This window comes from Wolbachia endosymbiont (group A) of Brachyopa scutellaris (genome assembly GCF_964026995.1).
In the GTDB taxonomy this organism is placed as follows: domain Bacteria; phylum Pseudomonadota; class Alphaproteobacteria; order Rickettsiales; family Anaplasmataceae; genus Wolbachia; species Wolbachia pipientis.
On the sequence record NZ_OZ034720.1, the window covers coordinates 634,388 to 865,073 of the forward strand.

General features: G+C 35.2%; 214 protein-coding genes, 2 tRNA genes, 14 pseudogenes and 1 riboswitch (2 of these 231 cut by a window edge). Of the genes and pseudogenes, 118 read left to right on the forward strand and 112 right to left on the reverse strand.

The annotated features are described in order from the left end of the window. From AAGD93_RS03200 to AAGD93_RS03285, 18 genes are all read right to left on the reverse strand, one after another. A protein-coding gene (locus AAGD93_RS03200; RefSeq protein WP_135352803.1) for a phage tail protein crosses the window boundary here: on the reverse strand, positions 1-920 show its 5' portion. Its footprint begins 241 nt before the window's first position; the window shows 920 of its 1,161 coding nt (coding positions 1-920); it begins with the start codon at positions 918-920; the stop codon falls past the left edge of the window. Further along, positions 920-1,720, reverse strand: coding sequence for a baseplate J/gp47 family protein (locus AAGD93_RS03205; protein ID WP_108784551.1), 801 nt, complete (start codon positions 1,718-1,720; stop codon positions 920-922). The genes AAGD93_RS03200 and AAGD93_RS03205 overlap by 1 nt, the downstream gene beginning before the upstream one ends. Before the next feature lie 2 nt (positions 1,721-1,722). Then, positions 1,723-2,058, reverse strand: coding sequence for a GPW/gp25 family protein (locus AAGD93_RS03210; RefSeq protein ID WP_015588269.1), 336 nt, complete (start codon positions 2,056-2,058; stop codon positions 1,723-1,725). Positions 2,059-2,060: 2 nt separating this feature from the next. Continuing rightward, complete coding sequence (locus AAGD93_RS03215) at positions 2,061-2,315, reverse strand: PAAR domain-containing protein (protein ID WP_015588268.1); 255 nt, start codon at positions 2,313-2,315, stop codon at positions 2,061-2,063. Further along, entirely contained in the window at positions 2,312-2,776 is a 465-nt protein-coding gene (locus tag AAGD93_RS03220; RefSeq protein WP_015588267.1) for a phage baseplate assembly protein V, read from the reverse strand. Before AAGD93_RS03220 ends, AAGD93_RS03215 begins: the two co-directional genes overlap by 4 nt. Next, positions 2,763-3,245: a hypothetical protein gene (locus tag AAGD93_RS03225; protein ID WP_015588266.1), complete on the reverse strand. Its 483-nt coding sequence runs from the start codon at positions 3,243-3,245 to the stop codon at positions 2,763-2,765. The genes AAGD93_RS03220 and AAGD93_RS03225 overlap by 14 nt, the downstream gene beginning before the upstream one ends. A 9-nt stretch (positions 3,246-3,254) precedes the next feature. Continuing rightward, entirely contained in the window at positions 3,255-3,743 is a 489-nt protein-coding gene (locus tag AAGD93_RS03230; RefSeq protein WP_019236396.1) for a phage tail protein, read from the reverse strand. Further along, positions 3,744-4,049, reverse strand: coding sequence for a hypothetical protein (locus AAGD93_RS03235; protein ID WP_015588264.1), 306 nt, complete (start codon positions 4,047-4,049; stop codon positions 3,744-3,746). 97 nt (positions 4,050-4,146) lie between these two features. Continuing rightward, a complete protein-coding gene (locus AAGD93_RS03240) occupies positions 4,147-5,151 on the reverse strand; it encodes a major capsid protein (RefSeq protein ID WP_019236398.1) in 1,005 nt (334 codons plus the stop codon). A gap of 32 nt (positions 5,152-5,183) precedes the next feature. Next, complete coding sequence (locus AAGD93_RS03245; RefSeq protein ID WP_341819853.1) at positions 5,184-5,552, reverse strand: head decoration protein; 369 nt, start codon at positions 5,550-5,552, stop codon at positions 5,184-5,186. 67 nt (positions 5,553-5,619) lie between these two features. Next, positions 5,620-6,654 (reverse strand): S49 family peptidase, encoded by a 1,035-nt coding sequence (locus AAGD93_RS03250; protein WP_019236400.1) that lies wholly within the window; start codon positions 6,652-6,654, stop codon positions 5,620-5,622. Next, positions 6,654-8,060: a phage portal protein gene (locus tag AAGD93_RS03255; RefSeq protein ID WP_141456763.1), complete on the reverse strand. Its 1,407-nt coding sequence runs from the start codon at positions 8,058-8,060 to the stop codon at positions 6,654-6,656. The genes AAGD93_RS03250 and AAGD93_RS03255 overlap by 1 nt, the downstream gene beginning before the upstream one ends. Then, positions 8,061-8,285, reverse strand: a complete 225-nt coding sequence (locus AAGD93_RS03260) for a gpW family head-tail joining protein (RefSeq protein WP_019236402.1) — start codon at positions 8,283-8,285, stop codon at positions 8,061-8,063. Between the two features lie 3 nt (positions 8,286-8,288). Next, positions 8,289-10,115, reverse strand: coding sequence for a phage terminase large subunit family protein (locus tag AAGD93_RS03265; protein ID WP_341819854.1), 1,827 nt, complete (start codon positions 10,113-10,115; stop codon positions 8,289-8,291). Then, the gene (locus AAGD93_RS03270; RefSeq protein WP_341819855.1) at positions 10,112-11,578 is read right to left on the reverse strand and encodes an ankyrin repeat domain-containing protein; all 1,467 of its coding nucleotides are present in this window, start codon (positions 11,576-11,578) and stop codon (positions 10,112-10,114) included. The genes AAGD93_RS03265 and AAGD93_RS03270 overlap by 4 nt, the downstream gene beginning before the upstream one ends. Then, positions 11,578-12,060, reverse strand: a complete 483-nt coding sequence (locus tag AAGD93_RS03275) for a hypothetical protein (protein ID WP_264337365.1) — start codon at positions 12,058-12,060, stop codon at positions 11,578-11,580. Before AAGD93_RS03275 ends, AAGD93_RS03270 begins: the two co-directional genes overlap by 1 nt. Before the next feature lie 28 nt (positions 12,061-12,088). Then, positions 12,089-13,294, reverse strand: a complete 1,206-nt coding sequence (locus AAGD93_RS03280; RefSeq protein ID WP_341819856.1) for a DNA modification methylase — start codon at positions 13,292-13,294, stop codon at positions 12,089-12,091. A gap of 113 nt (positions 13,295-13,407) precedes the next feature. Continuing rightward, on the reverse strand, positions 13,408-13,860 hold the full coding sequence (locus AAGD93_RS03285; RefSeq protein WP_226079873.1) for a crossover junction endodeoxyribonuclease RuvC: 453 nt from the start codon (positions 13,858-13,860) through the stop codon (positions 13,408-13,410). 582 nt (positions 13,861-14,442) lie between these two features. On the opposite strand from AAGD93_RS03285, the gene AAGD93_RS03290 reads away from it, so the two are divergent. The 25 genes from AAGD93_RS03290 to AAGD93_RS03410 all read left to right on the forward strand — a co-directional run bounded on the left by AAGD93_RS03290 (position 14,443) and on the right by AAGD93_RS03410 (position 37,236). After that, positions 14,443-14,937, forward strand: a complete 495-nt coding sequence (locus AAGD93_RS03290; RefSeq protein ID WP_010962699.1) for a sigma-70 family RNA polymerase sigma factor — start codon at positions 14,443-14,445, stop codon at positions 14,935-14,937. A 94-nt stretch (positions 14,938-15,031) separates the two neighbouring features. Further along, on the forward strand, positions 15,032-15,853 hold the full coding sequence (locus AAGD93_RS03295) for an ATP-binding protein (protein ID WP_253303059.1): 822 nt from the start codon (positions 15,032-15,034) through the stop codon (positions 15,851-15,853). Positions 15,854-15,864: 11 nt separating this feature from the next. Next, positions 15,865-16,653, forward strand: a complete 789-nt coding sequence (locus tag AAGD93_RS03300; protein ID WP_182158718.1) for an AAA family ATPase — start codon at positions 15,865-15,867, stop codon at positions 16,651-16,653. Between the two features lie 37 nt (positions 16,654-16,690). Continuing rightward, a complete protein-coding gene (locus tag AAGD93_RS03305; RefSeq protein WP_341819857.1) occupies positions 16,691-17,191 on the forward strand; it encodes a hypothetical protein in 501 nt (166 codons plus the stop codon). Next, positions 17,176-18,426: an AAA family ATPase gene (locus tag AAGD93_RS03310; protein WP_341819858.1), complete on the forward strand. Its 1,251-nt coding sequence runs from the start codon at positions 17,176-17,178 to the stop codon at positions 18,424-18,426. The genes AAGD93_RS03305 and AAGD93_RS03310 overlap by 16 nt, the downstream gene beginning before the upstream one ends. Before the next feature lie 17 nt (positions 18,427-18,443). Continuing rightward, the gene (locus tag AAGD93_RS03315) at positions 18,444-20,492 is read left to right on the forward strand and encodes an AAA family ATPase (RefSeq protein ID WP_341819859.1); all 2,049 of its coding nucleotides are present in this window, start codon (positions 18,444-18,446) and stop codon (positions 20,490-20,492) included. A gap of 82 nt (positions 20,493-20,574) precedes the next feature. Beyond that, positions 20,575-21,258, forward strand: coding sequence for a hypothetical protein (locus AAGD93_RS03320; RefSeq protein ID WP_141456755.1), 684 nt, complete (start codon positions 20,575-20,577; stop codon positions 21,256-21,258). Positions 21,259-21,273: 15 nt separating this feature from the next. Next, positions 21,274-23,211, forward strand: a complete 1,938-nt coding sequence (locus AAGD93_RS03325) for a DUF4815 domain-containing protein (RefSeq protein ID WP_341819860.1) — start codon at positions 21,274-21,276, stop codon at positions 23,209-23,211. A gap of 4 nt (positions 23,212-23,215) precedes the next feature. After that, on the forward strand, positions 23,216-24,400 hold the full coding sequence (locus AAGD93_RS03330; RefSeq protein WP_253303054.1) for a hypothetical protein: 1,185 nt from the start codon (positions 23,216-23,218) through the stop codon (positions 24,398-24,400). A 4-nt stretch (positions 24,401-24,404) separates the two neighbouring features. Further along, positions 24,405-24,599 (forward strand): hypothetical protein, encoded by a 195-nt coding sequence (locus AAGD93_RS03335; protein ID WP_015589010.1) that lies wholly within the window; start codon positions 24,405-24,407, stop codon positions 24,597-24,599. Then, a complete protein-coding gene (locus AAGD93_RS03340) occupies positions 24,596-26,017 on the forward strand; it encodes a hypothetical protein (protein WP_341819861.1) in 1,422 nt (473 codons plus the stop codon). Before AAGD93_RS03335 ends, AAGD93_RS03340 begins: the two co-directional genes overlap by 4 nt. 10 nt (positions 26,018-26,027) lie before the next feature. Next, complete coding sequence (locus AAGD93_RS03345) at positions 26,028-26,579, forward strand: hypothetical protein (RefSeq protein WP_264685697.1); 552 nt, start codon at positions 26,028-26,030, stop codon at positions 26,577-26,579. Then, positions 26,572-27,759: a phage tail sheath subtilisin-like domain-containing protein gene (locus AAGD93_RS03350; RefSeq protein ID WP_253303051.1), complete on the forward strand. Its 1,188-nt coding sequence runs from the start codon at positions 26,572-26,574 to the stop codon at positions 27,757-27,759. The genes AAGD93_RS03345 and AAGD93_RS03350 overlap by 8 nt, the downstream gene beginning before the upstream one ends. A gap of 11 nt (positions 27,760-27,770) precedes the next feature. After that, complete coding sequence (locus AAGD93_RS03355; RefSeq protein ID WP_253303050.1) at positions 27,771-28,277, forward strand: phage major tail tube protein; 507 nt, start codon at positions 27,771-27,773, stop codon at positions 28,275-28,277. A 61-nt stretch (positions 28,278-28,338) separates the two neighbouring features. Further along, positions 28,339-28,539 carry a hypothetical protein gene (locus AAGD93_RS03360; protein ID WP_007303020.1) on the forward strand — a complete coding sequence of 67 codons (201 nt, stop codon included), beginning with the start codon at positions 28,339-28,341 and terminating at the stop codon, positions 28,537-28,539. 340 nt (positions 28,540-28,879) lie between these two features. Next, entirely contained in the window at positions 28,880-29,137 is a 258-nt protein-coding gene (locus AAGD93_RS03365; RefSeq protein ID WP_010405430.1) for a phage tail assembly protein, read from the forward strand. Between the two features lie 109 nt (positions 29,138-29,246). After that, positions 29,247-31,511: a phage tail tape measure protein gene (locus AAGD93_RS03370; protein ID WP_341819862.1), complete on the forward strand. Its 2,265-nt coding sequence runs from the start codon at positions 29,247-29,249 to the stop codon at positions 31,509-31,511. 230 nt (positions 31,512-31,741) lie between these two features. Further along, positions 31,742-32,755, forward strand: coding sequence for an IS110 family transposase (locus AAGD93_RS03375; RefSeq protein ID WP_264377562.1), 1,014 nt, complete (start codon positions 31,742-31,744; stop codon positions 32,753-32,755). Positions 32,756-32,979: 224 nt separating this feature from the next. Further along, a complete protein-coding gene (locus AAGD93_RS03380) occupies positions 32,980-33,342 on the forward strand; it encodes a phage tail protein (RefSeq protein ID WP_341819863.1) in 363 nt (120 codons plus the stop codon). After that, positions 33,339-33,548: a tail protein X gene (locus tag AAGD93_RS03385; protein ID WP_015589019.1), complete on the forward strand. Its 210-nt coding sequence runs from the start codon at positions 33,339-33,341 to the stop codon at positions 33,546-33,548. The genes AAGD93_RS03380 and AAGD93_RS03385 overlap by 4 nt, the downstream gene beginning before the upstream one ends. Then, positions 33,549-34,493 carry a contractile injection system protein, VgrG/Pvc8 family gene (locus AAGD93_RS03390; RefSeq protein WP_253303046.1) on the forward strand — a complete coding sequence of 315 codons (945 nt, stop codon included), beginning with the start codon at positions 33,549-33,551 and terminating at the stop codon, positions 34,491-34,493. Positions 34,494-34,545: 52 nt separating this feature from the next. Then, the gene (locus tag AAGD93_RS03395) at positions 34,546-35,055 is read left to right on the forward strand and encodes an ankyrin repeat domain-containing protein (protein ID WP_264686091.1); all 510 of its coding nucleotides are present in this window, start codon (positions 34,546-34,548) and stop codon (positions 35,053-35,055) included. Between the two features lie 84 nt (positions 35,056-35,139). After that, positions 35,140-35,361 carry a hypothetical protein gene (locus tag AAGD93_RS03400; protein WP_015589022.1) on the forward strand — a complete coding sequence of 74 codons (222 nt, stop codon included), beginning with the start codon at positions 35,140-35,142 and terminating at the stop codon, positions 35,359-35,361. 88 nt (positions 35,362-35,449) lie between these two features. After that, positions 35,450-36,309 (forward strand): IS630 family transposase gene (locus tag AAGD93_RS03405; protein ID WP_341819116.1). Its coding sequence is split into 2 segments (ribosomal slippage): positions 35,450-35,774 and positions 35,774-36,309, totalling 861 coding nucleotides; the frame shifts between segments, so codons are not numbered across the junction. A 15-nt stretch (positions 36,310-36,324) separates the two neighbouring features. Continuing rightward, positions 36,325-37,236: a patatin-like phospholipase family protein gene (locus AAGD93_RS03410; protein ID WP_410529892.1), complete on the forward strand. Its 912-nt coding sequence runs from the start codon at positions 36,325-36,327 to the stop codon at positions 37,234-37,236. 95 nt (positions 37,237-37,331) lie between these two features. On the opposite strand, the gene AAGD93_RS03415 is transcribed toward AAGD93_RS03410, so the two are convergent. The 6 genes and pseudogenes from AAGD93_RS03415 to mutL form a co-directional block, all read right to left on the reverse strand. Beyond that, a complete protein-coding gene (locus AAGD93_RS03415) occupies positions 37,332-38,267 on the reverse strand; it encodes a helix-turn-helix transcriptional regulator (RefSeq protein WP_341819864.1) in 936 nt (311 codons plus the stop codon). Between the two features lie 89 nt (positions 38,268-38,356). Next, the gene (locus tag AAGD93_RS03420) at positions 38,357-39,259 is read right to left on the reverse strand and encodes a helix-turn-helix domain-containing protein (RefSeq protein ID WP_341819865.1); all 903 of its coding nucleotides are present in this window, start codon (positions 39,257-39,259) and stop codon (positions 38,357-38,359) included. Positions 39,260-39,359: 100 nt separating this feature from the next. Then, positions 39,360-40,536, reverse strand: a pseudogene (locus AAGD93_RS03425) (hypothetical protein). A 170-nt stretch (positions 40,537-40,706) separates the two neighbouring features. Further along, positions 40,707-41,381 (reverse strand): RadC family protein, encoded by a 675-nt coding sequence (locus tag AAGD93_RS03430; protein WP_264953762.1) that lies wholly within the window; start codon positions 41,379-41,381, stop codon positions 40,707-40,709. A gap of 170 nt (positions 41,382-41,551) precedes the next feature. After that, positions 41,552-42,490 (reverse strand): helix-turn-helix domain-containing protein, encoded by a 939-nt coding sequence (locus tag AAGD93_RS03435; protein WP_264375354.1) that lies wholly within the window; start codon positions 42,488-42,490, stop codon positions 41,552-41,554. A gap of 68 nt (positions 42,491-42,558) precedes the next feature. Further along, positions 42,559-44,430 carry a DNA mismatch repair endonuclease MutL gene (gene mutL, locus AAGD93_RS03440; protein ID WP_341819866.1) on the reverse strand — a complete coding sequence of 624 codons (1,872 nt, stop codon included), beginning with the start codon at positions 44,428-44,430 and terminating at the stop codon, positions 42,559-42,561. Positions 44,431-44,824: 394 nt separating this feature from the next. Here mutL and AAGD93_RS03445 point away from each other — a divergent pair. Continuing rightward, positions 44,825-45,651, forward strand: a pseudogene (locus AAGD93_RS03445) (IS630 family transposase). A gap of 200 nt (positions 45,652-45,851) precedes the next feature. Here the strand turns inward: AAGD93_RS03445 and AAGD93_RS03450 are convergent. From AAGD93_RS03450 to AAGD93_RS03465, 4 genes are all read right to left on the reverse strand, one after another. Next, positions 45,852-57,530, reverse strand: coding sequence for a DEAD/DEAH box helicase (locus AAGD93_RS03450; protein WP_341819867.1), 11,679 nt, complete (start codon positions 57,528-57,530; stop codon positions 45,852-45,854). Between the two features lie 9 nt (positions 57,531-57,539). Next, on the reverse strand, positions 57,540-62,069 hold the full coding sequence (locus AAGD93_RS03455; RefSeq protein ID WP_226079666.1) for a hypothetical protein: 4,530 nt from the start codon (positions 62,067-62,069) through the stop codon (positions 57,540-57,542). A 415-nt stretch (positions 62,070-62,484) separates the two neighbouring features. Then, the gene (ccmA, locus tag AAGD93_RS03460) at positions 62,485-63,108 is read right to left on the reverse strand and encodes a heme ABC exporter ATP-binding protein CcmA (protein ID WP_213862934.1); all 624 of its coding nucleotides are present in this window, start codon (positions 63,106-63,108) and stop codon (positions 62,485-62,487) included. A 3-nt stretch (positions 63,109-63,111) separates the two neighbouring features. Then, entirely contained in the window at positions 63,112-63,543 is a 432-nt protein-coding gene (locus AAGD93_RS03465) for a hypothetical protein (RefSeq protein ID WP_174515653.1), read from the reverse strand. Positions 63,544-63,739: 196 nt separating this feature from the next. On the opposite strand from AAGD93_RS03465, the gene aspS reads away from it, so the two are divergent. Together aspS and AAGD93_RS03475 are read left to right on the forward strand one after the other, a co-directional pair. Then, positions 63,740-65,542 carry an aspartate--tRNA ligase gene (gene aspS, locus AAGD93_RS03470; protein WP_341819868.1) on the forward strand — a complete coding sequence of 601 codons (1,803 nt, stop codon included), beginning with the start codon at positions 63,740-63,742 and terminating at the stop codon, positions 65,540-65,542. Between the two features lie 61 nt (positions 65,543-65,603). Next, complete coding sequence (locus AAGD93_RS03475) at positions 65,604-66,866, forward strand: MFS transporter (protein ID WP_341819869.1); 1,263 nt, start codon at positions 65,604-65,606, stop codon at positions 66,864-66,866. A gap of 7 nt (positions 66,867-66,873) precedes the next feature. Here the strand turns inward: AAGD93_RS03475 and AAGD93_RS03480 are convergent, their stop codons facing one another. Then, on the reverse strand, positions 66,874-67,797 hold the full coding sequence (locus AAGD93_RS03480) for an RluA family pseudouridine synthase (protein ID WP_341819870.1): 924 nt from the start codon (positions 67,795-67,797) through the stop codon (positions 66,874-66,876). A 408-nt stretch (positions 67,798-68,205) separates the two neighbouring features. Further along, entirely contained in the window at positions 68,206-69,186 is a 981-nt protein-coding gene (pdhA, locus tag AAGD93_RS03485; protein WP_065094725.1) for a pyruvate dehydrogenase (acetyl-transferring) E1 component subunit alpha, read from the reverse strand. Positions 69,187-69,241: 55 nt separating this feature from the next. Between pdhA and hemJ the strand changes: the two genes are divergently transcribed. From hemJ to miaB, 3 genes are all read left to right on the forward strand, one after another. Further along, positions 69,242-69,670 carry a protoporphyrinogen oxidase HemJ gene (gene hemJ / locus AAGD93_RS03490; protein WP_010082641.1) on the forward strand — a complete coding sequence of 143 codons (429 nt, stop codon included), beginning with the start codon at positions 69,242-69,244 and terminating at the stop codon, positions 69,668-69,670. A 53-nt stretch (positions 69,671-69,723) separates the two neighbouring features. After that, positions 69,724-70,053, forward strand: coding sequence for a hypothetical protein (locus tag AAGD93_RS03495; RefSeq protein ID WP_156518006.1), 330 nt, complete (start codon positions 69,724-69,726; stop codon positions 70,051-70,053). A gap of 185 nt (positions 70,054-70,238) precedes the next feature. After that, on the forward strand, positions 70,239-71,558 hold the full coding sequence (miaB, locus tag AAGD93_RS03500) for a tRNA (N6-isopentenyl adenosine(37)-C2)-methylthiotransferase MiaB (RefSeq protein WP_010962578.1): 1,320 nt from the start codon (positions 70,239-70,241) through the stop codon (positions 71,556-71,558). A gap of 146 nt (positions 71,559-71,704) precedes the next feature. Here the strand turns inward: miaB and AAGD93_RS03505 are convergent, their stop codons facing one another. Beyond that, positions 71,705-73,171, reverse strand: coding sequence for a peptide MFS transporter (locus AAGD93_RS03505; RefSeq protein ID WP_341819871.1), 1,467 nt, complete (start codon positions 73,169-73,171; stop codon positions 71,705-71,707). A gap of 177 nt (positions 73,172-73,348) precedes the next feature. On the opposite strand from AAGD93_RS03505, the gene AAGD93_RS03510 reads away from it, so the two are divergent. Together AAGD93_RS03510 and AAGD93_RS03515 are read left to right on the forward strand one after the other, a co-directional pair. After that, on the forward strand, positions 73,349-76,690 hold the full coding sequence (locus tag AAGD93_RS03510) for a class I tRNA ligase family protein (protein WP_341819872.1): 3,342 nt from the start codon (positions 73,349-73,351) through the stop codon (positions 76,688-76,690). A 58-nt stretch (positions 76,691-76,748) separates the two neighbouring features. Then, the gene (locus AAGD93_RS03515; protein ID WP_341819873.1) at positions 76,749-79,496 is read left to right on the forward strand and encodes a hypothetical protein; all 2,748 of its coding nucleotides are present in this window, start codon (positions 76,749-76,751) and stop codon (positions 79,494-79,496) included. Here the strand turns inward: AAGD93_RS03515 and pheT are convergent. Both pheT and AAGD93_RS03525 read right to left on the reverse strand, forming a co-directional pair. After that, positions 79,487-81,826 carry a phenylalanine--tRNA ligase subunit beta gene (pheT, locus tag AAGD93_RS03520; RefSeq protein WP_341819874.1) on the reverse strand — a complete coding sequence of 780 codons (2,340 nt, stop codon included), beginning with the start codon at positions 81,824-81,826 and terminating at the stop codon, positions 79,487-79,489. The genes AAGD93_RS03515 and pheT overlap by 10 nt on opposite strands. A 112-nt stretch (positions 81,827-81,938) precedes the next feature. After that, positions 81,939-82,220, reverse strand: a complete 282-nt coding sequence (locus AAGD93_RS03525) for a hypothetical protein (protein WP_015589038.1) — start codon at positions 82,218-82,220, stop codon at positions 81,939-81,941. Positions 82,221-82,449: 229 nt separating this feature from the next. On the opposite strand from AAGD93_RS03525, the gene AAGD93_RS03530 reads away from it, so the two are divergent. Genes AAGD93_RS03530 through AAGD93_RS03555 form a run of 6 tightly spaced genes read left to right on the forward strand, consistent with a single transcriptional unit; the run spans position 82,450 to position 87,275 of the window. Continuing rightward, positions 82,450-83,175 carry a F0F1 ATP synthase subunit A gene (locus AAGD93_RS03530; RefSeq protein ID WP_264338406.1) on the forward strand — a complete coding sequence of 242 codons (726 nt, stop codon included), beginning with the start codon at positions 82,450-82,452 and terminating at the stop codon, positions 83,173-83,175. A 59-nt stretch (positions 83,176-83,234) separates the two neighbouring features. Then, a complete protein-coding gene (locus AAGD93_RS03535; RefSeq protein ID WP_006014985.1) occupies positions 83,235-83,462 on the forward strand; it encodes a F0F1 ATP synthase subunit C in 228 nt (75 codons plus the stop codon). A gap of 3 nt (positions 83,463-83,465) precedes the next feature. After that, positions 83,466-83,945, forward strand: coding sequence for a hypothetical protein (locus AAGD93_RS03540; protein ID WP_065094794.1), 480 nt, complete (start codon positions 83,466-83,468; stop codon positions 83,943-83,945). 8 nt (positions 83,946-83,953) lie between these two features. Further along, positions 83,954-84,430, forward strand: a complete 477-nt coding sequence (locus tag AAGD93_RS03545) for a hypothetical protein (protein ID WP_341819875.1) — start codon at positions 83,954-83,956, stop codon at positions 84,428-84,430. A 14-nt stretch (positions 84,431-84,444) separates the two neighbouring features. Further along, positions 84,445-86,043 carry a glycosyltransferase family 2 protein gene (locus AAGD93_RS03550; RefSeq protein WP_341819902.1) on the forward strand — a complete coding sequence of 533 codons (1,599 nt, stop codon included), beginning with the start codon at positions 84,445-84,447 and terminating at the stop codon, positions 86,041-86,043. Further along, positions 86,001-87,275: a COX15/CtaA family protein gene (locus AAGD93_RS03555; RefSeq protein WP_410529893.1), complete on the forward strand. Its 1,275-nt coding sequence runs from the start codon at positions 86,001-86,003 to the stop codon at positions 87,273-87,275. The genes AAGD93_RS03550 and AAGD93_RS03555 overlap by 43 nt, the downstream gene beginning before the upstream one ends. Here the strand turns inward: AAGD93_RS03555 and AAGD93_RS03560 are convergent. Further along, positions 87,224-89,299, reverse strand: a complete 2,076-nt coding sequence (locus tag AAGD93_RS03560; protein WP_341819877.1) for an acetyl-CoA carboxylase biotin carboxylase subunit — start codon at positions 89,297-89,299, stop codon at positions 87,224-87,226. The genes AAGD93_RS03555 and AAGD93_RS03560 overlap by 52 nt on opposite strands. Before the next feature lie 63 nt (positions 89,300-89,362). On the opposite strand from AAGD93_RS03560, the gene AAGD93_RS03565 reads away from it, so the two are divergent. Then, entirely contained in the window at positions 89,363-89,524 is a 162-nt protein-coding gene (locus AAGD93_RS03565) for a hypothetical protein (RefSeq protein WP_341819878.1), read from the forward strand. A gap of 175 nt (positions 89,525-89,699) precedes the next feature. Here the strand turns inward: AAGD93_RS03565 and AAGD93_RS03570 are convergent, their stop codons facing one another. Further along, positions 89,700-90,023 carry a hypothetical protein gene (locus tag AAGD93_RS03570; RefSeq protein ID WP_341819879.1) on the reverse strand — a complete coding sequence of 108 codons (324 nt, stop codon included), beginning with the start codon at positions 90,021-90,023 and terminating at the stop codon, positions 89,700-89,702. 149 nt (positions 90,024-90,172) lie between these two features. Between AAGD93_RS03570 and gltX the strand changes: the two genes are divergently transcribed. Next, positions 90,173-91,603, forward strand: coding sequence for a glutamate--tRNA ligase (gltX, locus tag AAGD93_RS03575; protein ID WP_341819880.1), 1,431 nt, complete (start codon positions 90,173-90,175; stop codon positions 91,601-91,603). A gap of 326 nt (positions 91,604-91,929) precedes the next feature. On the opposite strand, the gene AAGD93_RS07650 is transcribed toward gltX, so the two are convergent. From AAGD93_RS07650 to AAGD93_RS03585, 3 genes are read right to left on the reverse strand one after another with little or no spacing between them, the layout of a single operon-like run. Continuing rightward, positions 91,930-92,145: an IS3 family transposase gene (locus tag AAGD93_RS07650; protein ID WP_353277370.1), complete on the reverse strand. Its 216-nt coding sequence runs from the start codon at positions 92,143-92,145 to the stop codon at positions 91,930-91,932. Beyond that, positions 92,135-92,749, reverse strand: a complete 615-nt coding sequence (locus AAGD93_RS03580; protein WP_341819903.1) for an IS3 family transposase — start codon at positions 92,747-92,749, stop codon at positions 92,135-92,137. Before AAGD93_RS03580 ends, AAGD93_RS07650 begins: the two co-directional genes overlap by 11 nt. A 21-nt stretch (positions 92,750-92,770) precedes the next feature. Then, positions 92,771-93,064 carry a transposase gene (locus tag AAGD93_RS03585; protein ID WP_341819051.1) on the reverse strand — a complete coding sequence of 98 codons (294 nt, stop codon included), beginning with the start codon at positions 93,062-93,064 and terminating at the stop codon, positions 92,771-92,773. A 241-nt stretch (positions 93,065-93,305) separates the two neighbouring features. Between AAGD93_RS03585 and AAGD93_RS03590 the strand changes: the two genes are divergently transcribed. The 3 genes from AAGD93_RS03590 to AAGD93_RS03600 all read left to right on the forward strand — a co-directional run bounded on the left by AAGD93_RS03590 (position 93,306) and on the right by AAGD93_RS03600 (position 95,459). Next, positions 93,306-93,704 carry a hypothetical protein gene (locus AAGD93_RS03590; RefSeq protein WP_265040103.1) on the forward strand — a complete coding sequence of 133 codons (399 nt, stop codon included), beginning with the start codon at positions 93,306-93,308 and terminating at the stop codon, positions 93,702-93,704. 39 nt (positions 93,705-93,743) lie between these two features. After that, positions 93,744-94,385 (forward strand): fructose-6-phosphate aldolase, encoded by a 642-nt coding sequence (fsa, locus tag AAGD93_RS03595; RefSeq protein ID WP_155968460.1) that lies wholly within the window; start codon positions 93,744-93,746, stop codon positions 94,383-94,385. A gap of 336 nt (positions 94,386-94,721) precedes the next feature. Then, positions 94,722-95,459 (forward strand): ankyrin repeat domain-containing protein, encoded by a 738-nt coding sequence (locus AAGD93_RS03600; protein ID WP_341819038.1) that lies wholly within the window; start codon positions 94,722-94,724, stop codon positions 95,457-95,459. Here the strand turns inward: AAGD93_RS03600 and secA are convergent. After that, a complete protein-coding gene (secA, locus tag AAGD93_RS03605) occupies positions 95,443-98,103 on the reverse strand; it encodes a preprotein translocase subunit SecA (RefSeq protein WP_341819039.1) in 2,661 nt (886 codons plus the stop codon). The two genes, AAGD93_RS03600 and secA, sit on opposite strands and share 17 nt — an antisense overlap. 237 nt (positions 98,104-98,340) lie before the next feature. On the opposite strand from secA, the gene AAGD93_RS03610 reads away from it, so the two are divergent. Further along, a complete protein-coding gene (locus AAGD93_RS03610; RefSeq protein ID WP_341819040.1) occupies positions 98,341-102,237 on the forward strand; it encodes a tetratricopeptide repeat protein in 3,897 nt (1,298 codons plus the stop codon). 38 nt (positions 102,238-102,275) lie between these two features. Here the strand turns inward: AAGD93_RS03610 and odhB are convergent, their stop codons facing one another. Beyond that, positions 102,276-103,448, reverse strand: a complete 1,173-nt coding sequence (gene odhB, locus AAGD93_RS03615) for a 2-oxoglutarate dehydrogenase complex dihydrolipoyllysine-residue succinyltransferase (RefSeq protein WP_341819041.1) — start codon at positions 103,446-103,448, stop codon at positions 102,276-102,278. A 1,099-nt stretch (positions 103,449-104,547) separates the two neighbouring features. Here odhB and hemC point away from each other — a divergent pair. From hemC to AAGD93_RS03630, 3 genes are all read left to right on the forward strand, one after another. Beyond that, positions 104,548-105,426 (forward strand): hydroxymethylbilane synthase, encoded by an 879-nt coding sequence (gene hemC / locus AAGD93_RS03620; protein ID WP_265022165.1) that lies wholly within the window; start codon positions 104,548-104,550, stop codon positions 105,424-105,426. Beyond that, the gene (gene murB, locus AAGD93_RS03625) at positions 105,417-106,304 is read left to right on the forward strand and encodes a UDP-N-acetylmuramate dehydrogenase (RefSeq protein WP_341819042.1); all 888 of its coding nucleotides are present in this window, start codon (positions 105,417-105,419) and stop codon (positions 106,302-106,304) included. The genes hemC and murB overlap by 10 nt, the downstream gene beginning before the upstream one ends. A gap of 96 nt (positions 106,305-106,400) precedes the next feature. After that, positions 106,401-106,592 carry a hypothetical protein gene (locus AAGD93_RS03630; protein WP_182319086.1) on the forward strand — a complete coding sequence of 64 codons (192 nt, stop codon included), beginning with the start codon at positions 106,401-106,403 and terminating at the stop codon, positions 106,590-106,592. A 114-nt stretch (positions 106,593-106,706) separates the two neighbouring features. On the opposite strand, the gene AAGD93_RS03635 is transcribed toward AAGD93_RS03630, so the two are convergent. The 4 genes from AAGD93_RS03635 to AAGD93_RS03650 form a co-directional block, all read right to left on the reverse strand. Then, a complete protein-coding gene (locus tag AAGD93_RS03635) occupies positions 106,707-107,627 on the reverse strand; it encodes an Rpn family recombination-promoting nuclease/putative transposase (protein ID WP_341819043.1) in 921 nt (306 codons plus the stop codon). 184 nt (positions 107,628-107,811) lie between these two features. After that, positions 107,812-109,632: a glutamine--fructose-6-phosphate transaminase (isomerizing) gene (gene glmS / locus AAGD93_RS03640; RefSeq protein WP_341819044.1), complete on the reverse strand. Its 1,821-nt coding sequence runs from the start codon at positions 109,630-109,632 to the stop codon at positions 107,812-107,814. A 24-nt stretch (positions 109,633-109,656) separates the two neighbouring features. Beyond that, entirely contained in the window at positions 109,657-110,100 is a 444-nt protein-coding gene (yajC, locus tag AAGD93_RS03645; protein ID WP_341819045.1) for a preprotein translocase subunit YajC, read from the reverse strand. A 129-nt stretch (positions 110,101-110,229) separates the two neighbouring features. Beyond that, positions 110,230-110,306, reverse strand: a tRNA-Asp gene (locus tag AAGD93_RS03650). A gap of 191 nt (positions 110,307-110,497) precedes the next feature. Here AAGD93_RS03650 and rpsB point away from each other — a divergent pair. Genes rpsB through AAGD93_RS03685 form a run of 7 tightly spaced genes read left to right on the forward strand, consistent with a single transcriptional unit; the run spans position 110,498 to position 115,093 of the window. Then, complete coding sequence (rpsB, locus tag AAGD93_RS03655) at positions 110,498-111,346, forward strand: 30S ribosomal protein S2 (protein WP_341819046.1); 849 nt, start codon at positions 110,498-110,500, stop codon at positions 111,344-111,346. Beyond that, positions 111,327-112,187 (forward strand): translation elongation factor Ts, encoded by an 861-nt coding sequence (gene tsf, locus AAGD93_RS03660; RefSeq protein ID WP_341819047.1) that lies wholly within the window; start codon positions 111,327-111,329, stop codon positions 112,185-112,187. The genes rpsB and tsf overlap by 20 nt, the downstream gene beginning before the upstream one ends. A 10-nt stretch (positions 112,188-112,197) precedes the next feature. Continuing rightward, positions 112,198-112,941, forward strand: coding sequence for a UMP kinase (pyrH, locus tag AAGD93_RS03665; RefSeq protein ID WP_410529881.1), 744 nt, complete (start codon positions 112,198-112,200; stop codon positions 112,939-112,941). A gap of 7 nt (positions 112,942-112,948) precedes the next feature. Continuing rightward, positions 112,949-113,506: a ribosome recycling factor gene (gene frr / locus AAGD93_RS03670; RefSeq protein WP_010962658.1), complete on the forward strand. Its 558-nt coding sequence runs from the start codon at positions 112,949-112,951 to the stop codon at positions 113,504-113,506. A 5-nt stretch (positions 113,507-113,511) separates the two neighbouring features. Further along, positions 113,512-113,775 carry a hypothetical protein gene (locus AAGD93_RS07655; RefSeq protein WP_010962657.1) on the forward strand — a complete coding sequence of 88 codons (264 nt, stop codon included), beginning with the start codon at positions 113,512-113,514 and terminating at the stop codon, positions 113,773-113,775. Between the two features lie 6 nt (positions 113,776-113,781). Beyond that, complete coding sequence (gene uppS / locus AAGD93_RS03680; protein ID WP_174515980.1) at positions 113,782-114,477, forward strand: polyprenyl diphosphate synthase; 696 nt, start codon at positions 113,782-113,784, stop codon at positions 114,475-114,477. Then, positions 114,467-115,093 carry a phosphatidate cytidylyltransferase gene (locus tag AAGD93_RS03685; RefSeq protein WP_341819048.1) on the forward strand — a complete coding sequence of 209 codons (627 nt, stop codon included), beginning with the start codon at positions 114,467-114,469 and terminating at the stop codon, positions 115,091-115,093. Before uppS ends, AAGD93_RS03685 begins: the two co-directional genes overlap by 11 nt. Before the next feature lie 24 nt (positions 115,094-115,117). On the opposite strand, the gene AAGD93_RS03690 is transcribed toward AAGD93_RS03685, so the two are convergent. Both AAGD93_RS03690 and coaD read right to left on the reverse strand, forming a co-directional pair. Next, positions 115,118-115,309: a zinc-finger domain-containing protein gene (locus AAGD93_RS03690; RefSeq protein ID WP_341819049.1), complete on the reverse strand. Its 192-nt coding sequence runs from the start codon at positions 115,307-115,309 to the stop codon at positions 115,118-115,120. A 67-nt stretch (positions 115,310-115,376) separates the two neighbouring features. Continuing rightward, positions 115,377-115,883 carry a pantetheine-phosphate adenylyltransferase gene (gene coaD / locus AAGD93_RS03695; RefSeq protein ID WP_341819050.1) on the reverse strand — a complete coding sequence of 169 codons (507 nt, stop codon included), beginning with the start codon at positions 115,881-115,883 and terminating at the stop codon, positions 115,377-115,379. Between the two features lie 81 nt (positions 115,884-115,964). Between coaD and AAGD93_RS03700 the strand changes: the two genes are divergently transcribed. From AAGD93_RS03700 to sdhA, 7 genes and pseudogenes are all read left to right on the forward strand, one after another. Continuing rightward, positions 115,965-116,037: transfer RNA gene (locus tag AAGD93_RS03700), tRNA-Phe, on the forward strand. 80 nt (positions 116,038-116,117) lie between these two features. Continuing rightward, a complete protein-coding gene (locus AAGD93_RS03705; RefSeq protein WP_341819905.1) occupies positions 116,118-117,119 on the forward strand; it encodes a gamma-glutamyl-gamma-aminobutyrate hydrolase family protein in 1,002 nt (333 codons plus the stop codon). A 221-nt stretch (positions 117,120-117,340) separates the two neighbouring features. Beyond that, positions 117,341-117,719 (forward strand): annotated as a pseudogene (locus tag AAGD93_RS03710) (IS4 family transposase); the annotation flags it as partial. Positions 117,720-117,795: 76 nt separating this feature from the next. Continuing rightward, positions 117,796-118,089 carry a transposase gene (locus tag AAGD93_RS03715; RefSeq protein ID WP_341819051.1) on the forward strand — a complete coding sequence of 98 codons (294 nt, stop codon included), beginning with the start codon at positions 117,796-117,798 and terminating at the stop codon, positions 118,087-118,089. Between the two features lie 96 nt (positions 118,090-118,185). Further along, the gene (locus AAGD93_RS03720; protein ID WP_341819893.1) at positions 118,186-118,725 is read left to right on the forward strand and encodes an IS3 family transposase; all 540 of its coding nucleotides are present in this window, start codon (positions 118,186-118,188) and stop codon (positions 118,723-118,725) included. Next, on the forward strand, positions 118,715-118,930 hold the full coding sequence (locus tag AAGD93_RS07660; protein ID WP_353277370.1) for an IS3 family transposase: 216 nt from the start codon (positions 118,715-118,717) through the stop codon (positions 118,928-118,930). The genes AAGD93_RS03720 and AAGD93_RS07660 overlap by 11 nt, the downstream gene beginning before the upstream one ends. 1,577 nt (positions 118,931-120,507) lie before the next feature. Further along, the gene (gene sdhA, locus AAGD93_RS03725; protein ID WP_341819052.1) at positions 120,508-122,313 is read left to right on the forward strand and encodes a succinate dehydrogenase flavoprotein subunit; all 1,806 of its coding nucleotides are present in this window, start codon (positions 120,508-120,510) and stop codon (positions 122,311-122,313) included. On the opposite strand, the gene AAGD93_RS03730 is transcribed toward sdhA, so the two are convergent. Further along, on the reverse strand, positions 122,285-124,423 hold the full coding sequence (locus AAGD93_RS03730) for an ankyrin repeat domain-containing protein (protein ID WP_341819053.1): 2,139 nt from the start codon (positions 124,421-124,423) through the stop codon (positions 122,285-122,287). The two genes, sdhA and AAGD93_RS03730, sit on opposite strands and share 29 nt — an antisense overlap. 299 nt (positions 124,424-124,722) lie before the next feature. On the opposite strand from AAGD93_RS03730, the gene AAGD93_RS03735 reads away from it, so the two are divergent. The 3 genes from AAGD93_RS03735 to AAGD93_RS03745 all read left to right on the forward strand — a co-directional run bounded on the left by AAGD93_RS03735 (position 124,723) and on the right by AAGD93_RS03745 (position 125,878). Then, complete coding sequence (locus AAGD93_RS03735; protein ID WP_341819054.1) at positions 124,723-124,875, forward strand: hypothetical protein; 153 nt, start codon at positions 124,723-124,725, stop codon at positions 124,873-124,875. A gap of 174 nt (positions 124,876-125,049) precedes the next feature. After that, positions 125,050-125,217 carry a hypothetical protein gene (locus AAGD93_RS03740; protein WP_156518135.1) on the forward strand — a complete coding sequence of 56 codons (168 nt, stop codon included), beginning with the start codon at positions 125,050-125,052 and terminating at the stop codon, positions 125,215-125,217. A 16-nt stretch (positions 125,218-125,233) separates the two neighbouring features. Continuing rightward, a complete protein-coding gene (locus tag AAGD93_RS03745) occupies positions 125,234-125,878 on the forward strand; it encodes a transposase (RefSeq protein ID WP_341819055.1) in 645 nt (214 codons plus the stop codon). A 215-nt stretch (positions 125,879-126,093) separates the two neighbouring features. Here AAGD93_RS03745 and gmk read toward each other — a convergent pair whose 3' ends face one another. The 4 genes from gmk to AAGD93_RS03765 form a co-directional block, all read right to left on the reverse strand. Then, positions 126,094-126,699, reverse strand: coding sequence for a guanylate kinase (gmk, locus tag AAGD93_RS03750; protein WP_341819056.1), 606 nt, complete (start codon positions 126,697-126,699; stop codon positions 126,094-126,096). Then, positions 126,683-128,488 (reverse strand): pentapeptide repeat-containing protein, encoded by a 1,806-nt coding sequence (locus AAGD93_RS03755; RefSeq protein WP_341819057.1) that lies wholly within the window; start codon positions 128,486-128,488, stop codon positions 126,683-126,685. The genes gmk and AAGD93_RS03755 overlap by 17 nt, the downstream gene beginning before the upstream one ends. Then, complete coding sequence (locus AAGD93_RS03760; RefSeq protein WP_341819059.1) at positions 128,481-129,674, reverse strand: ankyrin repeat domain-containing protein; 1,194 nt, start codon at positions 129,672-129,674, stop codon at positions 128,481-128,483. The genes AAGD93_RS03755 and AAGD93_RS03760 overlap by 8 nt, the downstream gene beginning before the upstream one ends. Before the next feature lie 153 nt (positions 129,675-129,827). Then, positions 129,828-130,022, reverse strand: a complete 195-nt coding sequence (locus tag AAGD93_RS03765) for a hypothetical protein (RefSeq protein ID WP_341819060.1) — start codon at positions 130,020-130,022, stop codon at positions 129,828-129,830. Between AAGD93_RS03765 and AAGD93_RS03770 the strand changes: the two genes are divergently transcribed. Further along, on the forward strand, positions 130,005-130,190 hold the full coding sequence (locus AAGD93_RS03770) for a hypothetical protein (RefSeq protein ID WP_197907208.1): 186 nt from the start codon (positions 130,005-130,007) through the stop codon (positions 130,188-130,190). The genes AAGD93_RS03765 and AAGD93_RS03770 overlap by 18 nt on opposite strands. A 42-nt stretch (positions 130,191-130,232) precedes the next feature. Here AAGD93_RS03770 and AAGD93_RS07665 read toward each other — a convergent pair whose 3' ends face one another. Together AAGD93_RS07665 and ychF are read right to left on the reverse strand one after the other, a co-directional pair. Beyond that, positions 130,233-130,427, reverse strand: a complete 195-nt coding sequence (locus tag AAGD93_RS07665) for a hypothetical protein (protein ID WP_410529701.1) — start codon at positions 130,425-130,427, stop codon at positions 130,233-130,235. Beyond that, on the reverse strand, positions 130,420-131,514 hold the full coding sequence (gene ychF, locus AAGD93_RS03775) for a redox-regulated ATPase YchF (RefSeq protein ID WP_010962597.1): 1,095 nt from the start codon (positions 131,512-131,514) through the stop codon (positions 130,420-130,422). The genes AAGD93_RS07665 and ychF overlap by 8 nt, the downstream gene beginning before the upstream one ends. A gap of 117 nt (positions 131,515-131,631) precedes the next feature. Between ychF and AAGD93_RS03780 the strand changes: the two genes are divergently transcribed. Both AAGD93_RS03780 and AAGD93_RS03785 read left to right on the forward strand, forming a co-directional pair. After that, on the forward strand, positions 131,632-132,576 hold the full coding sequence (locus AAGD93_RS03780) for a hypothetical protein (RefSeq protein WP_341819061.1): 945 nt from the start codon (positions 131,632-131,634) through the stop codon (positions 132,574-132,576). Between the two features lie 87 nt (positions 132,577-132,663). Continuing rightward, on the forward strand, positions 132,664-133,839 hold the full coding sequence (locus AAGD93_RS03785) for a CCA tRNA nucleotidyltransferase (RefSeq protein ID WP_213862916.1): 1,176 nt from the start codon (positions 132,664-132,666) through the stop codon (positions 133,837-133,839). Here the strand turns inward: AAGD93_RS03785 and AAGD93_RS03790 are convergent. Both AAGD93_RS03790 and AAGD93_RS03795 read right to left on the reverse strand, forming a co-directional pair. Beyond that, entirely contained in the window at positions 133,823-135,532 is a 1,710-nt protein-coding gene (locus AAGD93_RS03790; protein WP_341819062.1) for a hypothetical protein, read from the reverse strand. The genes AAGD93_RS03785 and AAGD93_RS03790 overlap by 17 nt on opposite strands. Before the next feature lie 135 nt (positions 135,533-135,667). Beyond that, entirely contained in the window at positions 135,668-136,201 is a 534-nt protein-coding gene (locus tag AAGD93_RS03795) for an HK97 family phage prohead protease (RefSeq protein WP_006280514.1), read from the reverse strand. A gap of 126 nt (positions 136,202-136,327) precedes the next feature. Here AAGD93_RS03795 and AAGD93_RS03800 point away from each other — a divergent pair, with 126 nt between their 5' ends. The 3 genes from AAGD93_RS03800 to tatC all read left to right on the forward strand — a co-directional run bounded on the left by AAGD93_RS03800 (position 136,328) and on the right by tatC (position 138,552). Next, positions 136,328-136,618 carry a hypothetical protein gene (locus AAGD93_RS03800; RefSeq protein WP_341819064.1) on the forward strand — a complete coding sequence of 97 codons (291 nt, stop codon included), beginning with the start codon at positions 136,328-136,330 and terminating at the stop codon, positions 136,616-136,618. 78 nt (positions 136,619-136,696) lie between these two features. Next, on the forward strand, positions 136,697-137,794 hold the full coding sequence (locus AAGD93_RS03805; RefSeq protein WP_341819066.1) for a type I glyceraldehyde-3-phosphate dehydrogenase: 1,098 nt from the start codon (positions 136,697-136,699) through the stop codon (positions 137,792-137,794). Further along, the gene (tatC, locus tag AAGD93_RS03810) at positions 137,791-138,552 is read left to right on the forward strand and encodes a twin-arginine translocase subunit TatC (protein WP_341819067.1); all 762 of its coding nucleotides are present in this window, start codon (positions 137,791-137,793) and stop codon (positions 138,550-138,552) included. The genes AAGD93_RS03805 and tatC overlap by 4 nt, the downstream gene beginning before the upstream one ends. A 53-nt stretch (positions 138,553-138,605) precedes the next feature. Here tatC and AAGD93_RS03815 read toward each other — a convergent pair whose 3' ends face one another. Next, complete coding sequence (locus AAGD93_RS03815) at positions 138,606-139,061, reverse strand: ArgR family transcriptional regulator (RefSeq protein WP_341819069.1); 456 nt, start codon at positions 139,059-139,061, stop codon at positions 138,606-138,608. A 125-nt stretch (positions 139,062-139,186) separates the two neighbouring features. On the opposite strand from AAGD93_RS03815, the gene AAGD93_RS03820 reads away from it, so the two are divergent. From AAGD93_RS03820 to AAGD93_RS03830, 3 genes are read left to right on the forward strand one after another with little or no spacing between them, the layout of a single operon-like run. Next, positions 139,187-139,906 carry an ABC transporter substrate-binding protein gene (locus tag AAGD93_RS03820; protein WP_341819070.1) on the forward strand — a complete coding sequence of 240 codons (720 nt, stop codon included), beginning with the start codon at positions 139,187-139,189 and terminating at the stop codon, positions 139,904-139,906. Beyond that, entirely contained in the window at positions 139,906-140,553 is a 648-nt protein-coding gene (locus AAGD93_RS03825; RefSeq protein WP_022626279.1) for an amino acid ABC transporter permease, read from the forward strand. The genes AAGD93_RS03820 and AAGD93_RS03825 overlap by 1 nt, the downstream gene beginning before the upstream one ends. Further along, positions 140,537-141,190: an amino acid ABC transporter ATP-binding protein gene (locus tag AAGD93_RS03830; protein WP_341819071.1), complete on the forward strand. Its 654-nt coding sequence runs from the start codon at positions 140,537-140,539 to the stop codon at positions 141,188-141,190. The genes AAGD93_RS03825 and AAGD93_RS03830 overlap by 17 nt, the downstream gene beginning before the upstream one ends. Before the next feature lie 360 nt (positions 141,191-141,550). Here AAGD93_RS03830 and AAGD93_RS03835 read toward each other — a convergent pair whose 3' ends face one another. Beyond that, positions 141,551-142,750, reverse strand: coding sequence for a phage major capsid protein (locus AAGD93_RS03835; RefSeq protein ID WP_341819072.1), 1,200 nt, complete (start codon positions 142,748-142,750; stop codon positions 141,551-141,553). Between the two features lie 92 nt (positions 142,751-142,842). On the opposite strand from AAGD93_RS03835, the gene AAGD93_RS03840 reads away from it, so the two are divergent. Further along, a complete protein-coding gene (locus AAGD93_RS03840) occupies positions 142,843-143,115 on the forward strand; it encodes a hypothetical protein (RefSeq protein ID WP_341819073.1) in 273 nt (90 codons plus the stop codon). Positions 143,116-143,286: 171 nt separating this feature from the next. Here AAGD93_RS03840 and pyrF read toward each other — a convergent pair whose 3' ends face one another. From pyrF to AAGD93_RS03860, 4 genes are all read right to left on the reverse strand, one after another. Further along, positions 143,287-143,955, reverse strand: coding sequence for an orotidine-5'-phosphate decarboxylase (gene pyrF / locus AAGD93_RS03845; RefSeq protein WP_341819074.1), 669 nt, complete (start codon positions 143,953-143,955; stop codon positions 143,287-143,289). 13 nt (positions 143,956-143,968) lie between these two features. Continuing rightward, positions 143,969-145,303: a hypothetical protein gene (locus AAGD93_RS03850; RefSeq protein ID WP_341819075.1), complete on the reverse strand. Its 1,335-nt coding sequence runs from the start codon at positions 145,301-145,303 to the stop codon at positions 143,969-143,971. 83 nt (positions 145,304-145,386) lie between these two features. Continuing rightward, positions 145,387-146,778: a hypothetical protein gene (locus AAGD93_RS03855; protein ID WP_341819076.1), complete on the reverse strand. Its 1,392-nt coding sequence runs from the start codon at positions 146,776-146,778 to the stop codon at positions 145,387-145,389. Between the two features lie 63 nt (positions 146,779-146,841). Further along, complete coding sequence (locus AAGD93_RS03860) at positions 146,842-149,526, reverse strand: valine--tRNA ligase (RefSeq protein WP_341819077.1); 2,685 nt, start codon at positions 149,524-149,526, stop codon at positions 146,842-146,844. A 231-nt stretch (positions 149,527-149,757) separates the two neighbouring features. Between AAGD93_RS03860 and AAGD93_RS03865 the strand changes: the two genes are divergently transcribed. The 3 genes from AAGD93_RS03865 (at position 149,758) to AAGD93_RS03875 (ending at position 150,600) form a co-directional block, all read left to right on the forward strand. Continuing rightward, entirely contained in the window at positions 149,758-149,895 is a 138-nt protein-coding gene (locus AAGD93_RS03865) for a hypothetical protein (RefSeq protein WP_341819079.1), read from the forward strand. Next, a complete protein-coding gene (locus AAGD93_RS03870; RefSeq protein ID WP_341819080.1) occupies positions 149,879-150,055 on the forward strand; it encodes a hypothetical protein in 177 nt (58 codons plus the stop codon). Before AAGD93_RS03865 ends, AAGD93_RS03870 begins: the two co-directional genes overlap by 17 nt. Before the next feature lie 353 nt (positions 150,056-150,408). Beyond that, positions 150,409-150,600, forward strand: a complete 192-nt coding sequence (locus AAGD93_RS03875) for a hypothetical protein (protein ID WP_341819082.1) — start codon at positions 150,409-150,411, stop codon at positions 150,598-150,600. 50 nt (positions 150,601-150,650) lie between these two features. On the opposite strand, the gene AAGD93_RS03880 is transcribed toward AAGD93_RS03875, so the two are convergent. Continuing rightward, positions 150,651-151,166, reverse strand: a complete 516-nt coding sequence (locus tag AAGD93_RS03880; RefSeq protein ID WP_341819083.1) for a gamma carbonic anhydrase family protein — start codon at positions 151,164-151,166, stop codon at positions 150,651-150,653. Positions 151,167-151,301: 135 nt separating this feature from the next. On the opposite strand from AAGD93_RS03880, the gene secG reads away from it, so the two are divergent. The 3 genes from secG to AAGD93_RS03895 are packed head-to-tail and all read left to right on the forward strand — an operon-like array spanning position 151,302 to position 153,662. Further along, positions 151,302-151,622, forward strand: coding sequence for a preprotein translocase subunit SecG (secG, locus tag AAGD93_RS03885; RefSeq protein WP_264373820.1), 321 nt, complete (start codon positions 151,302-151,304; stop codon positions 151,620-151,622). Further along, positions 151,622-153,226: a CTP synthase gene (locus AAGD93_RS03890; RefSeq protein WP_341819084.1), complete on the forward strand. Its 1,605-nt coding sequence runs from the start codon at positions 151,622-151,624 to the stop codon at positions 153,224-153,226. Before secG ends, AAGD93_RS03890 begins: the two co-directional genes overlap by 1 nt. A 25-nt stretch (positions 153,227-153,251) precedes the next feature. Further along, the gene (locus AAGD93_RS03895; RefSeq protein ID WP_182319297.1) at positions 153,252-153,662 is read left to right on the forward strand and encodes a nucleoside deaminase; all 411 of its coding nucleotides are present in this window, start codon (positions 153,252-153,254) and stop codon (positions 153,660-153,662) included. A gap of 106 nt (positions 153,663-153,768) precedes the next feature. Here the strand turns inward: AAGD93_RS03895 and AAGD93_RS03900 are convergent, their stop codons facing one another. Further along, a complete protein-coding gene (locus AAGD93_RS03900; protein ID WP_341819932.1) occupies positions 153,769-153,939 on the reverse strand; it encodes a hypothetical protein in 171 nt (56 codons plus the stop codon). Between AAGD93_RS03900 and AAGD93_RS03905 the strand changes: the two genes are divergently transcribed. Next, positions 153,929-154,144 carry a hypothetical protein gene (locus tag AAGD93_RS03905; protein WP_410529882.1) on the forward strand — a complete coding sequence of 72 codons (216 nt, stop codon included), beginning with the start codon at positions 153,929-153,931 and terminating at the stop codon, positions 154,142-154,144. The two genes, AAGD93_RS03900 and AAGD93_RS03905, sit on opposite strands and share 11 nt — an antisense overlap. Here AAGD93_RS03905 and AAGD93_RS03910 read toward each other — a convergent pair. Beyond that, positions 154,141-155,346, reverse strand: a complete 1,206-nt coding sequence (locus AAGD93_RS03910) for an MFS transporter (protein ID WP_341819906.1) — start codon at positions 155,344-155,346, stop codon at positions 154,141-154,143. The two genes, AAGD93_RS03905 and AAGD93_RS03910, sit on opposite strands and share 4 nt — an antisense overlap. Before the next feature lie 196 nt (positions 155,347-155,542). Between AAGD93_RS03910 and AAGD93_RS03915 the strand changes: the two genes are divergently transcribed. The 3 genes and pseudogenes from AAGD93_RS03915 (at position 155,543) to AAGD93_RS03925 (ending at position 157,914) form a co-directional block, all read left to right on the forward strand. Beyond that, positions 155,543-156,253, forward strand: a complete 711-nt coding sequence (locus tag AAGD93_RS03915; protein ID WP_341819088.1) for a hypothetical protein — start codon at positions 155,543-155,545, stop codon at positions 156,251-156,253. Next, positions 156,231-156,515, forward strand: coding sequence for a hypothetical protein (locus tag AAGD93_RS03920; RefSeq protein ID WP_341819089.1), 285 nt, complete (start codon positions 156,231-156,233; stop codon positions 156,513-156,515). The genes AAGD93_RS03915 and AAGD93_RS03920 overlap by 23 nt, the downstream gene beginning before the upstream one ends. Positions 156,516-156,658: 143 nt before the next feature. Then, positions 156,659-157,914: pseudogene (locus AAGD93_RS03925) on the forward strand (IS4 family transposase). A gap of 210 nt (positions 157,915-158,124) precedes the next feature. Here the strand turns inward: AAGD93_RS03925 and AAGD93_RS03930 are convergent. Next, positions 158,125-158,442, reverse strand: a complete 318-nt coding sequence (locus AAGD93_RS03930) for an ankyrin repeat domain-containing protein (protein ID WP_341819090.1) — start codon at positions 158,440-158,442, stop codon at positions 158,125-158,127. Between the two features lie 399 nt (positions 158,443-158,841). On the opposite strand from AAGD93_RS03930, the pseudogene AAGD93_RS03935 reads away from it, so the two are divergent. Further along, positions 158,842-160,141: pseudogene (locus tag AAGD93_RS03935) on the forward strand (IS4 family transposase). A 234-nt stretch (positions 160,142-160,375) separates the two neighbouring features. On the opposite strand, the gene AAGD93_RS03940 reads toward AAGD93_RS03935, so the two are convergent. Further along, positions 160,376-160,981, reverse strand: coding sequence for a hypothetical protein (locus tag AAGD93_RS03940; RefSeq protein WP_341819091.1), 606 nt, complete (start codon positions 160,979-160,981; stop codon positions 160,376-160,378). A 581-nt stretch (positions 160,982-161,562) separates the two neighbouring features. Here AAGD93_RS03940 and AAGD93_RS03945 point away from each other — a divergent pair. The 3 genes from AAGD93_RS03945 (at position 161,563) to AAGD93_RS03955 (ending at position 164,207) form a co-directional block, all read left to right on the forward strand. Continuing rightward, entirely contained in the window at positions 161,563-162,480 is a 918-nt protein-coding gene (locus tag AAGD93_RS03945) for an ATP-binding protein (protein ID WP_341819093.1), read from the forward strand. Further along, a complete protein-coding gene (locus tag AAGD93_RS03950) occupies positions 162,441-162,662 on the forward strand; it encodes a hypothetical protein (protein ID WP_341819907.1) in 222 nt (73 codons plus the stop codon). Before AAGD93_RS03945 ends, AAGD93_RS03950 begins: the two co-directional genes overlap by 40 nt. 546 nt (positions 162,663-163,208) lie before the next feature. Then, positions 163,209-164,207 carry a pyruvate dehydrogenase complex E1 component subunit beta gene (locus AAGD93_RS03955; RefSeq protein WP_341819094.1) on the forward strand — a complete coding sequence of 333 codons (999 nt, stop codon included), beginning with the start codon at positions 163,209-163,211 and terminating at the stop codon, positions 164,205-164,207. Here the strand turns inward: AAGD93_RS03955 and AAGD93_RS03960 are convergent. After that, positions 164,183-164,563, reverse strand: coding sequence for a TrbC/VirB2 family protein (locus AAGD93_RS03960; protein WP_015588961.1), 381 nt, complete (start codon positions 164,561-164,563; stop codon positions 164,183-164,185). The two genes, AAGD93_RS03955 and AAGD93_RS03960, sit on opposite strands and share 25 nt — an antisense overlap. A gap of 157 nt (positions 164,564-164,720) precedes the next feature. Between AAGD93_RS03960 and AAGD93_RS03965 the strand changes: the two genes are divergently transcribed. Continuing rightward, positions 164,721-164,849 carry a hypothetical protein gene (locus tag AAGD93_RS03965; protein WP_341819095.1) on the forward strand — a complete coding sequence of 43 codons (129 nt, stop codon included), beginning with the start codon at positions 164,721-164,723 and terminating at the stop codon, positions 164,847-164,849. A 227-nt stretch (positions 164,850-165,076) separates the two neighbouring features. Here AAGD93_RS03965 and AAGD93_RS03970 read toward each other — a convergent pair whose 3' ends face one another. Further along, complete coding sequence (locus AAGD93_RS03970) at positions 165,077-165,256, reverse strand: hypothetical protein (protein ID WP_156518024.1); 180 nt, start codon at positions 165,254-165,256, stop codon at positions 165,077-165,079. A 554-nt stretch (positions 165,257-165,810) separates the two neighbouring features. On the opposite strand from AAGD93_RS03970, the gene AAGD93_RS03975 reads away from it, so the two are divergent. The 3 genes from AAGD93_RS03975 (at position 165,811) to AAGD93_RS03985 (ending at position 169,615) form a co-directional block, all read left to right on the forward strand. Beyond that, complete coding sequence (locus AAGD93_RS03975; RefSeq protein ID WP_341819098.1) at positions 165,811-167,205, forward strand: malonyl-CoA decarboxylase; 1,395 nt, start codon at positions 165,811-165,813, stop codon at positions 167,203-167,205. 75 nt (positions 167,206-167,280) lie between these two features. Further along, the gene (gene lepA / locus AAGD93_RS03980; protein WP_341819099.1) at positions 167,281-169,077 is read left to right on the forward strand and encodes a translation elongation factor 4; all 1,797 of its coding nucleotides are present in this window, start codon (positions 167,281-167,283) and stop codon (positions 169,075-169,077) included. Positions 169,078-169,435: 358 nt separating this feature from the next. After that, entirely contained in the window at positions 169,436-169,615 is a 180-nt protein-coding gene (locus tag AAGD93_RS03985; protein ID WP_156518024.1) for a hypothetical protein, read from the forward strand. A gap of 215 nt (positions 169,616-169,830) precedes the next feature. Here AAGD93_RS03985 and AAGD93_RS03990 read toward each other — a convergent pair whose 3' ends face one another. The 8 genes from AAGD93_RS03990 to pgsA form a co-directional block, all read right to left on the reverse strand. Beyond that, positions 169,831-170,481: a thiamine diphosphokinase gene (locus AAGD93_RS03990; RefSeq protein WP_341819101.1), complete on the reverse strand. Its 651-nt coding sequence runs from the start codon at positions 170,479-170,481 to the stop codon at positions 169,831-169,833. Continuing rightward, the gene (locus AAGD93_RS03995) at positions 170,462-170,737 is read right to left on the reverse strand and encodes a SemiSWEET family sugar transporter (protein WP_006280002.1); all 276 of its coding nucleotides are present in this window, start codon (positions 170,735-170,737) and stop codon (positions 170,462-170,464) included. The genes AAGD93_RS03990 and AAGD93_RS03995 overlap by 20 nt, the downstream gene beginning before the upstream one ends. Further along, a riboswitch (TPP riboswitch) is annotated at positions 170,726-170,828 on the reverse strand. (Overlaps the previous gene by 12 nt.) A 76-nt stretch (positions 170,829-170,904) precedes the next feature. After that, a complete protein-coding gene (locus AAGD93_RS04000) occupies positions 170,905-171,750 on the reverse strand; it encodes an SPFH domain-containing protein (protein WP_341819908.1) in 846 nt (281 codons plus the stop codon). 7 nt (positions 171,751-171,757) lie between these two features. Further along, the gene (locus AAGD93_RS04005; protein ID WP_341819909.1) at positions 171,758-172,654 is read right to left on the reverse strand and encodes a peptidoglycan DD-metalloendopeptidase family protein; all 897 of its coding nucleotides are present in this window, start codon (positions 172,652-172,654) and stop codon (positions 171,758-171,760) included. A 3-nt stretch (positions 172,655-172,657) separates the two neighbouring features. Continuing rightward, positions 172,658-173,398: a YebC/PmpR family DNA-binding transcriptional regulator gene (locus AAGD93_RS04010; protein ID WP_341819103.1), complete on the reverse strand. Its 741-nt coding sequence runs from the start codon at positions 173,396-173,398 to the stop codon at positions 172,658-172,660. Positions 173,399-173,457: 59 nt separating this feature from the next. Further along, a complete protein-coding gene (locus tag AAGD93_RS04015) occupies positions 173,458-174,165 on the reverse strand; it encodes an outer membrane protein assembly factor BamD (RefSeq protein WP_341819104.1) in 708 nt (235 codons plus the stop codon). 64 nt (positions 174,166-174,229) lie between these two features. Then, entirely contained in the window at positions 174,230-175,171 is a 942-nt protein-coding gene (locus AAGD93_RS04020) for a hypothetical protein (RefSeq protein WP_341819105.1), read from the reverse strand. 111 nt (positions 175,172-175,282) lie between these two features. After that, positions 175,283-175,825 (reverse strand): CDP-diacylglycerol--glycerol-3-phosphate 3-phosphatidyltransferase, encoded by a 543-nt coding sequence (gene pgsA / locus AAGD93_RS04025; RefSeq protein WP_264703993.1) that lies wholly within the window; start codon positions 175,823-175,825, stop codon positions 175,283-175,285. Between the two features lie 134 nt (positions 175,826-175,959). Here pgsA and AAGD93_RS04030 point away from each other — a divergent pair, with 134 nt between their 5' ends. Beyond that, the gene (locus AAGD93_RS04030) at positions 175,960-177,282 is read left to right on the forward strand and encodes a malic enzyme-like NAD(P)-binding protein (protein ID WP_077188090.1); all 1,323 of its coding nucleotides are present in this window, start codon (positions 175,960-175,962) and stop codon (positions 177,280-177,282) included. A gap of 14 nt (positions 177,283-177,296) precedes the next feature. On the opposite strand, the gene AAGD93_RS04035 is transcribed toward AAGD93_RS04030, so the two are convergent. Beyond that, entirely contained in the window at positions 177,297-178,223 is a 927-nt protein-coding gene (locus tag AAGD93_RS04035; RefSeq protein ID WP_341819107.1) for a P44/Msp2 family outer membrane protein, read from the reverse strand. A 111-nt stretch (positions 178,224-178,334) separates the two neighbouring features. On the opposite strand from AAGD93_RS04035, the gene AAGD93_RS04040 reads away from it, so the two are divergent. From AAGD93_RS04040 to AAGD93_RS04060, 5 genes and pseudogenes are all read left to right on the forward strand, one after another. Next, positions 178,335-178,553, forward strand: a complete 219-nt coding sequence (locus tag AAGD93_RS04040) for a BolA/IbaG family iron-sulfur metabolism protein (RefSeq protein WP_264718713.1) — start codon at positions 178,335-178,337, stop codon at positions 178,551-178,553. 15 nt (positions 178,554-178,568) lie between these two features. Then, entirely contained in the window at positions 178,569-178,892 is a 324-nt protein-coding gene (gene grxD, locus AAGD93_RS04045; protein WP_006280013.1) for a Grx4 family monothiol glutaredoxin, read from the forward strand. 151 nt (positions 178,893-179,043) lie between these two features. Then, positions 179,044-179,427 (forward strand): annotated as a pseudogene (locus tag AAGD93_RS04050) (IS66 family transposase); the annotation flags it as partial. Between the two features lie 62 nt (positions 179,428-179,489). Then, positions 179,490-180,349 (forward strand): IS630 family transposase gene (locus AAGD93_RS04055; protein ID WP_264705388.1). Its coding sequence is split into 2 segments (ribosomal slippage): positions 179,490-179,814 and positions 179,814-180,349, totalling 861 coding nucleotides; the frame shifts between segments, so codons are not numbered across the junction. A 29-nt stretch (positions 180,350-180,378) separates the two neighbouring features. After that, positions 180,379-180,825, forward strand: a pseudogene (locus AAGD93_RS04060) (IS4 family transposase); the annotation flags it as partial. A gap of 7 nt (positions 180,826-180,832) precedes the next feature. On the opposite strand, the pseudogene AAGD93_RS04065 reads toward AAGD93_RS04060, so the two are convergent. Next, a pseudogene (locus tag AAGD93_RS04065) lies at positions 180,833-181,418 on the reverse strand (DUF6444 domain-containing protein); the annotation flags it as partial. Positions 181,419-181,498: 80 nt separating this feature from the next. Between AAGD93_RS04065 and AAGD93_RS04070 the strand changes: the two are divergent. Next, positions 181,499-181,636: pseudogene (locus AAGD93_RS04070) on the forward strand (transposase); the annotation flags it as partial. Here the strand turns inward: AAGD93_RS04070 and fumC are convergent. Next, entirely contained in the window at positions 181,627-183,021 is a 1,395-nt protein-coding gene (gene fumC, locus AAGD93_RS04075) for a class II fumarate hydratase (protein WP_341819108.1), read from the reverse strand. The pseudogene AAGD93_RS04070 and the gene fumC sit on opposite strands and share 10 nt — an antisense overlap. Positions 183,022-183,298: 277 nt before the next feature. On the opposite strand from fumC, the gene AAGD93_RS04080 reads away from it, so the two are divergent. Then, on the forward strand, positions 183,299-183,424 hold the full coding sequence (locus AAGD93_RS04080) for a hypothetical protein (RefSeq protein WP_341819109.1): 126 nt from the start codon (positions 183,299-183,301) through the stop codon (positions 183,422-183,424). On the opposite strand, the gene cgtA is transcribed toward AAGD93_RS04080, so the two are convergent. The 4 genes and pseudogenes from cgtA to murC all read right to left on the reverse strand — a co-directional run bounded on the left by cgtA (position 183,414) and on the right by murC (position 187,651). After that, a complete protein-coding gene (gene cgtA / locus AAGD93_RS04085; RefSeq protein WP_065095390.1) occupies positions 183,414-184,436 on the reverse strand; it encodes an Obg family GTPase CgtA in 1,023 nt (340 codons plus the stop codon). The genes AAGD93_RS04080 and cgtA overlap by 11 nt on opposite strands. Next, a complete protein-coding gene (gene eno, locus AAGD93_RS04090; protein WP_264703982.1) occupies positions 184,424-185,698 on the reverse strand; it encodes a phosphopyruvate hydratase in 1,275 nt (424 codons plus the stop codon). Before eno ends, cgtA begins: the two co-directional genes overlap by 13 nt. Before the next feature lie 128 nt (positions 185,699-185,826). Next, positions 185,827-185,943 (reverse strand): annotated as a pseudogene (locus AAGD93_RS07670) (WPE palindromic element domain-containing protein); the annotation flags it as partial. A 193-nt stretch (positions 185,944-186,136) separates the two neighbouring features. After that, complete coding sequence (gene murC, locus AAGD93_RS04100) at positions 186,137-187,651, reverse strand: UDP-N-acetylmuramate--L-alanine ligase (RefSeq protein ID WP_341819110.1); 1,515 nt, start codon at positions 187,649-187,651, stop codon at positions 186,137-186,139. A 26-nt stretch (positions 187,652-187,677) separates the two neighbouring features. Between murC and AAGD93_RS04105 the strand changes: the two genes are divergently transcribed. Next, on the forward strand, positions 187,678-188,352 hold the full coding sequence (locus AAGD93_RS04105) for a septal ring lytic transglycosylase RlpA family protein (protein ID WP_319803674.1): 675 nt from the start codon (positions 187,678-187,680) through the stop codon (positions 188,350-188,352). A gap of 284 nt (positions 188,353-188,636) precedes the next feature. Here AAGD93_RS04105 and AAGD93_RS04110 read toward each other — a convergent pair. After that, a protein-coding gene (locus AAGD93_RS04110; RefSeq protein ID WP_341819111.1) for an IS630 family transposase occupies positions 188,637-189,496 on the reverse strand; the annotation gives its coding sequence in 2 pieces (ribosomal slippage) (positions 188,637-189,172 and positions 189,172-189,496; 861 coding nt in all). Positions 189,497-190,076: 580 nt separating this feature from the next. Here AAGD93_RS04110 and AAGD93_RS04115 point away from each other — a divergent pair. Both AAGD93_RS04115 and AAGD93_RS04120 read left to right on the forward strand, forming a co-directional pair. Further along, positions 190,077-191,433, forward strand: a pseudogene (locus AAGD93_RS04115) (ankyrin repeat domain-containing protein). Between the two features lie 134 nt (positions 191,434-191,567). Further along, a complete protein-coding gene (locus AAGD93_RS04120; protein WP_015588942.1) occupies positions 191,568-193,055 on the forward strand; it encodes a type II secretion system protein GspD in 1,488 nt (495 codons plus the stop codon). Positions 193,056-193,062: 7 nt separating this feature from the next. Here the strand turns inward: AAGD93_RS04120 and AAGD93_RS04125 are convergent, their stop codons facing one another. Both AAGD93_RS04125 and mtaB read right to left on the reverse strand, forming a co-directional pair. Then, positions 193,063-194,001 carry a P44/Msp2 family outer membrane protein gene (locus AAGD93_RS04125; protein ID WP_049973647.1) on the reverse strand — a complete coding sequence of 313 codons (939 nt, stop codon included), beginning with the start codon at positions 193,999-194,001 and terminating at the stop codon, positions 193,063-193,065. A gap of 66 nt (positions 194,002-194,067) precedes the next feature. After that, positions 194,068-195,294 (reverse strand): tRNA (N(6)-L-threonylcarbamoyladenosine(37)-C(2))-methylthiotransferase MtaB, encoded by a 1,227-nt coding sequence (gene mtaB / locus AAGD93_RS04130; RefSeq protein ID WP_341819112.1) that lies wholly within the window; start codon positions 195,292-195,294, stop codon positions 194,068-194,070. 389 nt (positions 195,295-195,683) lie between these two features. Between mtaB and gatA the strand changes: the two genes are divergently transcribed. Next, positions 195,684-197,153: an Asp-tRNA(Asn)/Glu-tRNA(Gln) amidotransferase subunit GatA gene (gatA, locus tag AAGD93_RS04135; protein ID WP_341819910.1), complete on the forward strand. Its 1,470-nt coding sequence runs from the start codon at positions 195,684-195,686 to the stop codon at positions 197,151-197,153. 224 nt (positions 197,154-197,377) lie between these two features. Here gatA and AAGD93_RS04140 read toward each other — a convergent pair whose 3' ends face one another. Beyond that, positions 197,378-197,926 (reverse strand): hypothetical protein, encoded by a 549-nt coding sequence (locus AAGD93_RS04140; protein ID WP_341819113.1) that lies wholly within the window; start codon positions 197,924-197,926, stop codon positions 197,378-197,380. 85 nt (positions 197,927-198,011) lie between these two features. Here AAGD93_RS04140 and AAGD93_RS04145 point away from each other — a divergent pair, with 85 nt between their 5' ends. The 3 genes from AAGD93_RS04145 to AAGD93_RS07675 all read left to right on the forward strand — a co-directional run bounded on the left by AAGD93_RS04145 (position 198,012) and on the right by AAGD93_RS07675 (position 199,218). Then, a complete protein-coding gene (locus tag AAGD93_RS04145; protein ID WP_341819114.1) occupies positions 198,012-198,305 on the forward strand; it encodes a transposase in 294 nt (97 codons plus the stop codon). Between the two features lie 96 nt (positions 198,306-198,401). Then, entirely contained in the window at positions 198,402-198,941 is a 540-nt protein-coding gene (locus AAGD93_RS04150; RefSeq protein ID WP_341819893.1) for an IS3 family transposase, read from the forward strand. Next, positions 198,931-199,218, forward strand: a complete 288-nt coding sequence (locus AAGD93_RS07675) for an IS3 family transposase (RefSeq protein WP_410529883.1) — start codon at positions 198,931-198,933, stop codon at positions 199,216-199,218. The genes AAGD93_RS04150 and AAGD93_RS07675 overlap by 11 nt, the downstream gene beginning before the upstream one ends. Here AAGD93_RS07675 and AAGD93_RS04160 read toward each other — a convergent pair. Next, a protein-coding gene (locus tag AAGD93_RS04160) for an IS630 family transposase (RefSeq protein WP_341819116.1) occupies positions 199,131-199,990 on the reverse strand; the annotation gives its coding sequence in 2 pieces (ribosomal slippage) (positions 199,131-199,666 and positions 199,666-199,990; 861 coding nt in all). The two genes, AAGD93_RS07675 and AAGD93_RS04160, sit on opposite strands and share 88 nt — an antisense overlap. Before the next feature lie 49 nt (positions 199,991-200,039). Here AAGD93_RS04160 and AAGD93_RS04165 point away from each other — a divergent pair. After that, positions 200,040-200,216 (forward strand): hypothetical protein, encoded by a 177-nt coding sequence (locus tag AAGD93_RS04165; RefSeq protein WP_341819118.1) that lies wholly within the window; start codon positions 200,040-200,042, stop codon positions 200,214-200,216. Between the two features lie 374 nt (positions 200,217-200,590). Here AAGD93_RS04165 and folD read toward each other — a convergent pair whose 3' ends face one another. The 5 genes from folD to AAGD93_RS04190 form a co-directional block, all read right to left on the reverse strand. Next, the gene (gene folD / locus AAGD93_RS04170) at positions 200,591-201,478 is read right to left on the reverse strand and encodes a bifunctional methylenetetrahydrofolate dehydrogenase/methenyltetrahydrofolate cyclohydrolase FolD (protein WP_341819120.1); all 888 of its coding nucleotides are present in this window, start codon (positions 201,476-201,478) and stop codon (positions 200,591-200,593) included. Further along, positions 201,462-202,037, reverse strand: a complete 576-nt coding sequence (locus tag AAGD93_RS04175) for a UbiX family flavin prenyltransferase (RefSeq protein WP_006280027.1) — start codon at positions 202,035-202,037, stop codon at positions 201,462-201,464. Before AAGD93_RS04175 ends, folD begins: the two co-directional genes overlap by 17 nt. Beyond that, complete coding sequence (locus tag AAGD93_RS04180) at positions 202,030-202,296, reverse strand: DUF2312 domain-containing protein (protein ID WP_010082293.1); 267 nt, start codon at positions 202,294-202,296, stop codon at positions 202,030-202,032. Before AAGD93_RS04180 ends, AAGD93_RS04175 begins: the two co-directional genes overlap by 8 nt. Positions 202,297-202,309: 13 nt before the next feature. Beyond that, positions 202,310-203,593 (reverse strand): HlyC/CorC family transporter, encoded by a 1,284-nt coding sequence (locus AAGD93_RS04185; RefSeq protein ID WP_341819121.1) that lies wholly within the window; start codon positions 203,591-203,593, stop codon positions 202,310-202,312. Positions 203,594-203,681: 88 nt separating this feature from the next. Continuing rightward, a complete protein-coding gene (locus AAGD93_RS04190) occupies positions 203,682-204,860 on the reverse strand; it encodes an aspartate aminotransferase family protein (RefSeq protein ID WP_265039635.1) in 1,179 nt (392 codons plus the stop codon). A 275-nt stretch (positions 204,861-205,135) separates the two neighbouring features. On the opposite strand from AAGD93_RS04190, the gene AAGD93_RS04195 reads away from it, so the two are divergent. Further along, positions 205,136-206,308 carry an NADH-quinone oxidoreductase subunit D gene (locus tag AAGD93_RS04195; RefSeq protein ID WP_341819123.1) on the forward strand — a complete coding sequence of 391 codons (1,173 nt, stop codon included), beginning with the start codon at positions 205,136-205,138 and terminating at the stop codon, positions 206,306-206,308. A 27-nt stretch (positions 206,309-206,335) separates the two neighbouring features. Here the strand turns inward: AAGD93_RS04195 and AAGD93_RS04200 are convergent, their stop codons facing one another. Continuing rightward, complete coding sequence (locus tag AAGD93_RS04200) at positions 206,336-206,479, reverse strand: hypothetical protein (RefSeq protein WP_153296793.1); 144 nt, start codon at positions 206,477-206,479, stop codon at positions 206,336-206,338. A 198-nt stretch (positions 206,480-206,677) separates the two neighbouring features. On the opposite strand from AAGD93_RS04200, the gene AAGD93_RS04205 reads away from it, so the two are divergent. The 4 genes from AAGD93_RS04205 (at position 206,678) to AAGD93_RS07680 (ending at position 207,788) form a co-directional block, all read left to right on the forward strand. Continuing rightward, on the forward strand, positions 206,678-206,941 hold the full coding sequence (locus tag AAGD93_RS04205) for a transposase (protein ID WP_065106809.1): 264 nt from the start codon (positions 206,678-206,680) through the stop codon (positions 206,939-206,941). A 177-nt stretch (positions 206,942-207,118) separates the two neighbouring features. Further along, positions 207,119-207,415, forward strand: coding sequence for an IS3 family transposase (locus tag AAGD93_RS04210; protein WP_341819911.1), 297 nt, complete (start codon positions 207,119-207,121; stop codon positions 207,413-207,415). Positions 207,416-207,418: 3 nt separating this feature from the next. Next, positions 207,419-207,583, forward strand: coding sequence for a DDE-type integrase/transposase/recombinase (locus AAGD93_RS04215; protein ID WP_264705614.1), 165 nt, complete (start codon positions 207,419-207,421; stop codon positions 207,581-207,583). Next, positions 207,573-207,788 carry an IS3 family transposase gene (locus tag AAGD93_RS07680; protein WP_353277370.1) on the forward strand — a complete coding sequence of 72 codons (216 nt, stop codon included), beginning with the start codon at positions 207,573-207,575 and terminating at the stop codon, positions 207,786-207,788. The genes AAGD93_RS04215 and AAGD93_RS07680 overlap by 11 nt, the downstream gene beginning before the upstream one ends. A gap of 44 nt (positions 207,789-207,832) precedes the next feature. Here the strand turns inward: AAGD93_RS07680 and AAGD93_RS04220 are convergent. The 6 genes and pseudogenes from AAGD93_RS04220 to AAGD93_RS04245 form a co-directional block, all read right to left on the reverse strand. Continuing rightward, positions 207,833-208,865, reverse strand: a pseudogene (locus AAGD93_RS04220) (IS256 family transposase); the annotation flags it as partial. Positions 208,866-208,949: 84 nt separating this feature from the next. Continuing rightward, positions 208,950-210,281, reverse strand: coding sequence for a DNA recombination protein RmuC (rmuC, locus tag AAGD93_RS04225; protein WP_341819124.1), 1,332 nt, complete (start codon positions 210,279-210,281; stop codon positions 208,950-208,952). 682 nt (positions 210,282-210,963) lie between these two features. Then, positions 210,964-211,116, reverse strand: coding sequence for a transposase (locus AAGD93_RS04230; protein ID WP_341819125.1), 153 nt, complete (start codon positions 211,114-211,116; stop codon positions 210,964-210,966). A gap of 53 nt (positions 211,117-211,169) precedes the next feature. Continuing rightward, a complete protein-coding gene (locus AAGD93_RS04235) occupies positions 211,170-211,304 on the reverse strand; it encodes a hypothetical protein (protein WP_259349141.1) in 135 nt (44 codons plus the stop codon). Further along, entirely contained in the window at positions 211,301-211,435 is a 135-nt protein-coding gene (locus tag AAGD93_RS04240) for an IS3 family transposase (RefSeq protein ID WP_007548354.1), read from the reverse strand. The genes AAGD93_RS04235 and AAGD93_RS04240 overlap by 4 nt, the downstream gene beginning before the upstream one ends. 434 nt (positions 211,436-211,869) lie before the next feature. After that, positions 211,870-212,580, reverse strand: coding sequence for a class II aldolase/adducin family protein (locus AAGD93_RS04245; protein ID WP_341819126.1), 711 nt, complete (start codon positions 212,578-212,580; stop codon positions 211,870-211,872). Positions 212,581-212,860: 280 nt separating this feature from the next. On the opposite strand from AAGD93_RS04245, the gene AAGD93_RS04250 reads away from it, so the two are divergent. Beyond that, positions 212,861-213,484 carry a hypothetical protein gene (locus tag AAGD93_RS04250; protein WP_341819128.1) on the forward strand — a complete coding sequence of 208 codons (624 nt, stop codon included), beginning with the start codon at positions 212,861-212,863 and terminating at the stop codon, positions 213,482-213,484. Here AAGD93_RS04250 and tsaB read toward each other — a convergent pair. From tsaB to AAGD93_RS04265, 3 genes are all read right to left on the reverse strand, one after another. Further along, on the reverse strand, positions 213,479-214,063 hold the full coding sequence (tsaB, locus tag AAGD93_RS04255) for a tRNA (adenosine(37)-N6)-threonylcarbamoyltransferase complex dimerization subunit type 1 TsaB (protein ID WP_341819129.1): 585 nt from the start codon (positions 214,061-214,063) through the stop codon (positions 213,479-213,481). The genes AAGD93_RS04250 and tsaB overlap by 6 nt on opposite strands. Next, on the reverse strand, positions 214,063-215,193 hold the full coding sequence (locus AAGD93_RS04260) for a cation:dicarboxylate symporter family transporter (protein WP_341819912.1): 1,131 nt from the start codon (positions 215,191-215,193) through the stop codon (positions 214,063-214,065). The genes tsaB and AAGD93_RS04260 overlap by 1 nt, the downstream gene beginning before the upstream one ends. A gap of 138 nt (positions 215,194-215,331) precedes the next feature. Next, entirely contained in the window at positions 215,332-216,321 is a 990-nt protein-coding gene (locus AAGD93_RS04265; protein WP_065094944.1) for a ribonucleotide-diphosphate reductase subunit beta, read from the reverse strand. A 131-nt stretch (positions 216,322-216,452) separates the two neighbouring features. Between AAGD93_RS04265 and AAGD93_RS04270 the strand changes: the two genes are divergently transcribed. Then, the gene (locus AAGD93_RS04270) at positions 216,453-216,791 is read left to right on the forward strand and encodes an outer membrane protein assembly factor BamE (protein ID WP_006279908.1); all 339 of its coding nucleotides are present in this window, start codon (positions 216,453-216,455) and stop codon (positions 216,789-216,791) included. A 131-nt stretch (positions 216,792-216,922) separates the two neighbouring features. Here AAGD93_RS04270 and AAGD93_RS04275 read toward each other — a convergent pair whose 3' ends face one another. Together AAGD93_RS04275 and AAGD93_RS04280 are read right to left on the reverse strand one after the other, a co-directional pair. Further along, positions 216,923-217,075: a hypothetical protein gene (locus AAGD93_RS04275; protein ID WP_341819130.1), complete on the reverse strand. Its 153-nt coding sequence runs from the start codon at positions 217,073-217,075 to the stop codon at positions 216,923-216,925. Positions 217,076-217,153: 78 nt separating this feature from the next. Beyond that, positions 217,154-217,774, reverse strand: a complete 621-nt coding sequence (locus AAGD93_RS04280; RefSeq protein ID WP_022626225.1) for a hypothetical protein — start codon at positions 217,772-217,774, stop codon at positions 217,154-217,156. Between the two features lie 172 nt (positions 217,775-217,946). Between AAGD93_RS04280 and AAGD93_RS04285 the strand changes: the two are divergent. Both AAGD93_RS04285 and recO read left to right on the forward strand, forming a co-directional pair. Then, a pseudogene (locus tag AAGD93_RS04285) lies at positions 217,947-218,890 on the forward strand (PDDEXK nuclease domain-containing protein). Positions 218,891-219,092: 202 nt separating this feature from the next. After that, on the forward strand, positions 219,093-219,815 hold the full coding sequence (gene recO, locus AAGD93_RS04290) for a DNA repair protein RecO (RefSeq protein WP_341819132.1): 723 nt from the start codon (positions 219,093-219,095) through the stop codon (positions 219,813-219,815). 42 nt (positions 219,816-219,857) lie between these two features. Here the strand turns inward: recO and AAGD93_RS04295 are convergent, their stop codons facing one another. From AAGD93_RS04295 to AAGD93_RS04325, 7 genes and pseudogenes are all read right to left on the reverse strand, one after another. Beyond that, the gene (locus tag AAGD93_RS04295; protein WP_341819134.1) at positions 219,858-220,151 is read right to left on the reverse strand and encodes a hypothetical protein; all 294 of its coding nucleotides are present in this window, start codon (positions 220,149-220,151) and stop codon (positions 219,858-219,860) included. Between the two features lie 52 nt (positions 220,152-220,203). After that, on the reverse strand, positions 220,204-221,586 hold the full coding sequence (locus AAGD93_RS04300; RefSeq protein ID WP_341819135.1) for a PleD family two-component system response regulator: 1,383 nt from the start codon (positions 221,584-221,586) through the stop codon (positions 220,204-220,206). Further along, entirely contained in the window at positions 221,558-221,854 is a 297-nt protein-coding gene (locus AAGD93_RS04305) for a hypothetical protein (RefSeq protein ID WP_065094878.1), read from the reverse strand. Before AAGD93_RS04305 ends, AAGD93_RS04300 begins: the two co-directional genes overlap by 29 nt. Before the next feature lie 4 nt (positions 221,855-221,858). Continuing rightward, on the reverse strand, positions 221,859-226,610 hold the full coding sequence (locus AAGD93_RS04310; protein WP_341819136.1) for an NAD-glutamate dehydrogenase: 4,752 nt from the start codon (positions 226,608-226,610) through the stop codon (positions 221,859-221,861). Positions 226,611-226,637: 27 nt separating this feature from the next. Then, positions 226,638-229,313: an ATP-dependent Clp protease ATP-binding subunit gene (locus tag AAGD93_RS04315; RefSeq protein ID WP_341819137.1), complete on the reverse strand. Its 2,676-nt coding sequence runs from the start codon at positions 229,311-229,313 to the stop codon at positions 226,638-226,640. A gap of 350 nt (positions 229,314-229,663) precedes the next feature. Next, a pseudogene (locus AAGD93_RS04320) lies at positions 229,664-229,879 on the reverse strand (reverse transcriptase N-terminal domain-containing protein); the annotation flags it as partial. 420 nt (positions 229,880-230,299) lie between these two features. Next, a protein-coding gene (locus AAGD93_RS04325; RefSeq protein WP_341819139.1) for a PD-(D/E)XK nuclease family transposase crosses the window boundary here: on the reverse strand, positions 230,300-230,686 show its 3' portion. 57 nt of this gene lie beyond the right edge of the window; the window shows 387 of its 444 coding nt (coding positions 58-444); the start codon falls outside the window, past its right edge — the gene reads right to left on this strand; it ends in the stop codon at positions 230,300-230,302.

A 230,686-nucleotide genomic window follows, 5' to 3' on the forward strand; every position in this document is an offset into this window, starting at 1 on the left:
TCTAAAATTGGCTTGTGTTTTAAATTCCAATATTGCCCTGAAAGTTTATCGCTTCCCAATACAAATTTATTTCCTCTTTCTTCTACGCTACTAACTGGAAAGCACGTATTTATGTCTCCTAAATCCCAACTGTCTGATAATACTATCTGCGCTTTTGCAAATTTAATCGATGGTAATAAACTCTGTGGTAATGGATATAGTGCTTTTAAGTTGTACCACAAATGATTTCTTTCATAAATACCGTTATAATTCTTTGTGTGAGGCTCTGTTTCTCCAAGGATTGCTACATCTAGGCGATATATATCATTGCTTAAAGCTCGTTCATAATGATCGCGTAGATAGTTTTCTATAATCCTAATAACTGGACCACTAGACCTGAAAAAATTTACTCTTCCAAATGATAACACTGGTCCATCTTTTTCTATTTTTACCCCTGAATAATCAGAAAGAAGATCTCCAAATAAACTCTCATCCAATATAAATCTCTGCACATTATAATAATCGTTAAAAATCCTCATCAACCTCGATCTTACAGGCAGTGATAGTTTTGCCAGCTCTACTACTGCATCTACGAAGAAGTCATTTGGTACCTCTTTTATCCCTACTTGCAACTCAAAAAAGTGTTTACCGGGTGGTTCTTCGATGATTGTAATGTCTTCTATATTTGCCCACTTGAGTGCTATTTTAAGTGATTTAGGTGTTCCTCGCAGTCTTTGAAATTTTACTCCTTCTACTACTGCTTTTCTTCTATCTTTTACCCAGCGTAGTATTTCTTCTAAACCATATTCTTCTATTATCCACGGCAATGTTTCTTCTTCCAATCTAAATTTAAATCCTCTAATACAGCTTGGATCAACCTTATAATCTATCGCATCTACTAGCGCTTTTTCCTGTTTTGTTGCATTTGGTGGCAATAACATTAATTCAACTCAATCTTTAAATTTTTCAAATTTGCAGATTCATTTCCCAGAACCACAACATCCTCTCTTGGCTCGATCAATTCCACATTTTCTACACCATCTACAAATAGATTCGCTATTATCCATGATCTTGTTACACTCCACCCTAATCTTTTTGCTAATTCAAACTTCTTAATAAACTGCTTCTTGATTTCTTCCTCTGATATTACAGGACTCATGCTCATTCTGCTGTGAATATCTATTTCCGTAATATTGCAACCAATTACTGTTATCGTATCTGTTAAAACCCTTATATCATCTCTAGTAACCTGCTTTTTTACAATTTCTAGTAGTTCTTCTGACACTATGCCAGTTGTGGATAATTGTGTTGATAAGATTGAAATTTGTACTTTCCCTGGTATAGGTGATTCTACTAATGCATCTTTTACTCTACTATCTGCTGACAGTGCCTGATAACGATAATACTCTTTACTTCCTCCTGTACTCCAGCCTTTTATTTTTGCTTTTATTCTTTTTCTAAATCGTTCGTCCTCTTCTTCTTTTTCTCTCTCTACTCCATAAAATTCAGCTAAATTACCAAGATCTTCTCCCGTTGCAAATTTTAGTAAATTACTTTTTACAGCTTCATTTATTCTTTCTCTGAGTAACAACTCTCTCCATGCTGCCACCTCCAGAATCTTTATCGCTGGATCACTTTCAACTAATGCTGTAAAACTTGTGTCTCGATTTACTAACTCTTCTTTCATTCTCGAAAATATTTCCTCATAGCTTAGTTTTTCAATAATATTAGATGTTTGCATTTCTAAACAACTACTCCACTAATATTTATGAACTTGCCTTCTGAAAGATACATACCTTCAAGTACAAGAGTCATTTTTCCTTCTTTAGCTTCAGCAATCTTTACTTTTTCTAACTTAAATCTCTTCTCAAATTTCCCCAGTGCTTCTGCTGTTGCTGCATAGATCTTCAAAGTAAAATCTCTACTGATTGGTTTATCCACTAATTCAAATAATCTTGAGCCATAATCTCTCCTCATTATTCTACTGTTAATAGGAGTGGTCAGTATATCAATTATCGACTGCTTTAAGTGCTCTATTCCTTCTAACGTTTTTCCTGTTTTAGCATCCATACCCTTCATTTCTATTTTGCAAAGACGCTTTCACTGCCTTTTATTACTTTAAACCCACATGAAACTATATCTCCTACTCTTCCTACACCAAGACCATTTGCAAACACTGTTTTTGATCCTTCAGTTAATGCTCTTCCTTCACTAAAACTGTCTCCTTGTCTACACATTGACTTACCGTTTACAAAAACATTATTACTTCCGCTAATGCAGAAATGTGGTATAGCTTCTCCACAGTAGTCTCCTAACCTCACTATTCCTTTGTTCAATTTAAGTCGATCCTTTCTGCTTTCAGTTTTATTCCACTTTTTGTCATTTCTATGCTCGATTCCCCAGCTTTCAGTGTTATTTTATCTACTACTTCAATCTCTAAATGATGTTTTTCCTTATCATATAACAATCTTGTTCCATCTTGAAACTTCACACTATTTATTTCTTTTTTATTCTCTGGTGCAGGGTATTTTTCCTGATATATTCCTCCTAATACCACTCCTAATGATAGTTCACCAAGAGGAGAAAATATCATAACCTGTTCATCAATATCTGGCGGAGACCAATCTCTATCTTTTCCTGCTTTACTTGTTATCCACGGTAAATAATCTGTTAAAAATTCTCCTATTTTCACTCTTACTTTTGCTTTTTCATAATCTATTTCTTTTACAATTCCTATACGAATAACGTTTGCTAGCTTCCTATTCAGCTCTGAAATCGCAAAACTATGATCCAACATTTATATTTCCTACGTTTATTGTATGTGGTTTAATTTTCCCCTCTTCCCATACTGATTTACCTAAATGAAGCTGATGACTCCAATCAACCATCCACACTAAATATGCATCGAGCTCTGGCCTAAATCCGTCAATTTCCGCAGAGATAAATTCTCCTGGTGAAACATTTTCCACATTCCAAGTATTTTTATTTACTACTCTCGCAACCTCAGCAGCTAATGTTCTAACAACTACCGAGGAATCCTCTACTGTTCCATCAACTACAATCCTCGCCTCAAACCTGGCTTTCAATGCTAATTCATCAGTACCTGCATCTTTACCTGGTTCTAAACTTGTTAGTTCTACAAACACCGCTGGCGCTACTAATTCTTTCCTTATTGCTGGATAAATTTCACATGTCTGTATAGCCAGTATTTCTTCCTTCAGTGTGCTGCAAATTGCTTTATGTAAATCTTTCCAGAACTTTGTCATGCATATAATTTAACTCATGTAATGTATAAAATATTTTTCAAATACCTTTTCAACTTCATAATTAACAAGATTCCCTATTATCCTTGAAGCCTCAGGTTCGAGTGGCAACTTAACTTCCTTTATTGGCAATGCTGCCCTTCCTTCACGTTTAAACATACCGCTATTTCCTTTTGGCATAACTGCTGCAAATCCTCCTATAAACTCATGCTTTCCTACTTTCGATCCTCTTCTTGTTTTTTGTATTTTGCCAATTGTCGATGCTCTAATGTCGTAGAGATTTGCTCTAATTAACACTTCTAATCTGCTTGTTTTTGCTTTAAAAATTCTTAATCTCTTTCTTATCAAACTTAATTTTATTCTCTTTTCCTCACTAATTTCCTTAGCTGCTTTTGATTTTAGCCATATTGCTGTTTTGTTTAATGCACTCACCGTCACTTTTTCCACTTTTTTCCTTTCAGCATCTATACTTTGTATAATACTACCGGTGTTAATACGCATTTATACTCCTGACGCTCGAATTTTCCATACCATTCCTGAATTATCTTGCAGTGGTGGAGAATATACTTTATATTTACGGTCACCTATAACAAAAATATCTCCTACAATTGGCTGCAGTACATCAAACGCACTTATTTCCAACACTAAAGTTTCTCCTACAAATTGCCCTTCACCAATCTCGTATAATTTATCTGGCTCTTGCTTTAACACCTGTACCATATATGACTTATCCTTTGATTTATATAAAGCCACTTCTCCTAAATGGGCAAAACAATCTTCTAATAATCGCTTAATATTCTCTTGCATATTTCTTTTTGATATACTAACCTTTACATGCTAAGAAAGCGCATACCGGTAGAGTCGTTCTGTGCCTCACCACCTTGTAGTTACTCTACCAGTATTGTTATGCTGCAACGATCTTGACCAAAACGGCCGGGCGGTGGCACATTGGTAGAGGATTTGACTGCGTATGTAAATCGGTCCCTCTATCAAATCTTCTTGGCTCTTGTTTTGCATAGAGTGGCTGTCCGAGAGTATTCACCGTCTCATTAAAGTCTGCTGGTGCAAAATATGTTGTAAACGTGCTTGCTGTTCCTAGTGGAAAACAGTGCCCTGTATCTTTCTCAATAAATCTTCTAACCGTTCCTTCAGGGTCAGTTGCTTGCCCTCTATATTCCTCAAACGTTATGCCACAAAATGTAAACCCTGACCTCATATCATTTCGAAGTGCTGCTCCTTCTTGCCATCTTTCATATGCTTCTTTTACTTTTGCATGAGAAGTTAGTGCATCAAAAAACTCAGGGCTTACCAAGGCATGAATTCCAGTCATATATTCACCACTTAGGTTATCTTCTATATGCCGCAATACTTCCAGACACTTACGTTTTACATCAGTTGTTGCTGTTCCAAGGGCAAAATTTACTACTTTTGGTGTTATTTCAAATTCGTTGTACAGATTTAATAATTCTGACCCATCAGCATCTAAAATTATTCCCTTCAGCGCTCCCATTCGCAAATGCTCTAATGTTATTGCATGTTTGTTTCTCATTAGCTGTAAATGGTCAGTTATTACGTCTGCTAGCGCTTTAAGTTCACTTTCTGATCCAAATGCCCTTATTCCCTGTACTTCCTCTGGTAACACTACATCATCATGCGGAATATGTGGAATCGTAAATGTTCTTACCTTTCTTTTTCCTCTTTTTCCTACTGTTGCTGGCGCCCCTGGTACTTGCGTTGGTAATAAACTTAATACTCCGTTGTGTTCTTCTATGGTAATATGTCTAAATCTTACTGACCTACTTGGAAACAAATTTAGATTTTCAACTCGTCCATAATTTATCGGCAATATATTTATCGCATTTGTTAGTGCCGTCATGCTAAATGCTGTATTTGTAAATGGATTTTGCATTTTTTCTCTCCTTTTTTTCCTATTAATTTTAGTTAAATTCCCTTGCGGACAATGATCCCTCGTGCTTCAAGTTGCTTTATTGCTGCAGCTTTCTCCTCTTCAGTGATATTTGCTGGCCACACAACCGCATGATCTGCTAGTATTGCACAACGAGTAATAATTACTGCTTTAGCATTTTCTGTCGCATTTACATCACTTACTACTGCACCTATCGCTGTTTGTGTACCATCTGTGGCAGTTGGATTTATTATCTTAACCATGCTATCTTTATCGAGAGCCACTACTGTACCAAGCTTTAGGTTCTGCCCTTTTGCTACTGTTATCTGATCTCTTGAATATAGACTTGATGCCTCATACTTTAATAAGTCACCCAGATTATTTTGTTCGCTTATACAACTCATAAATTTCTCTCCTTAACTGCTTACCGCCGCTTTTATCAATGCTATATACGGCGGTTGTAAAAATACTTTAACTCCTACGACTTTTCGCTACCTGCATCATCAATTCTTCTCCTGAATTCTGTGGTATTGCACTCAGTATCTCTGTCTTCTTTGTTCTCTCTGCAAGTAATTCCATTAAAACTTCCCTAGCTTGCTCAACACTTACACTTTGCTCAATAAATTCTCCTATCTTTTCTGGCATCTTCGATAAATTACATAAACGTATTAATTCAAGAACTTCAGTACGATACTTGGTTAAATTATCAGTTTCTAGGTCATTTGTAGTTTGTTCATTCATAGTAATACTCCTGTTTTTATTAATAGATGAAAGAATTGTCATTCCGTCTGCAAGGCCTATTTCTACTGCTTTCTCCCCAAAATATAGCCCTGCCTCTGTTGATCGAATCTTTTCAATTGAAAGACCTCTGTTCCTTGCTATTAGCTGCAAAAACATTTCATATAGTCGGTCTACTTCTTTTTGTAAGCTTCCCAGACTTTCAGACGTCATTGGCTCATGTGGGTTTAAATCATTCTTTCGACTACCAGCAAAGATTGTGGTGTACTTAACACCTTGCTTTTCATCAAATCTACTTTGATCTATATGACTTGCTATTACTCCAATACTGCCAACACCAGAAGTTCTGCTCACAAATACCTTCTCAGCGCTTGAAGCTATAGCATATGCAGCAGAGTATGCATCATCATTTGCTATCGCTATTATCCTCTTTTTTGCTCTTGATTCATAAATAAAGTCAGCTAGGTCAAATATACCGTTTACCTCTCCTCCGGGGCTATCTATTTCCAGCATAATTGTCTCTATGCTACTATCTGCTAATGCTTGTTTGATTTGTTCTTCTATTTGCTCATATGATGTCATCCCGAGCATTTCATCAAACGCACCTGGTTTTTTAGTCAAGATTCCATGTATTGCTATAATTGCAGTTCTTTCTACGTTACTTTTGATGGAGTGCTTTATGTTTTTAAACGTGGGATGTTTTTGATTGTTTAATGACAATAGCTCAAAACTCCTTGGTTCAAGCATTAATGGTTTTCCTAAGAGCATCATAATCCTTTACAATCAGAGTCAAACATTAAGTTGAGACTATTTGCACGTTTTTGATCTTCTGCTATTTCTTGATCTATTTCTTCAACATCGTAACCCATTTCTGATACTACTTCCGATCGACTCTTAAATCCATTCCTTACTGCCATTTGCTGCGATTGCTGGTCTTTCAGTGGATCCACCCAATCAAATCCCTGTGGTATCCATTTTACTTCTTCTTTCGCTGCTTTTACTACTTTTTCATCTATACTCAGTTCTCCACAAAACACTGCTAATTCTAGCCATCTATTCCAAATAGGTCTACAAAACTGGAACACTATCACGTTATGCTGTAACATTGCGCACCTTCTGCGAAACTCTATCAACCCTGCCCGAATGGATGAATAATTAACGCTTGTTAAATCTCCTGTTAGCTGCTCATATGTTATTCCTGTACCTATTGCTATTGCCCTCAGTTGCTGTCTCATAAACGCTTCATAACTTCCTCCAACATCTGATGGCTCTGAAAATTTTATGTCCTCTCCTGGGTCTAAAAGCTGCATTGTTCCAGGTTCCAGGCCAGATAGTGCTACTCCTTGCTCACTTGCTTCACCTTCTCCCATGATATTTGCTTCTGGATCAAGTCTCGTAATAAATCCCGCAAACATTGCTGCAGTCTTTTTTCGTACTAATTCTGCATCATCATATTGATCAAGTTCATAGAGCTTTAGCAGTATACTCGAAAGCCATGGCTCTCCTCTAATTTGCCCAGGTCTTAGTGGTCTATAAATATGTAAAACATCATTTGCTGGTACTCTTACTGATTCTCCAAATGAGCCTTCGCCTGGATGTTCTCTAAATAAGTAATATGCTTCTCTTTGCCCAAGCTTGTTAAACTCAATCCCGTTTCTTATTACATTACCATTTGCTAAAGTTTGATTTGTTTTATTGTCTAAATGTTCAGACTCAAGTACTTGCAGTTGTAGTGGTACAGAAAATCTATCTTCCAGCTTTCTCGTTCTTAAACGTACAAAACATTCTCCTCCCTCTATCATACTTCTGCATACTAGAGCTTGTAATCCATAAAAATCACTTACTCCACTACTGTCTGCTTCATCTGTCCATCTTAGCCATAATTCTTGCACCTTCTTTCGAAATTCTCCATCTCTTGCTTTTGATTGTGGTTTTATTCCTGTTCCAATAGAGTTACTTACTATCGTATCAATTATATTTGCAGCGTAAGGATTTTTTCTCACCATATCACGTGATCTACTACGTAAAGTTTCAAGGCTTTGAGACAGCAAATTGTTTATACTTCCTAACTCTGGTTGAAAGTGAAAAAATCTTCTTCCTGAGCCTGCTGCATCCCAGGCTGAACTTTTGATTTTTGGCTTGTTGAATAATTGTTTGAAGGTTTTTAGTAGCATTTATAAAATTCCTTTACTCGTTGAAAAAATAATTTTCCTCTTTGGCTCCACTCCAGCAATCTTTAGCTCAGCTTTAATTCGTTGTCTTAAGTTTAGTAAATCATTTATATCTACTTCTGCATATCTTACCACATGATCACCATATGCAATTGATACTACTCGCTCTCCGTTTTGCAGCTTCTTTATCGCTTCTTCGACTTGAATTAAATAATCTTCGTTATACATTTATTACTTGCTGATCCATTTGCTTTTGACTATTTTCTTTGATTTTTTACTTTCCGGTTTTTCACTTAAACTATTCCATTTACTCTCTGGCCATCTGTCTATTCCCAGTGCTATCGATGCTGCTCTTGCATAAATTCGGCAATCTAGTACTTCATTTCTTTCTCTTACCTTTTGCCACTCTTGTTTGGTATATCCTTTTACTACTTTGCTGACTAATTGCTCTGCCGTTAGTTGCTTAAAATACTCAGGTGCATACTCGGGAAAATGACAATACCCTGGCGGTGTTTCTTCACCTTCTTTTAAAATATTAAGTAATTGAAAAAGCTCTGACTTTAATATCGATACTCCGACTGGCCAGAGCTTTATTCCTCTTTTCAGCTTTTGCCCTCCAACTGTTATATCTACTCTACTTGGGCTGCTCAGCGGCACTAGTGCTTTATTTACACCTTTCACTGCCATTACTCTTCCAGACCCTTGATGACTTCTCACCCAGTTGTAAACTTCCTGCGTTGCATACCCTGCATCAACCGCCATCATACTTATCATATATTCAAGCCCATTTTCACCAATAAAATGATGATTGAGGAGCTCCGAAAGCTTTTTCCATACTTCTCTACTTCCTGTATCTCCTTCAAATACTCGGTAGTCTATTGACCAACTTTCACGACTTTTTCCCCATGCTACAACTTCCACCTCTAGACGATCTTTTTGGACATCTACTCCTGCAGTAAGTACCACTTCTCTCCTTGGTACTGTGCCAATCTGAAAAAATTCTCTCCTGTTAAATAATTGCTTCCAATCAGGTACTTCTCCTTTATCTACCCAGGTTTCTCCAAGCGTTGTGTTGATCCAAACTTTCAGTAATTGTTCACTTTCCTTTGCATGCAGAAAATCCTCTACTGCTTGTTGCCAACTATACCACCCAACTGGGCTATAAAGACTTGAAAGGTGAAATCCTATTACTTTGCTATTGTGTACTTGATTTGTAGCTCTCCATTCTCCACGTTCAAGCATCTCTGTCTTTTGATGATTTTCTATCTTTTCACCACATTCTATACATATATAGTGTGCTGTACTTGGATTTTTATCTTCCCATTTTATTTGTGACCATTTTAGAACTTGATAGTAATTACAATACGGACAGGGAACAAAAAAATATCTCTTATCTGTTGCTTCAAATTCTTTCTCAATTCTGCTTATTCCATGAATCGTTGGTGTCGATACTAAAAAAATCTTTCGCCTTGCAAATGTATTAGTTCGAGCAATACTGAGCAGTACTGGATCTCCTTCACCACCTGAATCTCCTGGGTAGGCATCTATTTCATCAAGAAAGAGATATTTTACTGGCATAGATCTCAGTCCTACACTACTATTCGCTCCAGTTATTACTACTATTCCACCTGGAAACTCCTTACTTTGTACAGTATTCCCTGAATCTCTTGACCTTGGGTCTTTTACTTTACTTTTTAAACATGGTGTACTCTCTATTAACGGCGCAAATCTTCCTTTTGACCAACGTTTTCCCATTTCAACTGTTGGCTGCACAACTAACATTGGACCAGGAGTCTGATCTATAATATAGCCAATCCAATTGTTACCTGCTTCTGTTCCCCCAATCTGCGCTCCTTTCATGAATACTACTTTTTCTGCTGGTGAGGACGGAGAAAGTGAATCCATGATTTCTTTAAGGTATGGCGTTCTCTCTGTTCTCCATTTTCCTGGCTCTGATGCTGCAGTTGGCGCTAAAACTCGATACTCATTCGCCCACTCTGATACTTTAAGCTCTGGATCTGGTCTTAAACCTTCAGAAAATGATGTGGCGTATATCATATCTCTAGCTCTTCACCATCAGTAGATGATACTTCAACATCACTTAAATTAGGACTACTTGTTTTCTCACTTTCGAGTTCAGTAAACATTTTCTTTTCAAGCGCTTCTTCTACGTATTTCTGAGTTAAATTACTCATCATTATTGCAGCTATGAGTGCAACTATTCCCACCATTACCGCAGCTATAATGTTAGGGTAAATTCCCACTATCGCTATTGCACATACTGTTATAGAAACACAGATGATATTGATGCATTTCTTTATTTTTTTGTCTGCTATTTTCCTTTCTTCAAAATATTTATTGCTCAATAAATGAAATGTTGGAAAGTTGTCATTTTTTCCAAATAAAACTATATCTTTTTCTTTGCTTAGTAACTTTATCAGTTTTACGTTATTTGTTGTTATTGCGTACTGAAAAACATCTGTAGCATCTGCTCTTTTCTTTAGCAGTAATTTTACTATATTAAAATGCCTATTTATCGCCGCAAGATATATCGCTGACTCCCCTTTCTCATTTACAGCATCTACTTCTATTCCCTCTTCCAAAATCTCTCCTAGAAGCTCTCCATATCCTTTTCTTGCTGCTAAGTGAAGTAAATTGTTCTTCTCTACTCCATACCTATTACTTATTAAAGCTTTTACTATTTCAGATTTTTTCTCTTCTTTCGCATAACAAAATGGTGTCTTGCCGCTATCGTCTTTTACCAGAGGATCTATATCTTCTCGCGTTAGTAAGACCTCTATTGTTTTAAGTCTTTCAGCGTAATGTAGTGGTGTTTTATTTTCATAGTCTTGTAAATTAACTCCAGCATTAGGAACATTTATTAAGCATCTTACAATATCTAAACATAAGTCTCTTTCGTCGTAATTACTGCCACTTATAGCTACGTGCAAAGGAGATAATTTCATTGCATTTCTGCCGCTACCAGCTATATTGACATTCGCACCAAGATTTGAAAGTAATTTTACTACTTCTAGCTTCTTGTTGTTTACTGCATAATGCATTGCTGCATGATTTCTCACGTCAAGAACATCTTTATCCGCATTTCCTTCTCTAATTAAAATTTCTACTATTTCTTCATGTCCAGCTCCTGCTGCTAAGTGTAATGGGGTATGTAGTAGAGCATTCTGTTCATTAACATTAACCCCTTTGTCGAGTAAAAACCTTACAGCATTTGCTTCATTCAACATCGCAGCTAAATGAAGTAAGCTATCTTTCTCTGATCCGTATTTGTGATTGATTAGTGCTTGTAATATTTCTTCTCTTGCACAAGAGAGCGCACTTTTACCATCATCATCAGTAATTAGTGGATTAATATTTTTCCTGTTCAGTAAGAGCGCAACCATGCTAAGCTCGTTAATTTCTACTGCATAATGTAATGGTGTTTTTCCGTTTAACCCTCTGACATTAACATCCACTCCAGGTTGATTAATGAGACACTTTATTAATTCTAAAACAGACATTATAAAAATTTAGCGTTAGATAATTCTTGGAGTGAGTTTGTAATCTCTTCAGTTAGCGTCTTATGAATCTTTTCAGTGTCACTCAGTGATGCAAGTAGTGCTGAAACTCTATTTGGAATATTAAGCAAATTATTACGGACAACTCTTGCTACATTAAATGCTTCGTTTTTCACTTCCTCTACTGCTACAAGTTCTCCTATCTCAGCCTTAGCTTTTGCCTCAAGCAGTTTACCACGTTCCATTTCATTTTTTATTCGCGTTTTTAGCAACATCGTGGAAAGGTTACTTGTATTTTCGTTTTCTGGATTTTTCCTCCTCAGTGGCTGACTTGGATCTCTTATTGCTGCTACCGCTTCATTTGCTTGTTCTCTATTGATCAAACCATCCTCCAACTCAACTATTCCTTTTTTTACTAAATAACAGACATATTGCTTTGAAACTCCTATCTCTCTTGCCCATTCCGTTTGTGTGATTTTTTCCACTCTTTTCCTCCTCTCTTTTTGCTCCTTTTTACGAATTTTCTTCTTGAATTTCTGCAAAAGTTTTACCAGTACCAGAAAGAATTGCCTCCCTACCTGTGTATATTTGCCAACGTTTTATGGTGACATCTACAAATTTTGAATCTAGCTCTATTGTTCTGCAAATTCTTCCTGTTCTCTCACATGCAATTAGTGTGCTGCCAGAACCACTAAATGGATCAAGTACTATGTCTCCTGATCTGCTGCTGTTTACTATTGCTTTTTCCATTAGCTCTACTGGCTTCATCGTTGGATGTAGTGTATTGTGTGTTGGCTTATCATAAAACCACAGATCACTTTGATTTCTACCTCCATGCCACTCACGTTTATTGCCGCTTTTCCATCCATAGAGCATTGCTTCGTATTGTCTTTGATAATCAGACCTGCCTAGCGTAAAGTGATTCTTTGCCCAAATGATAAATGTTGACCATTTTCCTCCTGCTTCCTCAAATGCTCTTTGCAGCGTTGAAAACTCTGATGATGATATGCAGATGTAAATTGCTCCTTTCGTATATGCTAAAATATGGGAACAGATGTCATAGAGAAAAAGCTCATACTTTTCACCTTGATTATCATTTAATATCTTTTTGTCTTGGCTATTACCATAATCAACGTTATATGGAGGATCACAAACAGTAATGTCTGCCATTTTATCATCTAACAGCGCTTTATATGATTCAACTACAGAGCTATCACCACAATAGATTCTATGATCACCTAAAATCCATAGATCACCTGGTTTTGTTACTTGTTTGTCATCAATAGCTAAGTCAGAAAGATCTTCTTTTTCACTATCTAAATCATCAAGGAAATGTTGAACTTTTTCTAATTCAAATCCAGTCATTTTAAGATCAAACTGTAAATCTTCTAACTCTTGAATTTCCACTTTTAAAAGCTCATCATCCCACTTTGCCCAATTAGCTGATTGATTGGCAAGTAATCGAAAAGCTTTGGTTTGTGGTTCGTTTAAATTATCACTTAAGACCACTGGAATACTCTCCATACCGAGTTTTCTTGCTGCTTTAAGTCTTAAATGACCATCAACCACAGTGCCATCACTTTTTGCAACTATTGGTATACGAAAGCCGAATTCCCTGATTGAAGCACACATTCTGTTTATTACATCGTCATTTTTACGAGGATTACGCTCATATTCAACTAGATTTCGAATAGGATAGTAGTGGATTGCTAAATTCATATAATTTAAATCCTTAATAATTAAAAAGTTAATATTCAAAATATATCTGACGCTAGAGAAGGCCTGGGGTCGAACCCACCAAACCCGCCATTATGGCCGAAAGGACCCACTTTTTATGGGTTTTTTGTCTTATTAATATCTTTACTAATATAGAACATTAATGCCAAAGCATCGGCCTCATTATCATCTCTAGGTGAAAAACTTTTTTCACGTATCGCTTCAATAACTTCACTCTTACTTGCATTGCCTTTGCCTGTTATAAAGCGTTTTATAGTTTTAACATTAACACCTTGGTAGGGAATATTGTTCTCTTCACACCAAGCAGACAGAACTGCGAGAAAACCGCCATAGCAATGCGCTGCATCAGTTCCTAGATGTCTTCTTACTTCCTCAAAATACACTGCAGTGAACTCATGTTTCAAAGAATTAAGCCAATTGTGAAAACTTAAAAAACACATTCCACCTCCACTGAAACGGCTACCATGAAAGCTTTTGCTTCCACTTTCAATTACTCCATCTGTTAGAATTGCCCAGCCGGTTTGCTTGCCGAGATCTAGCGTTAAGATTGACGTACAAAAACTCCTTTGTGTAATTAAAGTTCAATGCCCTGTATAATATATATGTACGATGACTCGCAAATTCGTCCGCAATTTTGAAAAAAAATTAAAAAAAATTTCATATCCTGCCATTTGAGTTTTTACTTATCTTAATAACTATTTTACATAACTTATATTACGCCAATATTTATATTATTATATTATCATATATTATATTTTACCTGTATTTAAATATATATATAATATATATAAGACTTCAGTAATCCGTAAACCCTCTTTACTGGCCGATTTTAGCCACTTAACTTTAGAAACGGCTTTTAGGAATAGAACATAAAAAAGACAATATTATCAATAACTTAACGATTACTGCTTTCTGAAATACTAATTAGTAACTCAGAAATTAGGTACGAAATTGGTAGTTTTTTACCTATGAAAAAGTAGCTTCAGTAGTGTATCAAAACGTTTAAATCTTATTTTAATTTTTAAAGATTTTATTCTTTTAGATAAAAAAATTATTACTACTTTTTTATAATAAATTAGTCATACAAAGTCTTGGTAAAAATCTCTATTCATGAAACTTTTGGAGTTTTTATGAAGAATTCTTATCAAGGAATCGATTCTACAATTGTTAAACATGTGAGATTTCAAGCTTCGCGCCTTAAATCCAAAAGCTGTTTTATTAACGAAAGTCTCGAAGATATAGAACAAGAGCTTTTTTGTCAGGTTTGGCAATATCTTAACCAGCACGATGAGAAAAGAAGTAGTTTTAGTACTTTCGTTGCTAGATTAGCTAATTATTGTGCTCGCAATATGTTACGCAATCAGTTATGTCTAAAACGTAATATAACTTTTGATGATATAAACGACGATATTCCAGATCATAGGAACTCGGAAATCGAAGCGATAATTCGCACTGATATAAATAATATAATTTCAACTTTGTCTGAAAAAGATAGTAATTTATGTCAATTACTTAAGGTATTTACTATTACTGAAGTTTCTGTAATAACCAAAATACCAAAGACAACTATCTATCGCACACTAGAACGAATACGCAATAAATTCTCAGTTTTAGAGAAGTTATAAGCTCTCGATTATATTTGCTCAAAATTTTTTTTTTGCAAATTGCGGACGAATTGCCTAGGTCATCGTACATATATATTTAGGTACTGGGAGAAAAATGAAAATAATGAACAGCAATGAACGGCTAAAAGTTCAAACAGGTATAAAAATGGTCATCTTTGGTCCTTATGGTATAGGTAAAACTAGTCTCTTAAAGACCATAAATGAACCAACACTTTGTCTTGATTTTGAGGCAGGTTTACTTGCTGTTCAAGATTGGCAAGGGGATTCTGTAAGTATTCGTACTTGGAATGAGGCAAGAGATATTGCATGTCTCATAGGTGGTCCTAATCCTGCGTTAAAATCTGACTCAGCATATAGCCAAAGACACTATGAGCATGTATCCAGTAAATACAAAGAGCTTGCTTCGGAGTTTCTCAAGTATCGATGTGTTTTTATCGATAGTATTACAGTAGCCTCGCGTTTATGTCTTTTATGGTCAAAAATGCAACCTGAAGCTTTTTCTGAAAGATCAGGAAAACAAGATATGAGAGCTGCTTACGGGTTACTTGCTCAAGAAATGATGGCTTGGCTCAATCAGTTTCAACATATTCCAAATAAAGACATCATTACAGTTGGAACTCTTGGACAATACCTCGATGATTTCAATCGCTCAACTTGGCTACCTCAATGTGAAGGAGCTAAAACTGCAAGTGAAATTCCTGGGATAGTTGACGAAGTAATTAGTATGGTTGGAATCAAGAAAGATGATGGTACAGAGGTTCGTTCATTTGTCTGTCAGACGATTAATTCTTGGGGATATCCTGCTAAAGATCGAAGTGGTTGCCTTAATATGGTTGAAGAACCGCATCTAGGAAAACTTCTTACAAAAATTAAAACTAAAGCTTTTGCAATTCAACCTGTCACGCCCAACATATAGGAGGTTATTATATGCTACAAAACTTTTTAACTATTGGTCAAAAAATTCCTTTTTTCAGTGTGAAAGAATACTTGGACGATCGATCGCCAACACCAGAGGATATAATCTCACCAAGAATTTTAACAAAAAGAGGCTTATTGGTACTGGGTGGCCCACCTAAAATCGGCAAAAGCGACTTTTTGATTTCATGGCTCGTTCATATGGCTGCAGGTGTTTCTTTTCTTGGTATGGCTTCAAATAGACCTTTAAAAATTTTCTACATGCAAACTGAAATTGAATATGAATATATGAAAGAACGTTTGCAACAACTTGATAATGAACTTTTGAATGTAGCTGCTAACAACTTAATCATTACGCCAAAAGTGCACTTATCATTTAATCATGATGAAATAAGTGAAATTAAGGAGATTGTAAATGAACGCTTTAAACCTGATGTTTTGGCCATAGATCCATTACGTAACATCTTTAGCAGTGAATATGGGAATGAAAATGATAATAGTGCTATGCTGTTCTTTCTGCAAAAGACTCTTGAGAAGCTACGCAGTGCTGTCAATCCAGATGCTTGTATTGTACTCACTCATCATACAAAAAAATTATCGAAAAAGATGCTCGAAGAAGATCCATTTCAAGGCCTAAGTGGTGCTGGATCTTTACGTGGATTTTACAGTACTGGTATGGTGATGTTTGCTCATGATGAAGAAAGCAGTGCACGCCAGATAGTATTTGAGCTTCGCAATGGTGAACGCGTGCCAAACAAACTTGTCGATAAGATAAATGGTCATTGGCAGCTAATGGAATAGCTAACTTTCACTTTAAAGTCAACTTATAGGAGAGCGTATGCTACAAGATTTTTTAACTGATTTTAATAATGCAAAACTGCAGAACAGTTTAATACCGAAAGGTACAATAGTCAAGGTAAAAATGGCAATAAAGCCTGGAGGTTATGAAAATTGGTTCACTAAAAACTACACTACTGGCAGTATCTATTTAAATGTAGAATTTACCTTCACTGAAGGCTCATATGCAAAACGCAAGATTTTTCAGATTATAGGTATCAAAAATGGCAAAGCAGAAGGTGAAGAAGACATCTGGGGAGAATCTGGACGTTCTATGCTGCGTAGTATTTTGGAATCATCCAGAAATATTCATGCAAATGACACTTCAGAGAAAGCAGTGACTGCTAGAAGAATAAACTCTATAGCTGATTTCAACGATTTAGAGTTTACAGCAAAAGTAGGCGTTGAAACTAATAATACATACGGAGATAGAAATAGGATTACTACAGTTATTACTCCAGAATTACAAAAAAGTTTTCAAGATGATTGGTTGCCATTTTGAAGTATGACGAAGGAAAGTTGTGGGCTGCTGTTATTACTAGAGCTATTCAGGATGCAGCAGGAAAAAACCCTAAACTTAAAAAAGAGGCTTGTCAATGGATTCGCTCACGATCTTTTGAAACTGTTTGTGAGCTGGCTAATCTTGACTTTAAACGTCTAAAAAATATGTTGAACAAATTTGGAATAAACAAGGAGAACTTTATGGATTTTTCATCTAAAAATGCTTTGAAAATAAAATCGTTATTAATTAATAATATCAAAGATTGTTTATCTTATTTGTTGCCTGATGGCAAATCTTACCAAGATAAATTCTATATTGGAAGTAGAAATGGAAATAAGATAATAGTTGAAATGGAAGGAGAAAATGCAGGAAATTGGTACAACCTGATCGAAGAAAAGAAAGGAAATATAATAGACCTTTGGACTTTAGTTAAAGGTAATATAGATTCTGCTGAAACATGGTTGAACGGTAAAGATGAAAGAAGTTCCATATTACAAGAAAAACAAAACGAAGGAAAAGCATTTTCTGTAAATCATTACTTAAATGACAAATCACCAATGCCACAAGATATAATAGGCCCAAGAATTTTGACACCAGGTGGTCTTTTGGTCATAGGTGGTACTCCAAAGATTGGCAAAAGTCATTTTCTTCTTTCTCTATTAGTACATCTGGCAGCAGGAAGATCATTTCTTGGCATGAAACCTACAAGACCGCTAAAAATATTCTATCTACAAAATGAAATGGAATATGATTATATTAGAGAACGTATACAACAACTCAATAAACTTCCTCATTTAGCAACAGAAAACTTAGTTGTGACGAACAAGATGAATTTGACCTTAAATGAAGAAGGTATAGAAAAAATAAAAAATATGGTAGAGGAAAAGTTTGATTTAGTTGTGATTGATTCTCCTTATAATTCCGTTAACTATGGTCTACAGCATGCAATAGAAAAACTACGTTCCAAGATTAATCCTATGGCTGGAATAATCATCACAAATCACACCAAAAAAGTACCTACCTCTATATTGGAAAAGAATCCATTTCAAGCTCTCGTTGGTGCTAATGCTTTAAGAAGTTTTTATACATCTGGAATAGTAATATTTCAACCCAATAAACGTACAAATATCTTGCAAGTAGTATATGAACTTAGAAACGGTAGATCTATACCAACAAAATTCATCAACAAGATTAATGGATGTTGGAAATCTGCTAACGTTATAGCTAGAACATAAAAATTCTTCAGGTAGGTATGGATATTTATTGTTCACAAAGAAATGGACATTATAAATTATTAGGGAAGAAAGAACAGTTAAGAACTCAACTCCTATCAAATATAAGGTCATGTCTTTCTTATTTACTGCCAAGAGGAACTTTTCGTGGTGATAAGTTCTATGTAGGTGATCTACAAGGCAATAAAGGACAAAGTATGATAGTGGAGTTAACTGGCAGTAAAGCCGGATTATGGCATGATTTTTCTACCGGAGAAGGAGGAGATATTTTTGATCTTTGGGCTGCTGTTACTGGAAAAAATCAATTTACTGATACGATAGAAGATATTGCTAAGTGGATTGGTTATTCGGAAAAAAATAACACTCTGGGGCAACCAACGGCATCATGGAACTATTACGATAAAAGTGATCAAGTGATTGTTACAGTTTATCGTTATAACACTGATTCAGGAAAAAGATATCTTCCTTTTGATGTAAAAAGGTCTAGTTTTACTCTACCAGAGACCAGGCCTTTATATAATATTCCAGGTATCATGAAATCTGATAAGGTGATTTTAGTTGAAGGTGAAAAGTGTGCAGATGCTCTGATAGAGCAAGGTATAACTGCCACAACTGCAATGTTAGGAGCAAATGCACAAATAGAGAAAACAGACTGGTCACCACTTAAGGGTAAGCATGTTATTATTTGGCCAGACAATGATGAACCAGGCAAACAATATGCTGAGAAAGTTGTGAAAAAGCTTACTTTTCTTGGTGTTTTATCACTTACTCTTCTTGAAATACCGGAGAATAAACCAAAAGGATGGGATTCAGCTGATGGTATAGAAGAAAAGATGAATATTCCTGAATCCATTGAAAATAACTCGAAAAAAATCATCGTTAAGCAATTTCTTAATATTCAAGAATGGAGTGTGGAACGTTTTATAGGTCCAGTACCAGAGCAAAAGTTTCTTGTTGAAGGGTTATTTCCTTTAGGAGTGACATCTATTCTAGCTGCAATGGGAGATACTGGTAAAGGTATGCTTCTGCTTGATTTAGCACTGAAAGTTGCGAGTAGAAAAGATCAGCCATGTGGTTTTGGTCCTTTAGTTACTGAACATGGATCTGTTGTAATATTCTCTGCAGAAGATGATATGAGTGAAATACATCGTCGTTTAGAGCGTCTTGACTCACAATGCGAGAGATTAAAATATAAGGATAGGCTCTTTATTGTACCATTACCAAATGTTAGTGGATCACTTACAATCATAAAGAGTGTTTCAGGTAAAGTTATAGAGACTTCTCCTGAATTTGAATCGATAACAAAACAACTTAATAAAATAAAAGACTTAAAATTAATCGTATTTGATCCACTTGCATCATTCGTGCATGCTGATTTAAATACTGACCCAGCCGTAGGCGATTATTTGATGTCTTTATTATCTGATTTAGCAGGTAGCACTGGAGCATCAATAATTACTGCTCATCATATGAGAAAGCCAAAAAGTGAAAAACCTATATCGACTGTTGAGCAAGCACGTGATGCCATTAGAGGTACATCTGCTCTTGTTAATGGTGTTAGGTGTTCATACGCTTTTTGGTCTGTGGAAGATACAGCTAAACCGACAATTTTTAAATCAATAGGAGAATCTGTAAGACAGAACGCATTATTTTATGGAGCAATTGTTAAAGCAAACGGTTTGGCTGATCGCACTTTACGCACTTATTTAAGAAATGAAGAAACAGGATTGTTAGAGGACATAACTGAAAGATTAAGAATAAAAAATATGAACGAAAAAGATTCAAAGCAGCATCTTATAACTGCAATTACACGAGCAGCAATTTCTGGACATCCATTTACCCATACAGGAAGTACAGGAGTGTATAAACAGCGGCATAGACTACCTGAGGAGTTTCACAGTATAGGAAGAGATAGAATGGAGCGTATAGTTCAAGAGCTGTTACAAGCACGGAAGTTGGTTAAAGGAATGGCTACTGGTTCAAAAGAAGATAAATGGCTTGACATTCCTAGCGGACCATTTGCTCGCGGTGTTGGAAAGTTTAGCTGTGGAGCTGAGCTATTCTCCTAAAAAATTTTCCTGATATAAAAAAATATTTTGATTTTTGCGGACGAATTTTGAACTCACCGTACATATATAATATAGGGGGAAAATGTCAATACTCACACAGTCAGGAAGAGCAGCAATAGCAGCCAGCATCAAAAAGCAATCTATCCATCTTGCTTGGGGAACAGGTGATTCAAGTTGGGAAAGTAGCCACAAAGTAGAAAAAACTTTCGTTAAGGGTGAAATAAAATTTGATCATCAACCTATTAAAGATGTGAAGGTTTTTACAGGGCAAACAACTTATCAGCCAAGTATTGACTATACAGTTAATGGCAGTACTGGTGTAATAAAACTTACGGAAAATAGCTCTATTCCAGTAAGTGATAAAGTTACTGTAGAGTATAGTGAAAGCACACCACCAGAGCTGATAACTTCTGAAAAGCTGCTCAATGAACTTGGCAGACGTACTGCAGACGAAGTGCTATTCTGCACAGGTGATGAAAACGGTGAACTTATAACTCCATCTGGAAGGTTTAGGCCCTCAAATGTACCAACTAATAATCTCTATCTCAAATTTACTTTCGATTTCACAAACGCAGCAAATCAAGTTATACGGGAATTAGGGGTTATGGTTGGTACTAAAGTAAAAGAAGAATTACCTATAGGACAGAGATATTTTGAACCACAAGATATAGAAGACCCAGGGATCTTATTAGTTTTAGAGCATACAGTACCGCTCATTAGGACTTCAGCAACCCGGGAAACTTTTTCGTTTGTAGTGACATTTTAGAAAAAGAGAAAAAAGATGACCTTAAATAGCTATTATAACCGCTTTAATCCTGACAAAGAATACGAAAAAAGCTTGTTTCTTGCAGGAAGAGGTCTACAGTCTGCAGAATTAAACGAGACTCAGGAGTATGCTCTCTCTAAGCTTAAAGGCATAGGCGATGCAATATTTCGTGATGGCGATGTTATAACAGGAAGCAATTATATTATAGATGGGGAAACTGGTAAAGTTACACTTGAGTCAGGAAAAATCTATCTTCGTGGAGCAGTTAGAAAAGTAGAAGCAAAAGAGTTTGTTATTCCACTGAGTACCACAGTGCGTATCGGTGTTTATTATCTAGAATCTACGATTACAGAACTTGAGGACGAAAATCTTCGTGATCCTGCTGTTGGTACACGTAATTATCAAGAAGTAGGAGCTGCAAGACTTAAAGTTTCCACCATTTGGGGTTATCAAGCAGAAGGTGTTTCTTCCACTTTTTCTGTAAATGGCGAATTTTATCCAATTTATAACATTGAAAATGGAGTATTGATAGAACATTCACCGCCACCACAAGCAAATATAGTAACTACTGCTCTTGCTCGTTATGACAAAGAAGCCAATGGTTCCTACGTCGTAAATGGTCTTGAAGTAATGTTCCTGCAAAAGGAAGAGGGAGAAGGAGGAAAAAAAATATTTGTGATTAATGAGGGCAAAGCTCATGTTGATGGCTATGAGATTGAACTTCCTCACAGTATTCGTGTTTCTTTTGATGAAGATCCGGATATAAAATCAGTTGAATCAGAACCACATACTTTTCAGCCAAATAGCCAAAGAGTAATGGAACTTAAAGTTAATGATTTTCCAATAAGTGAAATTAAAAAAGTAGATATAACCGTTCAAAAAACCATTACCATTACTCATGGTTCATATTCAGGAGCTGTTGATCCAATACCTGACTCTGCAGTACTTGAGATTATTCAAGTTAAACAAGGCAATGTTATTTATGAAAATAGTATAGATTACAAATTAAACGCAGGAAATGTTGATTGGTCATTACCAGGTAAAGAACCAGCTCCTGGAAGTAGTTATCAAATAACTTACCGCTGTCGTACTCATGTAAGTCCTGAAGATATAAGTGAACAGGGATGCAAAGTAAAAGGAGCAGTTGATAACAGCTTGGTTTTGATTGATTACACCTGGAAAATGCCCCGCTATGATTTAATTACTATCGATAGCAAAGGGGTGGTAAGAAGAATAAAAGGAATTTCCCACTCTTGGAGACCATCGATGCCTAAAGCACCTAGCGGACAACTTTTGCTCTGCTACATTCATCAGACATGGAAAAACGGAGAAAAAGAAGGGGTAAAAATAGTGAATAATGCTATTCATGCTGTACCGATGAATGAGCTTGAAGCAATGAAAAAAGGAATAAATGATCTTTATGAGCTGGTTGCACAGGAACGTTTACGCAGTGATGCAAATTCAAGAGAACCTACAACGAAAAAAGGAGTATTTGTTGATTCGTTTTTTGATGATGATATGCGTGATCAAGGAATTTCGCAGTCTGCAGCAATAGTAAACAAAGAATTAATTTTACCTATAGATGTGGAAATTATTGATGTTGAAAGAGGTAAAGAACCTTATCTTTTACCTTATAAACTTGAACCGGTACTGGAGCAGCTTTTACAGACTAAAGGAGAAAAGATCAATCCATATCAAGCTTTTGATCCAGTTCCGGCACAAATTACTCTAAATAAAAACATTGACCACTGGACAGAGGTTACCACGAATTGGAAAAGTCCAGTAACCAGAGTATTTAATGTTAAAGAAACAACAGAGCTGCTGTCAAGTACCTCATACGAAACTGAATTTATGAGAGAAGCAGTACAGAATTTTGAAATTGAAGGTTTTGAGCCAAGTGAGAAGCTTAAAGAGATAAAATTTGACGGAATAATTATTCAACCTATAGCATAAAAATATGTTAATAGTTAACAATCAAGGACAAATAAGTGGAAAAATAAAAATCCCAGCAAATATTCCAGCAGGTACTAAATTAGTACAGTTTTATGGTGATAAAGGAAGCTATGGAGAAGCAACGTACACTGGTAAAAAAACTATTACCATAGAAGAGAGAAGAAGAGTTATCGCAGCAAGAAGAGTTGATCCTTTAGCGCAAACATTTACTTTAAATGAGAGCAGACACATAGGAGGTCTAGAGTTATGGTTTATAAATAAAGGCAAAAAACGTGTTGTTGTGCAGATTAGAGAAACAGCAGTGGGAATGCCCTCGCAGACTGTCATTGCTGAAAGTTATATTGAGCCAAAAGATATAAAGATAGATGGCACAGCAACACGTATAGAATGGTCACCAATGTTTTGCCATGCAGGAGAGGAGTATGCGATAGTACTACTTACTGATGATGCAGATACTGCAGTAAAAATAGCAGAGCTTGGCAAGTATGATGCAGTAAATAGCCGTTGGGTAACAAGTCAACCATATCAAGTAGGAGTATTACTGTCATCTAGCAATGCAAGCACCTGGACTCCACATCAAAATTTAGATTTAACGTTTCGACTACTAGCTGCAAAATTTAGTGAAGTTTCTCATGTTGTTGACCTGGGCAAAGTTACTGTAAATAATGTATCAGATTTAATTGTTTTGACGAACGTCGAAAAAGTAGCATTTGATACCAATGTAGAATTTATCTTAACAGATGAAGAGGGAAGAGAAAACTTTTTGTCTGATAATTTGCCGCTCGCGCTGCGTGAAAGAATAAATGGGGAATTAACGGTAAAAGCAAGCCTAAAAGGAGGGCGAGAAAAAAGTCCTGTTCTCTATCCTGGGTTACAGCTAGTTCTGGGTAATCTTTCAGAGTTCGGAGATTATGTTACAAGAAGCATTACAGCAGGAGCTAACACTAAGATTACCATAACATATGATGCGCTGATACCTGGCACTGCAGATGTTAAAGCATATGTACAAAAAAACGTGGATTGGCAATTAGTAAATTTAACATCAGGAAAACCAATTGGAGAAAATTTGGTAGAGAGAACTCATGTGCTATCAAATTTTAATGGTAATGATACAAGGATAAAATTGGTTTTAAGTGGAACGGTTGTCTATCGTCCAAAAGTCAAAAATCTACGAATCATTATCACTTAGCAGAATGTCAGATGATAAAACAAGTAGAGGATACTCTTTGCCTCATCCAGAAAACATTGCTGTGCAAGATGTTGTTCGTATCCGTACCACAATTAAGAAAATAGATGAAGATATTACCGAAAGAGAAGATGAGCATAATCAACTTAAGAGTAATTTTGAGCGGTTTAATTTTGAGACTTTTTTAAATTTTTGGAAATGAAAGAAGCAATATACCAAAGGATAAAGGATTTAGCAGCAAACAGCACACCTGATCAACTGGCATATCTTGCAAAATCGCTGGAATTGATAGCAGATAAAAAAGCTATTGCTGACATTGTGCAGATGACTGAGGTAAAAGAGATAATTGATGCACTACAAAAGAGGCTTAAGGATTTAGCAGAAAACAGTACACCAGATCAATTAGCATATCTTGCTAAAGCATTGGAATCAATAGTCGACAAAAGTGCAGTTTCTGAAATTGTACAGATGACAGATGGTAAGCTAAAAGAACTTCTTGATAGTGCAAAAAAACACTTAACTGATCTGGATAATAAAAAAGCTAGTTCTTTAGCAGTGATCTCTGAATCAGAGAAGCAGTTATTAAAGAGAATTGATGAAAAAGGAACAACAAATTTATCGCTACTTGATACGAGAAAGAATGCCAATATTGCAGCAATAAATAGCATTAGTAATAGTCATAAAGATGGTCTTAAAGGTTTAGTGAATAACTTCCGTACTGTTAATGATGTGCCAAGTGGCTCATCAATTATTAGGGAAATAGAAACTCGAATTGAAAACATCCTGAATGAGGTAAAAACTCGGGATGAACAGTTAAAAGTGTCTCTTATAAATGAAATAAGAAAGCGCAACATGGTTGAACCAGGGTCATTACCTTTCTTATTTGGTGTACTTGGCAGAAAAAATAATTATTTTGGCCACGGAACTTTTACGACAGAGCTTGGAAAGTGGAGTAGTGATATAACAAAAACTGACTATATGTTACAACTACTAGCAGGTAGCCATACGTACAATACAGATTACGTTAGTTTTTATCGGCCAAGACAACTAAGTTTTATAGAGGGAAGTAAAGGAACATTTATTTACGGAGAGTTATGCACAAAAAGTTTTTCGGGTAGTTATGATGAGATATACTATTACCCGTATGCTGCACTTGGAGTAGTATTTGTAAAAAATACAACCAATGTGAACATAAATAAGACAATGGAATTTGTTGGATCATCGTATTCGAGTACGGAGTATGGGGGAGCAGGATTATTTGTGGGAACTCCTGATAACACTAATTCTAATAAATCAAGTATTTCAAAAATAGTATGGAAAAATGTTTACCAATACACGAGTTCTGATAGCAAGTTAGCCGGATCTGGTAATGTGGAGATTCCAGCAGGAAAAACAGTTGCAATATTACTTTACACATCATCTTATCTGTATTCCAGAACACAAGTTAGTCAAGGTATGCTTGCATCAAATTATGTACACAACTATGGTCAATTTATTCAGTGGGGGATTTATAACATACGTAGCAATTTTCTCACCACAGGGCTTGAGGTAGATGTGGAAAGGACGCTCAGGGGTTGGCAATGTCCAGGGTTAGAACGAACTGATCAAATATGGCAATGAGGAGGAATTTGTGACTATTTATATACGTTTTGAAAACCACAAGCAGATTGAAACAACAACACTTGAAAACAAGCCAACTGGAAATGATTGGTATGAAGCACCAAAGAATTTTGACTGGCAAAAAAGTTATTGTTTAACAGAAGGAGAGAAAATTGTTGAAAGGAATAAGGAAGATATTGAGCTGGAGTTATTGGAAAATGCGAAACTTTCTGCACTTCGTTTTTATTTTAATAACTATACTAACGAATACGCTGGAAATTCTCACCAAAAAGCTAAATCGTATCAAATACAAGAAAAAGCCGCAAAAAGCATTCTAGCAGCACCAGAGTCTATAAGTAAAAAGGATACAGAAATTATAGAACCATTAGCAAAAGTCCGTGGTATTACAGTTATTGAAATGGCAAGAATAATTGAAGAAAAAGCAAAAAAAGCAGTAAAAGAAATAATTAAATGTGAAGAGTTGGAAGACATTACCAAGAAGAAAATTGCAGAAGCCAAAAGTAAAAATGAGCTAGAGAACTTACTAAACGATTTTAAACAAAAGATACAAAGAAATGGCTGAAGAATTTTTACACGGAGTAAATGTTATTGAGGTAACCTCAGGAGCAAAGACAGTACGTACAGCTAAATCATCAGTGATAGGTGTAATTGGTACTGCACCTGAAGCTGATGAGCAAAAGTTTCCGCTAAATAAACCAGTGTTAATTGCAGGAAGCTTAAAAGAAGCAGCAAGACTTGGAAAGAGTGGCAGTTTACCTTCTGCAACAAACGGAATATTTTCCCAGATTGGTGCAACAGTAGTAGTTATTCGAGTTAAAGAAAGTGAAAACAGCGATTCAAAGCTCAAAGAAAGTGAAACTATCCAAAATATAATTGGCGGTGTTGATAAAGAGACTGGAGAGTATCAAGGGATAGAGGCATTCCTCAGTAGTGAAAGCATAGTTCATATTGCTCCAAGAATATTAATTGCACCTCAGTTTACTCATCAGTTACCTGAAATAGATGGAGTAAATCCAGTAGTGAGTGCTTTAATTTCCATAGCAGAAAAATTAAGAGCAATTATTGTTGCAGATGGACCAAATACTAATGATGAAGAAGCAATAAAATGGAGAAAAAGTGTAGGCAGCTCAAGAGTTTACGTAGTTGACCCTTGGGTTAAGGTATTTATTGAAGGAAAAGAAGGAACCTTGCCAGCAAGCCCATTTGTAGCTGGTTTAATAGCAAAAGTAGATAGCGAACAAGGATTTTGGCACTCACCTTCAAATAAAGAGATAAATGGTATTGTTGGAACAAGCAGGCCTATTGATTTTACGCTCGGTAATACAAATTGTAGAGCAAACCATTTAAATGAAAATGAAGTAACAACGATAATTCATCAAAATGGCTATAGGCTTTGGGGAAATAGAACATGTTCAAACGATTCGAAATGGGCTTTTCTATCAGTAAGGCGCACTGCAGATTTAATTAACGATAGTTTACTTCGAGCTCATCTCTGGGCAGTTGATCGCAATATCACAAAAACTTATATAGATGATGTGATTGAGGGGGTGAATTCTTACCTTGCAAGTTTAAAAGCGCAAGGAGCAATTATCAGTGGAAAATGTTATGCAACTCCCGAACTCAATACACCGGCAAATATTGCAAGCGGAAAAGTGTCTTTTGATTTTGAGTTTACACCGCCATATCCAGCTGAGCAAATAATATTCAGATCCCATCTTGTAAATAATAGTGTAATAAGTTAGGAGAAAGCGAAGTGTTACCCAAAATACTGAGAAATTTTAACGTATTTGTAGATGGTCGTGGTTATGCAGGAAAAATAGATGAAATTACGCTACCAAAGCTTACCATAAAAACAGAAGAGTACCGTGCTGGTGGTATGGATATTCCAATAAATATTGACATGGGCATGGAAAAGCTTGAAGCAGATTTCACTTTTGCTGAATACGATACAGAGCTCTTTCGGCTATTTGGGTTGATAAATGGAAATTCGGTATCTTTGACGCTCAGAGGTGGAATGCAAGGTAGTGGAAGTAATGATATTGGAGCAGTAATAATCAATTTAAGAGGCATTTTTAAAGAATTTGATTTTGGTAACTGGAAACCTGCTGAGAAAGCAACGCTGAAATGTACTGTAGCTGCCCATTACTATAAACTTACTATAGGCGGTAATGAGCTGATAGAAATCGATGCTGAAAATATGATTAGAAAGATAAATGGCGTTGATCAAATGGCCTTGCTACAAACGATTCTAGGGATCTAATATGGTTGACAAAATTACATAAAAATGTTAAAATATAAGAAGTTGTAGGTATATAGTTAATATGGATTCTAAAGCTCATACAAATTCCATAGAGCAGCTAACTGGTTTACTTGTTAGTGTAGCACAATCTCAAGACAAGTCCGTTTTAAAGTTATTAACTGAATTAATGGAAGAAGAAATTGAAGATATGGAATTATCTAAGATTGCTGACGAACGCTATAAAGAAAAGAGGGTTAAACATCAAGATGCCTTCTGGGATTAAGCCTTACAATATAGACTATTCAGAATCTGTTATAAAGAAAGACATTCCGGCTCTTCCAGCAAAAGTAAAGTTAATGATTAAGAAGGCAATAATGGAGCGTCTAACAGTTGATCCAATTGGACTTGGAAAGCCATTAAAGCATAACTTAAGTGGACAACGTAGTCTACGGGTGAGGTATACTTTATTATATAGATGTACCAGAACATACAGTAGTTATTACTTCAATTGAACACAGAAAAGATTCTTATCAAAGCTAATCCTATTTATAGCACCATACAAAGAAATTAGTTATGTAAAAGCCGATATAGACTTTTATTTAATTAACTTTTTAAGGAGGAACATGCAAGCTATAACACTTAATAACCCAATAACAGTTGATGGAATTTCTGTCTCAGAACTTACTGTTAGACGTCCAAAAGTTAGAGACTATCTTGCAATTGAACGCTTAAATGGTAGTGACCTTAGTAAAGAAGTAACTTTGACTGCCAATTTGACATCAGTTGCAAAAGAAGCAATTGAAGAGTTAGATATTGCTGATTATGTGAAAATTCAAGAGGTATTAAAGGATTTTTTTTCACCGATTATCCAAAAAACTTGAGATTAGAAGTATTAATGTTCAGCTCTGTTGTAGGAGGCGGGGTTGAACAAATACTTGATATGGAGATTAATGAATTTATCTTATGGCATAAAGCAGCGAGGAAGGTACAATGTCAACATTATCTATAAAAATCGGAGCAGTTTTAGATGGCAGTTTCAGTACTGTAATAAAAGGAAGTAGCAGTCAACTTACTCATCTTGGTGAGAATATAAGAAAGCTTGACTCATCTTTAAAATCAGTATCAAAGTTTAAGCAGTTAGGTCATGATGTTTTGACTAGCAAGAGGTCATGGAAAGGCTTTGAAGATCAAGTAAAATCTTTAGCTAAACAAATGAAGGCAATAGAGAAACCGAGCAAAACTTTAAAAGCAGAATTTGACAAGGCCAAAACCTCTGCAATAAAAGCAAAAGAAGCATATTTGAAAAAGAGAGATGCTTTGCATTCATTTAATGAAGAAGTAAGAAAAAGTGGAAGAAATATTAAGTACTTAGTAAGTGACCAACATAAACTTGGCTCTTCTATTGAAGTATTAAAAGGTAAGTATGGTAAGCTTGGATCTGCAATACGTAGTCACCAAAGTTTTTTAGCAAGCAAAGCACATTTTAAGTCACAAATTATAGAGACTATTGGGCTAGGGCTAACGCTTGCAGCTCCAGTTAAAGTTGCAATTGACTTTGAAAGTGCTATGGCTGATGTTACAAAAGTGGTAGATTTTAAAAAAGGGACGGATGAAGCAACTAAATTTGCAAAGAAGTTAAAAGAGATGTCACGTACTATACCATTATCAGCCGCAGAACTGGCACAAATAGCTGCAAGTGGTGGTCAACTTGGTATCAAGAAAGAAGATCTTTTTATGTTTACAGAAACAGTGGCAAAAATGTCTACAGCATTTGATATGTCTGCAGAGCAAGCAGGTGATTCTATAGCTAAACTCTCTAACGTTTATGGAATTGATGTTAGTAAAATGGAATACGTTGGTAATGTAATCAATCACTTATCAGATAACACTGCTGCCAAAGCAAAAGATATGGTTGAAGCTCTAGCAATAGTTGGTGGTACTGCAAAACAATTTGGTCTTGACATCAAGGAAACAAGTAGTTTAGTAAATGCCTTCGTTAGTTTAGGTAAACAACCAGCAAAAGCTGCAACTGCTATAAATGCTCTACTTAGTAAACTTCAGACTGCTGAAGAACAAGGAGGGGATTTTAAAGCAGCATTAGAGCAAATGGGAATAACTGCAGAAGAAATAGTACAAAGAATAAGCGAAAACGGCGAAGAAGCATTACTCTATTTTTTTCAAACTCTAAAGAAAATGGATAACCAGGAACGTTCTACAATCCTTATGAAACTTTTCGGTCAGGAATATCAAGATGATATTGCATTATTAGCTGGAAGTTTTAATAAGTATGAGGATGCAATAAAGTTATTGGCTAATACAGAAAAGTACAAGAGCTCTCTACAAGAAGAATTCAAAAATCGTGCAGACACTACAGCTAATAAATTACGACTTCTTCGAAATGCAATAGCTGAAGTTGGTATGAACCTGGGCTCAGTGATGTTGCCTACTTTAAAATCTATAGCTGAATTTTTACAAGAAAAAACTAGATATATAGCAGAGTTTGCAGAAAAATATCCAACTTTAACCACGGCGATCATGGGTACTGTAGCAGCCTTGATAAGTTTAAAAATTGTAGCAGTAGGACTAGGATACGGATTTACATTGCTAGGAAGTACGATTTTTAGTCTGAAAGCAAACCTACTTGGAGTATTTTCATTTTTATCAGCTACAGTTTTTCCTGCAGTAGTAACAGGACTAAGAGCAATAACACTCGCTAACCCTATAGGACTTTTAGTTGCTGGACTTGTTACTGGTGCAGCTCTTGTTATAGCTAACTGGCAAAAGGTGAAAGACTTTTTCTCTAGCTTGTGGAAATCACTCATTGAACCTATAGGAAAAGCTTTTTCATGGATAGGGGAAAGTGTATTTGGAAAAGTATTGGAAAATAGCCCACTGAAAGAATTTGAAAAAAGAAAAACTGAAATAAAAGCAGTCCATACTCCCATAAAGAGTAATATTCTCAACAGTGGAAATCCTGTGCTAGGTAACAGTATAATTAAAGAATTTTCAAAGAGAAATAAAAATAGCTTCAGAGTCAAAAGCCTTATTGAGGAGACAGAGAGCGATAAGATATTTGCAAGGAGTAAGTTTGAAAATAAAGAACAAAATAAAACTCAGAACATCACTAATAATTACACTATCAGCATTAAAGCAGAACCTAACCAAGATGTTCGTAGTCTTGCAGATGAAGTAATAAAAAGGATAAGAGAAAAGTCACGTGATGTTTTATTTGATACGGTAGAGACATTTTATTGATGCTATCTTGTATCTTGAAAAAAGCATCTAATGTTTTAAGCTTAAGCATTAGGTGGAGAAGGGAAGAACTCTGGATGTTATCTTAGATATAAAATCTGTCCAAGAGAAAAGAGTTCCCTTCTCAAAAGTAGAGGTTGGACGGTATCTTAGAAAGACCTAAATGGTTCTAATTCTGTATGCACAAGGTTAGCCTTACTTTTCATTTTAAATGGTAACGTATGGAGTTATAAATGATCAACAACTTTTTAGGTATAGACATATCAAAAGATCGCTTTGATGTTTTTCTTTCTTTCATAAGTAAAAAAGGGAAACGCGAAACTAAGAAAAGGAATTTTAAAAACGATGATTCTGGGTTTCAAGGTCTACTTGATTTTTTACAAAAACATAATGTGGAGCAAGTAACAATCTGTATGGAAGCTACAGGTTGTTATAGTGAAGCTTTGGCTGAATTTCTACACAATGCTGGATATTTTGTTAGTGTAGTAAATCCTTATTGCATAAAATCTTATGCAAGGAGTAAGCTTGTGCGACAAAAGAATGATCAGAGCGATGCAGAGATTATAGCAGATTATTGTCAAAGACAGGAACCTACACGTTGGACACCACCTTCTTCTGAAAAGAAAAAATTAAAACATCTTTATCGTTGTTCAGCTGCGTTAAAAAATGAATTAACATTAGTAAATAATCATTTAGAAAAGAAAGAGAGACTGCCTGAAAAAGTTGTAAATGTTTGGGAAAATCTTTCAGTGAACATAGAGCAATCAATAGAAACAATAAAAAACTCCATACATGAACTATTAAAACAACACAAAGAATTGTTGGAAGATTTTCAGCTACTATTAACTGTTCCAGGCATAGGAAAGGAATCAGCAGTAGCTATTTTAGCTGAAATTTCTGATATAAAAGTTTTTATAAATGCCAGGCAATTGGCATCATATGCTGGAACTATACCACGGAATATAACATCAGGTTCATCTGTATATGCCAAGCCCAGATTAAGTAAATCAGGTTCACAAACATTACGTAAGGCAATGTATTTTCCTGCTATAGTATCTAAAAAGCATAATCCTATTATTATGACTTTTTGTAAGAGGTTAAAAGAGAAAGGCAAGCATAACATGGCCATTGTAGGAGCTGCAATGCGCAAGTTACTCCATATAGTTTTTGGTGTTTTAAGTTCAAGGAAGGCTTTTGATCCAGATCATATCAAGAATTATAAGGCTAGAAGATTAGCTGAAGTTTAAAGTCAAAAAGTGCTCCATCACATCTTATGTGAAATAGTATCTTACACAAATTTATTTAATGTTGCTGGTTAGTGTGTATGTTGATAAGTAAATTGATTTTACATATACACAACAGCAGAAATTTACTTATCAACATATACACTAACTATAATCTGTGTACTGCTACACAGATTGTGAATTGGAAGTATTTTTTTTGGTTTTATGATGCAATTTAGGAAATTTTTATGTTGACTAACAAGACGGTATCTCTTGGTCCGTATAAGTTTGCTCCCACAAGTTTAAAGTATAGCAGAGAAAATCGTTGGAGCACGATTGAGTGTATTGAAAATATGCCACTATTACAAAATATCGGTCAAGGTGTAGAAAATATAGATTTAGAAGGAATGATTTATCTGCATAATCTCAACGGGCTAAATCAATTAAAGAGTGTGAAAGAAGCTGAAAAACCACATATTTTAGTAGATAGTTTAGGTAATATTTTAGGACAATTCGTAATTACTAGGTTAGAAGAAAAGCAGATGTATTTTTTACCTAATGGACTACCAAGAAAAGTTGAATTTAGTTTGAGTTTAAAAAGCTATAGATGACTGTATACTATGTGAGTAAAGAAAATGAGATGTTAGATCTGATTTGCTGGAAACATTACGGATTTACTGATGGAGTAGTGGAATTAGTACTAGCAGAGAACTTAGGTTTGGCAGAATACGGAAGCTTTTTGCCTGCAGGATTAAGGATAAAGCTTCCTACTATTAAGAAAATAGTACAAAAGTCAAAATTAAAGGTCTGGGAATAAATGCAGCCAGATTTTATAATAGATAAATGTGAATCAATTAAAGGTAGAGTTATATCATTGCACCTTACAGATGAATCAGGAATAATAGATGATGTAGTTGAAGTGTGTGTTGATTACAGGGATGAAGACATAGATATTCCGAATGAATTGAACATAGCACTAGGTTATAAGGAATTTGGAATCTTTCCAATGGGTATATATACAGTCAACGAAGTGACTATACAGGGTCCACCTAAGACTCTACTAATCAAAGCTCATGCAACAAATTTAAGAATATCTTTGAAGGCAAAAGTATCAAAAGAATGGCGCCAAATTACCATAGAAAACTTAGTAAAAGAAATAGCCCAAAAACATGGATATGGATACAAAGTCGCTAAGGAATTTAAGAATGTATTGATACCCCACATTAATCAGGCAGATGAAAGTGATATAAGTCTGTTAACAAAGATCGCAACAGAGCGTGAAGCAATGGCAAAATTAGCTGGTGGGTATATATTGTTTATTTCAAAGAATATGGCAAAATCAGCCACAGGAAAAGCTTTAGGAACAACGACTATTAGACCTCAAGATACAATTAACTGGAAAGTACATTTTACCGTACGTGATAAGTATAATTCAGTAGTGGCAAAGTGGCATAGCTATGAAAAGGGCGAAACTATTAAAGAAACAGTTGGTAGTAGCGAGCCAAGTTATATTATGCTGGAACTTTACTCTAATGCAGAGTCAGCGCTGAGTGCAGCAAATGCCAAGTTGAAACAATTGAAGCGTAACAATGAAGCTTTAGATATAACTATGCCTGGTAATCCTCAAATTTTTGCAGAAGCTAAACTTAATCTTATAGACTTTAACCAAGCGGTAGATGGTGAATGGATAGTTAATAGAGCGGAGCATACTTTAAATAGCTCAGGTTACCTTACTATGTTGTCAGCATCTTTGAGTAAGTAATGTTAATAAAAAATGAGTAAATGATCTATTTAATATTAAAAAGATGTTGAATATGGATAAATTGGGTCAAGATACAAAAAACAAGCTGCATTTTTGGTGGCTTATAACAGTAATAGTATGTATTATTGCTACCTATTCCTACATGAAGGCAAAGGCTGCAGATAATTATAAAACGATATTACGCATTGCTTCTCAAAATTGTAACTTAGAGACTGTAAAATTCTTAGTAGAAAATCTATTAGATATTAATGTGCAGATCCCTAAATTAACAGCACTACATTATGCTGCAGAAGAGGGATGTGCAGAGGTTGTAAAATTCCTAGTAGAAAAAGGAGTTGATATAAATGCTACGAAATATGAAAGATGGACACCTTTACATGCAGCTACATATGAAGGCAAATTGGAGATAATTAGATTTTTATTAGACAAAGGTTCAGACCCTACCATTAGAGATACAGATGGAAAAACACCAAGGAAAATTGCTGTATTAAGATCACGGCATAATAAGGACAAACCTTATGATGAAATCATTAAGCTACTTGCAGAAGCAGAGGACCGATAACAAAAAGTAATCACTAAAGCTGTAAGTTTTCTATAATCTGCATATAAATTTCCAAAACTATCCATAACAAGTTAATATTTTCACATGAAAAAGCAAAAAATCCCAATAGCGGTAATAATAACAATAGTTCTACAGACTGTAGGATTCATATGGTGGTTGGCAAAACTTGACTTACGTGTACACATCCATGATAAATTTATAGAAAAAAACCAAGGACTAATCGAAATAGTCTATCGACTTGAAGAGAGAGTGAAAAACCTCACTGAAGAAGTCAACGAACTTGAAGCTATTCACAAACACAAATAAATTTTACAGTGACAAAGTACATTTTATAGCTCTTTTCATAAAAGTCCGGATGTGATAGGATAAGGATAGATGATGATAAGGAGGTTGAATGCCAGCAGCATATAGTTATGATTTAAGAAAAAAAGCAATGGAAGTGCTAGACGAAGGAGAAAGCAGAGAAACAGTGGCAGCAAGATTTAAGATTGGACGAACTACTTTATGGGAGTGGCAGCAAAGAAGAAAAGAAACAGGAGACTTTCAATCAAAAAAACTTGGAAATGGGGGTTACAATCACAAAATTACCGACTGGGATACCTTTGCCAAATTTGCCAGAGAACACGGAGGAAAGACTCTATCGGAAATGGCTAAACTTTGGAACAACGTTAGTATCCAAACGATCTATCGAGCCCTTAAAAAAATTGGATTTACGCGCAAAAAAAGACATATGGATACAAGGAAAGAAACGAAGAAAAACGTGCTGAATTTTTGAAAATTATAGCGACAAAAGAACCTAAAAACTTAGTGTATATAGATGAGTCTGGCATTGATAACACCGAAGACTACCCCTACGGATATTGCCAGAAAGGACAGCGGTTTTATGCCTTAAAATCTGGAAAGAAAACTCAACGAATCAGTATGGTTGCAGCCTTAAGTGGAAGAAAGATAGTTGTTCCGTTAACCTTTGAAGGCCACTGTAATATGGATGTTTTTAATGGATGGTTTGAGCAATTTTTGACACCGATCTTGGAACCTGGACAGACTGTCATTCTTGACAATGCTACTTTTCATAAGTCTGATAAGATTATCGAGCTTGCTAAAGGGGTTGGTGCAGAAATTTTGTATCTGCCGCCTTATTCTCCAGATTTCAACAAAATTGAGCATCATTGGTTTGCTATAAAAAACAGAGCCAGGAAAAACATTCCTCTATTCGAATCCTTTCGTCGTGCTGTTGATTCTGCCTTCCTATGACCTGTTCGGACTATTATGAGAAATGCTATATCTGTAGATGGAGGTGGCATTAGAGGGATAATACCTGCCATTATTCTAGCAGAAATTGAATCTAGGACAAAAAAGCCAATTTCCCAGATTTTTGATTTAATGGCAGGAACCTCAACCGGTGGGATTATTGTTGCTGGACTTTGTAAAAGCAATAAACTTCAATACTCTGCCAATGATTTGGTTGAACTTTACCAAGAGTATGGAGCATATATCTTTCAATCATCATTTTGGAGAAAATCAATTGCTTCTTGGCTGAGTGGTTCTCAGTACTCATATAGAAATATGGAATTTATTCTCAACAAATACTTTGGTGAAAGTACTATGGCCGATGTTGCGAGTAATCTACTACTCACCAGTTATGACATTCACAATAGTTGTGAATTTTTCTTCAAAAGTTGGAAAGAAAAAAACATTAAGTTGAAAGATGCACTCAGAGCTACAACAGCTGCTCCAACGTACTTCACACCAAAACGTCTGAAAATTAGCCAAACAGAGAGAGTATTGATAGATGGTGGAGTGTTTGCAAATAATCCAGCGGCTTGTGCATATGCAAGTGGTAAGAGGTTATTTCCAAATGATGAGATTATACTGCTATCAATAGGCACTGGTGGAACAGATAGAAGTATAAAGTATGCTAACTCAAGGAAATTTGGCAAAATAGGGTGGATCAAGCCACTACTGAATGTGATGTTTGCCTCTGGATTGGATTGCGTTGATTATCAACTAGAACAAGTAATAGACGATAAATATATAAGAATACAATCGCAATTGAAAGTAGCATCGACTGAGATGGACAATATTACACTCAAAAATATCAAATCTCTTCAGCAAGAGGCAAATGCAATGATAGAGGACAACCAGAAATTAATAGATAAACTTTGCGATTTCATATCTTAATTTATACCAAGCAAAATTCAACTGAGCCAAAAAAGTTGGTTAGCAAATTCTGCTGGTTAAATCATTAACTAACTTTACTTATATCTTAAACACATTCAATTTTCACACTCACCCAACTCATCAGCAGTTAGGCCACTTGCTCGCACAATAATATCAATAGCAACACCTTCCTTAACTAGATCTTTTGCAATCTTGATTTTCTCTGCTTTTTTAACCTTTTCTTTACCAGTTTGCATTCCTTCAGATAAAGATCTGGCTACCGTATCCAGTAATTCTTGATCCTCAATTTTTTCGCATTTACCTATAAACCCAAAAACTGGCTCATTTTCATATTCTGTTAGTCCAAGAGCTTTAATGTTAACTGATAATGTCTTTGCTATCTTATATAATATTTCAATTGGAATATCTGTATATCCTCGTTCATAGTCGTGTATTTCTTTAGGTGTTGAACCGATTTTATTTGCCAAGTCCTCCTGAGTGTATTCCCGTATTAATCTCTCCTCTTTTATCCTTTTCCCCACTTTGTAGAGTATAGAATCAGTACAAATTTCTTTCTCTATATCATCATACTCATAAGTAGATAAGCGAGTCACTTGGGAAATAATATCAACTGAAACTCCTTCTTTCACTAGATTCTTTGCTACTTCTATTTTCGCTTCTTCTTGGCTAATTTTCTCGCTAATATATACAAACCTTACTAATGGATACAGCTTCTTGCGTAATTCCTGATCCTTAATTTCTCTATGTATTTTTGTTAGATAGACTATTTCTTTATCCTCATCTTCGTACCAACCGTTTTCTCTTAGTACTGTTGGTCCTGGAAGTAGATCTACAACACTAACTGACAATGCTCCTGCTATTATATACGATTCTTTGATTGTAATAGCCTTGCACCCTAGTTCAAAGTTATGTATTTCCTTATGTGTTAAACCAATTTTGCTTGCTAATTTTGCCTGAGTATACCCTTGTACTATCCTACAACCTTCTATTTTTTTCCCTAGCTCGTAGCTCAATATGCTCTGAATTATCATAGATAAATCCTCTAAAAGCTGTTTTTCCTACAGAAGCAAACATATATTCTATCACAAAAAAATCCACTATTGGCTAAGTTTTTATGAAATCACAAAAATTTCTCAATCATATAATTTGATAAGCCTGTCGTTTGCAAGATAATATCAACAGAAATTCCTTCTTTCACTAAATTCCTTGCAACTTCAATCTTCTTTTCCTCTCTGACCTTTTCTCTACAAACATGTATACCTTTAAATAAAGACTTGATTAGCATATCGCGTAATTCCCGACTCTCAATCTTTTTGTATTCTTCTATCAAATTTGATAGCTTTTCTTCCACTTCTTCATCTGATTCGGGAAGTAGATCTATGATACTGATTGATAATACCTTTGCTATTTCATCTAACATTTCAAGTGAAACAGCAGCTCTCCCTTGTTCATATTCGTATATTCCTTGATTTGTTATGCCAACTTTATTCGCTAAATCTTTTTGTGTATATCCTCGTATCAATCTCCACTCTTTTATCCTTTGCCCTACTTTGTATGGAACCGAAATTTTGTTCTCCTCATACTCACCAATAGATAGGTTAGTTGTTCGAGAGATAACATGAGCAGAAACTCCTACTTTCATCAAACCCCTTGCTACTTCTATTTTTACCGCTTTTCTGCTTCTTTCCTCGCTCAAACGAATAAATTTGGTTAATAAATAAAATACCTCGCTTAATTCTTCATCCTTATACCCCTTTACTAAATTTAATATTTCTTCATCTTCAAAATATCTTTTTTCATTTGGTAGTGTCTCTCCACAAACTAGACCTTTAACATTCACTGATAATGCTTCTGCTATGGCATATAACTTCTTAATTGGAATTTTACGACTCCCTTTTTCATATTGCAGTATTGCCCAGTACTTTACACCAACCTTCTCCGCTAAATCCTTTTGAGTATACCCTCTCTCTAACCTCCAACTTTTCACTTTTTGCCCTACTTCACAGTCTAGATTTTTTTCCATACAAAGAACCATACATATAATATCTTCTACTATAGCTCAAAGGCTCCAGATATAACGGCAAGAAAAAACCTCTGGAACCTTAAAGTTGCCTGTAGACGCATTAAAGTTCTCTAAAGGTTTCTTTACTACCTTCACGTATTCTATTTACCCACGGAGACAATACTTCATTATTGCTAACCTCTTTTATAGCATACTTTTCACTCCATATGCCACATCTAGTGAAATTACCTTTCTCTACTGCTTCTTGAAGTTTCACTCCTCCAAAAAGGCAGTTTTTTCCTATTTCTTCGCCTCTTTTTTGTAACTCAGCCCACATTTCTTTGTTTTCTACTCTCACTTGTACTTGATCATATTTTTTTACATCGTGGTACAATATAATATTTAGCTGACCAATGCTTGTAGGAAATTCTAATATAATAGAGCTTTCATCTGACATATCGATATAGTTTCTTATACCTCCCTTCTCACTTTTAACCTCAACTGCATCATTGCCAATTTTTAAAATATTACTTCCTAAATCTCTCAGTATTTTGGCTACTTCTATCTTACTATTTTCAGAGAACTCTATATACGATGTTGTATTGTCTATCTCAATATCTATTAATTCTCCTTCTTGAAGAGCACTTTCGCCAGCTTTCTCTAGTTCTTCTAGTCTCTCATCTATCTGTGGCTGAACTTCTTGCTGTAGCTCATTATAGATTTCACCTATCAATTTATTCTCCAATAAAGTATCATGAAACTCTGCACCGCTTAGCATTAATTTACGTATTAGCTTTTTACGATCAACCTTATCAAATTTATGAAAATGTGTACCTAATACTACATACTCTGCAAAACTCCATTCCCCGTCATCACATGCATTTATTCTTGCTCCTGAGGCTAGTACTTTGTCTATAACTTTGTGCAATTCATTTACATTCTTTGCCTCTACCACTTCACTTTTTAACCAGCTCAAAGTTTCTGCACTCGGCTTTATTTTTTTCAAAGCTGAAGCAAATGGATTTTTATCTTCTTGATCACTTACAGGTTTTGTGCCATAAACATAGTCAAATCCTTTCCCATAGTTGATTTTGTTTTCGCGAACTTCTCTACCAGGGAAAGGTGCTATTTCTTCAGGCTTTTTAGCCTTATTAATTTTGCTTACAAAGGTGGATTGCTCCTTAGTACGACCAATTCCTACAATAGCATTTAACACCTCACCTTTTGATAAGATCAATGTTTAACTCGTAAGTACCTCCTTCTTGATCATCAAAAGGTACAATTATTTTATTACTCATATTAGCCTCCGCTATTAAATATACTTTACTAAGTCTATAACCGACTTTATTACTTTATTATTAATTCAATATATACTTTCTCATTAATTATAAGCAATAATTAATGTGATTGCAAATACTTTCTTCATTCAAGTAGTTAAACAACTCATGAAAATCTTCAAACATCTGCTTTATAACAGTCCTTGCTCTTTAAAGCTAAAATACCCAACACTTGTGATGATAATGTGATCCAGCAACCTAATCCCTATAGTCTGACAAGCTTTAGCCAAGTCTTTAGTTACAGCTTCATCCTCATCAGATGGCTTTAACCTTCCTTCTGGGTGGTTATGCGATATTATTATTGACGTCGCTTTTCTTATTAATGCTTTTCTTGTTACTTCTCTTATGTAAAAAGGTACCTTATCCACTGTACCAGTAAACACTTCTTCCCCCTTTAAACGGCACTTTTGATCAAAATATATTATTTTCATCTTTTCCTCCTCTGAATAACCAATACTCACCCTTAAATATTTTACGATGGTTTCCAAGTTATCCATTACAGGTCCTTTTTTTAACTCTTCTCTTGGTACTCTTTTTGCAGCTTCCTTTAGGCATAAAATTACTGCTACTGTAGAGTCAGTTATCCCTTCTACAGTTTTCAAATCATCTATTTCCTGGCCTAAAACTCCTCCTATTCCAAAACTATCTATTAGCTTTCTAGCAATAATTCGAGCTTCTTCCCTGTCATGCACTGCACTTAGAAACGTTTCTATTACTTCACGATCAAGTAGAGCTTTACCGTTGCTTTCTAATGCTCTGAATTCTATTTCTTCTCTACGATCCTTACTACTTTTCTTATTATTCATAAAAATTACCCTTCACTAATAACAAAATGTTTTTATATATTTACTGCTGTTTTTTGTCAGCATTGGCATAAAGCCATAGCTTTTGAGTGAAGTCAAATCAATTTTTAAATCTTTTTTATTTATTTTTTCATTAAAAAGTAAAAATGTTAATAGATACTGATTTTTTTATTTTAAATTTGTTGAATTTCGTCTAAAGAGATGCCCACTGTTTTTAAAATAATATTGATAGAAATTCCTTCCTTAACTAAATTCTTTGCAATTTTCATCTTTTCTACTCTCTTCACTTTCTCTTTGCAAACTTGTATGCTTTCAAACAGAGATTTTATTAGTACATGACGTAATTCTTGGCTTTTAATCTTTTTGTATTCTTCTATTAACCTTGATAGTTCCACTTCACTATTCTCATTTTCTCTTGTTTCTGGAAGCAGACCTGTAATATTAATTAATAGTACCTTTGCTATTTCATCTAACATTTCAAGTGAAACAGCAGCTCGTCCTTGTTCATATTCATATATTCTTTGATTTATTATGCCTACTTTACTTGCTAAATCTTCTTGAGTGTATCCTCTTCTCAACCTCCATTCTTTTATTCTTTGACCTACTTTATACGGAATAGAAATTTTTTTCTCATCATTATCATATTCATCAATAGATAAACTGGTCGTTTGAGAGATAACATGAGCAGAAACTCCTTCCTTAACTAAACCCTTTGCCACCTCTACTTTTACTGCCTTTCCACTTTCTTCCTCACTAATACGGATGAATTTAGTTAATAAATAAAACGTTTCACGTAATTCTTGGTCCTTAATCTCTTTATGTCTTCTTACTAGATTTAATATCTCTTCTTCCTCATACCTTTCCTCATTTGATACTTCTTGTCCGCAAGCTAGATCTCTAGCAGTTGTTGATAATGCTTCTGCTAATTCATATAACTTCTTAATTGAAATTCTGCGTGTTCCTTTTTCATATTGCAGTATTACCTGATATGTTGTATCGATTTTTTTTGCTAAATCTTTTTGAGTATATCCCTTTGCTAACCTACGATTTCTTACTTCCTGTCCTATTACTTTGTAATCTAAAAAATTAGAGCATTTATTCTCTTTTTTCACATTTTATACTCCATAACCAGAAGAGCTGTTACGTATACTTAATTGGGAACCTTTTTGACAAACTGAACTCATCTCCTTTCAAACAATTTTTCTATATCACTTAGTTTCATTTCTATATACGTTGGTCTTCCGTGATTGCATTGCCCAGCATAAGGTGTTTCCTCCATTTGTCTCATCAACTCATTCATCTCCTCCAACTTCATTTCCCTTCCAGCTCTAATTGACCCATGGCACGCAATGGTAGCTAGTATCTTGTTCACTTTTTCTTCTATAGGTAGCGTATCTCCTATCTCCATTAATCTATCAACTATATTCATCACCATCTCTTTCACATTTATTGTTCCTAAAATTGCAGGTATTTCTTTCACCCTTACTTTATCTTCTGATTCTATTTCAATACCAAAACCCATTTCGAAAAGCTTATCTTTATACATTTCAACCATCTCCATTCCTGCTTGGTTTTTAATCTCGACTATTTCAGGAAGAAGAAGCTTTTGCCTTTTTATGCTTGATTTTTGTTTTAAGCACTCATAGATCAACCTCTCATGAGCTGCGTGCTGGTCTACTATAATTAATTTGCCTTTAGCCTCAGCAATAATGTAAGTATTGTAGACCTGACAGCGTGCATATCCTAGAGGATGATCCGCTATTAAATCAATTTGCTTCCTTTCTAAAACCATCGTTCCCTTTTGGGGTGGAGATTCTCCATATTTAAACGTTTCTGGTAAGCTTTGCCTTCTTTCATCTGGTGCATTGAATTCTTTCATTAGACGATTTTCTAAAAGATTTGGCCTCCTTTCGTAAAATTCTTTTCGACCCTTTACTTCTCTGCTTTTTCCATTATTAACACGCTCATTATTCCTTTGACTTTCACTAACATCAAGAGGCGAACCACCCAGTTCTTCTCCAATACCTTGACACCTAGATCCATCAATATCACTCACTGAAGAGGTACCTATTCTCATTGACAACGCTTTTATTAGCCCTCTTCTCACTATTTCATATATTAACCTCTTATTTTGAAATCTTACTTCCGATTTATTTGGATGCACATTTACATCTACTTGGTCATATGGTACTTCTAAATGCAACACTGCAAAAGGATACCTATTGTCTGGAATAAAATCGTGATACGCATATCTAATTGCACCAACAAGTAGATTGTCTTTTTTTGGCCTCCCATTAACAAACGTATAAATCTGAGTTGAGTTGCTACGATTGACATTAGGTTTACAGATGTGTCCCTTAAGTTTGATGCCTTCTTCTTCCTCTTTAACTTCCAACGAATTGCTCTGAAATTCTTCTTCTACTTCACATAATCTGTTAAATAATGAAGTTTGCTTAACATATTTTAAGAGCTTTTTATTACCGGAAGTGAGAGTAAACCCAATACTATAATTAATCATCGCTAAGTTATTCACAATATCAACAATACTTTGTGTTTCTGCCCTTTCGGTTTTTAGAAATTTTAGTCTATTTGGAGTCGCAAAAAATAAGTCACGAACTTCAATATATGTACCTTCCAATAGAGAACAAGGGATAACTTCTCCTACTTTTTCTCCTCCTTCATACCTTATAGACCATGCTTCCTTTGCTCCACTTGCCTTAGACGATAATTTCATTCTACTTACTGCTGCAATTGAAGGCAAAGCTTCTCCTCTAAACCCAAGGTGCTTGATTTCTATTAACTCACTATCGCTTAATTTTGAAGTAGCGTGGCGCATAAACGCAAGTTCCAAATCTTCCTTTTCTATTCCATTTCCATTATCTGTCACAGTTATAAGATTGCGCCCACCACTTTCTATTTTGATCTCTATTTTTGAACTTCCAGCATCTATTGCATTTTCTACTAATTCCTTTACTACACTTGCTGGCCTTTCGATTACTTCACCCGCTGCTATACGGTTTATTGTTTTTGTATCTAAAAGAATTATTGCCATAGAAGCTTTGATTGAAAGTAAAATATACCCTTCATGACTTACTTTGTCTAAAATTTATATCTCTTTTTTGGTGTCTCTGATTTCTGTATTTTAGTTTTCTTCCTATAGCTTGCTTTCTAATTATACATATTACCCATTGTAAGCTTATACTATGTTGTAAAGCAGTTTCATCTAATTTTTGCCATGTTTTCAACCCGAATTCTGGATTAGATTTTGGCAAATTATTGAAAATCTTGTCTTTTTTAATTAAGTCTGATCAAATTTAAAAGTGGCAGTTTATTGCGTGTTTCATGCTGCTAAACTATTAAAATTCTTAAATTTTACTGAATTATAGCCCTTCTAATAATAGTGGCAACAGAATAAAATAGAGATTTAGGGTAATAAGAAGGTAAAAGTGCCAGCAGCGTACAGTTATGACTTAAGGAAAAAAGCCATTCAGGCGTTAGATGAAGGAGAGAGTAAAACAGCAGTAGCAAAGAGGTTCAAAATCGGTAGAGTAACATTGTACAAATGGGAGAAAAGGCGGAAAGAAACAGGAATCGAAGAAACTGAGAAGTAGAGGCTATAATCATAAAATCACCGATTGGAATGCGTTTGCAGAATTTATAAAAAAACACGGCGGTAAAACACAATCAGAGGTGCTGAGGCAATATATAGTCATCAAACGATTCATACAGCTCTAAAAAAAGTGGATTTAAACGCAAAAAAAGACTTATTGATATAAAGAAAGAAATGAAGAAAAACGTGCTGAATTTTTGAAAGTCATATCGGCAGAGTCCCCTAAAAATTTGATATATTGATGAATCTGGTATAGAGAATACAGAATATACGGATATTGCAGAAAGGGAGAAAGGTTTCATACACTAAAATCAGGTAAGAAAACTCAGCATGATTGCAGCTTTAAGTAAGGGAAAAATCTTTGCACCTATGACCTTTGAAGGGTATTGTGATACAGAGGTTTTTAATGGCTGATTCGAGCAATTTTTGGTACCAATATTACAGTCTGAGCAAACAGTGATTTTGGATAATGCAACTTTTCATAAATCCAAGAAAACAAGTGAATTTGCCAAAGGTATTGGTGCAGAGATTCTGTATCTTCCTCCTTATTCTCCAGATTTTAATAAAATTGAGCATTATTGGTTTACTATAAAAAACCGAGCCAGAAATAATGTACCTCTGTTCAAATCTTTTCGTCAAGCTGTCGATTCTGCTTTTTTATGAGATGTTCTCACTATTGGGTAAAAAGCTATAACTCCTCATTTAGCTGTGGATTAAAAATTGTGGAACTTCTCTTACTTGCTTCTCTATTTCCTCCTAATTTAGAATTTGAACTTTCCGTAATAAAAATGTAGAGAACGATAGATAGAATAATCCCCGATTAATCTTGCAATATTCGTTAAAATTCAATAGCAAGTAGTTGCCTATCGATACGCATTCATGCCTTCACCTAAATAACCTTTTTTTCCTTTTTCAAACACTGCTTCAATTGTAGTATTAGTTAAAGCTGTCTTTACCTTTATGAGCTCCGACTTCTTTCCACTATCAAGCTTTCCTCCATTAATTCGGGTATCTAGTACGGCTATAAAATCCTCCTTTACGCTTTTTATTATACTTGCATCTTCTACGGTAAGGCTTTCTCTAAAATTTATCTTACCTAATTCTTTTAGATTCCTTGATTGAAACTTATCTATATCTCCACCTATTCCATGCCACTCGTTTGCATACTTTGGAACATTTTGTGTATGACCTAGAAAATTTACGAATTCATTATAAAGCTGTTCAGATTGTTTTACCATCTCGTGATTAATCTCACCAAGTCTGACTACATGCGCTGCATGAATTTCTCTTCCTTTGTTGCTACTCTGATCTTGAGATTTACTTGATCCACTTTTGACTACTTGATTCCTTAGTATATTTGTTTGTTCAGAAGCTCTTTGTATTATTCCACCAATACGAAAAAAGCGTGTAAAACGGTCTTCTAGGTGATCAGATACGTTACGTTCCCTATATTGATATTCTTCGTAACCAAGAAACTCTTCATTATCAAAGGATGACGATTCAAAATCATGTATTACCTTCGAACGCTTTCTTGCAGATGCACCACCAAACGCACCAAGAGATATAGGAAGCCGGTGCCAGCCTTGCTGAATGTGATACCGTATTCCTTTATCATGTTTAATACAATCAGCTACCTTATCTCTGAATCCTTCTGGTGATATTATATTTTTTAATTCAGGTATAGCTTCTGATAAAGCCTCATATAAGCAATTATTTTTTGATTCACTACTTCTATTGTTTTCTGATGTGATGCTTCCACAAAACTCAAAATGATTATCTTTGAGCTCAAGTGGAATAATTATCCTTTCTGATCCTTCAGACATAGAGGAAAATTCTTGTCTTATACCACCATCTCCTTCGACAATAATGGTTAGTCCTGAAATTACAACTCTCTGCTCTTTTAGTATCTTATATACTACTTGAGTACACGCACTAACACATATCATATCCATTGGAATGTTTTCTCGGACTATATCTGCGAGCAAGTCAGGATTTCTAGTTTTAATCATCAACTTTCGCAAATCTTTATGATATTTTTCCGTAATATGGTTTTCTGTTTTAGATGTATTGTCACATTGTTGTTCACTCTGTAGCTTTTCCTTGTGCTCCTGTTTCAATCCTTCAAAGCGCTCAAAATACCCACTTTCTTTGTAAGACTGATATGCTTCTTGCACTTTTTTTCCAATACATCTAACCAGATGATTAGCGCCTTCTTTAAGGACAGGGCTCACAATATGCCGTGCTATAATTTGCCCAGCCTTTTCGCGAAGCAATGATTTCCACTGATCAATTACTCCTTTTTTAAAACTCTCATAATCTTTCTCCACTTCTTGTTTTTGATTGCGTTCTAAGTCTTTTTCCAGCTTATTTAGTCTACCTTTTATTTCCTGATCTAAGTTACCTAAAAGATTATTAGTAATCACTATTATATTGGCAATCTGAACAGAACGTTCTGACCAAACCATTATCTTACTAATAGCATGAATAGGTAATACCAGCTTATTACTTGTTTTGCTTCTTTTTTTAACAGCTTCTGCAATTCCTTGAGTTACACTACTAGCTATCTTGTTGGCAATAGGTAAAAACTCTTCCACATAACTTTGCCTAGTAAAGACACTCTTAGTTAAGTCACCTATAACTTTTTCTGCTCTTTCTCTTCCTAATACTTTATAGGCTTTTTCTAAACTTATAGAGATATTATGTTCTTCTACTTCGCGTTCAATATCTGACAAAATATCAGAGGCTATGCCTTCACATAGTGCTTGAAGGTAATTTTCAACGAGTGTATCAACTCCTGCATTAGCTAAGCCAAGCGCTAACCCTTCTATAGTTTTTAATGTAATACGCTTTGCAACTTCTTTTCCTACTACTTTCCAACCTGCAGTTTGAATCAGCCGAGTTCCGGACATTTCTGCTACTTTCTTACCAAATTCAAAATTAGGTCCAGCTAGTTTATGACCAAAACGTGATACCTTAGCACCTCTTGAAAGATAAGCTCCTATACCAACAGTAACAGCTGTCATCATTAAACTTTCAAGCTTATGTTGTCTATAATCTTCCCAACTAAAATGGCCTGATTTTAAAGCACCTGCTGCAAAGAAGAGATCATTTACACCCTCGCTAACAAATGCAGCACCAACATGGGTCATAATACCCACTGAATATAACTCTATAGCAGTACCTACAGCTATTTGGCTTACTCCCATAGCAGTTACTGCTACAGTGTTGATAAGCATTTCTTGTGTCCATTTCTTCTCTTCTAATTGTAAAAGTTGATCTAATCCATTGAGAAAAAAGACATGCACTTCCTCTATATTTGCAAATTCACCTTGACCACAAAACTCAGTTAGAGATTTTAGTTTACTATCAGGAACCTTTAAAGCTTTCAATGAACTTCTTGATCTTTTCAAGGTGCTAACAATATTTTTAATTGTATCTTTTTTCGCTAGTTGTAATTGATTGTCTAAAACTTTTTCCACTATTTTATCAATACTTTGCAACTTGGTCAGTACGTTTTCATGGCTTCCTTCGGGAAAAAAGTTTAAAGGTTTTTGTCTTTTGTCAGGGCTATTAATATAATAAAGATCTTGTACTAAAGATTTGCCAGCATTTTTAATGTTTTCCTTGCTAATACCCTCATCTTGTATAGACTGCATTGGATCGTACTGGGTAATCCATCCTTTCTCAACCAAGAAGCCAAAAAGCTTTTCTATACACTCTTCTTGAATGAGTGTACTTTTAGAAAGTATACATTTAAAATTATCTTTAGTCATTTTTTGACTATATATACTCTTCAACTTTTCCTCTAAGTCTTCATCTTTAGTTGCTACCATAGTAGGTCTGATAATTTTCTGTTCTAATAATTCCAAGACTAAACTTTGATGTGGTTTTGTTATTAATTGCAGACGAACAGGAAAGTTTTTTTCTTCTAGCTGCACTGCAATTTTTTGAAGGGCTATTCTATAGGTAAAACATGTAGATAATAGTCCTTTTAGGACATTCTCATAAACTGGACAGAAAGAAAGCTGAACTTGTTTGATTTCATCAAATTTGATCTTTAGTCCATAAGCACTATTTTCTGAGCCATCCTTTTTTTCAATGACCTTTTGTTTAGCTAGTTCTGCTAAAATTTTTTCAGCTTCACTTTTAGTGATATTTACTTTAGTAAAGTCTTCCAGAGTAATGGAATCGTAACAAGGAAAAGTCATAGATTCAATTTTACTTTGGTCTATATGCGCTTTTCTGTTAAATGAAAGTACTCCTCTCTCTTTCAATATTTTATATTTGTCTTTGCCTACAATCTTTATAAAATCATCTTTTTTAAAAATATTACCTTTATTTTTCTGTTGTGTAACCCATTCTACATTTAAAAGAATCTGTTCATTATTGAGCTCTAGAGTTTGCTTTTCTAACTCTTTTTGGTTTATTTTTCCAGTCAGATGATCCAATAATGAAGGATCTGTTTCTTTCAATTTTTCATTATTAACTACAACACACTTAACTTCTTCATTTAAGATTTTTTGTTTAATCAATGACTTCCAAAATGCTTCTCTGCTAGGCAATTGTACTTCTTTTTTTAATTCTTTTTGAAATTCTTTCTCATTAATTTCCTTCCCTTCATATTTGGAAAGAAAAATTTTTAATGTTTCAACTGATACTCCATAGCCAGCACTGATCACTTTTAGCTCTTCTTCAGAAATGCTCTTTTTTACTCTCGGCTTTTTTAGCATGCCCTTTTCAAGAAGATCCTTATATAGACTTTCAGCCAGCTCTTCCTTAATATCATTATTAGCAAAAGATTGTGGAGTAATAGTGTGTCCAAAAATATCATCTATAGACCGTGAAAACATATAATAAAGGTTAGCCAAGCTCTTTTGCTGTTCTTCATAAGCGTCGATTTGAATGATACTTTCGTTATTATTCTTCTTAATCTTACCAATAATACCTGCTGCATTGATAGCAAATTTACTATGCTCATCTAAAAGCCTTGCAGCTTCTCGCAATTCTTGCTTAAATTCTTTCAAAACTTTCTCATCTTCTTCTTTTAAAGGCTTTTGTTCTAAATCAACCTTCTTTACTAATGCAAATGCCTTGTAATAACGTGCTGCTTCAGAAAAATATGGCTCTTTTTTAATCACCTCATCAAACAGCTCAAGGGCATTTTTATGAGCATTTTTATGTTCCTCATTTTGAGAGAGATACTTTCCAAGTTTAATCATTTGAATTGGATTTTCTTTAACCCAGGCTAACCAGTTTGTGCTATCATATTCAATAATTAGAGTTGGAGGTCCTTCATACGAAGGTAACCACTTTTCGCTATACCCAGTGTCTAAATTCTTTAATCGTGAGATAAATTTGTCCAGTAGGTTGTAAAGATTTCTTTTATCCTGTTCACCTGTCAAATTTCTTACATATTTAGTGTGTTCATCTAACCAGAAAGCCCATTTGTCCAAGCAACTCTGCAATAAAATTTCTTTAACTTCAGTAGGTACTTTTTTATCATCAAGGTCTTTCTTCAATTGTTCGTACTGCTCTTTGAATGCTTTAAAACAGCTTTCTTCCATAGTAATCTGAGTATCATAGTAAGCTTTAATGTCAGATATACGATGTAATTCTTCCACATCACGCTCTTTCTTTAAATCAAGTATTTTTGAGTTACTATATTCTTGTCCTTTTGAATCCATGATGATTAACTGACCAGAACCCTGGTCTCCACTTCTTGCTGCTCGCCCAAATGCTTGCTGTTCAACTCGAATATTGCTAGGTAGGTAAGTTAAACAAACATGTAATCCTTCTGCTTTCCTCAATTCTTCTGTAATTTTTATGTCAGTTCCACGGCCAGCTAAGTTCGTTGCAATAATAATCTGTCCTTGCCCCAGCTCTTTGTTACCTTGAACAATTTCAAACCCTTTATCAAACTCTTCGTAATCTCTTGTATATGTATGAACATGTTTTGCATCCTTTCCTCCAAAAGCTTTGTATAAAGTCTCTACATCATTTACTGTTTCACAGATGATTAAAACAGATCGTTTTTTTTCCTCAGTTAGCCTTTTTGTTTCATTACATATGCGCTTTATCCATTCATCTTTGCCAGTACAAAGAATAGGTTTTTCCTCACGAAATTGCTTAGACTTGGCTGTAGGGATAGTTACAAAGTCTACCTCATGTATCTCCTGCAATAAATCTCTTTCTCTCTGTGACCCTAAGGTGCCTGTTAATCCATATAAGTTACTGTACAATTTAAAGAAAGAAACATTAGAGATAAAAACAGCTTTTAAGCTTTGTAAAGATAATTTACATCCATGTTTGAGTTGTAAAAATTGGTGTAATGCTTCATCCCATTGAGAATTAGCTTGATCTGTTCCTGTATCTCTATCAAGAATTGTAATATTAGGATTGCGATCTGGACTACTTCCGGTTTTATCTACATCCACTACATAATCCTCTCCTGCTTTCATGAAGAACGCGGTTATAGCATTATTAATCCAAGATTCTAAGTGCTGTTCAATAAACGGTCTGAGATTATTGGGAACATGTATAAATTTTTCTCTTTCAATGCACTCTTTTAAAAGGTAAAGAAAACGATCTTTGTAACAATTAAATTCAGGTGAAAGTACTTTATTAAGTTCATTGTCATTAATGTTTCCTTTTAACAATTTGCCCTGATCATCTAATATCTCAGTTTTGATTAAACGTTCCCACATAATATTTTTTTGCTGCTCGCTTAATTCAGACCCAAGCTTTCCAATATCTTCTTTTTTCACCAATCCATATAAGTCACTTATCACTGCTTCTTTAATTGCTTTAGCATCAAAAGCATAGCAAAGTTCTTTATTATCTCTAGCTGGTCTATTAATCCACTGCCAAATGTAAATGTAAACAGATTCCAGCTTATCTAGTCCTGCCAGATCATGAGATAAGTACAACATATTGTTACCTTTATCGAGCAACATACTATCTACTTCATCAACAATTACATTGTTAAAATTACGATCTCCTAAAATATTTTTCCCATAAAATTTATCTAATAAATAATCGCGCTGGAAATTAGATAAATCACCATATACCACTTGATTACCTGAATATGCTTCCTTTCTTTTTTCAATATCTTCACTACAGTTATGTGATACATTAATACCAAATAAACTATAGATATCTCTATTATCCTCAGCATCACGTTTTGCCAATACAGAAGAACTAGTTATAACATCTACTTTCTCTCCACAAAGTGCTTTCATAATTGATGCTGCTACTACAATTAATGATTTTCCCTCTCCAGTAGACACTTGTGCTAGGGTGCTGCGATCATTTGTCAATAACGCCAATACAGTTAATTTTTGAGTATCACGAAGCTTAAATACTCTTTTTAGTTCTAATTCTTTTTTTAACTCTATTGCTCTATATATTACAGCAAGCATTTCCTCTTTTACATCTTGCTTTCCTTCACCCATATTGCTCTGAAATTCTTTTACCCAATTTTTAATATCATCTTCCGTAAAACTACCTATAGGTTTTTCAGCAGTTATATACTTATCAATACTTTCAATATAATTCTTAATTTTTGGCAATTTGTTTAAAATTTCTTTCGAAGTATTAGCATTACTTTTAATTAGTTCAACTAACTGAGTTATCTTCCGTTCTTCTTTATTAGCAGTAAACTTCTCCTGCATTTTCTGTGCCCAATCATCAATTCTACAACTGTTAAGGGTATTTAACTCTTCTGTACTTAAGTTCCATTTTTCATTATGAAAATTAGATAAAATGTTAGTAAGCTTATCAGATGACAATTCTTGTTTTTTCTTTTCTAGAGCCTCTATAAATTTCTCCGATAAAAGAGCACCAAAAATATTCTCTATAGATAAAAGATAGTAAGAAGCTGTTGGTAAGTCATCCTTTTGCCAATCTACTAATTTTGATAGCTTGCATGTCCAGTATTTTTCTTTCAGTGCATAAGGCCACTCAGATAACTCTAGTCCTTCTAAACTAACTGTTTCATTTGGAATATTACTTAATAAATGCAGAATATCTTCAATGCATTGAGTAGAAATAGGATTGCTTGATTTATGTTGATCCAACTTTACTTTAAATAACAGTAAAACGTCCTTACTTTCTATTTTCGATAAGTACTTTCTCCATTCAGGTTTCTCTATTAATGTTTTTTTGAAATAATCTTCGAGTTGTAATAACATCAATTCATCTATCCAACTCTTTTGAGGATAAGCTGCAACTATCCAACAAAAGATATTCAATTCTTTTTTATCTTCAATAACAGAAGTTAGAATTGAGTTCACTAAACAATATAATTCTTGAGAGGATACATGTCTTCCTTCGCTAGAAAAGCTTTTCAACATGTTATGCAAAATTCCTTGCTGCCCAATATATTGAGATGTAATTTTGTTCAATCGCTCTTTTAACTGTTGTTTTTCCCCTTCAGGAAAGTATTCTATAATTTTTTCTATATCTTCCTCTTCATTAAAATATTGTTCATCTTCTGAAGGACTGTTATTAGATAAAAAAGCTTTATTCTTTAAGTAATTATCAAATTCTTGTTTTTGTTTAAATGGGTCAATTTCTATAAGAATCCTTGCGTAAAAATTATCTTTTTTCTTACGCTCTTGCTCTAACTTTAAGTAGTTTCCATCTATATTTAATTGTATAAATTCATTATCTCTACATAATATGTGAATAATTTGCTTAGATGAAGGATTGTGATCACCTTGCAGAAACAATTTATTATCTTGATTTTCAGCGTATAATCTAATATTAACATCGAAAATGTAGGCTAATAATTCCCTATAGCTTTCTGATAATAAGCCTTTTTCTTGAATATAATCATCGTATTTCTGAAGAACAGCTTGATCTTTGCAACACTCTTTCCAATCATATTCTTGTCTAAGTTGATTATTAAAACGATTATAAAGAGCCTTCAAAAAATCGTCTTTTTGTATTTTTTCTTCTAGCTTACTTCTTAGAGATTTATCTTTAATACTTTCAATCCATAAACTAAATACTTCTGCATGTCTTGGCTGGGATAGCTCTCTTTTAAACGCCTCAAAGAATATATTCAAACTGTGTTCTTGATCTTTTAGAAATTTTTTATGTTTGTTATAATATTTTTTAACATCTGTATGTTCCTCTTCTAATTTTCCTACTTCTAAAACAAACGCTCTAATTGAGTATTTTAAAGCTTTATTCTCTGTATTCTGTAATTCTTCTTTACCGAATTTAGAAATTTTCTCATGTTGTTCTGTACTATTTTTATAAAGATATTGATTCAGAGTTCCTAAAATATGGTGAGAAATATTGTTATCATTTCCTTTTGCTTCAATGAGATATCTTGCTGCATTTTCAGGTGTTAATTCTACATTATTTGTAACCTCCTGATAAGGTGGTAATTGCTTTACAATTTCTTGCAATGTAGCAAGTCTATACTTATCAATCAAAAGCTTCTCTATGTCTTGTAGCTCTGTATTATTTTGTAAGCTACTCGTTTCAGGAGGGCTACCTTTTAAGGTTTCAAAAACTAAAAATAACTGACTAAGCTGAGATAAATTAAGTTCTGCCTTTTTTAACTGAAACCAATTGTCTAGCAGCAATGGTTCTTTTTTTAGCTTATCAATAAAACTTTCAACATCAATAGTCTCTCTGTAAGTGGTACTAGATGTTGTAATAAAGATATCATTATGATGCTTACTTTTGTTCTTGTAAGGAGAATGACGCTTAATTCCTAATTCTGTAGTTTGCTTTTCCTGCTGCTCTTGATTTTCAACAATTGCTTGCAAAGCATGTTGTTTAGTACTCTCTAAATCGGATTGTAAATTCTGCAACGTACTTCTTTCTATAGAGCTCAAATGATGAGAATAGTTAGCTAAAATGCTACTTTGTGAAATGTTTTTTTTCCTTACAGCTTGTGCGTGATGTTGTCGGTCATTGTTTTGTCTGGTATTTTTTCTTTCTTCACACCTTTTTTGCTTTTTATTTTCAATACTGGTAGCCTTGATGCCAGCATATTTGTCCTTATATGGACACCATACTCGATCACTTGGATCATTATCTTTATCATAATATTCTAGTGTACATTTACTGTTTTGATCTCCACCACGAAACTTAAATTCTTTCCACGATTGATAGTCCAAGTAACCCATATCCCAACCATTTTTCCCATGGATACCATGTAGACCTCCCTGTCCTTTTTCTCCTTCTTCTACTTGCGTAGCATTTTTTACAATGCCAAATTCCTTGCTGCTATTTTCTAGATTTCTTACTATTATCTCTCCGGCATATCCTCCTTGACCACCTAAACCATATTCTCCACCATGTCCTCCAGGTTGCCCTAATGATCCTTTATAGAGAAGAAAAGCTTGATAGCGCAATGAAAGGCTACCATGACAATAAGAAAAAATTACCTCATTTCCTTGATTTTTTGTTACTTCTATAAAAATATTACCTGCTGAACTGTCTTCACTGTTTTTATACAATTCGTTTTTTATCATCAAGGAATTTTTCTTTATGTTCTTAATAGTTTTTGAGACTAATTCCTTTCTAACTCCTGGTGGAGCAGCAAGCTTAACAACTGAAGGAAATTCATTATCAAAGTCTGTTTTTGTAATACCTACTCCATCCTTACCATCTCTTCCATTTCCACCATCTTGTCCTTTACTACCCTTACCACCATTTGAAATAATGGTAAAATTTTCCGGATTTTCTATTTTCTCTACTAGAATCAAGACATTGCCACCACTTTCCCCAGGATAACCATCTGCCCCTTGTTTACCATGACCATCTTTTCCAGTACCTGCATTATCAGAATAGGTATGATTGTTATCTTTCCCAGATACATTCCAGGTTACTTTATCATGTACTTTTATTGTTTTGGTTAAAACAACTACATTCTTTCCGTACCAAACTTTATTTTTAAAATCTGCATCAATATGTATAACATCAGCGCCAACAAAGCGTACTTCCTCTATATTTGAATTCTCTGAAAGTGTATTTTCTAATTGCCATAAAATTTCACTGACAACAATGTTCTTACCTGTTACTTCAACAACTAATCGACCATCTATTCTTCTTTCTTGTACTTCTACTGGTTTTATATAAGCACCTATAACCTCCTTAAACTTGTCTATTAAAAAAAGATCTTCTTTCTCCTTTAAGCCTTCTGTCACTTTTTTCAAAACTATAAGATTTTCACCATAAGTATCTACTTCAAGCTTCATAATATTATTGATCAACTTATCAAACGATAAATCACCACGACAAAAGTCTTCTAATTCTAGTTCAACAATAATTGATTGAAGATTTTTAGAGGAACTTAAAAAGTCAACAAAAGTTTCTAGAAAAACTAATTCTTTTTCAGCAGAATCAATATAGGCAACTATTTGTTCCAAGCACTCTTTTTTAAACCGACTTATGAAAACTTTTTCATCTTCTTTCCTAACCAATTTATAGTGCTCCATTAAAAGGGTGTAATACTCAAGTTGGTTTAAAGGATTAGGAATCTGGCTAAAACCCTGTATGTCATCTAGTGAATTAAAAATTTCTTGAATAACAGTACGGCTTTTACTTTCAGTCAGTTCTTTTAGTAAATTTGTTGTTTCTTGTAGCCAAAGCCTTGCGCAATATTTTATATATTTTCTCTCAATATAAGCATTGTCAATAGTGCTAAGCGATCTATGAAGCCTTTCTTCTATATAATCTTTAACTTGTACTAAATTACTTCTATACTCTTTAACTTCTTTGCTAATAATATCTTTTATCTCCTGTTTCTTATCACTATGTTCCTTCGTTGCATTTACAGTTTTTTTGAGATTGTCACTAGTTCTCTTATATCGTATACTCAGTGCAGGTTGGCCAGCCAATTGATACACTTGACCTAAATAGTCAGACTGCTCTGCAGTAATGAAAGTATTTTTGTACTCAGGTACAGTAATTGCATCTTCTAGCATATTAATGACTTTTAACAGCTGAATATTTTGAATCCGCTGTCTATTCTCAGCAGAGCATTGTTGCAAAGGAACCTGATTTATACTACCTAAAACAATACATAATTTTGTGTACTTTTTGAATTTATTAAAAGTGCTATATTTTGTCAGCAGATCTTCTTGCTGCTCATGTATTTTCTTTACTTTTGTCAAAAACTTTTCAGCATCATTCTTTAATTCTTTTGTCCTGTCTGAATAGCCTTCTCCAGAAACTTCAGCAAGCTTCTCTAAACATTTTTCTAAACATTGTTTTACGCTTTCTAAGTTAACCTTATATTTATTAAACAGCTCATCATTATAGTAGCACGCAAGGTTATAATAGTGGTAAGCTAAACGCTCATAATACTGTGAATAAGACCAAGAATTAGTATTTTCTCTTATGTCCTTCCTTAGCTCTCTATACCGTTTATTTAATTCTTCTGACACGTTTGCTAGCCAAGGCTCATTTCCTACCCAACTCCCCAAAGAATTTAAATACTGAATAGCTTGCTCAATATTCAAAACAGAGCTTACATTTCTTCCACTGTCACTAATCTGTTGATTTTGAACATTAAACATACATAACTCCTACCTATTTTGTTGTCTACTTACTGCTGGTTCCACAGATGGCTGATCTATATTAGTGCTACATTCTTTTTGAAAAAAAGATTCAAGAAAATCCATCGTTGTCTTATGATTACTTTCTGACTCTCTAATTCTTTTTTCATTGTTTGAGCCTTTTTCTTTTACTTTTTGTTCTCTGGATTTATTCAAGCTTTCATAATTTATAGTAATTTCTTTTTCTTCTTCTTTTAGAAACCCAGCATTTACCAAATGTTCTTTACAGAGTATCAACTCATAACTACCCTTATTATCTTTACGTGCAGTTCTACCCTTAATCTGTGTTTCTTCTTTTATATCAAGTGAAAAGAATGTCTGTATAACATGCACCCCGCCGCTATTTTCTACAGCAACACTAGACTTAAAATCAACACCACGACCCATACCTCTTGTTGCTAGCGTTACTGTTTTTGCAATACCTGCCTCATCGATGTACTTTTCTTTGGTATGCTCTTCCGTATTTTCTGTTAATATGTGTAAGCGATCAAATTTACCGAAGAATTTTTCTTTAAACTTTCTTATTTCTACATCTGTATCAAAAAATATTAACACTGATTGTCCTGAACCAACCTTAGAGTTTGCACGATTAAAAATTTTACTGAGCCATTCTTCTTCTGAATTCTGAGATGTAAAATTTTCACTTGAATTAAATTTCAAATGAGAATCACCAAAAAAAGATGGCATGATGGAATTTTCTCTGATGTTATAAGATTTTCTTACCGCTTTTTTTTCATGCTCATCTAGCGTAGTCAAGGTACCACTTACTCCTAAGATAAGAGGATATTCCTTAGGCAATTCTGCATAAGACACTTTGCCACAGTCTATATTCAAATACCCATAATTTTTACAATCAAAGTCTTTTTTCTTTAACCTAAAGTAATTAAATACGTTGTAATAGCTGCAATAAGTGAAAGTGGAATAAAATCCATCGTCTCTTCTATAACTTATGATTCCTTTATCGTTAATTTTATAGTTGTTAATGTACCAGTCTTTATCACTTCCTTTTGCAACCTTTATTGCAGCATCAATCATTTTCTCTAGATGTTCTTGATAGAGAGAATGATTAGTATATTCTTTTTTAATAACCACATTATCTTCTTCTTTCAAAAGATAGTATTTTCCAGGTTTAAATAAAAATTTACTAAATTCTTTAAAATTTTGATTTCTTTCTCCTATCTTTTTCTTAATGAATTCTTCTACCGCTTTCAAAATAGTACTTTTTTCATAATTTTTGCTGGCCATTCCCCATATTTCTTCTTGAATACTAGCTAGTCCTGGAATACCTATAGTGTTACATGCACCATAAGTATTCCCATAGAATTGATCAGAAAAGAAAACATCCACTTCATCTATTAAAAGAGTAGTATTACTAATATCCTCTTGCTTTATCTGTCCAGATTGCTCCGCACTGTGATTTAAAATAAGACCTTCAACTAATTCTCTTAAACCTTGCTTCTTGCCATTTACCTCAGGCTTTATCACTTCATTTGCCATCTTCTCAAATGTACCATAAGTTATCTTGTCACCAATACCAAACTCCTTAAAAAAGCCGTTAAAATCTTGTTGATCTCGAGTTGCTAAGTATTCACTATAACAAACAGTTCTGACCTTATGACCTGTCAATACTAATAGTGAAGAGAGTAAACCTAGTACAAGCGATTTCCCTTGCCCTGTTAAGACTTGCGCAAGATGCTTATCAACACCTTTAGAGTCTTTATCAACACTTAACAATCGCAAAATGCATAATATTTGAATACAATGTGGCTTTAAGCTTTTTCCTGTACTTGCAATATCCTTTGATTCTTGTATAGACCACACAGCAGCTAATCCAGCAAGAAGATCAGGTAAAGTTTCTCTCTTGAATTTTGTGTTCCATTCATCAATTTTAATTTGTTTTGATTGCTCCCGTACCTTTTCAGTAATAAATTTAATTTTATCTTGGTAATTTTTGTCAGAAGTCTCTTGTATATAGGAGTTAAATTCTTTTAAGTATCTGTTATAGCAATCTCTTAGTGTTTCTACTGTGCTATTATTGTTTTCTTTTCTATATAGCTCTAAAGCTTTGTCTATATCAATCTCATCTTGTTTTCTTAAATACCAAAAAGATTCCCCTATGATACCAATTCGTTTTTTAAAATCCTCATAAGATATGCTATTCTCTACTACAGAAATAAACGGCTTTGTACTTTCTTCTTTGAATATATCGAAAGACACGTAGTTAGGTTGCTCCTTTAGATAAAGAAAAGATTTCTTAATTGCTGACAGTAACTCACTTGCTGCACTCAAATTATCGTCATCAGACCATTTTTTTTGCTCAAGTAAATTACTTACACTATTTAATAGATCTTGAGTGATTTCAATTAAGTAGTGATTAGGGATATTATCCTTATATTTTTTGATGAAATTTTCAGGATCTAAAACCTTATATGAATTTTTATCTTTATTGGCTACTTCTACTTCAGTTAAGTCATTATTAGTTCCTTTAATAAACCAACTGAATTCTATACTATTTAAATCCTCTAAAAACTCATTAAATGATCTAAAGTACTTAATTAACTCTTGTGATTTTGCTTTTTGATCAAGTACAGTACTTGCAATATTAAGTAATGTTTGACGTATTTCTTCCATGTCTTGCTTGAACTTCCCATAAGGAAATTTATCAGGAATTTTTTCTAAAATAGATTCCCTATTCTTCCAATACTCATTATATACATCTACCAAATCTCTAAAATCACCAGATTGTTTATCTAAAAACGCCTTCTTAATAGATTCTATTTGTTTTGTTAGAATAGTTTGATCAATTACTGAAATCTCTTTTGAAAGATAAGGACTTGTTTGTGCTATAAATCTTATAACATTATGTGTTGCTATTCGAAATGACTCATAATGATCACCTTCTGTGTTTTTAATAAAATCCATATAGCCTTGTATGAGAGGTTCAAATAACTTTAATTCTTTTTCGGAAAGCAGATTAGTAATTGCACTGTCAATAATATATATCCATGCTAAGCGCTCTTGAGATATGGATGATAACTCATTATTGCCAAATAAATTGGAAACAGAGTTTTTTATACGTTGCAACCACGTTTCATCACCAGGGTCCTGTAACGATTTAAGTTTGTATTCAAATTCTTTTTTGTCAGAATAATAACCGGGCTCAAAATGTTTCATTAGTGTAAAGATAAAGTGATATTGCTGTTCGAGAGAGCGGTTTAGAGAGGAAGTTAATGGCCAATTTATAGTTTGTATTAAGCCCCATTTTCCTTGACCGTCTTTTTTCAGTAGATCATTAACAGAAATATCTGTTTTACTACTAATCTCTAAAATTAGCTCCTGAAAGCTCTTACAAAGATAAAAATACATAGGATGAGTTAAAGGTGTAAAACTTTGTGAAGAAGCAAGTTTCCCTAGTGCTTCTCCCCTCATTTCCTTTATCCTTTTAAATAAAGCATTCCATGAATCACCTACAAGATCCAGGAAAGGTTGCTCACTCATCATATCAACAAGATCTGCAAACAACTCCATATCTTTATTACTGATATAAAATACCGATTTATCATGCAAGTCAGATAAATGATCTACCATAACAGATGGAGCCATTACAGAAATAGACCAAAGATATTTGTCATATAAGATACTTCCGTGATTATTTATTCCATCTTTACAGATTTGTTGTAATCCTGTCAGCAAATCCCTTGTATAAAATTGATCAACTCGAGAAAACTCTTTCTTTCTTATATCCAGAGCTCTTTCTCTATTAAGCAATTGTTGACTACTACTATTTGTCTCGCGTGAAATGTTCTGATTATTAACTACATCATCTAATATCGATATATTACTAGAGAACTTTCTCCAATCTTCTAATCTTTTAGAAAACTGAAAAAGATCCTCTGCATACTCAAGATTATCTGCAGTTTTACCACTTCTATCCTGCAAAAACTGTTTAAATTGTTCATAAGCTTTATCCCTGTTATTTAATAATTCATCTTCTATAATTTTAGTAATTTTAAGCTTTTCAAGAAAATTTCGTTTTATATCTATAGGATGCCCAGCAAAATCTAACTCTTCAATCTTGTTGAAGCTTACTCTTGCAATAAAGTTTTCCTGATCAAAAGTAAATAAATAACCTGGACTTTGCTTCCTAATATAAACTGTTTTATTATTATGTGGATGAGTAAATTGACACGAATCTAGTTCTATCAAATGATTGTTCTTCCATTGTCCCTCTATATATCCATTTTCACCAAATGACTTCCTTGTTCCCTTATTTTCATTAAAGCTACTTTGGCCAACTTTTTTAGATTTGCCGTCTTTCCAAGTATGCTGCTTAAAATGTGATACAGTAGGAATAGACTCCAGGTCAGAATCACTTTCACAAGATATAGAAGATCTCTCAACCTTATCACTAGCATCACAGTACTCCTCATCAGAGGAATTAGCTGAAAAAGACAGCAAATTCTGACTTACCTGCTGACTATTAGAATTTCCTACGTGCATAATACCCCCTATAAAGAATTATCAATATTCTTAATTTAAGATGTTTTATTCTTTGAAAAGAGGCAAGAAAAATTTTATATGTCGATAAATAAGGTTCTCAAAACACGGTGTTTTTTTCCAAAATTTGTTAATTGAGTTATGGTGGTTGAAATAGCAAACCAATTAAGTTGCTTCGTCCAGCGCTCTCTTTTAGTTAATTATTGTTTTTTCCTTATAAAAATTTAGCTTACCTTTTACATCTAAATAGCTAACAAAATTCGGCCTTTTATAGATGAGTAACCCTCTAGGAATTATCTTCTTGAATTCTATGATATTATTTTTTGTAACATTGTTATACATATCATGATAAGGGGACTGGCGAAGGGTGTCAAGGAAGTTTTTTCGTTTCTAATGGTTGTTAACGTGCTGCCAAAAACTATGCAAGAAGTCTATTGAAATCGCGTATATCAATCGTTGTAAAATCACACAATTGCTCTGTAGAGCTATGCCCTGTAATAATTACTATACCATTTTGCTCAGAGCGTATTGAGATTAAGTTCAGCACTAATTCACACGTTGCACTATCAAGATTACAAAATGGTTCATCTATCAGCCAAACGTTTGCATTAGAAATCAAGAGGCGAGCAAGCGCAACTCTCCTTTTCCAGCCTGCAGAAAGTTCGCCATATCTAATATTAAGTACAGGTTGCAACTGCAAGCAACAAATAGCTGCCACAATCAATTCTCTAGTATTTCGTATTCCTGCCCAAAATTCTACGTTTTGAGCAACAGTTAAGCTATCTTTACAGGCATTCTTATGGCCTATATAGACCATAGAAGGTATATAGGATTTTGGATCATCATATATATCTTTTCCGCAGTGCCTTATATTGCCTGATACCGGCGGTAAAAGTCCAGATAAACTTCTAATTAAGCTGGTTTTACCACTACCATTTGGACCAGTGATTAGAATCTTTGATTTTAGCTCAGCTTTAAAACTGAGATTCTTAAATAGTACCTTATTATTACGAGCGCAGGATAAATTTTCACATTCAAGCATGGATTATCTGCCCTTCCCCTTATGTTTACCTTGAGTTGAAGCCTGAGCTTTTACAAACAGCTCCCAAAATCCTTTCTGTCCGCCTTCTCTATGTATCAATTGTGCAAAACGCTGCATTAAACCATTACCCATCATAACCATCTTTGTCCATTTACCTACCGGTTTTGCTATGTCAACTATTTCTGGATCTTCTTTATAAACTTGCACATCTTTTTGTTTCTCGCGTAGCGTTTCTTGTTGTTTCATCAACTCTTTTTGCTTATTTTTTTGATATAATTCATTGAATTTTCTGTCTTCTTCCCACTCTTCTTTAAAAACTTTTCTAGGAAATATGATTTTTCTAATGCGATTTTTGTATATTTTTCTCAAAAAGAGAAATACTGCAGCTACAGCAAGTAATGTTACGCTATATAATATGATCTGTGTAAGTGGCATTTCCTGTATCTAATTCATTAAAAATACCCTTGCTATTATACCATAATTATAGAAATTGTGCAATTTTTTTGCGGGTAAAGACAATATAAAAGCAGTACTGCTCTATTTCGAAAATTGCGCAAATATCTGACGAACGGGCTTGTATGTAATAAGGTTTATTTCTATACTTCTTAAAGAATTTAGAAGTGAAACAAATATGAACTGCTGTAAAACTCATACGTGCAATGAACTGAGGAAGAACGACGTAGAAAAGGAAGTTACCCTTTCTGGATGGTTATATCGTAAGCGCGACCATGGTAACCTAATTTTTGTTGATTTAAGAGACTTCTACGGAATCACTCAGCTAGTATTTAATAATGACAAAGACTTTTTTGATGAGATATCAAATTTAAAATTGGAGAGTGTAATTACTGTTACAGGAATAGTTGAAGCTAGAACTGAAGATACGGTAAACAGCTCTATTTCTACCGGAGAAATCGAGGTGATAGTCAACAATTTGCGCGTTGAGTCGGAAGTTGAGTTCCACTTTGATGAAGAAATAGCAAAAGAAGAAAGAAGTATATTGGCAAGCATTACCGGCGAGCAAGAATACCCAGAAAACATGAGATTTAAATATCGATTTCTTGACTTAAGACGTGAAAAAGTCCGCAACAATATTATTTTGCGCTCACAAATTATTGCAGAACTCCGCAAGCTCATGATAGAGCAAGGGTTGTTGGAAATTCAGACTCCAATACTTACTGCTTCGTCTCCTGAAGGTGCACGTGATTATTTGGTGCCAAGCAGACTAAACCCTGGTAAATTCTATGCATTGCCGCAAGCTCCGCAGATTTTCAAGCAATTGCTCATGGTCTCAGGGTTTGATAAATATTTTCAAATTGCACCGTGTTTTCGTGATGAAGACGCAAGGGCTGACCGTTCTCCGGGAGAGTTTTATCAGCTAGATCTTGAAATGTCTTTTGTAACTCAAGAAGACATCTTTCAGATTATTGAGTCTACCTTATATAAAGTGTTCGCCAAATTTTCTCGCAAGTCTGTCGATAAAGATTTTCCACGCATTACATACAAAGAGGCAATGCTTAAGTATGGTTCTGACAAGCCAGATTTGCGTAATCCACTATTAATCAGCGATGTTACAGAAATTTTCCGTGATTCAGGGTTCAATATTTTCAAAAGCAATATTGAGCGTGGTATGGTAGTGAGAGCCATCCCTGCACCTAAAACAGCAGAGGAACCACGCAGCTTATTTGATAAAAAGATAGAACATGCGCAAAAAGAATTCGGTGCTAAGGGTCTCGGATATATAACGTTTGATAAAGATGGAACTGCGAAAGGCCCAATTGCTAAATTTCTTGATGAAAATAGGCTAAACCACATAAGAGAAGCAACAAACATAGAGCCAGGAGATAGTGTATTTTTTGCTTCTGACAAAGAGAATGAGGCGGCAAACATTGCAGGAAAAGTACGCACTCTTTTAGGGTCAGAACTCAGTCTTATAGATGATAATATCTTCAAGTTTTGTTGGATCATTGATTTTCCATATTTTGTATATGACGATAAAAGTAAAAAAATCGATTTCTTTCATAACCCATTCTCCATGCCACACGGTGGTCTGAAAGATTTAGAGGACAAAAATCCACTGGATATCCTTGCTTACCAATATGATCTTGTTTGCAATGGAATAGAACTGTCAAGTGGGGCGATTCGTAATAACAAACTGGATATCATGTATAAAGCTTTTGCCATTGCAGGTTATAGCCGGGGAGAAGTTGATACAAGATTCGGTGCACTTGTACGTGCATTCAGATTTGGTGTTCCTCCTCATGGTGGAATAGCACCAGGAGTTGATAGAATAGTTATGCTGCTTGCTGATGAGCCAAATATTCGTGAAGTAATCTGTTTTCCTATGAACCAGCAAGGTGAAGATGTTCTAATGGGTGCTCCTTCCAAGGTGGAGGATAAGCATTTACGTGAGTTGTCTTTGCAGATCATTGAGTGAAAAATCTTATAGCAAGGAGCACCGGTTAATGATATATTAGGTTATGTTAAATCGAAAGATTATGACTAACATCCAAAAGGCAATACTATCGGGCATAATCTGCAACATGATTATATGGTATGAATTAACTCTATTTGGAGTTTTAACACATATAATAAGCAATGTTTTTTTTCCTTCAGAAAGCGATTATTTAAGCACAATCAAATTTCTTGGTAGTTTTGCAATTGGATTTGGATTTAGACCACTTGGTGCATTTATTTTTGGTTACATTGGAGATAAATACGGCAGAAGGAAAATTTTGCTGACTTCCGTAATATTAGCTTCGATATCATCTACTGCAATTGCGATTATACCAAGCTTTAAAGAAATAGGAATATTTTCTCCTATACTGCTTCTGCTTTGTAGAATAACACAAGGAATGGCAGCAGGTGGAGAAACAAGTATCAATTCAGCTTTTTTAATAGAGCATTCAAGCGATAAAAAAAATCTAGGCTTTTTAGGTAGCATGAAAGCTTTTAGTGGTGCTCTTGGTTCTATTACATGCTTTGTAATGATAGCTGTTTGCAAAAAGTTTACAGGTGAAAATTATGAAATTTGGGGCTGGAGGTTGCCCTTCTATTTCTGCTTCATTATGGGCATAATAGGCTTTTTAACAAGATATATAATGGAAGAGAGCTTAGCATATAAAGTGCACGATCAAAATAAAAGCTTATCTAATTCTCCATTTTTAGAGTTAATCAGGGACTATAAAAAAGCATTTGTGATAGCAATTGGACTTGGTATTGCTCAAAATGCAATCGTTTATTCAGCAATCATGTTTTACAACATATCTGTAAAAGAATTTACCCTGTCAGGCATCGATATTAAAAATGTAGTAAGAATTATAAGCGAAATTATATTTGGAACATCTGCAGTGTTGTTCGCAACGTTATCTGATAAAGTTGGGAGGAAAAACGTGATGGTTCCTGTACTAATAGTATTAGCTTGCGCTAGCTTACCGGCATTTTCGCTACTGTCCTATGATAACCACTATGTTATAACGCCCACTTATTGGCTAATAACCATACCAATAAGTGCATCTTTTGGAATATATAATTCTCTTGCTTGCGAGTTATTTCCAACGAAAGTTAGGTGCACGGGCTTTAGCCTCGCACATAACATATCTGCAGGAATATTTGGTGGCCTTTCTCCATCCATATGCATGTGGCTTATAGAAAAAACCGAAACAAAACTTGCAGCAGGCATTTATCTTACTGCCTGCGCATTAATTAGCCTAATATCTGTGCTTCAAATTAAAGCCAAAGACAGAAAAGTTGATTGGTGAAATCGTTTCAGTCGAAAAATAGCGCTTCAATGGATTTTTCGATGTGTTTAGTGATAGGAGCGGTGATAGTGATTTCTTTATTGTTTGGCAGTTTTAAAGATAAAGAATGCGAATGAAGGTGAATTTTATTTGCTATCCCATCAATAAAAGCTTTTTTACCACCATATTTACCGTCACCAAGAATAGGGCAATTTATATGAGCTAAATGTGCACGTAACTGATGGGTTCTGCCGGTAATTGGTTGTAATTTTAAATAAGCAACATTGTGTTTGGATTTTGCTATAATTGAAAAATGCGTAGTGGCATTCTGAGGTGAATTTTCATCAACGACCACTTTTTCTTGACCTGAAACATATTTTTTCACCAATGGATAGTCTATTGTTCCACTATCCTTGCTCAGTATGCCAGAAGTTAATGCTAAATAAGTTTTTTTTACTCTTCGTCCTTTAAATTCTTCCATAAGGTATCTGGCAACATTAGCGTTGCGTGCGAATATTATCACTCCACTCGTATCTCTATCTAGCCTATGGACAATTTTAAATGTTTCTCCCTCTCTTATTTGGTCAAGCAAATCACTCATGCTAATCTTTACTTTTACGCCACCTTGAACGATGACCCCTGCGGGTTTGTTTATAGCTAGTATATATTCGTCTTCATATAATATGTTCTCTCTTAGTAGATTCACTAACTTTTCATTATATTTGCGATCAGAATTAGCGTTTTCAATATAATTCAAGTGCTTCAGCGTTATAGTTTGCCCAGAATTTACTCTATCACTGGACTTTGCTTTGCAATCATCAACTTTGATTAATCCTTTCCTTAAAGATTTTTCAATTACAGATTGCTTTAAATCAGGAAAGATTCTTCTGATGTACCTATCCAGCCTAACGTTATCGTCTTCTATTAATATGGTTTTTATACTTTGTAGCATTCCATTATTTATAATGAATATCTAGTGAAATGTCAATTATTGGTGTCATTCCAGTGTCAAGCACTGGAATGACACCGAAGGGGCTACTGCCGTCATAAAGGAACCAGTGTCAGCTACTCGGATGACAGGAGAAGGAGACTACTGAGATGACAGCTAGCCTGACAACCGTCATCCCGCTGCTTGTTAGCGGGATCTAGAGATACCGCGAATGAATCGCGGTATGACGGTTCGCGGCGGCATGACGTAGAGCTTGCGTTAGCTATACTTTTATACTCACCAACTCAGCTGGATCCAAGTAGTCAGAGCACTGGGATGACAAAAAAAGGAGGGCACTTGGATGACGGGAGAAGGAGCTATTTGGATGACATCGTTTACTATACAATGTTTGTACAGTTCTGGATAAAAAAATTAGCTAACAAATTTATAAATATCAGTATACAGCTCATCAACGCTTGGTTCTTTACTATTTTTGGCAAAATCTTCCGACTTTTTTACTAAATCACGTATTTCCTTATCAATTACTTTGCACTCTTCTTCTGAAGCCATTTTATTATCTGTCATGTATTTCTTTAAAGTGCTTATAGGGTCATGATTTTGCTTCATATCTTCAACTTCTTCTTTTAAGCGATAAGTAGCAGGATCTGACATTGAGTGACCGCGATATCGATATGTCTTCATTTCAAGCAGGATAGGCCCTTTTCCGCTGCGTGTGTGTTCCGCTGCTTCGCTTGTAGCCTCATAAACAGAGAAAAAATCCATTCCATCAACTTGTTTTCCAGGAATACCAAAACTTTCTCCTCTTTTATATAACTCTGTTACTAAAGTTGATCTTTGCACGGAGGTTCCCATTGCGTATTCATTATTTTCTATGATGTAAACCACAGGCAACTCCCACAAAGATGCCATATTAAACGATTCATATACTTGTCCTTGATTTGCAGCACCGTCGCCAAAATATGTAAATACCACATTATCTTTTTTCTTATATTTATTAGCAAATGCTATTCCTGTGCCAATTGGAACTTGTGCTCCCACTATTCCATGCCCGCCGAAGAATTTTTTTTCAACGTCAAATACGTGCATCGAACCACCTTTACCTTTCGAGCATCCTGTTTCTTTGCCGGTAAGCTCTGCCATTACAACATTTGGATCAGAATCACATGCGAGCATTAAGCCATGGTCTCTATAACTTGTGATAAAAGCGTCACCTAATTTTGATGCAGCTTGAGTTCCAACTGCAACTGCTTCTTGTCCTATTGATAGGTGACAGAACCCGCCTATTAATCCCATCCCATATAATTGTCCTGCTTTTTCCTCAAATCTGCGTATGAGTAGCATTTTCCTGTAGAATCCAATTATCTGTTCTTTAGTGAAATTTTCTGCTTTCATATCGATTTCTTTTTCATTAAACTAACACAATACCAGGAATTTTAAATTTTTGCTAATGAACTATTACCACTGGCTTGAGGCTTTTCACGTTATCTCTGTTATCATGTGGATGGCAGGTATGCTTTATTTACCCAGGCTTTATGTCTACCATGCAACTGTAAAACCGGGATCGGAAAATGATAGCTTGCTTCAAACAATGGAAAAGAGGCTACTTAGATATATCATAAACCCTGCAATGCTTTTCTCACTTGGTCTTGGAATTACACTAATGGTTATTAGGGAAGCATATCGTGAAGGATGGTTTCATGTAAAAGCATTTGCAATACTTTTGATGTTAATTATTCATATGCTACTTGCAAAATATAGGAAAAATTTTGCAATGGGTTCGAATAAGAAGTCACATATTTATTTTCGCGTTTTAAATGAAGCAGTTACAGTATTGATAATAGTTATAGTTATTATGGTTGTTGTAAAACCTTTTTGACTGACCTTACCCAAAAAAAGCAGAAAGCTCGTACCTGTTCAGATGCATGGCTAATGTACAATACTGAAATAAAAATTCCAGTGCTCCCTTTCTTGTCATCCCAGTGCTTGACACTGGGATCCAGCTTTCTTTACAAATTCACCAAAAGTGCTTCATTCTATAACGCAAAACCCATACTCACCAAACTCAATGCATTACTTGCAATTAAGTTTCCTGGATGCCAGTGTCAAGCTACTCGGATGACACCATTCTTTTTCCTGGATCCCAGTGTCAAGCACTGGGATGACAAGAAGAGGGCACTGCCCTCTTGGATGGAAGCCAGTGTTAGCTACTTTCATGACACCCTGACAACCGTCATCCCGCTACTTGTTAGCGGGATCTAGAGATACCGTGATGGTATGACGTAGGGGTTGCCGAGAACTTGTCATCCCAGTGCTTGACACTGGGATCCAGTTTTTCGTATAATTTTGTCAAAATCTATTGTGCTAGCAAGTTCACTAGCGTCACGCGCTGGTCTGTTAGACATTTACGTGTAGGGTGAAGAAATTTTGAAAAAGACATACCAAATATGAAAGGCCTATATATTAAAACTTACGGCTGTCAGATGAACGTTTATGACTCCGTTTTAATGGAAAATGTAATTAAACCTTTGGGGTTCAACGTTGTTAGTGATGCAGGGAAAGCCGATTTAGTGATACTGAATACTTGTCACATTAGAGAGAAGGCAGCAGAAAAACTTTACTCAGAGCTTGGGAAGATTCATTCGTTACGAAAAGAAATGACTATAGTGGTGGCTGGGTGTGTAGCGCAAGCAGAGGGAGAAGAAGTGTTCAGAAGGGCTCCTTTTGTTGATATTGTTGTTGGTCCGCAGAGTATCGCTACCTTACCGGAGCTGATAGTCAAAGCAAGCAGAAGTAAAGGTCATGTAATAAACACTGATTTTCCTGAAGTTGCAAAGTTTGATAAATTGCCAGATGAATGCTATGGCAATAGCCAGGGGTCTTCTGCGTTTCTTGCCATACAAGAGGGTTGTGATAAATTTTGTACGTTTTGTGTAGTGCCCTATACTCGTGGAGCTGAGTATTCACGTCCAGTGAATGAAATATTTCGTGAAGCATTGAAATTAGTTGCAAATGGGGCAAATGAGATCAATTTGCTTGGTCAGAACGTCAATGCTTACCATGGGGAGTGCGAAGGGGAAGTGTGGGATTTAGGAAAATTAATTAGTCATATTGCTAAAATTGAAAAGCTAGAGAGGATTCGTTATACAACTTCTCATCCAAGAGATATGCATGAATCTCTCTACTTGGCACATGCGGAAGAGCCAAAGCTCATGCCGTTTGTTCACCTGCCTGTGCAGTCTGGTTCGAATAAAATATTGCACGCGATGAACAGGAAACACACTGCAGAGGAGTATTTGGAAATAATAGACAGATTTCGCAAATTGAAACCTGAAATCGAATTTTCTTCTGATTTTATTGTTGGTTTTCCTGGAGAAACCGAAAAAGATTTTGAAGAAACTATGAAATTAGTAGAAAAAGTTAGATATGCTCAGGCTTATAGTTTTAAATACAGCCCAAGACCAGGCACACCGGGAGCGGAAAGAAAAGATCAAGTACCAGAAGAGGTTAAAACAGAGCGCCTTCTTCGTTTACAGAAATTAATTAGTAAGCAACAACTTGAGTTTAACCAGAGTATGGTAGGCAAAACTATACCTGTTCTATTTAGCGATAAAAAAGGTAAACACCAAAACCAAATTATTGGTAAAAGCCCATATATGCAATCAGTGTGCATTGATGATTCTGAAGATAAATACAGGGACAAAATAGTAAATGTGAAAGTGTTGGAAGCTCGGCAGAGTAGTTTGCTGGGGTGTGCATTTCACTGATTTTAAGCAGCGTTAAATATAAATCTTAAGCAAAGAGTATTGAAAAAATGCAATCATAATCTTTTTCAAAAGTTACAAAGTTTAATTGCTACCTCTGCTGAACGGGTACCTTAAACCTACAAATAGTAGTCTTGAGCTTACCTATATCAATTTTTTGTACAAGATGAGTTAGTAACAACTTTATGTATAAAATTGAAGAAGAATAAAAATACAATAACGAGCATTAAATTAAATATTCCCACCTTTAAAAAACCCTCTTTATATATTTCTAAAGATTCTAAATAATTTATTTTACCATTTACTGAAGGAACTGACATAAATTTTGATATTGCAACTCCGGCTAGGTTAGAAAACGCTAATGACAGCATTACTATACCCATCACTACTCCTCTAAGGTTTTTGGGGGCTAGTGTAGTTGCTTGTTCTTGGACTAATGGAGCAATACATAATTCTCCCAGTCCCATAAAGGAGATAGCAATTATTAAATATAAGTATTCTACTTTACCTTCAATGTTAGAGTTTAAACATCCTATGTACAGTGTGAAAAAACACATAGCCATTGTCAGAAGGCCAAGGGTAAACATGGAAGTTGCATATTTTTGCTTAAACTTCATGTATGTTCCAAAAAGAAAGCCAAGTATTATAATTGACAAAGGATTTATGGCTTGAGAAACTGAAGCTGGAATTGTTATACCTAATACATTGTTAATAACGTTTCTTTCGGTGAATAAGTTAACTAAAGAGCCAAGCTGCATTTCTAAAGCAAAAAAACACAAGAAAAATACCACAAGAATAGATAATGCCACTAATTTTCGTCTTTGTTCTGCTGATAATTTAGATATTATATAAATAAATATGCCCAGAGCTGTTATTCCAACAAATATGAGCATATTAGTAAAAAATTCACTATGTATAAGCATTTTAGCAATTATTGATGATGACAGAAAGCTTCCTATCAATACTATACCAAAAATTTTAATCCCTAATATGCGCTTATTCATAAGCTCTGGATAAGGAGAAAGGCCGCTATCTCCTAAAAGATTCTGAAATTTGAGAAAAAAGATTAGCCCTATAGACATCCCAATACCAGCTAAACCAAAGCCGTAGTGCCAGCCAAACAAGTGGGCTACATAACCACATGAAATAGAAGCCAACATTGCTCCAATATTCACGCCTACGTAAAATAAAGTAAAGCCTCTGCTACGTTCAGGATCGTCTTTGCCATAGCATGAACTAAGTAAGTTAGTTACGTTCCCTTTAAACATACCAGTACCTATGGCTATTAGAGATAAACCTAAATATAATAAACCTGGTTCAAAGTCAACTAATGACATGCAAGCATGACCTGCTATCATCACTATCCCTCCAAGCAACACCATGTTGCGGAATCCCATCAACTTATCAGCTAAAAAACCTCCAAGTATTGGTATAGCATAACCTATTGCAGCAAATAATGAGTAAATAGTAAAGGCCCTCTCATCAGTGAAACCTAAGTGAGAAGTCAAAAATAGGACCAAAAGTGCCCTCATTCCATAGTAAGAGAAACGTTCCCACATTTCAACAAAGCACAACATTTTTAAAAATTGTGGAAACTTATCTGTCTTCTGATCCATAAAATACCCCTAAAGCTTGGGTTAATGTTAAGTAAAACAATAAAAACTGCAAGTAAAACTTAAAAAAAGGTATTGGAAGCTCGGCAGAATAGTTTGTTGGGGTGTGAGCTACGGAAAATATTTTTGAATTTGTAATTTTTCAGAAAGCCCTATATTCTTTAGTTTTACATAGCGAACATGAAGTCAAAGCATTATCCTGATACAGTAAGTAGTCCTGATTTTTCATCGTTAGAAAAGGAAATCATAAAATTTTGGCAGGAAAACAAAGTTTTTGAGCGGTCAGTTGAAGAACGTTCCAAGGATAATTGTTTTGTCTTTTACGATGGGCCTCCGTTTGCAAATGGACTTCCGCATTATGGACATTTACTCACTGGTTTCATCAAAGACGCATTTGCAAGATATCAAACTATGCTTCAAAAAAGGGTTGAACGTAGATTTGGCTGGGATTGCCATGGATTGCCGGCTGAGATGGGTGCAGAAAAAGAACTTGGAATATCTGGTAGAACTGAGATAGAGAAGTTTGGTATAGATAAATTTAACGATCATTGCCGTACTTCTGTGATGAAATTTTCATCAGAGTGGGAGAAGTATGTAAATAGGCAAGCAAGGTGGGTAGACTTTCACAATGACTATAAGACTATGGATAAATCATTCATGGAGTCGGTCATGTGGGCATTCAAGCAGCTTTATGATAAGGGTCTGGTGTATGAATCAGTGCGCGTTGTACCATATAGCTGGGCATGCGAAACTCCATTATCTAATTTCGAAACAAGGCTTGATAATGCGTATAGAGAAAAAGTTAGCAAAGCTGTAACTGTTGCATTTGAGCTTTTAGAAAACCCACAGCAATTTAAAAGTGTTAAACGAAAGTGTAAATTACTTGCTTGGACTACAACTCCTTGGACGTTGCCGAGCAACTTGGCTTTAGCAATAGGAAAAGATATTAAGTATTGTGCAGTGTCAGTCCACCCTTTGATGTCATTCCAGCGCGTGACGCTGGAATCTATTTCTGGATCCCAGTGTCTGGGCACTGGGATGACAGGGAGTAGTGAAGGAAGTTCAATGAATGGTGAAATATACATTTTTGCTGAAAGCTACTTAGAGAAATTTATCAGCCACTCTGAACAAAACAATATTCCATATGAAAACTGCAATATAAAACTTAAAGCGAATGATCTTGCAGGTCTTTCTTACAAACCACTGTTTGACTATTTTAAAGACACAAAAAATGCATTTCGCGTTTTTATTGCTGATTATGTGACGGAAGAAGACGGTACTGGCGTTGTGCATACTGCTCCTGGATTTGGTGAGGAAGATTTTTACCTTTGCCAAAGCCATGATATTCCAGTTATTTGTCCAATTGATAACAGTGGAAAATTTACTGCTGAAGTTTCAGATTTGGCAGGGGTTCATGTTTTTGATACCAATGATACAGTAATAAAAAAATTAAAAGAGCAAGGGAATTGGTTTAAAACTGAGCAATATATTCACAATTATCCACACTGCTGGAGAACTGACACTCCTTTGATCTATCGCACTATGCCTTCTTGGTATGTTGCTGTTACAAAATTCAAAAGCAGAATGGTAGAGCTAAATAAGAGAGTTAATTGGATACCAAACCACATTAGAGATGGTCAATTTGGAAAATGGCTTGAAGGGGCACACGACTGGTCAATTTCACGCAATCGATTCTGGGGTACGCCAATCCCTGTATGGAAATCAGATGATGCGAGATATCCAAGAGTAGATGTATATGGTTCAATAGAAGAACTGGAGAGAGATTTTAATGTTAAAATAGACGACTTGCACAGACCATTTATCGATACTTTAACAAGACCAAATCCTGATGACCCAGTAGGAAAATCAGTTATGCGCCGTGTACCTGACGTGTTTGACTGCTGGTTTGAATCTGGCTCGATGCCATTTGCGCAAGTCCACTATCCGTTTGAAAATAAGGAGTGGTTTGAATCTGCGGATTTTATTACTGAATACATAGCGCAAACCAGGGGGTGGTTTTATACGCTCTTTGTATTGTTCACTGCTTTGTTTGATAGGGAACCATTTAAGAACTGCATATGCCACGGTGTTGTTTTGGATGTAAAAGGGCAAAAATTGTCCAAACGTTTGAATAACTATGCAGATCCAATGGAGGTTTTTGATAGATACGGTTCTGATGCACTGCGTTTTCTTATGCTTTCTGGATCTATTGTTTGTGGTGGTAATTTGCTACTCGATAAAGAAGGAAACTCAATACGAGATGTTCTGAAAAACGTAATAAAACCTATTTGGAACAGTTATCACTTTTTTACTATGTATGCAAATGCAGATGGAATTAAAGCTGAAGTTTGTAAGGATTATCAAAGTACTATTGATCGCTACATGATTTCCAAATGTTTTGAAGCTGTAGAAAGTATCCAAGCTTCTATGAACAGCTATAACTCCCAAGAGGCTTGCAAAATTTTAATGAACTTTTTTGAAGTGCTAAATAATTGGTATATTCGTCGCAGTCGCGAGCGTTTTTGGAAAAGTGATTTGGATCAGGATAAAACTGATGCTTATAATGTTCTATATACGGTTTTTTATTACATACTAAGAGCTGCAGCTCCTTTGTTGCCACTTATAACAGAGAATATATGGCAAGGGCTTAAGTATGAAGAAACATCTGTTCATTTGGCTGATTTCCCACAATTAGAGAAGTTTGATAGTCAGCTCATTGCCAAGATGGATTTAGTGAGAGAGGTGTGCAACTCTGCACTTTCGATCAGAAACACTTTTAATATACGTATCAGACAGCCGCTTGGCAGTATGATCATTTATCATCAGTCTTCCTGTAGTTTTCTTGAAGGTGAACCGCTTTCTGTCATCCCAGAGTTCTCTCCTGTTATCCAAGTAGCTGACACTGGGATACAGTGTGCTGCAGATTCAAATGAGTACCAGGAGATGATAAAAGATGAGGTGAATGTAAAAAGCTTGGAATTAGTAAACAGACTTGAAGGTATTGCATCACTAGAGTTAAAGCTAAATTTCCCACTGCTTGGGAAAAGAATTCCAGACAAAATCAAGAAGCTAGTTCAATATGTCAAGGAGGGAAAATGGAAGCAAGTTGAGAATGAGCAGATATTTCTAGGAGACGAATCAGAGAACTATATTATAGAAAAAGGCGAATATGAACTATTGTTAAAAGCAAACAGTGAATATTCCTCTGTATTTGATAACAATAAAGGGATTGTCATTCTAAATACTGAACTAAATGATGAATTAATTCTAGAAGGGCTAGCGAGAGATGCCGTGAGGCTTATTCAAGAAACCAGAAAACAAGCTGATTTTCATGTATCAAATAGAATCAGAGTAATAATCAAAACAGAAGATGAGAAAATTAAGGAAGCAATAAATACGTGGAGTGAATATATAAAAGAGCAAACTCTAGCCTTATCTTTAGAGGTTAATATAGAAATTGGAATCAACTTTTACTCTAAAGAATACCAAGATTCAATTGTTGGTATTAAGTTAGATTGTTGATAGTTGCAAATTGTTAGCATTTGTGCTATACTTAGGGTAATTGGGGTAAGGTTATGGTATGTATGCTGTTGTAGATTGTGAGGAAGTTGTTAATTTGAATAACAACAGTGATGATTTAGGTAAAGTAGAATCTATTTCCAATGTTACTTTGGAAGAGGAAGAGTCTTTTGATGCTATGGAAGCTGTTTCTAATGTAGAAGAAGGGAATGATTTAGGTCTTGCTACTTCAGAAGAGGAAGAAGAATTTTTTGATGCTGTGGAAGAACAAGAGCCGTTAGCTAATTTTAACGTTCCACTCAGTATATTTCATTATAAAGATTATAACTCTGATTTTTTTACTTCTTGGTATAATATATCAAGTAGAATATTTAAAGAGGTAAATCGAGCTTGCCCGGAGAAGAAAGTATTAAATTTAGCTCTATCAGTTTTAATGTTTCCTTATATAGTTTTCACTGCGTTAGGATTAGCCGTATATAATAAATTAAAAACAAATGATAAGACACAAATCAGTTCAGAGGAGAATAAAACAAAAAAAAGTGAAGTAAGTGAAAGTACAGCAAAAAGATTGGCATATGGTGTTCTTGCTGCAATAGTGATTCTTGTTAATATCGCTGTGCTTGCAGCATTACTTATTCCTGCAACACTCGCTTTGGCTACTTTTTATCTTTTAAATAAAAAATTATCTCATTTTTTGATTGCTGCTATTAAAATAAGTAATGGGTTATGTCAAAATGAACACCAAAATATTGAGGTGTCTTTTCATGAGATAGAGGCTATTGAAGCAGACATTAAGTGGAATATGGAAGTTAAGTTTCCACCGCAATTTAAACAACTACTTAGAGATTTATACGAAGATAAAGATGGTAGTTGGTTTAATGTTGCACGTGATTCAGAACATAATACCATACTGAAATTATCAGCTAATATCCACTTAAAAAATGGTCTTAAGCCTTTACGTAATGAGATCAAGAATGTGCTTGCAACTTCTATTCAAGAATTTGCGAAGACTATGGAAGAACTGATAAAGCTAGAAAAGAAAGAGATTACATATGATAAATTGAAGGAATTGTTGGACGAATTCAGGTTAAAAGTGGTAAGTAGCATAGATTTTAAGTTGACAACTCACTTAATATACAACGCCTATCAAGTTGCCTTTATACAAGCAGTTAGGTTTCAGCTGGATAGACGGAAAGAAGGTTTTTCACTGGAAGATGAGATAAAAAATTCTTTAGTGAGACAGGAATTAGAGAGTCAAGGTAAGGAATTACCAGGTGAGAAAGAAGTGATAATAAGAGATCTGAAAAAAGCAGGAGCAAAAGTACCGGATGTTTTAGATCATAGTGAGCTTCCTATATTTAAAGCAGAATGGAAGCGGCTTAAAGAAGAAGGGAAGATAGCTAAGAGAACAATTATTGATGTTTATAAATATATACATAGTAGAGAAACAGAGACAGCTCTAGGTAATGCTAAAGAAGAGATTGATCTTTTAAAAAAAGAAGGACAAAAAAGATATATTAGGATACATGAAAAATTGAAAGAAATATATGGAGATGTAAAAAAGAATAATTTAGCAGGTGATGTTTTAAGAAGAAGGTTAGAAGGTCTTTTTAAGTTCGAGTATGATGATCAAGAAGTTGAGCAAAGGCTAGTAAAATCAGTAATGAAAAAAGCCAAGGGTGAGTTAGGCCTATTAGGCATGCTCAGCTTAATAGACCAGTTTCGGGATTTAGAAAAGGAGATAAAAGGTTCTTTGAGTGAGAATTTAAAAGAAGCTTCAGATAAAGTAAATGCTTTTGTAGCAAAGATATATTTAGAAATAACGAAATGCAAAATACAAAATGTACTCAAAGGCCAAGCAAAGGGTATAGAGGATTCATGTAAGCTGTTAGAGGAAAAGGAGCCGGATTTAGTACAGAGGATTAATGCGCACCGAGCGGAAATTGCAGAATGCTTAGAGCAACCTATATCGTTAAGGAAAGTAATAGAAGAAAATGAGGATTTAAACAAATATTTAGAAGGTGAGCGAAATAGGAAAGGAGAACAGCATCCAAGTACAAAATTAATAGAGAAGCATTTGAAAAATAACCAAGAAATTCTCAAAGCATTAAAACAGTTAGAATTAGAAGAAAAAGGATTGTTGATAAATGAAGAAACAAAAAATGATTATATAGAAGAACTAGAATCTCGCGAAAAAATAAAGTTTGCAATAATAGAGGATGATTTACTGAAGGAGTTCGAGCGTGAAACTTTTAACGAAGAAGCAGTTAAGAAGTTGTTAGAGGAAGCGGAACTTGAATACTATTTGGCAGAAAAATGCATAAAAAGTCCTGTGATAAAAACAAAAAATAATATCAAGCACTTTTATCAAGGTTTATTGTCTCCTTTGATAGATAATTTGACAAAAGATATAATAAATAATATACCAGGAAATAGTGAAGGTTGTATACAGAAAGTTAAGAACTGGAGTAAAGTTATGTTTGGTGCAATAAAGATTGGAGCATCAAATGCTTATAAAGAGACTACAGAGAGAAAAGCGTTAAATGTGGCACATAATACTTATAAAGAAGGAGAGACATTTCTTCAATGTTTTCAGTCAAATTATGAAGGTGTTGGAGCCTTTTTAGGTAATTTATTTTCTGATGATGGGGTAACATTTAAAAATGATGTGTGGCCTAAAATAGAAGAGCATTTGCATGGAATGTGGGATAGATTTTTCAAGGATATTGAATTCAATATTGGAAATAAATTGGATGAAGTAAGTGTGACACAGCAACGGCAGGAAACTATGATTGTGACTCAACGATAAGTTCTCAAAGTTCCTCCGGTATTTTCACATACTAAATTAACTATAGCACTTGATTCTTTTTGGATCTCTTTTTCAGTTAAAGTGTGAGTTGGAGAGCAGAAAGTAACTGACAATGCTATAGACATCTTATTCGATTCTATATTATTTCCATGGTATACGTCAAATACTAAAACTTCTGTGATGAGCTCTGAGCTTTTTTTTACCACATTGATTATGTTACCTACTTTCACATCCTTATTTACAATAAATGCAAAATCACGTTTTACACTTTGGTATTTATAATCGATAAATTTCTTTCTACTTACAGGTAAATTTTCAATATTTTCTAATATCACCTCAAAACCTACAACTTTTTGCTTGATGTCAAAAAGATCTAATATATTAGGATGCAACTCTCCAAAATAACCTGCTACTTTATTCTTAAAAGAGAGAGTGCCTGACTTTCCTGGGTGGTAATGTTCTTTTTCTGCTCTCTCTATCGTTAAATTATCGCAATTGACGTTAAAAAACTCCAAAGCTGCTATGCAATCAGCCTTTGCATCAAAAACATCTACTTTCCTATTAGTATTATAATGGTTTCGCGGTAAATTATTTCCTGTTCTTATTCCACTTAAAACATGTTTAGACTGAGCTTCACCATCGTAAATCGGCCCGATTTCGAAGATTGCAAGATCAGATATTCCATGGGCAATATTATCAGCAGTAACTTGCAATAAATTTGGCATAATACTTGGTCTCATTATATTAAAGCTATTGTTAAACGGATTATCGATGATAAATAACTTATTCGAGTAACCAAATTTTTCAGCTGTTGATTCACTCATAAACGACCAGGTTAGCACTTCATGAAACCCTCTGTTTGTCATCAAAATACGCAAATTGTCGTATGTACTATCTACTTCTTCAACATTATTTGGTAGTGGTTCTTCTTTTATTTTGTCATAGCCGTATATCCTTGTTACTTCTTCGATTAGGTCAGCCGGTATTGTCACGTCCGGTCTCCAGCTTGGTACTTGTACATTCCAATTGCCTTCGGTTTTTTTATCAATACTAAACCCTAGTTTCGTTAAGATATCAAGCACCTCATCAGGCGATACAGACACACTTCCAAACTTGTTCACATCCTGATAATCAAAGCTCACCTTGGTGTCAGCACTATCTAAGCTGCCAGCAGACACTACACTTGAGGCTTCTCCACCACATAAGTCAAAAATCATTTTAGCTGCAAGATTAAGTCCCTCAAGGGTAAATCCAGGATCAACTGAGCGTGCAAATCTGTAACTAGATTCTGTGGAGATGTTCATCTGCCTTGCAGATTTAACGATAGATATAGGGTCAAACCAAGCAGACTCTAAAAAGATATCAGTAGTTTCAAGAGTACATTCACTATACTTTCCACCTATAATTCCAGCAACTCCATGAATATTTTTACTATCAGAAATAACGCTTGTGTCCGTGTTTAATAAGTATTCTTTACCGTTCAAACCAGCAAATTTTTCTCCGTCGTTTGCTTTGCGTACTGTGAGCTCTCCTTCTATTTTTTTTGCATCATACGCGTGCATTGGGCGGCTGAAAGATATCATAATATAGTTCGTGATATCAACTATTGCAGAAATGGAGCGCATTCCTATCGATTCCAGCCTATCTTTTAACCATTTTGGGCTTTCTTGATTTTTTACATTGGCGATGTATATTCCACTAATAAAACTTTCCCCGTCAGTAACTTCAACATCGATTGGTGAATTTATGGAGCTGGTAAGTTGTGGAATGCTTAAAGTCTTTAATGTCCCAATTCCAGTTGCAGCAAGGTCGCGAGCTATTCCATAAATGCCTAAGCAATCTCCACGATTTGGAGTAACATTTATATCAATTACAGGGTCACAATTGAAAAATTTATCCCCTACTTTATAATCATCAGAAAGCTCGATTATTCCTTCACTTTTCTCTTGAACCAGCGCAAGTTCAGAAGCAGAGCAGAGCATCCCTTCACTTAGCATTCCTCGTATTTTTGTGGACTTAATTGTGAGATCACTTTCTGGCAACGTGCTACCAAGAGATGCAAGTACAGTTTTCATACCTTCTCTAACATTGTTTGCTCCACAGACTATTTGTAGAATTTTACTTCCATCATTTACTTTACATAATTTTAATTTATCACCATTTGGATGAGGTACGACTTCTAATACCTCTGCAACGATAAACCCAGTCAATCTGGAATTATCGATCACATCTTCTACTTCTAACCCTATGTGAGTTAATTTATCGGTAATTTCTTCTAAACTAGCATTGGTTTCTAAATACTCCAGTAACCAAGATAACGTGAATTTCATCGATCTAACAAGAAATAAAAAAGTTATTGTAATATAAAATGTAGTGCTTTTAAAGCTTGTTGTAGTGGAATACTTCTACATCATAAACAATGATGTAGAAGCTTTTGTAACTTTATATCTTCTTGCGAAGAGAAAGAATTTTTTCTATGTCACCTTTTAAATCTATCTCCGGAAAGAATTTAAGACTTCCATAATCCCAGGCATCCTCATCAATGTTACCATCAAAAACGAAGTGTTTTATTGCATTATGGCTTTCATCTAGTACGTTGAGTCCTATGTAATAATCGCGAGTATCTTCGTCAAGGAAACAATCTACAAATTCGATGTATCCGTTACCAAATTCCTGCTCCAAATTTAAAAGATGATTAATGTTAATAAAATCTATTTCGTTCATTATATACCTCACTAAAAATTAAATTATAATCAAAATAAGATATTAAGTCAAGATATTGAATAATTTAACAAGATTAGTAAATTTTAAAATACAGAGCTGACTGTAATTAACATTCTAATTACATATTTTGTTAATATGTTAATGTTATAATAATACAGAGTCTTATCTTAATTCTTGACTTTGTCCTATAAAATTCATACTTTATTTACTGTTTATAATTCAGATTAAAATGGCACTAAATCCACTGGAACAGTTTAAGGTATATACAATAATAGAGTTACCTAGGTTATTTGGGTATGACGTAAGCTTTACCAATTCATCTCTTTTCACGATGATTTCGGTGATATTGGTGATACTCTTTTTGCTTTTTGGAATAAAGAAGGGGGCAGTAATACCAGGATATTTGCAAGCTGCAGTTGAGTATGTATATGATTTTGTTATTTCAATAATAGAAAATAACACTGGAAGCAAAGGCTTGCAGCACATTCCATTGATATTTACAGTGTTTATTTTCATTTTATCATGTAATTTGGTTGGTGTTCTTCCTTATAGTTTCACGGTCACAAGTCATGTGATAGTCACCTTCGCTTTATCGATGGTGGTTTTTATTTATATAACGATTGTTGGATTTAAAGAAAGGGGAGTAGAATTTTTACGCATATTGCTACCAAAAGGAACTCCTTCGTGGCTTGCACCTATAATAATTATTATTAAGTTGTTTGCTTATTTAGTAAGGCCGGTTAGCCTATCAATAAGGCTTGCAGCAAATATGATTGCTGGTCATACAATCATCAAAGTGATAGCAGGGTTTATTGTAAATATGAACATATTTTTCACTCCTGCGCCGTTTTTGTTCATAATTGCATTGATAGGATTTGAAGTATTTGTTGCAATTTTACAAGCTTATATATTTACTATATTAACATGTGTATATTTGTCAGATGCAGTAAAGTAATTGACTTCCTTGTAGAATATTTTACAATTATATTATAAAGAAATAATTAAAGGTAATATATGGATTTAGTAGCTTTAAAATTTATAGCAATTGGTTTAGCTGTGTTTGGAATGCTCGGTGCTGGTTTAGGTATAGCTAATATCTTCTCTGCTATGTTAAATGGGATTGCGAGAAACCCTGAATCAGAAGGTAAAATGAAAAGTTATGTTTATATTGGTGCTGCCATGGTTGAAATCATGGGACTGCTTGCGTTTGTACTTGCAATGTTATTGATATTTGCTGCTTAACAGATGCCACAGCTTGATGTTTCAACCTTCTTTTCTCAAGTTTTTTGGTTTTTAATTTTTTTCTCTTCACTTTTTTTCGTAGTAAGTTGTTTATTTTTGCCAAAGTTAGATGAAATAATAAGCACTAGAAGTAAAGAAGTATTGGATTCTTTTAATAGTTCTGTTCATCTTTTAAGACTCACGGAAGATCAGGTTGCCAAGTATAATGCCGCTTTAAACCAAGCTAGAATACAGGCAAAAAAAATCATAGATGATGCACTTGCTCAGGTAGAAGAAATGAGAGCTAATGTTAAGAATATATTAGAAGAGGAAGATAAAAAAAAGAGCAAGCTTATTGAAAAAAAAGTGGCAGAATTTAAATCTGAATATACTGATCAGTTAAAACAAATGGCTACTAGTATTGCTTTAATTTATTATACTAAATTGACTAATTCTGAAATTGAAGAGGAATTTATTGCTGACTTGGTGTCCAAAGAATTTTAGGGGTTTTTATGTCTACATCACTGATTATCGGTCTTGCCTTCTTGGTAAGTTTTGTCCTTTTGTATAAATTGCTAAAGAAAGTGATAAAAAATGCGCTTAACAATAAGCGTAACAAAAGCAAATTTTCAAGTGAAGAAACTGAAAAATTCAGGAAAGATATGTTGGAGTATTACAAAAAATCTTCTAAAAAATACAAAGAATTAGATGCAGAAGTTAATAAAATGATGAATGAAGCACTTGATAAAGCTAATAGTATCATTAAGCACAATAGACAGCAGCTAGATCAGACATTAGATGACAATACCCATTCTAACTTGAAGAAAGTCACTGACCAAGTTGAAAAAGCTCTTGGGGATTTACAGACTAACACAGTGAATATAGCTGCTGATGCTGTAAAAAAAATAATGCATGAACGTAAAGATGATAAGCGTAGTAGCGAGGTCATATCTTCATTTTCACGTGACTTAAATAAAAAATTGCATTAGGTTCAATGCAACAATTGCCTATACTTCAAGCTGATAATGTAGAAAAAATTAAGTTTGATTCTAGTTTGTGCAAAGAGCCAGAGAAACTTTTTTACTATAAATTTAATATAATTCCTTGGCAAAAATTAAATAATACTACTTTTTTTATGGTTGAAGACACAAGCCGAGATATCAACCGTTGGGTCGAAGCTCATTACGGTATTGACTATGTATTAATAAAAGTGGATAGCGAACAGATTTTAAATCTTCTTAACTCGCACTTTGGTATTTCAGAATTTGCAAGCAACTACTTATATTACAAGAATCCTAATTTTTCAGCTAAAAGCATTAAACTAAGCTCAATATTTTTTGCTTCTTTCTTTATTGTAACTTCAATTTTAACACTAACAGAGAAATATACATATTTTGCTTTGATGTTGATATTTATAATCGGATGTTCTAGTTATTTATTCAAGTTTATAGCTACAGTTTTTAGCTTATGTGAAACCTCCAACCAAAAAGTGGATTATAGTAAGCTGAATGAAGAAGATTTTCCTATATATACTATTTTATTGCCTGCTTTTAAAGAAAGTGCAGTGATAGAGCAATTGATCGAAAGCATTGAAAGTTTGGATTATCCAAAATCAAAATTAGATGTGAAGCTTCAGGTAGAAAGTGATGACCAGGAAACGCTAGCAGCTATAGAAAAGTACACTTTACCACAGTATTTTGAAGTAATAAAAGTGCCTCACTCTTTGCCTAAAACAAAAGCCAAGTCATGCAATTATGCTATGAGCTTTGCTAGAGGAAAGTATGCAGTAATATATGATGCGGACGATAAACCAGACCCATTGCAGTTAAAAAAAGCACTGATTGAATTTAATAAGGGCGACGATAAGCTTGCCTGTGTACAAGCAAAATTAAATTACTATAATTGTGATTATAATTTTCTTACACAATCCTTTTCTCTGGAGTATATGAACTGGTTTCAATACTTATTGCCTGGATTCCAAAAAATGAACATGCCAATGCCTTTGGGTGGTAGCAGTAATCATTTTTCAGTAAAAATTCTAAAAAAAGTGTTTTTCTGGGATGCTTATAGTGTTACCGAAGATGCTGACCTTGGTTTGAGACTTGCGCAAATGGGATATAAAACCAGGATGATTGACTCAGAAACATTGGAAGAGTCACCAATTGCTGTATTTGCTTGGATTAAGCAAAGAGCGCGCTGGATCAAAGGCTATATGCAAACTTATATTGTTCATTTAAAAAATATAAAGTCACTTTATAAACACACTGGATTTAAGGGAATTTTGCTATTGAATCTTTTTGTTGGCTCCGCAGCTTTTATATTTTTTACTACTCCATTTTTACTGCTTTCATTAATATTAACTAAAGTTTTAAATGAATTATTTTTGTACTACTTTGTAGTGGTATACGTTACTAACCTGATTCTTCTGGTAATAGCTGTCAAACAGCAAAAGATGCCTTTTTATTTTTATATAGTATCGATATTTTTTCCGGTCTATAGTCTGCTACATAGTGTTGCAGCTTTTCTTGCCTTGTGGGAATTTATTCTTTACCCTGAGCGATGGAACAAAACTCAGCATGGTTTATGGAAGCAAAACCTGTAGCTATTTGGCTTTTTCTCTGCTCGGTCATGGTAATTCTCATGGTAGGGATTGGTGGATTTACCAGACTTTCAAAAGCAGGATTGTCAATCACGGAGTGGAAACCAATTACTGGAACATTACCACCACTGAGTGAACAAGACTGGCTACAAGAAAAATTAAAATACGAAGCTACACCTGAATATAAAGCACTTAACTATGGTATTAGTATGGAGGAGTTTCGCGCTATATACTTAATAGAATATGTACACAGATTGGTTGCAAGACTAACAGGTTTAGTTTTTGTCCTGCCATTTATATATTTCATATTAAGAAGAAAAATATCTAAAAAGGTAGTAATAAAGCTATTTGTGGCATTATTATTTGGAGCTTTACAAGCTTTTGCTGGTTGGTATATGGTTAAAAGTGGTTTAGTAACTGAACCTCATGTTAGCCACTATAGGCTTGCACTTCACTTATTATTAGCATTAATTATCTTTGCATTATTGTCATATCAATTTTTTGATTACCAAATATGGATCCCAGTGTTACGTACACAACTATACGAACATTGCAGTATAAGAGTAATTTTCACCAAGAAAGATGTCATCCCAGTGCCCAGACACTGGGATCCAGAAAACTTAACTTTAAATAAGTGGCTGCATAGTAAAAGCTGGATTCCAGTGTCAGCTACTTTCATGACACCATTTGCTGTGCAATTTATTTTCAAAAGTAAGCGTTCGTACAGTTGTGTGTCAGCTACTCGGATGACAGGATTTCAATCTACTAACAGTAGTATATATTACACAATACTTATTCTGATTCTAATTGTAATACAAATAATTTTCGGCGCATTTGTTGCGGGATTAAATGCTGGTTTGATTTACAATACCTTTCCACTAATGGACGGACAAGTCGTTCCAGAAGATTTATTTTTCTTACAGCCTATATGGCTGAATATCTTTGAGAACAGAGCGACAGTGCAATTTATACATCGAGCACTGGCATTGCTAATACTAACTTTGGTAGTAATACTCACAGTAAAAAATGCTAGCGTAAAACCGGTATATATTATGCTGCTCTCCATCATCATTCAGATAATTTTAGGAGTGGTTACTCTTTTGTTACACATACCAATAGCCATTGCCATAGCTCATCAAGTGTTTTCATTTGTCTTGTTTGGGTCAAGTTTGTACTTCTTGTGTTATTTAAGAAAGCAGACTACATCACCAATCTGCACATTTTTTCCTTCTTGAACGGGAATATTTTTTATCACCATTGCTGCTTCAGCACATATGATATTTTCCATTTTCATTGCCTCCACCACAAATAAAGGTTGTCCTATTTCCACCTGATCTCCTACATTTACGTGTAATTTAACTAATAAACCAGATATTGGGGATTTTACAGCATCTGCTGAAATCCCTTCTGTTTCATTATTTAGCATTAACCTACTTAATTCAGCTACATGAGGCTTAAATATACAACACTCAGCTTTCATGCCTGCATGTCTTATGAAGTACTTGCTGCCTTGTCTTTCTATTTTAAGTGCTATATTGGTATCGTCATTAATTGTGATATATAGCAATCTATAACTTGATTTCCACTTGCCTATAACGGAGTATTTATTGTGATTATATACTGTTATTAATATATTATCTTGGTATTTTGCATTTACGGAGTACTCATTGTCATTTATATTCACTATGAATAAATCTCTTGCACGGTCACCTGCCATCCGAGTAGCTGATACTGGTGCCCCTTCTTTTTTACTAGATTCCAGTGTCACGCACTGGAATGACACCTGAGATGTTTCATTCACTGCTTTATGATGGTACCTTTCTTCATTTTCCAAATGAACATATAACGCAGTGAAAATAAATATTTTAATATACTCCTCTGTAACAAAATCGCCGTGAAACCCACTAGGGTAATGATCTGGAATGAATCTCGTATGGAGCTTTGCTGCGATAAAATTTGGGTGATGGAAGATGGATTCTAGAAATTCTATATTATTTGTTACTCCTTCTATATAGCATTCAGACAATGCTTTTTGCATTCTGCTGATCGCTTCTACTCTATCTTTTCCATATGTTATAACTTTTGCAATCATTGAGTCATAGAACGTGCTAATTTCTGAACCTGCAGCAACTCCATCATCTATTCTTACATAATCATTTTCACCCGGTTTATCGTAATATTTTATTCTTCCGCTGGAAGGGAAAAATTTCTTCGATGGGTCTTCAGCGCAAATTCTACTTTCTATTGCAGAACCAGTAAGTTTAATATCATCCTGATTGAATCTCAATTTCTCTCCACAGGAAGTTCTAATCATTTCTTCTACTATGTCTATTCCAGTTATAAATTCTGTTACTGGATGCTCAACTTGCAATCTCGTATTTACCTCAAGAAAATAGAAGTTTTGGTCTTTATCTACAACAAACTCAACAGTGCCTGCTGAAAAATAGCCAACTTGCTTTGCCAGAGAAACACATTGAACATACATTTTTTGTCTTACTTCTTCACTAATGAATGGACTTGGCGTTTCTTCTATTATTTTCTGATTATTCCTTTGTATCGAGCATTCTCTTTCTCCAAGACAAACTATATTGCCATATTTATCTGCTATGATTTGTATTTCAATATGTCTTGGCAACTCTATATATTTCTCTATAAAGATACTGCCATCCTTAAAACTTTTCTCTGCTTCATTTGTGGCTGATGTAAATGCTAGTTCAATTTCTTTTTTGGAGTTTACAATTCGCATTCCTTTGCCACCACCGCCTGATGCAGCTTTAAGCATAACCGGAAAGCCAATTTCTTCAGCAACTTGAGCTGCGTGGGCAGCGTCGCTAATCTTACCCATATATCCTGGCACTACATTCACTCCAGCTTTTTTTGCCGCTTCTTTTGCTGTTATTTTGTTGGCTGTAACTTCTATTGTTTCTGCACTGGGACCGATGAAGTCTATATTATGTTTTTGAAGAGCACGTGGAAAATCTGGATTTTCTGCTAAAAAACCATAGCCAGGATGAACCGCCTCAGCACCTGTTTCAACTGCTACTTCACATATTTTTTCAATGTTTAAGTAACTGAGGCAAGATGGCGAAGGGCCGATATATCTTGACTCATCTGCTTGTCTTACATGCACAGAATTTACATCTGCATCCGAATATATGCATACACAAGATATACCCATCCTACGAGCAGTTCTGATAATCCTGCAGGCAATCTCTCCTCTGTTTGCTATTAAAATCTTACTGTACTTCTTTTCCGTCATCGTATGAGTATACTTTCTTAAGTTGAGAAAGTAAATTATTGCCTGCAAGTAATTTTTAGCTTCATGCTACAGCTAAATCACTATTTAAAAGTTGCAATAACATCAGGATCTGTCACTATAGTACTTTCATCATACAAGCCGTATATCCCGTTACATGCCTTAAACAACAAACATGTAGATCCTCCAGAAGCTATTGTAGCTACTGAAGCTAGTGCAAGAGATTGAGAAACCAAAAATAAAAAGTACAAGGATAAACACAAGGCAGCAATACACGCTATAGCTCCTATTATGTATAAGCACAAATGAAATTTGCTATTACATATAAAACCGCCCTTTATACCTGCAATTTGCTTAGCTTCTTCCCGTTCTGCAGCATTTAAAAAATAAAGAGGAGCTACCGCTACTCTCCCATGAAGAATGCAGCTTTTATCGCAGAGTGCTTCTTTAATATATCTCTTATATCCTTAAGTTTCTCTTTTAATCTTTCTGATTCTTTCCAATTTTTAGCTTCTTCTGCTTTTTTAACCTTACTCTTAGTACCTTCTTCCAAATTTCTCATAATCTCTTTGAGTGCAGGTAGCAGAATTTCTTGACTTGCTGCTATATGAAATGGGTTCCCATTTTCATCAAGCCTATGCTTAGCTGCATAAGCAACATTCTCTGTGCAAATTCTGACAAATTCATCTTTATTTCTTGCTTTTGCAACTTCAAATAAGTCAGCCATAACATACCTCGCTATATTTAACCAACACTAAATTATACAACATAACTTACGAAAAACAAGTAGATTTTACCTCTCAGAATAAATAAATTCTACATTGTTACAAACGTGGATTTTGGGTATCATAGCCTATACTTTACTGTAACAATAACATGCCAAACGTAGTCACGAGATTCGCTCCATCACCCACAGGGTTTTTGCACATTGGAGGGGCCCGCACTGCGTTATTTAATTGGCTCTATGCAAAGCATCATGGTGGCAGGTTTTTGCTAAGGATTGAGGACACCGACAGAAAACGTTCAACGCAAGAAGCAATTGATGCAATTATAGAAGGTCTAAGATGGCTCGGTGTGAGCTATGATGGGGAAATAGTATATCAGTCAAAAAGAATAGAGCGGCATAAAGAAGTAGCAAACCTTTTAGTTGAGAAGGGTAGGGCGTATCACTGTTACTGCCCTGAGGATGAAGTTGCAGAAAAGAAAATAAAAGCAAGAGAAGAGGGCAAGATATATAAGCATAAGTGTACTACAAAACCTCCTTCTTGTCATCCCAGTGCTCGACACTGGGATCCAGAAAAAAATATGTGGTCACGCGCTGGAATGACATCCGGTGTGAGGTCAGTTATCCGTTTCAAAGTGCCAGACTCGCAAGAGATCGTCATTGATGACAAAATATACGGCCAAATCAAAGTAAATAGCAACCAGCTTGATGATATAGTGATCTTACGCTCTGACAACACTCCAACATATATTTTTGCTGTCGTAATTGACGATCATGATGCTGGAATAACTGATATAATACGTGGTTCTGACCATCTTACTAATACCTTTAAACAACTACTAATATACCAGGCTCTTGATTTTGACATTCCACGCTTTGCACATGTGCCGCTTATCCATGGGGAAGATGGGAATAAGCTATCCAAAAGGCATGGTGCCACAAGCGTTTGCGATTATGAAAAGATGGGAATATTGCCAAAAGCGATGCGTAATTACTTGCTGAGACTTGGCTGGAGTCACGGCAACGATGAGATTATTAGCGATGAGCAAGCAATAGAGTGGTTTAATTTAGAAAGTATTGGTCGTTCACCTGCACGGCTCGATTTCAAAAAACTGGAGCATTTGAATAACCACTATATTAGTAATATGAGCAATGAAGATATTCTGACTCTAATGCTTAGAGAAAATACTCTAACTGACAAAAAAAAGGGCTATTTACTGCAGGGACTGACAGAGCTAAAAAAAAGAGCAAACTACCTGACCGAATTATTGGATTTAGCAAAATTTTATATTCAAGATCCGCCACTTGATTTAAGTGAAGAAGCTTGTCAAATTGTCAAATCTAACCTCAATATAATTAAGTTACTCGCATCATTTCTGTCAAAGATCGGTGATGAAAATTGGAATAAGGGTTTTTTATCTTCTCAGATCAAGGAATGTGCAAAATTGCACGATATGAAAATAAGCGATGTATACCACTCATTACGCGCCCCTATAACTGGAGTAATGGATGCACCTGGAATCATTGATATCATGGTGATTCTTGGTAAAGATGAGTGTATAAGAAGGTTACAAGCAATTTAAATGAAATAAGAAAATTACTTGACATCCTTCGCCAGCCTTATCATGACGTGTATAACAATGTTACAAAAAATAATATCATAGAATTCAATAGGATAATCCCTAGAGAATTACTCATCTACAAAAAGCCAAATCGTGTTAATTCTGTTTAGATGTAAAAGATAAGCTAAATCTTTACAAAGAAAACATCTCAAGCAGCAAGACACCTTTGATTGAAAGAGAGCACCAAATTTATGGTGAGCAACTGCGCTACAACTAAATCGACAAATCTTAATAGGGGAAAAACTGACCTTACCCAGAAAAAGTGGAGAGAAAGTTTGGAATGTTTTTCACAAAGAGAATGATGAATCAAAATGCTCAGGAATGCAATAGTTAATAGTGGAGTGTCTACGTTGTTTGTTATAAAAAATTTCTATATATTCAAATATAGCAGTTTTGATATGCTGTTTAGAGTGCCGAGAGGTGTCTATTGGTAACTCCCTTTTTAGAGAACTGAAGAAGCTTTCCACAACAGAATTGTCGTAACAACAACCTTTATGACTCATCTATGTTTTTTATGGATAAGAGATATTGATAACCTTGCGAAGTATATTGTGAACCTTGATCACTATGTAATAGTAGATTTTTGGCAGGTTTACGCTTGTTAACGGCCATTAATAAAGAGTCCATAACCAATTGTTTATTTATTGAACTGCTCATTGACCAGCCAACTACCATGCGTGAATATAGATCGATTATTGTTGCCAAATATAGCCATCCTTCTTTGGTTTTTATATAAGTAATATCAGTTACCCATACTTTATTTGGTTGATCGACAATAAAGTTTTGGTCTAATATATTGGGAGCTACGACTCTACTGTCCGTTTGTTGTTTCTTAATTTTAAATTTTCTTCTCAATATAGCCTGAATACCATTTTTCTGCATAATACTTTGCACTGTTTTTAAGTTGCAACTTTTACCCAAAGCCTTTAATTCAGCATGAATTTTAGGAGCTCCATATCTACATTTAGAAGCTTGATATATTTTTTGAATATCTGCTAATAACTCTTTATTTGCTGATTCTCTACTGCTTATTTTCCTTGTAGTCCACTTATAGTAGCCACTAGCAGAAAACCCTACATAATTCCTGCACTTTATAGTGTTTACTATGCTCTTTTATGAAAAAATATTTTACTCTTTTTGACTGGCAAAATATCCCAGGGCTTTTTTTAAAATGTCTCTTTCTCTTGTTACTTTTGCTAACTCTTTCTGTAAATCAAATCTCTCTTTGTCATAAGGTGCTACATCTGGAAATGCATTTGCCGCTGACTTTTTTTCGTTATTTTTCTTCATCCATTTTCCTAATACACTATCCCTTATTCCTAGATCTCTTGCTACTTTTGCAACTGGTTGACCTACCTTTCTTTGTTCATTTGCCAGCTTAACAGCTTCCAATTTGAATTCTGCCGTATATTCTCTTGCCATTTCTAATCCTCCAAAATTTTATTTTACCCGAAAAAACTCCTTTCTTTCTCTCCACTTTTTCTGGGTAAGGTCACTCTATTTATAGTACAGATGAAGAGAATTGGATTTATATACCAGTGCCGAAAATAGTTGACAAAGATTGTGTATACTTATTACAATTGTTTGGGTACCAGAAGTTTTTACGGCAACAAAGTATGCACTAACTATAAGTAAGGAAGACTTTAAGTAGGCAATAAAAAAAATGAAGGAACGTTTAAAAGAGATTAAAGGAGAGAAGAAAAAGGGAATACGGCAGAAAATGAATCTTATTACAAATAGCATAAAGGGCTTTTATTCTAGTGTTAAATCGGACCTAGATTGGCAAGCCAAACGTAGTCTTATTAGGACATTAGTAAAAGAAGTCAACATTGATCTTGATAAAGTAGATGTAGTATTTAAGATCAAAGAACTTGAAAACCCCGCCCAGAATGGACAAAATCAAAAGATGGTACATTGTCTAAGGGGTCTGGGCACTGGGATGACATCTTTTTTCTTGGTACAAATTACTCTTATGTCTCAATATTTGTACAGTTGTGTTATCGGCCGTTTGATGTTTACAACGCAGGAAGTTCATACGGTTGTAAGTCAAGCGGTAGGATGACAAGATTTTGCAAGGGTATTTTTTTTATAGGAGATTAATATGGAAATTTTTCTTGATAGCGTTGATTTAAATGAAATTAAAGAACTAAAGGAGTTCATTGACGGCATAACAACTAATCCTTCTTTAATAGCAAAGTCCGGGCGTAAAGATAAATACGAGGATTTAGTGCGTGAAATATGCTCTATTATAAAAGGGCCTGTTAGTGTTGAAGTTGTTGCAGATAGCCATGAAGAGATGATCACAGAAGGTCTGAATTTAGCAAAAATTGCTGATAATGTTGTGATCAAATTACCTCTTATACATGAAGGATTAATTTCTTGTAAAAAGTTATGGACAGAGCATAAAATACCTGTTAACATCACATTATGTTTTTCTCCTGGACAAGCACTGCTTGCCGCTAAGGTCGGTGCTTGTTTTATTTCCCCCTTTGTTGGTCGCCTTGATGATATAAGCTATGATGGCTTATCGCTAATAGAAGATATATGTACTATATATTCTAATTACGGTTTTGATACTAAAGTTCTTGTTGCATCAGTGAGAAGCCCAGCGCATGTAATAGAAGCTGCAAGGCTTGGTGCTGATTCAATTACTGTGCCAGCAAAAGTACTTAGACAATTAATTAATCACCCACTTACTGACCAAGGACTAGCAATATTTGAAAAAGACTGGGGTGTAAAATAATAAACGGTTACAAATGAACATAAAAATTGGCGTATCCGTTCAGGCAATGGCGTCAACTTAAGAGCCTTCATTAGCAAACTCTCCTAAAGACATGATGGCGTTTGCTACCTTATTGCGGCTGCCCTGGTCGAATTTTAACTTTATAGCTAACCCAAGAAAGGTTTCCCTACATCATACCGCCGAGGCGCTAACGAGTAGCGGAATGACGAATTTGTTGTTTTTCAAATTGTAGGTAAACCTAAAGCTATAGAAAAAAAGAAGAACCAGTTTCTTAGTTTTTCATCGACATAATCCACTCCATATGCCATAATAAAATTTTATATCTTGGAGAAGGAAATGACATTAAGGTTAATACTACAAGAAGTCAACAGTAGTCCAGATCTGAGTAAGGAAAATTTAATTGATAGAATTAAAGATAAGCTGCAGCAGGAAAATCAACTTATATATGATGAGTGGAAAAAAAGCGAATTTGATATAAATTACACGTTTATAGTGCTCAAGTGCAATTTATTACTTATAGCAGCTGAAAATGGCTATGAAAAAGTAGTAAGATACTTAACAAAAAACGGAGCTAATGTTAATGTACAAGATGAATGGGAAAAAACCTCCTTACATTATTCTGCTCAGCATGGGCATGCACAAGTAGTAGAAGTTTTGCTAGAAGAAGGAGCAGACGTTAATGCACAAGATAAAGACGGAAGAACTCCTTTATATTATGCTGTTTATTACACTCATGGTGAACATCCAAGACTAAATTATCAACATCCAAAAGTAGCGAAACTTCTGCTAAATTATGGTGCAGATCCATCATTTATTCATAGACCTAAAGCTATAACAGCAGGAATTACTGTAGGTATATTAGCTGCCATTGTTGCTCCATTAGCACTCATTTATGCTACTGCATTACCTGCACTAGCAATAGTTGGAATTACTGTGGCATCTGCACTGATCGTTGGTGGAATTTCCTATGGGGTTGCATATAAGTCATCAGAGCATTCATTAAACAGTAAGCTAAGTGAGGTTAGATGCAGTAACATAGGTGGACAGACTACAGCTCCTAATTCACCACAGTAACCGCACCATGGCAGTGTTTGTATTTCTTTCCGGAGTTGCAAGGACATTTGTCGTTTCTTGAGACTTTGGGAAGTCTGCTATTTCTAGCAGAATGTAACCTATTGCCTATTTCCTGGTTGTCTGCTAACTTAAAGTGCGCTAGGCGGTGAATGGTGAGTTCCTTCCATTTTTCAAGCATCGACTCAAACATCAAGAAAGCTTCGCGTTTAAATTCATTCAGTGGATCTTTCTGCCCCATAGCACGTAAGCTTATGCTTTGTCTTAGGCTCTCTAGAACTGAAAGGTGTTCCCTCCATAAATGATCAAGTGTCATTATCATCATTTGCTTCACGATCGTATTCCACAAATCTGTAGTGTGCTGACTGTTGAAATATTTTTCTTTCTCAGTAAAAAATTCTTGTATCTTATCATTTACATAATTCAAAGCTTCTTGTTTATTCAAAAACTTTGCCAAGTCTTCTTTATCAAGCGTTGTTCCATACCTTGTATGAAATTCTTTGACTATATCTTCAATATAATCCTCATAATAGCCACTTTGGATTATACCTTCTACTACGCTCTCATTTACTTCGCTATACACTTCAAACAAATCATTAATTTCGTTGCCTAAGATATTGTTTCTCTGCTTAAAAATAACTTTACGTTGGTTGTTGATTACGTCATCAAACTTAAGTAGAGATTTCCGCACGTCATAGTTTCTAGCTTCAACTTTCTTTTGTGCTTTCTCGAGTGCCTTATTGATCCATGGATGATGAATAGCTTCGTTATTCTTTAGCCCTACTTTTTGTAAAAAGCTTCTCATTCTATCAGAACCAAATATTCTCATTAGGTCATCTTCAAGTGATAAAAAGAACTTAGAAAGCCCAGGATCCCCCTGACGACCAGAACGGCCGCGTAATTGATCATCTATTCTCCTGCTTTCATGTCTTTCGGTTCCAACCACACATAAACCACCAGCTTTTATAGCAATTTCCTTATCTTTTTTTACTCTTTCAACTATTTCTTGGTATTTTTTTTCTCTTTCATCAGCATTTTTTATCTTCTTTAGCTCCACCTTTGCAATCATTTCAGCATTTCCACCAAGCTGAATATCAGTTCCACGTCCTGCCATGTTAGTTGCTATAGTGATACTACCTGGCACTCCAGCTTGCGCTATTATGTACGCCTCTTGTTCATGATAACGAGCATTCAATACTGAATGCTTAAGAGAATGGCTTTGCAAAAGCGCAGAAAGCTTCTCAGAGTTTTCGATGCTCACCGTGCCAACAAGGACCGGTTGAAGGCGTTTGTAGCATTCTTCTATAAACTTCAACACAGCATTAAATTTTTCCTTTTCTGTACCGTAAATTTCATCATCAATATCAACTCTTTTTACAGGTACATTGGTTGGAATTTTTACTACATTTAATCTGTATATATCACGAAACTCTTCTGCCTCTGTTGCTGCTGTTCCCGTCATTCCGGAAAGTTTATTGTACATACGAAAGTAATTCTGAAATGTGACCGATGCTAAAGTTTGGTTTTCATGCTGAATTTCAAGATTCTCCTTCGCTTCAAGTGCCTGATGAAGACCATCGGAATATCTCCTGCCCTCCATCATACGCCCAGTAAATTCATCAATAATCACTACCTTGCCATCCTTTACTATATAATCTTTATCAGCAGTAAACAGCTTATATGCACGTAATGCTTGGTCTATATAATGAGTCATTATCATGCTGTCAGTATCATAGAGCGAGGAATTTTCAGGAATGAGATTGTATGACCTTAGTAGTTCCTCCACTCGTGAAATACCATCTTCAGTCAAGAATACCGTTCTACCTTTTTCATCTACTTCATAATCGGAGTCAACTAATTTGGTTACTATTTTATTGATATGCTTATATATCTGATTGTTTTCCTCAACCGGGCCAGAAATAATAAGCGGAGTGCGAGCTTCATCAATGAGTATTGAGTCCACTTCATCAACTATTCCGTAGTGAAAGCCTCTCTGAACCATGTCTTCTTGAGAAAATTTCATATTGTCTCGCAGGTAATCAAAGGCAAGCTCGTTATTTGTGGAATACACGATATCTGCACTGTAAGCCTCTTTCCTCTCTTCGTCTGTCAAGTTATTCGTAATAAACGCAACAGAAACCCCAAGAGAATTATATAATTTGCTCATCCACTCTGTGTCTCGTTTTGCAAGATAGTCGTTAACAGTTACGACATGTACGCCTTTCCCTTCTAAGGAATTTAGATATGCTGCTAAAGTTGCAACGAGTGTCTTTCCCTCTCCTGTTTTCATTTCTGATATCATGCCATTGTGGAGCACCATTCCACCAATCAGTTGAACATCAAAGTGCCTCATGTTAAGAAATCTTCGAGAGGCTTCACGCACAACTGCAAATGCAGGTACGAGAAGATCATTTAACGTTTTCCCATTTTTCAATTCTCGTTTGAATTCTTCAGTTTTACCAGCAAGCTCCTCATCAGATAAGCTCTGCATTTCTGTTTCTAATGCATTTATTTGCTGAACAATTTTCCTAAAGGATTTTATTATCTTCTTATTTGTTGACCCAAATATCTTTCTTATAAAAAAGAATGACAACGTAAAAATGAAAAATATAAGAATGGCTATCAAAATTAGCGGAGAATCTAGCATAAACTTAAGTAAAGTCTTATTTAATATGAGATTATATTACTAAATGCAGCCTACAGCAATTACATATTAGATTCGGGGAATCCTTATTCATATACTAAGGTAATAAACAAAGGAACACTTCCAACCCTGTTCTTGCAGGCACTGTTATTGAAATATTAAAGAATCTGTTGCATTACCTTAGGTACTTGGTGACCTTAATTTTTTATAGAAAGAAGTTATTCGTAGGTTTAGTAGGGTATGAATGTAGAAAACAAACAGTCTGAAGTACTTAGTAATCGTATATTTAAGAAGAGAGATGGCACATCAACAGGTGATCATGGTCGCAAGTATGAAGTAAAATTATTAATGCTGTATCTACTTCATGGGTTAAGTAGTAAAATTGACTTTTGGTTAGCATCAAACATAGAAGGTTTTGGAGCCTTTGATGATATTTTTTTTGAGTATAAAGATCAGAAGAACAAATCGAGAATTATCTTGGTTCAAGCTAAGCACTGCGATACACATCGCCCTTCGAAGAATATTACTTTTGAAGATTTGTTTATTGATGGAAACGACAGAAAGCGACAGAAAGAGGATTTCGGGTTAAACAAATATTTTGAATCTCATCCTGAGATTAAGCAAAACCCTGAGTGTAAGAACAGTGATATTACGCTTGTCATTCATACTAATGTCAATGTGAACCTAAAAAAAGGTACAGAGAAGCAAGGAAGTGTAGAAATATTAGAGAAGTATCTGGAAGAGTCAAAGTTAACAGATGATAACATTTTAAGTATTTATGAAGGTTACAGAGGAACGTGCTACAAAATAAAAAATCATACTGAACTGAAGAAATACTTCAGTTGTGGTAGTAACGATGAAATAGAAGATTTTTTACTTAGATTAAGGTTTGTAGTTAATCAACCTAATCATTCAAAATTAGATGATATTATTAAGAAAGAAATAGGAAATGTATACAAAATATCAGGCAAGAAAGACATTGACATGGTTTTTGACTTTGTACGCGGGAAGGTAGAAAAATGGTGGGAACAACAGGGTAGCGAAGTTTCTTATCTAACAAGAAAAGACGATTATTTTAGGGAAGTCATAGAACATCTTTATAGTCTCAAACTTAAAGAAGATCTACCTGAATTTTGGCAAGTCCCTCTTCGAAATTATAACTTTGTCGGCAGAGAAGCGCTGCTAGATAAAATAGAAGAATGCCTGAAAGCTAATGATACAGCAACACTAGTTGCTTGTCATGGACTAGGTGGAATAGGTAAAACACAATTAGCATTAGAATTTATTTGGAGTAAGTTCCAAAAATATAAAGGGATAATTTGGTTTGATGCACAAGACAGGAATACTTTAATCAACGAGTATATCAAGTTAGGACGTGAGCTAAACGTTATTCATGGTTACAGAGAAAACGTTCGTGAAGAAGATCACGCCAAGCATGTTAAGTATTGGCTAGAACACCCTGAACGTGCTGGGTGGCTACTGATATGCGATAACGCTCCTAACTACAAAGATATAGCAGATTTACTTCCTATAAAAGGAGGAAAGATATTATTAACTTCTCGTTATACATTTGGCTGGCCACAACCACAGAACACTATTTCTGTTGATGTTTTTGAATCTAGAGAATCAAGGGACTATATCTGTAAGATACTAGAAGTAAAAGGAAAAAAACTAGACATAACTCAAGTGGATACATTAGCAAAGACATTAGGTCATTTACCTTTAGCTTTAGCCCAAGCAAGCGCTTATATAAAGAAAACAGTTATAAGTATTTCAGACTATTTGAAATTATATAATGATAGAAAACGAACTTTATTATCTGATAAAACATTGCTCGAAACATTTCCAGCCGACGCTAATAGAGAGACTGCAGCAATAGTGTATGTTACATGGGACATCACAGTAGAAGCAATAAAAAAAGAATCCTTATTGGCAGCTAACTGGCTTACTGCTTGTGCTTACTTAGATGGTAGTCCTATTCCTCAATCTTTACTAGAAATCTTTGCTGATAATCAAGAAAATAATCCTTCCTTAGAAACTTTCCATGAAGCGTTTGGAATATTAATAAGTTACTCCATGTTAACTACCAAAGAAGATCATAGTATGTTAATACACAGCTTGGTTCAAGAAGTTATAAGGCTAAAGTCAGAGAAAAGTGGAAAAACTAAAGAAGACATAAAGACTGTTTTTCAACTATTACAAAAGGGTTTTCCTTACCACAGTAATAAATTAGAAGATTGTGCTAAGAAACGACAATTATTACCGCATTTAGAAGCGTTCTCATCACATATAGATGATTGGCTAAAAGAAAATCCTCTAGAAAAGCAAACAATAGAGAAGTATTATCTTGTCTTGTTAATATGGATGAGCAATGGATACTATGATTTAGGTGATCTTATAAGAAAAACGGAATTGCTTGAACAAGCTATACCTATCCTTCAGAAGCATTTTGGCCCTGATCACCCTGAAGTTGCTACACTACTGGTAAACCTTGGTATCGCTTATAATGCTTTAGGTAACCATAAGAAAGCAAAAGAGTTGCTTAACCGGGCTTTACCTATTTTTGAGAAACATTATGGCTCTGATTGTCCTAAAGTTGCTGTTGCACTGACAAACCTTGGTAACGCTTATGAGGATTTGGGTAATCCTCAGAAAGCAAAAAAGTTGTTTGAACAAGCTTTAGCAATTCAAGAAAAACATTATGGACCTGATCATTTTCAGGTTGCTATTACACTGACAAACCTAGGTAACTTTTATTATGCTTCAGGTAATCCTCAGAAAGCAAAAGAGTTGCTTGAACGGGCTTTACCTATCATCAAGAAACATTATGGCTCTGATCATTTTCAAACTGCTAAACTACTGGCAAACCTAGGTGTCATTTATGGAGATCTAGATGATCATAAGAAACAAAAGAAGTTGCTTAAACGGGCTTTACCTATTTTCGAAAAACATTATGGTCCTGATCATTTCGAAGTTGCTGGAGTAATAGTGAGTCTCGGTAACGCCTACAGGGATGTGGGTAATCCTCAGAAAGCAAAAGAGTTGCTTGAACAGGCTTTAGTAATTCAAGAGAAACATTATGGTCCTGACCATTTCGAAGTTGCTAAAACACTGACAAACCTTGGCATTACTTATGGGAATTTAAGTGATCATGAGAAAAAAAAGGAGTTGCTTGAGCAGGCTTTAGTAATTCAAGAGAAACATTATGGCCCTGACCATTTCAAAGTTGCTGTTACACTGGCAAATCTCGGTGACGCTTGTAATGCTTTAGGTAATCCCCAGAAAGCAAAAGAGTTGCTTGCACGAGCTTTACCTATTTTTGAGAAACGTTACGATTCTGATCATCCTAAAGTTGCTATTATACTAGTAAGCCTAGGTAACGTTTATGGAAATCTAAATGATCCTCAGAAAGCAAAAAAGTTGTTTGAGCGAGCTTTAGCAATTCAAGAGAAACATTATGGACTTGATCATTTCGAAGTTGCTAAACTACGGGCAAACCTCGGTCTTGTTTGTTATGCTTTGGGTGATCTTCAGAAAGCAAAGGAGCTGTCTGAACGGGCTTTACCTATTTTTGAGAAACATTACGGTCCTGACCATCTTGAAGTTGCTAAACTGTTGTCAAACTTAGGTGTCATTTATGGGGATCTAGGTAATTATAAGAAAAGAAAGGAATTACTTGAACGGGCTTTACCTGCTTTTAAGAAACATTGCAGGTCTTTCGAAGTTGCTGGACCACTGGCAAACCTCGGTAACGCTTATGGAGCTTTAGGTAATCATAAGAAAAAAAAGGAGTTACTTGAACAGGCTTTAGCAATTAAAGAGAAACACTATGGCCCTGATCACTTTGAAGTTGCTAAACTACTGGTAACCCTTGGCATTACTTATGGCATTTTAGGTAAACATAAGAAAAATCAAGAGTTGCTTAAACGGGCTTTACCTGTTCTTAAGAAACATTATGGCCCTGATCATCCAGAAATTGCTATTATACTAATAAGCCTCGGCATCTCTCATGGGGACTTAGGTAACCACGAGAAACAAAAGGAGGTGTTTGAACGGGCTTCATCCATCTTTAAGAAACATTACGGCCCTGATCACCCGGAAGTTGTGAAACTACTGGCAGAACTAGATGACATTTAGGTTTTTAGCAATACTGGATTAACAACAATTCATTTGAGCTACACTTCCAAAACTAATCTATTTGGATCTTCTATATAATTTTTTATTTTAACGAGGAAAGTCACTGCTCCTTTGCCATCAACTATTCTGTGGTCGTAAGAGAGAGCAATGTACATCATCGGTCTGATTTCTACTGCATTACCAACAGCAACTGGCCTGTTTTGTATCGAATGCATTCCAAGTATTCCAGATTGCGGGGGGTTTATTATCGGAGTAGAAAGAAGCGAACCGTATACTCCGCCGTTTGAGATAGTGAATGTTGCACCTTCCATTTCTGATACTTGTAATTTACCTTCGCGAGCTTTTTTGCCAAGAGCAACTAAAGTCAACTCAATTTCTGCAAATGACATCTGATCAGCACTCCGAATAACAGGTACAACAAGGCCTTTGTCAGTGCCAACAGCAACACCTATGTCATAGTAATGTTTATATATGATTTCATCGCCTGAGATTTCAGCGTTAATTTCAGGGATCTCTTTCAGTGCTTGCACTGCTGCCTTTATAAAAAACGACATGAAACCAAGTTTTATTCCATATTTTTTTTCAAAGGCATCCTTATATTTTGCTCTTAGATCCATGACATTTTTTATGTCAATTTCATTGAACGTGGTCAGTATTGCAGCAGTATTTTGCGATGCTTTCAAACGAGCGGCAATTACTTGCCTTATTTTACTCATTTTTACTCGTTCCTCTCTTTGCTCTCCACTTACTACACTTTTTGGCAATTCATATTGTTTTATTGCAGGCTGTTCTGTTTTGTTTATATGGCCTATTACATCTGCTTTTGTTATCCTATCTCCCATGCCAGTTCCTTTGACACTTTCTGCGCTGATTGCATTTTCCTCCATAATTTTACGAGCTGACGGAGCATCTTTTTTGGCAGAACTTTCGCTTTTATCTTCTTTTTTTGCTTCCTCTTTTACTTCTCCCACGGAAAGCTTCGCTAACAATTGATCAGGACTTATTACATCATCTTCTTTTATAAGAAATTCAGTTATTTGCCCTGAAGCTTCTGCAGTTAATTCGAGTGCTGTTTTGTCAGTTTCAATTTCAAAGATCAAGTCATCTACTTTTACTGCTTCTCCAATACCCTTCTTTATTTTTACTATACCTTCTGTAACTGATTCACCACCAAGAGTTTTTGGTGCTCTGATTTCTATAATTTTGCTCATAAAACAACTTCCGTATAAAACTTTCTATAGATTTATACATGAAAAGAGACATGTAATAAACTAATAAATTCATTGAGGCTCTTATCATTTAGAAGTGACAAACGGATAACATATTCCCAAATGTCATTCCAGCACGTGACGCTAGGCCATAAAAATTCCTTGACAAGCTTTGCCAGCACCCCTATCATGGTACTGAAGGTATTCAGTTATCTTCATCTGTGCAGATTAAACAGCAAAAAAAACAACGTAGTTGGCGTCTTATTTTTAATTTTTTGCACTATGTGCACCGTATGTCTTCACAACATTTCTGGGTTTTTACCTATATAAGCTGAAACGCGCTTACAAGCGTTTAAGACAGCAAAAAACGTCAAATTGACAAGGGAGAATTTGAATGCTAGCTACTACGGGGTTTCTTTGCCTTTTTTCCTGCTTAGTAAATTTCTCAAACACTTGCGGTGTAGGTTAGTTGCAAGTTAAAAGCAGCTAAATCGCTCTTAATCAAGCGTTTTAGAATAAAAAAAACGCCGATATTTTAGTACATAGTAAATAGCCAACCACCACGGGGCTTCTTTTGCCTTTTTTTTCATTTGGTAAATTTCTTAAATATTTATAGTTGCAATTTAAGAGCCCGTAAAGGGTGTCATTCCAGTGCTCCTTTTTTTGTCATCCCAGTGCTTGACACTGGGATCCAGTTTTCCATATAATCTCATCGAAAACATTGTATTTTAACGTAAAACATCTATTTTTATGCTTACCAACTTAATAAAATTCCTGGATCCCAGTGTCTGGGCACTGGGATGACACCATTCTTTTTTCTGGATTCCAGACTGGAATGACACCGTCTTGGATGGAAACCAGTGTCAGCTACTTGAATGACGAGAAAGGAGCTACTCGGATGACACCGTCTTGGATGGAAACCAGTGTTTGGGCACTAGAATCCAGTAAGCTTATTTATGCATATAAAAGGTTATTATTTTGTAAAGTCAAAGTTGCTTTTGGTTTTAAGTTAAAGTACAATAAATGCAAAGGTTTATATAATGAATTAAACTGGATCCAAGTAGTCAGCTACTTGAATGACATCAGACAAACAATCGTACACATGCTAGTCAAAATAGGTACCAGAGGAAGCAAGCTTGCAGTTGCCCAGGCTTTGGAAGCAAAACAAAAGTTGCTGGATTCTTTTCCTAACTTATCTATTGAAATTGTTAAAATAAAAACTTCTGGAGATAAGTATGCAAACGCAAATCTTGCTGAAATAGGAGGCAAAGGATTATTCATTAAAGAAATTGAGACTGAATTGCTCGAAAATAATATAGACATGGCAGTTCATTCGCTAAAAGATATGCCTGCGTTTTTCTCAGGGGGTTTAACAATTCCTTGTGTTTTAGAAAGGCTAAGTTCATGCGATGCGTTTATTTCTCATAAACACAATAGCCTTGAGTCTTTGCCACAGCAGGCTACTATTGCCACTTCTTCAATAAGAAGAAAAGTTCAGTTGTTAAATGTTAGACCAGATTTAAATATAGTACCGCTACGTGGAAATGTAACAACCAGATTGCAAAATCAAAGTTTTGATGGAATAATTCTAGCTGAAGCAGGACTCATAAGATTAGAAAAACATCACTTGATTACAGAGGTATTGCCACCAAAAGTTATGTTAAGTGCAGTGGGGCAGGGGGCGGTTTGTATTCAATGTAGAAGGAATGATGTAAAAATTATCGATCTTTTAGAGAAAATTAATAATAATATGTCTTTTATAAGAGTGAAATCAGAGCGCAGTTTTATGAAAACAGTGAATGGTTCGTGTTTCACACCACTTGCAGCTTTGGCTGAATATGTGAGCGAAAATATGCTACATCTTCGTTGTATGTTAGCAAATGAAAAAGATATATACTTTACTGAGCGCACTTCATTTATAGAAGATGCAGAAGAAATGGGTATGGATGCAGGATTAGAGTTGAAATCAAAATGCTTATAGGCTTACCTAAAGTACGTGGAATCTATCGTTATGACGTCTTAATGTCTAAAGCGACGTGGTTAAACGTCGGTGGACGAGCTGATGTGTTATTTAAACCATGTGATATTGAAGATTTAACATACTTGATTAAAAATACTGAGTTGCCAATTAACGTTATCGGTGCAACATCCAACATAATAGTACGAGATAGTGGCATTCGAGGAATAACAGTAAAATTAGGTAAGGAGTTTGCATATATTAAAAGTAAGGGTAACAACTCTATTGTTGCAGGTGGTGCTGCGCTGCTCAGGAACCTTGCTTACTTTGCAGGAGAGCAACAAATTAGTAGACTCGAGTTTCTAGTTGGAATTCCAGGAACAGTTGGTGGCGGAATAGAAATGAATGCAGGTGCGTATGGTAGTGACATCGCAAGCGTTGTACAATCCATAAAAGCAGTGAATCTAGAGGATGGAAACCTATATGAGTTCTCCAGCGAAGAAATGGGGTATTTTTACCGTGGACATAGCCTAAAAGGAAATTGGATTTTTGTTGAAGCTGAGTTTAAAGGAGTAAACTCAGAGTATGAGCTTATATTGCAAAGGTTAAAGGAAATTGTTGAGAGAAAAAATAAAAGCCAGCCAATAAGAGGAAAAACTGCTGGGTGCATATTCAAAAATCCAAAAAACTACCGAGCATGGGAGTTAATTGATAAATCTGGCTGCCTAGGGTTAAATATTGGTGGAGCTAGAATCTCTAAGAAACATTGTAACTTCTTGCTCAATTACGATAATGCAACTGCATCTGACTTGGAAAACCTTGGCAACAGAGTAAAAGATGCAGTAAAGGATAAATTTAATGTTGAACTTGAGTGGGAAATAAGGGTTTTGGGTAGCTATTAGATAGTTTTTATAGCTTCTGTATATTCGTTCAGGAGAACGGCAAATAAGGTAGACAAGTAATCTAAAAAAATAATCATAGAGAAAACGTGAGGTAATGTGGTTAATCTTGTAGAACTTTGCAAGAATCTAGAGAGAAAAATAGCAAAGTTATACCAATTCTCATTATTAGTGAATCAAATAAGCGATATTGTAGAGTTATTTAATTGTGGAGTGAGAAAGAAAGGCAATAGTATGGCTTTTTTTCCATTGTTGCCTATCCGTTTGTTGTGCAGTGGGAATTGGTATTAGCTGAACGGACACTATTGTTATACTATATCTTATATACAATTGTGCAATATGGATAATGGCAACAAATTTACTAACGAAATTCAGTGACTTATGATTGATAATTAAAGTTCTTAATTAGTAATTGTTCACACTTAATTCTTCAATCTCACTAATAGAAAGGCCAGTAAATTTGACAATAGTGTTAACATCAACATTATTAGCCAGCATTGCTTTTGCGACTTCAATTTTCCCTTCGATTTTCCCTTCCTCTTTACCAATTTTGATGCCTCTTTCTTCGCCAATTTGGATGCCTTTTTCAGTAGCAAGGTCAAGTCTGTATTCAAGAATGGCTTCTTCTTTGCGTAGATCCATTATTCTTTCTTCATACGCTACTAAATCTTTTTCATTCCAGCTAAACCTGTCTAATTCATCGTAGGCTAACTTTATTATTGGTGCTTTTTCTGCTATTTTCCTTAAGTCTTCTTCCGTAGTTTCATCTGCATATTTGAAGAAAAATAACCAACGATCCACTATGCTTTCTAGCTGTTCTTCCTTATTCTTAGGAAATTTAGGTAGTTCAATAAATACAAATTGAAAATCTTTTAAGTCATGCTCATTGGTTTTCTCATCTCTTATAGTGTGGCTGGATATATAATCAACTTCTTCAGGAAGTAAGTTACAATTTGATATAGCAATAAAGAAGACTTTCTTTAAATCAATGTAGTTGCCAGATTTATCTAATTGTCTTGAGTAAGCCTTAGCAGCATACAGTTGAGCTCGTTTTTCGAAGCCTTTATCGCGAGTAAGCTGCATTTCAATCACATACCTGGCCCCACTAGAATCCCTGCAAAGAACATCAACTATACTTTGCTTATCAGATGCAATTTCAGGATCCATTATAGTACTGAGGAATTCCACTTCTTGTATAGTATTTATCTCGGTAAATCCTAAAATATCATTCAAAAAATGTATGAGAATATTCTTATTTTTTTCAGTGCCAAATATTTTTTTGAAGGTCAAGTCCAGCTTAGGGTCGAGAAACTTAGATAAAGCCATAGCCAAAGTGCTTAAAAATATTAATAATTATACACACAATTATTCAACCATATTTTTGAAGATAGCTAGTTTCTGTATTTATTTTAAATTGAAGGAAGCTCAAATGAAAGATCGTGTTTTGCTAAAAATCACAGAATGCAGTCTGGTTACCTTAATTAGAAGTTTAGCTTTAACTTTAAATGGACTACTCAACCGTGACAGACTTAGCTAAATTTCTTGGACAATCTGCATCTAACCCTTTTTTTGCTGCAGTAAAGTAAGCAAGGAATTGCATAGCAACACTGTAGATGATTGGAGAGATAAAATTATCAGTGTCTGGAAGTTGCACCACATCTGCGCAAACTCCCCTTAGGAATGGCGCTCCTTGTTTATCACTGAAGGCAATTACTTTGCCTTTTCTTGCAATAATCTCTTGTATATTAGATAGCGTTTTAAAGAATAAATCATCATAAGGGATAATTGCTATAACAAGCACAGTAGAGTCTATTAAAGCAATAGAACCATGCTTCATTTCTCCCGCTGCAATACCAGTTGTATTGATATATGAAAGCTCTTTTATTTTCAATGCGCCTTCCATTGCAACTCCGTATGAACTTCCTCTGCCGATTAAAATAACGTTATTGTGTTCTAATATACTGCCCGATATATGTTGTATTTTCATCACATTCAAAACGTGCTCAACATACTCGGGAATAGAATTGATAGCACTGCTTAGCTGTTTTATTCTCTCTCCACCCAGTATACCTTTTATTTTTCCAAGCTCCACGGCAAAGCATGCTAAAGTTGCAAGTTGCGCAGAAAAGGTTTTTGTTGAAGCAACACCAATTTCTTGCCCAGCAAGAGTATGTAACACAATATCTGAGATCTTTTCAATGCTGCTGCTAAATGTATTAGTTATACTAATGATTGTTTGCTTCTGTGATTTTGCATAACGCAGCGCTTCTATGGTATCTGCAGTTTCACCAGATTGAGAAATGAATAACCCAATACTGCCTTCTTCCAGCTTGACGTTGCTATACCTAAATTCTGATGAGATTTCTAGATATACTCGAACTTGAGCAATACTTTCCAGCCAATACTTCGCTATTAGCCCAGCAAAATAAGATGACCCGCATCCAACTATAGTAATGTAACTCAGCTCAGAAAACAATTTTTTGTTAGCAAATATTACCTCTTTATATTGCTTGTGAAATTGATTTATTGTTTTGTTTAATGCACGCGGTTGCTCAAAAATCTCTTTTAACATGAAGCTAGGGTAACCATTTTTGCTAATTAGAAAATCACTTGGACTACTATTTTCTATACTGCGTTTAACTTGTGTACCATTGTTGTATATACTAACTCCACTAGATTTTATCACTGCAATGTCATCATCTTCCAAATGCGATATTTTTTCCACAAATGCACTTAAAGCATTAGAGTCAGATGCAGCAAACACTGTGTTACAGTTATAGCCTATTGCTAAAGGCAAATTTCTCTTCGCAACAAATAAGGCGTCTGGATATTCTGCAAATAATAAGACCAAGGCAAATGAGCCGTGTAGGTTGTTTAAACACTTAAATAGAGAATCAACTGGCGACAATCCTTCATCAAGATATAAGGTTAGCATGTTTGGTATGATCTCTGTGTCAGTGTCAGTATGGAATGACATTCCCCTTTCTTCTAGACCCTTTTTTAGCAGATTGTAATTCTCAATTATGCCGTTATGAGCAACAACAACATTATTTGTACGAATGGGGTGAGCATTTTTAAGGCCTGGGACTCCATGTGTAGCCCAGCGAGTATGTGCTATACCAACTGTACTGTGAGACATCTTGCTATCATCAACAACTTCACATAACCTTTCGACCTTACCTTCTGATTTTTTGACTTCTATCTTACCTTCGTTATTTATGATTGCTATACCTGAAGAGTCATATCCCCTATATTCCAATTTTTGCAACCCAGTTAGTAAAGTTGGTATTACTGAATCACCGCTACTTACTACACCAAATATTCCGCACACAACCAAATGAACCTTTTTTTAGAGTTATGAGGCATTTTTACCTTTATCGTCTTTTCCCTTTATACTTTCCTCTGGTTGATTTTTATTTTTTCTATCATTTTTTTCGATTTTGCCTTTTTCAATTGGTTTAGCTGCCACTTTTTGAGTTTCTTTGTTTAAAACTTCAGATATAGCAGACTTTAGGACTTTTATCTCAACTTTTGGTGCTATTTCTATTATAAATTGTGCATTTGCTCCATCAACCTTGTTAACTTCACCTATTATACCACCAGAAGTAATGACTGTATCACCACGTTTTATTTGATCTATCATCTTTCTATGTTCTTTTAGTTTTTTTTGCTGTGGGCGAATAATGAGAAAATAAAATACCACAAATATTAAAATCAGTGGAATAAAACTAGCAAAAGATGCGCTGATACTTGATGTATTGCTAGTTGCATCTGCTGCAAAAACTTCAGAAATGAACATATTTAATCCTAATTGTTAATGATAAAAATAAACCTATTTAAGTATTAATTACAATACCATACCATGTCAAGTTTGGTGGAAGCATTTCTCAATATCGGTTGCGAATTCTAAGTTATGCTAAAACTAATATGGCGGGAGTGATGAGACTTGAACTCACGACCTCATGCGTGACAGGCATGCGCTCTAACCAACTGAGCTACACCCCCCTAATTTCTTTTTAGCGTTTTCGGGCTTCAACTTTAAAGCTAATAAACATGTTGCCCTTTGTCAATATTTTTTGTTTGCGCTTTGCTGTCTTTTCTATTACTATGTAAATAATTTAATTTCACACATGGCTTGTACAAGTAGTCCCATTAGGGTTATGCCATGGAAGATAAACTATTTGGAGGAATGATATATGACAAATTTGCCTAAGGTCACTGTGCGTGATTTAGCCGAATCTGGTGTACATTTTGGTCACAAAATTAGTCGCTGGAACGCAAAAATGGCTCCATACATATATGGAGTGCATCAAGAAAATCGTATACATATAATTCATTTGCGAAAAACACTACCATTGCTACAGGTGGCCATGAAGGCTTTATATGACGTTGCATTTCAAGGTGGTCGCATTCTATTTGTTGGTACAAAGTTTCAAGCTTTTGATATTATTGCAAGTGAAGCGATTCGTTGTGGTCAATATTATGTGAATCATCGTTGGCTTGGTGGTATGCTTACTAATTGGGGCACTGTTTCTTCTTCGATAAAAACCTTGATGCAATATGAGAAAATATTAAATGACGAGGATAGCATTTTAACAAAGAAAGAATTGGGAAACATTGAAAAGAAAAAGCAAAAGCTTGATAAGGCGCTTGGCGGTATTAGAGAAATGGGAGCAATTCCTGATATCTTATTCATCATTGATACTAATAAAGAGCATATAGCGGTTAAGGAGGCTAAGAAGTTAGGAATTCCAATAGTTGCAATACTTGATACTAATTCTGATCCAGATGGTATTGCTTATCTAATACCTGGAAATGATGACTCAAGAAAATCAATAGAGCTCTATTGTAAATTAGCTACCGACTCTATATTAGCTGGAATAGAGTCTAGTCTAGCAAAATCTGGAGTTAAGATTGATGATATAAGGGGTGATGAGTTTATTCAAGAAAAAGAAGACGGTATTGTGCAAACTAAAAGGAGACGTAGTAAAGTTTACAAAGAAGAAGAAAGGGAGGTAGTAACAAATGAAGATGAATCCAGATGATATAAGAGAATTACGTGATAGAACAGGGCTTGGCTTAAGTGACTGTAAAAAAGCATTAGAAGAATGTGATGGTGACATTAAGAAAGCCGTTGATAAGTTACGTACAATAGGTCTTGCTAAAGCTGACAAAAAATCTGATAGAGTAGCTTCAGATGGGCTCGTTGCTATGTGTTTGACTGAAAATTGTGGTGTATTGATTGAACTCAATTGCGAAACCGATTTTGTTGCAAGGAATGAGAAATTTATAGAGTTAGTTTCAAATTTAGCATCAATTGCTCATCAAGAACGCTGTACTAGCGTTGATGAGTTAAAAAATGCCAAGTATGAAGGCATTGGCACAGTGCAGGAAGCTATTATGAATGGTACATCAGTTCTTGGTGAGAAGCTAGAGTTAAGCAAGCTTTGTTACTTAGAAGCTAAGGATGGAGTTATTGCTGGCTACGTACATGGTGATGTGTGTGGCTTAGGTAAGATTGGTGCTTTAATTGCATTGCAATCATCTGGTGATAAGGCGAAGCTACAAGAGATTGGGAAACAAATAGCTATGCATGTAGTTGCTATGAAGCCTGAAGCTTTGTCTATAGATGATTTAGATCAAATGAAGTTGAAAAATGAACGTTCTATAATTGAAGAGCAAGTGAGGGGCTTAAATAAACCTGAAGAAGTAGCAAAAAAAATAGTAGATGGACGAATGGCTAAGTACTATGAAGAAGTTGTTTTACTAGAACAAAAGTTCATAAAGGATGATAAAATAAAGGTTTCTGATTTTATAAAATCAAGCGAGATGAGTGCTATTAAATTATCTAATTACAAGTTACTTGTTTTGGGTAGTGCAAACTAAATGGTAAAAAATGTTTCCCTCAATAAATGAAAAAAGCGAAATAAAATATTCCAGAGTGTTATTTAAAATTTCTGGTGAAGCTTTAATGGGGTCACAGTCTTTTGGCTATGATATGGAAATAATAAGCCAATTGTGCAAAGATATAGCTGATATTAACAGGCTTGGAGTTCAGGTATGTATTGTTGTTGGTGGTGGTAATATCTTTCGTGGCACATCTGCGTCTTTAAGTGGCTGTGAAAGAGCAAGTAGTGATTATATTGGAATGCTTGCAACTATAATCAATGCTTTAATTTTACAAAACTTTTTAGAAAAAAATTTAATAGCTTCTAGGGTATTATCTGCAATACCCATGGCCACTGTATGTGAACCTTACATAAGAAGGAAAGCTATTCGTCATTTAGAAAAAGGTAGAGTGGTAATTTTTGCAGCAGGCACAGGCAACCCATTTTTTACTACAGATACAGCTGCAGCCTTACGTGCTGTTGAAATGAATTGTGATGTTATTCTAAAGGGTACGCAAGTAAATGGTGTATACTCCGCTGATCCGAAAAAAAATGAGGATGCTGTAATGTATGATAGGCTTTCTTACACGGATTTATTGACTCGTGATTTAAAAGTTATGGATGCATCAGCAATTTCACTTGCTCGTGAGAATTCTATTCCAATTATAGTTTTTTCTTTGAAGGGAGAAAAAATAGTCAATATTATTAAGGGTCAAGGTACTTATACTATAGTTTCAGATTGTAAACAGTAGGTAATTTATGTTAAATGAAATAAAAGCTAAAACAAAAGAAAGAATGCTAAAAACTATTCAGTCCTTTCATGATGATATTAAAGGCGTACGCACTGGTAGAGCTAGTGCATCTTTGCTTGATGGTATAGTTGTAAACATCTATGGTGGGCATCAAAAGTTAAATCAAGTTGCAGGCGTTTCGGTTATAGATAACAAAACCCTATCAATTAAAGTTTGGGACATTAGTGTTGTAGGTGAAGTGAAAAACGCTATATTAAATGCTAACCTGAATTTAAATCCTGTTGTCGAGGGTAGCACCATACGTATAGCTCTTCCGGACTTGACACAAGAAACCCGTGAAAAATTAGTGAAATTATTGCATCAGTTTGCTGAAAATGCACGGATTGCCATTAGAAATATACGTAGAGATATTATGGAAGAAACAGAAAAAATGAAGGAAAATAAAGAAATCTCAGAAGATGATTTTCATGGTGCTAAGAAGGAAATACAAAATATTACTGATGATAATATAAAAAAGATTGATGGTGAATTGTCCATCAAAGAAAAGGATATACTGAATCACTAAATGATATGGAGAAAGCTTACATAGCAAATGATGTCATTCCAGTGTTTGACACTGGAATCCAGTCTTTACTATACAACTATCTGATGCACTTGTTTGAAATCAAATTTCCTGGATCCCAGTGTCGGAGCACTGGGATGACACCAATTTTGCATTCAAGTATCAACTATTGGTGTCACTACAGTAACTCTCTTCCTGTTATGCAAGTAGCTGACACCTTCCAGGTGTCCATTGAAATCCAAAAAATTTCACTCAAGTCAAAATTAGGTTAAATTTAAATGTTGAATCAAGAATCTTTACCGAAACATTTAGCAATTATTATGGATGGTAATGGTAGATGGGCGAACAATCAAGGAAGGGTAAAAATTGATGGTTATAAAAAGGGCAGTGAAGTTGCATACGATATTGCCAAGTATTGTACGGACTTAACCATACCCTACTTAACTTTGTATGCATTCTCTATGGAGAATTGGCTTAGACCCAAAAACGAAACTGACTGTCTATTTGATTTATTTTACTCTGTCTTAACTAATGAAGATAAAGTCAATTTCATTTGCAACTGTAACATTAAGTTGAATTTTATTGGCAATTTAAGTCTGTTATCCAGTAAAATATTGGATCAAATTAAAAAAGCAGAAGAAATGACACATAAGAACGATGGTTTATTACTCACTGTGGCAGTCAGTTACGGAGCAAAGCAAGAAATTACACAAGCTATAAGCAATATTATAAAAGAAAATATTGCTTATGTATCAGAAGAGGAATTTGAAAAATTTCTGTATACTAAAGATCTGCCAAAATTGGATTTATTAATTCGCACTGGCGGCGAAAAAAGGTTAAGCAACTTTTTATTATGGCAAGCAGCTTATGCTGAATTGTATTTTTGTGATACTTTATGGCCTGATTTTTCTTGTCAAGATTTGAGTAAAGCATTAGAAGATTATACAAAAAGAGAGAAAAAATATGGTAGATAATAATTTTATAATTAGAATGTTGTCCTCAATAGTAATATTATTCATATTTTCCTTTGCTACATATTTCAGTGATTTATCGTTTTACCTATTGATTTTTTCAATAGCAGTTTTATCTTCTTTTGAATGGTATAATCTAACCCAAGGAAACAAAATTTTATACGTTTTCGCATTATTATTGATTGCACTACCAAGCGCCTCATTAATATATTTATATAATCTACCACAGGGAAAATACGCATTAGTATGGTTCGTCTTAACCATTTGGGGAATTGACATTACTGCCTACCTATTTGGTAAGAATTTTGGTGGAGCTAAAATTTGCCCAATTCTTAGCCCTGGAAAAACTTGGACAGGACTTCTTGGTGCGATTTTAGCTGGAGTAGTGTGCACAATTTTTGGATCAATATTTTTTGGTCTATTTTCAATTTTTTATTCTCCAATCATTGGCCTTGCAATTGCTATTCTAGCGCAACTTGGCGATTTCACTGAGTCGCTTGTTAAAAGAGCTTACGGTGTTAAAGATAGTGGAAATATGATACCTGGCCATGGGGGAGTGCTCGACCGTATGGACGGTTTCATTTTTACTGCCCCTCTTATTGCTATTTACATAAGCTAAGTCTGCAGAAGAAATAAAGTGCCATTAGAGGTCATCCCTAGTCAGCTCCCCAACCGCTTCTACAGTGCAGTCATGGACAAACGTCTTTTCACAATAAGGGCAGGCTATTTCCTCTTCTTCTCCCATATCTAAATATATTAATGGATGGCCGGAACCCTCATCATTCTCATCACCATGACAACAAACTTTTCTATTATTAATCCTCACTTTTGACATGCTACTCCTTTAGCTTATAACATTTATATATTGAATATACCCATTCAGAAATAAAAAACAACAAGCACTATTCTCCATTTTTTATCCTATTCAGGTTAATCAATTCGTTTTGAACACCTTTTGATACAAATTTGCTAACATCTTCTCCTAATCTTGCTATTTCCTTTACAAAGCTTGATGAGATAAATTGAGTATCTTCAGAAGCGGGAAGAAATATGGTTTCGATTTCAGGAAGAAGTTTATAATTTACCCAACTCATTTGAAACTCGTAATCAAAATCCGACACTGCTCTTAATCCTCTAATAATAACAGAAGCATTCTGCTCTTTGGCAAACTTCACTAGCAACCCATTAAAAGATATAACATCTGCATCAATTCCTAGTCCTTTGATTTCATTTTCAGCCATGCTTGTGCGTAGCTTTGTGTCAAAGGCAGTATGCTTATTAACGTTTTCTGCAACTCCTATTATTAATTTATCGATTAGTTTACACGCTCTTTTGATTATGTCAATATGCCCAAAAGTTATAGGGTCAAATGTGCCAGGGTAGATTCCTGTTCTGTTATTAATGTTCATCCTTTATTTTTATATAAACTACTTTAAAAACTTTTGATAGACATAATAACATTTTTTATCTAAAAATAAAAGTATACAGTTGGCCTGATAGCTCAGTTGGTAGAGCAAAGGACTGAAAATCCTTGTGTCGCTGGTTCGATTCCTGCTCAGGCCACTTTCTCTTTCTTGGCAAACTTGCCTTTTTGTTATAAAATACTCTATATCGTAATATAAATATTAGAGAGGCAAGTTATGGTGTATAAATATTACAATAAAGTATTTAACATCTTATTAATTATAGTTCTATTATTAAGTAATATTACTTACGCTGGCGTTAGTGAAAAACCGGCATCTCAACATGTAACCAGAAAAGAAGAACCAGCGTCAACTGTCTTGACGGCAGAAAATACAGTAAATAATGACATAGTTGTTGGTTTGTTGAAAACGGAAGAAGCACATGAGCTTGGGTTATCTCAAAATATCTACGAGATGTTTAATAACTTTGGGGTTAAGACTGTAATGATTGATTATAATAAGATAATTAGCCTTAAAAAAATTCAGACAGAGTTACTTAATCTCGCAAAACAAGATGAAATGTTGGCAAGAAAGCTAGCATTAGATCGAATAAAAATTGAAGTTGCACAATTCATTAAAGAGCACAAAATAAATAGGATATTTATTCCGGATAATTTACATTCAGCACCCACTCCTTATCGCCAGCTTGTTACTGAAGCAATTGTAAAAATAGTTGATGATAACCCTGCAATTCATTTACTTGGCATATGTGAAGGCATAATGAATGCAAAGGGAATTGAAGTAGTGAGTGTTGTGAGTGATGAAGAGAAGCAAAGATCTCATTTAAAATCAGCACCTAATCCACAGAAAGAGGATGTACCTCTCCAGCAGATAAAGATCGTTCCAAATAGTCGTTTAGCAGAAGTAGTAGCCAAATTCCTAATACCTAATGAAAATGGCTGGTTTTCAACATATTTTCCAGATGCTCATTCAGGAGCAGTAAGTAATACACCAGAAAATAGAAGAAAATTGGAGTCACTTGGATATAAAGTTGCAGCATTTTCCAGTGAGGGGGTAATAGAGGCTATTGAAGATAAGCATGGTAATGTTCACTTTCAAAGTCATCCAGAAGCCCTTGTTGTGAAGTCAGATAAAAACCTCTATTTATCAAATCACAAGGAACGTCAAGTGTCTACACTAGTTGCTATAGCGATTATGAATGATTTTCTTTATCGTGCTTAATGGCTATAGCTTTATGCTTACCGACGATTTGATAAACGATAGATTTGTCATGTATCCGTTCAGGCAATGGCGTCAACTTAAGGAAAAATATCAGCGATAGTGTATAAAATTTCTCTCCAAATTTTTTATCATTAAATTATCCAAAGAGTGCAAGGGACAGCACTTTTGTTTCTATTTTGTTGCAACAAAAAAGTTTAAAATGTGTCTTTTTTAGGTGAGGCATGCAAAAAGGAAAAGATCTTATCTTACAAATTAAAAATGCAATATACTCGAAAACTTTTCAGAAAATCCATTGTGTTGAGTTTTACACGAACAAGAAAACTTCCTTTTTCGACAGTATTTTCTATGATTTTAAAGTTAGTTAAAAAAAGTTTGGGAATAGAATGTGAACTTATGGAGCCATTGACATGTACCCTCAAAGCAAGCTTTTTCTAAAGCAAGGTATAAGATTTGCCATACAGGCTTTCAAGAATTTAAGCATCCAAACAGCCTATCAGGATGAACCTGAGTTGGAGAGGCTATAGACTTATTGCAGCAGATGGTTCTGGTATGAGATTACCCAGCTCTGGGGAAATTGTATCCGAGTTTGAACCAAATGGAAACTGACCTTACCCAGAAAAAGTGGAGAGAAAGGAAGGAGTTTTTTCGGGTAAAATAAAATTTTGGAGGATTAGAAATGGCAAGAGAATATACGGCAGAATTCAAATTGGAAGCTGTTAAGCTGGCAAATGAACAAAGAAAGGTAGGTCAACCAGTTGCAAAAGTAGCAAGAGATCTAGGAATAAGGGATAGTGTATTAGGAAAATGGATGAAGAAAAATAACGAAAAAAAGTCAGCGGCAAATGCATTTCCAGATGTAGCACCTTATGACAAAGAGAGATTTGATTTACAGAAAGAGTTAGCAAAAGTAACAAGAGAAAGAGACATTTTAAAAAAAGCCCTGGGATATTTTGCCAGTCAAAAAGAGTAAAATATTTTTTCATAAAAGAGCATAGTAAACACTATAAAGTGCAGGAATTATGTAGGGTTTTCTGCTAGTGGCTACTATAAGTGGACTACAAGGAAAATAAGCAGTAGAGAATCAGCAAATAAAGAGTTATTAGCAGATATTCAAAAAATATATCAAGCTTCTAAATGTAGATATGGAGCTCCTAAAATTCATGCTGAATTAAAGGCTTTGGGTAAAAGTTGCAACTTAAAAACAGTGCAAAGTATTATGCAGAAAAATGGTATTCAGGCTATATTGAGAAGAAAATTTAAAATTAAGAAACAACAAACGGACAGTAGAGTCGTAGCTCCCAATATATTAGACCAAAACTTTATTGTCGATCAACCAAATAAAGTATGGGTAACTGATATTACTTATATAAAAACCAAAGAAGGATGGCTATATTTGGCAACAATAATCGATCTATATTCACGCATGGTAGTTGGCTGGTCAATGAGCAGTTCAATAAATAAACAATTGGTTATGGACTCTTTATTAATGGCCGTTAACAAGCGTAAACCTGCCAAAAATCTACTATTACATAGTGATCAAGGTTCACAATATACTTCGCAAGGTTATCAATATCTCTTATCCATAAAAAACATAGATGAGTCATAAAGGTTGTTGTTACGACAATTCTGTTGTGGAAAGCTTCTTCAGTTCTCTAAAAAGGGAGTTACCAATAGACACCTCTCGGCACTCTAAACAGCATATCAAAACTGCTATATTTGAATATATAGAAATTTTTTATAACAAACAACGTAGACACTCCACTATTAACTATTGCATTCCTGAGCATTTTGATTCATCATTCTCTTTGTGAAAAACATTCCAAACTTTCTCTCCACTTTTTCTGGGTAAGGTCAATCTGGTTTAGTTTCTCTTGCATATTACTCCAATCTCTGTTGTATTGGTATAGCAATCCCTATACCAGTTACTATATTGCTAACCGCTTCCCCTTGTATGTGGCTTTCCCACACTCCGAGTACTATCAGTTAGTCCGACTTCCTTTGCATCTTTCCCCAGTCCTCGTCTTTATTGACTTGTTCCAGAGTACCCATTGGGAATACAAAGGATCTCCCAAGTTCACGTAATTTCCATCTCAACACATGGCACGGCCTCAGATCCCGATAGAGTGATTGATAACTTGCCTTCTATTGTTATCTTTCATGCTGTCTTCCACTTCATGAAAGGTGTCGACCTCTATTTCGTTAAAAATTTCGGGACTCAATACCTTCACTTTCGTTGTACCCTATGTTGTCCTTTCCACTAGCTTTACTACGCTCGTCACCTTACGCAGCATAATGGTTCGTTCCAGGTTGCTGGCTAGGCTTTGCCTGGGTTGGATTTTCACCAACTGAACTTTACGCACTTCTTGGCGCACTCATAATGTTTTTCCCCCTATTAAGATTTATTGATTTAGTTGTAGTAGTTGAAATAGCAAACCGGTTAAGTTGCCTAGTTTGGTTCTTTTTTTCAATCAAAGGTATTCTACTGTTTTAAATTCCCTGTAAAGATTTAGCTTATCTCCCCCTATTAAGATTTATTGATTTAGTTGTAGTAGTTGAAATAGCAAACCGGTTAAGTTGCCTAGTTTGGTTCTTTCTTTCAATCAAAGGTATTCTACTGTTTTAAACTCCCTGTAAAGATTTAGCTTATCTTTTACATCTAAACAGCATTAACACGATTTGGCTCTCTGTAGATGAGTAATTCTCTAGGGATTACCCTATTGAATTCTATGATATCATTTTTTGTAACATTGTTATGTACGTCAATACTGAAAATAGACAATGACCAGGGCTTCTTTTGCCTTTTTTTTTATTTGGTAAATTTCTTAAATATTTATAGCTAAACGACAATCGTCATCCCGCTGCTTGTTAGCGGGATCTAGAGATACCGCGAATGAATCGCGGTATGACGGTTCGTGGCGGTATGACGGTTCGCGGCGGCATGACAATAAGCTCGTCATCCCGCTACGTGTTAGCGGGATCTCTTGTTAGCGGATGAGATACCGCAAATGAATCGCGGTATGACGGCTAAGTAGGGTGTCATCCCAGTGCTTGACACTGGGATCCAGAAAAATTGATTGTAAACAAACGATTATACAACATTTTCAATAAAATTACAAAAAAGCTGGATCCCAGTGTCAAGCACTGGGATGACATCATAGAGGCGCTGGGATGACATCATAGGGGCACTGGGATGACACCCTGACAACCGTCATCCCGCTACGTATTAGTGGCTGAGATACTGCGGCGGTATGACGTAGGACTGCTGTCACCCCGCTACGTGTTAGCGGGATCTATTATGAAATACCGCAGCGATATAGCTACAGAAAACTTGTATAGATTTTTTCTACTTCTGTGATATCATAAGCCTGTAATGATAAAATAAGCAAATATGGATAAGTCAGCGTATGAGATCATAGAACATGAGTATGATGTGGTAGTAGTAGGTGCAGGTGGAGCAGGGCTCAGAGCAACGCTTGGGATGGCTGCAACTAATTTTTCAGTTGCCTGCATTTCTAAAATTTTCCCTACACGAAGTCATACAGTTGCAGCACAAGGCGGAATTAGTGCAGCTTTAGGTAATATCGGTGAAGACGATTGGCGCTGGCATGCATATGACACAATAAAAGGTTCAGACTGGCTTGGTGATCAAGATGCAATAGAATATATGTGTAAAAACGCTGCTAAAGCTGTTATTGAACTTGAAAATTTTGGCGTACCTTTTTCTCGTACAGAAGATGGCAAAATATACCAGCGTTCCTTTGGTGGAATGACAACTCACTTTGGTAAAGGAAAATCAGCGCAGCGCACTTGTGCGGCAGCAGATAAGACTGGGCACGCAATCCTTCATACTCTATATCAGCAGTGTCTTAAATTCAACGCTGAATTTTTTGTTGAATACTTTGTGATTGATTTAATTATGGATAGCGAAACCGGAGCATGCTGCGGAGTTCTTGCTTGGTCACTATGCGACGGCACATTACATAGATTTCGTGCGCATAGAGTGGTGTTAGCAACAGGTGGATATGGACGTGTTTATTTCTCTGCAACAAGTGCGCATACCTGCACAGGTGATGGTAACGGCATGGTGGTAAGGGCTGGATTACCACTTGAAGATATGGAATTTGTACAATTTCATCCAACAGGAATATATGGCTCAGGGTGCCTGATGACAGAAGGATGCCGTGGTGAAGGGGGGTACCTCGTTAATTCTCAGGGCGAGAAGTTTATGGAACGTTACGCACCAAAAGCAAGAGATTTAGCTTCCCGTGATGTGGTGAGTCGCGCAATAACAATTGAAATTAGAGAGGGAAGGGGAGTTGGACCGAAAAAAGATTACATGTATTTAACTATAGCGCATCTTGATCCGGAAGTAATAAAACTCAGATTGCCGGGCATCAGCGAAACCGCAAGAACTTTTGCTGGAGTTGATGTCACTAAAGATCCAATACCGGTCATTCCGACTGTTCACTACAACATGGGTGGCATTCCAACCAATTATCATGGAGAAGTGATTACGCTGAAGCAAGGTAAGGAAGAAGTGGTAGATGGACTATTTGCAATTGGAGAAGCTGCGTGCGTCTCTGTGCACGGTGCAAATCGACTTGGTTCTAACTCGCTTCTTGATCTTGTGGTTTTTGGCAGAGCTGCAGCGCTCAGAGCAAGAGAGAAACTAAAATCCGGTACACCACATAAAAAATTGCATTCAGACTGCACAGACTGGATAGTAGATAGATTCAATAAAATGCGATTTGCTTCTGGTGGGCTAAAAGTAGCAAAAATACGCAGTGAAATGCAGAACACTATGCAAAAATACGCATCAGTTTTCCGTGTTGCTGAAGTTTTAGAAGAAGGCAAAAAAGCTATAAAAAAGGTAGCAAAAATGATGCCTGATATTTCACTTGAGGATCGCAGTATGATGTGGAATAGTAATTTAGTTGAAGCACTGGAGCTTGCTAACATGATCCCACAAGCGGTTATTACCATGGAATGCGCAGCTAATCGCGAGGAAAGCAGAGGTGCCCATGCTCGTGAAGACTTTCCTGAACGTGATGACAAAAACTGGATGAAGCACACTATAGCGTGGCTTGAAGAAAAGAAAGGGCAAATTAACGTAAAAATTGATTATAAAAAAGTGGCTGAAAAAACTCTGAGCGGTGAGATTGATTTCATAGCGCCAGAGAAGAGGGTTTATTAGTCAGCCCATCTAGCTTATTCATGAATTGACGTAGTATTGATACATCGCTCATTTTAGTAGCTGGGTTTTCTGTATGCTCTGGTTGATTTGGTGACTCTTGTACTGCTTGATTTTTAGTCTCATTTCTTAAATTCTGTTGATCATTATTAACAAGGTTCTTCGAAGCTTGATTCTGCTCTGTTGTTGAATTAGAGCGGTTTTTGTCGTTAAATGTGTCCTGTGCTTTGTTGGTTGATTTTTCAAAAAGTTTCTTAATACCACTAAATCCTAAAGTTAAAGTAAGGCATATAACTCCAGCAACAGCTATGATAGGAATGGCTGCTCCAATTGCCATTTGACCCTGAAAGAAAGCAAATGTTACCATTGCAATAACAGTAATCGTTATCGTGATTGCTAACAGTTCGCTGGTCCTTTTTGCTGGATCTATGAATCCTGCTACAGCAGATACTCCTTTTTTTATACCAGAACCTGCTTCTTTAATGCCAGACTTGCATTTTTTTGAAGCAGTTTTACAGTGGTATTTTTCTTCAAGCTTCTCTTTTAGTTCTTTAGCTTTCTCCTGTGCTTTCTGTGGAGTCCCTGAATAATCTTTTAGATCTCGTAAAGTTAAATAGTACTTTTTAGTATGGAATTTTGGATCTTTCAGCTCCAGAGAAAAGGGATCAGCGCCTATTTCTAGCAGCATTGTACAAAATTTTGTTGTATTGTCATAAGCAGTTGCTGTATCAAAAATTGTTCCTTGCGGTAGGTATTCGATACTTCTTTTTTCTGCTTTTTTCTTTAATGCCAATTCTAGGGGTGTGTTCCCTTCTCCATTCTTAGCATTTATAGCTTTACCTAATTTATCTTTAGATATTGTTCCATTTTTTACTAAACCTAAAATCAATTCCAAACATGTAACTTTTTGTTCTCCTTTGAATGAAGCAATATAGTGCAGAGCATTTTTTTCATCTTTATCTTGCACAGTAATATCTGCACCGTTTTTTAGCAATAGTTCTAGGGTTTCATACCTTTTAGTTTTTTCAAATTTTCTATCTGTACATGATCGATCCTCATTCTTTCCTTTTATATGCTGAAGCAGCTGATGAAGAGGTGTTAATCCTTCCCTGTTAGTAGTATTTACAGCATCATCTTTATTTGAAATCAACTCTAAACATGTAACTTTTTGTTCTCCTTTGAATGAAGCAATATAGTGCAGAGCATTTTTTCCATCTTTATCTTGCACAGTAATATCTGCACCATTTTGTAGAAATAACTCTAAGGCTTTATACCTATTTGTTTTTTCAAATTTTCTATCTGTACATGATCGATCCTCATTCTTTTCTTTTATATGCTGAAGCAACTGATGAAGAGGCGTTTGTTCTTCCTGATTTTTACTATTAATGAGTTGTGCTAAATCTTCCTCGGTGACCGTTTTTATTAGGGTACCTAGAAACTTGCATTTCTGTTTCTTTTCCAACGACACGATAAGGTGTAAAATATTGTTGTCTTTTTCACCTTTCACACTATTAATATCCGTACAATCTTTTAGATATTTTTTAAATTTCCTGTTATTTCCATTTTTGATCGCTTTTAGTAATAGAGCATTGCTATTTGTTATTTCGTTGCTTATTTCTACTTTATGATCATCTTCAATATCGCTACCGTAGCCACTTTCTGCTTCACTATCTTCACTATTCCTACGATCATTTTTGTTGTGGGTAATACTATTAGAACAATATTTGCTATTATCAGTAATTTCTGAAATTACTTGCTTTACTCGTTCTTTTGTTTCATTTGATATTTTTTTCGATCGTTTTATTGCTTTATCTAGCACTGGAAGGAAGCATTGGACATAATACCTATAATATTTTTCTTGTTCTCTAAGTGATTCTTCTAATTTAGTTAATACTTCAGGGCTAGCACCTTCCTTGAATAACCTTTTACACTCCTTGAGAGCTCCATCTTGACCTCTTGGTTTTTCACGCTTGTGTTCTTCTTTTTTTACCTTTCTCTCTATAATGCCATACAATTGTTCGTCTTTTCTATCCCGCTCTTGCTTTTCATTTTTATCTATGTATTCATCTAATTTTTTTGCATTAGTAGTTAGTGCGTTTAGATCTATATCCATACTAAAACCTCAATATTAAAAGCTATTTAAGTTGTCAGCACTAAACTAACAACCAAGAAGTTTGACTTTTAAATTGAGCTAAACGTTGTATATGTGATCAAAATATAGGTGGAAAGGCAGAAAACTAGTTTCTATTAGAAAATCTGTTATCATAGTCAAATCCTCACTTGAACAGTTGTCTACTATTTTAACTATTTTGTCTTAAAAAATAATAAATATAGCTAAACTGCGAAACGTGCTATTGGCTAAAATAGGATAAGAAACTATAGCTGCAAATTAATGTATATCTGTTCAGATGCATGGCTAATGCTGAAACAAAAATTCCAGTGCTCCCTTTCTTGTCATCCCAGTGCTTGACACTGGGATCCAGATTGGGCACTAAGTTGGTAAACACGAAAGCGCTTTACAACGTTTTTGATGGAACTGTGCAAAAGGACTGGATTGTATATTAAGTCAAAGTCGCAAGACTATAATGAGCTAGCTGTCAATTGGATTGATTGATAGAAATCGTAGGCATCTCAGTACACTCCTAGCTTTAAAAAATGGAGTACGAACGGTAGGGGGATCTAAAAGATCGAATCACAATCCTGTTACATTATTATTTGATTATATTTATAGGTACAAAAATGGCTAGAACAGTTTTCATTGGTATTGATGTTTCAAAAGAAACACTTGATATCTCAATCAACAATAAACATCAGCGTATAGAAAATGTAGAGACAGCTATATCTGAGTTTATAAAGTCAAAAATGGCTAACGTATTTGTTAAGTTATGTGTAAACAGGTGGTTATGAAAAACTTGTCATAAAGTTGTTACGGGAACATAACATAGCTGTTCACAGAGCTCACCCAAATCGGGTATATGCATTTGCAAAAGCCTGCAACCACTTTGCAAAAACAGATAAATTAGATGCAAAATTACTAGAAAAATATGCTGAATTTATCACAAAAAATGACGAGGTAGTAGAATACATAGTTTCACAAAAGCAAGAAGAACTAAAAGAGCTAAGAGAGCTAAGAGCAGTTGAGCGCAATCTAAACGATGAAGTTCACGCAAATAAGTGTCGTTTGCATAAGGTTACAGGAAAAGCCAGGGAATATATAGAAAAACAGATAGAATTTGCAAAAAAACAATTAGAGCAAATTAGGCAAGACATAGAAGATATAATAAACTCTGATCCTGATTTGAAGGAAAAAAGCAAACTGCTAACTAGCTATAAAGGTGTTGGACGGAAAACCGCAAGTATCCTACTCATAGAGGTACCTGAACTTGGCAGGTTAGATAATAAGGAAATAGCTTGTCTAGTTGGAGTTGCACCAAAAACTAGTGAAAGCGGAAGGAAAGTGAGCAAAGCCCAGATCATAGGTGGCAGATTTTATGCTCGAAAAGCATTATACATGTCTGCTGTGGTTGCAATGCGTCATAATAAAAAAATGAAAGCAGCGTTTAGTTGACTCTGGCAAAGCCGCTAAAGTCGCTTTAGTTGCTGTAATGAGAAAAATCATCATTTGTTTAAATGCTATGATAAAAAACAATAATTTTTATCTTGATGTTTAAGACGGTAGATGCCAGTGTCACGCACTGGCATGACACCCATTTGTTCCTATAGTTGTCTTTTCTCGTCTACCTTATTTTGCCACTCTGCTGAACAGATACATTAATGTTTTTATCAGTCTTCCAGGCTTGGTTTTTCTTCTGATTTTTTAAGTCTTTCTTTATTTAGTATGGAGCTTATCTCTTCTACACTTTTGTCAATATCATCATTGATTATTACATAATCATATTTATCACGTTTGCTTATCTCTTTTTGAGCTTCGGCTAATCTGCGCTCTATTTCGCTTGCATCATCGCTATTACGCTTTTGCAAACGCAACCTAAGCTCTTCCATTGAAGGGGGAAGTATAAAAACACTCACAACTTTTTTTCTCATGAGCTTGAATAAGTGAAATGCTCCTTGCCAGTCTATGCTTAGTAAAACGCTTATTCCACTGCTCAGGTTTTGCTCTATAAAATCTCTTGTTATACCATAAAAATTCTCAAAAACTTTGGCGTATTCAAGCATCTGACCAGCTTCGCATAACTCGTGAAATTTTTCTTCGGTAACGAAAAAATAGTCTTTTCCATTTATTTCGCCGGGGCGAGGCTTGCGTGTAGTCATAGAAACAGACCTAACTAAATTAGTTGATTGCTCAAGTAATTTTGCTGATATAGTAGTTTTTCCAGCTCCAGAAGGGGAGGATAGAACCAATAATACGCCCTCACTTTTTACGGTCATTTTTCTTTGCATTTTTTAACATGGCGCTTTTTGGATCAGAGTTTAAAAAGCTAGAACCTTCTAAATTAGAATTTGATAAGTTGGTGCCAATAAGAGAAGAGTTATCAAAGACAGTATAGCGCAAATCGGTTTTTTCAAAATTTGCCTTATTCAAATTAACGTTTACAAACTTTGCTCTACTCAATGTTGAATTAGAAAAATCGGCATTTTCTAAATTCATATTCTTAAATTCAAAGTAAGAATAATTTACATTAAATTTTTCACCCTGTGATATTTTCTCTTGCAAATCTTTAATCGAAGTTATAGCATTTTCTGAACCTGCAAGTTTTTTCTGTCCTTTATTGTCAATCAAAATTGAATTATCAAATTTGCAACCTGTTAAGTGAGCATCAACAACTGAACTTTTATATATGCTTGAAGAGAGAAAAGACATATCACTAATTGTTGAATTGCTCAAATTGCTAAGAAAAAAGCTAGTTTTCCTAAAGGCATTAGCGTAAAGCAAAGAAGATCTGAAATCGCTTTCAATAAAATTTGAATTAGTTACTTTTAAATTGGACCAGCTTGAATTATCAGCTAATAAATTAAAGAATGTTGAATTTTCTATTTCACTGGAATCAATATTATGGTGAGAAAGCATGCTGTTATAAACTTGAGAGTCTTGGATTTTTATCTTATACATTGAAGTTGTAGAAAGGTCTGAATCTTCTATCTTCGCAGAGGTGAATAGTGAATGGTCAAAAAATGAGCCATTCATGTTAGAATTCGCAACTTTAGTATTATGAAACTTTCCGTGACGAATGTCAGCATTAGAGACATTAACTTGATGCAGTTCACTAAAACTAAAATCAATATTGGATAAATCAGCATCCTGAAGATTTGCTTCAGAAACATATGTATGCTTTATCTTGGAACCATTTAGTATAGATTGAACAAAACTTGAATTATCGTCATTCACATAGGAAATTTGTGTGTTGCTTAAATTAGTTTCGTCGAAGTTACTGTTAATTATGATAGAAGAATTAAGGTAGGCAGCGGAAAGATTGCTACCTGTAAAGTCTGATTCTTTTAACTCTGCACCATATATGTTAGCATTTTTTAATGAAGAAAATTGTATCTTTAATTTATATGCATCCACTCCAAAGAAACTTGCATTATCAAGGTTGTTTTTCTGCATAACGGTATCGTTTATTTCACTATCACTAAAATTTACGTGGCCAACATTCGAGTTTGATAAGTTGGAGAAATTCATTTTCACATTCGAGAAATTAGTATGCAAACCAATTACGTTGTGCATACTTACTTTTTTGAGATCGGAACTGATAAAATCAGCATAACTAACATTAGACTGATCAAATACGATATCTGTTAAGTTTGCAGAAACAAATTTTGTAAAACTCAAATTTGCACCTTTTATTTTAATGCCATGTAAATTAGCATTGGAAAAATTAGCACCACGTAAATCAACATCAATGAAAGACACATCGGATAAATCGGTGTTAGAAAAATCGGCACCAATCAGACTTACTCCATCAAAAACAGATTTACTTAGGTACAGTTGGCTAAAATTAGCTCCATTTAAGTTAGAACCAAAACCTTTCTTAAAATCTTCTGGCACGCCCTCTTTGTGGCACTGCACCAAAAATTCAGCAAAGTCTTTTTTACTGTAAGATACGTATTTTGCATCACACAGAGCATTTAAAAAATCACTAATCTGATTTTTTTCATCATTTATTTCGTTTCCATAACATAAATGACCAACTAAAATTAATATCAAAAATCTAATCATCTTGCTTATCGCACTGTATTTCTTTCGTTTTCACAGCCCAATCGTACATTGCTGAGCTTTCTTTATTGTCTATTTTTCTATCCTCCAAAAGATGTGGCATCATTTCGGCAATCGCATTTATTATATTAATCTGCTTTTTTTCGATTGCTATATCAATTGGGGATTGAAAATTATTGTTAACTACTCTAAGATCAGCACCTTGTAATAAGAGAAAGCGCACTATGTCTACCTCACCTTGTTTAACTGAATAAATGAGAGGAGTATCACCCAATTTATTTCTAAACCTTAGTATCTCTTGAATTGTTAATCCAATTTTTTCTAGCTTACTTATTACTCCTCTTAAGCAAGTTAAGTTGTTCTTCTTAATGCAGTAAAAAAATTGCTTACTGTAATCATCAATAAACACAGTTGTAGGAAGATGCTCATTAAGGCTATCATATTGTCGTTTATATATTGACTTGCTTTGTATGTCTTTATGACCCCATTCTTTTATTGGTTCTCTGTTTAGCTTTGTCCATTTTTGTAAACTTTTCTTTTCACTTTGCTCTTCTTCATCTTTTTTAGTTATAGGTTTTACTCTATTGCGGTCCTTGGAATTACTGTTTGTTTCTTTCACTTTTTTTTCTTCAGACTGATTCTCTACTTTTTCTTTTTTTCCCTCTAATAATTGACTCGCATCACTTTTTGAAAGTTCATTATCTTTTATATCAATCTTCTGATCAGCTTGTAGATTTTTTTGCGGGTTAGCTGTATTCTCATTTAAATCAGCACTTAAAGGCAAAGGCTCTGGTTTCAAATCTTTATTCACTTCTTTATTGGCCACATTTGGTAAATTTTGAGCAAATTTGTCTGTGCTTTCTTCTAGCTGGTCATTTGGCAAATCTTTATCAATCCTTTCACCTTCACTTATAGTTTTTTCAACCACGGAAGCTTTGTCCTCGTTGTGTTGCAGTTTCTCTTTATCGGTAGTGCCGTCTAATCTTTTGCTCTCAGCCTCTTGTGTTTGTTTAGCATCGACGTTGCTTTTCAACTCATCTTTTTGATTTGTGCTATCTTGCTTCCTTACACCTACATTTTCGTTTTTATGAACTGATTCGATTTTCTTTTCTTCAAATTGCTCTACAGCAAATAGGCTCAGTGATCCGAATACAACAGCTAATAATATAAAATATAAAATATTTTTCATAAATATCCCAAGCATAAGCTTAATTAAAATGATACTATAATCAAATGATTAATCTACAGTAAAAAATGCCTTAGGATTTAATTTATAAAAAAACAATAGATTTTTTGTATCTGTTCAGGGGCATCGCAAATATTGAAGCAAAGTGGTCAGTGCTTACTGTACGAACATTGTGATTTGAGAGCAATCTCCGCTAGGGAGGATGTCATCCCAGTGCTCCTTTCTCGTCATCCCAGTGCTCAGACACTGGGATCCAGAAAAAAGAATGGTGTCATGCAAGTAGCCTCCTTCTCCTGTCATCCCAGTGCCCAGACTACTTGGATCCAGAAAAGTTTGCTTGTAAGCAAGCAAACTAGCATAGAAAGTGGTTACAACATTTTCGATGAGATTATATGGAAAACTGGATCCCAGTGTCTGGGCACTGGGATGACAAAGGAGGACGTTATTCCAGTGCCAAGCACTGACCATTTGCTGTGCAATTTACCTTCAAAAATGAATGTTCGTACAGCTATGGAATGAATCGCGGTATGACGTAGGACTGCTGTCATTCCAGTCTGGAATCTAGTCTTTACTGGGGAGAAGAAACTCTCCTTCTACAGTGTATCCGTTTAGGGGAGGTATCTGTTCAGATGCATGGCTAATGTACAAATATTGAAACAAAAATTCCAGTGCTCCCTTTCTTGTCATCCCAGTGCCCAGACACTGGGATCCAGAAAACTTAACTTTAAATAAGTGGCTGCATAATAAACTACACATTAAACCTAAAGTGCATTATATCACCATCTTGCACGATGTAATCTCTGCCTTCAAAGCGAATTTTTCCTGCGTCTTTGCAAGCTGATTCACTTCCATACTTTATGTAGTCTGCAAAGCTTATTGTCTCTGCTTTTATAAAGCCTTTCTCAAAATCAGTGTGGATTACACCTGCTGCTTTATCGGCTGTTGACCCTATTTTTACTGGCCATGCCCGTGCTTCTTTGGGGCCCACAGTAAAGAAAGTTATCATACTCAGCACTTCATACATAATACGCGCTACTCCATCAAGGCCTGATTCTTGTAAGCCAAATTCTGATAAAAAACTCTGTTTTTCCTCTTCACTATCAAGATTTGCAATATCTGCTTCGAGTTTTGCTGAAATGCAATAAAATTTGCTTTTATTTTCCTCCGCCATCCTCTCTACCTTTTTAGATAATTCATTGCCAGTTATAACATTTGTATCTTCAACATTGCAAACGTACATAACGGGCTTTGTTGTCAGCAATTGAAGCAACTTCATCTCATCTTCATTGATATTCTCCAAACTTCTTGCAGGTTTACCTAATTTTAAAGTAGCTAATACCTCTTGCATTAATTCAAGTTGTCTCTTTAGCTCTTTATCACCTTGCTTTGCTTTCTTTTCCAATTGAGGAAGCCTTTTTTCTATGCTATCAATATCAGCTAGGATTAATTCCATTTCTACCACTTCAGCATCTGATATTGGATCTATTTTACTGTGTATATGGCTGATATCGTCATCCGTAAAGCACCTGAGCAGATGAACGATGGCATCAACTTCTCTGATATGGCTTAAAAATTTATTGCCAAGCCCTTCGCCTTTGCTCGCACCCTTTACCAGACCTGCAATATCTACAACTTCTAATTGGTTGTAGATTACCTTCTCTGAGCCTGCAATTGCTGCGATTTGTTTCAAACGTTGATCTTTTATCGAAATCTTGCCTATATTTGGCTCGATTGTGCAAAAAGGATAATTTGCAGCTTCGGCTGCACTTGACTCTGTAAGCGCATTAAATAAGGTTGATTTTCCTATGTTTGGTAACCCAACTATACCGCAGTTAAAACTCATATTTGCTATGTAAAATTATAACTATTGCATAATTTAAAAATTTCTGCTATACTTAATTAGTCGCTTATTGATAATTTTGTTGGTATAGTAATATATAGCTTAAATTAAGGTAAAACTATGACTACAGCTAAGAAACGGAAACTACCAAGTGACTTTCATGATGTTGAGGTTGGAATAAAAAGGCCCAGGATCTCAGGGCAAGAAATAACTCTTTTAAATAGTAACCCTTACCCTGACAATTTCTATGTAGGACAAGCAATTGGTAATGGAAGCTGTTTTTTTGACTCGTTCAGGCAAAGTCTAGAACAACAGACAGGAGAGCAAGTTACTGCCGAAAAATTAAGAAATGATTGTAGGGAATTTGCACAAAAGAATCCACCAAAGTGGTTTACAGATGCAATTGCCAATGGTTATGATAACAATGGCCAGCACCGTAGTGAAACTGTAGATGATTATACAGCAGACATTATGCGTAACAGTAGGTGGGGTGATCCTGACGTTGAAGGCAGAATACTTTGTGAAAAGTATAAGGTAAAGCTACATGTTATAGAGAACCAGACTGTTGATAACCAAGATCTGTCTTTGCATGAATTAATAGACAATTCAGGTTCAAAAAGTGCAGGTGAATACAATAAAGTTGATTATGATGATAGTAGTATTGTGCATATAATAAACAAAGGCGGATTGCATTTCGAACCATTGCTTGATAGAAATAAAAGTTTAGCAAAACAACTGCAAGAGGAAACCAAACTTAAACAAGAGCAAGAACAAGAAGATTTCCTATTAGCAAAAAAACTGCAGCTAGACGAGATCTTAGAGTATTGTAACCTTTCAAAGGATATCTCTGAGAGAGCAGAGGTTGAAAAGGGATTTGATAAGTTATTGGCAGAAAATGCTGATGGAAAAATTGGTGATGTTGTAGGGCAGTGCGTTAGTGATATAAAGCAGCGCATAGAGCGCTCTGAGAAGCAAAACCCTTCAAGCTCACCAAGATGTAGTATGGAGGAATCAAGAACAGAAAAAACATTTCATCAACAACAAATATCACAATTGGAAGTGTAAAATAAATCTTCATAGCTCTGTATATTTTTATATAGGGCTTTTGCAAGCATTTCATATAATATGAACTTGCAGTACGTACTAACCTAAATGCAAGTTGACCATGAGACTAGTTTAATTATTGATGCCATAGAGGAATTTGGCGGTGAGGCTAGGCTTGTCGGCGGATGTGTGAGAGACTCAATTTTGCAGCGTGATGTTCACGACATCGATTTAGCTACTAATTTGCTTCCCAATCAAACGATTAAAGCGCTAAAACTCCGTAATATAAAAACTATTCCAACTGGCTTAAAACATGGAACTATCACTGCGGTTCTAAATCAAAGATCTTTTGAGATCACAACACTAAGGCATGATGTGAAATGTGATGGTAGGCATGCAAAAGTAGAATTTACCAATAATTGGCAAGCGGATGCTTCAAGGCGCGACTTTACATTTAATGCTCTGTATGCAGATAAGCATGGCCATATATATGACTACTTTGGTGGTATAGAGGACTTAAAAGCGCGAAGGTTAAACTTTATAGGCAACGCTGAAGATAGAATTAAAGAAGACTATCTACGTATTTTAAGAGCATTTCGTTTTCATGCAAAAATATGTGTCGGAGATTTGAGTGATGAAATACTAAACGTATGCAAAAAGCATTCGCATATGATTCAAAACCTCTCTGGAGAGAGAATAAGAGATGAAATACTTAAATTGCTGGAGTGCAATGATCCTTTTCCAACACTTAAGAGCATGCAAGAATCTGATGTTTTGCAAAAGATTATCCCAAAAGAAGTAAAATGCGAAATTCTGTCTTCGCCACTTCTTTTGGGCACTGATGCACTAGTAAAATTAGCGTTACTCCTTAGGACTACTAAAAAAAATGACAGGCTAAGTCTTGGAGAATATGTAAGCAAATTTTTACGTCTTTCGAACAAGCAAAAGAAAAAGCTGCTATTTTTACTATCCAACGATATCAAAACAGAACTCTCAGAAAAAGAGCAAAAAAAATACATATCTTTATTTGGTAGAGAATTATATTGTGATTTAGTGAAAATTTGTGGTGTTGAGTCTGGAGAAAATGTTGATGAATACATTTCATTTGCTAACACATTCAATATTCCAAAATTTCCTTTATCTGGCGATGATTTAATAAGTATAGGTCACCAGCCAGGAAAAAGTTTAGGTAGAAACTTGGAATTGCTAAAACAACATTGGGAAGATAGCTCCTACACTTTAACAAAAGAGGAGCTGGTGCTTTATGCTAAGAGCCTATTCTAACTGCTTTCTGACTGTTCAATGAATGTATGCTTGCAATATTAGGGGAACTCATAGAGGAATTAGGTATATGTTCTTTTTTAGCTTTTTCTGTTAATTGATATTCGTTTACTCCTCCTTGAGTTTGATTACACATTCCCTGATCTGGAGATAAAAATTTATCTCTTATGCTTAATGCCAGTTGTAACTCTTGAATCTTATTTGAAAAACATTTCATTTTAGCCTCTGTTAATTTTCCTGTAACAATTTCTTTAAGCAATTCTCCTGAGTCGTTATTATTATTATTCTTGCTATTAAAGCTGTGCAAGATAGAGTCTACAATCTTATTTACCCCTTCTTGTTTGTTAAATTCTAATTTTTTTACGCATTTTCTAACAGAAGGTGACAACTTGGCTTTTAACGTGTCATCTCGTAGTTCTTTACCCATATTTTTTCCAATGTTACAATGTTCGTTGACAACTTCTTTAACCTTAGCTTCTATGATCTCCCTTGCGGATTGTTTCAAATTATTCTCCAATAATTCAAGCAGCTCACTGCTTTTAAATTTACCATGATTTTGATTTGATAGAAATTTTATGGTTTTATTATGTACGTTATGACAAAAGTGTTTCTTTTCAAATTCAGGAAAATTTTCTTTCAACTCTTTATTTTTATCAGACAAAAAGTTATTGAGATTCTTATTCTTCAAGTTCAAGATTTTTGAAAACTTTGATTGAGTTGATTTCATAGAACCAGTAGTTGATTTTGCAGTAGATACTGTACTCACTGCATCTGGCGCTTTAGTTTTTGTTTGTTCTTGTGATTTTTTAGTTTTTTCATCAATATCTTCTAATCTTTTATCAACATCCTTTAACTTTTCTTCCAACTTTTGTTGTTCTTGATTATTTAACAGTTGTTGTTGCATTATTTTTAATTGTTCTTTCATGCTTTCTTTTTCTCCCTGTAGTTTCTTAATATCAGCTTTCAATTGATCTTCTACTTGCTTCTGTTCTTTTTGTAACTGCTTAATTAAACTATTTTTCCTGACTTCTCCCACCCTTTCTAAAAGCTCGTTTATTTTATTGGTAAATTCTGCTCTGAGTTCAGTTAATTCTCTTCCCTGGCACCCTATCATCTCAGATTTTGCCTTCAACTTTACTAAAAACTCTTTCTCTTGTTTATCTGTAACTTCTACCAATTCTCTATAATCCTTTTTAAGTCTTTCAATTATAGATCGCAATTCTCTATTTTCCTCTTTTAACGAGCTATTTTTTGATTGTAAGTCCGCTTTAAGCCTTATGATTATAGATCGCAATTCTTCAATTTTCACTTCCAATAAGCCATTTTCTGATTGTAAGTCTGCAATCTGCTGTGCTTGATCACTATTTTTATCCGTTGTTTCGACGTATTCGGTCTGCATTGCTATATCGTGAAATGTTACTTTATTAGTTTGAACCTCTCCATCCTTACTTATTACTTCACTTTGGCTCTCTTTCTCTACAACTTCAAGTTTTAAGTCAACTTGAACACTTCCATCTATTGTCTTAAAAGCATCAGTTTGAACTTCATTGTTTGCAGTAGTTTTATCGTAGTACAAAATATTTTCTGCCCATCTGTTCCATCTCTTGGGCAATATTCGTCCAATCGTTTTTAGATATAACCAAGCAAATACAGTAGACCAGCTGTATTTTTTTTCCTTATTATTAATATTTAGCATAAAATTACCTTATTTTTTAACTTTAATTTACAGAAAATTTTAATAGCAATAAAGTTATATATATTAGTATAAATGTTAAACAAATACTAACGCAGGTGTCAAATTATGGTAAAGTCTTTGCCCGCCTAATACACTTTAAGCAGAAATGTACATGTCTGCAAGTACAGCATTTGCTTTTTCTATCGCTCTTGCTAACACTTCCTGTTCATTGTTCTGATTTTTCACATTGATTACCTGAGCAGCTAAGTTTGCAGGAAAAGTGACCAAACTGACTTCCCATAATTCCACTTGTTTTAACACTCTAGCTCCGCTTTTATGATCAACATCATACTCTATAGGTATATAGCCGATGGAAAGTCCGTTAATTGCCCCAGTTTTGAGCATCAAATACACTTCTTCTGCTTTCTGAATACCCAAAAGTAAATGTGCGGTTATATACAGGCCAACATCATTTTCATAAATATCTATGATGCTACCTATAGGTTCGTCAGGATTATGCTGCCAAAGGAGTTTTATTTTATTTCTGTTTAAATTTTCCTTAAATGCCCCAGGCAATATCAGATCATTTTGTTTATCAACTATGTTAAAAACGCTCGCATAACCAGAAAATACACCGTTTTCTCCTATACTTTTTATTGACAATGGTGAATAGAGAAATTTCTTATTCATAAGGCCTCCTGTAGGTTATAGTATTGGGAATTCTGTTTGCACAATGCACTGCAATGTCAAATCTATTATATGCAGTTCTCTAAAAAGGGGAAGTATTTTTTTTAGTTACAAAATAATAAAGAGACTATGAAAGCAATAAAGATCCCAGCGTCACGCGCTGGGATGAAAGTAGGGGGAAGGGTAGCTGGCTGTATGTTATGCTATGAATGTAATCTATTATTTCTCATAACTGGCTCGATGGTAACATTTTCCAGTCTTGTAGAAGGACGATCAGCATTTCGGCCTAACTCTTCTAATCTAGGATTTCTCATGACTGGTTCGATGGTAACATTTTCCAGTCTTGTAGAAGGACGACCTGAGATTGTTGCGAGCAACTCTTGTTGTAATTCTTTTATACTCATAATTAGCTCCTATTAAAGTTTAAATGTTGCTACTACATGATGTTATAGTTTTAATCAAGATAATTCTCTATAATTAAATTTTTTGAATGAAGAGATGACGATTCGCGTAGGAATTAATGGTCTTGGTAGAATAGGCAGAGGCGTATTGCGTGCTATTTATGAAATAGAAAAGTATAGTGAGCAAATAGAAGTTGTAGCTGTAAATGGATCGCTCAGTGCAAAGCAGCATGCACATTTGATTAAATATGATTCTATTCATGGCAAATTCAGTGGTGATATTGATTTTAATGAGTCTCAAAATTGGATTTCTATAAATGGCAAAAAGTTTTCTTTATATAGAGAACGGAGCCCTGAAAATATTCCTTGGAATGTTGATGTAATACTTGAATGTACTGGTGTATTCAACAAACGTGAAGAAGCAATAAGGCACAATGCAGAGAAAGTAATTGTCTCTGCTCCAGTTCCGGATGCTGATGTCACTATAGTTTATGGTGTGAATAACGATATGCTCGAAAAAGAGCATAAAGTGATATCAGCAGGTTCTTGCACTACAAATTGCCTTGCTCCGATTGTGAAAGTCCTACACTCCAGTTTAGGTATAAAAAGCGGTTTTATGACTACTATACATGCCTACACGAATGATCAAAATGTTCTTGATGGTAATCATAAAGATTTGCGTAGAGCAAGGGCTTGCGGATTATCTATGGTGCCAACTACAACCGGGGCAGCAAAAACAATTGGTTCTATAATTCCTGAATTAAAGGGAAAGCTAGATGGCACTGCCGTCAGAGTTCCGGTTAGCAATGTTTCTATGGTTGATTTTAAATTTACAACTGATAAGAAAGCGACCGTTGAAGAAATCAATGAAATATTTAAGGATGCAGCTCTCTCCTCTACGTCATTCCAGCGCGTGACGCTGGAATCTAATTTCTGGATCCCAGTGTCAGCTACTCGGATGACATCAGAGGGTACTAGGATGACAGAGGGTTATCCAATGTCAAATGTACTTTCTATATGCGAGGAACCTTTAGTCTCAATAGATTTTGTGCATAACCCTTATAGTGCAATTGTGGATTTAACTGGTACATATGTTACAGGTGATATATGCAGGGTTGCAGCGTGGTATGACAATGAGTGGGCTTTTTCGCTGAGAATGTTAGACATAGCATTATTGAGCTATAGTAAAGTATGAACTGGAACTCAAACAAATACGCCTCATTTTATGAGCACTTTGCGGAACTCAGAAAAAGAGTTATCTTTTGCTTTCTATTTTTTTGCGTTGCTTTTGGTTTTTGTTATTACTTTAAGGAAAATATATACCGTTTTTTACTCGCACCTTTAATAGAAGCAACAAAAGGTAGCGAAGGTTTTTCTTTAATTTACACAGACTTAACAGAGGCATTTTTTGTGTATCTCCAAGTTGCAATAATGAGCGCACTTTTGCTCTCTTTTCCTGTGTTTGCATGGCAATTCTATATGTTCTTAGCACCTGGGTTATATAAAAGTGAAAGGGCAGTGTTGTTGCCATACTTAATTGCAACACCGGTTTTATTTGTAACGGGAGCTACTGTAGTCTATTACTATATATTTCCTTTAGCCTGGAAGTTTTTTATCAACTTCGAACACAGTGGTAAATCCTTCGATATACCGATAGAGTTTATGCCATCAGTTAGTGAATATTTAGACCTTGTTCTCCAATTTATGTTTGCATTTGGCACTGCATTTCAAATTCCAGTCATACTCACATTGATGGTGAGAGTTGGGTTACTGACTACACAAAGTTTGTCAAATAAACGCAGAATCGCGATAGTAGTAATTTTTATTATCGCTGCAATCTTAACTCCACCTGATGTATTAAGCCAAGTAGGGCTTGCAATACCAATGCTGATTCTATATGAATTGTCCATTCTGATATGTAGGTATATTGAAAAAAAGAAGACAAAGATTTAAACAAAGGAATCCCTCTTATCTCCTTTATATCACATTTTTAACTTACAACATTCTTATTCAGGACTTAAATATGGAAATGTTTTATAAATTGATTGTAATACTTTGTTAAGTTCAGCCTTACTTTTGATGATCAATAATACTGTATCATCACCTGCTATAGTTCCTATAATTCCTATGTTTTTGCTATTATTTAATGAATAAATAACATACTTCTGATCTAGAAAGTAAGCTAGGCTGCTAGCTTGTCCTGGTTGAGTGTGTAGTACTATTAAACCAAAATCCGAAATTTGCATCTTAAGTATTAATGGTAATCGATATTGGTTGATGTCAATTACTTTATACATACCAGCAACTTTGGCAATTTTAAGTTCTTTCAATTTTCTTGATAAAGTAGCCTGAGAAATGTTATACCCTCTTTTTTTGAGTAAGGTCTGTAAATCGCTCTGTTCTAAAATTTCATGATTTTGAATAATATTTAAAATATGTTCACCTAGTGTGTTGTCATGCATTATGCATTTTCCTCATATTGAATATGTAATAAGTATATTTGAAATTATATTCATTATTTCTTGACTATTCAATTTTTAATGTCTATATTCACAAGATGAATAAAATATGAATATAAATCAGTAATATGAAAAAATACATTTTAAATGCTATTATAGCGATAAGTATTCTATTAACAGGATGCAAGGAAGATAAACACGATAATATCATTAGATTTGCAATTTCTGCAGATTATCCACCTTTTGAATATTATGAAAATGGTAAATTTACTGGCTTTGACATTGAGCTTGCTCAATTAGTAGCAAAAGAGTTAGGTAAAGAAGCGATATTTAAAGATATGCAGTTTAGTACTATATTTGCAGCATTGCAAAGTAATTCTGTAGATGCTGCTATATCTACTATTGGTAGCACAGAAGAGCGTGAAAAAAATTTTGATTTTTCAAATAGTTATTATACAGGGGAATTTGGTATTCTATATCACAAAAATAAACCCATAGCCGGTATAAACAATTTAACTCACAAGAAGATAGCCGTTCAACTAGGAACTGTCAAAGAGCATGTTCCTACAACAGCTCAAATTATTGCTATAGACAATAATAATCAAGCTGTAGAAACATTAAAGTCTGGTCATGTTGATGGCGTCCTAATTGATGAATTTCAAGGTAAAGTATTTAGCAAAAAAAATCCTGGTCTATCATGGTCAGCCATCGCTAAGTCAGATAATGGTTATTCTATTGCTGTGAATAAAGGATCTGATTTAAAGGATAAAATAAACGAGGCGTTAAAAAGTTTAGAAAGTAAAGGTGTAATACAAAAGATAGCAGAAAAATGGCTAGGAGATAACTGATGCAAGAATTAATTTCTAATTTCTTGTTTGTTGGAACAGGCCTTGCCTTTACTTTAAAATTATTGATTGGAGGACTGCTTTTAGGTGTGAGTCTAGGGGGATTATTGTCAGTACTCAGATATAATAAGATCTGTATTCCATTAATTAATGGAATTATATCTGTAATACGTGGCACCCCCCTTATATTACAGTTAAGTGTTGTTTATTTTATGACTCCAACCATTGCAGGAATTAAATTAAACATATTTAGTGCTGGCATTATAGCATTTGGTCTAAATAGCTGTGCTTATATTGCTGAGATTTTACGAGCTGGTATTGAAACTATATCAAAAAACCAGTTTGAAGCAGCTAAAACTTTACAAATACCTAGTTTCTATATGTGGAGAGATATTATATTACCACAAGTTATTAAAAATATTCTTCCTGCAATGATAAATGAGATCATTGCACTCCTTAAAGAAACGGCATTAATCTCTACTATTGGTGGTGTTGATATTATGCGCTCTGCGCAAATGCTTGCAGCAGAACAATTTACTTATTTTATACCACTTTGTCTTGCTGGGGCTTATTATTACGCTCTTGTATTACTAATTGAATATATAGGCAAAAAGATTGAACAGAAAGGTATATATGATAAAAATGCATAATATTTGTAAATTATTTAATAATATTCCAGTACTTAATAATATTAACCTGATTATAGAACAATCTATAGAACAATCTATAGTTGGTCTTGCTGGTCCTTCTGGTAGTGGTAAATCAACATTGTTACGTTGTATACAAAAACTCGAAGTTTTAGATTCTGGTAGCATTGAATGCAATGATAGTACTGGTTTTGTATTTCAGGATTTTCAACTTTTCCCACATATGACTGTCTGGGAAAATCTTACATATGCTCCCAAACTTAAAAACAAAACTCAGGATCAAAGTGATTCACTACTTGAGTCTTTGGGTATTGCCTCTAAAAAAAATGATTACCCTAGTAATCTATCCGGTGGGCAAAAACAGCGGGTTGCGCTTGCCAGAAGCTTAATGATGAATCCAAGGATTCTATTATGCGATGAGCCAACGTCTGGTTTAGATGTAGCAACAATAGTCGACGTTGTGGAACTACTACAATCAGTTAGAGATATGGGTATTACTATGATTATCGCTTCTCACAATTTGGATTTTTTAACAAAAATATCAGATCGGATTATTCTGTTAAAAAACGGAAAAATAATTGTAGATATCAATCCTAAAGAAATTGATGAACCAACAAACTATTTAAAAAGTAATTATTAAGAGAATCACTCATATCATAGAAAATTACATAATATACATTATGGAAAATAAATTACATAATATAAGAAGCAACGCTAAAAATAAAATCAGATAATATAGCAAACTATAGCTAACCCAAGAAAGGTTTTCCTACGTCATACCGCCGCGATATCTCAGCATAGATTCCGCTAACAAGTAGCGGAATGACGAATTTTTGTTTTTCAAACTGTCGGTAAATCTAAGTCAGTTTAGCTATATGTGTCAAGCACTGGGATGACACCCTCCTGATGGGCCAAAATCACAATGTTCGTACAGTTATGGAATGAATCGCGGTATGACGTGTTGCTTTGATCAGCTATAAAGATGATGCTGCGGAAGTTTTTAGTACTTGCTCGCAACTTTCAACAATTTAATAGCACTGGTGTTTACAACCTCTCCGCCGACACGCTTAGTGACAAAAAACCTCACATAAGGTTTATTCGTATAAGGGTCTCTTAATATTCTCATTCCTCTGTTATCTACAATCTTATAAGCTTGTTTGAAATCTGCCATCGCAATTACTGGTAGCTGATTGTTTGGCGCTGGTGGCATATCGGCAGACTGGTATACTGGCACTCCCATTAAAGTATCTGGAGCTTCAAGCGACAGACTTGGCTGCCAGAGATACTGACCTGTTTGAGATTTTAGCAGCCTGATATCCTTCAACGTACTCCTGTTCATCAAAAATGACGCATTTTTGGAATAATATTCGTCCAGAGAGTAATACAACATCATTATTGAATCACTATCTAATTTTTCAGTTTTAACTTGCTCTATTTTATTATAACTGTTTCCATTTTCATAAGCTAAAATTCCTTTTGGTTGAAAAGTGCCCTCACCCTTAATGAAGGCTTCGCTTTCTTCCTTACTAAAAGTCTCGGCAATCTTTTCCACCAGCCAACTCTCAACATCGACAAACGCATCATCGAGTAACTTTTGTGATATTTGTGGTTGAGCATATAACTCGTAAGTTGTGACGGAAATCTTTTGGATTTTGGGCGTGTCCGTATCTTTTGTAAAATCATACTTAGACTTATTGCCACCGTCCTCATCATCTACTGTTTCACTGCTCCAACCTGCACCGGCGCGGTCAAAATCTTCTATAATGTAATCCAATGTTTCAGTAGAGATTCTTTGACTGGAGCATATTTGTCGCATTGGGGACGAATCAGTTACGCGCTTGTTTATGCGTTTTACAATATGCGGAGTAACTAGATACCCTCCGATATCACTGTCATCTCCACTGAGGGTTTTGTGTGATAAACCGCTTTCCATTCCCTTGCGGATATAATCAGAAAAATATTTATCGCTTGTGCTAAAATCTGTATTTACTTCTGGACGTTGAGCTGCAGTTTCGATCAAGTCTAAACGCTCTTTGCAGCTATCAATGGCATTATTTACCTTGCATAGCTGCTCAATTGTTGCAGAATCAGCACGCCCTTTGCTTTCAATTTCTTTTAGTTTGCGATCATTTATTAATTTAAATTGCTCCCATGATGAAGCGAGTTCATTGATACGGTGAGCGATATCGGTAAGTGACATAATAGCCTCCTTTGAAAATGAAATAAAAATGGAAATAAGGTAATAGGAATGGCATCCATAGATGTTTCCCACAGTTGTACGAATATTGCAATATGGTACATAGTAAACGATGTCATTCCAGTGCTCCCTTTCTTGTCATCCCAGTGCTTGACACTGGGATCCAGCTTCTATGCAACTTAATTAAAAACGTTTGTTTTAGCATAAGACAACTACCTTTAGCTCATCAGCTCAGTTATAAGCAAAATTTCTGGATTCCAGTGTCAAGCACTGGAATGACATCATCTGTTGTGCAATTTACCTTTAAAAATGAATGTTCGTACAGTTATGTGCTTGGCACTGAAATGGCATCGTTTTTTATCTGTTGAAAATGTAAATTGGAAAATAGCGTGGCACTTTGTGCCACACTTAGTACTGTAAGCTTAATCCAGTAATTAAATTAAGCGGGCAAAATAAAAGATAACAACACTATATAATGTTCGTTTTTTTATGTCAAGCACTTTTTTTATCTGCTTCAAACTTTTTTTTATCTGCTTCAATTAGATAAGGGATTTCAATATTAATTCTGCACTACTTGCAGTTTTTGTAATGGGCCTGCCAATGACGATATAATCAGCTCCTGAATTTATTGCTTCTCTTGGTGTTGCTGTTCTTTTTTGGTCGTCATGACCTGGATCTATACGAATTCCTGGAGTAATAATTTTAAAGTCTTCACCGCATTCTCGGCGCACTTCCTTAGCTTCCAATGCAGAACAGACTATTCCATAGAGTCCAATCTTTTTTGCAAGCTTTGCAAGTAAAGTTACCTGTGATTTTACCTCTCTTGCTACTCCAAGCTCGTTTAAATCCTCATTGCTCATACTAGTTAGCACTGTCACTCCGATCAGCTTTATTTTTGTGCCTTGCACTACACTTAGCGCTTCTTCAAGCATTTTTGTTCCACCGCTGATGTGCAGAGTTAACATTTCAACGTTCAGAACTTTTATTACTTCAACTGTTTTAGCTACAGTGTTTGGAATGTCATGCAATTTCAGATCTAAAAAAATTGGTACATTGCATTTTGCAACTTCTTGCACTCCAGAAAGACCTTGAGCAGCAAAAAATTCTAATCCCAGCTTTACCATGCCAACTTTACCACGCAGAGCATTAGCTAGAGAAATAGCCTTATTTAAGTCTTGTGTATCCAGTGCACATATTATTGGGTTCATTATCTTGCATGATTTATTTTATAATAAGACTAATTGTTGTATTGTCAAGTTCTACATTCCGAAATTGACTGCGTTTACGACGTTCTGTCCACGGTAAATCTGGCAATTTGATCGGAGTGGATGAGCGACTGACAAATAATGATTCATATCCAAGATCTTCCAGCGAAGAAGAAGGCGTTTCGTCTGGCAAAAGCCGTGCAATTTCTCCTTGTAACGCAGACTTTAATATTTGAATCGTATCTAATATTGCTTTTCCATCATTATTTCTTATTGGTTCTTCTATATTGTCTGTTACGCATCTTATCAACAGTTGCGCAAAATTCACTTGTTTTTCTTTCTCTTTCAAAAAATCTTCTATTTGACTGTCTCGTTCTAAAAGTGAATTTCTTAAACTTTTTACTTCATTATTACAATCTTTTCTTATCCCATCTAACTCAAAAGATTGATTTTTAATTAAACCATTTGCTTCATCTAACTCTTCAAATTTCTCTTGTAATTCTTTAGATAAATTTTTCTTTTCTTTGTTGACCTCTTTAATTTTACATTGTAGCTTATCTAAGTTTGCATGCAGCCTTTCTTGTTCTTCACGTAATTCCTCTACTTCTTTAGAAAGTTTATTTTTTTCCTTATTCAATGCCTCTACTTTTTCACTAAGTTCATGTTTTTTCTCACGTAGTGCCTTTTGTACTTCACGTAACGTTTCTATTCTATCATTCAACCCCTTATTCTCTAGCTCTAAATGTTTATTATCATCCACTTCCATCTTCAGCTTTGCAATAAATCTACTTCTTTCTTCCAACTGTTTCTTCAAACATGAGATTTCAAGTTTTAATTTCTCTTCCTGCTCATTAAGCTTACCTATTTCCTTTCTTGTTTTGTCCAATTCATTGTCTATTTCAAACGTACGATTCTTTGCTGTTTCTAATTTTTTCTCTAAAGATTTTTTTTCTTCAAGAAGAGATTCTCTCTCAACTTCTGACTCATTTACTTTCTGATTCAATTTTTTTGCTCTCTTGTCTAAATTTTGCTTTTCTCGAGTTAATTCATGTTTTAATTTTTCCACTTCTTTGTTTGCAGCTTTTTCAGCTTCCTTTCCTAGAGTTATTTTATTTTCTAACTCTTGCTCTTTTTGAGCGAATTTATTTCTCTCAACCTCTATTTTTTTATTATTACTAATTATTTTATACGAAAGTGCAAGCACAAAAACAGATAATGTAGCTAAAGCAAGAATTAGAGGAAGAGGCACATTAGAAGTTACAATAAGCGCTAAAGATGTAAGTAACGTAAGAGTAGCTAAGGAACTAGCTACAAAATAAAATGCATTAGCCTCACTAAGCAAATTGCTCATTACTCCCCTCCCCCCCACGTTCAGCAGTCTTGTATATATTTATTAAAATTCTCTTATCTGTGGAGGTCCCTGCACTTACACCGTTAGATGTGATAGAAATTATTTGTTATATCTTTAAAAGGCGATAAATGAGAGCTGTTGATATTTGTATCAAGACTTTCGTGATTTAGTTGCCCTGAATTTTCTTTATTCTCATCCTCATCTTCCTTTTTAGGAGATAGAGATTTTCTAAGATATCTTCTTGGTGTGGATGTGTAAGGAGAAGGTGGTTTTGGTTTCAAGAATTGTTCATTAGCAGACTCATTTTCACCTATTCCTTCAAGTTCTGATAAATGTTTACTACTTATATCTAGTTGATTATTTATACCTAACTCTTCATATATAGGTTGCATAAATTTATTAACTGCTTCTTGTATATGGTCTGTATCTTGCATGTATTGTTGTTCTTCTGAACCAGAAAGTCCTTGCTCTACTCTTTCTTTCACTACATTGAGTACAGAGATTTCTTTGTCCTTTAAACGTTCTTCCGCTTGTTTTTTGAATTTATCCATATCTGTCTTGTGATTATTTTTCATTTCTTCTAATTCAAAATGAAAGTCTTCTCTTTCTTGTTCTAACTCTTGCTTCTTTTTAGCAAGTGTTTGCTGTGCACCATTCAGTTGCTCGTTCAACGACTTGATTTTCTTATATAACTCTTCAATTTTGCCTTCTAAATCTTGCTTTTCCTGAGTTAACCCACTTAATTGATTGTTCAATCCCTTCACTTCTCTGCCTACATTTTCTTTAGCTTTTTTTTCTTGAGCTATTTTACTTTCTAACCCTTGTACCTTGCTCTCAAATTGTTGTTTTACGTTAGCCAGCTCTTCAATTTTCTGGTTCAATTCTTGTTGTGTTGTAACTTGCTGTTCCTGCAACTGCTTTTTTACTGCTTCATCCTTGTATTCTAGATTTTTCTTTTCCTGAGCTAACTTCCTTTCTGATTGTTCTGCTTTCTCCGTTTCTGTTTTTAACTCTGCTTCCAATCGCTCTTTCTCATCATTTGACTTCTTTACTTTACTCTCTAAATCTTGCTTTTCTCGAGTTAATTTATTTGATTGATTATTTAACTCCTCCACTTCTTTGCTTGCATCTTCTTTAGCTTTTTCTCCCAGAGCTATTTTACTTTCTAACTCTTGTACCTTACTCTCTGATTGTTGTTTTACGCTTTCTAACTCTTGCTCTTTTTCAGCAAATTTATTTTTCTCAACCTCTATTTTCTTATTATTACTAATTATTTTACATGAAAGTGCAAGCACCAAAATAGAAAGTATAGACAAACTAAAAGCAATAGGAAGAGCTACATTAAAGGCTGCAACTGAAGACAAGAACTTAACATAAGGGGCAACAGCAAGTGTCCCAGACGCAAGCAATACCAAAGTAGCAAGAGCACCAGCTATAAGATATGGTGGATTGGTTTTACTATACAAATCCCTCATTATTCCCTCATACTAATAATGATTACAATAGCATGGATATTAAAGGAAGTAAAGCTATAAAAATCAGTATAAGTCTATATTCACTATGTATTTTCCGTCTTCAGTTTCAAGCTCAGACTGCATCCACTCTATCGTTTCCGCATTGCAAACTGCCTGCAAATCATTCTGTGCGGATTGATTCAATTTATCCTCTCGTAGATCTGCTTTTATCATCAACTTTTTTATCAGATGCTTAACTGATACATTATTATCTGCCTTTATCTTTCTGATAATGTTTAATATCTGAATAACATTATCTCCCATTTCCTCTGAATATTTATCGTAGATAAGTTCTTCTTTGCTCGGCCAATTACTTTGATTGTGTACAGAATTATAACTATACAACTGGTGGTATATCTCTTCTGTAATGTAAGGCAAGAAAGGTGCAAATAACCGCAAAATAATATTCAGTACATACGCCAAGCTTTGTTTTGCACTTAAACTGCTTCCGTACGCACGTTTTTTTACTAACTCCAAGTAACTATCACAAAAATCCTTCCAAAAAAATTCCTCTATTACGCCCAAAGCTTCGCAGTATTCAAATTGTAATAGGTTGTTCGTTGCTCTTTCTATAACTTTGTATAACTTAGACAATATCCACTTATCCATTGTCTCGTGAGCAGAATTTATGCTCATCACTTGATGCTTTTCCATGAACATGGAAACGAACTTGCTAGCGTTCCAAAGTTTTGTAACGAGGCGCTTGCCAATTTTGAATGTATTTTCAGAGTAGACTGTATCAACTCCAAGCCTTGAGTTCGCTGCCCAATAGCGCACTACATCAGCTCCATAAGTTTCAAGTATTACATGAGGAGTGATGATGTTACCTTTTGATTTACTCATCTTTTTCTTATCATCGGCTAAACACCAACCGCTGATCATAATGTTTTTCCAAGGTAAAGAATTTGCATGATAATGTGCCTTTAAAATAGTATAAAAAGCCCAAGTTCTTATTATCTCATGGCTCTGGCTGCGCAGATCTGCAGGAAATATCGTATCATAGCGATGATTTGGTAAGCTAAACTCACTGTTTACTGCCAGTGCACTCAGTTGAGGAGTAATTGAACTTGTGGCCCAGGTATCCATTACATCTTGATCTGGGATAACCTCTTCTTTGCTATACCCTTTTGGCAAATCTTTCAATGGATCTATAGGCAGGTCCTTTACTTCAGCTAGAATAATTTTACCTTCTTCTCCCTTACGTTTGGAATACCATGCTGGAAATGGCACACCAAAATAGCGCTGCCTTGAAATGCACCAGTCCCAATTTAGCCCTTCTATCCACACTTCCATACGTTTACGCATATTGCTTGGGTGCCAATTGCATTCTTTTACTTTATCTAATACTTGAGCTTTTTGCTCTAAGGTCTTGATAAACCATTGATAAGTAGGCAATATCTCAAGTGGTGCACCAGATCTTTCTGCGCACTTAACAGAATGAGAAATGCTAGTGCTTTCTATCAAAAGTCCTTTTTTAGTTAGGATTTCGATCATCCTCTTTCTTGCTGCTGTAACTTTCAATCCATTTATTTCATTTAGTATATCGTCTGTCATCCGAGTAGCTGACACTGGGATCCATTCTTCTTTCTGATCACACCCACCCTCCTTTGTCATCTGAGTAGCCCTTTCTCCTGTCATCCCAGTGCCTCTTTCTCCTGTCATCCCAGTAGCCCCTATGGTGTCATTCCAGTGCCCAGACACTGGGATCCATTCTTCTTTTTTCTGACCATACGCTGACATGATATCTTCCTCTTTCATCGCTGGCATTGGCTCTTTTTCCTGGATTCCAGTGTCAAGCACTGGAATGACATCATCTAGGTCCATCCTTCCATCCTGATCGATGATAATTTTCATCGGTAGATTATGCTTTTGCTGCCAATATATGTCGAGTTCATCACCGAATGTACAACACATAACAAGCCCGGTGCCTTTATCTATTTTAACCTTATCATCTGCTATTATTGGAACTTTCTCCTCTGTTATTGGCACTACCGCTGTTTTTCCGATCAGATGAGTGTAGCGCGTATCCTCTGGATGACAAAAAACTGCAACGCATGCTGGAAGTAGTTCAGGTCGCGTAGTTGCAATATTGATCTGCTCATTTTCTTGAGTAGAGAAAACTATCGTGTTTAAGGATGACTCAAAAACTTTATCTTCTATTTCTGCTTGCGCAATTGCTGTTTTATCAACCGGGTCCCAAAGCATGGGCTGCATTTTTCTATATGCATACCCTTTATTATATAGATCAATAAACGACATCTGTGAAAGCGTCACAGTTTCCTTGCTGATCGTGTGATATTCCAAATCCCAGTCATAACTAATGCCGACCGATTTAAATAGTTCCTTGAATTCTTGCTTTGATTTTTCAATAACCTCATGGCACATCTCTATAAATTTTTCCCTGCCAACTTCTTTTGCGCGGGTTTTATAGGTTTGCTCAACCAATCTTTCAGTGGGAAGCCCATTATCATCAAACCCAATTGGGTAAAACACATCTTTTCCCAGCATGCGCTGAAACCTTGCAATAAAGTCCGTGTGGCAATAGCTAAATATATGGCCAATATGCAATTTACCCGATATTGTCGGTGGAGGTGTGTCTATAGTGAAAGTGTTATCCTTTTCACCATTCCACCTGTAAACTTTACTGCCTTCCCACAATATGTTGCATTTGTCTTCAATTTCTTTAAAGCCGTATTTTTCTTTTAACATAAATATTTCTCAATTTTAAACTTTAAGCTAGCAACGTCATACCGCCGCGGTATCTCTAGATCCCGCTAACAAGCAGCGGAATGACGATGGTCGGTAAACCTAAATTACTTTAGCTATAGCACAATTAAGTAAATACGGCAATTTTACGCCAAAATTTTTTGTTTACGAACATAAATTTTCTATGCTATGATAAAAATATTACTTGACCTTAGGTTCTAAGGGTATTATGTAATGTTAATTATATATTTGAGGTTTAATATGTTGAACTCAAATGAAAATCAAAATTCTTCAACTGAAGTACTTGCTGCACAAACTGAAGGTACGGCAACTGAGGCAACCACAGCAGTGTTGGATGATAGCACAGGATAAGAAACATCAGAAAATGAAGATGATCGAAGAGTTGGTTTTAGTAGTAGCACGTCATCAAGTAAAGATCTTGTTAATGAGCAAGAAGGTGTTACTGAGTCAAAAAAAGGAAAAGGAAAAAGATCAGCAAGTGAAAGACTACAACGGAGTAAGCAGCAGTTAAAAGAGAAAGACGAGGAAATAATAGCATTAAAAGCTCAACAAAATACACAAGAAGTTGCGAACTTACAGCAACAGTTACAAGCTAAAGACGAGGAAATAACAGCATTAAAAGCTCAACAAAATACACAAGAAGTTACAGACTTAAAGCAACAATTAGCAGATAAAGAGAAAGAAATAGCACAACTAAAACAACAACAGCCAAATGCTGAAGTTGACAAACTGAAGGCAGACTTAACAGCTAAAGAGAAAGAAGTTGACAAGCTAAAGAAGGAAAATAAAGAATTAGAAGCTGAAAACAAAAAAATTCAACAACTAAAACAAGGCAATGGAGCACGGTACACTGCTACTGTTGGTATGGGTCTTGCTGCTGGACTGATAGCATTTACTGCACTTGAACGTACAGTGAGATTAGATATTTGGGTAATGGTTGGTATAGCAGTAGCATCTGCACTCGTAGCCGGTGGTATTACATATGCAGTATTACCTAGTACTCAAGTAGATGGGGCAAAAGCACAAGAAGTAAATGAGAATGGGAAAAAGAAGTAACAAGGGTTAAGCCGAAATGTACGTGTCAAGTAAAACACTTGACGCGAACTTCAGTTTTTATATTCCTTCATTAGCATAATATAATTTTGTGCTGATTGTGTAATATGTTTAATTTCTTCATTCGACATCTTTTTGAAGAACTTTGCTGGCCTGCCAGACCATATTTCCCCACTTTTTATCACTTTTCCGTGTGTTACCAGTGAGCCAGCAGCTACCATAGCTTCAGACTCCACAACTGCATGGTCCATCACGGTAGAGCCCATACCAATAAACGCTTTATCATGCACCGTGCATGCGTGCAACATACAAAAATGTCCCACTGTTACCATACTGCCAATAATTGTGTCACCACCTGGGTTTCTATCCACATGAATTACCGTTCCATCTTGAATATTTGTTCCATTACCTATTTTTATTGATCCAACGTCCCCTCTGACCACACAATTAAACCAGATGCTTGCATCTCTTCCTATTTCAACCTTACCTATGATATGCGAACCACCTGCGATGAAAGCACTTTCGTCTATTTTTGGTTCATAATTTTTGTATTTTAAAATGTGATACATATTAAGCCCAAAGTTTTATGCATATGTTAATCAAAATAAGGTAAGCAGTCTTAGATTTCAAGTTATTTGGGTGACAGATGTTCTTGACTTATGCACTTTATGCTCCTAAAATTTTTATTTTCAGCTCTATCTATAATGTCAGTAGCGGTATTAAGTATATTTCAAATAATATTGGTTGTTGTGTTAGTAATTTTAGTGCTCTTGCAGCCACCTGGGAGTAGTTCGTTAAGTGGTTTTAGTAATACACAACAGGGGGTCAACTCGATGATTCCAGTGAAATCTTCTGAAAACCCGCTCAGCAGAGTAACGGCTATTGTTGCTGGATTGTTTATTATAAATACATTGCTATTGTCAGGATTATGTTCAAAAGACGTACATAAAAAATCGATCGCAGAGAAAATTATATTAGAAAAAAAGCAAGAAAGTGAACCTACTTCTGTTCCATTTGAAAATTAATGAAGGAAGCTAAATTTATCTTTGTTACAGGTGGAGTTGTATCGTCGCTTGGTAAAGGCTTAGTTGCTTCAAGCGTTGGTGCGCTTCTTCAAGCTCACGGTTTTAAGATCCGTATCAGAAAACTTGACCCGTATCTCAACATTGATCCTGGGACAATGAACCCAACTCAGCACGGAGAGGTATTTGTGACCGAGGATGGTGCTGAAACTGATTTGGATCTTGGGCATTATGAGCGTTTTACTGGAATTAAAGCAACAAAAGATGACAATATAACAACTGGTAAGATATATCATGAGTTATTGAAGAAAGAGAGGCGTGGTGATTATCTGGGCAAAACTGTGCAAGTCATTCCTCATGTGACAGATTTGATCAAATCGTTCATTTTTAATGGTACGGAAGGTTTAGATTTTGTAATATGTGAAATAGGCGGAACTGTAGGTGACATTGAAAGCCAACCATTTTTGGAGGCTATACGTCAAGTTAACTACACATTAGGAAAACAAAGAGTTATCCTTATTCACTTAACTTTAATACCATATCTTACTGCAGCACAAGAATTAAAGACAAAACCAACGCAGCATTCAGTTCGAGAGTTAAATTCCGCGGGGTTACAACCAGATATTATATTATGCCGCAGTGAGAAAGAAATTTTCGATAATCAAAGAGAGAAAATAGCTAAGCTTTGCAATGTTTCTTTATCCAATGTGATACCTGCTCCTGATGTGAGTCATATATATGAGTTACCGGTGTTGTATAGCCAATGTGGGCTTGATACGCAAATTTTGGAGCACTTTCATTTAAGTAAGCCAAAACCAAGCTTGATTGAATGGGATCAAATAGTGCATTCTATAAGGCACCCAACACAGGAAGTTACTGTATCTATAGTGGGAAAATATACCGAATTCCCTGATGCATATAAATCACTAGTTGAAGCATTAAATCATGGTGCGATTAGTAATAAAGTCAAAGTAAGGATAAATTGGGTTAACTCAAGAGAGAAGGAAGAAAAACCTATAAATGAAAAACTTATAGGAGAGAAATTACAGAATTCTCATGCAATCCTTGTTCCAGGGGGGTTTGGTGATGACGGAGTAGAGGGTAAAATATTAGCAATAAATTATGCCCGTACAAATAATATCCCATTTTTCGGAATTTGCCTTGGTATGCAGCTTGCAATTATTGAATTTGCTCGTAATGTTGTTAAGCTTGAAGATGCACACTCTGAAGAATTTCGTAACTGTAAACATCCAATCGTTAAGTTAGCTGGCGATCAAGATGACGATCTTGGTGGAACCATGAGACTCGGGGCATACAAATGTAATATAAATGCAAACTCTAAAATGATGGATGCATACAGTAACACTACTATTTCAGAAAGGCACAGACATAGATATGTAATCAATTCAGATTATAAAGATGATTTGGAAAAAAATGGACTGCTATGCAGTGGCATATCAGAAGATGGAACGTGCATAGAGGCAGTGGAGTTAGAGAGTCATCCGTGGTTTATTGGTGTGCAGTTTCATCCAGAATTTCAATCAAAGCCGTTTTCTCCTCATTCTCTTTTCGTGTCGTTCGTTAAAGCAGCAATTGATAAGAAATAAGTGCCTAGTGTTTAAGTATCAATATATGGAGCTTGCCATAGAGCAAGCCAAACTCGCTCAAAAAAATGATGAGGTGCCCATAGGTGCTGTAATAGTGAGTGGAGACAATATCATTTCTTCTGCACACAATATATCCAGCGATCCAACTGCACATGCAGAGATGTTAGCGATCAGACAAGCATTTTCAACTTCCACGCTTTGTGATGCTGATATGTACGTAACATTAGAACCATGTCCGATGTGTGCTCAAGCTATTTCCTTTGCCAGAATTAAACGATTGTACTTTGGAGCTTATAATCCAAAAGGTGGAGGAATTGAAAATGGTGCTAAGATATTTCAATTTTGCAGCCATATACCTGAAGTTTATGGTGGAATATTAGAAACAGAATGCTCTTTTTTGTTAAAGGATTTTTTTGAGAAACTAAGGAACATTTGATAAATCGTCATGCTACTTGTTTTCCGATACAAAATCGTCATCCCGCTACGTGTTAGCGGGATCTATGCTAGGAGATACCGTGACGGTATGGCGGTTAAGTAATTCGTTATTCCAGCGTGTGACGCACAACTATACAAACATTGTCCACCAGCAGGGTGTCATCCGAGTAGCTGACACTGCCCTCCTTTGTCATCCCAGTGCCCAGACACTGGGATCCAGAAGACTTAATTTTAACCAAGTGGCTGCATAATAAAGGCTGGATTCCAGTGTCAAGCACTGGAATGACATTACAGGGACACTGGGATGACATCATCCTTTTCTCTGGATTCCAGACTGGAATGACAGCAGTCCTACGTCATACCGTCACGGTATCTCTAGATCCCGCTAACAAGCAGCGGGATGACGGTTGTCAGGGTGTCAGCTACTTAGATGAAACCCTTTCCCGGTGGAGATCACTATCAAATCACATAGGAGAAAACTAAGACCAATCAAATTTCTTATCTTGCGGTTTTATTTGCAATATTGCTACCACACTGACCAACAAGCAGAAGACTATATAAAGCCCAGCAGCAAGGTTTGTTTGAGGAAATGTTACAGTCAACCAAATACAAACCATAGGAGTAAATCCTCCATGTAACGCATAAGAGATATTGCGTGATAAGCTCACACCACTAAATCTAACATTGGTAGGAAAGAGTTCAGATGCAACTATTCCTATGGGAACTATACCCCTTTCTATTATAGAGAGAACCATTACGCTCAACGCAATCACAAGATAATTTTTATAGTAATATGCAATAGATAACGCAGGACAACACAGTGCCATTGTAATTGCTATAAATAAGATTGCAGTGCGCTCTTTTCCAACTTTATCAGCCAACATTCCAAACGCTATTGAAGATATCGGCATTAATACACTGGTTATAATCAATACAATTTCGTTGATATATGTTGTTACATAAACATCCACTGATGCTATTTCCTTTGCGAGAGTTCGAAGAAATATGGTAAATCCAACAGCAACATTAACAGGTACAGATATTAAAATAGCAAGTATAAGAGCTCTCTTGTGGCGTTTTATAAGCTCTATTATTGGCAAATCAGGTAAATTTCTTTGTTTTCGATTTTTTTCATATGCTGGAGTTTCTCCCAATGTGTATATGCTATACGCGCTAATTAATCCTAAAATAGCTGAGAAAATAAATGGCAATCTCCAACCCCAGGTACAAAAATCAGTAGTTTTTTTGCAGATAATCACTATCACCGCAGAAAGCAAGACGCCAATGGAGCGACCAAAACCCATCATTCCAAAATACATCCCTAAGTTCTCTTTCCTACTGGATAAATGCTCTATAAGATAAACAGAACTTCCTTGTTCACCACCAAGTGCAATTCCTTGTGTTATATGGATTGCAAGAAGCAATATAGTAGAAATTATACCTACTTGATTGTGACTTGGAATAAATGCAATGAGACTTGATGGTATCGATATTAGCAAGATAGTAATTATTAATGCTATCCTCCTTCCATACCTGTCACCAACGTGACCAAATATGAATGCACCAAGTGGCCTTACAATTGCACCTAGCACTACAATTCCAAATAATTGCAGTATGTTACTGTAGACATCTTTTGCAAAACAAAACTCTCTGCTGATTATGTTAATCAAATCAATAAAAAGCATGTAGTCATACCATATTGCGATTCTGCAGAGTATGGTTGATATCAACACCCTTGTTTGCACTAAATTCAATTCGTAAATGTTTGCTTATTCTATTCTGGCTGCTTTTTGGGATTTTACAACCTAAACATATGGAGTTGACTTTTTTATTATGGTGTGTGATAATTGCAGTGTTATTAAGTTTAGTGGTAAAGTTATAATGAATATAGCTTATTTAGCAGCACTTATAGCAGCAGCTATAATAAAAATAGCAGCAGTAATACTTTATGCTATAATGTGTATAAGCATTTTCTTTATATTATTTAAGGGAATTAAAGAACACTTAGATTCAAAAAGATTTCTATCTCTTCTGAAAACAGTAGGTGTAATTTCTATAATACTATCAATTATATCTCTCCCACTTATTATATTAAGCCTTACTACTCCGTCACCTCTGGTAGTAGGTATAGTAGGTGGTATCGTTGGTGCTATTTCCATAATACCATTAATAGTAGCTTACATTTTGCTTGTGGTTATATCGAATACATTAACGAAAAAAACAGAGCCTGACAACCATCAGTCCTCATTCTTAACTCCTCTTTTACTGTTTATTGGAAACATTGTAGCTGGAGCTCTTATCGCTGTAAGTGGCGCTTTTCCAATATGTAAAGTGGATTCCTGGTCATCTTTATCAGCAGCACTAGAGTCCTTACTTGCAGTAGGAATACATGCACTAGCACTTACGGTTGCAACTACAATTGGAGTAGCTATTGTAATCGAGCTTGCTAAGCAAGCTAAGGAGTACATATCAGGTAAAATAATGCAAGCAGAAAAAGAACCTGTGACTGATACACATGAAGAACCAGGCTCTAAAATGGAAGAAACAGAAGAAGAAAAAACTGCTGGAAATGGGTGGAAAGTACCTACGTAAACTGCTTTTTTTATTGAAAAATTTAGAAAGATGTTGTAAAATTGTTATAGTAGTAGATTTTGGTATTAACATTAGCGAAAAAGTTTTAAAGAATCTTACTCGCTTGGCTAAAGTGAAAAACCAATCAGTTCAAGAGCTAGCAGAGGGGTTTATACAAGAAGCGATTGAACATGAGGAAGATATAGCGATAGTCAAACTCGCTATCCAACGTGACACCCGAAATGCAAAATTCATCAGGCATGAAGACATCAACTGGGGATAAGTACCTAATCTGTTATGAGGAAAATGTAGTTCACGAAGATATTCCAAGTCTCACTGCCATTAAGTTAAGGAAAAAAGATAGATTTTATGGGATAATGATGTATACCAATAAGTTTAAAGGTAGTATGAGTAAAAAAGGCAGTAATAAAATTTATTCAAAATGAATTGGCAAGTCTAGAATTTATAGAATCCCATAAATCATCTTCAAAAGATTTTATGAGAAAGAGGAAGTTATCTTTTATTGACATATTTATCTTAATTTTAAGAAAAAGTGTAAAGTTGCTGCAAGTAATACTAAACGAATTTATTTTATATAGGAAAAAAGACTATACCGTTACTGCTAGTGCTTTTAGTCAAGCAAGAAAAAAAATGAAACACAGTGCATTTTCAGAAATTAACGAAGGTGTGGTTTCCTTGTACTACCAAGACCAAAAATTTAAAACTTGTTTTGGCTTTAGAGTGTTAGCTCTTGATGCCTCCAAAATCATTTTACCAACAAGCGTTGAAATAAAAAATGAATTTGGCTCAAGAAAAATACGTAACCAAAAACCAAAAGATTTAGGTGATTATGCAAGTGCAACCTTTGCGGTTTGTTATGATGTGCTAAATAATGTTGCCATAAGGTCAGTGTTAGATAGAGGTAACACTCATGAAATTAACTTAGCAGATGAAATGCTTAAAGTTGTAAATACTAATGACTTACTGATTTGTATATTTATTTTATAAATTTCTTTCTAGCCTTACAAAAAGAAAAATTGCTTATGTCATTCGATGTCCCAGATCATCTTTTAATGAAGTGAATGCTATGTTTGAAGAAAAAAGCCCATCTAGTGTTGAGGTTACCATATGTGCTCAGCGTAAGATAAAACAAGAAAATAGTGGAATAACGCTTCAAAGTGGTACTGCCATCTGGTGAAATTGAAGTGTTAGCTACATCATTAATGGATGAACAAAAGTTTCAAACTGGAGGATTTAAGGAGTTATATTTTTTACGCTGGGGAGTTGAGACATTTTTTGCAAAACTCAAAGGAAGACTAAGTCTAGAAAATTTTACAGGAAAAAGTGTTGAGTCTGTTAAACAGGATTTTTGGTCAGCTATCTTTATTAGCAACCTAGAAAGTGTTATGACAGAAGATGTAGAAGAAGCGTTGAATATGGACTTAACCGATGATAAGCTTAAGAGGAGCATTAACAAATCTGTCTCATTTAACGCGATCAAAAACTTGGCTTTCGACATTTTTGCTACGGAATCAGATACTGACTGCATTATGGATCAATTATCAAAGCTATTTTTGATGAACACTTTGGCGGTAAGAAAGGGAAGGAAAGTTGATCGTCATAAGGTACCTTATCTTCGTTCGTTCAATTACCAAAAAAGGGTTAGAAAACACATATTTTGACTAGAGGTAGTATTCATATCTTCTGATAATAACTGGGTAGCTTATTGCCATAGCTCCTGTAAAATGACTTCTAAACAAACTATTTCTTAAGTAATTTACACTTCAGAGTTTATCTGCTTTAAAGTTTACTCTATTCTGTTTCAGCATTTGTCATAAATCCTTAATTATTTCTGACTTTTTAGTTCAGTTTTTAACCATTCTTTCCTTAACTTAATGGCGGTGGACCTCAGCCCCTTTCTCCAGTAGAAGATTAACTAATTCTAAATTACCTTTTTCTGCAGCATAATGCAGTAATGTATTACCTGTATTATCTTTGTACTTTACAAAAAAAGCTACTATCTCTGATCTATTGCGGGAATTTGCTAATTCAAAAGGTGTTAATCCATCCTCGTTCTTAGCATTAATACTAGCCCCTTCCTGTACTAGCTTTTTTACCTCTTCATAATTATTGTTGTTAACAGCTAAGTGCAGAAGGGTATTGCTATGATTATCCCTTCCCTCTATATTTATGAAATGTTGAAATAACATTACCTTACCCTCTAATACGTTTTGATTGAAGTGAATAAAAAAAACACCTTAGATCCTAATCCATAACCCCTCAACATTAGTAATTATATTTTGAGCATAATACTCCATCTTTAAAACTTGTCAACCCCTATTTAGAAATTTTTTATGGAATAATTTTTGATGAAAGTCTTCAATAAACTATTGCTAATTTAGCAATACATGCTGTTAAAAACTTAAATGATACAACCATTTCCAGCGCCCAAAACCGCTACCCATGAAAATAAGTTTTCTTGGAATCGGCCGGTCTGGATAACCATACGTGTCAAGTTAAGGGAAAGTGAGAGGAAAGTTAGTAGAAGGAAGGGAAAAAATAAGGTATAAGCCCTCTTAAATTTATCAAACAAAACAAGAGAACTTATAATGAACAAAATAACTCATTTATCAAAAACCCTCAACGAATTTTTTAACGAGAAAGCAGATAACAGCAACAGGCTTTGTTAAAAGAAAGAGAAAGTTGAGTGGTTCATCATTCGTAAAAGCTATAATTTTGGGTAACATAGGAGTTGAAAACTGTAGTATAGATGAAATGTGTCAACTATTAAATGAAGATTCAGTGGTAATGACAAAACAGGGTTTGGATTTTAGATTTACTGAGAAAGCAGTGGAATTTATGAAAAGAATGTATAATGAATCTTTAGTTTTATTTAAAAATAGCTTACAGGTTAATTGCAGGATTTTGAAGCAATTTAGAAGCGTTAAGCTATTGGATAGTAGCTCTACCTAATGGTATGGAGGATATATATAAAGGTTATGGTACTAGCTACAGTGGTTATGAGAGCAATACTAAGTCTGGAATAAAATTACAGTTAGTTTTCGACTACCTAAATCAGACATTAGACCAACTTGATTTAACAGAGGGAATAAGGTCCGATCAAGGTTATAGAAACCATTTAAGCAATATATCAAATGATGATTTGCTAATATCTGACTTAGGTTGCTTTGTACCAAGTTCTTTTGAACAAATTGATAAAGCTGGAGCTTATTTTGTTAGCCGTTGATACCAATATATATGATATAGAAACAAATCAAAAAATAGAGTTGTTGGAATGTTTAGAAGGTCAATCCCTTCTAGAGATGGAGGTGCTATTAGGAAAAGAAGTAAAAATTAAAGTGAGAATTATATGTCAGAAGTTAACTGAAGAACAGTCTATAATTAGAAGAAGAAGGGCTAATAAGTTAGCAAAATCACATATTTTCTCAAAAGAATCAAAAATTGCTGGATTGGTCGATATTCATAACTAACGTTCCAGAGAGTAAAATCAGCGCTGAACAAGTATTAACAATTTACAGGGTAAGATGGCAGATTGAATTATTATTTAAATTGTATAAGAGTCACATCAGGCTTGACGAACTTAAAGGAAAACCATACAGAGTATTATGTGAACTATACGCTAAATTGTGCGCAATTCTTATATTTCATGGAATAGTTGGTTGTATAAAACTGAAAGAGAATACAGAGCTGAGTTTAACAAAGGCATTCATTGAATTAAAAAGAAGGATTAGGGAGTTGTTTTTAGCGTTAAGCAGCAAAATTAATAATTTGAGAATTTTCCTGAAAAAACTTACCACAGACTGGTCACAATTTTCTGTGAAAGACAGACATAGAAAAACTAGAGTATCCACCTTAAGTTCATTGAATTTTCTTACCCTTGCTTCTTAACTTGACGCGTATGGTCTGGATAACAAGGTCTTCTTCCTATACTCCATATAGGAGCAGAAAGTGCCCCAGAAAAAGTACCAACCTGCCCCTACCCACTCTGAGAAGTTATTATCTTCTCTTGCTTTCAACCAAGCAATACTTATTCATACCATCTGGGTAAGGTCATTTAGCTTTCCTTAATATTAGCTATAATTCTGATCATATCTTTTAAGTGTGTAAGATAGTACTGAACGCTCAATCTAACTTATCATTGCACTCTTTATCAAAGCAAGTGCAAGCGTACAAACTGAATTTAGATTTTTCATCTACTAGATATGAACCATCTTGATTTTGAAATCTTATTTTAGTCTCCACATAAATATGATTTACTCTGTTATTCCTCTCATCAAGTAAATATCTTTTTTTTTTATCAAATTTTAATTTATAGCAGTCAATTAACTGATCACATTTTACTGAAGCTTGTATCATTAAAAAGTCATAATACAATTGTTGAGCATAATGGTATTTTTCACATCTATTACCATAGCAACTAGAATAAGTATATTCTGGATCAATTGTATAATTAAACTGAATTGTTGCTATATTTTTATCATTCTGCACGGATACTGCTTGATTTTCTTGGGTTAATTTTGAAAATTGAATTTTACCTTGCCCTAAAGTGTCAATTTTTATTTCTATGAAAATGTTTTTAGTATCTGGAACTTTTGCCCATGTCATAGCTCCACCATTTTGTTCGACTATATCGGATATCTTTATTACCAAGTCTTTATAAATTTGAGCTAATGTTACTGTCTTCATTTCTTCTTGGTTGTAATATTGCTGAAAGTTATCTATTTCCATAGGTATAACATATAATCTGATTTTATAAGATATTCTACCGGGATTAAAATATCGTAAATCTTAGGCGTTATAAACAAAATTTACAGGAAAAATAAGATGATACTACTCAAAAAGGCAAACAAGACGGTATTTTTCTGGCATAAGTTAGCGTTCAGCTTTACCTTTCCTTGCAAGACATTTTAGAGCTATTATGTCTTACTTCTTGAAGATACAAGTTAGCGTTTTTAACCCGAATTCTGGATTGGAGATTAAAAAAAACAAGAATATCAATAGCTTATTGTTTTAGCATTTACGATAAAGCAGTAAGCATTTTAAGACTAGTTACTAATTTAGTAAAATTCAAGACTTTCAATAATTTACCTAAAATCTAATCCAGAATTCGGGTTAATAATAAAATCTTGTTTTTTGAAAATGAATTTGGTAAACTTTAAAGATGTATGTGACAATATGGTGATATATTGTTTTTAGTATTTAATAAATTAAAGTACGTACTTGATAATTTTTCTGAACGCTCTAATCAAGCTAAAATAGGTAAGCTAGATAAAATTATTCTTAGTTTAAAATTGGTATAAGGTATTAAGATGAAAAAAATTGAAATTTCAGAATTACTAACAAGAATTTCAATCTGTTTACTATGCGTGGCAACTATTATCTCTATCGCTTTTTTGTTTGCCTATATGCATACGATGTTGCTTAGTAAAGGGTATGAGTTAGCTGCACATTATGTTAGTGAAGCTATGCCTTGTGTGTTACTTGTCGTTCTCCTTTTTATTGTTTGGTTTGTATATGATCAAGTATTCAGCAAACTAAAGGAAGTAGAGCTGCCTATATCGATAGAATTAGCTAATTCAGATGATAAAAGAATAACATTTGCTGATGCTATAATTGATGACTCCTTAAGACAACGGTTGCAGATGATTTGCTGTGGCCAAGTGACAGAAGAAATGCACAAGCTGTTTGGAAATAAAAGTATTAATTCACTAAGAGGTTACATATTACATGGCCCTCCTGGAAATGGTAAAACACTTATCGCTCGTGCAATTGCAGGTGAATCAAATATGAATTTCATAAGCATCTCAGGTCCTGAACTTATTGGAGTATATATTGGTCATGGTGCACATGCTGTACGCGAGCTTTTTAAAATAGCAAAAAAATATTCTCCTTGTATAGTCTTTATAGATGAAATAGATGCAGTTGCTCAAAAAAGAAGTACCGCTAATAACTCAGCTTACCATTGTCGAGAGAGTTTAACACAGTTATTAACTGAAATAGATGGATTTAAGAGCAGAAAAGATATAATAGTAATTGGTGCAACTAACCTTATCGGTGATATAGATCCAGCACTTATTAGACCTGGACGTTTAGGTCAGAGGGTTTATATCCCTAATCCAAGCGTAGAAGCGAGACAAAAAATATTAGAACTTATATGCGAGGTACAGAAGCCGATAATGAGTAAAACATTGCGGAAAGGACTAAAGGCTATTCTGGGGCTGAGTTAGAGCAATTAGTAGATGAGGCAAAAATGTGTGCTGTTGAGGAAAGACGGCCTAAGATTAGTAAGAAAGATTTCGATCATGCGCTTCGCGGGTTAAGTCCAGAACAAGAAAGAGAGAGAATAAGGTTGGTTTCAAGCAAGCAGGCACAAACACAGACAGAAAACACTTCTTTTACACGGTATTAACATAAAAATTGAAATTATAGAAGTGTAGCTGAGCCAACCTTCGTTATTCTTATTATTACCCACAAATAAAGACATGGTATTGCATTTACTCAAATAATTTAATTTTATTAACCTGAAAGCTTATTGGATTAAAATTATTAAATTAAGAGTTATAATTTTAGCAACTAAAAGCTGTAAATTGCACCATATAAACAGTTATTTCAAGCAAAAGTTATACTGACCTTAGCCAGAAAAAGTGGTGGAAAAGTTAGGAATGTTTTTTACAAAAAAAGACAGTATCAATAAAAAGGATTTTATTCTATTTGAAATATAAAATTATCATGTATTTTTCTGTTATTCCCAAGTGAATTATTATTAACTTAGCAGTATATATTATTAAAAACACAAGCAATACAATCATTTTTAGCAACCAAAACCAGCAAGCGTGAGAAGATTTTTTTTTGGAATGAGTTGGTCATGATGTTTGTAAAACTTAATTTGTACACTTTACTTACCCCCAGTAATTCTGATATAGTTACTTTAGTTAAAGTCTATAAAAGTTTATAAATGGCAACCTTAAGTGTAAGAGAAGCTTTATGCACAGCAATTAGAGAAGAAATGCAAAACGACTCTGATGTGCTTATCATGGGTGAAGAAGTTGCAGAGTATGATGGTGCTTATAAAGTAACGAAAGGATTACTGAAAGAGTTTGGAGAAAACAGAGTAGTTGATACGCCTATTACCGAACATGGATTTGCTGGCCTTGCTGTTGGAGCAGCATTTGCTGGATTAAAGCCAATAGTCGAGTTTATGACTTTTAATTTTTCTATGCAAGCTATTGACCAAATTGTGAATTCCGCAGCAAAAACAAATTATATGTCGAGCGGACAACTTGGATGCCCTATAGTATTTCGTGGACCAAATGGCGCTGCAGCAAGAGTTGCTGCACAACATTCTCAATGCTTTGCAGCTTGGTATTCGCATATACCGGGGTTAAAAGTAATAGCACCCTATTTTGCCTCCGATTGCAGAGGTCTGCTTAAAGCTGCAATTCGTGACCCTAATCCGGTAATATTTCTAGAAAACGAAATAGCTTATGGACATGAGCATGAAGTTTCTGACTCTGAGCTATCAAACAAAGATTATCTACTTGAGATAGGCAAAGCTGCTGTTATACGGGAAGGAAAGGATGTAACTATCACTGCTTTTTCATTAAAATTAATGGATGCCTTAAATGCAGCAGATTTACTTTCGAGTGAAGGTATAGAAGCTGAAGTTATTGACCTCAGAACCTTAAGACCACTTGACACTCAAACCGTTATTAACTCTATTCAGAAGACTAATAGGTTAGTTAGTGTAGAAGAAGGATGGCCATTTGCAGGAATAGGAGCAGAGCTGTCAGCCGTTGTTATGGAACAAGGATTTGACTACCTTGATGCTCCAGTTGTACGCGTAACTGGCAAGGACATCCCCTTACCTTACGCTGCAAATCTAGAAAAAAAAGCATTACCGCAAGTGGAAGATATAGTTGAAGCCGTGCATCAGGTCTGTTTTAGAAAAAAATAGTTCTTTTTTGTGTCTCCTGTTCCGCATTGGTCCATCAAAGAAGTATTTCCAGTGCCGCCTATACCACCCATTACTTTTATGACGATAGTTTTAGCACCGAAAAATACAGCACAAAATATACCGAGTGCAAAAAGAGCTGGCCATGGCATTCTACCAAATATCGCAAGCAAAGCTGCACCTATTATCACTACGGTCATAAGCGGTCCGCCTATTCCCCAAACGTAGCCAATAATGTTACATATTACTTGAGCAGTTGTATCAGTATTAGTGTCAGCGGCAGCACTCCCAACATGAGAAAAAGAAATAAATAATACTATAAGAAAAATATTGAAAATTCTCTTGATTGTAGGATTCATCTCTATACCTTAAACTTAGATATTGTAATTATATCTAAAATAGTATAATTTTTAGTAAAACTAGCATAAAGATTGAATAACAAACGGTGCCACAAAAGTAGTTGATACACAACTGCACAAATATTGTAATATAGACATAGTAAACGATATTATTCCAGTGCCCAGACTACTTGGATCCAGGAAACTTAACTCTACACCAAGTAAATGTACAATAAGAACTAGATTCCAGACTGGAATGACACCCTACTTAACCGTCATACCGCGATTCATTCGCGGTATCTCTTAGCATAGATCCCGCTAACACGTAGCGGGATGACAGCAATCCTACGTCATACCGTCACGTTATCTCATCCGCTAACACATAGCGGAATGACGAAGTTATCGTCATTCCACCGCGAACCGTCATACCGCCGCGGCGCTAACAAGAGATCCCGCTGCGGGATGACGAGGTCAGGGTGTCATGAAAGTAGCTGACACTGGTTTCCATCCAAGACAGCAGTAGCCCCTTCGGTGTCATCCCAGTGCCCAGACACTGGGATCCAGGAATTTTATTAAGTTGGTAAGCATAAAAGTGTTATGTAAAATACAACGTTCTTGATGGGATTGCGTGAAATGCTGGATCCCAGTGTCAAGCACTGGGATGACAAAAAAAGGAGCACTGGCATGACACCTCTCTTGGACTCTTTTAGCCACAAACATTAAGAAATTTACTAAATAAAAAAAAAGGCAAAAGAAGCCCCGTGGTGCGAGTTTTGACTCTATATTACTGTAAGTGGCGCTGTAATAATGTGCTGACGCTTAGTTTAAGCACGATTTGGCTGAATGTAGAAAAAATAAAAAAGACATGCAGCCGCTATAATTTTATGTAATCCGCCAATAAATACCCTGAGTTTTTTACTGAATTTTGTCATTGAGCCTGCAGGTCAAAAACAAGTTTTGAGTCATAAATACCCTTATTATCATAATAAGGGGGCTGGCAGAGTTTGTCAAGTAAGTTTTTTCGTTTCTACTGAATGACAGTTGTGGCTTGGGAGGTAGTGCAAGAAGTCTATTGTATTACTGAATTATTAATAATTCAGTAATAGTGCCTGCTATGTAGCTAAAATTTTCCTTTAACTTAAGCTATATGTAGCTAAAATAACTTGGGTTTACCGACAACCGTCATCCCGCTGCTTGTTAGCGGGATCTAGAGATATCGCGGCGGTATGACCCTGACTTGCATTAGCTATGTATAATAAAGGGAATCTATGACAAAAGAATCATTGGTAAAAACTGATATAGTGAAAGTTGAAGACAAAAAGGCGGTAAGAAGCTTTTTTAAAATACTAGGTGGAGTGGCAGATGCTGTAAGATCGTGGATTGGTAACATCAGTCCTGATTTAAGCAACAGTCGCGATATCGATAGTTTAGTCTTGAAGATGAACGAGTGCTTAAATCCAAAGGGAGGGGAGGTTTCAGCACGTAAGAATGCTGTATCTCTTGGTAATTTGTACTTGAGCTTATCAGAGAAAGGTAAAATAAAATTTCTACAAACTCTGGCAGAAAAATTTAATCCGAATAAAGCGGAAATAGATGAGAAAATTAAAGAGTATAAGAAAAACCAAGATCCCGAGTTAAACTATAAATTTGAGCAGGATTTAATAAAAATTCTTGAATCACCACGTTCTAAAATATTAAAGCAATTTATTTCTTTACCAGAAGGCCTTAAGTTTATTGTTGATATGCGTTCTGATGTGCTTAAGCTAAAAAACCAACATAGAAGCTTGAATCCACTAGAGAACGAATTAAAAAATATACTCTATACTTGGGTTGATGTTGATCTACTTGATCTTCGTCAAATCACCTGGGATTCACCTGCATCATTGCTAGAAAAACTTATAAAATATGAAGCTGTGCATAAAATTTCCTCTTGGGGCGACCTAAAAAACAGACTAGATTCTGATCGTCTTTGTTTTGCTTTTTTTCATTACAAGATACCAAATGAACCTCTAATTTTTGTAGAGGTTGCATTGGTGGATAAGATTGCAGATAGCATTCAACACCTTTTAGATGAGTCGATACCTTCAAATGATCCAAGTAGTGCGAGCACTGCTATATTCTATTCAATATCAAATACTCAAGCAGGGTTATCTGGAATTAGTCTTGGTAATTTCTTAATCAAAAGGGTTGTAGAAAAGCTATCACAGGAGTTTAAAAGTATAAAAACATATGCAACTCTTTCTCCAATACCTGGCTTTACGAAATGGCTAAAAAACAATCTAAACCAAGATGTCACTTTATTGGGCAAACTAAATATAAAACAATCTAGTGCAGAAATTTTAGAAAGTGCAAAAACCAACGTTGAATGTACAAATGAAACTAAACAATGCATGCTTAAACTATGTGCATATTATTTACTAAAAGTGAATAATAGTAATGGGAATGCTTATGACCCGGTGGCGCATTTTCATTTAAGCAATGGCGCATCAATAAAACAATTAAACTGGATGGCGGATACTTCTGAAAAGGGTATTAGTCAGTCGGCTGGAATGATGGTAAATTATCTGTATGAGTTGCCTAAAATAGATAATAATCATGAGAATTATATGATTAATAAAGTGATTTCCTGCTCGAAAAAAGTGTCGTCTATGTTGAAGGAGTAAATAGTCTCTTAATAAAGGATTGCCCTCACAACACTTAAAATGTAAAATGGTTCTACTTAAATAAAATAGCCATAAATGAACAACATAAGAAATTTTGCAATAATAGCGCATATAGACCACGGTAAGTCAACGCTTGCTGACCGTTTAATAGAGGAATGTAACGGCCTTGAAGCAAGAGAAATGACCAATCAAATACTCGATTCAATGGATATAGAACGCGAACGTGGGATTACAATTAAGGCACAGACAGTAAAACTCAATTATACGGCAAATGACGGTAATCAATATTGCCTAAATCTCATGGACACCCCAGGTCACGTTGACTTTTCTTACGAGGTAAGCCGAAGCTTAGCAGCGTGCGAAGGTTCACTTTTAGTGGTAGATAGTAGCCAGGGCGTTGAAGCACAAACCCTTGCAAATGTATATAAAGCTATTGACAACAACCATGAAATAATAGTTGTGCTCAATAAAGTTGATCTTCCTGCTGCAGATCCAGAAGGGGTAAAACTCCAGGTTGAGGAAATAATTGGTATTGACGCAAGTGAGTCAGTTTTAATATCAGCAAAAACTGGACTTGGAATAAAAGATGTACTGGAAGCAATAGTAGCAAAACTTCCAGCTCCTCAAGGTGATGTAAATGCTCCACTGCAAGCAATTTTGGTTGATAGTTGGTATGACACTTACTTAGGAGTAGTAATTTTAGTGCGAGTTAAAAATGGAGTGCTAAAAAAAGGCATGAGAATTGTTATGATGTCTAATAATGCTACATATCAGATAGATAATATCGGTATTTTCACCCCTAAAAAAGTGATGACGGGTGAACTTTCAGCGGGTGAAGTTGGTTTTATAACTGCTTCAATGAAGGAAGTAGCAGACTGCAAGGTAGGGGACACTATCACTGAGGAAAAGAGACCTTGTAGTGAAGCACTTCCTGGATTTAAAGAAGTGCATCCTGTGGTATTTTGTAGCATTTTTCCTCATAAAACGGATGATTTTAAATATCTAAGGGAAGCTCTAGAGAAGTTACATTTAAATGATGCAAGTTTTACCTTCGAAGCTGAAACTTCAAATGCACTAGGCTATGGATTTCGTTGTGGATTTTTGGGAATGTTGCATCTTGAAGTTATTCAAGAAAGACTCGAAAGAGAATTTGATTTAGACCTAACAGCAACTGCACCGAGTGTTATATATAGGGTTACAACACGAAGTGGTGAAATTTTGAATATTCATAACCCAAGTGATATGCCAGATCCAACGAAAATTGAAATTGTGGAAGAACCATGGATTACCGCAACCATAATGATCCCTGACCAATACTTGGGAGAGATTCTATCTCTATGTGAAGAAAGGAGGGGAGAACAGGAGGATTTATCTTACATTGGTAACACAACAACAGCATTGTTAAGATATAAATTACCACTGTCTGAAGTTGTTTTTGACTTTTATGATCGATTAAAATCAATTTCCAAAGGATATGCAAGTTTGGATTGGGAAATTTCCAGCTATCTGGTAAGCCAAATAGATAAATTAAGCTTTTTAATTAATGGAGAGCCCGTAGATGCACTGGCTTGTATCGTTCACAAAAGTAGGGCAGAAAAAAGAGGGCGTGAAATATGTGCACGCTTGAAGGATCTAATACCACGTCAGCAATACAAAATCGCGATTCAAGCGGCAGTGGGGGGAAAAATTATTGCCAGAGAAACGATTAACCCATACAGAAAAGATGTAACAGCTAAACTCTATGGTGGAGATGTAACGCGAAGAATGAAACTACTTGAAAAGCAAAAGAAGGGTAAAAAAAGGTTACATTCTATAGGGAACGTAAATATTCCACAGAATGCTTTTATTCAAGCCTTGAAGATAAGTGATTGATCTTAAAAGACTTCTTGTATAGTTTTTGGCAACAACCGTTAGAAACGAAAAAACTTACTTGACAAACTCCGCCAGCCCCCTTATTGTAGTATTAAGGGTATTTATGACTCAAAACTTGTTTTTGATCTGCGCAGGTTCAACAACAAAAATTCAGTAAAAAACTCAGAGTATTTATTGGCGGATTACATAAAATTATAGCGGCTGCATGTCTTTTAAATTTTTTCTACATTCAGCCAAATCGCGCTTATTTTAAGCGTTAGCACATTATTACAGCGCCACTTACAGTAATATAGAGTCAAAACTCGCACCACGGGCCTTCTTTTGCCTTTTTTTTTATTTAGTAAATTTCTTAATGTTTGTGGCTAAAAGAGTCCAAGAGAGGTGTCATGCCAGTGCTCCTTTTTTTGTCATCCCAGTGCTTGACACTGGGATCCAGCATTTCACGCAATCCCATCAAGAACGTTGTATTTTACATAACACTTTTATGCTTACCAACTTAATAAAATTCCTGGATCCCAGTGTCTGGGCACTGGGATGACAGGCTAGCCTGACAACCGTCATCCCTGTAAAGATCAAGTATCCCACTACGTGTTAGCAGCTAAGAGATACCGCGAATGAATCGCGGTATGACGGTTCGCGGCGGTATGACGGTTAAGCAATTCGTCATCCCGCTGCTTGTTAGCGGCTAAGAGATACCGCGGCGGTATGACGTAGGACTGCTGTCATTCAAGTAGCTGAAACTGGAATGACACGTCATAAAGGAACCAGTGTCAGCGCTAGACATATACCACTGTGTACTTCTACGGATACCTTATTGCCTAAACTTCGATTAAAGCAAGAATTTTTTCCCGGAAAAGCAAGATTACTAAGGTGCAGTTCCCATTTTAATCCTTTAGTTGATATTTGAGCTCTCGGTATACCAAGTAAAGATATTTTAGTATTTTTTGGCAAAGAAAAAAAATGGGTAATACCTTTTTGTAAAGTGTAACCTACCATGGGAGGTGAAGGTGTGTAAAAGATACTGCCCGTACTTAGAAAAATGTTAATATTCTGTAGTATGTGATCAATTGCTCCTCCAGTAATACCCGTTACTATTGATGGCAATAACTTTACTGTTTTTAAGTGAGCCATTGCTTTAGAAAAGTCGCAATAATCTTGATCAGGTAGATATATCGTATTCAAATTAGCACGTAAATCCAGATTTACGCTATCCAAATCTCCTACTACAAGATCAGGTTTTACGCCAATTGATAGAAGCTTGTTTGCTCCTCCATCTACAGCAATAATAGGTATATCTCGTTTAAAAAACGATGAGCTCGGTATTTTTCCATTTAGCACTACAATAGAACGATATTGTTGTTGTGTACTGCAGTGCAGCACATGATCATGGTGCAGGTTTTGCATCGTAGTAACATTTTTGAATAATTGATATTATGCTAATCACTAATCCAGCAATGTTGCTAAGCACCACAAAAATTGAGCTCTGGTAAAGACCATAGCCAATCCAAGACAATGAACAAATAAGATAGTTTACTAACATTAACATCGATACATCACGAGTAACTTTAGTGATATATGCTTTATATACTTGAGGTGATAATCCAATTAGAGATGCAATTAACGCAATGAAGCCGAAGCATTCTTCAATATTTATATACATACATTTTCCTACGCTTGCTTTAACAATATCAGGTTCAAAGGGTTGTACTTTATGTACTCTCAGCTTTTCTAGAGCACCCCTAATGCGTGTAATTTATAACATCATTTAGTCTATTAATCAAGAAATTAATAGTGACTTGCATTTATGAAACCCAATCGGCTTCTATGCTAATTATTATCTAAACTAATCGTCGGTTGTGCATCTTGCTCAGAGATTAGGGCAACCAACAAATTATTTATCAATTGAACCTTTTGCTTGCCATCTAATTGTAAGCTTTTGTTTTTTTCAAAATGAGCTATTACTTCCTCGACAATTCCTATTGCGTTTTGCACTATAAGCTTTCTTGCAGAAGTGATAGCATGTGCTTGTTGACGCCTTAACATTACTTGTGCAATCTCGGACGAATATGCCAAATGCGATATTCTTGCTTCTGTAATCTCAATTCCTGCAATATCTAATCTTTGTTGTAACATTGACTGCAATTCACTCGAAATTTTATCAGAATTTTTACGTAAAGATTCCTCATTGCTCTCGCTGTCATACGGATAGTTACTAGCTAATTCTCTTATTACTGAGTCACTTTGTACAAAAACAAATTCGTGATAGTTGTTAACATTATAATACGCCTTCGCCGGGCTGTTCACTCTCCAAACAATCACTGCTGAAATCTCTATTGGACTTCCATTGGCATCATTCACTTTTATTTTTTCTGTGTTGATATTTTGAAATTTTAGGGAAACTATATATTTGCTTGAAAAGGGAAGCGTTACACATATTCCAGACTTAAAATAAGTTCCAATATAATGACCAAAAAATTCTATCACTCTTGCTTCATTAGGGTCATTAATAAAAAATCCTTGAAGAAAAGTCAAAATTGAAACGGCAGCAACTCCAAGTGCAATTGTGCTGTCATATGCCAAAAAAAGCAGCGATAAAATTAATCCTAGCGCTATTAGTACAGGAAAAGCCCGAATTTGACTCAAATTTCTATCGTTTATCGTATTCTTATCCATATTGTCTTTAAACTTCTTTTTCACTTGAACCCTCTCTGTTGATCGTTTTATTTATCTTATTTACAAATAGTTTAAACTCTCTTAATTCATGATCAGGCAATTTTACTTCAGTTTTATGTGCTATCGTAAGCGGATCGATGTGTTTGCCATTATATATAACTTCGTAATGTAAATGGGGTCCTGTTGCAACACCAGTGCTACCAACATAGGCGATGACCTGCCCCTGCTTTACTTTAGAGCCTAACTTTATATCGCCACTAAATCTATTTATATGTGCGTAACAGGTTGAATACTCATTTTTGTGTCTTATTTTGATGTAATTTCCATAGCCACCATTCTTTCCTATATATTCTATCACACCCTCTGCAGCAGCGTATATGGGAGTGCCAAGTTTAGCTGCATAATCCACTCCTTTGTGAAAAGCAATTTTACCGCGAACAGGATGCTTTCTATTGCCAAATTTTGAAGATATACGATAATCTCCATTTAAAGGATTTGCAAAAATTTCGCCATTTTTTAAGCTTATTCCTTCTTTATTAAAATATCTTTCTTTGCCGTCTTGCGATTTATAATGATATAAACTAATAGCTTTCTTGTTTATTGTCAGTGAAGCATATAAAATTTTTTCTTCAGTCTTCTGATTATTAGGCAATCTCTCAAAAAGAACCTCTAATTTACTCTTCGGCACAATGTCTTTTTTAAAATCAACACCGAAATCTTTATATATGTTGATTAATTTCACCACTGTATTTGGCGCCAACCCTTGCTCAATTCCCGTGGCAAAAAAGGAAGATTTTATGGTGCTGGATATTAAAAAAGTCTTTTTACTGTTATCTGGAGTCTTAAGGGCGTGTATATTAAATATTGGTAAAATATAAAGCAGTATAAATATAATCAGCTTCATCATTTAAACAGCATCAACAAAAGTAAAATTACCTTCCACATACTGTACATCGTCGTTATCTTCTAGCTCTTCAACCAATGCAGATAATTTATCAATCAACTCTTTATCGCTAATTTCAATCAGATCTTTTGGCTGCCATGAAAGACGAGCAAGTTCTGGTTCTCCGAATTTTGCATAAAAGGCATCGCGTACTTTACCAAAATCTTTTATTTCACAAGTTATAACGTGTAATCCTTCTTTGTCATTTTCCTCAACATTCAATACTTCTAATTCGATTCCATGACTGAATAAATCGTCAAAATTCATACCCTCTGCTTTATAAACGATTAAGCCTACATGATCGAAAAGGTAACTAACACTTCCTGTTTCTCCTAAATTTCCACCTTTACGAGAAAAGATATAACGTACCTCAGAAGCAGTACGGTTGCGGTTATTAGTCAAGGCATGGACAATGAGTGCAGTGCCAGAAGGCCCATGATCTTCATATTGTATTTCCTCGTAATTTTCTCCAGCAACGTTACCAGTTGCATTTTTTATTGCTGTTTCTATTTTATCTTTTGGTAGATTTTCCTTGCGTGCAGCAAATATAGCAGAGCGAAGGCGCGGGTTGAGTTCGGGATCGGGTAGCCCTTGCTTTGCAGCAACTGCTATTTCTCTGATCAGCTTCGTAAATTTTTGAGAGCGCTTTGCATCCTGAGCGCCTTTCCGATGTTTTATATTTGAAAATTGTGAATGACCAGCCATATTCAAATAGTTAAAAACCTAATTATATATCAAAGCATAGAAAAAGCTAAAGCAAATTTTCAAGCCTCTGGCTTGGCATCTTGCAGGTTTTCTGCTAATAACATACTTTCATACTGCTCAGCTTCTAAGTCAAGGCCAAGAGCTGAATGGGCTGCTATTAAATGGTTAATAGACTTAGAAAAATATTTAGAATCCTTATAGCTTGCCATATTCTGGAAACGCTTAATTGCTGCTAAATATTCACCACGCCTCAGGTAAAATTTACCGATAGAATACTCTTTTGTTGATATATGCTCTGTGATTAGCTTTGCTTTTTCCTTTATCTCGTCTACATATTCGCTGCCTGGAAAGAGATTAATGTACTCTGTAGCCAGCTCTAAAGTTTTATATGCAGTTTGCTGTCCAAGTTGCACTTTATTAATTTGCATGTAACAAGATAATACTCTTAAGTAGTATACATATGGTAAATCTTCACCATTTGAATAAACATATATATAATCAGCCATATCACTTGCAGCACTGCTATAGTTACCCATATTATAGTGAGAAACTCCAGATAATAATTTCGCTTTCATTGCCCAATAAGACAAAGGATACAAATCCTCTATCTTATGAAATGCCCTAATAGCTTGTTTATATTTTTTCTGGTCAAAAAGTTCAACTGCTTCTTCATATAGTTCAGTTTCAGTTTTTTCAAGATCATTCGCATACGATTGTGTAAAGGAGCAAATTAGAAAAATAAAGCACGTGATTAAAGTCTTATACATAAGATTTTTTTCGATCAAAATAAAGTATAGACCTAAATATTACTTAAATAAATAAATAAATTTCTTAGGCAATAGCAGTTCCTTCTTCTTTATAACTACGGTCAGAACTACCTGCATTTCTTGATTCACCTCGTCCTTCCACTTTTGGATCTTTCAGCGTCTTACTGTAGGAATGTATAGTTAAGACCTGTACAGCCATAAAAATTGCAATACCTATCAAGCCTAAAGTAGGTCCAACAGCAGGATTTAAGGACGATGCTAATGCCATTAACATTATCCTTCTTATTAAAAATACAGAAGAACCAGCAAGCGCCAATCCGGCTACAGATATATTGCTAGTTTTCTTGCTAGATTTCTCATCAAGATCAGACTTTTCTGTTTCCTTTTTCTTATTTTTTTCATGCTTATCAATATAAGAAACAAGAGTTGCAAGAAAAGCAATTGCATTGGCAAGAAATAAAATTGCATCCTCTGCTGCTTCAAGTGAAGATGTTTCACCCATTATCATACCTACAATAACCAGTGCAGTTGTTATAGCCTCAATATAGATCAAACACTGACCTATATCAGAAATATCGTGCTCTTTTTCCTTTACTTCCTCTCCATTTTCAATATTCTCCAACTCTCGTTCTTTTTGTGCTATTTTCCTATTATTATAAATTAAATATAGCGTACAAATGAGAGATAAGACCATAAAAGGTAATATAGTATGGCCTAATGCGCTGCTTATAACACCAAGTAATACCTGATCGCTATATGTTTTTTCCAGTTCAATCGCCATCAGCAATGTAAATGGGACCATTGTTGCCAATGATGCACATTTTCTATATAGCTCTCTTTTTTTTAGTGCTAATAGTTCTTGTTCTAGCCTTTCTCTTTTGACTTCTTTATCAACTGTTGGCCAAAAATCCCAAAAAAACTCTTCTAATGGTTCAAAATCTCTTTTTTTCTTATTCTTTCCTGGAACCTTTTTAGTAGAAGAAAATTTGCCACTAGGTATTTTCATAATATTAACCTAATTAGTTGTAAGTTAATACAATTATACACCTTTTTGCTTTCTGAGTCAATATCACTAAGATATTAACTACTCTTGTCTATTAACTATTTCCTAGGAGATTTAATCAATCTGTTTGATGCCGGCTAGGATATAATTATAGCCTGACCACATAGTTATAATAGCTGCAACCCATAAACAAATCGCACCTGTATATTGAATCATATAATAATCGTTCATTATTAGCGCTACTACAGCAACCATCTGCAAAAATGTTTTAATTTTTCCAGCTTTGCTTACAGGTAGACTAACATTTGTAGCTATCAGAAACTCCCGTAAACCCGAAACTAATATCTCCCGACAGATGATGATAATCGACGGTACTATTGTAAAATCATTTATCTTTTGCTTATAAATTAGCATAATTATCGTTGAAACCACTATTAATTTATCAGCAATTGGATCAAATAGCTTGCCAAACTTTGATTGGACTTTCCACGCACGCGCCAGGTAACCATCAAAAAAATCCGTAATGCACGCAAACACAAAGATTGATATTGTTATCAGGCCTGCATATTTATTTTCTATATAAAAACTTAATATTATTGCTGGTATTGCAAGTGCACGAGAAATTGTAAGCAAATTAGGCACGTTTTTTTTAAGCATGTAATATCATCTTACGTAATAGGTAAACTTATACAGAAGTACAACAGAGTTCACAAGTTAATAGTTTACAATTGAATATTTATAAAAACTCCATATACTTAAAAAATACAAGCTTAAAATATAAGGATGTAATGATGAACGATGATTTAGATAGTACCACAAAACAAGAAGCGCTTAAGTATCACAGCAGAGGTGGTAACCCTGGTAAAATTTCAATCATGCCAACAAAACCTTTATCTACCCAGTATGATTTGTCACTTGCTTATTCCCCTGGTGTTGCAGCTCCGTGCCTTGAAATAGCTAAAAATCCTGAGGTTGTTTATGATTATACAGCAAAAAGCAACTGTGTTGCTGTCATTTCAAATGGCACTGCAGTGCTTGGACTTGGTAATATCGGTCCTCTTGCTGCAAAACCTGTCATGGAAGGCAAAGCTGTTTTATTTAAGCGTTTTGCTGATATTGATGCAGTTGATATAGAAGTTGGTACAGAAAATATAGAAGATTTCATCAATGCAGTAAGGTATCTTGGGCCAAGTTGGGGGGGGATAAATTTAGAAGATATAAGATCTCCCGATTGTTTTATAATAGAGAAACGCCTGAATGAACTGATGGATATTCCAGTGTTCCATGATGACCAGCATGGAACTGCGGTGGTTGTTGCAGCTGGCATAGAAAATGCTCTTGATATTGTTGAAAAGAAATTAGAGGACGTTAAGATCATTATGAATGGTGCTGGAGCAGCCGGTATTGCATGTTTAGAAATACTAAAGTCCATGGGCGCTAAAAATATAGTGCTGTGTGATAAGCAAGGAGTAATATACAAAGGTAGAAACGAGGATATGAATGAGTGGAAGGAAAAGTATGCAATTGATACTTCCGAACGTTCTCTACTTGATACAATAAAAGGCGCTGATGTATTCATCGGACTATCTGCAAAAGATGTGTTAAATGAAGAGATGTTAAAGAGTATGGGCAAAGACCCAATTATTTTTGCTCTTGCCAATCCCGATCCAGAAGTAAGGCCTGAGTTTGCAAAATCTGTGAGGCCAGATGCAATAATTGCAACTGGTAGGTCAGATTACAACAACCAAGTCAACAACGTAATGGGTTTTCCTTATATATTTAGAGGGGCACTTGATGTACATGCAACAACAATAAATGATGAAATGAAAATTGCAGCTGCAGATGCAATAGCAAAGCTTGCCCGTGAGCCAGTACCAGGTGAGATATCTGCAGTCTATGGCGGTCGTAAAATGGGCTATGGACGTGAATATATAATACCTACTCCATTTGACCCAAGATTAATTTCTATAGTAGCTCCTGCTGTTGCAAAAGCCGCAGTTGATTCAGGTGTTGCAAGAAAGGCAATACAAGATTGGAGTAAATATGAAAATCAATTAAAATCTCGTCTTTCTAATGTTCTCAGCACGCTGAATTTACTATCTTCACATATGTAATTTATTGGATAAAGTTAAAAGTGATAAACCAATCCAAACTCTAAGCCATATATGCCAAACCTATTGGTAATGGTTGCAGTTGTTGATTCAACACGTGCAGTTTCATCAACTTTACTTCCTCCACCGGCAGGAATATATCCTTCACCAGCTAGTATCTTTATTCCTGGTACAATATCTTTAAATTGGTTATCAAGGATACCAAAATAGCGTAAACCAGCAAATGCTTGAGTTTGTGCTGTAAGTTGGTGATTGATACCAAGTTTTGCTTGGTAAGCCAAGGCATATCTGGTTTTTCCTAGAAATTTAACCCTAGTTACACCTGCACCAATACCAACATATGGGGTGAATGGCATTTTTGCTATATTAAAATCACGATATACATTGACCATTCCAGCTAAGTTATTAAAACCTTCATTTTTCATCTTAAATGCAGCTCTGAACTCTGCTTCAACACTACAATTTTCTTGAATGTGAATATCAACCTTTCCACTTCTCCAAGGTGAATTGCATTCCGCTCCAGTAGACGCATCATTGTGACGACGAAGTTCAATATATCTTGCTTTTTTCTTATCTGAATAATCTTCATCATATAAGTTAGTCTGAGAATATAAGCCTTCAAACTCAACTCTCATATTTTTGAATAAATATCCTATTGCAGCACTACCGGCAAACCCTGGAACATATTTAGGACTGTATCCAGCTTCAATTCGCTCCTTCTTATTAAAACTAAAAACCCCCTCTGTTATATTGTCACCTGCATCTTCTTTTCCTTCTAGAGAACCTATTGCATTGAAGAATGCTCCAAAATAGTTAGCTTTGATGTAAACATTCTCTAAGTTATTTATTTTATCATCGCAAGATAAGCACCTAAATGAAAAAGTTAGCAAAACCAATAGATATGTGAATTTAAATCTTTCGCCCACCACAAAGCCTCCCTGCATAATTTGTCATTCCATTATTATAGTATGCTTCTATTTTTTATGATAGCAACTTTTTATTGCGCTCAATCGTTTTAGATTTATAATGAAAGTATTGTAATTTAAAGCAAATCAATGGCTATTGCAATTCACGAATTAGAGAGGATCATCAAACAATCGTTCCCCGACGCTGATATAAAGATTCATGATCTTGCTGGAGATGATGACCATTATCATTTAAAAATAAACTCCAAGTGTTTTCTTGGAAAGACAAAAATAGAACAGCATAAAATGGTATATAAAGCTCTGGAAGGTCAGTCTATACACGCCTTGCAACTGGAAACTAATACTTAAAAATAAGGTGAATTTATGAGCAATTTTGAACAAATAAAAAAAGATATAACAGAAAATGATGTGGTATTGTATATGAAAGGCACTTCTGATTTTCCTCAATGCGGATTCTCTGGACTCGTCGTGTCAATCCTAAAAAAATTGAACGTGAAGTTTAAGTATATTAACGTGTTGGAGAATGATGAAATACGTGAATCTATAAAAAAGTTTTCTGATTGGCCAACAATTCCACAATTATATATAAAGGAAGAGTTTATTGGTGGTTGCGACATCACTCGCGAGATGTACGAAAAAGGCGAACTGCAAAGTTTATTGAAGGAAAAAAAAATTATTGCGGAATAAGTACCAAGAAACCAGTGCCCAGACGCTGGATAACGTAGTATAGCTATGAAAAAGGATCTTATGTCTTAAACCGTATCCGTTCAGGGGAGCGGCAAAATAAGGTAGACAAAGCAAGATAATAAAGATAATCATAGAGCAAAAGTGAGGTAATGTGGTAAACCTTTTAGAACTCTGCAAAAATTTACAGCAAAAAATAGAAAAGTTGGAAGGGAGGATAGAAGAGTTAGAGGCAGAAAATAAGGCCTTGAGGATTGAGAACGCTGAGTTGAAAGAGAGGCTTGGTTTAAACTCGAAAAATTCATCTCTACCGAGCTCTAAAGAATTGTACAAAACAAAAAAGGACAAGCCAAAAAGCGAAAGGAATGTTGGCGATTAGGTTGGGCATAAAGGAAATTTTCATGCCACAATGGAAGCGGATAAAGTAGTAAAAATAGAGTTGCCTAATATTTGCGAATGCGGAGGAGAGCTTGTAATATGCGAAAAACCTTATGTTCACCAAAAAGTTGATCTTCCGGAAATTAGGCCTTATGTAGTATAGCTCTTTCCATAAAAGTCCGGATGTGATAGGATAAGGATAGATGATGATAAGGAGGTTGAATGCCAGCAGCATATAGTTATGATTTAAGAAAAAAAGCAATGGAAGCGCTAGACGAAGGAGAAAGCAGAGAAACAGTGGCAGCAAGATTTAAGATTGGACGAACTACTTTATGGGAGTGGCAGCAAAGAAGAAAAGAAACAGGAGACTTTCAATCAAAAAAACTTGGAAATGGGGGTTACAATCACAAAATTACCGACTGGGATACCTTTGCCAAATTTGCCAGAGAACACGGAGGAAAGACTCTATCGGAAATGGCTAAACTTTGGAACAACGTTAGTATCCAAACGATCTATCGAGCCCTTAAAAAAATTGGATTTACGCGCAAAAAAAGACATATGGATACAAGGAAAGAAACGAAGAAAAACGTGCTGAATTTTTGAAAATTATAGCGACAAAAGAACCTAAAAACTTAGTGTATATAGATGAGTCTGGCATTGATAACACCGAAGACTACCCCTACGGATATTGCCAGAAAGGACAGCGGTTTTATGCCTTAAAATCTGGAAAGAAAACTCAACGAATCAGTATGGTTGCAGCCTTAAGTGGAAGAAAGATAGTTGTTCCGTTAACCTTTGAAGGCCACTGTAATATGGATGTTTTTAATGGATGGTTTGAGCAATTTTTGACACCGATCTTGGAACCTGGACAGACTGTCATTCTTGACAATGCTACTTTTCATAAGTCTGATAAGATTATCGAGCTTGCTAAAGGGGTTGGTGCAGAAATTTTGTATCTGCCGCCTTATTCTCCAGATTTCAACAAAATTGAGCATCATTGGTTTGCTATAAAAAACAGAGCCAGGAAAAACATTCCTCTATTCGAATCCTTTCGTCGTGCTGTTGATTCTGCCTTCCTATGACCTGTTCGGACTATTATGAGAAATGCTATAATACTTTCGATGAAGCTGTTGAAAAAATTAGTTGGTATTGCCTTAGATGGAAAATAGAGATATTACATAAAATTTTAAATCCGGTCTCAAAGTTGAAGAATGTAGGCTTGGAATAGCAGAAAGACTAATGAGATATCTAACAGTTGTGAGTATTATTGCTTGGAGGATCTTCTTTATTACATCAATTGCAAGAGCTAACCCAACATTACCATGTACTACCTTATTAGCTGAAGAGGAATGGAAAGTTTTATACGTTAAAATACACAGAAAACCATGTCCAAGTGTAGTTCCCAACATAAAAGAAGCTGTTTCATGAACTTGGAGGCCATTTAGCAAGAAAAAATGACCCAGAACCAGGACCTTATGTTCTTTGGAAAGGATATAAACGTCTCTTTGATTTAGCAGAAGGATGGCGACTTGCTCACGAACCTCATATTTGTGGGTAATAGTAAGATTTGATATGCTGCCAACACTTATGTTCAAATTAAAAATGTCATTTATGATACTAGCCACTTCACGCTTTGAGTTTTTGTAAAATCCGCTGAGTGCTGCAATTATAGACTTAACCCTTGGACCAAATGTATCTGGCGTAACACCTTCTGGTAACTTGCTACTTTTTCTTTTTCTGCATCTCCGACAACGACCATGTTCCAATTACTACATAAGGCCTAATTTCCGGAAGATCAACTTTTTGGTGAACATAAGGTTTTTCGCATATTACAAGCTCTCCTCCGCATTCGCAAATATTAGGCAACTCTATTTTTACTACTTTATCCGCTTCCATTGTGGCATGAAAATTTCCTTTATGCCCAACCTGATCGCCAACATTCCTTTCGCTTTTTGGCTTGTCCTTTTTTATTTTGTATAGCTCTTTTGAGCTGGGCAGGGATGAGTTTTTTGAATTTAAACCGAGCCTTTCCTTTAATTCAGCGTTCTCTATCTTTAAAGCTTTATTTTCTGCTTTTAAGTTTTCTATCTCTGCTTTCAGTTTTTCTATTTTTTGCTGTAAATTTTTGCAAAGTTCTAAAAGGTTTACCACATTACCTCACTTTTGCTCTATGATTATCTTTTTAGATCACTTTGTCTACCTTATTCTACCACTCCGCTGAACGGATACAAAAAATTGGTAAAGAGGAAGGGAAAATTGAAGTTACAAAAACAATGCTAGCTAATAATGTTGATGTTAACACTATTGTCAAGTTTACTGGCCTTTCTATTAGTGAGATTGAAGAATTAAGTGTGAGCGGTTACAAATAATTTACCATTTCTTCTGGTTTCACTATCCTTTCAAACTCTTCCTCAGTGAGCAGTTGAAGTTTTGCTGCTGCTTCTTTTAGAGTGATATTTTCTTTATAAGCAAGCTTCGCTATTTTTGCTGCATTGTCGTACCCTATATGCGTATTTAATATAGTGACCAACATCAACGACTGATTCAGTAAATCTTTTATCCTCTCTTCATTTGCTTTAATACCAATTACACATTTTTCTGTAAAATTTAAACTTGCATCAGCTAAAAGTCTTATAGACTGCAAAACATTGTAAATTATCACTGGCTTAAACACATTCAATTCAAAATGACCGTTTGAACCACTAATGGTCACAGCAACATGATTTCCCATAACTTGAGTGCACACCATAGTTACTGCTTCACACTGAGTTGGATTCACTTTACCTGGCATAATTGAAGAACCAGGCTCATTTTCCGGTAACATTATTTCCCCAATTCCGCATCTTGGACCAGAACCAAGCAACCTTATATCATTTGCAATTTTCATTAAACTGACTGCTACTGTATTGAGTGTTCCACTGAGCTCAACTAAAGCATCATTTGCTGCTAGCGCTTCAAATTTATTGCCTGCTGAAGTAAATGGAAGGTTAGTAATTCCTGCAACTTGCTTTGCAAAATCTTCAGCAAAACCCTTTTTAGTATTGAGTCCCGTGCCAACCGCAGTGCCACCTTGTGCAAGCTCGTATATACCACTTAAAGTTGATTTTACTCTCTCTATCCCCTTTTTAATCTGGGCTGCATAGCCAGAAAACTCCTGTCCCAGTGTTAGGGGCGTTGCATCTTGCAGATGAGTACGTCCTACTTTTATTATATCTTTAAATTCCTGAACCTTATTATCCAGCACCTTATACAATTTTTCAAGATTTGGAATAAGCAAGCAGTTTATTTGCTCTGCTGCTGCTATATGCATTGCTGTTGGAAAGGTGTCATTTGACGACTGACCATAATTCACATGATCATTTGGATGTATTGGAGATTTACTACCCAAATTACCACCTAAAATCTCTATTGCACGATTGCTGATCACTTCATTCATATTCATATTAGTCTGCGTTCCGGATCCGGTTTGCCAAACAACAAGCGGAAATTCATTATTAAATTTGCCATCTATTACTTCCCTCGCGGCTGTGCAAATTGCGTCCCCTACCCTATCATCTATAACACCATGTTTCATATTAACACGCGCTACTGCAAGTTTTACTATTGCTAATGCTTTAATCAGAGACTCTGGCATTTTTTCTGTGCCAATCTTAAAATTTTCTAAAGAACGCTGAGTCTGCGCTCCCCAGTAATGTTCACTTGGTACTTTTACTTCCCCTAAGCTGTCTGATTCTATTCTCGTCTTTCTATCCATATTTTCCTCCTGGTGTTATGCAAACTGGTTCACTACATAATTTTTTCATGCCTACTTCTTGGTTAATTAAATCATACTAGATCCAAGTAGTCAAGTGTACGAACATTGCAATTTTCAGGTAACTTGCATGGTAGATGCAAGTAGCTGACACTGATTCACTTTATGATGGTGTCATTCCAGTCTGGAATCCAGCCTTTTCATAATCATCAAAACGTTGTATTTTAACATAAAACGGCTACTTTTATGCTTACCAACTTAATAAAATTCCTGGATCCCAGTGTCTGGGCACTGGGATGACACCCTTCTGGTGGACTCAAATCACGATGTTTGCACAGCTGTACGCTTAGTTCTGGTTGCACGCTACCATTCTTGTACATCCATAAATAGAAAATTTACGCTTTAAAAGGATCATATACATCGATTTCCTTAGAATTACTCTTTTTCAATTTTTCACTTAATAATCTTAAAATAGGCTGTAAATCACCATTAATTGATAAGCACAGCACTTCTTTATTGAGATAATTAGCTAGGTGATTCTTCTTTTCCAGAATTTCTGCTTCCCTCAATAAGTCGCATTTGTTTAATACTACAATCTCTTCTTTTTCAACAAGATCACTATTGTAAAGTTCCAATTCATTATGGATACAACTATAAGCCGAAACAACGTCATCGTGAGTTACATCGATTAAATGAAGTAAAATTTGACACCTTTCTATGTGCTTTAAAAATTTATGCCCGAGCCCAACTCCAAGGTGAGCATCAGTAATTATTCCAGGAATATCTGCTATTACAACTTCGCTATCATCCACTTTTACCATGCCTAAATGAGGTCTTACGGTGGTAAATGGATAATCGCCTACTTTTGTATCGGAATTTGAGCAGCGAGTCAAAAATTTTGATTTACCTGCGTTTGGCATGCCAATAATTCCAATATCTGATAAAACTTTTAGTTTTAATAATACATGTTTTTCTTCGCCAGGCTGACCGTAAGTAAAATGTCTTGGTGCCTTATTAGTAGAAGATTTAAAATTAGTATTTCCAAGTCCACCTTTTCCACCCTGTGCTATTAAAAATTCCATATCAGGCTTGTCAAGATCGACTATTATCTCTTCACTTTCTTCATCAATTATTTGTGCACCAACTGGAACTTTAAGTATAACGTCTTTCCCTGCTGTGCCAGATCTATCCCTGCCTGCACCATTTTTTCCACTATCTGCTTTAATGTGTCTTCTATAACGAAAATGAAGCAAAGTGTTGAGATTAGCGTCGCTGATGAAAACTATGTTTCCACCCTTTCCTCCATTACCACCATTTGGACCACCAAATTCAACGAACTTTTCTCGACGAAAACTTGCACAGCCATCACCACCGTCACCAGCTTTTAAACACAATTTTACTTCGTCTATAAAACCCATGCTAACCCACGATAATATTTAGCATCCTTTCCTAATGCGCTTTCTATTCTGATTAGCTCGTTATACTTCGCGAGTCTATCAGAACGCGATAGCGACCCGGTTTTTATTTGCCCGCAATTTGATGCAACTGCTATGTGGGATATTGTTGTGTCTTCTGTTTCACCTGAGCGATGAGAAATAACAGCTTTATAGCCATTTGATTTTGCCATTTCAATAGCAGCAAAAGTTTCTGTTAACGTCCCTATTTGATTTGGCTTGATCAGTACAGCATTTGCCATTTTTTCCTCTATTCCTTTGCATATCAGTTCACAATTTGTAACAAACAAATCATCCCCAACCAATTGAATTTTACTCCCCAATTTTGCAGTAAGTAATTTCCAACCTTCATAGTCGTCTTCACTCATTGCATCTTCTATAGAAATTATTGGATATCTTTCCACAAGATTACAATAATATTCAGTCAACTCTTCTGAAGTAAGATCTCTGTGTTCAAATTTGTAAATTCCATCTTCATAAAAAGTAGATGAAGCAACATCAAGGCCTAGTGCAAAATCACTTTGCGCTGAATAACCTGCTGATTCTATAGCGTATATGATCAAATCAAGTGCTTCTTCAGTACTTTCAATATTTGGTGCAAAACCACCTTCATCCCCTACATTTGTGCTATAACCTTTTTTCTTAAGAATGCTACGTAAGTTGTGGAATACCTCCGCAGATATTCTAATCGCTTCACTGAAAGTCTCAGCACCGACCGGAAGAATCATGAATTCTTGGAAATCGAGCTTATTGTCTGCATGTACTCCACCATTAATTATGTTAATGAGTGGAACCGGCATAACACTCGTCTGCTTTCCTCCCAAATATCTATATAGCGGCATTTTGAAACTGTTTGCTGCTGCTTTTGCAACTGCAAGAGACACACCCAAAGTTGCATTTGCTCCAAGTTTTGATTTGTTTTTTGTTCCATCTAGTTCAATTAATGCTTTATCAATTGCATTTTGGTCCGCTGCATTCATTCCAATGATTTCATCTGCTATTATCCCATTTACAGCTTGAACAGCTTTCAGCACTCCCTTACCACAATACCTTTTCTCATTTTGGTCCCTGAGTTCCAAGGCTTCTAATTTACCAGTTGAAGCTCCAGAAGGTACAGAGGCCCTGCCTATTGCTCCATCACAGAGTTCAATTTCCACCTCAACAGTAGGGTAACCCCTGCTATCTAAAATTTCTCTTGCAAATACATTGTTGATTATCTTATTCATTACATTAACCCTTTACTAGATTCACAATTGTGTGCACGGAACGTTCTGTCTCGGAAGATGTTATCCCAGCGCTGTAACATTTCAGTGTATGAACATTGCAATATACAGGTAATTTGAGTAGCGGATGGTGTCATGCAAGTAGCTGACACTGGAATCCAGCTTTTACTATACAGCCACCTGGTGTGCTCATTTACGATTAAGTTTTCTGGATCCCAGTGTCTGGGCACTGGGATGACATCATTCTTAGTGGAAGTTACCCCCATATCACAACGTTCGTACAGTTGTGTGCTTCGACACTGGGATCCAGCCTTATTACACAATTTTATCATATAAATCCTCCCAGTCCGGATTCTTTTTCTCAATTAAATTCATTTTCCATATATATAATTGACTAGATTCCAGTTTGCATGACACCAGTACTTGCATTTATTCTATCGTTTAACTAGATGTTTGTATAGTTTCTGCTATGAGCTTTGCAGCTTCCTTTGCCAATTTAGCTATATTACTACCAGCACCAATAAATAATACTATATCACCTGGACTTGTCGAATCACTAATAAAATGTGAAATGAGCAAAGCATCATTCATAATTTTTGTGTTATTAAATCCATTACTGATTAAAGCTTTTTGTATATCATCAATTCCACAACCAGGAATAGGCTTATCTTCTGGAGGATGAACAGGAGTAAGGATGACATAATCAAACATCATGAAAATTCGTATGAATTCATCAAAAAAATTACGAATGCGAGCAAAACGAAGTGGTTCGATAATTCCTATTACTTTTCCTTTAGTAATCGAACGTGCAGCCGTTAAAGTTGCATATATTTCATTTGGATGATGGGCATAATCCTCAATTAACTTAACACCTTTAATATTGGCAATCAAAGAGAATCTTCTTGCTACTCCTTTGAATTCCAAAAGGCCTTTTTTAATCTCTGCATCGCTAATCCCGAGTTTTATCGCAACTGATATTGCAGCCAAGGCGTTGCTTACTTTGTGAATACCTATTGCGTTTGATAGTACTATGTTTTTTAAAGGGCTGGATCCCAGTGTCACGCACTGGGATGACAGAGGGTGATGGGATGACACCTGCTTTTTTGTCATGCAAGTAGCTGATGCTGGAATCCAGTTGTTCAACACGTCAAATTCTATGCTGTTAGCATGCTGTTTAATGTTGCTGGCTCTTATGCTACCATTCTCAAACCCAAACGTTATAGAATTACTCGCATCATAATCGATGTCTACAGAATCAGGTAAAACTGCAGAACCTGCATTATTCACGAATTGGGAAAATGCATTTTTGATATTATCAAATGTGCCGTAATAATCTATGTGGTCATTGTTGATACTTGTTATGACAGCAATCTTTGCAGGGATTTTTAGCATAGTTCCATCAGACTCATCAGCCTCGATCAGAAAAGTGTCACTCTTTCCAAGTTTTGAATTACTCTGATACGAATTTAGTATTCCTCCTACAATTACAGTTGCATCAATATTAGAATGATCAAAAATGGAAGCAATCATAGCCGTTGTTGTTGTCTTTCCGCTTGAACCTGAAACCGCTATCACATATTTACCTTTCATAATTTCAGCAAGTATGTCTGATCTATGCAAAACGGTTTTATTGTTATTTTTTGCCGCAATTAACTCCACATTATCAGATTCTATTGCAGAAGAATGTACAACTATTTGAGCTTGGCTTATATTATTAGCATTGTGACCAATATAAACCTCTATACCTAGCTTTTGTAACTTATTTATATTGTCGTTTGATTGTGCATCACTGCCTTGAACTTTGTAATTGGAATTGTGAAGAATTTCAGCAATAGCGCTCATTCCGATTCCACCTATACCAATAATATGTATTATTCCTTTTTGAGTTTTGTTAATATTTAGCAGTAGATGTTTACTCATTACTAAATTTATTATAGTATAATTTAAAATCCTCATAGTATCGAACCCTCTTACCGAATACAATGATAAAAAACCTAACCTTTCTATGTCTAATATTTGTTTTGATAAGTAGCTGCAGTTTTAGCAACAGGTTTAACTGCACTGCAGGTCATTATAAAATTGGCAGCAGCTACACAATAAATGGTATAACTTATCACCCAAAAAACTGTAAACACTATGAAGAGATAGGGATAGCGTCGTGGTATGGAATAGAAGATCATGGCACGCTTACAGCAAATGGTGAAGTGTTTAACCGTCACTTGATCTCTGCAGCGCATAAGACTTTGCCCCTACCCTGCTTTGTTCTTGTCACTAATTTAGAAAATGGAAGAAAGCTTGTTACAAGGGTTAACGATAGAGGGCCTTTTATTGAAGGCAGAATAATAGACTTATCAGAAAAAGCAGCTCAAGTCTTAGGATTTCATAAATCTGGGCTTGCAAAAGTAAAAGTTCAATACCTAAGAAAGATGTCAGAACAATTGATACAAAATACTCCTCATTACAGAAAGCAATATGAAAAAGAAATGCAGAAACGTCACCCGAAACAAGACAGTGCAGAAAGTAAGGGATATGTTGCATTTTTTAAAAGTGCTCAGGCTGCTAAATCAGCTGCATCAAAGCTTCGCAATCAAGGAATAAAAAATGTTAGATTGCTTTTTAAGAACGATCAATATTGCGTGAAAGTGAGTTATAGGTAGTGGTGAGTGCAGAATTTGAAAGATTTGGTTAATGTAAGGAACGCTGGCTAACTATTGTAAGTTAAAAATGTGATATAAAAAAGATATCAACAATTTATAGCTATACCACCGCGATATCTCTTAGCCGCTAACACGTAGCGGAATGACGAGCTTATCGTCATGCCGCCGCTAACCGTCATACCGCGATTCATTCGCGGTATCTCAGCCGCTAACAAGTAGCAGAATGACAGCAATCCTACGTCATACCGTCACGGTATAGCATTTCTCATAATAGTCCGAACAGGTCATAGGAAGGCAGAATCAACAGCACGACGAAAGGATTCGAATAGAGGAATGTTTTTCCTGGCTCTGTTTTTTATAGCAAACCAATGATGCTCAATTTTGTTGAAATCTGGAGAATAAGGCGGCAGATACAAAATTTCTGCACCAACCCCTTTAGCAAGCTCGATAATCTTATCAGACTTATGAAAAGTAGCATTGTCAAGAATGACAGTCTGTCCAGGTTCCAAGATCGGTGTCAAAAATTGCTCAAACCATCCATTAAAAACATCCATATTACAGCGGCCTTCAAAGGTTAACGGAACAACTATCTTTCTTCCACTTAAGGCTGCAACCATACTGATTCGTTGAGTTTTCTTTCCAGATTTTAAGGCATAAAACCGCTGTCCTTTCTGGCAATATCCGTAGGGGTAGTCTTCGGTGTTATCAATGCCAGACTCATCTATATACACTAAGTTTTTAGGTTCTTTTGTCGCTATAATTTTCAAAAATTCAGCACGTTTTTCTTCGTTTCTTTCCTTGTATCCATATGTCTTTTTTTGCGCGTAAATCCAATTTTTTTAAGGGCTCGATAGATCGTTTGGATACTAACGTTGTTCCAAAGTTTAGCCATTTCCGATAGAGTCTTTCCTCCGTGTTCTCTGGCAAATTTGGCAAAGGTATCCCAGTCGGTAATTTTGTGATTGTAACCCCCATTTCCAAGTTTTTTTGATTGAAAGTCTCCTGTTTCTTTTCTTCTTTGCTGCCACTCCCATAAAGTAGTTTGTCCAATCTTAAATCTTGCTGCCACTGTTTCTCTGCTTTCTCCTTCGTCTAGCACTTCCATTGCTTTTTTTCTTAAATCATAACTATATGCTGCTGGCATTCAACCTCCTTATCATCATCTATCCTTATCCTATCACATCCGGACTTTTATGGAAAGAGCTATATCTCTTAGCATAGATCCCGCTAACAAGTAGCGGGATACTTGACCTTTACAGGGATGACAGTTGTCGTTTAGCTATAAATATTAAGAAATTTACCAAATGGAAAAAAAGGCAAAGAAACCCTAGGGTAGCTAGTATTCAAATTCTCCCTTGTCTATTTGACGTCTTTTACTGTCTTAAACACTTTATAAGCGCGTTTCGGCTTGTATAGGTAGAAACCTAAAAGTTTTATAAAGACATGAGGTGCACATAGTGCAAAAAATTAAGCATGATTTACGCCAAATACATTAAGTTTTTTGTCATTAATCCACTGCAGAGATTGCGAAGATAAATAAATAGCTTCAGTTTCATGATAAGAGGGCTGGCGGAGTTTGTCAAGTAAGTTTTTCGTTTCATCCAATGCGCTGCCAAAAGTTTGTTATGCAAGAATGCACTAGCCATTTCTCACAGATTCATTTAAACTTAATCAAGTAGGGGTATTATTAACGCGAAAAGAGTTTAATTAGAGATTTAAGTGATATGGCGCGTGAGGAAGATATAAACCAATTAGTAGAAAATGGATTTGATATTAACTCAAAAGATGCAAGTGGAATCACTCTCTTGCATAAGTTCACAAAAGAAGGCGATTTAGTTGGAGTAAAGTCATTACTAGAGCACGAAGCTGATTTCAATGTCGTAGACAACGAAAATAGAAACCCTCTGCATTATGCATGGACACAAGAAAGTTGCTAAACTTTTTGTTAACCAACTGACAATTAATTCCAAGGATAAAAATGGATTCACTCCACTGCACCTTGCTGCACTACAAGATGACACGGAATTAATAGATTTTTTGATAACAAAAGGCGCAAAAATTAATGAAAAAGATGCCAAAGAGGGCTATACTCCTCTTCATATAGCTTCACTATACTGTTCTAAAAAAAGCGTCCAAATTTTAATTGATAGCGGAGCAAATCTCGAATGTGAAGATAACAATTTTCGTACTCCTTTGTTTTTAACCATTTATCAATGCACCGCACATTATGACAGCAGAGCAGAAATTATAGAATATCTGATAAAGAAAGGTGCAAATATAGAAGCCAAAGATGCAGAAAATAACACTATGCTTTTCCTAGCAGCGTATAACAACAAAATGCAAATAGTAAAACTTATTGCAAAAAAACAGCAAGCAAGTAACGATAAAATTAAACTTAAAGAGTTTTTTTGCACAAAAAACAACCATGGTTTTGATGCGTTAGATTGCGCTATTGAGCATAATAATAGAAAAATGGTAACATTTCTTGTTTCAAAGGGAATAGAAGCAAACGATCAAGATTTTAATGGTAACGCTAGGCTGCATAAAGCTAGCCATAATGGTAACACTAAAACAGTTAAGCTCTTATTGAAGCTTAAGGTAAACGTTAATGCTGTTACTAAATGTAACAGAACTCCCTTGCTACTCGCAGTTAAAAAAGGCCATACACAAATTGTGAAAATGTTATTGGAAGTTAGAGCCAATATGAACATTTGTGAGCAACAAGGTTTTGCACCTCTACATCTTGCTGTTCAAAAGGATTATTTTGATATAGCTCAGTTGTTAACAGAAAAAGGTGCAGACCTTAACATTAAGTGCAATAACGTTCATACCGCAATAGATATGTTCATTAGCAAGGCTCATAGCAAAAAAAACATCGAAGAAAATTACAAAAAATTTTGTAGATTTTTGATGCTTTACCTGAAAGAGCTACATAGTAAACACAAAGCCTGTTGTATACTTTCAACCCTAGCTCTAAGCTTAACAATTATAGGCTTACCATTTATTTTCAAGCCTATTATTAAATACAGAGAAAGAAGTAAAATATATAAAAAAATTAGGGCTATGCTGGTCTACATTTAAGTACAAGAAGAGTATACAAAAAATACATAGCCAAAGCTAATACACGACAATTATCTGCTCGATGAAAATGAGATTAAATACATTTTTAATATTTTTATAGAAATCTATTAGTATAGATTTTGTATGCTGTTCTAATGGCTATTTTTAAATGCTTAATACTCCTCTTCATTATTTCTTGCACACATCTACCTACCAAGCAATATCCTATTAACATAGACAATTATAAGCACGATTATCCGTTGCAACAATATAACACCTCTTTGGAGATTAATGAACCGGCAATACCAGAAATTATGCCTTTACCAATAGAGTTTCCCGATCTCACAATCAGTAATCAGCTTATTTCTATTAATGTTAGTGAAGAAGTATCAGTAAAGGATTTGCTGATTGAGATAGGAAAACTTTCTGACGTTAACTTGGATATGGACCCAAAAATATCAGGTAATATTATTTTAAAGCTAAAAGATAAGGATATAAACGAAGTAATTCAGAGTATAGCAAATAGCGCCAAACTGCGTTACTCAACAAGTAATGGTGTAATTAGAATTGAGCAGGACTTGCCATACGCACAAAATTATTACGTAGACTTCATCAATATTCAACATTCTGCTCAAAGCAGTTTCGTCATTAATAACAATATTACTAACAGTGATGGAAGTAACGTTGATAGGGACTATAACAATGTTATGAAGTCTCAATACAGTAGTGACTTATGGAATTCATTAGAAAAAGGCTTGAATGCAATAATGGATGTTAACGGGGTGGATGATGGCGAATTCCTTTCATCCAACAGAGAAGCTGGTGTTATTATTTTGAATGCTAGAAAAGATATCCACAAAGCTGTTGAAGAATATATTAATAAGGTTAAGAAGTTAGCGTCCTCTCAAGTAATGATAGAGGCAAAAATAGTTGAAGTTGTGCTAGATGACAAATACCTTTCTGGTATGAACTTAAATGACTTACAAGATGGAACTAAGTCTATAATAAATCAAGATAACTCCATTATTAACCTAGCAATGAACTTTGGTGCAAATGATCTAGGAGATTTAGTAAAAAATTTAGACAAATTTGGCACTTCAACTGTAATTTCAAGCCCCAGAGTACATGCTATAAATAATCAGCAAGCGATGATTTCATTTACTAAAAACCATATTTATTTTACCTCCGATATACAAAAAGATACTAGAAACTCTAATCAGACCTTAATTACCAAGATGAATAGCGTCCCAATAGGTGTTGTGCTAATAATCCACCCAAGCATTAACATTGATACTAGTGAAATATTCATGGATATACATCCAACTTTATCAAGAATTAACGGCTACACTAAAGATCCAGATATAGAGTACGTCGCACAGCAGAGTAAAATGAAATTAAATAGCGACATTCCAATTGTTGAAATCAGAGAAATGAACTCTATGTTAAAAATTAAGAGCGGTGAAATTATGGTAATCGGCGGGCTTATAGAACATAGAGAAGATAAGCAAAGCTTATTGCATCAGAAATCAAAAAGGCTAGCGAATAATATTAGAACAGTAGAAACTGTCATTTTTTTAAAAGCAACAATCGTACCAACATTTGGTTTGTTAGATAGAAAAGATAAGAATTTATATATATATTAAATTATCACTAAAAATTAAATATCAAACCAACTTCAATATTGTGAGTAGATATGTCATCTGCAACAGGTATCGGAACGCTAAAGTAACGATAGCCGAGAAAGGTTTTGATTTCTGGGATTATTGAATAATCAACACCAAGTTTTATTTGATAAGCAAACCAAGGAACATTCAGTGGCATTGAATTTTGGGGTGACCCATTAATCCTTTTTAATCTAAAAACTGTTGGCCCTATACCAAGACCGATGTACGGAGCAAATTGTGTATCCTGAACGCTGGGATTATAATAGAAGTTTAACAAAAACGCAAATATACTTGCTGATTTATCAAATACCGGAGGAGAATTACTATCTTCAATATTGGCTATAGAATACGCGGCTTCAAAATCAATTTTACCATTTTCTCCAGCATAGTAACCTAAAGACATGCTGCTAAACCACTGGAAATCAATTTTACCATCAAATTGCTGTATACTTTTAATTTCATCTGCCACTATATTTTTTATTATAAAACCATAATGACTTTCAACTAAAGTTAGGACTCTCTCCCCTATTGCCTTTATACCCTTTACAAATGTTTCTGAATTATCATGGTATACCTTACCACCGTTAGCGCTAACATAAAAATCAAGTTTTTTTGATTTTTCTTTTGTAGGCTCAGCTTGATCTGCAATACGTGACCACATATTTTTCTGATCAGCTACTTGGAGAATAGAAGGTTGTTCAATAGGACTATTTTCAGGTTCTTGATATTTTAAATCCTCTGTTAGTACTTCTTTTTCAGTAACCTCTTTAGAATGCATTACATCTTCATTATTGTCCGTTTCTAGTTTTAAGAGTTGTGTTCCAATAACTTGTTCAACGTGTACATAATTACCGATATAAGTAATAAAAAAATAGACACATGAAATTAAAATCAAAAATAAAGTAATAGATCTTTTAGTTATCACAAATGAACCCATAATTATCATTTATAGTATAACCATCATATCATATATTTCTTTAATGTACAAAAATTAAGAAAGAGTATTTCCAATTAAATAATTATTCTCTACGCCTGTAACATTAACTTTCACAATACTTTTAGCTTGCGCTCTTGATTCAAGATTTATTAATGCAAAATTTTCTGCTCTACCGACATTATTTTGCTCAACCAGAACACTTTGCTTAGTGTTGATCAAGGATTGACAAAAACTGCTCATAATTTCTTTATTTACTTCTCTTAAATTTTTTACTCGTTCTTTACGCACATTCTCTGGTACTTGTGGCATTCGTGCAGCAGGTGTATTTTTCCGCTCTGAATATGGAAAAGCATGTAGGTAAACTATATTTGTTTTTTTCAGTAAATCAACTGTATCCTGAAACATTTCATCAGTTTCTGTTGGAAATCCAGCAATAATATCAGCGCCAAATGCTATATTAGGCCTCAAGCTCTTCATTTTATGACAAAATTCTATCACTTGTTCTCTGTTGTGACGACGCTTCATTCTCTTTAGTATTAAATTATTACCAGATTGTAGACTCAAATGTAAATGAGGCATAAGTCTTGACTCATTAGCTATTAAATCCATTAATTCGTCGTCAACTTCAGCAACATCGATAGAGGAAAGTCTTAGCCTCTTCAACTCTGGTATATCCTTTAAAACTCTCCTAATCATTGAACCAAGTGATGGCTTACCCAACAAATCTGTACCAAAGTCAGTAATATCAACCCCTGTAAACACTACTTCTTGATATCCATTTTCTACAAAGATCCTGATTTGCTCTATAATACTGTTTATTGGCACAGATCGATTATTCCCTCTTGCCTCAGTAATTGAACAAAATGTGCAGCTATGATTACAACCATTTTGAATTTCAATAAATGCCCTTGACTTATCTTCAAATCCATTAATTAGAACAGGTTCTACTTGGTTATCACTGACCAAGATTTTATCGTCATTTAGTAAGTAATTTTCAGCTTTTAGCTTATCTTGATTACCGAGCACTTTACTTACACCAGGAATGCTACTGTAAACTTCTGGATCCAACTGAACAGCACAACCAACTACGATAATTTCTTTATTTGGATCATTTTTGTAAATCTTACGTATCTTTTGCTTTACCTGACGTTCTGCTTCGTTTGTCACTGCACAGCTATGCACCACAACAACATTTTCTCTCTTTGCTTTTTTTAATGCTTCTTTGATTAACTCGCTCTCGTAAAAATTTAGACGACAACCAAATGTTATCACTTCATTCATGTTAGTATTTTTTGCTTTAATAGACCTAAATTATATCAAATATCCAAGCAAAGTCTCTTGCATGACTATTTTTTTGTAAATAAATGCTATGCAAGCAGCAAACACTGGGATCTCAACGATTTTCACTCAGACACAGTATCACTCCTTTGCTTATTATAGTCTTTTGACCTTTTTAAGATACAATCCGGATTGGATACTGAGTTGGTGAGTATAAAAGTATAGCTTCTACGTCATACCGCTGCGGTATCTCTTAGCCGCTAACAAGTAGCGGGATGACGATTGTCGGTGAATCTAAGTTACCTTAGCTACATTTCTAGCTGTAACTATAAATGTATGGATTTTTTATCGTGCCATGTTATAATTAACGTCTTGCTAAAAATTAAATATTGATGAATGAACTAAGAAAGTTAAGTATTACACAAATGCATGACGGGCTCAAAAAAAAGAGTTTTTCTGCCGTTGAACTCGTAGAGGCGCACATCAGTGCGGTTGAAAATGAGAAATTAAATGCATTTATAACAAAAACCCCAGAGATAGCAATGAAAGCTGCTAAAGCTGCAGATGAACATTTCTCTAGGCAAAAGGATGATTTAATCTCGCCGCTCATGGGTGTACCAGTTGGCATCAAAGATCTATTCTGTACAAAAGGAATAAAAACAACAGCATGCTCAAAAATGCTGGAAAATTTCGTTCCGACTTACGAATCTACGGTGTCTGACTTGCTTTTAAAAAGTGGAGCAGCCATGCTCGGTAAGCTTAATATGGATGAATTTGCTATGGGTTCTGCGAACACAAATAGCTATTTTGGCCCTGTTGAAAATGTGTGGATTAGAAAAAGTGATGGGGAAAAAGTTGTTCCTGGTGGATCATCTGGTGGATCTGCAGCATCGGTTGCTGGATTTTTATGCGCTGGAGCGTTAGGGAGCGACACCGGTGGATCTGTACGCCAACCAGCAGCTTATTGTGGAGTAGTTGGAATAAAGCCAACTTATGGAAGATGCTCGCGTTTTGGTATGATTGCATTTACGAGTTCTCTGGATCAAGCAGGAGTCATTACTCGTTCTGTCTCTGATTCAGCATTAATGCTGGAAGCAATTTGTGGCTATGATACAAAAGATTCAATATCGAGCGAAAAGCCAGTGCCTAAATTTTCTAGCTTTATAAATGGTGATGTCAAGGGTAAGTGTATTGGTATACCAAAAGAATATAGGATGGATGGAATTTCAGAGGAAATAGTTCATAATTGGGAAAGAGTTGCTTCCTATTTAAAAGAAAATGGCGCTGAAGTTGTTGACATTACTCTGCCACATACTAAATATGCAATACCAGTCTATTATTTAATCTGTTCTGCTGAAACTTCATCCAATCTTGCTCGTTACGATGGTGTGCGTTATGGATTAAGGGTTGATGCTGATACCCTTGAAGAAATGTATTCACTAACAAGAGCAGAAGGTTTTGGTAAAGAGGTGAAAAGAAGAATTTTAATTGGCGCTTATGCGCTTTCTTCAGGTCATTATAATGAATATTACGAAAAAGCGCAGTGCATTAGGGCATTAATCAGAAATGATTTTATAAAAGCGTTTGAAAAAATAGATTACATACTTGTGCCATCTGCTCCAACAGAAGCTTTTGGCTTAAATGAAAAGCCAGATCCGCTAATTATGTGCATCAATGATGTGTTTACTGTGCCGGCAAGTCTGGCAGGATTGCCTGCTATTTCTGTTCCTGTTGGGCTCTCCAATGAGGGTTTACCACTTGCCTTGCAAGTGATTGGAAATTATTATGATGAAGCTGGAATATTAAATGTGGCAAGTGTGATAGAGCAAAATTGCGGCAGAATAATTAGACCTCTTGCATAATCTATTTTTTGATAGTAATTTTTGCATTAAAATTTGCTTACGCTCCTCAACGTACTCTATGGTTCCATTTTTAGATGAATAGCAAAAACAGGGTATATTAATCTGTTTACAAAATTTTCGTGTAACAGTTCACACTTAATTAAACAGACTGAATTCTGTAATTTTGGGATGTTGAAAAATTTACCTCACGTTGTCATTCCAGCGCATAACGCTGAAATCCAGATTTATAGAAACGAAAAAACTTGCTTGACACATTTTGCCAACCCCTTATTATGATGTGTACTACAATGATACAAATTAAGAATTCCCCCATCCTGTGCTGGTTCTTCGATCTGAAATCCTACTTCTACCTGATCACAACCAATGTTAATTTGTCCTATTAATGCTTTAATAATGCCGCGCTTAGTTTGCCAATCTAGCTGTTCCAGGTTCGATTTTACACTAGAATAAAAATTCTTTATGCTATTTATAATAAGACTTATTCCTTTTTCTACTGCCTTCTGATCAACTACCTTTTTTTTCTCTTCTTCTATCCCTTGTAAGCGTTCTTTCATTTTTCTCATTGTCTGTTTAAATTCTTCCTCGCTTATATATCCTTTCTCTCCTGCATTTTCTTGACTATAATAATCTTCCATTAATTTTTCGATACCTTCTTTTATTTGATTTTCTCTTCTTGCAAACTTTTTCTCTGATGATTCATCATTTTTATTTTCTAATACTCTACGTTGGTATTCCTTTTTTATCATCTCTGGGTTTTTTAGTACATCTTTCACCTTTTCCCATACTGACCTTACCCAGAAAAAGTGGAGAGAAAGAAAGGAGTTTTTTCGGGTAAAATAAAATTTTGGAGGATTAGAAATGGCAAGAGAATATACGGCAGAATTCAAATTGGAAGCTGTTAAGCTGGCAAATGAACAAAGAAAGGTAGGTCAACCAGTTGCAAAAGTAGCAAGAGATCTAGGAATAAGGGATAGTGTATTAGGAAAATGGATGAAGAAATATAACGAAAAAAAGTCAGCGGCAAATGCATTTCCAGATGTAGCACCTTATGACAAAGAGAGATTTGATTTACAGAAAGAGTTAGCAAAAGTAACAAGAGAAAGAGACATTTTAAAAAAAGCCCTGGGATATTTTGCCAGTCAAAAAGAGTAAAATATTTTTTCATAAAAGAGCATAGTAAACACTATAAAGTGCAGGAATTATGTAGGGTTTTCTGCTAGTGGCTACTATAAGTGGACTACAAGGAAAATAAGCAGTAGAGAATCAGCAAATAAAGAGTTATTAGCAGATATTCAAAAAATATATCAAGCTTCTAAATGTAGATATGGAGCTCCTAAAATTCATGCTGAATTAAAGGCTTTGGGTAAAAGTTGCAACTTAAAAACAGTGCAAAGTATTATGCAGAAAAATGGTATTCAGGCTATATTGAGAAGAAAATTTAAAATTAAGAAACAACAAACGGACAGTAGAGTCGTAGCTCCCAATATATTAGACCAAAACTTTATTGTCGATCAACCAAATAAAGTATGGGTAACTGATATTACTTATATAAAAACCAAAGAAGGATGGCTATATTTGGCAACAATAATCGATCTATATTCACGCATGGTAGTTGGCTGGTCAATGAGCAGTTCAATAAATAAACAATTGGTTATGGACTCTTTATTAATGGCCGTTAACAAGCGTAAACCTGCCAAAAATCTACTATTACATAGTGATCAAGGTTCACAATATACTTCGCAAGGTTATCAATATCTCTTATCCATAAAAAACATAGATGAGTCATAAAGGTTGTTGTTACGACAATTCTGTTGTGGAAAGCTTCTTCAGTTCTCTAAAAAGGGAGTTACCAATAGACACCTCTCGGCACTCTAAACAGCATATCAAAACTGCTATATTTGAATATATAGAAATTTTTTATAACAAACAACGTAGACACTCCACTATTATAGCATTTCTCATAATAGTCCGAACAGGTCATAGGAAGGCAGAATCAACAGCACGACGAAAGGATTCGAATAGAGGAATGTTTTTCCTGGCTCTGTTTTTTATAGCAAACCAATGATGCTCAATTTTGTTGAAATCTGGAGAATAAGGCGGCAGATACAAAATTTCTGCACCAACCCCTTTAGCAAGCTCGATAATCTTATCAGACTTATGAAAAGTAGCATTGTCAAGAATGACAGTCTGTCCAGGTTCCAAGATCGGTGTCAAAAATTGCTCAAACCATCCATTAAAAACATCCATATTACAGTGGCCTTCAAAGGTTAACGGAACAACTATCTTTCTTCCACTTAAGGCTGCAACCATACTGATTCGTTGAGTTTTCTTTCCAGATTTTAAGGCATAAAACCGCTGTCCTTTCTGGCAATATCCGTAGGGGTAGTCTTCGGTGTTATCAATGCCAGACTCATCTATATACACTAAGTTTTTAGGTTCTTTTGTCGCTATAATTTTCAAAAATTCAGCACGTTTTTCTTCGTTTCTTTCCTTGTATCCATATGTCTTTTTTTGCGCGTAAATCCAATTTTTTTAAGGGCTCGATAGATCGTTTGGATACTAACGTTGTTCCAAAGTTTAGCCATTTCCGATAGAGTCTTTCCTCCGTGTTCTCTGGCAAATTTGGCAAAGGTATCCCAGTCGGTAATTTTGTGATTGTAACCCCCATTTCCAAGTTTTTTTGATTGAAAGTCTCCTGTTTCTTTTCTTCTTTGCTGCCACTCCCATAAAGTAGTTCGTCCAATCTTAAATCTTGCTGCCACTGTTTCTCTGCTTTCTCCTTCGTCTAGCACTTCCATTGCTTTTTTTCTTAAATCATAACTATATGCTGCTGGCATTCAACCTCCTTATCATCATCTATCCTTATCCTATCACATCCGGACTTTTATGAAAAGAGCTATAACTATTGCATTCCTGAGCATTTTGATTCATCATTCTCTTTGTGAAAAACATTCCAAACTTTCTCTCCACTTTTTCTGGGTAAGGTTATGGCAAAGTATAGATACTATAAACTATAAAAAAATTTCTCCGATAGTTCATATAGCAAGTAAATTCACAAAATGAAGACTATTATTTTTATTACAGGTGTATCTACGGTTGGAAAATCAAGTTTGGCTCATATATTAGGTTCAAAGCTTTTTATGCCTAGAAACTTTGCAATTCCACTAACTATAGCTAACCCAAGAAAGGTTTCCCTACGTCATACCGCCGCGGTATCTCAGCATAGATTCCGCTAACGAGTAGCGGAATGACGAATTTGTTGTTTTTCAAATTGTAGGTAAACCTAAGCCACTTTAGCTATACTTGTAGAGAAAAAAGAATAGATGATGATCCTAAATATTTAATAAATTTGACTACTGAGGAATTTCAAAAATCTCAATTTTTTATTAATTGTGATATGGTACATTCTATCTTCATATAGCTTTCCTCTTCATACCTCAACTAATGAAATTAGAAGCATCAACTCCCTTCTGCAAGCAAGCAGCAATAACAGTGTTCATCATTAGAAATGCAATGGTCATTGGGCCAACGCCCCCGGGTACTGGGGTAATAGCTTTGACTTTTTCTTTTATTCCCCCGAAGTCAACATCACCTACGAGCTTACTTTGTTCTCCTACGTTAACGCTATTTATGCCAACATCGATCACTATTGCACCTTTCTTTATCCAGTCTGCTTGAACAAAATTTGGCTTTCCGACTGCTGCAACTACTATATCCGCTTTAGAGCAATATTCAGCTAAATCTTTGCTCTGTGAGTGCAAGATGGTAACAGTGCAATTTTCCTGCAGCAATAGGTGAAACATTGGCTTGCCCACGATATTTGACCTACCAATTACCACTGCGTTTTTACCGGAAAGGTTCTCTTCAATTGATTTAATTAAATGCAAAGAACCTTTAGGAGTGCAAGGTATAAGGCAGTTTTTTTCACCTTTAACTAATTTGCCAACGTTTTCATCATGGAAGCCATCTACGTCTTTTTCAACACTTACTGTGTTAATTACTCTGCTTGCACTAATGTGGTTTGGCAAAGGCAATTGCACTAAAATCCCGTGCACAGATGGATCTTCATTTAATTCATTGATTTTTTCAATTAATTCATCTTCTGAAATATTATCAGGCAAAACAATGGTCTCAGAACTTATGCCTATTGATTCTGCTTTTTTCTGTTTGTTGCGAACATAAACCTGACTTGCTGGATTGCTGCCCACGAGAATTACTTTCAGGCAAGGAAAAATGTTATACTCTCTCTTTAAAATATCAATCTTTTGTGATAACCTCTCACATAGATCGTTTGCTATTTTTTTACCATCAATAATAATTGTCACTTCCTTGCCACTCCTTAAAGTCGGGTAATTTGATATCAAATAAATCCAATACTTTGCCAACAGAATGATTAATAATATCATCCAACGATTTCGGTTTAATATAAAAAGCAGGCACTGGTGGAGCAATAATTGCTCCCATCTCCGTTAATTTTAACATATTTTGTAAATGCCCAAGATGCAGTGGTGACTCTCGCACCATAAGAACTAACTTTCTTCTTTCTTTTAGCGTTACATCTGCAGCCCTTGTCAATAGATTGGAAGTAACACCTGATGCGATTTCAGACATTGTCTTCATAGAGCATGGTGCTACAATCATCCCTGAGGTTTTAAATGAGCCGCTTGCTATTTTTTCTCCTATTTTTTCTTCAGAATAGTAAAAATCTGCAAGTGATGTAATATCTTCAAGTTTTTCTTTAATCTCGTGAGCTAAAGTTATTTTCCCAGCACGACTTATCACTAAATGAGTTTCATAATCGACGTCTTTCAACGCTTCTAAAATACGCACACCGTAAATAGAACCAGATGCTCCACTTATTCCAATTACAATTCTGCTATTCACTTAACTCTTCTTCGTAGCTCATTCCCAATGCACGTTTATAGGTATCAAGCAATATTTCTTGTTCCTCTCTGTCATCATCATCCATCTTCCTCAGCCTAATAATTTGTTTCATCACTTTTATATCCCAACCTTCATCTGCGGCTTTTGCATATACATCACGAATGTGATCTTGCACATCCCTCTTTTCTTGTTCAAGTTTTTCGATTCTCTCTATGTAACCCTTCAACTCTTCAGCCGTTATTTTTACTGTATCTTCCATGAAACTCCACTAATTAATTGCTGCCACTAATATTACCAGTTTTTACTTGCACTTCAACAACAGTAATAATATTTTTATCTTTTTTTAAAATCTTAAAGCGAAAACCATACATGGAAAACTCCTCGCCTTCGTCAGGAATGCGCTCTATTTCATTCACAATCATACCTGCTAGAGTTGTAGCTTCTTCATCAGGGAGATTCCAGTATAACTGCCTGTTAATGTCCCTAATAGTAGATTTTCCTTCTATGTGATACATATTATCAGATATTTTCTTTATAAAATTCTCCGTAATCAAATCATGTTCATCCGAAATTTCTCCAACTATTTCTTCCAGTATATCCTCAAGAGTTACAATTCCCTGCAGTGCTCCATACTCATCAATAACAAATGCAAGGTGTTTCCTGTTCTTACGGAAGTTGTGAAGTTGCACGCTGAGCGGTGTACTTTCTGGTATGAACCAAGGCCTTGACATAACTTGGGTAATGTCAACTTCTTCCGCTTTATTATTCTTTTCACGCAAAGCATTTATTAGAGCTTTCACGTGAATTACACCTACAATGTTATCTGGTTCCTTCTGCCATAAAGGTACTCTACTGTGACTGCTGGTTAAAATCTCTCTTATTAACTCTTCTTTATTCCGATCTATATCAAGAGAAAATAGGTTTCTTCTATGGGTCATAATTTGTGATATCTCTGTCTCAGCCAAATCAAGTATGCTGCTTAGCATATCTAAATCCTGTTGCAACATAGTTCCTTCACTGCGGTGAAGAGTAATCATATTACGCATTGCATCCGCTGCAGATATCACTTCCTTATCTTTATGCAGCCCACATAATTTTAGGATGAGGTTAACAATAAATTGAATACCTAGTGTCAATGGAGAAAAAATCTTTACAAAAAACAATACAAAATAAGCAGAAAATGATGCAAATTTTTCAGGATTTTGAATAGCATAAGTTTTTGGTAGAACTTCGCAGAACAATAAAATACAAAATGTCATTATAATTGTTGATAGGAGAATGCCCTCATTTCCAAAAAGATTGATAAATATTGCTGTAAATAAAGCAGAGCAAGTAATATTAATAATTGTATTGCCGAGCAATACCGTTCCTATTGTCAATTCTTTCCTATTTAATAAGCGGTCTATTATCTTGGCTCTTTTGTTACCGTCTAGCTTTAGCTTATTAACTCGAGAACGGCTAATTGAGGTTAAGCCTATTTCTGCTCCTGAGAACAAAAACGATAAAACTAACAAAACAAAAATTGCTGATGACACCAAGACCAATAACCAATCCATTAAAGTACGATGTTATTGTGATAAAAAATAAAATTAATTTTACATGTTATGAGAGGCATTTGCAAGCCTGAATTTATATTGCCGAATTTTATATATCTTTAATCTTAAAAAACAAATCATAAAGCATATTATACGCTGCGTTCACATGCTCATCCTCAATGATAAGTGGTGGGGTTACCCTTACTACTTTGTTGTTTAAAACCCTAGTTATTATTAAACCTTTATCAAGAGATCGACTAATAATTTTATCAGCTACAGGAGTTGCTAGTTCTATTCCCATTAGTAACCCTTCTCCACGAACTTCTAAAATCATCTCAGGAAATTCTTTAGCTAAAAGCAACAGCTTTTCTTTTAAATATTTACTAATTCTTTTAACATGATCAAAAAAGCCTTCTTTTAGCATTATATCGAGCACTGCATTACCAACAGTCATGGCAAGTGGATTGCCACCATAGGTTGATCCATGAGTTCCTGGAGTAATTGCTTCTGCTATGTAATCTTTCACTAAACATGCAGCTACAGGAAAACCGTTACCCATAGCCTTCGCACAGGTTAGCATATCAGGTTCAATGCCGACATTTTGATAATGAAATAAAGAACCGATGCGTCCATATCCGCACTGCACTTCATCAAAGCACAAAATTATTCCTTGAGCTTTTGTTATTTCCCTTACTTTTTGAAGATATTCTACGTCTAGTGGATATACTCCGCCTTCGCTTTGTATGGGCTCTAAAAACACAGCAGCTATTTCATTATTGATTTTTTCTTCTAATGCTTTAGTGTCATTTCTTGGCACTTTATCAAAACCAGAAAGAAGCGGAGCAAAACCTTCGCGTGATTTTTCATTACCTCCAGCAGAAATTGCAGCAATACTGCGGCCATGAAACCCTCCTTCAATTGTAACAATACGATTACGTTTTGCTTGCCCTTTTGAATAAAAGTAACGACGAATAAACTTAATTGCAGCTTCTGTTGCTTCAAGTCCACTTGAGCAGAAAAAAACTTTATCTGCAAAAGTAAGGGTTGTTAAACGGTCAGCAAGCCTTTCTTGCTCGGGAATAGTGAAAATGTTAGAGCAGTGCCATAATGAACTCGATTGCTCTTTCAGCTTATCTGTAATGTATGGATGACAATGCCCTAAAGAAGTTGTAGAAATACCTGCAGCAAAATCTAAATATTTTTTACCATCTTTATCAAAAAGATATGCCCCTTCTCCCCTGACTATAGGAGTGTCAAGTCTATTATACGCATTAACAACATGATCCATTTTATAAGTATTGTGGTATTATCTATACTATACCTGAAATGAATCCATTAACACAAAGCTTTTCCTTTAACCTCTTATGCTACTTCAACTAAAAATTTGGCTAATGCAAACCTTTTTTGTCATTCTATAGCTAAAGTGACTTGGTTTTACCAACACTTATTAGCCATTGTAAAAGTTTTTGTTTCTATTGAATGATAGTTGTAGCCTATGCAAGAAGTTTATTGACTTTGAGCGCACTTTAGCCTATACAATTTTAATATCTTAAACTACTGGACATGCCCGATCTAAAGACAATGATGTTAAATTTTGGACCTCAGCACCCAGCTGCACATGGAGTGTTGCGTCTTGTTTTAGAGATGGATGGTGAAGTGATCGAGAGGGCAGATCCCCATATTGGGCTTTTGCACCGCGGTACTGAAAAATTAATAGAACATAAAACGTATCTTCAAGCTTTGCCTTATTTTGATCGCCTTGATTACGTATCACCAATGTCACAAGAGCATGCATATTCACTTTGTGTGGAGAAATTGTTGCAATGTGAAGTGCCAATTAGGGCAAAGTATTTACGTGTCTTGTTTTGTGAACTGACGAGAATACTAAATCATTTACTGAACGTTTCTTCTCAAGCACTTGATGTTGGAGCAATGACCCCTCTTTTATGGCTCTTTGAAGAAAGAGAAAAAATACTGGAATTTTACGAAAGAGCTTCAGGTGCAAGGTTTCACGCAGCTTACATCAGGCCAGGTGGAATTGCAGCAGATGTTCCAGAAGATTTGATTGAGGATATTGCAAAGTTTATAGAGCAATTTCCAAAATATATAGACGATGTTGATGAACTTTTAACAGAAAATAGGATATGGAAGCAACGCACTGTAGGAATTAGTGAAATATCAATTAAACAGGCACTTGATTGGGGCTTTAGTGGCCCAATGTTGCGCGCTGCTGGGCTTGCTTGGGATTTGCGAAAAAGCCAGCCATATGAGATATATGATCAACTAGATTTTGATATACCGATTGGCCAAAATGGCGACTGTTATGACCGTTATCTAGTTAGAATGGCAGAGATTAGGCAATCTATCAATTTGGTGAAGCAGTGCATAGAGAAAATGCCTGAAGGGCCAATAAAAACTGAAGATAGAAAAATTTCTCCACCGTCAAGAGCAGAGATGAAAAAATCTATGGAAGCTCTGATTCACCATTTTAAGCTCTATTCAGAAGGATATCACGTACCAGAAGGTGAGGCTTACGCAGTTGTTGAGGCACCAAAAGGTGAGTTTGGAGTGTATATAGTTTCAGATGGTACCAATAGACCTTATAGGTGCCGAATAAGAGCACCTGGCTTTGCGCATTTACAAGCCTTAGACTTTATGGCAAAAGGACACATGCTTGCTGACGTTGCAGCAATTATTGGCTCACTCGATATAGTTTTTGGTGAGATTGATAGGTAATCATTGGTACCCGTTCAGGCAATGGCGTCATGCAAGTAGCTGACACATAACTGTACGAACATTTGTTTGCAAAGGCAGTATGTTAAGTGTTATAGCCGATTTTGCCTCAAACACAAAGGCAGTGCCTTGACTACTTGGATCCAGAAAAATTGATTGTGTACTATACAACATTTTCGATTAAAAGCGTAACCGTTCACTGTTAGACTGCATTCTGTGATTTTTAGCAAAACATGATCTTTCATTTGAGCTTCCTTCAATTTAAAATAAATACAGAAAATTGCTGCCTATAGCTAAACTGACCTTACCCAAAAAAAGTGGAGAGAAAGAAAAGAGTTTTTTCGGGTAAAATAAAATTTTGGAGGATTAGAAATGGTAAGAGAATATACAGCAGAATTCAAATTGGAAGCTGTTAAACTGGCAAATGAACAAAGAAAGGCAGGTCAAACAATTACAAAAATAGCAAAGGATTTAGGAATAAAGGGTGGTTTATTAGGAAAATGGATAAAGAAACACAACGAAAAAAAGTCGGCAGCAGATGCATTTCCAGGTAGAGGTAACATGGCTCCTTACGACAAAGAGAGGTTTGACTTACAAAGAGAGTTAGCAAGAGTAACAAGGGAAAGAGACATTTAAAAAAAAGCCCTGGCCAGTCAAAAAGAGTAAAATATTTTTTTATAAAAGAGCATAGTAACTGCTATAAAGTACAGGAATTATGTAGGATTTTTTGCTAGTGGCTACTATAAGTGGACCACAAGAAAAATAAGCAGTAGAGAATCAGCAAATAAAGAGCTACTCGCAGCTATTCAAAAAATATATCAAGTTTCTAAATGTAGATATGGAGCTCCTAAAATTCATGCTGAATTGAAGGCTTTGGGTAAAAGTTGCAATTTGAAAACGGTGCAAAGTATTATGCAGAAAAATGACATCAGTGCTATACTGAGAAGAAAGTTTAAAATTAAAAAACAACAAACAGATAATAGAGCTGTAGCTCCCAATATACTAGATCAAAACTTTGTTGTTGATCAACCAAATAAAGTATGGGATTACTTACATCAAAACCAAGGAGGGATGGCTATATTTGGCAGCAATAATTCTCACGTATGGTAGTTAATGAGTAGTGCAATAAATAAACAATTGGTTATGAACTCTTTATTAATGGCCGTTAACAAGCGTAAACCTGCCAAAAATCTACTATTACATAGTGATCAAGGTTCACAATATACTTCGCAAGGTTATCAATATCTCTTATCCATAAAAAACATAGATGAGTCATAAAGGTTGTTGTTACGACAATTCTGTTGTGGAAAGCTTCTTCAGTTCTCTAAAAAGGGAGTTACCAATAGACACCTCTCGGCACTCTAAACAGCATATCAAAACTGCTATATTTGAATATATAGAAATTTTTTATAACAAACAACGTAGACACTCCACTATTAACTATTGCATTCCTGAGCATTTTGATTCATCATTCTCTTTGTGAAAAACATTCCAAACTTTCTCTCCACTTTTTCTGGGTAAGGTCAGTCTATGCAATCCCTCAATAGGATTGGTAGTATAAATTAGCCTCCTGACTGGGCCAGAATACTTGAAATAGCCGGATCCAATTATTCTGCCAGGATTTTATGACTAGTGGATATTTTTCTCCCCATTTTTCTTCCAACTCAAGCAGATAATTTTCAGCTATTTCTCTACTTGAAGCCTGATATACTTTTTTCAAATCACTCATGAAAGTCTTCACATCTTTGCTAGATACATATTTCAGAGAATTGCGTATCTGATGCACCACACATAGCTGTACTTCCGCATTAGGAAACACACTGTTTATGGCTGCAGGAAAGCTTTTTAGCCCATCAACACAGGCAATTAGAATATCTTCTACTCCTCTTTCTTTTAGATCATTTAGTACTCCCAACCAGAAGTTAGCTCCTTCACTTTCAGCCAAATAAAAACCTAATACTTCTTTTCTGCCATTTTGGTCTATGCCCAATATATTGTACATACATTTACTTACACAATGTCCGTCCTCTTTGACTTTAAAAAACCATGAACACTATCGGATATACAGACTGCAGCGGGCGACTACGCCATTCGTTGATTATCGGTAGCAATTTGTCGGTAATACTTGATATCTCTGCTGCAGATATTTTGTGATCATAAATCTCCTCTACATGCGATGCTATATCTCTGTATCCCATACCACTGGCAAATGTGCTCAAAATCTTCGTTTCAAGCTCTGGTTTGTTTGCCTTTTTTTGACTATTTGGGGTTCAAAGCTTCCCTCCCTATCTCTAGGCGTCAAAAGCTCAAATGAACCTGCACTTGTCCGTAAAGTCTTTCCATTTCTCCCATTTCTTCGATTATTCTCTTCACTTTCAGCTAATAAGTGATTTTCTATTTCACCTTCCAAACTTGCCTCCAGCAGCTTTTTTATAAATGGTGTAAATGCTCCATCCCTTCCTGTTAATGGTCAGCCTTCTCGTATAGACGACAGAATGTTTGTTTCTAATTCTTTATAATCTACCAATCCGGTAGTTCTGTTTACTACTTTCTGACTCATTGTCAAACCTCCATTTTTTTTATATCAATTTATTACTTTTTTTTTGGTTTGACACACTTTTTTGAACATTCCCTGTTAAGATGCCTAATCTACTTTCAGCTCCTCAGTATGTAAACTGCGTGGTAAAGACTCTAATTCCTTTGCAGCACTTAAACTTTTATTTTTTGCATGTATACCAAGCTTATTGAATTCTCGAGCAGCAGGAAACACCCTTGCTTCAAGAGAGCCAGCAGTTTTATTATAATGATCAACAGCACTTTTTAAGCTCCTGCGCAAATTATCAAAGTTTTCACCCATTGTGCAAATGCGCTCATATAAAATATGACCTAGTTCACTGATTTTCTTTGCGTTTTCAGCTATCATCTCTTGCTTCCATCCATACGCTATTGCTCTCAGCAACGCAATTAGAGTGATCGGTGTTGCAATGATCACTTTTTTTTCCACTCCAATCTCTATCAAAGCAGGCTCATATTCCAGTGCTGCGCTAAAAACCCCCTCCCCTGTTAAGAAAAGCACCACAAGTTCTGGCGTATTTTCAAATTGATTCCAATACTCTTTTTTACCCAAGTCATTTATGTGTTTTTTTATTGCCAGGGAATGATTCTTTAATTTCTCCTTTTGTATTTGCAAATCATTTTGTGATATAGCATCCATGTAAGAATCAAGCGGCACTTTAGCATCTATTATTATTTGCTTTCCAGATGGCATTTTGATTATTAAATCAGGACGCAATAAATTATCCTCGTTTTTATCAACCACTGACGGCTGAGTAAAAAAATCGCAATATTCAATCATTCCTGCTATTTCTACCACCCTTTTGAGCTGCATTTCACCCCACTTTCCTCTGATGTGAGGCTTTCTCAAGGCATTAGCAAGGCTGGAAGTTTGGTTCATCAGCGCTCCAATTTGCTCCTTTAAACCTTCATAGGCCCCTACCCTCTCTTTTTCTAGCTCACGTATTTCATTATCGAATTTTTCTAATTTTTCTTTTATTGGAGTTACAACTTCGTTGATCGTTGCTTGTCTTTTTTTGAAATCGCTTTCCGTTTCTTTTAATTTGTTATCAATGACTTCCTTCGCTAAGTTCAGAAAATTATTATTGTTCACTTGCAAGGCATCAAGAGAGAGCGCTTTAAAAGTGTTTGTTAATCTCTCCTCTGCTTTTGTTAGTAATTCTATTTCCTTTTTCTTTTCCTCACGTTCTTTTTGCAGAGTTACTTCAAGTTCTGCTCTTTTGACCCTTAAATCAACTATTTCTTCATTCTTCGTAAGCAAACTTTGCTTTGTTTCTTGAAGTTCTTGCTCTAATTTACATAAATTACCCTCAAGGTTTGCTTTCTTTTCGCTCAGTTTTTTTACGATAATGTAGAAAAATAGTAATAGAGAGACAACCAGAGCTATAGAATTGAAAAGCATCAGAATAAAAAAGCTGTATTTACAATTCTATATGATTTTTGTGTGTATAAGAAAGAAAAAAGGAGCACCTAAAGAGGTGACCTTACCCAGAAAAAGTAGAGAGAAAGTTAAGACGTTTTTATCATGAGAATAAATTGTGCAGGAATGCAATAGTTAATAGTAGAATGTCTACGTTATTTGTTATAAAAGATTTCTATGTATTCAAATATGGCAGTTCTGGTTTGTTGAGCGAGAAGTATCAATAAGCAGCTCCCTTTTAAGTGAACTTTTCTGCAACAGAGTTATCGTAACAACAGCCCTTATGGCTCATGCTGGAAATGATGTTTTTTGTATTCAATAGAAATTGGTAATTTTGAGAGGTATACTGTGACCCTTGATCTCTATGTAACAGCAGATTTTTATCGGGTTTGCGTTTATCAACGGCCATCAATAAAGAATCTATAACTAATTATCGTGTTACTCATTAACCACCATGCGTGAATATAGGTCAATTATTGCCGCCAACAACCTTCTTTAGTTTTTATGTAGGTAATCCCAAACTTTATTTGGCTGATCAGTAGTAAAATTTTGATCCAATGTGTTCGGAGCCACAACTCGGTTGCTTATTTGCTGTTTTTTATTTTTCAACCTTCGTCTAAGCTTGGCTTTAATGCCATTTTCTTGCATAACACTTTGTACTGTTTTAATTTTTGCCTAAAGCTTTTAATTCAGCGTGAATTTTAGGTGCTCCATATCTGCATTTAGAAGCTTGATGTATTTTTTGAATATCTCCTAGAAGCCCTTCTTTTGCTAATTCTTTACTGCTTTTTTCCTTAGCAACCCATACCACCAGCACAAAACCCTACATAGTTCCTGTGTTTTATAGCAATTTCTATATAAAACAATACTTTACTCTTTTTCTTTGCCCAGGGCTTTTTTTAAAATGTCTCTTTCTCTTGTTAGTTCTTTTTTTAGATCAAATCTTTCTTTGTCATAAGGAGCCTTTGCCTGGAAATGCGTATGCTCCAGACATTTTTCCATCATATTTTCTTACTTAACATACTGCCATCTATACCTAGATCTTTTGCTATTTTTGTACTTGCTTGACCTGTTTCTTTAACCAGCTTAACAGCTTCTAATTTGAATTCTGCTGTATATTCTCTTCTATTTGTCATATTTTGAAAAAACGTTTTATTTTACTCCAAAAACGTCTTAACTTTCTCTCTACTTTTTCTGGGTAAGGTCAATTAACTGCAGTAACAAATTCAAGTTTTCCGATATCAATGCCAATAAAATTTTGATAAGATGTAACCATAAAAAACCTCGAGAGTTTAAGTTAAAATTTAAGATTGTAAACGGGTGCATATATATGTCCCAAGCAACTATTCAAACGTCTCGAAGAATAGACCTTGATATCTACGTATGTTATAATACTACCGTCTTACGGTCGCTCAAGCCTGCGATAATCACATTTTTATAGAGTTATCTTCCTTCTTGCTTCTTTTATATCACATTTCCAACTTACAACCGTCATAAAGGAACCAGTGTCAGCTACTTGGATGACGGGAGAAGGCGCTACTTGGATGACAGATAGTAGTGCGAAAGTCTCTTACAACTTACTTTTAATTAGTCTAACCCATGCGTGCCAATCCCTCTCACCAAGATTGCTTTCAAAAGATAGGAGATCCTTTACAGCTTTTGAGCAAATTTCTTCACTTGGAATTGATAACTCCTTATTCATTGCTAACGCTAAACATTGAGTTTTGCACGCTTGTTCTAAATGATATGTGTAGAACATTGCTTCTTGTATAGTCCGACCACACGTTATGGATCCATGATTACGCATTAACATCACAAAATTCTCTTTCAGGTCAGCTATTAGTCTCTTTCCTTCTGCATCATCAAGTGCCAGGGAGTTATAATCATGGTAAGATATTTTATTATAAAAGTGCAGTGCCCATTGACTTGTAGGAATCAGCCCATCTTTGAGAGAAGAAACCGCTACAATAGAAGGTGTATGCAAGTGAAAAATTGCTTGAATATCTTTCCTTGCTTGATAAACAAAACCATGAATTATATAGCCAGTTCTATTATATTGATATTCTTTGCCTTCAATTACATCTCCATCAAATGATACTTTCATTAACGAACGTTCATCTACTTCATCAAAACGCATACTAAACGGATAAATATAAAACGACTTTTGATCTTCAGAACGCACTGAAAGGTGAGTATATGTATGATCATCGAACTTAAGGTAGGACAAAATCTGATAGGCATAGACTAGATCCCTTTTTACTCTGCTCTTTGTTAACAACACAATCCTCTGTTAGAATCTTCTGAAGGTTTATACGCGAAAAGAGACTTGTAGTAAACTAATAAGTCTATGCCACTCTGTCTTGCTTTCTGAATACCAAACACTTTTGTGTTGTAGCTTGCTTAAAAATAGTTATCGTTATTATAGAGTTTATATACAGAATTTATGTTTTTAAATTACATAATATCTTAACTACAAAAATAACTTTCTATATAATATTTCATATGTTTTAAAGCTTCATTTTCATGTTATTATAAATGTAAGTTTCAAGATTGAAAATAATATGGTAAATATTAACACAAAAAAACAGCCAGCAGGATTTTTCATATATCTCTCTGGTCTTTCGGGAAGTGGTAAACTTTCCACAGCAATAGAATTATCTAATATGATAAACGCATTAATTGTAAATAGTAAGTTCTATAACAATGTTCAAGCTTGCTCTATATACGATGGTGTCTTTGAACGTGATCAAATACCTAAAGAAGTTCAAGATAGAATATATGGCATTATGCAAATTATGCTTCAGGTAATAGAAAATTATCCGATTCACTCAAAAAATTACATATTTATTGATGAGTTGATGGAAAATAATGACCAGAACATGAGGATGTATGATTCAATAGTAAGGCTTAGTAAAAAAATGAACACAGAAATCCTTCCTGTGGTACTTAGGTGTGATCTACCGACATTACAAAAGCGTATTGCATTAAAAAGGCAAAGAAAAAATAGGAAGGTGATCAATCTAAATAGCATGATAGAGCAATGTAGGATTAACAATTTATTTACACCACCGAGTGCTATAGAGATAGAAAATTCAAATATGAGTATAAAAGAAGTAGCTCAAGAGATAGTAAACCAGATGCACAAGCTTAGCCAAATTGCGTATATGCAAAAAAATAGTCTATAGCAATTTCATATACTGAGGCTTATTTAAATATAGAGCTTCAACTTCATTTAATTTTTGCTTGTTCTTCAGTCTATAATGAACTAATAGCCCTGCATGGCTAGCATTTAAATTGCAATCCATATGTGTACTGCTTGTAGCGTGACCAGGGTCACATGCTGCAGTTGGACCAGACAGCGGCAATAAATTGAAATCAAATAACTGTGTATAAAACCCTTGAGCATTTTTGATTATAGCTCTGATATTTTTTTTGCTATTTGCACAAAGCAAAGATATTGCGTAGGCTTGAACTTCCAGCGCACTAACCCCGTATAACGGCTTATTTGTAGCAAGATTTATACCTTGTGCAGCTGATATACCAACTCTAATTCCAGTGAAACTTCCTGGTCCAACTACTACCGCCAAATGATCTATTTTATCATAATTATAGTTGTGCTTATCAAATAAAGTACTTAGTATTTGAAAAAATGATTCTGCATGACTATTGCTGGTGGAATTGTGCTCTACAAAACAGTTACCATCATAATCAACTATTGCTATTGAACTACCAATACCTACAGTATCAATCGCTAAAATAGACATTACTTAAGCTTATCATAGAGTTTTGAAAATATTATAGTAAAGGCACCATTACCCATAACATTTGCTGAAGTGATTATTGGATCAAACACTATATACAATGCTGTAATTAACGAAAGCATTTCTGGAGAGAATTTGAGATATTTCTCAAGAATAGGTAGCATTACCATAATTCCTCCTGCCGGCACTGCCACGATAGCAAACTTAAATAACAAAAAATAGAGAAGAAAAGTTACATAATCTATTGTGAACAATGAATAACCGGAGGCAATTATCATTGATAATATTATGATAAAAAAGCAATCACCTACTAAATGAAAGCTAGCAGTTATTGGTATGACAGATGATGCTATGTCAGGTTGCTTTACATTTTTTTTGCTTCCTTCAAGAGTAAGTGGCATAGTTGCATTACTAGACATTGTGCTCATTGCAGTAATAAATGCCGGTATCATATTGCCTATACTAGCTATCCAGCTTGTGATCTTGAATGAATTTGCTGCTCCATATAAGAGGAAAACATAAAGGTAGGTTGCAGATGCTATAATAATGAAAATTATTGAGTAATCCTTAAATATTATAGATAAAACTTGATCATGCTGCATTTTTAAAGCAAGCCCAAGTACAAATATTGGAATAATCGGCGTCAAAAACGTCTTCAAAATAAAGAGAGTTAAATCTAACATTTTGTTCGAAAGCTCTTTGCTTTTCTTGGGTAGCAGTGTGGACACTACTATGCTGGACACAAATCCACAGGCAAGGGCATAAAAATTAGAAAGCAATGCAGGCAGCCTAAACGACCATAAGGGAACAATTGTTTCTTCATACGTTATATCTTGTATTGAATGAGTGTTTTGTATGATAAAATGCCCAACAGAATAAGCTATTAAACTTGAAGCCAGATTTGACAAGAAGATCATTATAATAAGTAACAATATGAACTTTATAGCTGAATGCTTAAGATTGTTAACACTGCTAAAGATTAACGCAAAAATAATAAAAGGCATTATAAATAGCAAAACCTCTTTTATACTCAGGCTCGTTGAGTACAAGAAGGTTTTTGCTTCCATTGGAACTAAATGACCAAAGAATGCAACTGAAGTGATGACCGTGAGTAAGATTAATAGTTGTAGCACGTTCTTATATACCAATGTCCTACGGACATATATATGGTAAGTTAGTTGTTAAGTAAAGCAAAACTGTCTAAACTGCACAGCAAATGGTGTAATTAAAGTAGCTGACACTGGAATGACAAAGAAGAGTGAAATTAGCACTCACTTATTATTCGTGTCGTTTTCAGTAAAAGCCTCCTCCCATGTGCCTTGAGTTGCTGCACGGCTATACTCTGTTACTCTATTTTCAAAGAAATTCGTATGTTCCACGCCATTTAGTATTTCATCAAGCCACGGAATAGGATTATCATTAACATCATATATGGACTCAAGACCTAATTGCATTAACCGTCTGTTTGCTACGTAGCGTATGTAATTGCGCACTTCTTCTGCAGATAGTCCTTCAACGTCTCCGAAATTAAAAGCAAGCTTTATAAACTCATCCTCAAGCTCAACAATAGTGCGGCATGCAGAATATAATTCCTCTTTAAACTCATCGTTCCAAATTTCATTATTCTCTTTAATAAATGTATTAAATAACATAATAATTGAATTGGTGTGCAAAGTTTCATCACGGGCTGACCAGGCGATTATCTGCCCCATTCCTTTCATTTTTCCAAAGCGTTGGAAATTGAGCAAAATTGCAAACGATGCGAATAACTGCAACCCCTCGGTAAATGCACCAAACACTGCTAGGGTTTTAGCTACATGTTTTTTATCATGTTTTTTGCTTTCCTCAAATTCTAGCATATACTCATACTTCTTTCTCATAGCATCATACTTTAAGAATGCTTGATACTCGCTTTCTGGCATGCCAATTGTGTCTAAAAGATAAGAATAAGCTGCAATGTGTATAGTTTCCATATTGGAAAAGCTTGCAAGCATCATGCATATTTCTGTTGGCTTAAATATATTTGAATAATGCCTCATGTAGCAGTTATTTACTTCAATGTCTGCCTGAGTAAAGAATCTAAAAATCTGAGTTAGTAGATTTTTCTCTACGTTTGAAAGTTTAGTTTTCCAATCCTTTACGTCATCAGCAAGCGGAACTTCCTCAGGTATCCAATGGATTCTTTGTTGCTGCAGCCACGCATCATACGCCCAAGGGTAATTAAAAGGTTTGTATATTGGATCTGCTTCTAACAATGACATAAGACACCTATTATTTTCTAAAGTAAATATTATATTAAGTGATATTGAGAATCAGTCAATTTAACTTTTTTGAAATTTGACGGCAGATAATTTATTAGTGTATTATAGCTTCAAGTAATTTATCAACAGAAATGCGAGTATTAATATCTTTTATTTTATTATTTACAGTGAGCTGCACTCACACTATTCACAATCACGGAGCTCCTGGCATTAGTGTTGAATTGTGGAGCAAGATAAAAGTAGGTGACGATAAAGAAAAAGTGGTTCACACTTTAGGATCACCAACATTAGTATCAAAGTTCGATGACAATGTTTGGTACTATGTCTCATATAAAATTAAACAAGCCAACTTTTTAGGAAAAAGGAAGTATAGTAGTAAGTCTCTGCAAATTTCATTCGACCAGGACGGTAAAGTTGAAGATACAAAAGAAACTGACATCTTAGAGAGATCTTTGGCTGTTTCTGATTGAAAGTTTGCTCAGATCTTCCTACGTCATACCGCGGTTCATTCCATAACTGTACGAACATTGCGATTTGGGCCTACCAGAAGGGTGTCATGAAAGTAGCTGACACTAGTTCCTTTATGACGGCAGTGCCCAGACTACTTGGATCCAGGAAACTTAATTGCAAGTAATGCATTGGGTTTGGTAAGTATGGGTTTTGTGTTATAGAATGAAGCACTTTTGGTGAATTTGTAAAGAAAACTGGATCCCAGTGTCAAGCACTGGGATGACACCATTTGTTGTAAACTCACTTTTACTCTATGGTTATACTACCTTGCTGCTATCCTGAACGGATACAGTGGGCTTATTAAATTATAGAATTACTTTAGCTATAGAATAAAATCTAGTGTTACTTCACGCCAAATGTGGTGGTGCTGAGTAGGCAAGCCGGTCAATGGGCTACATTTATATACTGCACGCATTGCGTTATCTGCTATCGACCTGAAAAGTGGATTATTTCGATAGGAATCACTGTCTGCTACATCCGCCATAATTATCTCGCCTTGACTGGATAACAATAAGTTAATTTTTATATTAAAATTTTCTTTGTAAGCTATGCTTTCAGGAATGCTCCAGCATTTTGTGAGCTTGTCTCTTATAGAGTTAATAATTTCTGTTACAACTAATTCATCCTTTTTGCTCTCAACGCTTTTTTCGTTTCCTATTTCATTTTTTGCCCCTCTAACATCCCTTCTTAGTTTTTTCTCTACACTTTTTTTTCTTTTTGGAATTGGAATGAATTCTTTACCCTCGTTAATAATGACTTCTTCTTGCATTTCGATAATTTGCCTCGGTTGTGCTACAACAGTGTGCTCAACTATTTCTTTTTTCCTTTGTGGTATAGGAACAGCTAACGTATCATTCGTTTGGGCTTTTGTTGAAGATAACGAAAAAAGCAAAAAACAACATAAAGACAAAAAAAGAATATAATTAGAATAGAAAAAACGCATATGTTAAGCAGCTTGTTTTACTGGTTTAAAGCTAATATTGCACGTAAAGTCAATATATTTTAGTTGATGGACGAGTTTGAAGTCAATAAGGAATCCCTTCAAAGCTGAAGGCAAGCGAAAGATTGTCTTCTCGACAGACAAAGGAATTGTATAATGGATTAAAAGGAACCGTATGACAAAAATTATAGCAAAAGAATATACAGAATTTTTAGAGCAGTTGAAGGATCATATTGCAACAAACCGTTATAAAGCAGCACTTGCAGTAAATAGTAAGCTTATTTTGCTTTACCACCATATTGGTACAGAGATCCTAAAACGCCAAAAAGAACATACCTGGGGAGCTAAGGTAATTGATCAATTAAGTAAGGATTTGAGAAGTACATTTCCAGAAATGAAAGGCTTTAGCACGAGAAATCTGAAGTATATGCGTAAGTTTGCCGAAGAATATCCTGATGTTGAATTTGTGCAGGAGCCTCTTGCACAATTAACTTGGTATCACAATATCACTCTTTTGGAAAAAATAGAAAGTCATGAAATAAGATTATTTTATGTAAAAAAAGCTATTGAACATGGCTGGTCACGTAACATTATGGTGATGCAGATAGAACTTGGACTACATAAACGTCAAGGAAAAGCAATAACTAATTTTAAAGAAAAATTACCATCTCCACAATCCGATCTAGCACATTACACATTAAAAGATCCGTATATTTTTGATTTTTTAAGTATAGGTAAGGATGCTCATGAAAGAGAAGTAGAAAAAGGACTCGTAGGGCATATGGAAAAATTTCTGTTAGAACTCGGTGAAGGATTTGCATTTGTTGGTAGACAATTTCATTTAGATGTTGGTAATAAAGACTTTTATATTGATTTATTATTCTATCATTTAAAGTTACGTTGCTTCGTAGTGATTGAACTAAAAGATAAGGATTTTAAGCCGGAATATGCTGGTAAGACGATGTACTTGCTAAATATACACTCAAAGACATAAATAAACCAATAGGATTAGCGGAATATCGAATAACTGAAAATCTACCAGAGAACATAAAAACAGCTTTACCGACGATAGAAGAATTAGAAGCTGAATTATCCAAAATTTCAGATAAGGAAAAGTAATGGTTACTAAAATCATTCAAACAATTATTTAGCAAACCAAAAACCAAAAGCTCAGCATGGAGGCTCAGGAAGAAGGGTGGCAGCCAATACCTTACTCTCTCATAGCCTTGAAACTTTGGAATAGTAACGGAGTAAGTGATTTTTATGGATTACAAGCTCTAGGTGTACTATCCTATAATATCATACGGTCAATATACTCTAAATGAGATGGAAAGATGAAGGCATCATTATAGCTGCTAAAAAATACGGCGATAAAAACTTAATTCTCTCTCTGTTTACAAAAAATCATGGAAAGCGCAGGGGATTAACTAAGCTAACAAACAATAGCAATTATAAGTTTCAGATAAGTAATCTATTACATGCAGAATGGAGTGCTAAGTTACCTGAAAATCTAGGTTTTTTTAAGTGCGAATTAATCGAATCTCCATTCCATCATTTCTTTCAAGATAGGTTAAAAAGCATTACTATTGTTTCTTTCTCCTCTATTTTAGAAAAAGTGCTTCCAGAAAGTGAACCCTGTGCCATGCTGTATGACAATTTTCGATATTTCATCGATGTAATTAAATACAACAATCAGTCTTGGCAAAGCCATTATCTTAACTTAGAGCTTCTGCTTCTTACGCAATTGGGATTCAAGTTAGACTTATCCAAATGCGCTGTAACAGGTGTTAAGGAAAATCTGCAATTTATTTCTCCAAAAACTGGTAGAGCAGTGTCAAAAAAAGTAGGAGATTATTATGCAGATAAACTCCTACCTTTTCCACAAATGTTGCATGATGTATACAATAATACCCTACAAAACAGCTACTCATTCCAAGAATTTCAGTTAGGACTGAAAGTCACAGGATATTTTTTAAATAAGTATCTATTTTTCCAGTTAAACGTGAAATTTCCAGAGCTGAGAAACCTCATGTTGTCGCTTTAATCTTAGTTATCATTTTTTTGAAATCATTTCAGAAATCTATAGCTAACCCAAGCAACACGTCATACCGCGATTCATTCCATAGCTGTACAAACATTCATTTTTGAAGGTAAATTGCACAGCAAATGGTGTCATTCCAGTGCTTGACACTGGAATCCAGAAATTTTGCTTATAACTGAGCTGATGAGCTAAAGGTAGTTGTCTTACGCTAAAACAAACGTTTTTAATTAAGTTGCATAGAAGCTGGATCCCAGTGTCTGGGCACTGGGATGACACCCCACTGGTGGGAATTGCTCCCAAACTACAACGTTCGTACAGTTGTGCGCGGTATCTCAGCATAGATTCCGCTAACGAGTAGCGGAATGACGGTTGTCGGTAAACTTAAGCCACTTTAGCTATAGCCAGTAACCACTCTATTTCTACCACTGTTTTTTGCTTTATATAAATATTTGTCGGCACGTACTATAAATTTTTTAATATCATCAAAGTCAGATCCTTGCATTTCTGCAATTCCAATGCTCACAGTTACATTATGGGTTGTATTTTTATCCGCAAGTACAAAAGGTTCTTTAGCAATAATTTTTCGTATTCTCTCCGCAATAGTATACGCATCTGATACATTGGTATCTGGCATTACAACAACAAACTCCTCACCACCAAACCTAGCTAGTAAATCTGTCACTCTGATATTTTCAGAAATTCTTTTCTGTATTTGCTTTAAAAGTTCATCTCCAGCACTATGCCCAAAACTGTCATTCACTATCTTAAAATAGTCTATATCAAGTATCATAAGAGACAACCTTCTATCCTTTTCCACAGAGTCCTTAACAATGTTTCTTAAGTGTGCATCAAAATATCTTCTATTATAACAGTTAGTTAATGGGTCCTTTATAGACATTTCCGCATTATTAAATAAATTCATTCTCAAGGCATCTTGATATCTTTTGCGTTTTACTTGCGAATTAACCCTTGCTATTAGCTCACCCTCATCCAAAGGTACTGTTAAATAATCATTAGCACCTACATCAAGTGCTTTTACTAAATTGTTTTTATCATAATCCTCAGAAAGAATCAGAATTGGTGTATAACGTGTTTCCACCTTACTACGAAACTCAGAACACAAACGCAAGCCGTCAGTTTTTGAAAATTGCATATCAGAAATGATCAGGTCGTAACCATTCTCAATACCAACCTTCAATGCTTCCATTGGATCACTCAGTATTTTAATTGACCTAAAGCGTTGCTTTAATATATTATATATCTGCTCTGCTTGATGAACATCCTCATCTATAACAAGTATGTTAGCATCAAAAATCTGATTGGAATAATCCATAATACTGTTTCCTGCGACTCCACCAATCTCAGCGTTAGTTTCTCCTCTCAAACGCAATTCATCGATAATCATCTTTAAGCGTGTGAGAGACTTAATTCGTGCAGATAAAGCAGTTTCGTTTATTGGTTTAGTCAGAAAATCATCCGCGCCAGCATTAATACCTTGCACTCTATCATGAGTATCATGCAGCGCAGTTACCATAATTATTGGAATATGGGTTGTCAAGGGATCACTCTTTAGCTCCTTACAAACTTCAAAGCCATTCATCTTTGGCATCATGATATCAAGTAATACAATATCAGGCTGCTGCTTTGCTACTAAATCTATAGCTTCTTCACCATCATGAGCTACGATAACCGTATAGTACTCTGCTTTTAGTCGAGCTTCTAAAAGCTTGACATTAGATAGTACATCATCTACTACCAGAATCTTCGCTGTCATTATCTTTAGATGTATTATCTATATCGTAAGTAGGATAAAGCTTACCATTTTTACCAACTATGTAATTTACTTTCTCAGTATTACACTCTTTATATAAGTCTTCAACTCCTGCGTCTTTCAATAACCTCCTAGCTTTTGATTTTATAATCATAAGATACTTATACACATTCCTAATAAGATCAATAAATACAGGTACCTTATTTTTATCAAGAACAATTATGCTCACTAAAGCTACAACTAAAATTTCTGAAAGACCTATATTGAACATTTTCCTATGAAGCAAGTACTTTAATCCTTCTGATTATAAATATTAATTTGCTTAAATCAAGTTTAGAAGCAACCATCTCATCTAAAAAACTATTATAACGTTCTATGTAGTCCTTATCATTACAAGCCCAGGTTTGAACCTTATCTTCAGGGTTATCAGTAGCTTTTATGACTTTAACAGCTAGCTTGTGATGGTAATTGCTTAAATCGTCCAATAAATCATTAACTAAGCTGCGATCCCAATAAGAAGAGCGGCTTTTCATCTTGATGGCAATTGTTCTAATCAGATCGAATCTTAACAGCGACTTTAACTCAAAGTATATTTTACCAGCATCAAGAATGGACAAAGATGTCTGTTCAGCAACAGATATAATGTCCAGTGCATAAGCAAGAACGCATAGATCAGCAACTTTTTTTGCTAGATCTTTATTTATATTAAGTTCTACTAAAGAAGTTGATCCATGGCTATAGATCTTTAATAGGTGTTCATCTAAAACATCAGTTAAGTTCTGGCCTAAAGTTTCAATTGCATCTTTAAATTTTGTAACATCATCCAATTCTACAAAGCTAAGCTTGCCAAGATTTTTCACTAGCCAAAATGATACTCTGCCAATAAATTTCTGCACGTTCCTCACTATTTGTAAGTATGAGTTAACATCAATTTTTCCATCCAATTCATCAATTTTCTGCCACAGGCTGTTTAAATCATACAGGTGGTTAACAACAATATATATGTTAACCGCTTCTTGTATCTTAATTCCAGTGTTCTCAGCCAAATTATTGATGAATATACAGCCCATTCTATTCACTACATCATTTGCAATGCAAGTAGAGATAATTTCTCTACGAAGTTGGTGTTTTAATATGAAATCCTTAAACTTTGTTACCATCTTTTTAGGAAAATAACCTAGCAAGTAGTCATGAGATATAAGATCTTTTTCAGACAGATCGGAATGTATAATTTCATTTTTTATTGCTGTTCTAGCATAAGACATTAGAACAGAGAGCTGAGGAGAACTGAAACCTTCTGCACCAGTTAACATCCTTGCTATCTCTTCTTCAGTTGGAAGAAATTCTACGCTTCGGTTTAACAGCCCAGATTTTTCTAAACTGAGCAGTAACCTGTGGTGCTGCTCCAATCTCTCTTTAGCTTGCAAACACTCAAGAAGTAATGCTTTTGTTTCAATTTTGTTGTGGTTCTCAAGCACTTTGGATGCAACTTCATCCACCATACTTGCCAGTATTTCATTCCTTTTTTCTAAAGAAATACCCCCTGCTTTCATAGCTGAAACAAATGCAATCTTAATGTTAACTTCAAGGTCCGAACATATCACTCCGGCTGAATTATCAACAAAGTCTGCATTGATATATCCACCTTTTTCAGCATATTCTATTCTTCCAAACTGTGTACAACCAAGATTTCCACCCTCTATAAACATAGAAGCTCTAATATCTTTACCATTCACTCTTAACTCATCGTTTGCTTTGTCACCGACCATGCTATGATTTTCACTCTTTGCCTTAACAAACGTGCCAATTCCTCCATTCCATATGAAGTCCACTTTTGCTTTCAACAGATATCTAATCAAATCACTTGGAGGTAGCATATCTTCTGTTATATCAAAGCACTTTTTTATTTCTTGAGAAATGTTTACTTGCTTACTGCTACGCTCAAATACTCCTCCACCCTTAGAAATCAAATCTTTATTATAATCCATCCAAGTTGAAAATGGTAACTCAAAGAGACGTTTACGCTCTGTGAAACTCTTTTCTGCATCAGGGTTTGGGTCAACAAAAATATGCATATGGTTAAATGCGCCGATTAAATGTATATTTTTTGAAAGCAGCATACCATTTCCAAATAAGTCGCCAGCCATATCCCCAATTCCAATAACAGTTGCATCCTGGTAAATATCCTTATTCATTTTCCAAAAATGCCTCTGTGCTGCAATCCATGCACCTCTGGCTGTAATACCCATTTTTTTGTGATCATAACCTGCTGATCCACCAGATGCAAATGCATCGCCAAGCCAAAAATTGTATTCAGAGGCTATCTGGTTGGCATAATCAGAAAATGAAGCAGTGCCTTTATCTGCTGCAACTACCAAGTATGGATCGTCTTCATCATACCTAATCACATCCTTTGGTGGAATTATTTTACCATCAACTACATTATCAGTAATATCAAGCATTCCTCTGATAAAATCCTTATAGCACTCAACACCTTTCTCTCTTAAAATATTCTTATCTTTATAAGCTTGCTTTATTACAAACCCACCCTTTGCGCCAACAGGTACAATAACCGCATTTTTTGTCATCTGAGCTTTCATGAGCCCCAAAACTTCAGTGCGAAAATCTTCCGTCCTATCCGACCACCTCAAGCCACCACGGGCTAATTTTCCTCCTCTTAGATGTATTCCCTCAAAAAGGTTTGAATAAACATACAATTCACGATATGGGCGAGGATCAGGCAAACCATTCACTTTACTTGAGTCAAATTTTATAGATAAGTAGGGTTTATTATCTTGATAATAACTGGTCCTTAAAATAGCCATTATCAAGTTAAATATCGAGCGCAAAACGTAATCATGTGAAGCATTGCTGATTTCCTTTAGAAGTTCCTCGATTTTTTCTGTCAAAATGTTAGTAGTTTCTGCCCTATCGATATCTATTTTAGTATCAAACCTTGAGTGAAATAATTCTATCAAATACTTTACTACTTTTGGATACTCTGAGACCACTTTTTGCATATATTCTGGGTTATAGTTAAATGACGTCTGCTTTAGGTAAGCACTTAACGCTCTAACCAGAAGCACTTCCTTCCACTTGAGCCCAGCAATAATGATCAAACTATTGAAATAGTCATTTTTAATTTCCTTGCTAAATACTTTTGCAAGCGTTATTTCAAATTGTTCTTTCAGAGTAATGTTGTCTATTAATTCATCAACTCTTGACAACACAAAATGGTGTATCCATATTCCACCATTAATTTCTATGTAATAGCCATTATGAGATAGAATCTTAGCTCCCAAATTCTTAGTGATCCTTAATATCTTCGATAATTCAAGGCCTCCATTGCTTGGAGTATAAACCTTTAATTGATAATTAAGATTATCACGAGTAAGTCTTAAATCGACCTCGCTAACTCCTTTTTTCCTCACTATCTCCAATTTTTTCATATCGTAATATGCGTCATGAGGTTCGAAACTCTCTTGATAGCTTATTGGAAATGCCTTGCAATAACGGATGAATATATCCTCAACAGTGCTAAAAGTATTGTATAAATTGTCTATAAAACGATCTTCCCACTTTTCTGTAATGTTTCTTAATTTGTTTTCGATACGCAAAACTTCATCATCAAGAACGCTAGCATTTTTGGTCTTTAGCACTACATGCAATTTCATCAAATCATATTCATTGATAATGTGATTGTTATAAATATCTGAACTTCCTGCACTTGTCTCATCCTTCAATATGTCACGTATCTTGAACATTAGCCTAGCGCTAGCATAACGCATCGGTATCAGCACTATGCAACTAATAAAATCTCCTACTCTTCTTAAAAATAATCTGACCCTTGGCCTAATCGCAAGAGACATGATCGAAATGCAAATTTTAAATAATTCGTCTTCATTTGATTGGAATAATTCATCACAAGAGAACACTTGCAAAATAGAAATCAAAGCTTTGTTATTGTGGCCCCCGGTTACAAACCCTGCACTTTTTTCTATAACTTTCACTTTATCTCTTATTATTGGAATAGTTCGAATATCTTGGACCTCCGCTACAGAAGTAAATAGCCCGAAAAAACGCCGTTCCTTTACCACATTACCCTGGTCATCAAATTCTTTTACTCCTATACAATTCATGTATGTACGCCGATGGACTATTGAGATTAGATCTGATCTCAATATGTATAGGGAATCAAGGTTTGCAGAAGGAATCAACATACTTTGACCTACTCTCATCAGGCCAAGGTCCTTTTTGCTATCACAGACGAGTTTTTCATCTTTACCAGCAATATATTCTTGATAACCTAGAAATACAAAATTATTGTTCTTTAGCCAAACTAGAAAATCTTTTTGCTCTTGATTTCGGTCTGGTGTCATTCCAGTGCGTGACACTGGAATCCACGTGTCCTTTTCCTGGATCCCAGTATCAAGTACTGGGATGACAGAAAGACTTGCCTCATCAAGTTTCTTGAGCATTAAGTACCAATCTTTCACAACACAATTAACTGCTTTCAGCGTTTTTTGTAGAGATTCTTTTAATGTATCAACAAAACTGTCACTTATACCTTTGATAATTACATATATAACTGACTCTTTGACTCCATTGCTTTCTTCCAAAGGGTAAATCTCGTCTATTAGGCCATCTTTTCTTTTAATGTTAATTATGCTGTTGCTGTAATAGCATATGGTTAAATCGTGCGACTTAATAGTTGCAATAACGGAGTCAACCAAAAATGGCATATCATCGTTTGTTATCTTAATCGTGGTAAAATCGCCTTCTATTCCTGGTATATCATCCATATTGCTTACTACTAACTTACTTTCATCTTTCTCTTTTTGAGAAACAAAATTGTAAGCATCGTTTACAATATGTAGCAAAAACTTATCATTGGCTTTTAGGTCGCTTTTATAAACAAAACTATAAAAATACTTAATAAATTTTTTAATTTTTTCTTTATCTTGCTGATTTTCTTGATCAGCTAACTTAAATAAAGACTCAGTGTCAACATTATGATCTATACACATTTTTTTTAACAAAAATACACAGTGAACTTAAACCTTTTTAACTAAGATTTCATTATCAAGAGCGTACACTATTAGCTCATCATTTTCTACTACTTCCCCTGATAAAACTAATTTAGCTAAATTATTTTGAATACACTCTTGTATAACCCTTTTTAAGGGCCTTGCTCCATATTCAGGGTCATAGCCAGTTTGTGCTATTAGTTCTTTAGCTTCCTGTGACAAACTTATACTCAGTTTACGCTTAGCAAGTGTTTTTTGTAAATAAGAAAATTGAACATCTATAATTTTATAGATGTCATTTCTGGTTAAACTGTGAAATATAATAATTTCATCCAGTCTGTTTAAAAATTCTGGACGAAATGTTGATTTAACTATTTGCATCACTTCGCTTTTTACAGAGTTAGCAACTCCTCCTTCCGATGTCATTCCAGCGCGTGACGCTGGAATCCACTTTTTTTCCTGGATCCCAGTGTCAGCTACTTGGATGACAGAGGGCTTTTCAAGAGGGCTATTTTCTTTTGCTCCTTTAAGCATTATCTCAGCACCAAGGTTAGAAGTTAAAATCAGTATGGTATTGCGAAAATCAATTAATTTGCCATGACTATCAGTGAGTCTACCCTCATCCAAGATCTGTAGCAATAGGTTAAATATATCTGGATTTGCTTTCTCGATTTCATCAAACAGAATAACCTGATATGGCCTTCTTCTTACTGCTTCGGTTAATCTGCCACCCTGCTCATAGCCAACATACCCTGGAGGCGCGCCAATTAGCTTTGAAACAGAATGTTTTTCCATATATTCTGACATATCAAAACGCAAAAGCGCTGATTGATCGTCAAACAGAAATTCAGCAAGGGCTTTTGCCAGTTCTGTTTTTCCAACTCCAGTTGGACCTAAGAATAAAAATGAACCGAAAGGTCGATTAGTATCTTGCACACCAGAGCGAGAGCGCCTAACTGCATTACTTATCGCTTCTATTGCATCTTTCTGCCCTATTACTCTTCTTCCTATTTCATTCTCCATGTTAAGAAGTTTTTCCTTTTCGCTGTGCATCATGTTATCAACTGGAATTCCTGTCCACTTTGAAACAATGTTTGCAATATCATCTCCAGTCACTTCTTTCTTTAAGAAACTATCAGTAACCTTTTCCTGATTTTTTAATTCATTCTCAAGCTGAGGAATCACACCATACATCAGCTCTCCTGCTCTTCCCAAATTCCCACTACGCTGAACTAATTCCAACTCTTTTCTAGCGTTATCTAATTTTTCGGCTGTTTCTTGTATTCTAGCTATTTTATTCTTTTCCATCTGCCATTTGCTGTTCAAGTCAGCAAATTTACTGTTTAGGTTTTCGATCTCTTCATTTATCTTTTTTAAACGCTGTTTAGAATTTTCATCACTTTCTTTTTTTAAAGCCTCTGCTTCAATCTTTAGCTGTATAACCTTTCTCTCAAGTTCATCAATAACTTCAGGCTTGCTATCCATTTCAATTCTCACCCTGCTTGCTGCTTCATCAATCAAATCAATTGCTTTATCAGGTAAAAACCTATCTGTTATATATCTATTGGACAACGTTGCAGCAGCAATTATTGCACCGTCTGTAATTCTTATACCATGATGCACTTCATATCTTTCCTTCAAACCCCTGAGTATTGAAATGGTATCAGTTTCAGTTGGTTGAGAGATAAACACAGGCTGGAAACGCCGTGCAAGTGCAGGATCTTTTTCTATATGTTCACGATATTCATCTAAAGTTGTGGCTCCTATACAGCGAATTTCTCCACGCGCAAGAGCAGGCTTCAGCAGATTCGAGGCATCCATTGCACCACTTGTTGCTCCTGCTCCAACTAAAGTATGAAGCTCATCTATAAACAAGATAACTTTTCCCTCTGTTTTTGAAATTTCATTAATCACTGCTTTTAACCTTTCCTCAAACTCTCCTCTAAACTTAGTGCCAGCAATTAGTGCTCCAAGATCCAAAGCTAAGACCTTTGCATCATGCAAACCAAGTGGTACATCGTTTGCAACAATTCTATTTGCAAGCCCCTCAACTATTGCAGTTTTTCCAACACCAGGTTCACCGATCAGCACTGGATTATTTTTTGTCCGCCTCAGTGATACCTGCATAGTTCTTCTGATCTCTTCATCACGACCAATTACAGGATCAAGCTTTCCTTGCATAGCAAGCTCTGTAACATCTTTTGTATATTTCTTTGCCGCGTTTAATTTTTCCTCACTGTTTGGCGAGTCCGCACTGCTGCCCTTTCTCATTTCTGCAACAACTGAGTTCAGTTTTTGTGGAGTCACACCATTCTCTGCCAGAATTTTGCCTACAGTATCATCTTTTTGTGCAGTGAGGCCCTGCAGTAAACGCTCAACAGCAACAAATGAATCTTTATTTCTCTTTGCAATACCAATTGAATCTTCAAAAACTTTTGCTATTTCTCTTGAAAGCTGAAGGCCACCACTTCCTGGACCTTCAATTACTGGCAACTTTTTTATTGCGCTATCCACAGCATCAGAAATACTTTGCACATTTCCACCACAAGCGTTTATCAAATCCTGAACTAAACCTAATTCATCCTCAAGCATCACTTTGAGTAAATGCTCAGGCATAAAAATCTGATGCCCAGCCCCCAACGCTTTCATTTGAGCACTTTGAATTAGACTTTTTGCTTTTTCGGTAAATTTATTTAAGTCCATAACACCAGTTAAATTCGTATTTGCTGATGTATATAACAACTGATTTCATAAATTTAAACCTAAAGTTGTTTATTGTTAGGTATGAAATTTAAAACTTTCTTAAAAAAGGAACTATCATAGTAACCATACAAATATCTTGTATCTCAAGACCTTTGGTTTTTGTTGCTGAAAATGGTTGTATTATTTAAGTTATTAACAATATACAATACTAAGTTAATGTAATTTATTTGGAGATGACAGGAAAATTTATTGTAACTTTATATTCTAAATAGAATAAAGTTCTTTTGTTAGTATTGTCCTTTTTGTAAAAAATATTCCTAATTTCTTCATCATTTTTGTGGGTAAGGTCAGTTTTCAGTTACTCTTTTAACAGCTAAAGTTTTGCCGCTAAAGGAGCGTGTGAGAAGATGCTGTAAAGCTTTCACCTTACCCCATCTTCCTTGTTGGACAGCTTTAACAATACGTCTTTGTAGCCTCATAACAACTTTTTGGCATTTCTTCCATGATAACTGGTTCCATGCTTCAGAGCTGTTGGTAGGCGCACTTACAGTTTTACTTGTAATCATCTGCTTCTCTACCTCAAGTGGTTAACAAAGTTTCTTGTCACGAGGGACCAAATGGAAGTCTGCTCGTTTTCACGCGAATTAATGTTACAAATTCTATCCATTCCGTTACAAAATGGCATTCGCTTTCTCCATTATCCTTTACCTGCATTTTCATCAGCGTTCCTTGCGGTTTGCTTGCCATATAGGCGGAAATACAGGCTTACCCTGTTCCTTCTGTCATACAACAGTGGGTTAGGTGACTTCTCTATACCGGTGATTTGTGTACATCCAGAAATGAAAAATGTCACATTACCTTTTGGTCGGAGCTTATCAGCATCTTTAGCTCTTTAATCGTTACGATACTTATGAAGCTTCACTTACGTTCACCATACCACTAAGCCTAGCTCTCCAACCACATGATGCTTGTAGTTTATGCTCCTTTCACGATTGAGCATCTTCTTTTTCAAGAGGAGGTTCATTGTCCGCATTGCTTGGCACCAACCGGTTACCCGATTCGCACTGATGCGTAGACTCAGATGGCAAAACATCTGGTTTAATAAGTTTTAGAACTCTTTTAGTTTCTTTCTGAAGGAATTCCTCTCCTTTTAAACAATATGACCGAAGACTTTCAGGTCGCACCATTTCAATAATTAGCTGGGTTCCAGCAGAATCAGTACAGAAAACATCAACAATACTTTGTTTTTTAGAGGCAATCTCAGCATCCATGATAGTGCTGAGAAATTCTATTTCTTCTATTTCATCTTTGCCAGCGAAGTCCAATATATCATTGAGAAAGTGAATGAGAATATCTTTATTTTTCTCAGTGCT

Coding starts and splice junctions, on each gene's coding strand:
- AAGD93_RS03205 (WP_108784551.1), bottom strand. CDS start 1,720: ATGCAAACATCTAATATTATTGAAAAACTAAGCTATGAGGAAATATTT.
- AAGD93_RS03210 (WP_015588269.1), bottom strand. CDS start 2,058: ATGAAGGGTATGGATGCTAAAACAGGAAAAACGTTAGAAGGAATAGAG.
- AAGD93_RS03220 (WP_015588267.1), bottom strand. CDS start 2,776: ATGTTGGATCATAGTTTTGCGATTTCAGAGCTGAATAGGAAGCTAGCA.
- AAGD93_RS03225 (WP_015588266.1), bottom strand. CDS start 3,245: ATGACAAAGTTCTGGAAAGATTTACATAAAGCAATTTGCAGCACACTG.
- AAGD93_RS03230 (WP_019236396.1), bottom strand. CDS start 3,743: ATGCGTATTAACACCGGTAGTATTATACAAAGTATAGATGCTGAAAGG.
- AAGD93_RS03235 (WP_015588264.1), bottom strand. CDS start 4,049: ATGCAAGAGAATATTAAGCGATTATTAGAAGATTGTTTTGCCCATTTA.
- AAGD93_RS03240 (WP_019236398.1), bottom strand. CDS start 5,151: ATGCAAAATCCATTTACAAATACAGCATTTAGCATGACGGCACTAACA.
- AAGD93_RS03245 (WP_341819853.1), bottom strand. CDS start 5,552: ATGAGTTGTATAAGCGAACAAAATAATCTGGGTGACTTATTAAAGTAT.
- AAGD93_RS03250 (WP_019236400.1), bottom strand. CDS start 6,654: ATGCTCTTAGGAAAACCATTAATGCTTGAACCAAGGAGTTTTGAGCTA.
- AAGD93_RS03255 (WP_141456763.1), bottom strand. CDS start 8,060: ATGCTACTAAAAACCTTCAAACAATTATTCAACAAGCCAAAAATCAAA.
- AAGD93_RS03260 (WP_019236402.1), bottom strand. CDS start 8,285: ATGTATAACGAAGATTATTTAATTCAAGTCGAAGAAGCGATAAAGAAG.
- AAGD93_RS03265 (WP_341819854.1), bottom strand. CDS start 10,115: ATGATATACGCCACATCATTTTCTGAAGGTTTAAGACCAGATCCAGAG.
- AAGD93_RS03270 (WP_341819855.1), bottom strand. CDS start 11,578: ATGTCTGTTTTAGAATTAATAAAGTGTCTCATTAATCAACCTGGAGTG.
- AAGD93_RS03280 (WP_341819856.1), bottom strand. CDS start 13,294: ATGAATTTAGCAATCCACTACTATCCTATTCGAAATCTAGTTGAATAT.
- AAGD93_RS03290 (WP_010962699.1), top strand. CDS start 14,443: ATGAAGAATTCTTATCAAGGAATCGATTCTACAATTGTTAAACATGTG.
- AAGD93_RS03295 (WP_253303059.1), top strand. CDS start 15,032: ATGAAAATAATGAACAGCAATGAACGGCTAAAAGTTCAAACAGGTATA.
- AAGD93_RS03300 (WP_182158718.1), top strand. CDS start 15,865: ATGCTACAAAACTTTTTAACTATTGGTCAAAAAATTCCTTTTTTCAGT.
- AAGD93_RS03305 (WP_341819857.1), top strand. CDS start 16,691: ATGCTACAAGATTTTTTAACTGATTTTAATAATGCAAAACTGCAGAAC.
- AAGD93_RS03315 (WP_341819859.1), top strand. CDS start 18,444: ATGGATATTTATTGTTCACAAAGAAATGGACATTATAAATTATTAGGG.
- AAGD93_RS03320 (WP_141456755.1), top strand. CDS start 20,575: ATGTCAATACTCACACAGTCAGGAAGAGCAGCAATAGCAGCCAGCATC.
- AAGD93_RS03325 (WP_341819860.1), top strand. CDS start 21,274: ATGACCTTAAATAGCTATTATAACCGCTTTAATCCTGACAAAGAATAC.
- AAGD93_RS03330 (WP_253303054.1), top strand. CDS start 23,216: ATGTTAATAGTTAACAATCAAGGACAAATAAGTGGAAAAATAAAAATC.
- AAGD93_RS03335 (WP_015589010.1), top strand. CDS start 24,405: ATGTCAGATGATAAAACAAGTAGAGGATACTCTTTGCCTCATCCAGAA.
- AAGD93_RS03340 (WP_341819861.1), top strand. CDS start 24,596: ATGAAAGAAGCAATATACCAAAGGATAAAGGATTTAGCAGCAAACAGC.
- AAGD93_RS03350 (WP_253303051.1), top strand. CDS start 26,572: ATGGCTGAAGAATTTTTACACGGAGTAAATGTTATTGAGGTAACCTCA.
- AAGD93_RS03360 (WP_007303020.1), top strand. CDS start 28,339: ATGGATTCTAAAGCTCATACAAATTCCATAGAGCAGCTAACTGGTTTA.
- AAGD93_RS03365 (WP_010405430.1), top strand. CDS start 28,880: ATGCAAGCTATAACACTTAATAACCCAATAACAGTTGATGGAATTTCT.
- AAGD93_RS03370 (WP_341819862.1), top strand. CDS start 29,247: ATGTCAACATTATCTATAAAAATCGGAGCAGTTTTAGATGGCAGTTTC.
- AAGD93_RS03375 (WP_264377562.1), top strand. CDS start 31,742: ATGATCAACAACTTTTTAGGTATAGACATATCAAAAGATCGCTTTGAT.
- AAGD93_RS03380 (WP_341819863.1), top strand. CDS start 32,980: ATGTTGACTAACAAGACGGTATCTCTTGGTCCGTATAAGTTTGCTCCC.
- AAGD93_RS03385 (WP_015589019.1), top strand. CDS start 33,339: ATGACTGTATACTATGTGAGTAAAGAAAATGAGATGTTAGATCTGATT.
- AAGD93_RS03390 (WP_253303046.1), top strand. CDS start 33,549: ATGCAGCCAGATTTTATAATAGATAAATGTGAATCAATTAAAGGTAGA.
- AAGD93_RS03395 (WP_264686091.1), top strand. CDS start 34,546: ATGGATAAATTGGGTCAAGATACAAAAAACAAGCTGCATTTTTGGTGG.
- AAGD93_RS03400 (WP_015589022.1), top strand. CDS start 35,140: ATGAAAAAGCAAAAAATCCCAATAGCGGTAATAATAACAATAGTTCTA.
- AAGD93_RS03410 (WP_410529892.1), top strand. CDS start 36,325: ATGAGAAATGCTATATCTGTAGATGGAGGTGGCATTAGAGGGATAATA.
- AAGD93_RS03415 (WP_341819864.1), bottom strand. CDS start 38,267: ATGATAATTCAGAGCATATTGAGCTACGAGCTAGGGAAAAAAATAGAA.
- AAGD93_RS03420 (WP_341819865.1), bottom strand. CDS start 39,259: ATGGAAAAAAATCTAGACTGTGAAGTAGGGCAAAAAGTGAAAAGTTGG.
- AAGD93_RS03430 (WP_264953762.1), bottom strand. CDS start 41,381: ATGAATAATAAGAAAAGTAGTAAGGATCGTAGAGAAGAAATAGAATTC.
- mutL (WP_341819866.1), bottom strand. CDS start 44,430: ATGGCAATAATTCTTTTAGATACAAAAACAATAAACCGTATAGCAGCG.
- AAGD93_RS03450 (WP_341819867.1), bottom strand. CDS start 57,530: ATGTTTAATGTTCAAAATCAACAGATTAGTGACAGTGGAAGAAATGTA.
- AAGD93_RS03455 (WP_226079666.1), bottom strand. CDS start 62,069: ATGCACGTAGGAAATTCTAATAGTCAGCAGGTAAGTCAGAATTTGCTG.
- ccmA (WP_213862934.1), bottom strand. CDS start 63,108: ATGCTTGAATGTGAAAATTTATCCTGCGCTCGTAATAATAAGGTACTA.
- AAGD93_RS03465 (WP_174515653.1), bottom strand. CDS start 63,543: ATGCCACTTACACAGATCATATTATATAGCGTAACATTACTTGCTGTA.
- aspS (WP_341819868.1), top strand. CDS start 63,740: ATGAACTGCTGTAAAACTCATACGTGCAATGAACTGAGGAAGAACGAC.
- AAGD93_RS03475 (WP_341819869.1), top strand. CDS start 65,604: ATGACTAACATCCAAAAGGCAATACTATCGGGCATAATCTGCAACATG.
- AAGD93_RS03480 (WP_341819870.1), bottom strand. CDS start 67,797: ATGCTACAAAGTATAAAAACCATATTAATAGAAGACGATAACGTTAGG.
- pdhA (WP_065094725.1), bottom strand. CDS start 69,186: ATGAAAGCAGAAAATTTCACTAAAGAACAGATAATTGGATTCTACAGG.
- hemJ (WP_010082641.1), top strand. CDS start 69,242: ATGAACTATTACCACTGGCTTGAGGCTTTTCACGTTATCTCTGTTATC.
- AAGD93_RS03495 (WP_156518006.1), top strand. CDS start 69,724: ATGTACAATACTGAAATAAAAATTCCAGTGCTCCCTTTCTTGTCATCC.
- miaB (WP_010962578.1), top strand. CDS start 70,239: ATGAAAGGCCTATATATTAAAACTTACGGCTGTCAGATGAACGTTTAT.
- AAGD93_RS03505 (WP_341819871.1), bottom strand. CDS start 73,171: ATGGATCAGAAGACAGATAAGTTTCCACAATTTTTAAAAATGTTGTGC.
- AAGD93_RS03510 (WP_341819872.1), top strand. CDS start 73,349: ATGAAGTCAAAGCATTATCCTGATACAGTAAGTAGTCCTGATTTTTCA.
- AAGD93_RS03515 (WP_341819873.1), top strand. CDS start 76,749: ATGTATGCTGTTGTAGATTGTGAGGAAGTTGTTAATTTGAATAACAAC.
- pheT (WP_341819874.1), bottom strand. CDS start 81,826: ATGAAATTCACGTTATCTTGGTTACTGGAGTATTTAGAAACCAATGCT.
- AAGD93_RS03525 (WP_015589038.1), bottom strand. CDS start 82,220: ATGAACGAAATAGATTTTATTAACATTAATCATCTTTTAAATTTGGAG.
- AAGD93_RS03530 (WP_264338406.1), top strand. CDS start 82,450: ATGGCACTAAATCCACTGGAACAGTTTAAGGTATATACAATAATAGAG.
- AAGD93_RS03535 (WP_006014985.1), top strand. CDS start 83,235: ATGGATTTAGTAGCTTTAAAATTTATAGCAATTGGTTTAGCTGTGTTT.
- AAGD93_RS03540 (WP_065094794.1), top strand. CDS start 83,466: ATGCCACAGCTTGATGTTTCAACCTTCTTTTCTCAAGTTTTTTGGTTT.
- AAGD93_RS03545 (WP_341819875.1), top strand. CDS start 83,954: ATGTCTACATCACTGATTATCGGTCTTGCCTTCTTGGTAAGTTTTGTC.
- AAGD93_RS03555 (WP_410529893.1), top strand. CDS start 86,001: ATGGAACAAAACTCAGCATGGTTTATGGAAGCAAAACCTGTAGCTATT.
- AAGD93_RS03560 (WP_341819877.1), bottom strand. CDS start 89,299: ATGACGGAAAAGAAGTACAGTAAGATTTTAATAGCAAACAGAGGAGAG.
- AAGD93_RS03565 (WP_341819878.1), top strand. CDS start 89,363: ATGCTACAGCTAAATCACTATTTAAAAGTTGCAATAACATCAGGATCT.
- AAGD93_RS03570 (WP_341819879.1), bottom strand. CDS start 90,023: ATGGCTGACTTATTTGAAGTTGCAAAAGCAAGAAATAAAGATGAATTT.
- gltX (WP_341819880.1), top strand. CDS start 90,173: ATGCCAAACGTAGTCACGAGATTCGCTCCATCACCCACAGGGTTTTTG.
- AAGD93_RS07650 (WP_353277370.1), bottom strand. CDS start 92,145: ATGAGTCATAAAGGTTGTTGTTACGACAATTCTGTTGTGGAAAGCTTC.
- AAGD93_RS03585 (WP_341819051.1), bottom strand. CDS start 93,064: ATGGCAAGAGAATATACGGCAGAATTCAAATTGGAAGCTGTTAAGCTG.
- AAGD93_RS03590 (WP_265040103.1), top strand. CDS start 93,306: ATGAAGGAACGTTTAAAAGAGATTAAAGGAGAGAAGAAAAAGGGAATA.
- fsa (WP_155968460.1), top strand. CDS start 93,744: ATGGAAATTTTTCTTGATAGCGTTGATTTAAATGAAATTAAAGAACTA.
- AAGD93_RS03600 (WP_341819038.1), top strand. CDS start 94,722: ATGACATTAAGGTTAATACTACAAGAAGTCAACAGTAGTCCAGATCTG.
- secA (WP_341819039.1), bottom strand. CDS start 98,103: ATGCTAGATTCTCCGCTAATTTTGATAGCCATTCTTATATTTTTCATT.
- AAGD93_RS03610 (WP_341819040.1), top strand. CDS start 98,341: ATGAATGTAGAAAACAAACAGTCTGAAGTACTTAGTAATCGTATATTT.
- odhB (WP_341819041.1), bottom strand. CDS start 103,448: ATGAGCAAAATTATAGAAATCAGAGCACCAAAAACTCTTGGTGGTGAA.
- hemC (WP_265022165.1), top strand. CDS start 104,548: ATGCTAGTCAAAATAGGTACCAGAGGAAGCAAGCTTGCAGTTGCCCAG.
- murB (WP_341819042.1), top strand. CDS start 105,417: ATGCTTATAGGCTTACCTAAAGTACGTGGAATCTATCGTTATGACGTC.
- AAGD93_RS03635 (WP_341819043.1), bottom strand. CDS start 107,627: ATGGCTTTATCTAAGTTTCTCGACCCTAAGCTGGACTTGACCTTCAAA.
- yajC (WP_341819045.1), bottom strand. CDS start 110,100: ATGTTCATTTCTGAAGTTTTTGCAGCAGATGCAACTAGCAATACATCA.
- rpsB (WP_341819046.1), top strand. CDS start 110,498: ATGACAAATTTGCCTAAGGTCACTGTGCGTGATTTAGCCGAATCTGGT.
- tsf (WP_341819047.1), top strand. CDS start 111,327: ATGAAGATGAATCCAGATGATATAAGAGAATTACGTGATAGAACAGGG.
- pyrH (WP_410529881.1), top strand. CDS start 112,198: ATGTTTCCCTCAATAAATGAAAAAAGCGAAATAAAATATTCCAGAGTG.
- frr (WP_010962658.1), top strand. CDS start 112,949: ATGTTAAATGAAATAAAAGCTAAAACAAAAGAAAGAATGCTAAAAACT.
- AAGD93_RS07655 (WP_010962657.1), top strand. CDS start 113,512: ATGGAGAAAGCTTACATAGCAAATGATGTCATTCCAGTGTTTGACACT.
- uppS (WP_174515980.1), top strand. CDS start 113,782: ATGTTGAATCAAGAATCTTTACCGAAACATTTAGCAATTATTATGGAT.
- AAGD93_RS03685 (WP_341819048.1), top strand. CDS start 114,467: ATGGTAGATAATAATTTTATAATTAGAATGTTGTCCTCAATAGTAATA.
- AAGD93_RS03690 (WP_341819049.1), bottom strand. CDS start 115,309: ATGTCAAAAGTGAGGATTAATAATAGAAAAGTTTGTTGTCATGGTGAT.
- coaD (WP_341819050.1), bottom strand. CDS start 115,883: ATGAACATTAATAACAGAACAGGAATCTACCCTGGCACATTTGACCCT.
- AAGD93_RS03715 (WP_341819051.1), top strand. CDS start 117,796: ATGGCAAGAGAATATACGGCAGAATTCAAATTGGAAGCTGTTAAGCTG.
- AAGD93_RS07660 (WP_353277370.1), top strand. CDS start 118,715: ATGAGTCATAAAGGTTGTTGTTACGACAATTCTGTTGTGGAAAGCTTC.
- sdhA (WP_341819052.1), top strand. CDS start 120,508: ATGGATAAGTCAGCGTATGAGATCATAGAACATGAGTATGATGTGGTA.
- AAGD93_RS03730 (WP_341819053.1), bottom strand. CDS start 124,423: ATGGATATAGATCTAAACGCACTAACTACTAATGCAAAAAAATTAGAT.
- AAGD93_RS03735 (WP_341819054.1), top strand. CDS start 124,723: ATGGCTAATGCTGAAACAAAAATTCCAGTGCTCCCTTTCTTGTCATCC.
- AAGD93_RS03740 (WP_156518135.1), top strand. CDS start 125,050: ATGGCTAGAACAGTTTTCATTGGTATTGATGTTTCAAAAGAAACACTT.
- gmk (WP_341819056.1), bottom strand. CDS start 126,699: ATGACCGTAAAAAGTGAGGGCGTATTATTGGTTCTATCCTCCCCTTCT.
- AAGD93_RS03755 (WP_341819057.1), bottom strand. CDS start 128,488: ATGATTAGATTTTTGATATTAATTTTAGTTGGTCATTTATGTTATGGA.
- AAGD93_RS03760 (WP_341819059.1), bottom strand. CDS start 129,674: ATGAAAAATATTTTATATTTTATATTATTAGCTGTTGTATTCGGATCA.
- AAGD93_RS07665 (WP_410529701.1), bottom strand. CDS start 130,427: ATGTGTAGTTTATTATGCAGCCACTTATTTAAAGTTAAGTTTTCTGGA.
- ychF (WP_010962597.1), bottom strand. CDS start 131,514: ATGAGTTTTAACTGCGGTATAGTTGGGTTACCAAACATAGGAAAATCA.
- AAGD93_RS03780 (WP_341819061.1), top strand. CDS start 131,632: ATGACTACAGCTAAGAAACGGAAACTACCAAGTGACTTTCATGATGTT.
- AAGD93_RS03785 (WP_213862916.1), top strand. CDS start 132,664: ATGCAAGTTGACCATGAGACTAGTTTAATTATTGATGCCATAGAGGAA.
- AAGD93_RS03790 (WP_341819062.1), bottom strand. CDS start 135,532: ATGCTAAATATTAATAATAAGGAAAAAAAATACAGCTGGTCTACTGTA.
- AAGD93_RS03795 (WP_006280514.1), bottom strand. CDS start 136,201: ATGAATAAGAAATTTCTCTATTCACCATTGTCAATAAAAAGTATAGGA.
- AAGD93_RS03800 (WP_341819064.1), top strand. CDS start 136,328: ATGAAAGCAATAAAGATCCCAGCGTCACGCGCTGGGATGAAAGTAGGG.
- AAGD93_RS03805 (WP_341819066.1), top strand. CDS start 136,697: ATGACGATTCGCGTAGGAATTAATGGTCTTGGTAGAATAGGCAGAGGC.
- tatC (WP_341819067.1), top strand. CDS start 137,791: ATGAACTGGAACTCAAACAAATACGCCTCATTTTATGAGCACTTTGCG.
- AAGD93_RS03815 (WP_341819069.1), bottom strand. CDS start 139,061: ATGCATGACAACACACTAGGTGAACATATTTTAAATATTATTCAAAAT.
- AAGD93_RS03820 (WP_341819070.1), top strand. CDS start 139,187: ATGAAAAAATACATTTTAAATGCTATTATAGCGATAAGTATTCTATTA.
- AAGD93_RS03825 (WP_022626279.1), top strand. CDS start 139,906: ATGCAAGAATTAATTTCTAATTTCTTGTTTGTTGGAACAGGCCTTGCC.
- AAGD93_RS03830 (WP_341819071.1), top strand. CDS start 140,537: ATGATAAAAATGCATAATATTTGTAAATTATTTAATAATATTCCAGTA.
- AAGD93_RS03835 (WP_341819072.1), bottom strand. CDS start 142,750: ATGTCACTTACCGATATCGCTCACCGTATCAATGAACTCGCTTCATCA.
- AAGD93_RS03840 (WP_341819073.1), top strand. CDS start 142,843: ATGGTACATAGTAAACGATGTCATTCCAGTGCTCCCTTTCTTGTCATC.
- pyrF (WP_341819074.1), bottom strand. CDS start 143,955: ATGAACCCAATAATATGTGCACTGGATACACAAGACTTAAATAAGGCT.
- AAGD93_RS03850 (WP_341819075.1), bottom strand. CDS start 145,303: ATGAGCAATTTGCTTAGTGAGGCTAATGCATTTTATTTTGTAGCTAGT.
- AAGD93_RS03855 (WP_341819076.1), bottom strand. CDS start 146,778: ATGAGGGATTTGTATAGTAAAACCAATCCACCATATCTTATAGCTGGT.
- AAGD93_RS03860 (WP_341819077.1), bottom strand. CDS start 149,526: ATGTTAAAAGAAAAATACGGCTTTAAAGAAATTGAAGACAAATGCAAC.
- AAGD93_RS03865 (WP_341819079.1), top strand. CDS start 149,758: ATGTTAATTATATATTTGAGGTTTAATATGTTGAACTCAAATGAAAAT.
- AAGD93_RS03870 (WP_341819080.1), top strand. CDS start 149,879: ATGATAGCACAGGATAAGAAACATCAGAAAATGAAGATGATCGAAGAG.
- AAGD93_RS03875 (WP_341819082.1), top strand. CDS start 150,409: ATGGGTCTTGCTGCTGGACTGATAGCATTTACTGCACTTGAACGTACA.
- AAGD93_RS03880 (WP_341819083.1), bottom strand. CDS start 151,166: ATGTATCACATTTTAAAATACAAAAATTATGAACCAAAAATAGACGAA.
- secG (WP_264373820.1), top strand. CDS start 151,302: ATGTCAGTAGCGGTATTAAGTATATTTCAAATAATATTGGTTGTTGTG.
- AAGD93_RS03890 (WP_341819084.1), top strand. CDS start 151,622: ATGAAGGAAGCTAAATTTATCTTTGTTACAGGTGGAGTTGTATCGTCG.
- AAGD93_RS03895 (WP_182319297.1), top strand. CDS start 153,252: ATGGAGCTTGCCATAGAGCAAGCCAAACTCGCTCAAAAAAATGATGAG.
- AAGD93_RS03910 (WP_341819906.1), bottom strand. CDS start 155,346: ATGCTTTTTATTGATTTGATTAACATAATCAGCAGAGAGTTTTGTTTT.
- AAGD93_RS03915 (WP_341819088.1), top strand. CDS start 155,543: ATGAATATAGCTTATTTAGCAGCACTTATAGCAGCAGCTATAATAAAA.
- AAGD93_RS03920 (WP_341819089.1), top strand. CDS start 156,231: ATGGGTGGAAAGTACCTACGTAAACTGCTTTTTTTATTGAAAAATTTA.
- AAGD93_RS03930 (WP_341819090.1), bottom strand. CDS start 158,442: ATGTTATTTCAACATTTCATAAATATAGAGGGAAGGGATAATCATAGC.
- AAGD93_RS03940 (WP_341819091.1), bottom strand. CDS start 160,981: ATGGAAATAGATAACTTTCAGCAATATTACAACCAAGAAGAAATGAAG.
- AAGD93_RS03945 (WP_341819093.1), top strand. CDS start 161,563: ATGAAAAAAATTGAAATTTCAGAATTACTAACAAGAATTTCAATCTGT.
- AAGD93_RS03955 (WP_341819094.1), top strand. CDS start 163,209: ATGGCAACCTTAAGTGTAAGAGAAGCTTTATGCACAGCAATTAGAGAA.
- AAGD93_RS03960 (WP_015588961.1), bottom strand. CDS start 164,563: ATGAATCCTACAATCAAGAGAATTTTCAATATTTTTCTTATAGTATTA.
- AAGD93_RS03975 (WP_341819098.1), top strand. CDS start 165,811: ATGACAAAAGAATCATTGGTAAAAACTGATATAGTGAAAGTTGAAGAC.
- lepA (WP_341819099.1), top strand. CDS start 167,281: ATGAACAACATAAGAAATTTTGCAATAATAGCGCATATAGACCACGGT.
- AAGD93_RS03990 (WP_341819101.1), bottom strand. CDS start 170,481: ATGCAAAACCTGCACCATGATCATGTGCTGCACTGCAGTACACAACAA.
- AAGD93_RS03995 (WP_006280002.1), bottom strand. CDS start 170,737: ATGTATATAAATATTGAAGAATGCTTCGGCTTCATTGCGTTAATTGCA.
- AAGD93_RS04000 (WP_341819908.1), bottom strand. CDS start 171,750: ATGGATAAGAATACGATAAACGATAGAAATTTGAGTCAAATTCGGGCT.
- AAGD93_RS04005 (WP_341819909.1), bottom strand. CDS start 172,654: ATGAAGCTGATTATATTTATACTGCTTTATATTTTACCAATATTTAAT.
- AAGD93_RS04010 (WP_341819103.1), bottom strand. CDS start 173,398: ATGGCTGGTCATTCACAATTTTCAAATATAAAACATCGGAAAGGCGCT.
- AAGD93_RS04015 (WP_341819104.1), bottom strand. CDS start 174,165: ATGTATAAGACTTTAATCACGTGCTTTATTTTTCTAATTTGCTCCTTT.
- AAGD93_RS04020 (WP_341819105.1), bottom strand. CDS start 175,171: ATGAAAATACCTAGTGGCAAATTTTCTTCTACTAAAAAGGTTCCAGGA.
- pgsA (WP_264703993.1), bottom strand. CDS start 175,825: ATGCTTAAAAAAAACGTGCCTAATTTGCTTACAATTTCTCGTGCACTT.
- AAGD93_RS04030 (WP_077188090.1), top strand. CDS start 175,960: ATGAACGATGATTTAGATAGTACCACAAAACAAGAAGCGCTTAAGTAT.
- AAGD93_RS04035 (WP_341819107.1), bottom strand. CDS start 178,223: ATGCAGGGAGGCTTTGTGGTGGGCGAAAGATTTAAATTCACATATCTA.
- AAGD93_RS04040 (WP_264718713.1), top strand. CDS start 178,335: ATGGCTATTGCAATTCACGAATTAGAGAGGATCATCAAACAATCGTTC.
- grxD (WP_006280013.1), top strand. CDS start 178,569: ATGAGCAATTTTGAACAAATAAAAAAAGATATAACAGAAAATGATGTG.
- fumC (WP_341819108.1), bottom strand. CDS start 183,021: ATGGATAGAAAGACGAGAATAGAATCAGACAGCTTAGGGGAAGTAAAA.
- cgtA (WP_065095390.1), bottom strand. CDS start 184,436: ATGGGTTTTATAGACGAAGTAAAATTGTGTTTAAAAGCTGGTGACGGT.
- eno (WP_264703982.1), bottom strand. CDS start 185,698: ATGAATAAGATAATCAACAATGTATTTGCAAGAGAAATTTTAGATAGC.
- murC (WP_341819110.1), bottom strand. CDS start 187,651: ATGAGGATTTTAAATTATACTATAATAAATTTAGTAATGAGTAAACAT.
- AAGD93_RS04105 (WP_319803674.1), top strand. CDS start 187,678: ATGATAAAAAACCTAACCTTTCTATGTCTAATATTTGTTTTGATAAGT.
- AAGD93_RS04120 (WP_015588942.1), top strand. CDS start 191,568: ATGGCTATTTTTAAATGCTTAATACTCCTCTTCATTATTTCTTGCACA.
- mtaB (WP_341819112.1), bottom strand. CDS start 195,294: ATGAATGAAGTGATAACATTTGGTTGTCGTCTAAATTTTTACGAGAGC.
- gatA (WP_341819910.1), top strand. CDS start 195,684: ATGAATGAACTAAGAAAGTTAAGTATTACACAAATGCATGACGGGCTC.
- AAGD93_RS04145 (WP_341819114.1), top strand. CDS start 198,012: ATGGCAAGAGAATATACGGCAGAATTCAAATTGGAAGCTGTTAAGCTG.
- AAGD93_RS07675 (WP_410529883.1), top strand. CDS start 198,931: ATGAGTCATAAAGGTTGTTGTTACGACAATTCTGTTGTGGAAAGCTTC.
- AAGD93_RS04165 (WP_341819118.1), top strand. CDS start 200,040: ATGAAAAGAGCTATAACTATTGCATTCCTGAGCATTTTGATTCATCAT.
- AAGD93_RS04180 (WP_010082293.1), bottom strand. CDS start 202,296: ATGGAAGATACAGTAAAAATAACGGCTGAAGAGTTGAAGGGTTACATA.
- AAGD93_RS04185 (WP_341819121.1), bottom strand. CDS start 203,593: ATGGATTGGTTATTGGTCTTGGTGTCATCAGCAATTTTTGTTTTGTTA.
- AAGD93_RS04190 (WP_265039635.1), bottom strand. CDS start 204,860: ATGGATCATGTTGTTAATGCGTATAATAGACTTGACACTCCTATAGTC.
- AAGD93_RS04195 (WP_341819123.1), top strand. CDS start 205,136: ATGCCCGATCTAAAGACAATGATGTTAAATTTTGGACCTCAGCACCCA.
- AAGD93_RS04200 (WP_153296793.1), bottom strand. CDS start 206,479: ATGTTGTATAGTACACAATCAATTTTTCTGGATCCAAGTAGTCAAGGC.
- AAGD93_RS04205 (WP_065106809.1), top strand. CDS start 206,678: ATGGTAAGAGAATATACAGCAGAATTCAAATTGGAAGCTGTTAAACTG.
- AAGD93_RS04215 (WP_264705614.1), top strand. CDS start 207,419: ATGAGTAGTGCAATAAATAAACAATTGGTTATGAACTCTTTATTAATG.
- AAGD93_RS07680 (WP_353277370.1), top strand. CDS start 207,573: ATGAGTCATAAAGGTTGTTGTTACGACAATTCTGTTGTGGAAAGCTTC.
- rmuC (WP_341819124.1), bottom strand. CDS start 210,281: ATGCTTTTCAATTCTATAGCTCTGGTTGTCTCTCTATTACTATTTTTC.
- AAGD93_RS04235 (WP_259349141.1), bottom strand. CDS start 211,304: ATGATGGAAAAATGTCTGGAGCATACGCATTTCCAGGCAAAGGCTCCT.
- AAGD93_RS04240 (WP_007548354.1), bottom strand. CDS start 211,435: ATGACAAATAGAAGAGAATATACAGCAGAATTCAAATTAGAAGCTGTT.
- AAGD93_RS04250 (WP_341819128.1), top strand. CDS start 212,861: ATGGTAAATATTAACACAAAAAAACAGCCAGCAGGATTTTTCATATAT.
- tsaB (WP_341819129.1), bottom strand. CDS start 214,063: ATGTCTATTTTAGCGATTGATACTGTAGGTATTGGTAGTTCAATAGCA.
- AAGD93_RS04265 (WP_065094944.1), bottom strand. CDS start 216,321: ATGTCATTGTTAGAAGCAGATCCAATATACAAACCTTTTAATTACCCT.
- AAGD93_RS04270 (WP_006279908.1), top strand. CDS start 216,453: ATGCGAGTATTAATATCTTTTATTTTATTATTTACAGTGAGCTGCACT.
- AAGD93_RS04280 (WP_022626225.1), bottom strand. CDS start 217,774: ATGCGTTTTTTCTATTCTAATTATATTCTTTTTTTGTCTTTATGTTGT.
- recO (WP_341819132.1), top strand. CDS start 219,093: ATGAGATGGAAAGATGAAGGCATCATTATAGCTGCTAAAAAATACGGC.
- AAGD93_RS04295 (WP_341819134.1), bottom strand. CDS start 220,151: ATGCTGAGATACCGCGCACAACTGTACGAACGTTGTAGTTTGGGAGCA.
- AAGD93_RS04300 (WP_341819135.1), bottom strand. CDS start 221,586: ATGACAGCGAAGATTCTGGTAGTAGATGATGTACTATCTAATGTCAAG.
- AAGD93_RS04305 (WP_065094878.1), bottom strand. CDS start 221,854: ATGTTCAATATAGGTCTTTCAGAAATTTTAGTTGTAGCTTTAGTGAGC.
- AAGD93_RS04310 (WP_341819136.1), bottom strand. CDS start 226,610: ATGTGTATAGATCATAATGTTGACACTGAGTCTTTATTTAAGTTAGCT.
- AAGD93_RS04315 (WP_341819137.1), bottom strand. CDS start 229,313: ATGGACTTAAATAAATTTACCGAAAAAGCAAAAAGTCTAATTCAAAGT.